Source organism: Stenotrophomonas sp. 71799_Sma, from assembly GCF_056482505.1.
In genome coordinates this window covers 4,220,593-4,442,425 of sequence record NZ_CM151202.1, presented here as the reverse complement: position 1 = coordinate 4,442,425, position 221,833 = coordinate 4,220,593, and the positions used below count along the sequence as shown (strand labels likewise).

Here is a 221,833-nt window from a genome sequence, read left to right as displayed (position 1 = left end):
GCGATACCAGCGGCCCTGGCAGGGCCGTTCAAGTCCGGTGTGGCTGGGTGAAGGGTGCCGTCTCTTGACTTTATGAGACAGCTCATTCCGGTTTGCCGGCCCGAGTGCGTTAAACTGGGGCATTGTGCGGCGCGCGGACCGGGTGGTCCCAGCCTGCCAACCCGCCGCAGGGGCCGCAGTTTGCGACGGTGCCCCTAGACGATGAAGTGCCAGCCGCCCCACGGGCCGGCGGCCATACCAAGACGGACTCATGAGCGACAAACCGCTGACCGATTTGACCTTCTCCTCCTTCGAGCTGCATCCGGCCCTGCAGGCCGGCCTTGAAGGAGCCGGATTCACCCGCTGCACCCCGATCCAGGCGCTGACCCTGCCGGTCGCGCTGCCCGGTGGTGATGTTGCCGGCCAGGCCCAGACCGGCACCGGCAAGACCCTGGCCTTCCTGGTCGCTGTCGTGAACCGCCTGCTGACGCGTCCGGCCCTGGCCGACCGCAAGCCGGAGGATCCGCGCGCGCTGATCCTCGCCCCGACCCGCGAACTGGCCATCCAGATCCACAAGGATGCAGTGAAGTTCGGTTCCGACCTGGGCCTGCGTTTCGCCCTGGTCTACGGCGGCGTGGATTACGACAAGCAGCGCGAACTGCTGCAGCAGGGCGTGGACGTGATCATCGCCACCCCGGGCCGCCTGATCGACTACGTGAAGCAGCACAAGGTGGTCTCGCTGCACGCCTGCGAGATCTGCGTGCTGGACGAAGCCGACCGCATGTTCGACCTGGGCTTCATCAAGGACATCCGCTTCCTGCTGCGCCGCATGCCCGAGCGCACCACCCGCCAGACCCTGCTGTTCAGTGCCACCCTCAGCCACCGCGTGCTGGAGCTGGCCTACGAGCACATGAACGAACCGCAGAAGCTGGTGGTCGAGGCCGAGACCATCACCGCCGCGCGCGTGCGCCAGCGCATCTACTTCCCGGCGGACGACGAGAAGATCCCGCTGCTGCTGGGCCTGCTGTCGCGCAGCGAAGGCGCGCGCACCATGGTCTTCGTCAACACCAAGGTGTTCGTCGAACGCGTCGCCCGTTCGCTGGAAAAGGCCGGTTACCGCGTCGGCGTGCTGTCCGGCGACGTGCCGCAGAAGAAGCGTGAGAGCCTGCTCAACCGCTTCCAGAAGGGCCAGCTGGAAATCCTGGTGGCCACCGACGTGGCCGCGCGTGGCCTGCACATCGATGGCATCAAGTACGTCTACAACTACGACCTGCCGTTCGACGCCGAAGACTACGTGCACCGCATCGGCCGTACCGCGCGCCTGGGCGAAGAGGGCGATGCGATCAGCTTCGCCTGCGAACGCTATGCGATGGGCCTGCCGGACATCGAGGCCTACATCGAGCAGAAGATTCCGTCCGAGCCGGTCACCAAGGAACTGCTGACCCCGCTGCCGCGCCCGGAACGCCCGGCCCCGGCTGCGGGCGAGGAAGGCGAGGACAACGAAAGCGTCGGCCAGATCTTCCGCGAAGCGCGCGAAGCCCGCGCTGCCGAGGAAGAGCGCCGTGGCGGTGGCCGTAGTGGCGGCCGTTCCGGCAGTGGCGGTGGCCGCGGTGGCCGCGACGGTGAGCGCAGCGGCGAGCGCCGTTCGCGTGGCCCGCGCAAGCCGCGCGTGGAAGGCGAGCAGGGCGCTGCCGCCCCGGCCGCCGGTGCCGAAGGCGCTGCCGCACAGGCCCCGCGTCCGCCGCGCCCGCCGCGTGCTGAAGGCGCACCGGAAGGTGCGGTGGACGGTGAGCACAAGCCGCGCAAGCGCCGTCGTCGTCGCCACGGCCGTCCGGTCGAAGGTGCCGAGGGTGTGCAGAACGCCGCCGGCAATGGTGCCAGCCCGGTCACCCCGGTGCAGGTGGTGGCCAAGCCGGTGCGCACGGCTGCTGATACCGGCGATTCGTTCCTGACCCGCATCGGCCGCAAGATCCGCCGGATGCTGTCGGGCAGCTGATCGGCGCTGCCGATCAGCGGATAGCACCCGACCGTTGGTCGGGTGACCTTGACCGGTGTGCCGACCAACGGTCGGCACCCACCCTGGCCGGCAACCCACGAAGCTGCCGGCCAGCGGCCGGCACTACCGATGGCGCGACCGTCTCCACGACGTCGCGCCGGTCCTGCATAATCGGGGCATGAGTGTCCTGCGCTTCGACAATGTCAGCAAACAGTACGCCGGTGGCCACGAGGCGCTGACCGATGTCAGCTTCGAGGTCGCGCCGGGCGAGATGCTGTTCGTCACCGGCCATTCCGGTGCGGGCAAGAGCACCCTGCTCAAGTTGATCCACCTGGACGAGCGGCCCAGCCGCGGCGCGGTGGTGTTCGACGAGCGCAACCTGCTGAAGGTGCGCGGTGGCGACGTGCCCCGCCATCGACGCGCGGTCGGCGCGGTCTACCAGGACCACCGCCTGCTGATGGACCGCTCTATTGCCGAGAACGTGGCGCTGCCGCTGATCCTGCGCGGCACCCGCCGTAGCGACATCAACAAGCGCGTGCGCTCGGTGCTCGAGCGGATGGGCCTGGGCCATCGCGAGAAGGCGCTGCCCTCGCAGCTGTCGGCCGGTGAGCAGCAGCGCGTCGGCATCGCCCGCGCCATTGTCGGTGAGCCCAAGCTGCTGGTGGCCGATGAGCCGACCGGCAACCTCGACCCGACCCTGGCGGCGGAGATCATGGCCCTGTTCGCCGAGCTGCCCGCGCGCGGCACCAGCGTGCTGGTGGTCAGTCACGACCTGCCGCTGCTGCGCCGCATGCGCAAGCGCGTGCTGATCCTTGACCACGGCCGGCTGGTGGATGACATCTCGCCGCAGGACCTGGCGGAGTAATCGATGGCGAAGAACGAAAACAGCGAAGCCGCCGCCCCGTCGCGTGTGGGCGTCTGGTTCCAGCACCACGTGCACAGCGTGGTGTTCAGCCTCGGCCGCGCCTGCCGCAAGCCGTGGGCGACCCTGCTGACGGTGATGGTCATGGCGCTGGCGCTGGCCCTGCCGCTGGGCCTGTCGATCGCGCTGGACAACCTCAAGCAGTTCGCCGGCAGCGTGCAGCAGTCGCGCGACATCAACGTGTTCCTGAAGGGCAACGTCGATGGTCCCGGCGCGCTTCGCCTGGCCGGCCAGCTGCGCGATCGCGATGACGTGGCCGAAGTGAACGTGCGCACGCCTGAGCAGGGCCTGCAGGAACTGCGCGATGCCGGCCTCGGCGAGGCGATCGATGCACTCAACGACAACCCGCTGCCCTCGCTGCTGGTGATCACTCCGGGCCAGGGCAAGGACGACGCACGCCTGGCGCGTGCGCTGGAAAGCCTGCCCGAGGCCGACCTGGTGCAGCACGATGCGCTGTGGCGCCAGCGCCTGGATGCCTGGCTGGCGTTCGGTGCGCGGCTGGTGCAGGTGCTGTCGGTGCTGCTCGGCGTGGGCGCCGCGCTGGTGGTCGGCAACACCGTGCGCCTGGACATCCAGGCCCGCCGCGAAGAGATCGGCGTGCTGCAGCTGCTCGGCGCCAGTGATGGCTTCATCCGCCGCCCGTTCCTGTACCTGGGCGCGTGGTATGGCCTGGGTGCCGGCGCGGTGGCGCTGGCCCTGATTGCTGCGGCCGGCGCCGCCTTGCGCGTGCCGCTGGCCGAACTCTCGCGCAGCTACGGCAGCCCGTTCGTGCTGCACGGCCTGGACCTGCTGCATGGCAGCCTGGTCCTGCTCGGCACACTGCTGCTGGGCTGGCTGGGCGCGTGGCTGGTGACCGGCCATTTCCTTCGCCAGACCCGCCCGACCGACACCTGAGACCGGCATGCAACCGCAAGCGCTGAAGCACCTTGAAGGGCCCGCGACGCGGGTGATGGTGGTCGATGGGTCAAAGCTGGTCCGCAAACTGATCGCCGACGTCCTGCAGCGCGACCTGCCGGGCGTGGAAGTGATCGGCTGCGACAGCATCGAGGATGCGCAGCTGGCGCTGGCGCAGGGCCCGGTGGATCTGGTGACCACCTCGCTGACCCTGCGTGATGGCGACGGCCTGGCACTGGCGCGGATGGTCCGCGAAGCCGCAGGCCAGGCCTATGTGCCGGTGATCGTGGTCTCCGGCGATGCCCAGCAGCATCTGGAGCAGCGCCGCTTCACCGAGTACGTCACCGACTATTTCGACAAGGCGCTGGGCCACGAGGCACTGGCGACCTTCATCCGCGGCTACGTGCAGCCGCAGACCATTCCCGGCGCCACCATCCTCTATATCGAGGACAGCCGCGTGGTCGCCGAGGCTACCAAGCGCATGCTGGAACGCCAGCAGTTGAACGTGCTGCACGTGGTCAGCGCCGAAGAGGCGTTCACCCTGCTCACTGCCGAGTCGCTGGGCCGCAGTCGCCACCGCATCGACCTGGTGCTGACCGACGTCACCCTGAAGGGCGAACTGAGCGGTCGCGACGTGGTGCAGCGCGTGCGCGTGGACTTCGGCTACGGCAAGCGTCGCCTGCCGGTGCTGGTGATGACCGGCGATGGCAACCCGCACAACCAGACCGGGCTGCTGCAGTCCGGTGCCAACGATCTGGTGCTCAAGCCGATCGAAGAGCGCCTGCTGGTCACCAAGGTGCTGTTCCAGCTGCGCCTGGCCCGGTTGAACGATGGACCCCTGATTCGATGAAGTGGCGTGATGATTGATGAAGTAGCCGGCACCCCGACGATCCAGCTCGAGCCGAGCTGGAAGCAGCATGTCGGCGATTACCTGATGCAGCCGCAGATGCGCGAGCTGTCCAGCTTCCTGCGCCAGCGCAAGGCCAGCGGTGCGGCGGTGTTCCCGCCCGGCCCGCAGATCTTCGCTGCGTTCGATGCCACGCCGTTCGAGCAGGTGAAGGTGGTGATCCTCGGCCAGGACCCGTACCACGGCCGCGGTCAGGCGCATGGGCTGAGCTTCTCGGTGGCGCCCGGAGTGCCGGTGCCGCCGTCGCTGCTGAACATCTACAAGGAGATCGAGAGCGATCTCGGTATCCCGCGTCCGGACCATGGCTGCCTGATCCCGTGGGCGCAGCGCGGTGTGCTGCTGCTCAATGCCGTGCTGACGGTGGAAGAGGGCCAGGCCGGTGCCCACCAAGGGCGTGGCTGGGAAGGTTTCACCGACCACGTGGTGGATGTGCTCAACCGCGAACGCGACGGCCTGGTGTTCATGCTCTGGGGCGCGTACGCGCAGAAGAAGGGCAAGGTCATCGACACCCGCCGCCACCGTGTGCTGAAGTCGCCGCACCCGTCGCCGCTGTCGGCCCACCGCGGCTTCCTGGGCTGCCAGCATTTCTCGATGGCCAACGAGTACCTGCAGCGCCGCGGCCAGGCCCCGATCGACTGGTCGCTGCCGCCGCGTTCGGCGCTCTGACCGCCGGCGGGTGACCGGGGCTGAACGCCGGGCAACGTTTCCGGGCCTGAATGGGCTCTGCGGACGGCCCGTTCAGCTCCGCTTGACCGGAATCAGCCGGATTCCAGCAGGTAATTGATTGAATTCCAAGGGATTGTGAATCCCGAAAAGCGTGCTCGCCACTGTCATCAAATCGCGCTACGGTAGGGCTCTGTTTGGGACCAGTGTTGCATCAATAGGATGCTGGAACTTTTTCCTCCTTTAGCAGTCCAAATGCCGGACTGCTAAGATGGGTGCCTATGAGCCAGAACACCTCTACTGCCCTTGTGGCAAACAATCTCCCGATTCCCAGTGCGCTCGGTTCGCTGGACGCCTACATCGGTGCCGTGCACCAGATCCCGGTGCTGTCGGTCGATGACGAACAGGACCTGGCCCGTCGCTTCCGCGACGGCAACGATCTTGACGCCGCCCGCGAGCTGGTGCATTCGCACCTGCGCTTCGTCGTGCACGTGGCCCGCGGCTACAACGGCTACGGCCTTGCGCTGGGCGACCTGATCCAGGAAGGCAACATCGGCCTGATGAAGGCGGTCAAGCGCTTCGACCCGGACATGGGCGTGCGCCTGGTCTCCTTTGCCGTGCACTGGATCCGTGCCGAGATGCACGAGTTCATCCTGAAGAACTGGCGCATCGTGAAGGTCGCCACCACCAAGGCGCAGCGTAAGCTGTTCTTCAACCTGCGCAAGTCGAAGACGCGCCTGGGCTGGATGAACGCGGCTGAGGTCAGCGCGGTGGCGAAGGACCTGAACGTGTCCGAGCGCGAGGTCATGGAAATGGAGTCGCGCCTGTCCGGTCGCGATATCGGTTTCGATGCGCCGACCGACGAGGACAACGAACACGCGCCGCCGTCGCCGGCCGCGTACCTGGTTGCCAACGACGAAGACCCGTCGATGGCCTACGAACGTGCAGACAGCGAAGACAACCAGATGCAGCTGCTGCGCGAAGGCCTCGCCGAGCTGGACGCCCGCTCGCGCGACATCATCCGCCGCCGCTGGCTGGATGCCGACAGCAAGGTGACGCTGCAGGAACTGGCCGACGAGTACGGCGTGTCGGCCGAGCGCATCCGCCAGGTTGAGGCGAACGCGCTGAAGAAGATGAAGGCGCTGTTCACCGCGTAAGGCATAGATCTTTGGTTCGGTTCCTTTTTCCGGCCCCCGTTCTGATGAAAAGCCCCGGCGTTGGTCGGGGCTTTTCGTTTGACCGGCATGGCTGTTGGTAATGCGGGCCGCTGATCGGCTGCTTCAGTAGTACCAGCCCATGGCGGGCAATCATGCGCTTCCAGTAGCCGTTCAATCCCTCGCGAGGTTTATAGCCGAGGGCCTGGTCCAATTCAGAATGGTCCCTCTGGCCTCAGTCCTGGAGTTGGACTCCGATGACTGCCTTCCTGTGCTATGAATGCCAAGCCTTGCTTCAAGGCTCTTTCATGGATTGGAATGATGCGTAGGTTCGGGGGAACTGCAGGCGGTGTGTCGACCCGCTTCGGGGGATCTGAAGATCGAACTCGCAAGCTTGGTGCCATAGGCGCCTGGCTGTGCTGCGTGCTGCTGATGGGCCTTGGCCTGTCACCATCCGCAATCGCCCAGACAACGATCACATACATTCACACTGATGCCCTCGGCTCGGTTGTGGCCGAAAGCGATGCCAACGGCAACGTCATCAAGCGATATGACTACGAGCCCTACGGGGCCGTGGTAGGCGGTCAGGTCACGGATGGACCTGGGTACGCCGGACATGTGAGCGACTCGGCCACAGGGCTGAGCTACATGCAACAGCGCTACATGGATCCACAATTGGGTGTGTTTTTGTCGGTAGACCCAGTCACCGCTCACCAAATGCCAGTTGAGCAGTTCAATCGGTATCGATACGCGAACGGGAATCCGTACAGGTTCGTCGATGCGGATGGAAGGCAGGCCGCAGAGCGATTCGTTGAGCAGCATCGGAGGGATATTGCTTCCGGAAATGGCGCCGTATACGAGCCGATGAGACCGGCCGCAATCGCTGTTACAGCGGCAATGGCTGCCCCAGTGCTGATCGAAGCTGGCATGGTTGCAATGGCCAATCCAAGTGTCGTATCGGCAGCTACCAGTATCGCTGCTGATATCGCAGGAGTTACAGGTGCCGGTGGAGCAGGTGTGGCGGCATCCAAAGCTCTGAGTGCAGAAGGTCGGGCACTTTTGAATTCCCGGCCTGTGGGAAGTGCACTCAAAGCGGACGCTGGGCACAATTCAGCGACCTTTATGCGAGAGACCGCTGCAGAAGCAGGTGTTCATACTCCATTGACAGGAGGCGACGGCGTGGTTCGCACTCTGACTCAGCTCCCCGGTGAACTCAATGGAAAGGCCGGTCGTTTTGAATACATAGTAGACAAAGCTGGCGACTTGACCCATCAAAGATTTGTAGAAGGTGGCAGCATGAACGGAATACCAAACAAGAGATGAGTGTCTATATGAGAACGTATGATTGTATTCAACCCTACGGGCCCTGGAGTCAGACCGAGGTGGCGTGGGCAATGGGGCGCCATCTGATCGACTTTGAGGTGGTGAAACAATGCGAGTCCGGGCAGAAGGAGCTGAAGGGGGAATTCAATCTGAATTCCCTGATTCAAAGACTGGAAAGCGTTTCTCCTGAGGAACGCAACAGAGTAGCTACACAGCTGACGGTACTCGATGAAAATCTAAACGAAGATGAAGTCTCCAGAAGGTGGCTTGTTGCACTCCTCGCGGATCTTTATGCCAAGCGCGATGTGGTTGCTGATCCGCTCGGAGAGGTCGAGAAGATCTACGCTGATTTTGACTATCCGGAGTCTGTGGAAAGCTTTATAAGGTACATGCCAGCTTCTGGTGGCTATGATCCCGCAGCGCATTCACATGAGCAGAACGTGGCGCGGCTCTTTGAGAACTGGAAAGCGTTTCTTGATTCCGCGAGATAGCGGATGAATTCCAGACAATCTCCCTCGCTTGGCGTGCGCCGCCTTGTCAGCGAGAGTACCGTCCTGGCTTTCCATGCCGAGGACGGTGAAGACATCCAGAATCCCTTATCTGGTCCATCGCAAGGGTGAAGCGCTCGAATCAACGTATTGCGACAGCCCTGCGCCGATACCTTCCGCCTGAATCCATCGACGGAAGGGCTGCAGAGGCTGGACATGGCGCCTCCCTCACCCCTCGCGTGCGATCGCGCGCCAGCCGATGTCGGTGCGGTGGAATTCGTTGGCCCAGGTTACCTTGGCCACGCCGGCATAGGCCTTTGCCTGCGCATCGCGCACGCTGTCGCCCAGCGCCGCCACGCACAGCACGCGGCCGCCGGCGCTGACCACCTGGCCCTGTGCATCCAATGCCGTACCGGCGTGGAATACCTTGGCAGTGGCCGGCACGTCGTCCAGGCCGGAAATCACGTCACCGGTGATCGGCGCTTCCGGGTACGGCCTGGCCGCCAGCACCACGCCCAGCGACGGGCGCACGTCCCACTGCGCTTCGACCTGGTCCAGGCGGCCATCGATGGCGGCTTCCACCAGCTCGACCAGGTCCGACTGCAGGCGCAGCATCACTGGCTGCGTTTCCGGGTCGCCAAAGCGCACGTTGAATTCGATCACCTTCGGCGCGCCACTGGCATCGATCATCAGGCCGGCGTAGAGGAAGCCGGTGAACGGGATGCCGTCGGCGATCATGCCCTGCACGGTGGGGTTCACCACCTCGCGCATCACCCGTGCATGCACCTCCGGCGTCACCACCGGGGCCGGCGAATAGGCGCCCATGCCGCCGGTGTTCGGGCCGGTATCGCCGTCGCCGACGCGCTTGTGGTCCTGCGAGGTGGCCATCGGCAGCGCATGCACGCCGTCCACCATCGAAATGAAGCTGGCTTCCTCGCCGTCAAGGAATTCCTCGATCACCACGCGCGCACCGGCATCGCCGAACGCGTTGCCCGAGAGCATGTCACGCACCGCGTCCTCGGCTTCGGCCAGGGTCATCGCCACGATCACGCCCTTGCCGGCGGCCAGGCCATCGGCCTTGACCACGATCGGCGCGCCCTTCTCGCGGATGTAGGCCAGCGCGGCGTCCACGTCGGTGTGCACGGCGTAGAACGCGGTGGGGATGTTGTGGCGGGCCAGGAAGTCCTTGGCGTAGGCCTTGCTGCCTTCCAGCTGCGCGGCGGCGGCGGTCGGCCCGAAGATGCGCAGGCCGGCGGCGCGGAAGCGGTCGACCACGCCAGCCACCAGCGGTACTTCAGGGCCGACCACGGTCAGTGCCACGCCTTCAGCCTGGGCCAGCGCCAGCAGACCGTCGATATCGGTGACTTTCACCGCCACGTTGCGGCACTTGTCTTCGCTGGCGGTGCCGGCGTTGCCGGGTGCCACGATCACTTCGGTGACACGGGAGGACTGGGCCAGCTTCCATGCCAGGGCGTGTTCGCGGCCGCCAGAGCCGATGACGAGGATCTTCATGGGACAGGGTTCTCGGGTACGGAAGAGAAAAGCCGGGCAGGGCCCGGCTTCGTGATGCGGATCAGTGGCGGAAGTGGCGCACGCCGGTGAACACCATGGCCAGGCCATGTTCGTCGGCGGCGGCGATCACTTCGACATCGCGCATCGAGCCGCCCGGCTGGATGACCGCCTTGATGCCGGCGGCGGCAGCGGCATCGATGCCGTCGCGGAACGGGAAGAACGCGTCGGAGGCCATCACCGAGCCCTCGACCACCAGGTTCGCATCGGCGGCCTTGATGCCAGCGATGCGGGCCGAGTACACGCGGCTCATCTGGCCGGCGCCGACACCAATGGTGCGGTTGTCCTTGGCATAGACGATCGCGTTGGACTTCACGAACTTGGCCACCTTCCAGGCGAACAGCAGGTCGGTGAACTGCTTGTCGGTCGGCGCCAGCTTGCTGACAACCTTCAGTTCGTCGCGGGTCATGCCGCGGTTGTCCGAGGACTGCAGCAGCAGGCCGGAACCCACGCGCTTGTTGTCGAAGTTGTTCAGGCCGTCGCCGTGCGGGATACGCAGCACGCGCACGTTGGCCTTCTTCTGCGCGTATTCCAGCGCGGCCGGCTCGTAGTCCGGGGCAATCAGCACTTCCACGAACTGGCGGTCCAGGATCACCTTGGCAGTGGCGGCGTCCAGCGGTTTGTTGAAGGCAATGATGCCGCCGAAGGCGCTGGTCGGGTCGGTGGCGTAGGCCAGCTCGTAGGCATCGCCATTGCCGGCACCGACCGCCACGCCGCACGGGTTGGCGTGCTTGACGATGACGCAGGCCGGCGCATCGAACTGGCGCACGCATTCCCACGCCGCGTCGGCATCGGCCAGGTTGTTGTAGCTCAGTTCCTTGCCCTGCAGCTGCTGGAAGGTGGCCAGCGTGCCCGGCACCGGATACAGGTCGCGGTAGAACGCGCCGCTCTGGTGCGGGTTCTCGCCGTAGCGCAGGTCCATCACCTTCACGAAGGTGGAGTTCATCTGTGCCGGGTACTCGGTACGCGCCGGCACCACAGCGTCGGTGGCGGTGACCGCCGACAGGTAGTTGCTGATCGCGGCGTCGTACTGGGCGACGCGGTTGAACGCGGCCACCGAGAACGCGAAGCGGGTTGCAGCCGACAGCTGGCCGTTGTTGGCCTCCAGCGAGGCCAGCAGCTCGGCGTACTGCGACGGATCGGTAGCCACCGCCACGCGGGCGAAGTTCTTGGCCGCCGAGCGCAGCATGGCCGGGCCGCCGATGTCGATGTTCTCGACCGCGTCGGCCAGGGTGCAATCGGCCTTGGCGGTGACCGACTCGAACGGGTACAGGTTCAGCACCAGCAGGTCGATGGCACCGATGCCGTGCTCGGCCATCACCGCATCATCCAGGCCGGAACGGCCCAGCAGGCCGCCGTGCACCATCGGGTGCAGGGTCTTGACCCGGCCGTCCATCATTTCCGGGAAGCCGGTGACGTCGGCCACGTCCTTCACGGCCAGGCCGGCATCGCGGATCGCCTTGGCGGTGCCGCCGGTGGACAGCAGCTCCACGCCGCGTGCCGCCAGCGCAGTGGCCAGCTCGACCAGACCGGTCTTGTCGGAAACGGAGAGGAGGGCCCGGCGGACGGGCAACAGATCAGCAGTCATGGGACAGAATCGGCAGCGGAGCGGGGCCGATATTGTAGGCGGTGGGGGCCGGTGGCGGGCGCTGGAAGGGGCAATTTGCCATGGCAATCGGCGTAAGGCCGGGCCGGGCACATCGATCCGGACCGGTCCGGGGGCTGGGCTGTGGACCGGAGCCGGGTTGTCGGAATCTGCCGACGATGGGGTAGGCTGTGCCCGCACTGCCAAGGATCAGCGGGTACGGATCATGTCGATCTATGCATTGAAAGGACGTTTCCAGGACCTGTTGCGTCCAGCCGTTCGCGGTCTGTACCGCATGGGGATCACCGCCAATACGGTGACCGTGGCCGCCGCCGTGGTCTCGCTGCTGGTGGCTGCCGCCGTGTGGTGCTGCGCGCCGGCCCAGCCCCTGCTGTACCTGCTGCTGCCGCTGTGGATGCTGCTGCGCATGGCACTCAACGCGGTGGACGGCATGCTGGCCCGCGAGTTCGGCCAGCAGTCGAGGCTGGGCGCCTATCTGAACGAGCTGTGCGATGTGATCGCCGACGCGGCGCTGTACCTGAGCCTGCTCAGCGTGCCGGGCGTGCGCCCGGAAGCGCTGTGGCTGCTGGCCTGGACGGCGGCCCTGAGCGAGTACACCGGGGTGCTGGGGCTGATGGTCGGTGCCAGCCGCCGCTATGACGGCCCGATGGGCAAGAGCGACCGCGCGTTCGTCATCGGCGTGCTGGGCCTGCTGCTAGCGTTCGGCTGGGGGGCTGCGATGACTGTCACTGGCGTGGCCGCGGCCATGGCGGTGCTGTGCGTGCTGACGATGATCAATCGCGTCCGTCGCGGACTGCGGGAAGCGGCGGTTTCGCCGAATTAATCAAGCAGATACAAAAAGACAATCAGGAGATTGCATGCGTCAGGCGCAGGAACGGGAATTCCACAGCTTCGACCAGGTACCGCTGTTCTACCGGTACTGGGCGAGCACCACCGCGACCCCAGCCACCAAGGCTGTCGTGCTGCTGCATCGCGGCCATGAACATTCTGGCCGGGTCACCCACCTGGTCGATGAGCTGGACCTGCCCGACACCGCCTTCTTCGCCTGGGATGCACGCGGTAATGGCCGTTCGCCCGGCGCACGAGGCGATGCCCCGGGCTTCCCGGCGCTGGTGCGCGATCTGGACAGCTTCATCGCCCACATCGGTGCCGAGCACGGCATCGCGGTGCAGGACATCGTGGTGATCGCGCAGAGCGTGGGGGCGGTGGTCGCCGCCACCTGGGTGCACGATTACGCGCCACGCCTGCGTGCGCTGGTGATGGCTTCGCCGGCGTTCAAGGTGAAGCTGTACGTGCCGTTCGCACGCCCGGGCCTGGCCTTGATGCAGAAGCTGCGCGGCAACTTCTTCGTCAACAGCTACGTCAAGCCGCAGTGGCTGACCCACGATCCGGCGCGGGTGGAAAGCTACCGCACCGATCCGCTGATCACCCGGCCGATCTCGGTGCGCGTGTTGCTGGGCCTGTACGAAGCGGCCGACCGCATCGTCGCCGATGCGCAGGCGATCAGCGTGCCGGTGCAGCTGCTGGTGTCCGGCTCGGATTTCGTGGTGCACCGTGGCCCGCAGGACCGCTTCTACGAGCGCCTGTCCAGCCCGATCAAGGAGCGCGTGCATCTGCCGGGCTTCTTCCACGACACGCTGGGCGAGCGCGATCGGGCGCCGGCGCTGGCGCGTATCCGCAGTTTCATCCAGGCACGTTTCGCCGAGCCGCTGCGCGAACTGTCGCGGCGCGATGCGCACCGCCATGGGCCGACTTTCGAAGAATCGGAGATCCTGGCCTGGCCACCGGAACGCAACAGCCTGGCCGACCTGCGCTGGCGCGTGGTACGTGGCGGCCTGCGCTTCGGCGGAACGTTGTCCGAAGGCATCGCGCTGGGCCTGCAGACCGGATTCGATTCGGGCAGCACGCTCGACTACATCTATCGCGATGAGGCGCGCGGCAAGGGCCCGTTGGGGCGCATGATCGACCGCAACTATCTGGATGCGATCGGCTGGCGCGGCATCCGCGTGCGTGGCAAGCACCTGCAGGAGCTGCTGCGCGATGCCGCCCAGCGCCTGCGCGGGCAGGGCGCGCCGGTACGCGTGCTGGACGTGGCCGCTGGTCATGGCCGCTACGTGCTGGAAGCGTTGGGAACGGGCGAGCAGCGTGCGGACCGCATCGTGCTGCGCGATTTCAGCGATCTGAACGTGACCCAGGGCAAGGCGCTGATCGAGCGCCTCGGCGCGACCGACATTGCCCGCTTCGAACAGGGCGATGCGTTCGATCCCGCGCAGCTGGCGACCGTGGACCCCGCACCCACGCTGGCGGTGGTTTCGGGGCTGTATGAATTGTTCCCGGACAACGATGCGGTGCTGCGATCGCTGCAGTGGATTGCTGCAACGGTGCCGGTCGGTGGCTACCTGGCCTACACCGGCCAGCCGTGGCACCCGCAGCTGGAGTTCATCGCACGCGCACTGACCAGCCACCGTGGCGGCGCCGCGTGGGTGATGCGCCGCCGTACCCAGCAGGAAATGGACGAGCTGGTGCGCCTGGCCGGGTTCGAGAAGGTGGCGCAGCGTATCGACGACTTCGGCATCTTCACGGTGTCGCTGGCGCGCCGGACAGAGTGATGGCGACGCTCGCCGCATCCCCGCTGGCCGCAGAGGGGCGCCCCTGGCGGCGCGCCCTGTTGTGGCTGGCCCTGCTGGGCCCATTCTTCTTCGCCAGCTATGGCTTCGCCAACTGGATGGCTGGCCGCCATGCCGAACTGCCGGTGATGGCGTTCGGATGGGAAACGCAGATTCCGTTCGTACCGTGGACGATCGTGCCGTACTGGTCGATCGATCTGTTCTATGCGGTTTCCTTCTTCCTGTGCCGGCAACGGTTGGAGCTGGACCGGCATGCGTTGCGGTTGTTCAGTGCACAGTTGATCGCGGTGACCTGCTTCCTGCTGTGGCCACTGCGCTTCAGTTTCGAGCGGCCGGAGATCGGCGGTGTGTTCGGCTGGTTGTTTGATGTACTGCTGGGCTTCGACAAGCCGTTCAACCAGGCGCCATCACTGCACATCGTGTTGCTGATCGTGCTGTGGGTGAAATTCGCGCAGTACCTGCATGGGGTGTGGCGTTGGGTACTGCATGTGTGGGCGCTGCTGATCGGCGTCTCGGTGCTGACCACATTCCAGCATCATTTCATCGATATCCCGACCGGCCTGCTGGCCGGTTGGCTGTGCGTCTGGCTGTGGCCGGAGCAGGGCACGCCACCCTTGCGTGCCTGGCGCACCGCGCGTGACGCCAAACGTTGGCGCCTGGCAGCGCTGTACCTGCTGGGGGCCGCTGCATTGCTGGTGCCGGTGGTGCTTCTGCGTGGCGCGGCGTTGTGGCTGCTGTGGCCGGTGGTATCGCTGCTGCTGGTGGCGCTGGCCTATGCCGGGCTGGGTACGGCGGTGTTCCAGAAGCGCGCCGATGGACGTCTGGCAATGGCGGCACGCTGGCTGCTGGCGCCGTACCTGGGCGCAGCCTGGATCAATTCGCGGCTGTGGACGCGGCGTGCGCCGCAGCCGGTGCCGGTGATGGACGGTGTATGGCTGGGGCGTGTTCCCTGCGCTGCATTGCCGGTACCCTTGGTCGGCGTGGTCGATGCCTGTGCCGAACTGTCCTGCCGCGCGCCGGGCGCCGGGTATGCCAGCGTGCCGATGCTGGACCTGGTGGTGCCCACGCCAGAACAGCTGCGCGATGCGGCCGAGGCGATCGAGCGGCTGCGCGCGCACGGACCGCTGCTGGTGTGTTGCGCGCTGGGCTATTCGCGCAGTGCTGCCAGTGTGGCGGCCTGGCTGCTGCGCAGTGGTCGTGCGGCCGATGCGGACGCGGCGGTGGCGATCGTGCGTGCTGCGCGCCCTGGCATCGTGCTGGGTACGGCCCATCTGCGTGCCATCACCGACGCGGCAGGAGTGCGCGCATGAGCACGGTTCCCGATCTGGCGACCATGCAGCTGCTGCTGCGGCAGGGGCGTTGGCCGGCATGCCTGTCGCTGGGGCTGCTGCTGGTGGCATTGCTGCTGCTCGGCACCGAGCCGGGCCTGGCGATGATCGCTGCAGGGTTGCTGCTGGCCAGCATGTCTGCAGGGGTGGCCCAGACGTACCACGCGTGGCGGGTTGCGCTGGACGCCAGCCTGCTGCAGCTGCTGCGCGATGAGCGTCTGGACGGCGATGCCGCCGCGCGCCGCACTGATCAGCTGCTGCAGGACAGCGGCCTGCGCCGCGCGTCGCCCGAGGCGCCCCTGCGGGGCTGGGACGCGCGCTGGGCCGGCATGCGCCGCCTGCTGCTGCGCCAGTACCTGCTGACAGCGGTGCAGTTCGCACTGCTGGTGCTGGCCGTGTTGTGGCCGCAGACGTGAACGGGAGGGACCGATGTTCGCTGAATTGATTGCGCGCGCCTGCAGTGGCGCGATCCATGTAGTGACCGGCGCCCGCGCGCTGTGGATCGGCTGTGCGCCGTCCAGCGAACGGCGCGTGTATTACGGCAACCACGCCAGCCATGGTGACTTCGTGCTGATCTGGTCGTCGATGCCACCGGCACTGCGGCGCCAGGTGCGCCCGGTGGCCGCGGCCGAATACTGGCAGCGCGATGGCCTGCGTCGCTACCTGATCGATGCGGTGTTCAACGGCGTGCTGGTCGAGCGCGAGGCCGGCCATCGCCAGCAGGATCCACTGCAGGCCCTGCGTGACGCGGTGGACGAAGACTGCTCGCTGATTCTGTTTCCGGAAGGTACCCGCAACGTGGGCGAAGAGCCGCTGCTGCCGTTCAAGAGCGGCATCTATCACCTGGCACGGCAACGCCCGGAGCTGGAATTCGTACCGGTGTGGATCGACAACCTGAAGCGGGTGATGCCCAAGGGCCGGTTCCTGCCGCTGCCGCTGCTGTGCACGGCCACCTTCGGTACGCCGCTGCGGCTGCAGGCCGACGAGGACAAGGCCGCCTTCCTGGCCCGCAGCCGGCAGGCGCTGCTGGACCTGGCGCCGAACGGGGGCAGGGCATGAGCTTCCTGATCGATGTGTCCGGCGACCTGGCCACGCAGAGTGTCGGCCAGCAGACCGGCCTGCTGTTTGCTGGCGTGGGTGCGGTGCTGGTGCTGGCCACGCTGGTGGCCGAGACATTGCGCTGGCGCCAGCGTGGGCAGCCCAGCGCGGTGATCGCCAACCTGGTCTCGCGCATCCGCGCGTGGTGGGTGATGGCGATCGTGGTCGGGCTGGCGCTGTTCTTCGGTCGTGCCGGGGTGATCGTGCTGTTCGCGATCATCTCGCTGTTCGCACTGCGCGAGTTCATCACCCTGGCGCCGACCCGCTCGGGCGACTACTACGCGCTGCTGGCCGCGTTCTACATCGTGCTGCCGTGGCAGTACTACCTGGTCTGGATCGACTGGTACGGCATGTACACGCTGTTGATTCCGGTCTATGCGTTCCTGTTACTGCCGATCCTGTCGACCATTGGCGGTGATACCACGCACTACCTGGAGCGGACCGCGAAGGTGCAGTGGGGATTGATGATCTGCGTGTTCTGCATCTCGCATGTGCCGCTGCTGCTGAACCTGCACGTGCCCGGCCATGACCCGTCGCGCAACGTGCTGCTGTTCGCCTTCCTGGTGATCGTGGTGCAGTCTTCGGACGTGCTGCAGTACATCTGGGGCAAGTTGCTGGGCAGGCATCTGATTGCGCCGAAGCTGTCGCCGTCGAAGACGGTGGAGGGCTTCGTGGGCGGTGTGCTGAGTGCCAGTGCGCTGGGTGCGGCGCTGTGGTGGATCACCCCGTTCACGCCGCTGCAGGCGTTCGGCCTGTCGCTGCTGATCAACCTGATGGGGTTCTGGGGCGGCCTGGTGATGTCGGCGATCAAGCGCGACCGTGGCATCAAGGACTGGGGCCACATGATCGAGGGTCATGGCGGCATGCTCGACCGGCTTGACTCGGTATGCTTCGCCGCGCCGGTGTTCTTCCATGTGGTGCGGTACTACTGGAAGGCGGGCGGCGGCGGTTGATTCTGCCGGCTTCCATCCACGCATGGCGTGGATCTACTGGCGGGCGGGGGCGGTTTACTCTGCCGGGCTTTCATCCACGCATGGCGTGGATCTACCGGTAGTGCCGGCCGCTGGCCGGGCACTGCAACATCCTGCCGTCGTTCATGGGGTTGCCGGCCAGCGGCCGGCACTACCCTCGTGCGCGCTTACGCGCTGATGCCGTATTCCTTCAGCTTCTTGCGCAGGGTGGCACGGTGGATGCCCAGCATCGCGGCGGCGCGGCTCTGGTTGCCTTCGCAGTGATTGAGCACTTCCACGAACAGCGGAATCTCCATCTCGCGCAGCACGATCTCGTAGACATCGTCCGCATCGCAGCCATCAAGGTCACGCAGGTAGCGGCGCACGGACTGGGCGACGTGTTCACGCAGCGGTGGCCGGGGAGCGCCACGACTGTTGTCAGGACGAGAAAGGACAGCGTTCAAGGGGGGTTCCCGATTCGGTTGGCCCGTGCGCGCGGAGCGCGCGGCCGGACGAGGTGGTGGCGGCCAGTCTAGCGCGAGCGTGCCCGGCCTGCCACGGCTGGTCGCCTCTCCCCGGTCAGAGGAAGTCGAAGGTGAATGCGACGGTGGACGCAGCGGGCTCCTGCAACCGGAAGGCGACGCGCGCGCTCTGGCCCGGTTCCAGCAGGGCTGCACCGGGGTTCTCGCCCAGGTACTGCGCGGGCGTGAACACGCCGCTGCCGATCACCCGGCCATCGGCATCGGACAATGACAACCGCAGGTCCGGCCACGCCTGTGCCCAGCGCGCATCGTTGCGGATGCTGGCCTGTACCTGCAGCACACCGGCCTGGCCCGGCAGGGGGCGGATCTCGCGGCTGGTCATGGTGAACGCAGCGGGTTCGTGCCAGGCAGGCAGGCTGCAGCGCAGCACGCCGCACAGCGTGCCCAGCCATGCGCGGTTGCCGGCGTCGGCGGCCAGCCGCGCGCGGTCGGCCAGCACGCTCTGCAGTACCAGCAGCAATGCCAGCCCGGCGACCAGCAGCCAGTGCCAGCGGGGTGTTGGCAGCGTGCGCGTGCGCGCGCTGCCGAGGAAGCTGGGGGCATCACTGGCGACCGCCGTTGCCTGCACCGCGACCGGCGCCGGTTCGATGGCCGCTGCTTCATCAACGATGACAACGTCATCGTCGTGTCGCATCTCTGTCGCCGGTGGGCGTACCAGGTCGATGGGCTCGGCCTGCATCTGCTCCACAGGCGTTGCGTGCCGGGCTTCGTCCTGCATGCGCGCATCGGTCGCACGCGCATCGGTCGCAGGCGCAGGCTCACCCTCCGGCGTCGTGCGCAGGAAGGTGGCCAGGGGACGGCGCGGTGGGTTCGGCTCGGACATGCTCAGGGCGCGGGCTCGGATCCAGCGGTCATTCAACCACGATCAGGCGCGGCGCACGCCGGTGATGCGCATCCAGTCGCCATCCTGGGTGGCCTGCAGATCGTCGAACCATGCTGCATAGCGCTGCAGCAGTTCGCCTTCCTGGCCATGCAGGATGCCGGACAGGGCGATGCGGCCACCGGCAGCAACGCGCGCAGCCAGCAGTTCGGCCAGCGCATCCAGCGCCGAGGCGAGGATGTTGGCGACCACGATCGGATAGGTCGCGACCGGTTCGTCCTGCGGCAGGTACACATGCATGCGGGCCTGCTCGCCGTTGCGCTCGGCATTGTCGGCGGTGGCGACCAGGGCCTGCGGATCGTTGTCCACGCCGATGGCTTCGGCGGCGCCCAGCTTCAGCGCGGCCAGTGCGAGGATGCCCGAGCCGCAACCGAAGTCGAGCACGCGCTGGCCCTGCAGCAGGCCATCGACCGCCAACTGGTCCAGCCAGCGCAGGCACAGTGCGGTGGTCGGGTGGGTGCCCGAACCGAACGCCAGGCCCGGGTCCAGCCGCACCACGGCGGCATCGGCGGCCAGTGCGGCCTCCGGCAGTTCATGGTTCCACGGCACGATCCAGGTACGGTTGCCGAAGTCCATCGGCTGGAACTGGTCGAGCCAGGCACGTTCCCAGTCTTCATCCTCGACAGCGCGGAAGCTGCCGCTGCTCCAGTCCAGCTCCGGATCGAAGGATTCCAGTGCGGCCAGCAGCAACAGCGCGTTGCTGTCGGCGGGGAACAGCGCGCTCAGCACCAGCGTGTCCCACAGCGGGGTCTCGCCCACGCCCGGTTCGAGAATGGCCTGTTCGTTGCTGGTATCGGCCTCGGCATCGAGCAGGGTCACGGCCAGTGCACCAACGTCCTCCAGCGCATTTTCATAGCGGGGCTGGGTGGCTTCGGTGCAGCGCAGGGTCAGTTCCAGGAACGGCATGGTGGTGGGGGCAATCGCGGGAAAGGGGGCCATGCTAGACCATCGGGGCGTCTCCGTATTGCCTGAGATGCCGCTACGAGATGAACGAAGCCCGTTCAGACAGGCCCGTCGGGCCTTGCTAAACTTCGTGCTTTCCTATCCGCCGCATCGCCTACCGCCGCCGATGGCCTTCGCTCCGACCCTGAAAACCTGGTTGCTCGTACTGCCGGCTGTGGCCGTGCTGGGCGTGGCCGGTTATCGGGCCAGCGGCCATGCTGCGACGTCTTCGGTAGCGTCGGCGGATCTGGCAGGTGCGGTCGCGGCCGCTGACAGTGCGGCGCCGCTGCCGGTGATGCCGGAGGCGCTCGCGCGCCGCCTGGCACCCTTCGAGCGTGGCAACGCATTGCCGTCCGGGCTGCCCCTGGATCTCCGCGCCGATATCGAAGACGCCACCGACCTGTATGCCTATGCTCAGCGGTTGCGTGCCCAGGCGGACGAAGGCAACCACGAGGCGCGCTGGATGCTCAGCCGTGTCTATGACTATTGCGCGCAGTACGCGGTCGATCCGGGTGGCTACCGCTTGGACAACAACGTGCTGGCCGGGCTGGGCCTGACCGCCGCACTGGCGATGGTGCAGGCGCGCGAACGCGTCGCGCAGCGTTGTGGTGGTTTCGTGCCGGGCGACAAGCTGGGCACGGCCTTGGTGCTGTCCGAACGTCGCAAGGCGGCCGCACAAGGCAATCTGGCTGCTGAGGCTGCGTTGTTCGCCGAGGGCGAACCGCTGCAGGACAGCCCCGAGTACCGCCGTGACCTGGTTGAACGGGTGCGCACCTCGCGCGACCCGGAGGCCTTCATGGCGATCGCACCGGGCATGGGCGTGCGCGCCTCGGGTGACCGCGCGCTCAACGGCCTGGTGGCGGGCGAGCAGCTCAGTGAACTCGCATGGCGGCTTGCGGCCTGCGAACTCGGTCTACCGTGTGGGGCAGACAGTGTGCTGGTCAACAGTTTTTGTGCGAACGGAGGGATCTGTTCGCAGGATGGTACGCAGGATTTCCGGGATTTCGTGTATGACGCTGCGGTATCGCGGCAGGGCGCTGGGAAGATGAAGGAATGGATCAAGCGATTGGTTGGAAAGAGGAACGAGCAATGAACTACCGCCGATTCCTGCACGGGGCCAAGTTCTGGTTCTGGGTGGCCCTGTTCGTGGCCTACTCGGCCGGCGCGGTTGGCCTGTTGATGATCGATACCTATGAAGATCGCTACCGGCATCTGTCGAAGGTGGAACTGACCACGGTGAAGGCGCAGGAAGACGTGCGCCGTGCCGGTGCCAGCCAGGTGGCCGCGGTCTATCGCGCGCAGAGTGGCATGCCGTTCGCGTCGCTGCCGGCGGGCAGCACCTTCCAGGTGGTGTGGCCGGATGGTTCGACCGAGACCATGGTGATCGTCGACCCGACGTCGCCCAATGGCGTGCGTCCGCTGGCGAACTCGCAGATTCCGGCCGAAGCTGCCGACAAGCGCTGATGCGCCTGCTGTAGCGCCGAGCCCACGCTCGGCTGAGCTTTCCGGCAAGCCGAGCATGGGCTCGGCGCTGCAGCAACAGAAAAGGGCGGGGATATCCCCGCCCTTTTCATGTCCAGCACGTGGCGCCGATCAGGTCAGCGCGATCGGCTTGTTCTTGCGTTCGGCCAGGCGCTTTTCCAGGTAGTGGATGTTCTGGCCACCGGCCTGGAAGCCCTTGTCGCGCATGATCCGCTGCTGCAGGGCGACGTTGGTCTTGATGCCATCGACCACCATTTCGCTCAGTGCCACCCGCATGCGGGCAATGGCGGTTTCGCGGTCCGGGCCGTGCACGATCAGCTTGCCGATCATCGAGTCGTAGTTCGACGGCACGCGGTAGCCACTGTAGATGTGGGTGTCCACGCGCACGCCGGGGCCGCCCGGCGGATGGAAGCCGGTGATGGTGCCCGGGCTCGGCACGAAGGTTTCAGCATCTTCGGCGTTGATGCGGCACTCGATGGCATGGCCGGTCAGCACCACGTCGCTCTGCTTGATCGACAGCTTCTGGCCGGCGGCGATCTTCAGCTGCTCGGCCACCAGGTCGATGCCGGTGACCATTTCGGTGACCGGATGTTCCACCTGGATGCGGGTGTTCATTTCGATGAAGTAGAAGCGGCCGTCCTCGTACAGGAACTCGAACGTGCCGGCACCACGGTAGCCGATGCGTACGCAGGCTTCGGTGCAGACCTTGCCGATCTGCTCGCGCTGCTCGGCAGTGATGCCCGGTGCCGGCGCTTCTTCCACCACCTTCTGGTGGCGGCGCTGCATCGAGCAGTCACGCTCGCCCAGGTGGATGGCGTTGCCCTGGCCGTCGGCCAGTACCTGGATTTCCACGTGGCGCGGGTTCTCCAGGAACTTCTCCATGTAGACCTCGCCATTGCCGAACGCGGCCTTGGCCTCGCTCTTGGTGGTTTCGATCGAGGTCTTCAGCGAGGCTTCGGCGTGCACCACGCGCATGCCGCGGCCACCGCCACCACCGGCCGCCTTGATGATGACCGGGTAGCCGATCTCACGGGCGATCTTGGTGTTGGCGACGATGTCTTCGCCCAGCGGGCCGCCCGAGCCGGGCACGCACGGCACGCCGGCGGACTTCATCGCGCGGATGGCTTCGACCTTGTCACCCATCATGCGGATGGTGTCGGCCTTGGGGCCGATGAAGATGAAACCGGACTCTTCCACGCGCTCGGCGAAGTCGGCGTTCTCCGACAGGAAGCCGTAGCCCGGGTGGATGGCCTGGGCGTCGGTGACTTCCGCCGCGGCGATCAGTGCCGGGATGTTGAGGTAGCTCTGCGGCGACGGCGCCGGACCGATGCAGACCGACTCGTCGGCCATGGCCACGTGCTTGAGGTTGCGGTCGACCGTGGAATGCACGGCCACCGTGCGGATGCCGAGGGTGTGGCACGCGCGCAGGATGCGCAGCGCGATTTCCCCTCGGTTGGCGATGACGACTTTGTCGAGCATGGCGTGCCCCTCAGCCGATCACGAACAGCGGCTGGTCGAATTCGACCGGCTGGCCGTTCTCGCCGAGGATGGCGACGATGGTGCCGGACTTGTCGGCTTCGATCGGGTTGAACATCTTCATCGCTTCGATGATGGCCAGGGTCTCGCCTTCCTTGACCTGCTGGCCAACGCTGACGAACGCAGGCTTGTCCGGGGCGGACGACGCGTAGAAGGTGCCGACCATCGGCGAGCGCAGCACGTGGCCTTCCGGCAGCGCCGGGCCCGGCTTGGCGGTGCCACCGGTGGAGGCTTCGGTCGGCGACTGCATCGGCATCGCCTGCGGCGCCGGAGCGGCCGGAGCGGCGTACACCGGGGCGGCGACCGGGGCGGCATAGCCGGCCACCGGGGCGCGCGACAGGCGCACCGACTCTTCGCCTTCCTTGATTTCGATTTCAGCCAGGTTCGACTCTTCCAGCAGGTCGATCAGCTTCTTGATTTTGCGGAGATCCATGGTGGCCTCTTTGCTCTTGATGTCAGTGTGGTGGGAAGCGCATCGCGCTCGGGTCAAAGCAGTTCGTAGAACTCGCGCAGCTGCCGCGTACGGTCGCGCGTCTGGGTGATCAGGCACTGCATCTTCGCAGGGTTGCGCGAGGTGCCGTCTGCATTGAAGGCGTAGACTGCCTCGCAGTCTGCATCGCGCAGGGTTATCCAGATGCGCTGGGCCTTCACCAGCTGCTGTTCGGCCGCTGCGCAGCGACTGCAGCTGCCATCGGCGGCCTGCGCCTTCAGTTCGCCGCGCGCCTGGACGTAAACGGCGTTCAATGCGCTGTCGGCGTCATCCAGGCGATCGGAATCGCACATGTCGCGCTCGTAGCCGCCGGTCGCCTGCGCGCAATCAATGCCGGCGGCCGCGCGCTCGGCGGCGACGCTGGCGCCGCACACGCCGGCCCACAGCACGATGCAGGCAAGCACTCTTGGGAGCATCTTCACGCGCGGGCCGCCTGCACGCGCAGCAGCGCCGCGTCCATCGCGTAGCGGTAGCTGTCGGCGCCGAAACCGCAGACCACGCCCACGGCTTTGTCACTGAAGTAGCTGTGCTGGCGGAACGGTTCGCGGGTATGCGGGTTGGACAGGTGGATCTCGATGAACGGCACCGCCACCGCCGCCAGCGCATCGCGCAGGGCGACCGAGGTGTGGGTGAAGGCGGCGGGGTTGATCAGGATGAAAGCGGTTCCGTCGTCGCGTGCGGCCTGCACGCGGTCCACCAGCACGTGCTCGGCATTGGACTGCAGGCTCTCCACCGCGTGCCCGGCAGCCGAGGCCTGGGCGGCCAGCGCCTGGTCGATGTCGGCCAGCGTGGTGTGGCCGTAGACCTCCGGCTCGCGGGTGCCGAGCAGGTTGAGGTTGGGGCCGTGCAGGACCAGCAGCTTCGCCATGGGATCCGGAAGACGGGAAAGGGCGGCAGTCTGGCGGAACCGGCGGATGCTGTCCAGTTCGGCGAAGTTTGCAGCGTTTCAATCGATTGTTTGAAATTCCCCGGAGGGCTTGCGGCCGTATGGCGGGCGCTGGATCAAGGCGCGCTGAACGCCGTGCAGCTGGGGGATGCGTGCACGTAGGCCGACGATGGCGGCAGGCCGGGCGATGACCGATGCCGCAACGGGCGGTGATGCGGTAGATCCGCGCCATGCGTGGATGAAGGAAGTTCGGTGCGCAGCAGGCTACGCACCCACCGAGGGGCAGCCCAAGGTCCGCTGCACGCCACCCACCGCCCCCGCCACGCACCCGCTCACGTCTCCAGCGGCACCGTCGGCACCACGTTCGGGAACACCTCCTCCAAGGGCTCCCGTTCCCCCGGCTTCGGTGCCGGCCAGTTGTAGGCGTTCACCGGCTGCGCGCGGTTCACCCACAACGCGTAATACAGATGGTCGGCGCGGCCATCACCGGTATTGGGGTGGATCAGGATGGTCAGGCCCAGGCTGTTGAGCTGCAACCAGGGCACCAGCACCGGCAGCAGGTCGTTGGTGAAGCCGAAATAGAACGACGGGGTGACGTGCGGTCCGCGTGGTTCCAGGTTCCAGTTGCCCAGCTCCACCGGGAAGCGCTCGGCCGCCCAGCGCCGCAGCAGCGCAGCTTTCTCGAAGCTGTCCTCGTCGAAGTAGATATGCGCGTGATAGCTCTTGATGTCGGTGTAGGCACGTGGGGTCGCGGGCAGGGTGGCCTCCCCGGGACGCACGCTGGCTGGGCGCGGGGTCGGTTCGCTGGCGGTGACCTGGCCCCAGGGGCTGCTGCCCTTCACCGGCGGCGGGACGATGGCACGGAAGCCGGGGCGCCCGGGTTCGGTGGTGTTCACCGTGCTTTCGCCGCGCGGGGCTGCGGCGGCGGTCGACGCACTGGCCAGGCCGCCGGCGGCCAGACCGGCCGATGCGATCAGGCGGCGGCGTGTGGGCGAAAGCAGGTCGGCCCAGTGGGCGTCATCGTCGCCGGCGTCGATCAAGGTCAGCGGGTCCGGGTGCATGAAGGGCTCCGTGGCGGCATCGTGTGGGCAGGCAAGCACGCTCGGGCACCTGCATCCACAGCGTCCAATAAGCAGGTGGCATCACCTCATGCAGGTTTGCGCCGTCGTCGTTGAGCCCGGCTGCAGGGCGGGCTAGGGTGCAGGTCTGCCGCCCCGGAGCCCGCCATGACCTCGCCCGATGCCGATACCCAACGCAAGCGCGCGGCCTTCCGCCAGCTGCATGCAGCAGGGTGCTTCGTACTGCCCAATCCATGGGACGTGGGCAGTGCGCGCTACCTGTAGCGGCAGGGCTTCCAGGCACTGGCCACGACCAGTGCCGGCTGTGCCTGGAGCGAAGGGCGGCCGGACGGAGCGGTTTCGCTGCAGGCCACGCTGGACCATCTGCGCCTGATGGCGGCAGCGACGCCGCTGCCGTTGAACGCCGATTTCGGCGATGGTTTCGGTGATACGCCGCAGAAGGTGCAGGAGGCGGTGGCCGCAGCGATCGACACCGGCATCGCGGCGTTGTCGATCGAGGATGCCAGCGGCGTCGCCGATGCACCGCTGCGTCCGATCGATCAGGCGGTGGAGCGCCTGCGCGCTGCCCGTGCAGCCATCGACCGCGCGGGCGGCGACGTGCTGCTGGTTGGCCGTGCCGAGAACTTCTTCGTCGGCGTGCCGGATCTGCCGGACACCCTGCAACGCCTGCGCGCCTATGCCGAGGCCGGTGCAGATGTGCTGTATGCACCTGGCATCAGCACGCGCGAGCAGATCAGCGCGGTGGTCGCCGCTGCGGGGCTGAAGCCGGTGAACCTGCTGGTTGGTGGGCCAACACCGCTGAGCCTGCAGGACATCGCCGCACTCGGCGTGCGCCGGGTCAGCCTGGGCGGTGCGCTGGCGCGTGCGGCGTGGGGTGGGCTGATGCAGGCGACCCAGCCGATCGTGCAGGACGGCCGCTTCGATGGCCTGCAGCAGGCGGCTTCCGGGGCCGCGTTGAACGCGCTGTTCCGTTGAGGGAAACGCCGGCACTGGCCCAGGCCAGCAGACGGAAGTAGATCCACGCCATGCGTGGATGGATGCGCCTGCGATTACAGCGCTTCCATTCCACCCTTGGGCAGCGTCACCCCAGGCTCCAACGCCGGCAGCAGTTGCCGCAGCAGCGCGGGATTGTCCAGCAACGCAGCACCGTCAATGAAACTCCATTGGGCTGTGCCGACGCGGCGCACGGCGAGCATGAACGAGGTGCTGCGCATCGGCGCCTCGCGCACGCGCAGCAGCGACTGGCGTGGCACGAAGCAGACTTCCTCATCACCGGCTGCATAGGTGCGGCCCGGCACGCCGGCCTCGTCGCTGATGATGGTGACCCCGGCCTTGCGCAGCTCTTTCAGGGTGTCGCGAGTCATACGCGCATAGGCCTCATCGCCCCCGGCCAGGCGCTTCAGGCTGGGATGGGTTCGGGCGATGATCAACTCGGCATCGCCGCGGGCGAATGCGCCCATCATCGCCTGCACGTCCTGGCGCAATGCGGCTGAGTCTTCCGGACTGAGCTCACCGGCCAGCGCTGGCGCAACGGCCATTGCCATCGGCAGGGCCAGCAGAAGGGCGAGCAGGTATCGGTGCATCGTCGGGTATCTCAGCGGGAACCGCCGCACTATACGGCGGATGCGGAAACAGCGTCCCACGCATGGCGCTGGTGTCCCGGGCGTCATTAACTACTATTGGTAGGTAGTGAATTCCGGACATCCCCCATGCACACCCTCATCGTTACCGCCCATCCTGAATCCGCCGCGTTGACCCATGCCATCGCCAGGCGCATCGGCGAAGCCATCACCGCAACGGATGCCGCCAATACCGTGACCCATGCCGATCTGATGGCCGAAGGCTTCGATCCGCGCTTCAACACGCACGACCAGGCGCTGTTCCGTGGCACCGGCGCACCTCCAGCCGACGTCGCCGCCGAGCAGGCGCGGCTGGATGCTGCCGACACGCTGGTACTGGTCTACCCGCTGTACTGGTGGTCGTTCCCCGCGCTGCTGAAGGGCTGGATCGATCGCGTGTTCACCCAGGGCTGGGCCTACCAGGACGGTGCAGACGGCAAGGTGCAGAAGAAGCTGCAGCGGTTGCGCGTGCACCTGGTCGGCATCGGTGGAGCCGGCGCGGACATGGTCGAACGTCGTGGCTACGGCGCGGCGATGAAGACGCAGATCGACATGGGCATCTTCGACTACTGCGGCGCGCGCGTGCTGACGTCAGACCTGCTGCTGGATGCCGATACCGGTGCGGCCGAAACGCATCTGCAGACCGCGCTGGCGATCGGCCGTAAAATCGGAACTCCGATGCACTGATCGCCGTGTTCCGCCGATGCCTGCCAACGCCGCTCCCACGCGCCGCCGATTGACCCGCGAGCAACGCGCCCGCCAGTTGCTGGACGTGGCCTGGGCGCTGGTTGGCGAAGAAGGCACCGACGCGTTGACCCTGGGTCGGCTGGCCGAGGCCGCGGGCGTGACCAAGCCGGTGGCCTACGATCACTTCGTGACCCGCAACGGCCTGCTGGCCGCGCTCTACGATGACTACGACGGTCGCCAGACGGTGGTCTTCAACGAGCGCATCGGCCGCGCACGGGCGCAGTTGGCCGATCGTGCGGCGGCCATCGCCTCCGGCTACATCGACTGCATCCTCAGCCAGGGCAGTGAAGTGCAGGGCATCCTCGCCGCGCTGGTGGGCGCTCCGGAACTGCACGAGGTACGGCGGCGTTACCAGCAGGATTTCATCGACAACTGCGACGCCTGGCTGGGCCCGTTTGCTGCCGACGGCACGGTATCGCTGGCGGGACGCTGGGCGATTCTCGGTGCGGCCGAAGCCCTGTCCGAAGCCGTGGCAGCAGGCGCGCTGGACAAGGCCGCAGCCGAAGCCGAGCTGCAGCGGCTGATCGTGGCAACGGTCAAGCGACGCTGAGCCGCTCAGGCGTCGGCGGTGCTGTCGGCCAGCGCCGCGAACCCGGCGGCCAGCCGCTCGCGCACAAGGCCATCGCGTGCGTCGCGGCTTTCAGAACCCAGCACCACGGTGATCAGGCGTACCGGCTGATCCCGCCCGGGCACTGCCCGGCAGGCGGTGGCGGCCAGGCAGAAGCCTGCGGCCTGGGTGTAGCCGGTCTTCAAGCCATCCACGCCGTCATCGCCAAGCAGGGCGTTCTGGTTGCTGCGGCTGAAGCTGCCGTGCGCGAACACGCGCTGCGCGGTGATCGCCAGGATCTGCGGATGATCGTTCAACAGGCAGGCGGCCAGCACCGCCATGTCGCGCGCGCTGGACGCATGGTGCGGGGTGGTGATGCCGGACACGCTGGCGAACCAGCTGCTGCGCAGGCCGAGCTGGCGCGCGTGCCGGTTCATGCGCTCCAGGAACGCAGGCTGTGATCCGTCCAGATGGCGCGCGATGGCCAGCGCCGCGTCATTGCCGGAGACGATCATCAGTCCTTCCAGCAGGCGCGCGAGGGTGACTGTTTCACCGGGCACCAGGCCCATGCGTGTTTCATCATCGGCCACCGCGTGCACATCCCCGGTGGCGATGGTGACCGCTTCGTCCCACGCGCCTCCGTTCTCTTCGACGCATTCGTACGCCGCATAGGCGGTCATCAGCTTGGTCAGCGAGGCCGGTTGCCTGGCGATGTCCGCGTTGTGCTGGTGCATCACCGCGAACGTTGCCGCATCGAGGGTGATGGAGGACAGCGGTGCACGCGCAGGAGCAGGAGACGGCATGGAAGGGCCGATGGAGGAGGGCCTGCAGGATAGCCCGCGGCGGCTGCATGAAGCTGCAATATTGCAACGATATAACGTATCGACATTGTGGGCCGCCGATGGCCCGACGGGACACCCGATGACTGCACGCATTCCACGCCGCTGGCTTCATTCTTCGTTGCTGCTCGCGCTGGCCGCACTTGGCGGCTGCCAGCCCAATCTGCGCGCCGAGGCTGTTGCTTCCGGCCCAGCGCGCCCGCACAACGTGATCGTGATGATCAACGACGGTGCCGGTTGGGGCACCTGGGACGCCGCCGCCTACTGGCAATACGGCAGCCGCGAACGGGCGCCGTATGCGGATTTTCCGCAGCGCCTGGCGGTAACCACCTTCCCGTTGAATGCCAGCAGCCAGCCGACCCGCGACAACGCGCAGACCTTGGGCTACGACGCGGGCAAGGCCTGGGATGACACGCCGGTTCCTGCGCAGGACCTGCCGTTTGCGGGCTACCAGTACCTGGCTGCGGTGGCTACCGACAGTGCGGCGGCGGGCACCGCGTTGTCCTCGGGCATCAAGACCTACAACAACGCCATCAACTTCAACAACGATGGCAATCCGGTCGAGTTCAATACGCTGCGCGCCAAGCGGCTGGGCATGGCCACCGGCGTGGTGACTTCGGTACCGTTCGCGCATGCCACGCCGGCCGCGTTCGCGGCGCAGAACGAATCGCGCAACAACTATCACGCCATCGCCCATCAGATGCTGGCGCAGGGGCATATGGATCTGGTGATGGGCACCGGAGGCCCGGGCTACAGCGTTGATGGTCGCGCCTGTGACGAGAGTGCCGGCGCGGCCAAGGCCGAGGGCTGCGCGAACCCGTGGGAATGGGTGTCGCAGCAGGATTGGCAGCAGCTGGAAGCGGGCAGCACCATCGGCGGCAATCCGTCGGGGCCGTGGCGCCTGATCCGCAGCAAGGAAGCGTTCGCCGCGCTGGCGCAGGGACGGTTGCCGGCAGACCGGCCGCTGATCGGCGTGCCGCGCGTGGCCAACACGCTGCAGCAGGCGCGCCAGCTGCAGGTGCTGGGCAAGGATGCGGCCACACCTTCCGGTGTGAGGAAGATCGACAGCGTGCCGGATCTTGCGACCATGACCCGTGGTGCGCTGCAATTCCTGCAGCAGCGTTCGTCCAAGGGGCTGTTCCTGATGGTGGAAGGTGGCGCCACCGACTGGGCCGCCCATACCAGTGCCTGCGGCACTGAATGGCACTACGGCCAGTGCAGCGACCAGCCGCAGTACGGCCGGCTGATCGAGGAAACCGTGGAGTTCAACGACGCGGTGACAGCAGTGATCGAGTGGATCGAACGCAACGGTGGCTGGGAGCGCAACCTGCTGATCGTCACCACCGACCACGACAACAGCATGCCGATGGGCCCAGATGCACAGAACGTCGCCTTCGAGCCGGTGCGCAACAACGGCCGTGGGCGCATGCCGGGGATGAGCTTCCGTCCCACCGGCAACCATTCCAATGCGCTGGTGCCGTTGTGGGCCAAGGGCGCGGGCGCGGAGCTGCTGGGCCAGCGCGTGCGGGGCGTTGATGCCGGCTACCGTCAGCACGTGCGCTGGAACGACGGCAGTTACATCGACAACACCGACGTGGCTGCCGCGGTGCAGGAAGCGCTGCAGCGTTAGGGGTGTGCCGGCCGCTGGCTGGCAGCGGCAGGTTTCCCGGTCGACGAGGTTGCCGGCCAGCGGCCGGCACTACCGGGGGCGGTGCTGGGCGGCGGCGTCGGCGACGGGCTGGCCAGCTGGCGTGCCAGCTCGGCGCTGGCCACGTGGCCGTGCAGGAACAACAAGCCGCTGAAGATGTTCATGAGCGTGCCTCCACTTGAGTGGATTGCACGATACGGGCAGCATGGACAGGCAAAAAGCGACATTTCCGCAAGCATGCCTTGAGAGGAATTCAAGCCTGATGTCCCGCCCTCCGCTCCATGCCCTGCAGGGCTTCGTGGCTGCTGCCCGGCTCGGCAACCTGTCGCGTGCCGCCGCGTCGATGAATGTGACCGTCAGTGCGCTCAGCCATCAGATGCGGCAGCTGGAAGAACGGCTCGGGCAGCCGCTGCTGATCCGCCAGCCGCGTGGTGTCACCCTCACCCTTGAGGGGCAGCGCCTGCTCGACCAGGTCGGACCGCATCTGGATGCGATCAACGAAGCCTTCCAGCCCTATGCCGCACGTGCCGAGCACGTGCTGACGATCAGCGCGGTGCCGTCGATGGCGTCGGCCTGGCTGGTGCCGCGCCTGGGTCACTTCGTGGCCGAGCATCCACAGATCGAGATCAACCTGCAGTCGAGTGAACGCCTGATCGATTTCGAGCGGCAGCGCCAGTTCGACGCCGCGCTGCGTCTGGGCAGCGGGCAATGGCCGGGCCTGGTGGTGGAACCGCTGTTCGACGAGTGGCTGGTGCCGATGGCGAGCCCGGCGCTGATCGAACGCATAGGCGGCATTGACCGTGTGCCGTTGACCCGGTGGCCGCTGCTCGGTGATCCGGACGGCGCGTGGGGCGCCTGGTTCGCGTTGAGCGGGCAGAGCCCGCCGTCGCGTTTCGTGGCGGTGCTGGATGATTCGGAGGCGCACCATCGCGCCGCTCTGGATGGCGTGGGCGTAGCGCTCGGGCGGGTGACGCGGGCGCGGCTGCTGCTGGATTCGGGCCAGCTGGTTGCACTGTCCAGCCAGCGCCTGAAAACCGACTGGCCGCATTGGCTGGTGTACCCGCAGCGCTCGGCCAGCCATCGCGGCTTCCTCGCGTTCCGCGACTGGCTGCATGCGCAGGCCGCCGAGCATGTGCGGCACATGGCAGACGCACATCTATAGCGCCGAGCCATGCTCGACCATTGCATCTGGATCTGTAGCGTCGAGCCATGCTCGACTGCTGGTGCTCTGCAGTCACCGAACCAGCGTGACCGCCTGCCCGGCACGCGCGAACGCTGCCTCAAGCAACGGGCCGGCCTTGATCGCCTCCACTTCCTCGAACAACGCCCGCAATGCATCGGCCGGGCGTGAGGCCGGCGCCGCCACTGCCTGCTGGATCGCGGTGAAGCGGTCGGCCAGCACACGGTGGCCGGGATGCGCCTGCGCCCATGCTTCCAGCGGCTGGCGTACACCGGCGGCGGCATCCAGGCGCTGCTGATCGAACAGGGTGATGGCCGCCGCGGAGGTCTCCGCCCGCTCGATCGTGGCATGGCGCAGTTCGCGACTGAGGAACAGGTCATAGGCCGCGCCACGCCCCACCGCGATGCACAGCCCCTCGCGATCCAGGTCGGCCACCTGCTGCGCCGGGCTGTCCTCGCGCACCAGATAGGTGCCTTCGATCTCCACATACGGAGCACTGAAGGCAATGCGGTCGGCACGTGCCGGATCGATGGCCAGGAAGGCCAGATCCCAGCCGTCTTCGCCTGCTGCCTCGACCACCGAGGCTGCGGCATCGTGGCAGGTGAAGCGTGCCTGCACCCCCATCCGTTGCGCCAACGCGGTAGCCAGTTCCAGCGAGGGGCCGCGCGGTGAGCGCGCATCGCCCTGTGCCAGCACCGGGTTGCCCAGGTTGATCGCCACGCGCAGGAAGCCCAGCGGTGCCAGTGTGCTTCGATGATCGGCCAGGGACATGCAGGGCTCCGCAGAACAGGGGGGCGTCCAGCTTGCCAGTGCTGCTGCGCAGGCGATGTCAGCGTCCGGTTATCCTGCGCGGATGAATCCGATCCTGCATGTCGAAATCCCAGCCAGTGACCTGGCCCGTGCCATCACCTTCTACCAGCAGTGGTTGCAGGTGCAGGTGGACGAACCGATCGTGCTGCACGATTGCCGGATGGCCTACCTGCCATTCGCCGATGAAGCCGCAGGGGCCAGCATGGCGCTGGTGCAAGGGGCGGACTACCGGCCGTCGGAACTGGGCGCGCGCATCTACATCGGGGTCGATGACCTTGATGCCAGCCTCGAGCGAGCTTTGCAGGCTGGAGCCGAACTGCGTTTCGGCCCCGCTGATGCCGGTGACTGGCGCGTGGCCGAGATCCGCGACAGTGAAGGCAACCGTATCGCGGTGCAGGCGCGCGCGTCCATATAGCGTCGAGCCATGCTCGACTGCTTCCAGGGTGCTGGGAGCGCGTCAGTCGGGCATCGCTCGACTCTACCAAAGCGCCAGTCGAGCACGGCTCGACTCTACGAAAAGCGCCCGTCGGGCATGGCTCGACGCTACACGTGGGTCGCGGCGCGCGAGCGCTGCAGCCAGTCATTGATGGCCGGGTCCAGCCGCGGGTCGTCCGGCAGCTGGATGCCGAAGCGCTGCTCCAGCACGTCGCGCACATCACCCACATCATGCAGCGGGCGCTTGTCCGGTGCCTGTCCGGGGCGGTACTCGGTGTAGTTGCCGCTGCCGATGGTGCGGCGCCAGTCCGGCCCGGTCAGCGACGCGCGCAACTGGCCGGGGAAACTGGAATCGGGATGGGTACAGACGTACCAGTTGCCCACCACGTTGTCGATCGGCGCCGGCGCCTGCAGATCGAAGCGGTACATCGCCCGCCAGCCCTCGCTGGATTCGGCCGACAGCATGAAATCTCCGCCGTCTTCCAACCGCTGCAACAGGTAGCGTTCGTGCGGGGTGGCCTGCGGCTGCGGGTCATGCAGGCGCAGCGGTACGGTCGGGGTCAGGCTGCCAAAACCGGCATCCACCAGCCAGTCACCGCCGTCCACCTGCACGCGCAGCAGCAGATGGGTACGCGCGGTCAGTTCGCCGTCCAGGGCGGCCAGCAGTACGCGCGCGCTCAATGGCTGGGCATCGAAGCCCAAGGCCTGCAGCAGCGCCAGCAACCCGCCATTGAGTTCGAAGCAGTAACCACCGCGGCGCTCGTCAAGCAGCTTGCGCTGCACGCTGTCCAGGTCGATCGGCACCGCATCGCGCAGCAGGCAGCTGAGGGTCTCGAACGGCAGCAGCGCGTTGTGACGCTGCTGCAGCAGCGTCAGGCCCGCCAGCGTCAGCGGTGGCGGCGCATCCAGCTGCAGGCGCTGCAGGTAGCGGGGGACATCGAGCGTCGTCATGGAGGCACCGGGCGGGGGAGGGAGTCCACTGTGCTCCCCCAACCGGGGTTGAGGTCAAGCACCGTGCGGGTGTCATCCCCCCGTCGCCTGTGCCGGGTACAAAGGCCGCGTCCGCCAGCCATCGGTGGGGCTGGCTCAAAAAAGTCCCTAAAGTTGCTCAAGATCCAGCCGATACAGGTGCGTCCTTCCGCCTGGAGTCTGTCATGTCGGCCGTTGTCCCCCACCTCCGGTCCCTGCGCACGCGTCTTGCCACGTTGCGCTCGGCGTCCCCCGGCCTGCTGCTGTGGCTGCAACCACACCGGCTCAGCGTGGCCAACAAGCTCAAGGCGACCCTGTGGATCTGTGGCCTGGGGCTGGTGGCGATCGCCGCTGTCTACGCCTGGACTGGCCATGCCAACGCCCTGGCCGCGCGCAGCCAGGCCAGCTACCAGCGCGGCAGCGATCTGGCTGCCAGCCTGTCCACGCGGGTGGCCGAAGCGCGCCGCCTGCAGACCCAGTATGCACGCAGTTTCGATGATGCTGACCGCAGCCAGTTGCTGGCAGCACAGAAGGCCCTGCAGGCTGACCTGCAGGCGCTTCGCGCGATGCCGATGGACGCCGGCCGGCGCAAGGCGCTGCAGGTGCTGACCGAATCGGCCGACGCGTTCTCGCAGGGTGTCGCCGCCCTGTTTGAACGGGTCGACGAGATGGGCCGCGGTGAGGCCGGCCTCGCTGCACAGCTGCAGCAGGCCGCCGAAACCCTGCAGGCACAGGTGGATGCGCTGCAGCGGCCGTCGCTGGCGCTGTCCCTGCAGAAGATGCGAAGGCAGGAGGCCCTGCTGCTGCTCGACGGTGATTCCACCCACGCCGACCGCGCCAGCGAGGAAAAGCTGCCGTTCGACCTCGCGCTGGCGGGCCTGCCCGCGGATGCGCAGGACGCCCTGCGCACCGGGATGGAGGGCTATCAGGGCGCACTGCTGGGGTATACCGCTGCCCGCGTCGGCCTGGATGTGGAAGCGCAGTCGCTGCTGGATACCGCCGCGGGCGTAGCGCCGGCGCTTGCCGCTTTCCAGCAGGCACAGGTGGCAGCGCTGGCCAGGGCTCAGGCGCGCCAGCAGGCCGGTGCGCGGACGATGAGCGTGCTGTTCGCACTCACCCTGCTGCTGGTGGCCGGCGTGCTGATCACCAGCCTGGTGCTGGTGCTGCGTGCGGTGCGCCAGCCGATCCAGGACACCCTGCGTTTCGCCAGCGATATCGCCGACGACCGCCTCGACACCACCCTGCGCGTCTACAACGCCAACGATGAGATCGGCCAGCTTGCCCAGCGCCTGGTCGACATGCAGCAGCGCCTGCGCGCGCGCATCGAGACCGAACGTGCCGTGGCGCGCGGCAACACCCGCGTGCGCCAGGCGCTGGACAGTGCGCAGACCGGGCTGATGGTGGTCGATGCCGAAGGCCTGGTGGCGTACGCCAATCCGGCGCTGCTGGAGCAGCTTGAACTCCAGGTTGAAGATCTGGTGGGGAGCGATGCGGTGCGCCTGCATCCGGCACTGGCCAGCCTGACCGGCGTGCGCCAGCGTGAAGAACGCGAGATCGGCCATTGCGGTGTGCGCTATCAGCTGGTCGCCAATCCCATTGTCGACGAGGGGCATTTCCTCGGCGTGGCGGTGGAATGGCGCAGTCGCGCGCTGGAAACCCTGCTGGAAACCGAAGTGGCAGCCCTGGTCGACGCGGCCGCGCACGGTGACCTGCACGGTCGCATCGCGCTGGAGGGGAAGCAGGGCTTTGTGCGTACGTTGTCGACCAGCATCAATCGTCTGTTGACCACCTTCGAGACCAATCTTGGCGATCTGCAGGCGCTGCTGGCCGCGCTGGCCCGCGGTGACCTCAGCGTGCGCATGGAAGGTGAACTGCAGGGCGTGTTCGCGCGCATGCGCGACGATGCCAACGCCACCGTCGCGCAACTGGGCCGCATCGTCACCCGCATCCAGCAGGCCACGTCCGGCCTCGACACCGGTGTTGGTGAGATCGTTGCCGGTCACCATGATCTGTCGCAGCGCACCGAGCAGCAGGCGGTCAATCTGGAAGAGACGGCAGCGTCGATGCACGAGCTGACCGATACCGTGGGCCGCAATGCTGACGCCGCTGGCCGTGCGGATGCGCTGGTCAAGGGCGCGGCGGCAGTGGCCCAGCGCGGCGGTGAGGCGGTCGGCCAGGTGGTGGCAACCATGCATGGCATCAGCGAAGCCTCACGGCGGATCGGTGACATCACCCAGCTGATTGATGGCATCGCCTTCCAGACCAACATCCTCGCGCTCAACGCGGCGGTGGAAGCGGCACGTGCCGGAGAGCAGGGCCGCAGCTTCGCTGTCGTGGCTGCCGAAGTGCGCCTGCTGGCACAGCGCAGTGCCGAGGCGGCCAAGCAGATCAAGGGATTGATCGAGGATTCGGTAACGCGTGTCGGGCAGGGCAACCAGCAGGCCGAGCAGGCTGGCACCACGATGGGCGAAATTGTCGGCAGCGTGCAGCAGCTGGCGGATCTGCTGGCCGGGATCCGCAGCGCGTCGCAGGACCAGCATGCCGGCATCGCACAGGTGAACCAGACCATCGTGCAGATGGAGGCCAGTACCCAGCGCAACGCCAGTCTGGTGGAAGAGGCGGAGGCCTCGACCGCGCAGATGCAGGCGCAGGTGCATGCCCTGGCAGAAGCCGTGGGCGCGTTCCGTCTGCAGTCGATGCCACAGGCGCGCGCTGCGGCCTGATCCCGCTCCGGTAGTGCCGGCCGCTGGCCGGCACCGTCGATGATCCTGCCGGCCAGCGGCCGGCACTACCCTTGTGGCTCAGTACACGTCGCGCCGGTAGCGCCCGGTCTCCAGCAGCGTTTCCACCGCGTCATCACCCAGCGCGGCGCGTAGCACCTGGTCCACGCCTTCGGCCATGCCCTGCAGCGAGCCGCAGACATGGATCACCGCACCGCGCTGCATCCACTCGCGCAGCGCATCGGTGGCGGCATGCAGGCAATCCTGCACGTAACCACCTTCCCCATCGCGCGAGAACGCCAGGTCCACCCGCGCGAGATGGCCATCGGCCTGCCACGCTTCGATCTCGTCGGCGAACAGGAAGTCGTGCGCGCGCTGGCGCTCACCGAACAGCAGCCAGTGCCCGTGCTCGCCTGCATGGGCAGCTTCGCGCAACAGGCTGCGCAGACCCGCGATGCCGGTGCCATTGCCGATCAGCACCATCGGCACACCGCCAATGCGATGGAAACCGGGGTTGCGATGCACACGGGCCACGATGCTGGCACCGACCGGGGCGTGCAGCGCCAGCCAGCCCGAGCCCAGCCCGGCTCGACCCGACAGGTCATGCACCAGGCGCACCACCAGTTCCACCAGTTCATCACTCGTGGAGGAGGCGATGGAGTATTCGCGTCCGGGCAGCGTTGGCAATCCGGACAGCCACAGGCAGGCATCCTGCACCGCCAGCGCGGCGTCGGCCTCGGGCAGCTCGCGTTCACTGGCCAGCGCCAGCAGGGTGCGTGGGTGGCCGTCCACCAGCAGCGGCTGCAGCGGATCCAACCCCTGTGCCTTCAACACGGCGCTGGCGTGCCGTGCGTTGTGCCGGGGCGCGATATGCAGGATGTCGCCCGCCTGCCACTGCACGTCGGCCGGTGGCGCAAGACGGATGCGCCAGATGGCACCACCGATGCTGCCCGGATTGAGCCGGTCGCGGCCGAGCAGCCGCCACTCATGCATCTGCGTGGCCGCCGGCAGCACGCTGTCATCGGTGACGATGCCGGTCAGCGCGCCCAGCTGCAGCTGCCATTGGCGCAAGGCCGCTACCGAGGCGGCATCGACTTCGATGCGGTCGAACAACGGGCGCGCGCCGTTGCCGAGCAGCCAGCCATCAACCTGGCGACCGAAGCCGCAGTAGTGCGGGTACTGTCGGTCACCCAGCGCCAGCAGTCCAAACTGCAGGCCTGACAGGTCGAGTGTCTGTGCCATCAGCCGTCGTGCAGCGCCTCGCGCCGCATCCGGTGGCTCGCCGTCGCCGAAGGTGCTCAGTACCCACAGCACCTGCGCGGTGCGTGCCAGCTGCGCGGCATCGACGCGGGCCAGTGGCAGCACCTGCACCGCATGACCGGACGCCTGCAGCTGCGCGGCGGCGCGCCATGCCAGTTGTTCTCCCAGTCCACTCTGGCTGGCATGCACCACCAGCCACGGCGTACCACCGCCATCGGCAGGCGTTGCTGGCAGCGACTGGCGCAGGTCACGCGCGGCGCGCTGGCTGCGGCGGCGGTCCAGGTAGAGCATCCAGCCGGTGATGAAGAACAGGCTCATGCCCAGGCTGCTGAGCATCACCACGACACGCCCGGGCACGCCGAAGTAGCTGCCCGAGTGCAGTGCGAACACGCTGGTGGCCAGCTGCGCGCCGGCGCCCTGGCGCGCATAGGGGCGGGCATCGAGCGTGGCCCCCGTGCCTGGGTCCAGCTGCAGCAGATCATGCGCGCGGTCATGCTGGCCGCCGCGCTGCGACGGATCACCGGCCATCACCCGCACGTTCAGTGCCTGCCCCGGCTTCTCCGGCAGGCGCAGGTCGATGTAGCCGGTGCGCACGCCGGGCAGTCCGTACAGCGTGGCTTCGATGCGCTCCAGGTTCAGGGCGGCACCGGTGGCGACCTTGTGCTTGGCGGCCGGTGCGACGCCCAGCAGGGTGTTGGCGGCACTGCGATACCAGTCGAACGACCACCACAGGCCGGTCAGCGCACTCATCAGGTAGATCAACAGCACCCAGGTGCCGACCACCGAGTGCAGGCTCCACAGGAAGCCACGGCCGCTGCGTTTCCATTCAACCGCCAGCCAGCTGCGCCAGTGCCACCAGCGCCGCGGCCAGCGCAGGTAGAGCCCGGACAGGGTGAAGAACAGCAGCGCGATGGCACAACTGCCGGTGATCCATTTGCCGCGCTCGCCGGCGGCGAGGTGGCGATGCAGGTCCTCGACGAAATCGAAGAACGCCTGCCCGCGCAGGGCGCTGAAGCGCTCGCCGGTGTACGGATCGAAGTAGACCCAGTGTTCCTTGCCGCCGGCGAAGCGCGCCACCGAGGGCCGTTGCCCGGTGGCATCCACGCGCAGGCGTTGCAGGGGGCGATCACTGCCGGCCTGCAGCAGCGGCACCAGTTCGCTGAGTTCAAGCGGAAGCTGGCCGTCGGCATGGTGCTCGGCGATCTCGGCGAAGCCGGGATTGGCCGCCCGCAGCAGTTCATCCTCGAAGGACAGCACGGCGCCGCTGAGGCCCATCACGGCCAGCACGGCACCGGCGGTGATGCCCAGCAGCCAGTGCAGTTGGAACAGGACGTTCTTGAACATCGAAGGAGGAGGGCCTGGAAGGCTGCCGCCCGCATCCTGCGCAACAGCAAATGAGAATTAGTCGCGGAATTCTCCGTGGCGGACGGGCTACGGTCAAGGAGGGTTCTGTTGCAGGGCTTTGCAGCCCTGCACCCGCTACAAGCCGGAGCAACGTCAACGTCAAAAGCTGGCTTTCCGTGGGTTGGCGGGGTGGGTCCGGTTGAGGGGGACGCTGCAAGTACGTCCATGTAAGCTCGGTCGCCGCATCCATGCGGCTCACGCCCCCTCAACCGGACCCACCCCGCCTTCGACAGTTTCCTGCGATCTGTCGGAACGGCGTTCTGCTTTGGTAGGTGCCGACCGTTGGTCGGCACGGGGTCTGATTCCGTTCTGAATATCGATATCTGACAGATGTGTCGACCAAGGTCGACACCTACCAACAGCCGCGAAGATCTGTCAGAGGCGGGGCGGTGTCGGAGTGCGGGGTGTCAGCCGCATGGATGCGGCTGCCAAGCTTACAGGGACGTACTTGCAGCGTCCCCGCACTCCGACACCGCCCCGCCATCCCACGGAATGCCCGCTTTGGCTTTGGCTGTTGCCGTTGCATTGAGCAGGGTGCAGGGCTGCAAGCCCTGCAAAAAACACCCTCACTTCACCCAGCTGTCGATCTCGCCGTGGGCGAACGGTCCCAGCTTGGCCTTCACCAGCCGCCCCTGTGCATCGAACAGCACGCTGTAGGGCAGCAGGCCCTGCGTATTGCCCAGCTGCACGCTGGCATCGCGTGGCCCGGGTGTCTCGATCACGATCGGGTAATCCACCGGTACCCGCTGCAGGAAACCGCGCACGTCTTCCGGCGTATCCAGCGCCAGGCCAAGAACCTGCACACCGTTGTCGCCCTGGGTGTGGGCAAAGCGCGCCAGTTCAGGCATTTCTTCAACGCAGGGCGCGCACCAGCTGGCCCAGACATTGATCAACAGCGGGCGGCCGGTAGCGTGCTGGCGCAGGTCCAGCGGTCGGCCTTCAAGATCGGGCAGCGACAGCGCGGGCAGGCTGTCGCCGACCTGCAGGGCGGGTGCCACCGCCGCCACCGCAGGCGCCGCTGGCATGGCCTCAGGCGCAGCCGGCGCGGGAGCCAATCGATGCCCGGCCCACAGGCCGAGGCCGGCGGCCAGCACCGCTGTCCACAGCAGCGCTGGCCGTTGCCATTTCATCGTGCGGTGCGCAGCAGCGCTTCCTCGACCACCGCCTGGGTCAGCAGGGTCGGCAGCACGGTCGGCGGTGCGCCGGGGCCGTACACCACGTACAGCGGCACGCCCACGGCCTTGTGCTCTTCCAGGAACGTGGTGATCTGCGGATCGACGTTGGTGTAGTCACCGCGCATGTACACCGCGTTGGTGCGCTTGAGCAGTTCCTTGAACTCTGGGCGCGACAGCACGGCGCGCTCGTTGGCCTTGCAGCTCACGCACCAGTCGGCGGTCATGTTCACGAACACCACGCGGTTGTCGGCGCGCAGGCGATCCAGCAGCTGCGGCGAGTATTCGATCACGTTGTCAGTGGCCGCCTGTGCGGCACGCGCCGGCGCTGCCAGCTGGGTCACGCCCCAGGCCGGAACCAGTGCACCGATCGCCAGCAGCACGCCGAGCAGGGTGACGGCGCGCGAGCCGGTCCAGCGGTTGCGTTCAAACAGCCACAGGCCGAAGGCCAGCAGCAGCAGGCCACCCAGCACCAGCGCCATGCCGTCCACGCCGCGCTGCTTGCCCAGCACCCACAGCAGCCACAGCACGGTGGCATACATCGGGAAGGCCAGCACGTGCTTGAGCGTTTCCATCCACGGGCCCGGCTTGGGCAGGCGGCGCGCCAGCGCCGGCACGAAGCCGATCAGCAGGAACGGCAGCGCCAGGCCCAGGCCGAGGAACAGGAACACGGTCATCGCCTTCAGCGGCGGGGCAATGAACGCGTAGGCAATCGCGCCGCCCATGAACGGGCCGACGCAGGCACTGCCGACCACGCAGGCCAGCGCACCGGTGAAGAAATCACCGGCCGGGCCACTGCGGCTGGCCAGCGACTGGCCGAGGTTGCCGATGCCGCCGCCCAGTGTGAACACGCCGGACAGGCTCAGGCCCACCGCGAACATGATGTAGGCCAGCGCCGCCACCACGCCCGGGTGCTGCAGCTGGAAGCCGATGCCGACGGCGTTGCCGATCGCGCGCAGGCCAACCATCAACGCACCGATCACCGCGAATGCGACCAGCACGCCCAGCGTGTACCAGAGGGCGTGGCTGCGCGCGCGCTGCGGGCTTTCGCCGCTCTGCGCCAGGCTCAGGACCTTCAGCGACAGGATCGGCAGCACGCAGGGCATCAGGTTCAGTACCAGGCCACCGGCCAGCGCCAGCAGCAGGACCCATACGAACGAACGGTCCGGATTCGGCGTGGTCACCGGCGGTCGCGTGCGCAGCGCGTTGTCACCCTGTGCATCGGCGGCGAACTCACGGCTGGCGGTGCCGTCACCTGCAGCAGGGGCCGTTGCATCCGTATTGGGCACGGTTGGCAGCAGGCGCAGCGGTGCGCCGTTGGCGGCTTCGCGTGGTGCGCCGTTGGCAGCGGGCAGCGGGCTGATCACCTCATTGCGCGGTGGCGCCTGGTCGGCACTGCTGCTGACCTTGCCGGCCGGAATGGACAGCTTCACCCGGCGGGTCATCGGCGGGTAGCAGATGCCATCGGTCTGGCAACCCTGGAAGGTCACCACCAGAGTGCTGTCGACCGCATCGGCGATGGAGCGGCGCAGCGGCAGCGGCACTTCCACCTGGTTGAAGTACACCGAGACATCGCCGAAGTGTTCGTCGCGATGCGACTGTGCGGCAGGCCAGCGCAGCTTGTCGGCCAGCACCCCGGTGCTGCCGTCCAGCTTCACCGAAGTGCGGTCGCGATACAGGTAGTAGCCCGGTGCCGGGCTGAAGCGCAGCAGCAGGGTATTGCCGTCGCTGGCGATGGCGTCGAAGCCGAACGCCTGCTCCGACGGCAGCGGCAGCGCCTGGCTGTTGTTGGCCGCGCCCGGCAGGCGCAGGCCACCGCTGTTGCCGGCACCGGCCAGCGGGTTGTTGAACGGGCTTGCCGCACCGGCACGCGCGGCAGGCACCGCGGCCGCCGCACCGGCGCCCGGCAGCGTGACCTGCACCACGCGCTTCTGCGGCGGGTAGCAGACACCGGCATCGGCGCAGCCCTGGTAACGCACTTCCAGGCTGATGGTGCCGGCGGCGTCGGTCGGCGTGCCGGGCAGGGTGGCCTGCAGCCGCTCGCGATAGGTTTCAACCTCGCCGAAGAAATCGTCGTGGTGCTTGTCGCCCTTGGGCATCTGCAGCGCGCCGGCGTTGAAGGCCGGGTCGGCCTTGACGCTGGTGCGGTGGCGATACAGGTAGTAGCCCGGCGCGATCTTGAACTGCAGCTGCACCTGGCCGCGTTCGGGGGCGGTCGCTGTCAGCGCGAACGCCTGGTCCACCGGCAGCAGGTCCTTCTCATCCAGCGCGAAGGCCGGCAGCGAGAGCCACAACAGGGCGCACAGGGCGGCGCCACGCGCAAACAAAGTCTTCAATCAGTGTCCTCCCGGGTCTGTGCCCGGATCCAGTCCAGATACGCCGGCAGGCCGGCCCGGGTTTCGACCGCGATGCACTCCGGGAGTTCATACGGATGCAGTTCGACGATCCGGGCGATTGCGTCATCGACGCGGCTCGCGGTGGTCTTCACCAGCAGCTGCAGTTCGGTGTCGGTAGTGACCTCGCCCTGCCAGCGGTAGGTCGACTGCGCGCCCTCCAGCCGTGTGACGCACGCGGCCAGGCGCTCGCCAACAAGCGCGTGCGCGATGCGCTCGGCACTGGCCCGGTCCGGGCAGGTGGTCAACAGCAGCAGGACGGGATCGACGGTCGACATGACCGTCGAGTATAGGGCCGCCGCCGGGTCAGGGCCCGGCGGCGGCAATGGACCGCTGCGTTGCGCGGTCAGTTGGCCAGCTGGCAGGTGGCCGGCTTGGCCGAGGTGAACAGGGCCGGGGTGGCCCACTCGGGGTGGTCGATGAACGGGTTGCGGTTGCCCTGGAAGCTGTAGATCACGTCGTTGCGGGCACGCTCGGCATCATCCGGCGGATCGGACAGGTGCCAGTCGATCAGCGTCGAGAGCAGGCCCATGTAGGCCGGCGAACTGCTGGTCTTGACGATCCTGCTGCGGTCGTCGGTCAGCTCCAGGTCCGGCTCGGACTGGCCGGTGGCCGCATCCTTGCCGCCCTCGTAGCGGATCGCCATGTACATCACCGCACGCGCCATGTCGCCCTTGCGCTTGCCCCACACCTCGAAGGTGCCGGTGTTACCGTCCGGCGTGCGCACCCAGTTGGAGTTGCCCGGGTAGCCGCCGCTGCCGCCGCCCTGGCCGTTGTTGGCCTCGGTGGCGCGCTCGCCGCAGTTGGCGTCGCACTTGCCGAACGGCTTGTTGCCACGGTCGGCGTTCCACTGCGCATCGGTCAGGTACAGCATGTGGGTGTCGGTATACGGCGCGTAAGGCAGGCCCTTGTCACCGGTGGTGCTGGCAAAGCCCAGCGAGTTCGGCCAGGTGTGCTCGCGGTTGTACTTCAGGCCACTGCCGCTGCCGGCGCGGTCGGTCACCTTGGCGTAGCTGCGGTTGCGGTACGCATCCAGGATCCTGCCGCTGTTGTTCGGATCCTCGTCGGCGATTTCCAGGATGGTCCACGTACTGGTGCCCGAGCCGCTGTACGGGTAGGCGGTGTGGCCCTTGATGGTGGCGTGCAGCGAGCAGCGAAGCTGGCTGGGGCTGCTGGTGTTGACCCTGGAGTAGTAACCGGCCGGCACGCCGGGGTTGCCCGGGTCCGGATTGCCGCCGGTGCTGGCCACGGTGAAGGCGATGCGGCTGTCGGCAGCCGGGTGTGCGCCCTGCAGGTCGGTGATGCGCGCGGCGCGGATGTCGAAGCGGCAGGCTTCACCGGCCACCAGCGCGGTGTTGGTGGACAGCTTCACGCTGCGGCCGCTGGCCGGGTAGGTCAGCGGCACGCTGCCGGAGGTGCCGCAGCTCAGGGCGAAGGCGCCGCTGGCCAGGTTCACCGTCTCGCTGAACACCACTTCCAGGTCGGCGGCAGCCGGGAAGGTGCTGCTGCCCTGCGCCGGGGTGGTGGTGGACACCGACGGCGGCGTGTTCGGGCCCGGGGTGCCACCCCCGCTGAAGGTCTGGCCGTTGTTGCAGCTGCCAAACGTCTGCTTGGCCGATTCGGCCCAGGTGAAGTGGGCGTACTGGCTGCCGCTGCCGGTAAGCTGAAGCGAGGTGCCCGGGGCCGTGCTGTTGGTCTCGGCCACCGGAATGTTCTGGCTGGTCATGCCGGCGGCAGGGCCACCGGAGGCGGTGATGGCGCCCTCGTAGCTGAGGAACTGGACCACCTTGCCGCTGGCATCGACCAGGGCGATGCCGTCGTTCGGACCGTTCTGCAGGCCGTTGGTCGGGTAGCTGACCACGGCCAGGGTGGCGCTGCCGCAACCCGCGGCGGTGCCGGCCGGGACCGGGTTGTTGGCGTAGACCGTGGCCGCCGAAGGATTGCTGCCGTTGTAGAGGTGGAGGCGGTAGCCGGACAGGTCCTCGCCCGCGGTAGCGACCACTTCGATGGCTTCGCCGACGTCACCGGCGGCGGTGCTGTCGTCGTAATGCAGTTCGTTGATGAAGACCTCGGCCTGGGCCGGCGCGGCGGCCAGCGCCAGCAGGCAGGCGGCGGCAAGCGGGGACAGCAATCGCATCGACTACTCCTTGTGATTGGGAATGCGCGGCCGAGCCTAAGGCCGATCCAGTGACACTTTGTCGTAAATGAACGTCAGATATCTGACAGTGGGACATCTATCACTAAATAGCACCCCTTGCCCCCTTGGCTTGCCGCACTGCATCCCTATACAGGCGTCCACGCAGGGAGGCAGGTTTCCCGGTCCCGAGAAAAATTTCGGGATCAGCCCTTGAAAGGCCTGTGGAGGTCTCCATCTCTGTCGTGCTCCCGACTTGTCGGGCTTTTTCACGCGCGTTGCTGGCACTCGTCTGGTACGACTGCTAACATCGCCGGACTTTTTTAGACCAATCAATAACTTAAGAGGTCTCTCATGAGCATCAAGCCGCTGCACGACCGCGTTGTGGTCAAGCCGATCGAAGCCGACGAAATCTCCGCCGGTGGCATCGTCATTCCGGATTCGGCCAAGGAAAAGTCCACCAAGGGTGAAGTCGTGGCCGTCGGCCCGGGCAAGCCGCTGGACAACGGCAGCGTGCGCGCTCCGTCGCTGAAGGTCGGCGACAAGGTCATCTACGGCCAGTACGCCGGCAGCTCGTACAAGAGCGAAGGCGTCGAGTACAAGGTCCTGCGCGAAGACGACGTGCTCGCCGTCATCGGCTGAGCCTCAGCGCGACCTGCTTTTCTGTAAGACATCCCCTTTCGTCGCCGGGCCCGGCCCGGTGCAAACATCGAGGTAATCGCAATGGCTGCCAAGGATATTCGTTTCGGTGAAGACGCCCGTTCGCGCATGGTGCGCGGCGTCAACGTTCTCGCCAATGCCGTCAAGGCCACCCTGGGCCCGAAGGGCCGCAACGTCGTTCTGGAAAAGAGCTTCGGCGCGCCGACCATCACCAAGGACGGCGTGTCCGTCGCCAAGGAAATCGAACTGGCTGACAAGTTCGAGAACATGGGCGCGCAGATGGTGAAGGAAGTTGCTTCGCGCACCAACGACGACGCGGGCGACGGCACCACCACCGCCACCGTGCTGGCCCAGGCCCTGATCCGCGAAGGCGCCAAGGCCGTTGCCGCCGGCATGAACCCGATGGACCTGAAGCGCGGTATCGACAAGGCCGTCGTGGCCGCCGTCTCCGAGCTGAAGAACATCTCCAAGCCGACCGCCGACGACAAGGCGATTGCCCAGGTCGGTACCATCTCGGCCAACTCGGACGAGTCGATCGGCCAGATCATCGCTGACGCGATGAAGGAAGTCGGCAAGGAAGGCGTCATCACCGTTGAAGAAGGCTCGGGCCTGGACAACGAGCTGGACGTGGTCAAGGGCATGCAGTTCGACCGCGGCTACCTGTCCCCGTACTTCATCAACAACCAGCAGTCGCAGACCGCTGACCTGGATGACCCGTACATCCTGCTGCACGACAAGAAGATCTCCAACGTCCGTGACCTGCTGCCGGTGCTGGAAGGCGTCGCCAAGGCCGGCAAGCCGCTGCTGATCGTTGCCGAAGAAGTCGAAGGCGAAGCGCTGGCCACCCTGGTGGTCAACACCATCCGTGGCATCGTCAAGGTCGTGGCCGTCAAGGCTCCGGGCTTCGGCGACCGTCGCAAGGCGATGCTGGAAGACATGGCCGTGCTGACCGGCGGCACCGTGATCTCCGAAGAAGTGGGCCTGTCGCTGGAAAAGGCCACCATCAAGGACCTGGGCCGCGCCAAGAAGGTGCAGGTCTCCAAGGAAAACACCACCATCATCGATGGCGTGGGTGACAAGGCCGCCGTCGACGCACGCGTCGGCCAGATCAAGACCCAGATCCAGGACACCTCCTCGGACTACGATCGCGAGAAGCTGCAGGAACGCGTGGCCAAGCTGGCCGGCGGCGTTGCCGTGATCAAGGTCGGTGCTTCGACCGAAATCGAAATGAAGGAAAAGAAGGATCGCGTCGACGACGCCCTGCACGCGACCCGTGCAGCCGTTGAAGAAGGCGTGGTCCCGGGCGGCGGCGTTGCCCTGGTCCGTGCGGTCACCGCGCTGGCCGGCCTGAAGGGTGCCAACGAAGACCAGAACCACGGCATCCAGATCGCCCTGCGCGCGATGGAAGCCCCGCTGCGCGAAATCGTGGCCAACGCCGGTGAAGAACCGTCGGTCATCATCAACAAGGTCAAGGAAGGCACCGGCAGCTTCGGCTACAACGCCGCCACCGGCGAGTTCGGCGACATGCTGCAGTTCGGCATCCTGGACCCGACCAAGGTGACCCGTTCGGCGCTGCAGAACGCAGCTTCGATCGCTGGCCTGATGATCACCACCGAAGCCATGGTTGCCGAAGCTCCGAAGAAGGACGAGCCGGCCATGGGTGGCGCCGGTGGCATGGGCGGCATGGGTGGCATGGGCGGCATGGACTTCTAAGTCCCCACGTTCGCCCCGCAATGAAAAACCCCGCCGCAAGGCGGGGTTTTTTTGTGGCCGGCCGCAACGGCATCGCTTTCCGAGCGGCTCATCCTGCGTCCTGCAGGGTGTGTGTGCCTGCTTCCTGCGGCGTCATCAATGCTGCATGCAACCAGGTCATGAAAGCAGGTATCGCCGCGTTGGCCTCGCCGTCCGCACGCGTCACCGCGTAGTAGGCGAAGGCCTGTGGCCAGGGCTGGTCGATCACCACCTGCAGCCGGCCATTGGCGAGTTCTTCGGCCGCGTGGATGTCGCGCACCAGGGCGATGCCTTGCCCGGCCACCGCCGCGCGGATCAGCAACAGGTCGTCATCGAACGCAGGGCCGCGCTCCAGTCGTTCATCGACGGGCAGATCCAGTGCCTGGAACCACAGCCGCCAGTCGCTGCGGTCGGCGTCCTGCAGCAGCGGCAGCTGCAGGCAATCCTGTACCGAGCTGACCGTCGGTGCGCCGGCCAACAATGCTGGACTGGCCACCGGCAGCAGCACCGGCGCCAGAAGATGCTCGGCATGCAGCCCCGGGTAGCGGCCCAGTCCATGACGGATCGCGATGTCCACGCCGTCGCGGCGAAGGTTGGACAACGCCGCGCTCGCATCCAGCTGAACGTCCACCTGCGGATGCAACGCACTGAACCCGCCCAGTCGCGGCGCCAACCACTGTGCGGCGAAGCTCGGTGCCGCGCTGATGCGTAGCGTGCACCGCGTTTCCCAACGTTCGAGTGTCTGCAGGCTCTGTGCGATCTGATCGAAGGCCTGCAGCAGCTCCGGATACACGCGCGCGCCGGCTGCACTGAGCACCACGCCATGCCGGGTGCGGTCGAACAGGCTCACGCCCAGCCGCTCCTGCAGCTGTCGAAGCTGCTGGCTGATTGCACCAGGTGTCACCCCCATCGCATCGGCGGCGGCGGTCAGGCTGCCATGTCGGCCAGTTTCAACGAAGGCCCGCAGGCCCAGCAGCGGCAGCACCGCACCCATCTCAACTCTCCTGTAACCGCGTCGGCACGCGCCGCGCTGCGACAGCATATCGACCGCACTGCAGGCTGTCGCGCGCGCGTCGCGCACGTTGAGCCCCGCTCAACTCCCCGTGCAGGAGACATCGTTTCCCCGCGACGCAGGCCTTTCCTAGACTGCCTGCACGGCTGCTGCAGCGCCCGTTCCCGCATCGCCCGGCCACCTTCAACGGCCGGTGCATGCCGTCGCTCCCTGCCGTCCAGGATTCCCATGAACGAACCTTCGCTGCACCTGTACTCCGACAGTTCTCCCAATGGCTTCAAGGCCACCATCGCACTGGAAGAGCTGGGTCTTCCCTATCGCCTTCACCACGTCCACATCGCCGATGGCGAACATCGCCATCCCGACTTCCTGCGGCTCAACCCGCATGGCCGCATTCCCGTGCTGGAAGATCGCGCGCGCGGCATCGTTGTCTTCGAATCGGCGGCGATCCTGATGTACCTGGCCGAACAGGGCAATGCGTTGCTGCCTTCCGAACCGGCTGCACGCTGGGAGACGCTGACCTGGCTGATGTTCCATGCCGCCAGCGTCGGCCCGATCCTCGGCCAGCGCGTGCATTTCGAGCACTTCGCGCAACAGCCCGATTCCGCGGCAATCGAACGCTACCGCCGCCTGAGCGACGAGCTGTTCGGCGTACTCGACCAGCGCCTGCAGGGACGCGAGTGGTTGGCTGGCGATCACTACTCGATTGCCGACATCGCCCACTTCGGCTGGCTGCACATCGCCCGCATCATCGACATCGATTTATCGCGGCATCGCCATCTGGATGCGTGGTACGCACGGGTTGCCGCACGCCCTGCGGTACAGCGCGGCGTGCAGCTGCCCGAACCGGCCACCGGACCGTAAGGAGGCGATGCTGATGAATGATTCCATTGCGATGCCGGGCGCATCGGCGCCCGCCTTTGCCACGCACCCGGGCTACCAGCGCATGTTCCGCGCCGACGCGCTGACCCTGGGCATCTACCTGCCGCTGCGCTTCTACCAGGGCGACATGGCCGTGCTGCAGGGCCAGGCGCGGCTGGTGGAGGAGATCGACCGCCATGGCTTCGCTGCGGTATGGGTGCGTGACGTACCGCTGTTCGATCCGTTGTTCGGCGATGCGGGGCAGCTGTTCGATCCATTCACCTACCTTGCGTGGCTGGCAGCGCGCACACAGCGCGTGGCCCTGGCCACCGGCAGCGTGGTGCTGCCACTGCGCCATCCGATCGATCTGGCCAAGGCCGCGGCGTCGATCGATCAGCTGTCCGGTGGGCGGCTGGTGATGGGTGTGGCGTCCGGTGATCGACCGCTGGAGTTCCCGGCCTATGGACTGGAGCACGCGGCGCGCGGAGAGCGTTTCGCCACCGCAATGAACGAGATGCGCCGTTGGCTGCAACCGGGCACGGATGGGCGGATGACACATGCCGGTGCCGGGCAGGGCGTGCAGTTGCTGCCGCCCACGGTCAGTGGCCGCGTTCCGCTGATCGTCACCGGTGGCGCACGCCAGCCACTGGAATGGATCGGCCAGCATGCCGATGGCTGGCTGACCTACCCAGAGGCCACCCATGACAACGCTGGTCCGCAGCGGCTGGCCGCGAAGATCGGCGCCTGGCGCGCGCTGATTCCGGACGGCGGCTTCCGTCCGCACATGACCAACGAATGGATCGACCTGGTGGACGATCCGGATCATCCACGCATGCCGTTGCGGGGTGGCTTCACCCTGCGCACCGGCCGCAAGGGTCTGATCGATCTGCTGCAGGCCTGGCAGCGGGCCGGCGTCAACCATGCCGCGTTGGGCATCCAGTTCGCCGAGCGGCCTGCCGGCGAGGTGCTGCAGGAGCTGGCCGAGGAGGTACTGCCGTTGTTCCCGTCGCATCCCGGGCCGGCGGCGAAGGTGATGGACTGGTAGCCACGCCGAAGCGGATGGCATATGATTAGGCGCCTAATCATATGCTCATCACGAGATGATCGAAGCCAAGCACCATGCCCTGATGGATGAGGCGCAGCGACGCGGCCACGCCAACGTCGCGCAGCTGCGCCTGTGCTGCCAGCTGCTGTCGTTGTCGTCGTCCATCGACCACGATTGCGCCACCCGGCTGGCGCCACACGGGCTCAGTGAGGGTCGCTTCATCGTGCTGTTCCTGCTGCATGGGGCCGGTGGCACGTTGTCGCCCCACGAGCTGGCCGAACGCGCAGGCGTGACCCGCGCCACCATCAGCGGCCTGCTCGATGGCCTGCAGCGCGAAGAACTGCTGCAGCGTCGCAGCGATGCTGAGGATGGCCGTCGCCTGCAGATCGTATTGACCGCACGGGGAAAACGCTTGGCCGAGACACTGTTTGACCAGCACACACAGTGGATCGGTGGCCTGTTCAATGGTCTGGATACCGATGAACAGCAGCAGCTGTCGCGGTTGCTGCACAAGGTCTGGCAGCACACCGATGCTGGACGAGAGTCTGCAGCATGAGCCCGGCGATTGCGGCGCAACGCCTGCATGAACTCAACACCGGTCGCGTTGCCACCACCCATCTGGCCGAATGCCTGGCAGTGGATTTCGCCGTGTTGCTGCAGGTGGTGGCGCCTGCGCTTGCACCGGAAGCGCTGCAACGCATGCGGGATGCCTCAGGCAAGGGCATCACGCTGCGCATGGCCCTGGCCGCGCAACTGCTGCGTGAGGCGGGGCAGGGTGCGCCTGAGTTCTGGCAGGATCACAGCTCCGATACCGTGCGTGGCTGGGCCTGCTATCTGGTCGGCAGCGATGCCCGCGCAACGTTGGCAGAGAAGCTGCAGCAGATGCGCACGCTGGCCGATGACCCACACTTCGGTGTGCGCGAATGGGCGTGGCTGGCGCTACGCACGGACATCGTTGCCGCGCCGATGCAGGCGCTTGAGTACCTGCAACCCTGGACACAGGAAACATCGCCGTACCTGCGCCGCTTTGCCTGTGAAGCGCTGCGCCCACGCGGTGTCTGGGCCACGCATATCGCACTGTTCAAGCAGCATCCGGAACTTGCGTTACCCATGTTGGAAGCACTGGCTGACGACCCGGAGCGCTATGTGCAGGATTCGGTCGGCAACTGGCTCAATGACGCCGGCAAGACTCAGCCGCAGTGGCTGCGCGGGCTGTGCACGCGTTGGCAGCACGAGCGCCAAAGCGACGCCAACGCCTACATCCACAAACGCGCACTGCGCTCGTTCCGGTAGTGCCGGCCGCTGGCCGGCAACCGCGCAACCTCGTAAACCTCAAGGACGAACCACTATGTCGCACACCTTCATCGAGCTCTACACCGCCACACCAGCCTGGACCGCACTCCCGCCCGAGCAGCGGAATGCCTTCTTCGCTCGTATTGGCGCCGGCATGCAGCAGTTCGATCCAGCCCGCATCACGCCGCTGGCGATGGGCCGCATTGCCACGGACGTACCGCACGGCAGCGATGAGCAGTTCTATGCGGTCTGGCGCTGTGCAAGCCGCGAGGAGGTCGATGCGCTGGTGGCCGGCATCGCCGCGACCGGCTGGCATGCGTACTTCACCACCACCCATGCGGTAGGCGCGATGGACAGCATGGCCCAGCACCTGGCCGACCTGGCCGCCCTGTAGCGGGGCGGCAGACGCCGGCAGATCCCGGGCCTCGGCATGGGAGGCACATGCGCCTGTCACCCAGACACGGTAAACAGTGCATTGCCCATGTCCATCCGCAGGGAAGTCGATCATGCAGAGCACGCTCCAGGTCACGCTGTTCGGCCCTCTTGGCGACAGCCCGGCGTTGCAGTTGCCGGGCCTGGAGGGGCCGTCGGTGGCCATCCCGGAATCGGCCCTGCGGCGGTTGGTTTCCGACCTCTACACCGCGCGTTCCCTGCTCAACCCCGAGCAGCTGGACGAAGCCAGGCAGGAGCTGGACCGCGTGCTGGAGCGCTGGGCCGACATCCATGAGGGCCTGCTGCTGGATGTGGAAGTGCATGGCAAATGAGCAACTTCGCGTGGCTGCCGCCGTGTAGGCAGGGCTGGTGCGCACCTCGCTGAACCGCGTCCCCAGTTGCGGATGAAACATTTTGCACTGCGCAAAAGCTGTGCTATCAATAGATCCCATGAACGCAGCCCCCACCAGCTTTTACTGGTATTACTTTCCGAAGCCACTGGCGGAGGAAGGACTGCGCTCACCCTGAAGAAAGCTTCAGACGCACTCCCGAAAGCCGCCAGCGAACCTGGCGGCTTTTTTCATGCCGCCACGCTGGGGACCCCCAACGTTCCGGAGATCTCCCGCAATGCCCCCGCACACCGACGACCTGCGTATCCGCACCATCGAACCGCTGACACCGCCTGCCCAGCTGCTGGCGATGCTGCCTTGTGACGATGAAGCTTCCGACACCGTCAGCGCCTCGCGCGCGGCCCTGCACCAGATCCTGCACGGCCGTGACGACCGCCTGGCGGTGGTGGTGGGCCCGTGCTCGATCCACGACCCGAACGCTGCCATTGAATACGCCCAGCGCCTGAAGCCGCTGCGCGACGCGCTGGCCGGTGAGCTGGAGATCGTCATGCGCGTGTACTTCGAGAAGCCGCGCACCACGGTGGGCTGGAAGGGCCTGATCAACGATCCGGACCTGGACGGCAGCTTCAAGATCGACAAGGGCCTGCGCATCGCCCGCGGCCTGCTGCGCGACATCAACAAGCTGGGCCTGCCGGCCGGTGTCGAGTTCCTCGACGTGATCTCGCCGCAGTACATCGCCGACCTGGTGGCATGGGGTGCGATCGGCGCACGCACCACCGAAAGCCAGGTGCATCGCGAGCTGGCCTCGGGGCTGTCGTGCCCGGTCGGCTTCAAGAACGGCACCGATGGCAACGTGAAGATCGCCGCCGACGCGGTAGGTGCCGCGTCCAATCCGCATCACTTCCTGTCGGTCACCAAGCAGGGCGGTACCGCCATCGTGTCGACCACCGGCAACCCGGATTGCCATGTGATCCTGCGCGGCGGCAAGCAGCCGAACTACGACGCCGGCAGTGTCGCCGAGGCCTGCCAGGTGCTGGCCAAGGCCAAGCTGCCGACGCGTCTGATGATCGACGCCAGCCATGCCAACAGCCTGAAGAACCCGGAGAACCAGCCGAAGGTGATCGAGGACATCGCCGTTCAGCTGGAAGACGGCGAACAGCGCATCGTTGGCGTGATGATCGAGAGCCATCTGGTCGGTGGCCGCCAGGAACTGGTGGAAGGCCAGCCGCTGGTCTATGGGCAGAGCATCACCGATGGCTGCATCGACTGGGGCACCACCGTGACGGTGCTGGAGCGACTGGCTGCGGCCGTGCGCGCCCGTCGCGACGTGAAGGTGTCCGAAGCAGCTTGATGGAAGCCGCCTGAGTGCGGCACGTGTGTGGATGGCGGCCAGCGCCTGCGGGGGTGCGGCCGCGATCAGGGCCGGTCGGAGTTGGAGACCGGCCCATCTGCACCGGCGATGCGCCTGGCGCTGCGCATGAGCGACAGCGCCAGGTACATCGCCGGGGTGGCAGTAGATCCACGCCATGCGTGGACGATTCGCCGTCCCCGGCAATGACGGCTACGACCCGCTGGAGGCCACATCAGCGCCGCCAGCGCGCTTCAGGCTACTGATGAGCCTGCTTCTGGCAGATATCCATCAGAACCATACTTCACTGATTTCGCTGAAAAATTTCCGCGCAGCAGGCGGGCCTTGCGTTTGTCACGCCTGGCCTGCCGCAAACGCCCATTCCGACCGTTCCGCCTATGGCTCACGGTTGTCCTTCCGGGAGTCGCCAACCCACGGCGGCAGGAGCGGAAGGCAAGTCATGGACTTGACGAAATTTATCACGGTGATAAATTGAGGCCCGAGCTGTGGAGGGTCGATCCGGCGCAGTTGCCGCAGCCAACGGAATGCGGCAGGTCGCGCCGAACGATCAATGTTCGCGGATCTCCCTTGATTGATCTGTTGGCTTTGCAGGAGTGCGTGCGCACAGGCGGGTTGCAGCCTGACGATGTCTGGGTGGCTACCCGCAAAGCACAGAGAGATCTGGAAAACCTTCGCTGGACGCTGGGCGACCTCCTGGACTGTCTGCTGTGCCTGCAAGCGGAGGACCATAGGGGATCAAAGTGGTGCAGGGACCAGTTGGGCACCTGGCATCCATGTGACGCCTACGCAGTTCGCTATGACGATGTGCAGAAGTGCCGGATGAACCGATCCGACATCAACTATTACCTGAAATTTTCTGTTGGCCGGTGTGGAACGTTGCGGCTCGTATTTCTCAGCTGCCATCTGTAGAGCATCATGCGTTTCATTGGAGCGCGCCATGAACAAAGCCACGTCCCGACTCTGTCCCGCCTGCGAGCAGGCACCGCTGGTGGCATCCACACGCGAACGGCACTTCACTCCGCGCGGCAATCCTGTGGTCGTCGAACTGCTGGCGATGGAGTGCCCCGCATGCGGCGCTACGGCAACCAGCGCCGCACAGCAGATCGAGAACCTGAGACGACTTGCCGCACGGCGCGCCCACTACGGCGGGCTGCTGCTGGGCGAGGATGTGTTGGCGTTCCGGCGCCGCTACGGCTTGACCCAGCGCGCAGCGGCCATGCTGTTTGGAAAAGGCGCGATCGCGTTTTCCCGCTACGAGAACGAGACGACCTATCCCGACGATGCCACAACCATGCTGCTGTCGTTGGCTATGGAGAAGCCCGAGGTCGTGCGCTGGCTTGCCGAGCGCACCGGCACGGCGGTCCCGCTGCTGGACAGGCTGCAGGACGTTGCAACCAAGCCTCCCCGGCGTGTGTCGCGGGCCCATCGGGTTGCACCCGGCACGCCAACTGGTCCAGTCCGCGCAGTGCGTTGATTCGACTTGGATACGTAGAGTCGAGCTTGCTCGACTGCGGAAAAACGTGCACCAACGGCAGTCGAGCAAGCTCGACTGCGGAAAAGCGTGCACCAACGGCAGTCGAGCAAGCTCGACTCTACTCAATGTCCGCCCTAGATCCACGCCACGCGTGGATACCGCTCTTCTGTAGCGTCGAGCCATGATCGACTTGCGCGAGAAGCGCGTTGGTTCCCTGCAAAGAGCAGTCGAGCATGGCTCCACGCTACATGGCCTTCTTCGCGCGCAACCTCGCCAAGGCCAGATACATCGCCGGGGTCGTGTACAGCGTCAACCACTGGCTGACCAGCAAGCCGCCGACAATCGCAATGCCCAGCGGTTGCCGCAGCTCCCAGCCTTCGCCGTTGGCCAGCATCAGCGGCAGCGTGCCCAGCAGCGCTGCCAGCGAGGTCATCAGGATCGGCCGCAGGCGCAACCGTGCGGCTTCCATCACTGAATCCTGCGCGCTCAGCCCGCGTCGCTCGCCGGCCAGCGCGAAATCCACCAGCAGGATGGTGTTCTTCATCACCACGCCCACCAGCAGGAACAGGCCGAGCAGGGCGATCAGGTTCAGTTCGTTGCCGAACAGCCACAGCGCCAGCAGCGCACCGACACCGGCCGAGGGCAGGGTGGACAGGATCACCAGCGGCTGCAGGAAGCTCTCGTAGAGGATGCCCAGCACCAGGTAGACCGCCAGCGTGGCGCCCAGCACCAGCCATAGCTGGCGCGCGCGCAGCTGATCCAGCCCGCCGGCTTCACCGGACAGTTTTCCCTGGACCGAACGCGGCAGCATCAGTTTCGACATCGCACCATCGATCGCCTGCGTGGCCTGTTCCAGGCCCATCCCCGGTGCCAGCGCGAACTCGATCCAGATCGAGGCGAACTGCTCGCTGTGGTACACCCGGTCCGGTGCCATGCCATAGCGCCAGCTGGCGATGCTCGACAGCGGAATGCGCTGGCCGTTGCCATCGATCACCTGCAGGCGTGACAGCGTGCCCGGGTCCTGGGTGTGCTTCGGGTCCAGCTCCATCACCACGCGGTACTGGTTGAGGCTGTCGTACAGCGTGGCGACCTGGCGCTGGCTGAAGGAGTTGTTGAGCATGTTGGCCACCGTGCGCAGGTCGACGCCGTGGCGCGCGGCTGCTTCGCGGTCGATATCCAGCACCACCTGGCGCATGCCCGCTTCACCCTGTGCTTCCACGTCAACCAGTTCGGGCAGGCCACGCAGGGCGGCAGCCACCTTCGGTGCCCATTCGCGCAGGGGCGCTGTATCGGCTGAAAGCAGCTGGAACTCGTACTTGCCGCTGCTGCCGGCGCCCTCCAGGCGGATGTCCTGGTCCACCCACAGATAGAGATTGCCGCCGGGCAGCTTGGGCAGCCGCGCGCGCAGGCGGTCGATCACCTGCTGGCTGGACACCTTGCGCTCGGCCAGCGGCTTCATCTTGATCATGATGAAGGCGTTGTTGACCCCGTTGCTGCCACCGATGTAGCCGATGATGTCCTCGATGGCCGGATCGGACAGCAACAGCTTCCTGTACGCGTCGATCTTCGGTTGCATGGCCTGGAAGGACAGGCCGTCATCGCCGCGCGCGAAGCCGCGCAGCTGCGCGGTGTCCTGCTTGGGCACGATGCCCTTGGGCACCTGCTGGAACAGCCACGTGTTAAGCGCGATGACTGCAACGAAGGCCAGCAACGGCCAGCGCAGCCGGCGCAGGCTGGCCTGAAGCGTGCGCAGGTAGGCGCTGCGCACACGTTCGAACAGCGCATTGCTGCCGCGCTGCCAGCGCGAGGGTTGCTGCGCGGCATCCACGAACAATCGTGCACACAGCATCGGCACCAGGCTCAGCGCGACCAGCACAGAGACCGTCATGGCCGCCACCAGGGTCAACGAGAATTCGCGAAACAGGCGTTCGACGAAGGCGTCCAGGAACAGGATGGAGACGAACACCACGGCCAGTGCAACGTTCATCGACAGCAGCGTGGCACCGACTTCCGATGCACCCCGTACTGCCGCCTGCCAGCGGTCGGCGCCCAGTTCGCGATGGCGGGCGATGTTCTCCAGCACCACGATGGCATCGTCCACCACCAGCACGGCGGCGACGATCAGCGCCATCAATGAAAGCGTATTGAGCGAGAAGCCCATCAGCGCGATCAGCGCCAGCGTGCCGAACAGCACCACCGGAATCGCCACGCTGGGCACCAGCGCTGCACGCCAGTGGCCGAGGAAGCCGAGCACCACCAGCACCACCAGCACGATCGCCAGCACCAGCGTGAGCTCTGCTTCGTGCAGGGTGGCGCGGATCACCGGCGAGCGGTCCATCACCAGCCGCATGTCCACGCCGGAGGGCAACAGCGCATGCAGTTGCGGTAGCTGCGCCTGGATGGCATCAACGGTGGCGATGATGTTGGCGCCGGGTTGGCGGCTGACGATCAGCAGCACGGCGGGGCGTTCGTTGTGGAAGCCGCTGGCGTAACGGTCTTCCACGCCATCGGCAACGGCGGCGACATCGCCCAGCCGCAGCGTGCGGTCGTCGCTCACCTTCAGAGCCAGTTCGCGGTACTGCGCGGCCTGGCGCAGCTGCAGCGGCGCTTCCAGCTGCCACTGCTGGCGGTCATCGCCCACGGCACCCAGCGGGCGCATGGCGTTGGCGCGGCCGATGGCCTGGGCCACGTCCTCCAGCGCCAGGCCTGCATGGTTCAGTGCATTCGGGTCCAGCGATACACGCACGGCGGGCAAGGCGCTGCCGCCCACCTGCACTTCGCCCACGCCCGGTACCTGCGACAGCTTCTGCGCCAGCACGGTGGAGGCCAGGTCATACAGCTGGCCTGGCGAACGCGTGTCCGAGGTCAGTGCCAGCGCCAGGATCGGTGCCTGTGAGGGATTGACCTTGCGGTACTGCGGCATGCCGGGCATGCCACTGGGCAACTGCCCGCGTGCAAGATTGATGGCGGCCTGCACTTCACGCGCTGCCTCATCGATGTCGCGGCCGAGTACGAACTTCAGTTCGATCTGGGTCTGGCCCTGGGTGCTGGCCGAGTCGATGCGTGAGATGCCGGGCAGGCTGCCCAGTGCGCGCTCCAGCGGCGTGGCGACGGTGGCTGCCATCGACTCGGGCGAGGCGCCGGGCAGGCTGGCACTGACTTCAATGGCCGGGTAATCGACCTGTGGCAGCGGCGCCACCGGCAACAGGCGCAATGCCAGCAGGCCGGCCAGCACCAGCGCCACCGCCAGCAGGATCGTCGCTACCGGGCGCTGCACGCAGGCCTGCGCCAGGCGCGCGATGGGGGTCACGCGCTCGCCTCGTCAACGGCCACCGGGGACGTCGCACGGCCACGCTGCAGGCGATCAAAGGCCAGGTAGATCACCGGCGTGGTGAACAGGGTCAGTACCTGGCTGACCAGCAGCCCCCCCACCATCACCCAGCCCAGTGGCTGCCGCAGCTCGGCGCCGGAACCGCTGGCCAGCATCAGCGGCACTGCGCCGAACAGCGCGGCCAGCGTGGTCATCAGGATCGGCCGGAAGCGCAGCAGCGCGGCCTGATGGATCGCCTCGCGCGGTGACATGCCGCGTGTGCGCTGCGCGTCCAGCGCGAAGTCGATCATCATGATCGCATTCTTCTTCACCAGGCCGATCAGCAGCACGATGCCGATCACCGCGATCAGGTCCAGGCTGCGTCCGCTTACCCACAGTGCCGCCAACGCACCGACGGTGGCCGAGGGCAGGGTGGAGAGGATGGTGATGGGGTGGATGAAGCTCTCGTAGAGCACGCCCAGCACGATGTACATCACCACCACCGCGGCCAGGATCAGCCACAGTGTGGACGACAGCGAGCTGCTGAAGGCCGCTGCGGCACCCTGCAGGCGAAGTTCGATGCTCTGCGGCAGGTTCACCTGTGCGCGCGCGGCGTGCACAGCCTCCACCGCTTCGCCCAGTGATGCGCCCGGGGCAAGGTTGAACGACAGCGTGGCCGCCGGGAACTGGCCGACATGGTTGCGCAGCAGGGCGGTCGGGCCCAGATCCACGCGTGCCACCGCACCCAGCGGCACGGTCTGCCCACTGCTGCTGCGCACACGCAGGCCCGTGATCGCCTCCGGCCCGGGCTGCCGTGAAGGATCGGCCTCCAGCACCACCCGGTACTGGCTGGCCTGGGTGAAGATGGTCGAAATCTGGCGCTGCCCATAGGCGTCGTACAGCGCATCGGCTACCGCTTCCACGCTTACGCCCAGGCGCGCCGCCGCATCGCGGTCGATCGCTACGCGTGCCTGCCGGCCCTGCATCTGCAGATCGCTGGCGACATCGCGCAGTGCTGGTTGCTGGCGTAGCGCCTGCAGCAGCTTCGGGGTCCAGCGTTCCAGTGTTTCAAGATCCGGCGTGGTCAGGGTGAACTGGTACTGGGTGCGGCTGATGCGGTCCTCGATGCCCAGCTCCTGTACCGGCTGCAGGTACAGGGTGATGCCGGGGATCTTCGACACGCGCTGTTGCAGGCGCGCCATCACCACGGCGGCGCCATCGCGGTCGCCGTGCGGTTTCAGCTCGATCAGCAGGCGGCCGGTATTGAGCGTGGCATTGTTGCCGTCCACGCCGATGTAGGACGACACGCTGGCCACCGCCTCGTCGGCTTCGATGGCCGCCGCCAGCGCCTGCTGGCGCTCGCGCATGGCCTGGAACGAGATCGCCTGCGGCGCTTCGCTGATGCCCTGCACCAGGCCGGCATCCTGCACCGGGAAGAAACCCTTGGGCACGGCGAAGTACAGCGCCACGGTCAGTGCGAGGGTGGCAACGGTGGCCAGCAGCATCAGCGGCTGGCGCTGCAGCACCCAGCGCAGCTGGCGGTCGTAGAGGCCGATGACGCGGTCGAAGACATCGGGCGCATGTGCAGTCTTCGCGTGCGGCTTCAGGAACCGCGCGCATAGCATCGGCGTCAGCGTCAGCGAGACCACCAGCGAAATGCCGATGGCTACAGCCAGTGTCACTGCGAACTCATGGAACAGTGCACCCACCAGGTCGGCCATGAACAGCAGCGGGATCAGCACCGCGATCAGCGAAACAGTCAGCGACACCAGGGTGAAGCCGATCTCGGCTGCGCCTTTCAGCGCTGCATCGCGGGGGCTTTCGCCTTCCTCCAGATGGCGGGCGATGTTCTCCAGCATCACGATGGCATCGTCCACCACGAAGCCGGTGGCGATGGTCAGCGCCATCAGCGTGAGGTTGTTGAGCGAATAGCCGGCCAGCAGCATCACCGCGAAGGTGCCTATGAGCGACAGCGGCACCGCGACGCTGGGAATGAGCGTGGCCGGCAGATTGCGCAGGAACACCCAGGTGACCAGCACCACCAGGCCGATGGCCAGTACCAGTTCTTTCTGCACGCCGCGCACCGACGCGCGGATCGATTCGGTGCGGTCGCTCAGTACATTCATCTGCACGCCGGCGGGCAGCGTGGCCTGCAGCTGCGGCAGCAGCGTACGCACCTGCTCGACCACGGCGATCACGTTGGCGCCGGGCTGGCGCTGGATGTTCACCAGCACTGCCGGCGTGGTACCGCTCCACGCAGCCAACTGGCGGTTCTCGGCGCCATCGGTAATGGTGGCTACATCGCCCAGCCGCAGCGGCGCGCCGTCGCGCCAGGCCAGTATCAGGGCACGGTACTCATCCACGCTGCGCATCTGATCGTTGGCATCGAGCATCACCGCGCGGATCGGGCCGTCGAAACTACCCTTGGGCAGGTTGACGTTGGCGGCGGCGATGGCGGTGCGGATGTGGTCCATGCCCAGGCCGTTGGCGGCCAGCGCGGCGGGATTGACCTGGATGCGCACCGCCGGGCGCTGGCCACCGGCCAGGCTGACCAGGCCGACGCCGGGCAACTGCGCCAGGCGCTGGGCGATGCGCGTATCCACCAGATCGTGCACCTGCGGCAGCGACAGGCCTTGCGAGGTCACCGCCAAGGTCAGGATGGGGGTGTCGGCGGGGTTGACCTTGCGGTACACCGGCGGCACCGGCAGGTCGTCGGGCAGGAAGCTGCCCGCCGCGTTGATGGCGGCCTGCACGTCCTGCTCGGCCACACCCAGCGACACCTCCAGCCCGAACTGCAGGGTGATGACCGAGGCACCACCGGAACTGGTCGACGACAGTTGTTTCAGGCCGGGAATCTGCCCGAGCTGGCGTTCCAGCGGTGCAGTGATGGTGCGCGTGGTCAGTTCCGGGCTGGCGCCGGGGTACAACGTGGTGATCTGGATGATCGGGTAGTCGACCTGGGGCAGTGCGGCCACCGGCAGCAGGCGGTACGCGAGCACGCCGGACAGCAGCAGCGCCACCATCAGGAGTGTCGTTGCAACCGGGCGCAGGATGAACGGGCGCGAGAGGTTCATGCGCCGGCCCTGGTTGCGGCCTCCTCGGTGATGATCTCCACCGCCGTGCCGTCTTCCAGCCCGTCGATGCCTTCGATCACCACCTTGTCCCCTGCGGCCAGCCCGGAGCGCACGGCCACGCGTCCATCATCGGCCGGACCGAGCACCACGGTGCGGCGTTGCGCCTTGTTGTCCTTGTCGACGATATGCACGTAGTTGCCCTGGCTGCCGAACTGCACGGCGGCATCGGGAATCAGCAGCGCGGGCTGCTCGCCCAGCTGCAGGCGGACGTTGACGAACTGGTTGGGGAACAGCGCCAGATCGTGGTTGTCGAAGTGCGCACGCAGTTTCAACGTGCCGGTGGTGGTATCGATGCGGTTGTCGACGCTGGACAGCGAGCCGCGGGCCAGCTGCCGGCGTTCTTCGCGGTCCCAGGTTTCCACCGCCAGTGCCGGTTGCGCCTGCACGGCATCGAGCAGCGCAGGCAGCTCGGGTTCGGGCACGGTGAACAGCACGCTGATCGGCGCGGTCTGCGCCAGCGTCACCAGGCCTTCGGCATCGCTGGCGCGCACCAGGTTGCCCACGTCCAACCGGCGCAGCCCGACGCGGCCACTGACCGGCGCGGTGATGCGGGTGTACTGCAGCTGCAGGCGCGCTTCATCAACAGACGCCTGATCGCTGAGGCGGCGGCCCTGCAGCTGGCGCACCTTGCTCTGCTGGTCGCTCAGTTCCTGCCCGGACACGTAGTTCTGCTTCTGCAGTTCGCGGTAGCGCTGCAGCTGGCGCTCGGCGTTTTCCAGCTCGGCCAGATTCTGCTGCTGGGTACCCTGCGCCTGTGCCAGCTTCACTTCATACGGGCGCGGGTCGATCTGCGCCAGCAGATCGCCGGCCTTCACCTGCTGGCCTTCCTGGAAATGCAGCCGTAGCAGTTCGCCATCCACGCGGCTGCGTACCACCACGCTATGCAGCGGGGTGACCGTACCGACCGCCTTCAGGCGCAGCACCAGCGGCTCGGCGCTGGCGCGGGCGATGCGCACGGGCACCGTCTTGCCGGGTGCATCGTCGCTGCTGCCGGCACCATTCCGGGACCACAGCCACCACGCCAGAAGGGCGGCGAGGGCGATGGCCAGCACCGCCCACAACAGGCGGGCACGACGGAAGCGGGAATTTTCGGCGACAGACATGGGGCATCCTGCGCCCTGCGCGCGCAGGGACATGCGGGCCCGTCGGCGCGTTCCGGCACCACGGGCAGCGGGGAGGGAGTTGTCTGGCGGGGCCGCGGGCGCGGCGTGGCTGGATGCCGTCGCGGCAGCGACGGGGTGACAATGGTAGCCAATCACCCCGGCCAATGCCGTATGACCATGGTCATGCAACGCATTCGGTAGTGCCGGCCGCTGGCCGGCAACCTGCCGGAATCTGCGGGCGTGTGCCGTGTTGCCGGCCAGCGGCCGACACTACCGACAAACAATCAATGCACTTCGTCGTGATAGACGAACTTCGGCATTTCCCAGCGGTAGTGGATCGCCAGCAGGCGCAGCGCGAAGCCGCCGCCGAGGCAGCACAGGATCGCGGTGGCGTCGGCCACGCCCCAGTGCAGCAGCAACAGGTAGGCCGCGCCGGTCAGCAGCGCGATGATCGCGTACAGCTCCTTCTGGAAGATCAGCGGCACCTCGTTGCAGAGAATGTCGCGCAGCACGCCGCCGAACGCGCCGGTCAGCATGCCGGCGATCAGCACGATCGGCATGGCATGGCCGGCCTCGCGCGCGATCGAACAGCCGATCAGGGTGAAGGCGATCAGGCCCAGGCCATCGAGCACCAGGAAGGTGCGGCGGAAGTGGTGCATCCAGCGCGCCACCCAAGTGGCGATCAGCGCCGCGCACACGGTGAAGCCCAGGTACTCGGGATGCTTCACCCAGCCCAACGGGTAGTGGCCGAGCAGGATGTCGCGCAGCGAACCGCCCCCGAGGGCGGTGACACAGGCGATCATGACCACCCCGAACAGGTCCATGCGGCGGCGGCCGGCGGACAGCGCGCCGGTCATGGCTTCGGCGGAAATGGCGATCAGGTAGATGATGGACAGCAGCATGGGACAGGCTCCGGGCGCGGTGGGGCCGGCCATGCGCGACTACCGCCACTGCCTGCGCAATGACGGGATGACGATGACCGGTGCCGCTCCCGCTGTCCTTTTGCCTGAGAGTTCAGCGGCGTAGGCCGCGTGCCCCTTCGGCGGATCGTCCCGGGCGTGCCCGGTGACCTCTCTCCAGCTCGGCGAGTCGAATGCATGGTTGGTGGGATTCCAGCCCACCGGCCTGAGCGATCATGGGAGCCTGCGCCTTCGGCGGGCGCCAGCGCGGCGCCTCTCTCCTGCATTCGGGCGCCAGTATATCCGCTGCAGTGCAGCACGGCATAATCCGGGCATGGCCCCGTCCCTCCGCCCGTGGTTCCTGTACCTGCTCGAATGCCGCGATGGCAGCTACTACGCCGGCATCAGCACCGACGTGGACGCGCGCTTCGCCGCCCACCAGGCCGGCAAGGGCGCGCGTTACACCCGGGCGCGGCCGCCGCTGCGCGTGCTGGCCGTGCGCGAGTACCCGGACCGGGCTGCCGCCTCGCGGGCCGAGTGGCAGCTCAAGCAGCAGCCGCGCGAACGCAAGCTGGCCTGGCTGCAGGAACCGGCCGAGACGCTTCTGTAGATCCACGCCATGCGTGGATGGGCCACTTGGCCCATGCCATGATCACCCCGCGCCCAGAGCTGGAGCCCCGGATGTCCACGATTGCCCTGCTGTTCGCTCTTTCCGCAGCAACGAGCCCCACTGCCGATCCGGCCACCCTCGAGGCCATTGAAGCCACCTGCCACGATTACGTCGACGGCCAGCTGGAAGCCGACCCGCAGCGCGTCGCGCTCCCTGCACCCGGACCTGGCCAAGCGCGCGGTCCTCGGCGATACGCCCGACGAACGCCTGGGCCTGCGCCGCATGTCGAAGGAAGAACTGGTGGCGCTGACGAAGCAGGGCGCGTTGAAGACCCCGAAGGATCAATGGGACCGCCGCTGCACGGTGCTGGACGTGACCGGCAACGCCGCCTCGGTGCGACTGGAAACCCCGTGGTTCGTCGACTACTTCCACATGGGGCGCTTCGACCAGCGCTGGGTCATCGTCAACGCACTGTGGTACGCGAAACCAAAGGCGCAGTAGAGCGATGCGTGCCGCCGGCAAAGCATGGATCTGCGTCGTCATGCTGGTCGCCGGCATCGCGCTGCTGCCTGGCCTGCTGTACCTGCTCGGGTTGGCGCTGGTGGAAGGCCGGCCGAACTTGGCCGACCGCACGCCCAGTGGTGTGGCCGCGTGCAGCAGCGAACCGCGGGCGGGATACCAGCCGATGACTCCATGGAGCTTCACGACGCGGTTCTTCGATCCTGAAGCGTTGAAGAAGGCGACTGATGTCGAGCGCGAAGCGTTCTGGGTTGCACGCCGCCACCTGATGCGGCAGCCAAGGCACGACATGCTGCGCTGGCATCTCAGCAGTACCGCACTGACAATCTGGATCACCCGGCATTGGAGTACCGCGCAGATTGCTGATGCCGCGAGGAAGGAGGATTTCTGCCGCACCTGGTCGAAACGGCGGGTGGCCCGATGAACCGGTAGATCCACGCCATGCGTGGATGGTGTTGACGGGGTCAGAGCCCTTTCCTGCGGAAAGGGATCCGACCGCGCAGCAGCCGGCCAGCGGCCGGCACTACCGTCGGGGTCGCCGGTCTTCCTGATCATCACCGAAGATGATGCGCGCGCTCCGCTGGTAGCTCCAGTACGCCACCGCCCAGTTCAGCAGCACCACGATGCGGTTGCGGAAGCCGATCAGGAAGAACACGTGCGCGGCCAGCCAGAACCACCAGGCCAGGATGCCCGACAACTGCAGCCGGCCCAGGTGCACGATCGCGGCCATGCGGCCGATGGTGGCCAGGTTGCCGAAGTCGGCGTACTTGAACGGTCCGGGGACTGCCTTGCCGTGCAGGCGCGCGCGGATCACCTCGGCCACGTACTTGCCCATCTGCTTGGCGGCAGGGGCCACGCCGGGTACCGGCTTGCCGTTGGCCTGGTTCAGTGCGGCCAGATCGCCGGCCACGAACAGTTCCGGGTGGCCGGGCAGGGTGAGATCGGGTTGCACCTGCACGCGGCCGGCGCGGTCCAGCGGCACGTCCAGCGTGCGCGCCAGGGGTGAAGCGGCCACACCGGCGGCCCAGACCACCGTGCGTGCCGGCACGAAATGCTCACCGAGCTTGAAGCCCTGGCTGTCGATGTCGCTCACCGGGGTACCGGTCAGCACTTCCACTCCCAGTTTTTCCAGCTGCCGGCGCGCCTTCAGCGAAAGCACTTCCGGGAACGAGGACAACACGCGTGGGCCAGCTTCGACCAGCCGCACCTTGGCGCTGGCCGGGTCGATGTGGCGGAACTCGTTGCGCAGCGTATGCCGCGCGATCTCGGCCAGAGTGCCGGCCAGTTCGACGCCGGTAGGTCCACCACCAACCACGGCAAAGCTCAGCCATGCGGCCTTCTTCGCCGGGTCCGGTTCCGCCTCTGCGCGCTCGAACGCCAGCAGCAGCTTGCGGCGCAACGCAATGGCATCGTCCAGCGTCTTCAGACCGGGCGCATCATCGGCCCACTGGTCGTTGCCGAAGTAGGCGTGGGTGGCGCCGGTAGCCAGCAGCAGGCTGTCGTAGTCCAGCGTGCTGCCATCGGCCATGCGGATCTGCCGGGCCTGCTTGTCGATGGTCACCACTTCGCCGAGGCGGACTTCCACATTGCGCTGGTGGCCGAGGATGTGGCGCAGCGGCGCGGCGATGTCCGGCGCGGACAGGCCGGCGGTGGCCACCTGGTACAGCAGTGGCTGGAACAGATGGTGGTTGCGGCGGTCGACCAGGGTGATGCGTATGCGCTCGCGGGCCAGGGCACGGGTGGCCCAGAGGCCGGCAAAACCGCCGCCGACAACAACCAGGTGGGGAACGCGCTCGCGACTCATCGACTCACTCCAGTGGGGGCATTGGGGGAAGCGCCTGGCATCTTCGCACGATGGCGCCCTGTCACGTCAGCGCCCGCATGGATCGGCGATACTCGGGTTCAGGCAACCGCCCGTGAGGAGCCCATGAGCGAACCGGAAAAGCGCATCGCCCTGTTGATCGACGCCGACAATGCGCCGGCCTCGAAGATCGACGAGGTCCTGGCCGAAGTCGCCCGCTACGGTGTGGCCAACGTGCGCCGCGCCTATGGCAACTGGAAGAGCCCGCGGTTGAAGGGTTGGGAGGCCGTGCTGCACGAATATGCGATCCGCCCGATCCAGCAGTTCGCCTACAGCAAGGGCAAGAATGCCTCGGACATGGCGATGGTGATCGATGCCATGGACCTGCTGTACGCGCGCAATCTCGATGGCTTCGCCATCGTGTCCAGCGATGCCGATTTCACCCCGATGGTGATGCGCCTGCTGACCGACGGTGTGAAGGTCTATGGCTTCGGCGAGAAGAAAACCCCGGAGCCGTTCGTCAACGCGTGCTCGAAGTTCACCTATCTGGAAGCGCTGGGCCAGACCCATGCCAGCGTGCCGGATACCGAACAGGCGTCCAGCGAACAGGCATCGAACGAGCCTGTTGCCAACGACGATGCCCGGCCACGCAAGAGCGGTGCGGAAATGCGCAGCGATACGCGGCTGGTGAAGATGCTGCGCCGTGCGGTGTCCTCGGCCGAGGGCGAGGATGGCTGGTCGCACCTTGGCCCGGTCGGCAGCCAGATCGGCAACCAGGCCTCGTTCGATCCGCGCAACTACGGTTACGGCAAGCTCAGTGACCTGCTGGCAGCGATCGGGCTGTTCGAGCTGAAGAAGGACGGCAAGTCCTCCTACGTGCGCGCGCTGCCGAAGAAAAACCGGTAGTGCCGGCCGCTGGCCGGAAAAGAACCGGTAGTGCCGGCCGCTGGCCGGCAAGCCCCAGATGCCAGATCCCGCATCCGGCACGCACATCTCCACTCCGATCAGGCGTATCGTTGCCGCTCGCATTGCCAGCAAGGAAAAACCCGCATGTTGAAGATCTGGGGCCGCCGCAATTCCAGCAACGTCCGCAAGGTGCTGTGGTGCGCCGAGGAAATCGGCCTGCCGTACGAATCCATCGAGGTTGGTGGCAGCCATGGCGGCACGCAGACGCCGGAGTACCTGGCGATGAATCCCAACAGCCTGGTGCCGGTGATCGAAGACCATGGCCTGCCGCTGTGGGAATCGAATGCCATCGTGCGCTATCTGAGTGCGCGCTACGCGCTGGGCACGCTGTACGCCGAAGACCCGATGGAACGCGCCCAAGCCGAGAAGTGGATGGACTGGAGCACCTCGCGCATGGCGCCGCTGTACACCGACCTGATCTGGGGCATCATGCGCACCGCCCCGGCCGACCGCGACGAAGCGCGCATCAATGCCGCCATCGTGCGTGCCGGTGACTACCTGGCGATGGCCGATGCCACGTTGGCCAGACAGCCGTGGCTGTCGGGCGAGACGTTCGCGATGGGTGACATCCCGCTGGGCTCGCTGATCTATGCCTGGTTCGAATTGCCCATCCAGCGCCCGGAACTGCCGCACCTGGCCGACTGGTACGCCCGCCTGCGCGAACGCCCGGCCTACCAGCGCGGCGTGATGTCGCCGCTGACCTGAGGGGTAGCGCCGGGCCATGCCCGGCGAGCGTGGTATGCGGAGGACCGCCGGGCATGGCCCGGCGCTAGCGTTCGTCTGCCTCAATACAGATCCGTCGGATCCACATCCAGCGACCAGCGCACCTTGCGTGCCTCCGGCAGCGCATACAGCTGCGGCACCAGCTGGGCCAGCACGCCATGCAGCGGTGGCCGCTGAAGCGCGGACAGCAACAGCTGCGTGCGCTGGTAACCGGCACGCCGCGGCATCGGCGCCGGCATCGGCCCATAGGCCTCGACCACGTTCTGTTCGCCCAGCAACTGCCGCGCCGCCAGCAGGAACGCATTGGCATGCTCGACCTGCTGTGCCTCGGCGCGCATCAGTGCCAGATGCGCGAACGGCGGGAATCCGGCGGCCTGGCGCTGGTTCAACTCGGCCTGCGCGAACGGGTGGTAGCCACCGCTCACCAGGGTTTCCAGCAGCGGATGCCCGGGGTGATGAGTCTGCAGCCAGACCTCACCAGGATCACGTGCACGGCCGGCGCGGCCAGCGACCTGGATCAGCTGCTGTGCCAGTTTTTCACTGGCGCGGAAGTCCGCGGAGAACAAACCTTCGTCGATGCCCACCACCACCACCAGTGTCAGCTTCGGCAGGTCGTGGCCCTTGGCCAGGATCTGCGTGCCGACCAGGATGCCGGGCTGGTCACCCAGTTTCGCCAGCTGCTGTTCCAGTGCGTCGCGTCGTGAGGTGGTGCCGCGGTCGATGCGCACCACCGGAAAATCGGCGAAGGCGGCGGTGAGGTGCTCTTCCAGGCGTTCGGTACCGATGCCCTGTGGCTGCAGCGCCAGGCTGCCGCAGGCCGGGCATGCCAGCGGCGCCGGTTGCCGCGCACCGCAGTGGTGGCACTGCAGCCGGCGGCCGCCACCATGCACGGTCATCGGTGCATCGCAGCGGTTGCACGGTGCGGTCCAGCCGCAGTCGTGGCAGAGCAGCACCGGCGCATAGCCACGGCGGTTCTTGAACACCAGCACCTGCTGGCCCCGCTGCAGATGCTCGCCGATGCCGGCCAGTACGTCGGCCGACAGACCGTCATGCAGCGGCCGTTTGCGCACATCGAGGATGCGCACGCGCGGTGGCCGTGCATCGCCGGCACGCTGCTTCAGGCGCAGGTGGGTGTAGCGCCCAGCGTAGGCGTTTTGCAGGGTTTCCAGCGAGGGCGTGGCACTGCCCAGCAGCACCGGGATGCCCAAGGCCTTGGCCCGCACCAGGGCGAAATCGCGCGCGTGGTAGCGGATGCCGTCCTGCTGCTTGTAGCTGCCGTCATGTTCCTCGTCGATGATCAGCAGACCGGCCTGCGGCAGCGGCGTGAACACTGCCGAGCGGGTGCCGACAATGACGCGTGCTTCACCACGTGAGGCGGCTGCCCAGACGCGAGCGCGCTCGTTATCGTTCAAGCCCGAATGCAGCGCATGCACGGCGATGCCGAGGCGGCCGCGGAAGCGTGCCAGGGTCTGCGGAGTCAGGCCGATTTCCGGCACCAGCACCAGCGCCTGCCTGCCCTGTGCCAGGCAATGGATGATCGCCTGCAGGTAGACCTCGGTCTTGCCGCTGCCGGTCACGCCATCCAGCAGGAAAGGCTGGAAGCCGTCGGCGGCGTTGATCGCAGTCACGGCCTCGGTCTGGTCCGGGTTGAGCGTGGGCCCGGGCAACGGCTGCGCATGCTGCGGTGCCACCGTCATCGCCACGCGCTCGGCCAGTGCACGCTTGGACAGACTGCGTGCGGCGGTGCGCCAGTCCTCCATGCGTTCGCCCAGTACGTCTTCATCCACCACGGCCTCGGCCAGCAGTTCGGCCAGCTGCCGCGGGCGGCTGCCGGCGCGCAGCTTCCCGCGCTGGGCATGGCCTTCGGGTGTCAGTTGCCAGCCCCAGTGATGGGTGTCGGGCAGGGCCTCGCCGTGGCGCAGCGGGCCGGGCAGGGCGGTGCTGAGTACTTCGCCCAACGGCGCGTGGGTGTAGCGCGCCAGCCACTGCAGGCTCTGCCACAGCTCACCCTGCAGCAGCGGCTGCGGGTCGCACCAGGCCAACGCCTGGCGGAGTCCCTGGCCGTCGTCGGTCTGGCCGTGTCCCACCACCACACCGACCAGCTCACGGTTGCCGAACGGCACCTTCAGGCGGCAGCCGACCGCAACCGTGGGGGCCACGCCCTCCGGCGACAGGTAGTCGAACAGGCGGGGCAGGGGGACGGGCAGGGCGACCTGCAGGGTCGGAATCGGTGAAAGCATCGGGCCAGTGTACCGGGCCATGCGCGCGCGAATGGCGGGGTGGGCGGCGGCGGGACGGCGCCCGTTGAATCATAAATGTCACCTAAATATCGGTGTCCATTGGAGATTCAGTCTTATCCACATGTTCTGTGGATAACGCTGTGCGTTACCGGTCGGCGGGCGCGCAGGAGGCCGATGGCGACGGCCTCACGCTCCGGTTGGTCAAAAAATCGCCATACTTTAAAATCCATCAAAATCAATTACTTAAGTGTGAAACAATGCTGAAACAGAGTGAATTCAGCTGGATGCCACAGTTTCCTGCGCAGGCAGCGTGGTGCTGTGCACAACCTGCAGCACGAAGTGCCTGTGGGCGCAAGTCCTACGGGCGCCGATGGCCTGCCGCTATCATGCGGGCAGACCTTTGGAGTGATCGATGACGGCTGTGCCCGCCCCTGTTTCCTCGACCGCGGCCGGTGCGCTGTCGGCGTTCCTGCGAGGTGTTGAACGCCGCGCCCTGGTGGTGGCTGAACTGCAGTGCGGCGATGCTGCCCGGGCCGAACAGACACTGGTGGCGGTGATGCGCGCGTTTGCGGCGGTCGCCAGTGACCTGCCGATGGCGCAGTGGCCAACCCGCTTCTGGACCCTGCTGGGCCAGCGCCAGGCGCTGCGTGAGCCGGTGGGCGGCCAGTGGGAGCCGCCGCTTGCCGCCTTGGGCCAGATGGGACCGTTGCCGCGCCTGGCGCTGTTGCTGCGGGTGGGCGGCAGCCTGGATGAAGGTATCGCCACGCGCGTGCTCGACCAGGACGAAGCCGGCTACCAGCAGCTGCTGGCCGATGCCTGCCCGCGTGACGCGCACGGCCAGCCCGACGCCTCGGCCTGGCGCCAGCTGGCCGAACAGGTGCAGCTGCGCATCCGCGATCTGCCCGTCAAACGCCTGCAGCAGCTGCAACAGCCGGCCGCACCGACGAACAGCAGTGAAGCGCCGACCTCCAGCTGGCGCACCCCGCAGCGCGACGAGCGGGCTGCAGCCACTGGCAAGCGCCGCCGCGCCAATGCCAAGCCGCGCTGGCGCGGTCCGTTGATCCTGCTGATAACCGTGGTGGTACTGCTGGCCGCCGCGCTGGGCTGGCGCCATTGGCAGGGACATTCGTTCGGCAGCGACGCACCGCTGCCGGAAGGCGTGGTTGGTGAGGCGGGTCCCGTCACGGTGGAAGCACTGCCGCCGAGCAAGGTCAATGCCACGCCGGACGCGACCCCTGCGCAGGCGACGGACGACGCCACGATGCTGGCCGACCGCGACTATCCGCTGGTGGCCGATGCCGATCTGTATGCATGGACCGCCGCGGGCGGCCCGCTGCCGGTGGACGAGTCGCAATCCAAGCCGAGCCGGCCGGAGCCGGCCAGCGCCACGCTGGAAACCGCTGCTGCCGATGAATAAGACCGTATTCGCCAGCCTGCTGCTGGCCCTGCCGTTGTCGCTGTCCGCCGCGCCGCAGACCTTGAACGTGCCGCTGCCGCCGCCAGTGCCGGGCAGTTCACCGGCGGCCCCGGCCACCACAGGTACGACGCCCGCTGCGTTCGCCCAGCTCGATGCCCAGCAGCAGCGCCAGCGCCGCGCCGACTACGCCGCATGGCGGGCATTGCCGGAGGGCGAGCGTGAGCGGATCCGTCAGGCCGCTGCGCGATTCAATGCGTTGCCGGCCGACCAGCAGCAGCGCCTGCGGCAGCAGTTCCAGGCGCAGGACCAGGCCTTCCGCGAAGGCTGGCGGCTGGGCCCGCAGCTGGGCCTGGAGTTCCCCAAGCTGCACGGCCTGTTCGGCTTCGTGCCGCCGGAACAGCGCGAGGCCGCGCTGGCCGTGCTGCGCCAGCTCAGCCCGGCGCAGCTGGCCCAACTGACCCTGGTGGCACAGCGCACGCCACCGCAGGAGCGCGACAAGGTCCGCGGCGCGTTCCTCGCGGTGCCGCCGGCCGAGCGCGATACCTGGCTCAAGCGCCAGGCCGGGCAGTAGAAAGAAAAGGGGACGGAGGGGATTAAGTCGTATTCGGCACAGTCGGGCTTGAAACGACTTAATCCCCTCCGTCCCCTTTTTCTGTTCGTAACTTGATCGCAACGCGTGATGCCGGGGCCTGCCGGAACCCAGCATTCACGCCATGTCATGGGAATGCGCGCGCTGCACGCGTAAGATGGCGGCCCGCAACCCGGTGCCTGTGCCCTTCGCGCGCAACCGTAGTTCGCGTCAAGCACCTTATGTCTACTGCAACCTCCACGCCGCGCTTCAGCAAGGAAGTCGGCGCTACCGGTCTGCTCGCCCTGCCGCTTGTGCTCGGGCATGTGTCCACCGGTCTGATCTCCTTCGTCGACAATGTCATTGCCGGCCACCACGCCACGGCGACCCTGGCCGCGGTGACCATCGGCACCGCCCTGCTGTGGCTGCCGATGCTGATCCCGATCGGCACCCTGATCTCACTCACCGCCTCGGTGTCGCAGCTGCATGGCGCTGGCCGCGAGCGCGAGATCGGCCCGCTGTTCCGCCAGGCACTGTGGCTGGCGCTGGGCCTGGGCCTGATCATGTTCACCTTCCTCACCGTGGTGCCGCCGCTGCTGCCTGCGTTCGGCATCGCACCGGACATCGTGCCGGGGGCCACCGCGTTCCTGCACGCGGTGCGCTGGGGCGGACCTGCGCTGACCCTGTACTTCTGCATGCGCTATCTCAGCGAGGGCATGCACTGGACGCTGCCGACCATGCTGCTCGGCTTCGGTGGCCTGCTGGTGCTGGCACCGATGGGCTACGTGCTGGCCAACGGCAAGCTCGGCTTCCCGGAAATGGGCGCCGAGGGCCTGGGCATCGCCTCGGCGGTGATGATGTGGCTGCAGGCGATCGCCTTCGCCACCTACCTGTGGTTCACCAAGCGCTTTGCCCACCTGCAGCTGTTCTCGCACTTCGAAGGACCGCGCTGGAAGGCGATCTGGGACCTGCTGCGCACCGGCCTGCCGATCGGCATCACCGTGCTGATGGAGGGCGGCCTGTTCATCGTCACCGCGCTGCTGATCGGCCGCCTTGGTGCCAATGAAGCGGCCGCGCACCAGATCGCGATCAACGTCGCCCAGCTGTGCTTCATGATCCCGATGGGCGTGGCCGAGGCCACCACCGTGCGCGTCGGCCATGCGGTCGGCCGTGGCGATGGCTTCGGCGTGCAGCGCGCGGCCTGGGCCGGCTACGCGATCATCATGGGCACGCAGACCCTGTCGGCGGCGGTGCTGCTGTTCGGCCACGATGCCATCGTCGGTGTCTACACCAACGACCTGGCGGTGGCCGGCCTGGCCTCCACCCTGCTGCTGTACGCGGCCACCTTCCAGTTCCCGGATGGCATCCAGGTGCTGTCGGCCGGCGCGCTGCGCGGGCTGAAGGACACCCGCGTGCCGATGTTCATCGCCATGTTCGCGTACTGGGGCCTGGGCATGCCGCTCGGCGCCGGGCTCGGCCTGGGGCTGGGCATGGGCCCGCAGGGCATGTGGATCGGCCTGATCGTCGGCCTGACCGCCGCCGCCATCCTGATGGGCTGGCGCCTGCGTCGCAGCAGCCTGCGCATCGGCCAGTCGGCACTGTCCTGATCCGCCCCGCCCGCCGCGATGACCCGTGGCGGGCGATCCCCTGACTTGTGTCCGATGCCGCATCACACGGCACCGGCTATGCTGGCACCACGGCAAGAAGCCATCCGGAGCGTTCCATGAATCAACCCGTGCCCCCGCTGCCCCCGGCGCGTCGCAACCCCGTCGCCAGTTTCTTCATCGGGCTGTGGGACGTCATGAACTTCACCCGCCGGTTGATCCTCAACCTGGTGTTCTTCGGCCTGCTGTTCCTGCTGCTGGTGATGTTCGTCATCGCCGCCGGCATGGGCGCCGGTGCCAGCAAATCGCTGCAGGACCGCACTACCCTGGTGATCGCGCCGGAAGGCCGCCTGGTCGAGCAGTTCAGCGCTGACCCGGTCAGCCGCGCACTGGCCAAAGCGGTGGGCGACAACGGTGCCGAAGAGATCCAGCTGCGCGACCTGCTGCGGGTGATCGAGTCGGCCAAGGAAGACAAGAAGATCGAGCGCGTGGTGCTGGAGCTGGACAAGCTGCAGCCGTCGGGCTTCGCTTCGCTGCGTGAAGTGGCCGCGGCACTGCAGGACCTGCGTGCGTCCGGCAAGCAGCTGGTGGCCTACAGCGAGAGCATGGGCCAGTCGCAGTACCTGCTGGCCGCACAGGCCGACGAGGTCTACCTGGACCCGATGGGGTCGGTGGTGCTCGAGGGCCTGGGCCGCTACCGCCAGTACTTCCGCACTGGCCTGCAGGACAAGCTGGGCGTGGACGTGCACCTGTTCAAGGTGGGCGAGTACAAGTCCGCCGCCGAACCCTACGTGCTCGACGCCGCTTCGCCGGCCTCCAAGGAAGCCGACCTGTTCTGGATGAACGACGTGTGGCAGCGCTACCTGGGCGACATCGCCAAGGCCCGCCGCCTGGATCCAGCACAGCTGGCCGCCGGCATCGACACGCTGCCGGAAGGCATCGCCGCCGCCGGTGGTGACCTGGCCAAGTTCGCCCTGCAGCAGAAGCTGGTGACGTCGCTGAAGACCCGCGAGGAATTCGAGGATCTGATGATCGAGCGCGGCGTGGCTGACGACGATGCCGACGGTGGTTTCCGCAACATCGACTTCGGCTCCTACCTGGGCCAGCTCGATGCGCGCCGCAACCCGGTCGACAGCCGTCCGCAGGTGGCGGTGGTGGTGGCCGCCGGCGAGATCAGCGGTGGCGACCTGCCGGCCGGCCGCATCGGTGGCGAATCGACCTCGGCGCTGCTGCGTGCCGCGCGTGACGACGAGAACGTGAAGGCCGTGGTGCTGCGCGTGGATTCGCCGGGTGGTGAAGTGTTCGCCTCCGAGCAGATCCGCCGCGAAGTGGTGGCCCTGCAGGCCGCTGGCAAGCCGGTGGTGGTGTCGATGGGCGACCTGGCCGCCTCCGGTGGCTACTGGATCAGCATGAATGCCGATCGCATCTATGCCGATCCGTCGACCATCACCGGTTCGATCGGCATCTTCGGCATGGTGCCGAACTTCAGCCGCGCGCTGGACAAGATCGGCGTGCACACCGACGGTGTCGGCACCACCCGTTTCGCCGGTGCGTTCGATGTCACCCGCCCGATGGATCCGGCCGTGGGCCAGGTCATCCAGTCGGTGATCAACAAGGGTTACGCCGACTTCACCGGCCGCGTCGCCGACGCCCGCAAGAAGCCGGTCGAGGCCGTCGACGAAGTGGCCCGTGGACGCGTGTGGAGCGGTGCGCAGGCCAAGGAACGTGGCCTGGTCGATGCCTTCGGTGGCCTGAAGGATGCGGTGGCCGATGCCGCCAGCCGCGCCAAGCTGGGCAAGGCTGATGCCTACCGCGTGCGTTACATCGAGAAGGCGGCAACGCCGTTTGCGCAGTTCGTCAGCGGTTTCGCCGGCAGCCGTGCAGGTGCCTGGATGCTGTCCGACTCGGGCATGGCGCGGATGGTGCTGGCGCGCACGATGCCCGAAGTGGATACGCAGCTGCGCTTTGTCGAGAACGCGGCCCGCGAGAAGGGCAACGGCACGCCGGTGAAGGCGCTGGCGTACTGCTTCTGCGGGTTCTGATCGGAAGCCATCCACGCACGGCGTGGATCTACTGGAAACGCCCGGCCTTGGCCGGGCGTTTTCGTCTGCGGGGTTACTGCGTCGCGTCGGCTTCCGCCTTGCGCTCACGCGCGGCGGCATCGTCCACGGTCTTCTGCACGCCCTTGGCGCGGTCCAGCGGTTCGTTGATTGCGCGCGACATCGCCCGGGGCACCGGTGGCTTTTCCGGGTTCGGCGCCGGTGGGCGCTGGCAGCCCGCCAGCAGCGCGGTGGCGAGCAGGGACGTGGACAGGATCAGGATGCGCATGGCGGCACTCCGTGATGGGCGTGCGGGCAGTGTCGCATCCTCGGCAGGGGGCGGCCGTGAGCGCGTATCCTTGCTGCATCGAAACACAGCGGGCGCGGCCCGGGAGAACACATGACCCAGCAACGGTGGCGCCTGGACGGCCAGACCGCCCTGATCACCGGCGCCAGCGCCGGCATCGGCCTGGCCATCGCGCATGAACTGGCTGGCTTCGGCGCCGATCTGATGATCGTCGGCCGTGATATCGACATGCTGGAGACCGCGCGCGACGAACTGCTGGACGTGTATCCGCAGATGCAGGTGCATGCGCTGGCCGCCGATGTCTCCGACGACGAGGACCGCCGCCAGATCCTGGACTGGGTGGAGGATCATAGTGATGGCCTGCACATCCTGGTCAACAACGCCGGCGGCAATGTCACCAAGGCGGCCACGGAGTATTCCGAGGACGAATGGCGGAAGATCTTCGAGACCAACCTGTTCTCGGCCTTCGAGCTGTCGCGCTATGCACATCCGTTGCTGGCACGCCACGCGTCGTCATCCATCGTCAACGTTGGCAGCGTGTCCGGCCTGACCCATGTGCGCAGCGGCGTGGTCTACGGCATGACCAAGGCGGCGATGCATCAGATGACCCGCAACCTGGCCGTCGAGTGGGCCGAGGATGGCATCCGGGTCAACGCGGTGGCGCCGTGGTACATCCGCACGCGGCGCACGTCCGGTCCGTTGGCGGACCCGGACTACTACGAGGAAGTGATCAACCGCACGCCAATGCGCCGCATTGGTGAACCGGAGGAAGTGGCCGCAGCCGTGGGCTTCCTGTGCCTGCCTGCGGCCAGCTATGTGACCGGCGAGTGCATCGCGGTGGACGGCGGTTTCCTGCGCTACGGGTTCTGATCTTTCAGCAGGTAGTGCCGGCCGCTGGCCGGCAACTGCAACCATCTGAAGATCCTGTGGTTGCCGGCCAGCGGCCGGCACTACCGGGTGGCCGTTACCCCGGTACCGGGCAGTTGCTGGCCTCCAGCACACCCTGCAGCCGCTCGCGTTCACCGCGCGCGGTATCGCGGTTCTCCGGCGCGGCGAAGCGCTCACGGCCGCGGGCATCGCGGAAGCGCTGCTGCCAACCACCGCAGCGCTGCGCTTCGGGAAGCGCTTCGCAGTGGTCGCGCACCACTTCACAGCTGGCGGCATTCACCGGCGTCACTCCGCCAAGGCCCTGTACCGTCATCAGCTCGCAGCGGCCGGGCGCGGCTTCGTACTCGTACAGGTAGCCGCCGCCCTGGCTGTCGGTGCACTGGAAGATCGGAGGAAGCGGCGGCTTCGGTGGACCGTCACCTGCGGCGGCGCGGGCCTCGGCATCGCGGCGCAGCGTCGCGCTGTCGAGGATCTGGTCGTCTCCTGCGTGTTCGACCATGCCTGCTTCCATGATCGTGCGTCCTTCGTCCGCGCGTCGTGGTTTTGCTGGGGCCGCAGGGGCAACGGCCGGTCCGGACGGCACCGGCGCGGGTGTTTCAACGGGCGCGGATGCAGGTTCGGCGGCTACAGGCGCAGCGGCGGCCGGCTGCGAGTTGGCCGGGTCGGGGATGCGCAGCACCTGCTGCTTGCTGCCGGTGGCGCACGGCGTGCGCTGCAGGGTAGGGACGTCACTGCTGCTGGAGGTACAGCGGTAGATCACGCCCTCTTCGGCCAACGCGCTTCCGGGCAGCAGGACCAGGAGCAGCCAGATCACTCGGTTCATGCGCACAGCGTACAGGCTGCGACGGCGTGCTGCGCTCAGCGTTCGCAATCGCGCGACAGGCGCGCATCGATACCGCGCTGTTCGTTGCTGATGGCGGTGCGTTCACTCTGCAGCGCGCTGTTGTAACGGCGATCCAGCTCCCAGCGGCGGTCACTCAGCCGTGCGCAGACTTCCTGTGGTGGCAACGCATGGCAGCTGTCGCGGACCAGCACGCTGCCGGCCGGCACCTGCACGTCCATGCCGATCGAGGGGCGGCGATAACCCGTGCCTTCGCCGATCGGCGTGCCGATGGCCGGGCGTGGTCCGGGATAGGCTGGACCACGATGGCCGTGCGGCAGCCAGACACTGGTCCACATCGGCACCCAGCGCGGATTGCCTTCGTTGTTGTCGCTGGTATAGCGCCGTCCGTCCTCGCTCACGCACTCGTACATCGGCTGCGGCGGCTGGATGTAGACGTGGCGGACTTCGCGCTCGCGGATGACCGGGGTTTCGCTGGGCGGCGGAGGCGTGGCATCACTGCGCACCACCCGTGGAGCGGGATCGCGCGGGCGCTGCAGGTCGCGCACCTGCTGGCGGCCGCTGTTGCACGGCCTGTCCTGCAGGGCGACGGCACCGTTGCTGGCAACGCAGCGGTAGACACGCACGTCCTCGGCCGCGGGTGCCGTCCACGGCAGCAGCAGGCACAGGCTCAAGGTGGCGCGTAGCAGGGTCATGGCGGCAGGGTGCGTGATTGTCCGCAGCAGCGCAATCGCCGGCTCAGGAGCGCAGCACGTTGCCGCTGAGCGCGTCGCGGATCGGGGTGGGCTGGGCCAGGCCGCCGGTCTGCCCATCGAGGATGCCGTCGAGCAGGCGCAGCAGGCGCGGGTCCAGTTCTTCGCGGCTGCGTGCCGGTGGTTCGCCGGCCAGGTTGGCGCTGGTGGAGACCAGCGGGCCGCCCCAGGCGCGGCAGAGTTCGGCCACCAGCGGGTGCGCGCTGATGCGCACCGCGATACCGCTGTGTTCGCCGGTGACCCAGGGCTGCGCGCGCGGGCCGGCAGGCAGGATCCAGGTGTTGGCACCGGGCCAGCTGGCCAGCACCGCGCGCTGGCGGGCGTCGGGCAGCGCCTGCAGCCGCACCCAGCCTTCCAGCTGCGCCAGTTCGGCCGCGACCAGGATCATGCCTTTCTCGATCGGGCGCTGCTTCAGCCGCAGCACCATGTGCACCGCAGCTTCGTGCGAGGGATCACAGCCCAGACCCCAGACCGCTTCGGTCGGGTAGGCGATCACGCCGCCCGCGCGGAGCGTGGCGACAGCAGAGTCCAGGGTGAGTTCTTTCATGGCGGCGACCGGCCCGGCGTGGGCCTTCATTATCCCCCTGCCGCGTGCAGAAGGGGTGGACCCTGGCACCCGGTAGTGCCGGCCGCTGGCCGGCATCAGCGGTAGGTACTGACTGCTGATGGTGGGTGCGGACCGTTGGTCCGCACACCTTGACCCTCATCCACGCATGGCGTGGATCTACTTCTTTGCAGCGGCCTTCTTCGCCGGGGCCTTCTTCGCGGCGGCCTTCTTTACTGCTTTCTTGGCCGCGGCCTTCTTGGCAGGCGCTTTCTTTGCAGCGGCCTTCTTCGGCGCCGCTTCCTTCTTCACTGCCGCCTTCTTGGCCGGGGCTTTCTTCGCGGCGGCCTTCTTGGCACCGAAGCCCTTGCGCACCGGCTTGCCGGTTTCTTCCATCAACTGCTGCACTTCAGCCAGGGTCAGCGACGCCGGTTCGCGATCCTTGGGGATCTTGCCGTTCATCCTGCCGTCGCTGATGTACGGGCCGAAGCGGCCGTTCAACACCTGGATGTCGCTGCCCTCGAACTCCTTGATGATCCGGTTGCGCGCGATCTCTTCCTTCTCTTCGATCAGGAACACGGCGCGGGCCAGGTCGATGGTGTACGGGTCGTCCTCCTTCTTCAGCGAGGCATAGGTGCTGCCGCGCTTGGCGAACGGGCCGAAGCGGCCGATGCCGACGCTGACCGGCTCGCCGTTGTCCTCGCCCAGTGCGCGCGGCATCAGGAACAGCTCCAGCGCGTCTTCCAGGGAAATGGTGTGCATCGACTGGCCGGGGCGCAGCGAAGCGAACTTCGGCTTCTCCTCGGCATCCTCGGCGGTGCTGCCGATGGCGGCATAGGGCCCGAAGCGGCCCAGCCGCACGCTGACCGGCTTGCCGGTCTTGGGGTCGGTGCCGAGCTCGCGCGCGCCACTGGCCTCCGCGCGGTCGACCGATTCCTTCTTGTCTTCCACCAGCTCCTTGAACGGCTCCCAGAAGCGGGCCATCAGCGGGATCCACTCTTCCTCGCCGCGCGAGACGGCGTCGAGCTCGTCCTCGAGCTTGGCGGTGAAGTCGTAGTCCACGTACCGGGTGAAGTGGCTGGACAGGAACTTGGACACCGCGCGGCCCACATCGGATGGGCGGAAGCTGCGGCCTTCCATTTCCACGTACTTGCGGAACAGCAGGGTCTGGATGATCGAGGCGTAGGTCGAGGGACGGCCGATGCCGTACTCTTCCAGCGCCTTCACCAGCGCCGCTTCGGTGTAGCGCGGCGGCGGCTGGGTGAAATGCTGTTCGGCCTGGATGCGTTCCAGCGGCACGCGGTCGCCGGGCTTCATCGCCGGCAGCTTGCGGCCTTCGTCCTCGTCCTCGGCGCTCTTGTTGTCCTTGCCTTCTTCGTACACGGCCAGGAAGCCGGGCACCACCACGGTGGTGCCGCTGGCACGGAACACGTGTTCGCTGCCGGCGGACAGATCGACGCTGACGGTGTTGAGGGTGGCCGGAATCATCTGGCAGGCCACCGCACGCTTCCAGATCAGCTCGTACAGCTTGCGCTCGTCATCGGTCAGGTAGCGCGCCACCTGCGCAGGCGTGCGCAGCGCCGAGGTCGGGCGCACCGCTTCGTGCGCTTCCTGGGCGTTCTTCGACTTGGTCTGGTAGGTGTTCGGCTGGTCCGGCAGCGAGGCGATGCCGTAGTCGCGGGCGATCACGTCGCGGATCTCGGCCAGCGCGTCCTGCGACAGGTTCACCGAGTCGGTACGCATGTACGAGATCAGGCCGACGGTGCCTTCGTCACCGATCGCCACGCCTTCATACAGCTTCTGCGCCACCTGCATGGTCTTGCGGGTGGTGAAGCCGAGCTTGCGCGAGGCTTCCTGCTGCAGGGTGGAGGTGGTGAACGGCGGCGCCGGGCGGCGCTTGCGCTCCTTGCTGGCCACATCGGTGACATGCAGCGAGCCCTGCGCGGCCTGCTGGATGCGCAGGCGGGCGGCCTCGGCGGTGTCGCCGTCGGTGATGGTGAACTGTTCGAACTTCTGCCCGTCCAGCTTGATCAGCTTGGCGTTGAAGTGCTGCGACGGGTGCGCGCACTCGGCGGCGATCGACCAGTATTCGCGGGCGATGAAGGCTTCGATCTCTTCCTCGCGCTCGACGATCATGCGCAGCGCCGGGCTCTGCACGCGGCCGGCGGACAGGCCGCGCTGGACCTTGCGCCACAGCACCGGCGACAGGTTGAAACCGACCAGGTAATCCAGCGCGCGGCGCGCCTGCTGGGCGTCGACCAGGTCGCTGGCGATCGCGCGCGGCTGGCTGATCGCTTCCTTGATGGCGCGCGGGGTGATCTCGGTGAACACCACGCGCTGCATCGGCTTGTCCTTGACCAGCCCGCGTTCCTTCAGGATCTCGGCGATGTGCCAGCTGATCGCTTCACCCTCGCGATCCGGGTCGGTCGCCAGCAGGATGTCGTCGGCGCCCTTGGCGGCCTTGGCGATCGCATCGACATGCTTTTCGTTCTTGTCGATCACGTCGTAGTGCATGGCGAACCCGTTGTCCGGGTCGACTGCGCCTTCCTTCGGGATCAGGTCGCGCACGTGCCCATACGAGGCCAGGACCGTGTAGTCCTTGCCGAGGTATTTGTTGATCGTCTTGGCCTTGGCCGGCGATTCGACGATGAGCAGGTGCTTGGGCATGTCAGGAAAGGTCTGTGGGCGGACCGGGGGAGAGGGGCCGCTAGGGTGGAGCAAACGGCCGCATTAGTGAAGCGGCCACGGGCAAATCCATAAACTGAACGCCCGGTAATGTGCCGGGCGTTCAGGTTTCACCTTATTAGAGGAATCACGCCCGGCCAGCCCATGTCAAGCAGCCAGGCGTGAGGATGGCCGTTCATGAGGCCATCTTGGCGATGAAGCCAACCGCGAACACCATGAGCGCCAGGCCCACCAGCGACAGCAGGCCGGTCAGTACGAGCACCAGCACGGTCACCGTGCCCAGCTCCCGGCGCTGCAGCTGCGGCTGGTCGGTGTAGGCCCAGCGGTCGACCACCAGGGTGTCGCAGATCATGTCGTGCAGGCCCTGCTTGCGCTCGGTGAAGGCGGCCATCAGGAAACCGATGCCGAGGGTGAAGGTGCTGAGCACCGCGGCCCAGTAGCGACCAAATGCGCGGGCCTTGGTCAGGCGCTCGCCATTGCTGCGCACGACCTTGATGCCGACCGCCATCTTGCCCAGCGTGGCACCGCCCTGCGAGGCATGGAACCAGGTGTAGTACGCCATGCCGATGGCCAGGTTGATCAGGGCACTGGCCAGCTGGGCCACGATTTCGATGGCCGATTCGCCGCTGCCCACCGCACCCATGCTGGCACCAAGCGCCACACCGAGGATGGCGCCGATGATGCCGCCGGGGATGGCCAGCACGAAGTAGTCGATCATGTAGGCCGCCACGCGCTTCCAGAAGCCCGCGTAGACCACTTCGCCGCCCATCACCGGCTGGGCATGGCCGCCGCCGCCGAGCGCCGCAGGGGCGCTGTAGGGCGAACTGCTGAGCGCGCCGGTGCCAGGCAGTGGCGCCGTACCGTTGTCGATCGCGGCATAGTCGCCACGCAGGTCGAAGCCGCCACTGCCGGTGGCCGTGCTGGCGTCGGCCAGTGTCTGCAGTCCCAGTTCGTCGACCACCTGGCGCAGCGCAGCCCACTGCGCCATGCCTTCGCGCCAGACCAGGGTGTCCAGGTTCAGCTGGCCGCGCTGGAAGCGCTGGCGGATCTCCTGGACCGGCAGCGGGCCCTGGCGTTGCTGTCCTTCGGCGTAGTACCACTCAGTCATTGCATGTTCCCTGTTGAATCATCCTTGGAGGTGCTGGCGTGCGCGTGGCTCAGCCGCGGCACGTCGGCGGCAGGTACTTGTCGTTGCTTTCGCCACTGCATTCCCAGCGGCCGCTGTCGCGATCGTATTCCAGCCACAGCAGGTCGCCATCAAGGCTCTTGCCGGGCAGCGCCAGGGTGGCTTCGATGCCGCAGTGGCCATTGTTGAAGCGACCGATGTTCACCGCCGACAGCCCTGCATGGGCGAAGTCACCCGGGGCCGGGAAGCCGGCGTCGTTGGCACCGGGGCAACGGCCTTCGTCATCGGCGAAATGCTGCACCTGGTCCTTCAACGGCTGCAGCGCGGTCACTGCGCCGGCGACCTTGGCGCGCACGGTGTAGTCGTTGTAGGCGGGCAGCGCGATGGCGGCCAGGATGGCCACGATCGGGACCAGCACCAGCAGCAGGCCGCCGCCGATGATGGCGGTCAGGGCGCAGCCGGACAGCTTCTTCTTCGGCGCTGGCAGGGCGGTGGCCGATGCACTGGTGGTGTAGGGCGTGGACGGCGGCAGTACCGGCGGCTGCGGCGGAGGCGGTGCCACCGGTTCCGGATCGGGCTCGGGTTCCACGGGCGGTGCGGCAGCGTCCAGCGCCGGCACGATCAGGCCGAGTTCGTCGACCACGGTGCGCAACGGCTGCCATTGCGGCAGGCCGTCGCGCCAGACCAGGGTGTCCAGGGAGATCTGGTTGTTGCGGAACAACTCGACCAACTGTTCCGCCGGCAGCGGACCCTGCTGCCGGTTGCCTTCTGCATGGAACCACTCGCTCACGGGGACGCTCCTGAATGCGCTATGCCCCCAAGTGTACGGTCAGTGCAGGGGTTCTGGCTCGTCCATGAACATCTGCGTCTCCATCCAGGCGTACGCCGCCTCGGAGCCGGGCTGGTTGAACAGCACCATCAGCACGACCCACTTCAGGTCGTCCAGGTCCAGTTCGTCCTGGTCCAGGGCCATGGCCCGGTCCAGCACCAGCTCGCGCTGGTCGGCGTCGAGGATGCCGTGCTGTTCCAGGTACAGCAGGAAACCACGGCATTCCACGTCCAGCTTGTCCAGCTCGGGGCCGTGGTAGACGCGCACGGGGCCATCGACCCGTGCCTGGGCCACGCTCGGCCGCTGCGCGGCCAGGGCATCGAGCCAGTCGAATGCCTTGTTGATCTCGGTTGGGCTGAAACCGGCCTGGATCAGGCCGTTCTGGAGCGAATCGCGGTCACGGATCAGGTCCGCATCTTCGCTGAAATAGTGTTCAAACAGGTACAGCAGTACGTCCAGGATGCTCTCTTTCATTGCCCCTCGGCCTGCGTCGCGCGACGCTGTGGAGGTGAAGAAACTAGGGAGTTCGACAGTAGCGGCCGTGTACGCACACCACGATTCCCGCCAGTTCCATGGCCAGCAGCATGGAGGACACCTGGGGCGCCGTCAATCCACAGCGCGTGATCAGTGAATCCATACCGCTTGGGTTGTGGTCCAGGGCCCGCCACAAGCTCTGGTAGTCAGGGTCGTCGGCCCAGCGCGCCGGCAGGAGTGCCGGCGGTGCCTGTTCAGTGGGGGTGGCGAGCCGTGATTGCAAGCCCGGCAGCTGCTGGCGAAGGGCGGGCGCCAGCAGTTCAAGGACCTCCTCCGGGCGCTCGACCAGTGCGGCACCCTCGCGGATCAACCGGTGGCAGCCCGCGGCGCGTGGGTTGAGTACCGAACCGGGCAGGGCACAGACCTCGCGGCCGGCCTCGGCGGCCAGGCGTGCGGTGATCAATGCGCCGGAGCGCTGGGCGGCCTCGACCACCACCGTCGCCAGCGCCAGCCCGGCCACCAGGCGGTTGCGGGCTGGAAAGTGACCGGGGCGTGCCGGTGTGCCCGGGAGGTATTCGCTGAGCACTGCGCCTTCGGTGGCGATCCGGGCCTGCAGCCTGGCGTGGCTGTCCGGGTAAGCCCGGTCCGGGCCGGTGCCGATCACCGCCACGGTGCAGCCACCGGCGTCCAGCGTGGCCTGGTGGGCGGCCGCGTCGATGCCTGCCGCCAGGCCGCTGGTCACCGCCAGCCCGGCTTCGACGAAGCAGCCGGCAAACCGGGCGGCCAGGGCGCGTCCGCCCGGCGTCGGCGAGCGGCTGCCGACCAGCGCCACCGACGGGCGCCAGGCCAGGCTGGGGTCGCCGGCGATGAACAGCGCCAGGGGTGGGTTCGGGACATCCAGCAGGGGCGGGGGGAATGCCGGATCGGTGAAGGCCAGCAGGTGCTGGTTGTCGTCTTCCAGCCAGCGCCGTGCCACGGCCCAGGCCCGGGTGTCCGGGCATTCCAGCGCGGCGCACTGCTCGGGCGTGCAGCCGTGCGCGCGCCAGTTCGCGGCGCCCTGCGCGATCGCAATCTCCGCGCTGCCTGCGGCCTGCAGCAGTGCCCGCCGTGGCGCCAGCGCGCCGCCTGCCATCAACAGGCGCAGCAGCGCCTCGTCAGCTTGGTTGGTCATCTCCCCACTATCGAGCGCATACAACAAAGGCGCCCTAGGGCGCCTTCGCATGTGGCTGTCAGGTTTTGCCGGAGGTGCCTGCCGGCCAGCGGCCGGCACTACCTGCAGTGGCCGGGCAACCCGGGACTGGTTACTTCGCGTCCGGGTGCAGTGCGTTGAACCCCACGCGCACCGGCTTCACGCCCTGCATCACCAGCGCGTAGCTGACGTTGTCGAAGGTACGGAACACCATGGCGTGCGCGGCGTATTCGTCCGGCAGCGAAACCCGGCCGGCGCCGGTGCTGAGCGAATCGTCCATGCGCGACGAGGTGGGGTACTTCATGCGGTGCGCCACGTGGCGGCCCGGGCGCCACAGCGAGAACACGGTGCCGTTGTCCACGCCCTGGGCGCGACCTGCGGAAATCGCGATCACATCGCGCGGGCCAGCGGCGGTGAACATGTCGGTGACGGCCAGCACGCGCACATCGACGCCCTCGACACCGGCGGCCGGGACATGGGGGACGAACTGCAGGTCGTACGGCTTGGCCTCGACCGGGACCAGGCGGTCGCCGGCACGCACCTCGCGGCCGCCTTCGTTCTTGTCCAGCACCAGGGTGGACGCCTCGACCTTGCCGCCGGCGACATGGGTGATGGTGCCGGTGGCGACCTGGGCCAGCTCATAGCCGAGTATGCCGCGGCGGTGGTTGGGGGCGTTGTAGGCCCGCCACAGGTTGCCGCTGCCGGGGGTGACGTCGCCGTTGGCGGTCAGGTCCTCGGTCGGCTTGGGCTGGGCGTAGCGCACGGTCGGGCGGACCACGGCCCAGCGCTGGCCCAGCTGGGCGTCGGCCAGGCGCACGTAGACCGCACTGCCGCTGGTGACGCGCAGGCGTTCTTCTTCCAGGCCGGCCACGTAGGGTAGCTGCTCGATGCTGTCGACCACGCTCAGCTGCTTCAGGAACGGCTCGACCTGGGCCAGCGGAATGGCATCGATCGGGGCTTCCTGGCGCGGGCCGGGCTTGGCAGCGACGGTCACCCGGTCCAGATAGGCCAGGCTGAGCACGTCACCGGGATAGATCAGGTGCGGATTGGCGATCTGCGGATTGGCCTGCCAGATCTCCGGCCACAGCCACGGCTTCTGCAGGAAACGTGCGGCGATATCCCACAACGTATCCCCTTTTCGGACCACATAGGTGTCCGGGTGCCCGCCATTCACTTCCACGGCGGTAGCATAGGCAGCCACGGTCAGCATCGCCGCGGCGACGACCGTACGAAAACGAAGCAACATAGGTGTGAAGCCCTGATTCCCCAACAGGTCCGCGCACTATAGTCCAGAAACCGGGGCGCAAGGCAAGCGTTGGAGCTAGAATCTGCGACGTATGCCGGCGTGCCGGCCCCCTATCCGGAAACAGCCATGGCCCTTCTCCCCATTCTCGAGTTCCCCGATCCGCGCCTGCGTACCAAGGCTGCGTTGATCGAAGCCGCCGAAGTCACCACGCCGGCCTTCCAGGAACTGATCGACAACATGTTCCTGACCATGTACGACGCCCCGGGCATCGGCCTGGCCGCCACCCAGGTGGACGTGCACAAGCGCTTCATGGTCATCGACGTCAGCGAAGAAAAGAATGAACCGCATGTGTTCATCAACCCGGAAATCGTCGCCAAGGACGGAGGCCGGGTGTATCAGGAGGGCTGCCTGTCGGTTCCGGGCATCTTCGCCGACGTGACCCGCGCCGATACCATCACCGTGAAGTACCTGGACCGCAACGGCCAGGAACAGCAGCTGGAAGCCGGCGAAGTGCTGGCCACCTGCATCCAGCACGAGATGGATCACCTGGACGGCAAGCTGTTCATCGACTATCTGTCGCCGCTCAAGCGCGAGATGGTGCGCAAGAAGCTGGCCAAGCAGCGCAAGCACGTGGCGTGATCGCCAATCCGGGCCGCCCATCGGGTGGCCCGTGCCTGCGCGACGCGCGCGGGCTGTACGGCGCCGGCCGACGGCGCCGTTTTCTTTCCTGCACGAATCCATCCTGCAAGTGGGGTAGCCATGAGGATTGTCTTTGCCGGTACGCCGGAATTCGCGGTGTCGTCGCTGCGCGCGGCTGCGCGCCACCATGAGGTCGTGGCCGTCTACACCCAGCCTGATCGTCCGGCCGGCCGTGGCCGTGGCCTGGCGCCGTCGCCGGTCAAGCTTGAAGCCGTGGCCCGTGGCATTCCGGTCTACCAGCCCGAATCGCTGAAGGATGAAGCCGCCCAGCAGCAGCTGCGCGACCTGCAGCCGGACCTGATGGTGGTGGTGGCCTATGGCCTGATCCTGCCCAAGGCGGTGCTGGCCATTCCGACCCACGGCTGCTGGAACGTGCATGCCTCGCTGCTGCCGCGCTGGCGCGGTGCCGCGCCGATCCAGCGCGCGATCCAGGCCGGCGATGCGAAGACCGGCGTCTGCCTGATGCAGATGGAGGCCGGCCTGGATACCGGCCCGGTGCTGCTGCACCAGGAGCTGCCGATCGCGGCCACCGATACCGGTGGCCAGCTGCATGACAAGCTGGCGGAACTGGGCGCGCAGGTGCTGTCCGACGGCCTGGGCCTGCTGCGGGCCGGCATCAAGCCGATCGCGCGGCCGCAGCCGGAGCAGGGCGTGACCTATGCGCACAAGCTGGACAAGGCCGAGGCCCGTCTGGACTGGGCGCTGGATGCAGGGGCGCTGGCACGCACCGTGCGCGCCTTCAATCCGTGGCCGATCGCCGAGGCGACGCTGGCTGGCGAGCGGGTGCGCATCCATGGCGCGGTGGCGCTGGATGAGGCCCACGGCCAGGCGCCGGGCACGGTGCTGGCGGCCAGCCGCGATGGCATCGATATCGCCTGTGGCCAGGGCGCACTGCGCCTGCGTGTGCTGCAGCGGGAAGGTGGCAAGGCGATTACTGCGGCCGACTACCTCAACGCCCGCCGCGATCTGCGCGTGGGGGCATAAGCGGTGTCGAAGCAGAACGATTTCTCCGTCGCCAAGGCGGCGCCGGGCGCGGCCACGCGCATGCTGGCCGCACGTGTGCTGGCACAGGTGTTCACCCGTGGCCGTTCGCTGAAGGCCGAACTGGCCTGGGCGCTGCCGAAGCTGGCCGACAGCCGCGACCGTGCGCTGCTGGAAGCCCTGTGTTTCGCCGTCCTGCGCCGCCGCAGCACCTATGACGCGGCGCTGCAGTCGTGGATGCAGAAGCCGCTGTCGGCGCGTGATGCCGATCTGCGCACGCTGCTGATGGTCGGGTTCGCCCAGCTGGACGTGCTGGAGCTGCCGGCGCACGCGGCGCTGTCGGCCACCGTCGATGCCGCGCGTGCACTGGGCCGTGAGCGCCAGGCGGGCCTGGTCAATGCGATCCTGCGCCGCGCGCAGCGCGAAGGTTTCCCGGAGCAGCCAGCGCGCGATGCCTTCCCGGAATGGCTGGCCGATGCGGTGGAACGCGATTGGCCGGCACAGGCCGACGCGATCTTCAGCGCCAGCCTGCAACCGGCGCCACTGTGGCTGCGCGCCAACCGCCAGCAGGGCGGTCGTGACAAGGCACTGGCCGCGCTGGCCGAAGCCGGCATTGCCGCAGAAGCCAGTCCGCTCAGTGCCGACGCGTTGCGCCTGGCCTCTCCGGTTGCCGTGAATCAGCTGCCCGGCTTCGCCGAGGGCGCGATCTCGGTGCAGGACCTGTCGGCGCAGTGTGCCGCCGATGCGCTGGCCCCGGTGGCCGGTGCCCGCGTGCTGGACGCTTGTGCGGCCCCCGGCGGCAAGTCGGCGCACCTGCTCGAGCGCGACCCCAGCCTGCGCCTGCTGGCGCTGGATATCGACGCGCGCCGCCTGGCCCGTGCACGCGATACCTACACCCGTACCGGCGTGGGCGAGCATGCGCAGACCCTGGCGGCAGATGCCAGTGATCCGGGCGCCTGGTGGGATGGCGTGCCGTTCGACGCGATCCTGCTTGATGCGCCGTGCTCGGCGACCGGCGTGATCCGCCGCCAGCCTGATGTGATGTTCCACCGTCGCGCCGAAGACATCGATGCACTGGTCGGCGTGCAGGCGCGCCTGCTGGAAGCCTGCTGGTCGATGCTGCGCCCGGGCGGCGTTCTGTTGTATGCCACCTGTTCGATCCTGCGCGCCGAGAACATCGATCAGGTGCGCGCGTTCCTGAAGTGGCATCCGGATGCCGTGGCGCAGCCGCTGGGCGATGCATTCGGCGTGGATTGCGAAGGGGTGGCGCGCCAGCGGCTGCCGGGTGAAAACGATGCTGACGGTTTCTTCTACGCGCGTCTGTTAAAAGCAGCCTGACCCCCGCTGCCGTTTCGAGTCCCATGCTGAAAACCCACGCGTCGCGCCAGACGTGGTTGTTGGTGGTGATGGCCCTGCTGGTGCTGGGGGCCGGCCTGGGCCTCCGTGATCCGTGGCCCTCGGACGAGCCACGTTTCGCGCTGGTGGCCAAGCAGATGGTCGACAGTGGCTACTGGTTGTTCCCGCATCGCGGCCCCGAGCTGTATTCGGACAAGCCGCCGATGCTGATGTGGTTGCAGGCGGCGATGTACAGCCTGGTCGGCCACTGGCGGGTGGCGTTCCTGCTGCCCTCGCTGCTGGCCGCGCTGGGCACGCTGTGGTGCGTGGTCGATCTCGGCCGCCGCCTGTGGACGCGGCAGGTGGGGCTGTACGCGGGCTGGGCACTGCTGTTCGCGCTGCACTTCACCTTCCAGGCGAAGAAGGCGCAGATCGATCCGCTGGTGGTGCTGTTCATCACCCTGGCCAACTACGGCCTGCTGCGCCATCTGCTGTTGGGTCCGGCCTGGCGCTGGTGGCGGCTGGGCTGGTTCTTTGCCGGCATCGGTGTGATCACCAAGGGCGTAGGCGTGCTGGCGCTGATGATGATCGCGCCGGCGGCAGTCGCATCCGTGCTGCACTGGCCACGGGTACGCCTGCACGTGCGCGACCTGCGTTTCTGGCTGGCACCGTTGGCCTTCCTGCTGGCGGTGTCGTTGTGGCTGGCGCCGATGCTGCTGGCAGGCTTCGCCACCGGTTCGGAGCCGTACCGCGCCTACATGGACGACATCCTGTTCCGGCAGACCGCGCGGCGCTATACGCAGTCCTGGGACCATCACCAGCCGTGGTGGTACTTCCTGGCGATCATGCCGTCGATGTGGATTCCCGCGTTCCTGCTGCTGCCCTGGGCGCTTCCGGCCTGGTTCCGGCGGCTGCGCCGGCGCGATGCACGCTACCTGCTGCCGTTGGCCTGGTGGCTGCTGGTCGTGCTGTTCTTCTCCCTTCCGCACGGCAAGCGCGACGTCTACATCCTGCCGGCATTGCCGATGTTCTGCCTGGCGCTGGCGCCGTTGCTGCCCGGGTTGCTGAGGCGGCGCGATGTGCAGCGCGTGCTGGGCGCATTCACCGCGTTGCTGGCACTGGCGCTGGGGCTGGTCGGTGCGCTGGCGCTGCTGGGTGATCCGGATTTCGAAGTGCGCCTTACTCATGGCCGCGGGTTGCTTCCCGGTGCCACCGATGCGCTGGCCTGGGCGGCGCTGGCGATGGCGGTCTGGTCGGCCTTGAGCCTGTGGGTGTGCGGGCGCCAGCGTCGGCACGTTGCCCTGGCCTCTACCCTGGCAGGAGTCTGGGTGCTGTACAGCCTGGTCGGCTATCCGGTGTTGAACGACTCCAGCTCGGCCCGTGGCCTGATGCGTGAAGTGAGTGCACGCATCGGTCCGCAGGCCGAGCTGGGACTGGTGGCATGGAAAGAGCAGAACCTGCTGATGGCTGATCGCCCGGCGGCCACCTTTGGATTCGAAGCACGTTGGCATCAACAGCTGCAGGCGGCCGTGCGCTGGCAGCGGCTGGTTCCGCAGCGACGCTGGCTGCTGGTGAACGAGGATGCGATGCAGGCCTGCATCGATCGTGCGCGGGCCGAGATGGCGGGCATTTCCAATCGTCGCCGCTGGTGGCTGGTGCCTGCCGATGCGGTCGCCGGCGACTGCCGGCCGTCAGTGGCGGAACTCGAGCACGAGCGCCGCCTGCAGGGGCCCGGCATCACCGATTGAGCGTTCGGGGAACGTGGCTCAGGTGCTGGCCAGGGCGGCGTGATAGCTGGCCAGCGTGGCGTCGGCGAATGTCTGCAGGCCGAACTCTCGCTGTGCATGGCGGCGTGCTGCGCGGCCCTGTTCCGGCAGCGCATCGCGCTGTGCGTACAGCGCCTGTACCTGGGCGGCGATGGCGTCGATGTCGCGTGTGGCAACCACCCAGCCATCGACGCCTTGTTCGATGTTCTCCGGCAGGCCCGCGTAGTCGCTGACCAGCATCGGCTTGGCGCTGGCCATCATCTCGCGGCAGGCGAAGGAGATCGTCTCGACGTCATGGGACAGTACGAAGCCAGCATCGCCGGCCGCGATCAGGACACGGGTATCGGCCAGCAGGCCGGTGAAGTGCACCTGCGCGGCCACCTCGCCCAGCGCCTGCACCTGTTCGCGCTGCTGCGCGCTGGGCAGGTGGCCGGCCACGGCCATGTGCACATGCGGACGCACCGCATCGGGCAGCCGTGCGATGGCCCGGGCCAGGTCGATCCAGCCCTTGTAATCGTCGGTGCCGGCATTGCTGACCAGCACCAGCGCCTGTGGATCCTGCGTCCACTGCTGGCGCAGCGCGCTGCCGGTGCCGGCCGGCTGCGGTGAGTAGCGCTCCAGGTCAACGCCATTGCGGACCACGTCGATCGGGCAGCGACGGTACGGGCCCTGTTCCAGCAGGCGCTTGGTGTCGGCCGAGACCGCGATCAGCCGATCGGTGGCCCAGCGTGCGCGCAGCGCATTGCCAAAGGTATTGGTGGGTTTGCTGTTGTGCTTGGTCAGCACGATCGGCGGGCGGCGCATGCCCAGCAGCCCCTGCATCACGAAGCGGTGGTCGCGTGCACCGTTGACATGGATCAGGTCGATGCCTTCATCGTGGACCAGCCTGCGCAGCGCGCGCTGTTCGGCCAGCTGCCGGGGCAGCGTTGGCAGGCCGCTGCCGAACGCAATCGGCAGTGTGCGGGCAATGCCTTCATCGGCCATGGTCCGCAGCAGGCGGCTGTCGGCCGGCGCGGCGACGTGGAGCGTGTGCTGGCCGTGCAGCGCACGCGCCAGCGAGACGATGTACGTGGTGTGGCCGCCACCGTCGCCGTAGTGGAAGTTGGTGTACAGGATTTTCATGGGGGGTCTTCAGGCAACGCCCACGCAGTGTGACACAGCGTGGTCAAGGCCGGTCCGCGGAAGGCACCGGGTCGGCCACCGCCTGTCCATTGCCCAGCATCCACAGCATGATGGTCTTCTGCCGCACGTAGTTGGCGCGGACGTAGGCGTAGACTAGGCCGTGCCAGCCGTCGCGGAAGCCGCCACGGAACAGGAAGCCGCGCCAGAACCGCCAGGCCGGCGCCAGCACCAGTTTGCCCAGCGTGGCCCGCTTGCCGCGCGCGAACTCGTGCTCGGCCATCATCCGCGCGTACTTCTCGGTCTTGGCCAGCTGCTGCTGCAATGACCGGTACGGATAGTGGATCAGGTCGCCGCGCAGGGTGCCCACACTGCCGTCGACACTGGCCGCCTCGTGGATCTCGCGCTTGCCGCGCCAGCCGCCGCGGCGGCGGTCGAACAGGCGCATCACCCGGTCCGGGTAGGCATTGCCATGGCGCAGGAACTTCCCGAAGTACTCCGAGAGGCGGGCGAAGCGGTAGCCGGCCTGGCCGGCGAAGCCACCGTCGCGGGCCTGCTCGATGGCCGTGCGCAGCTCGGGGCTGATGCGCTCGTCGGCGTCCAGGCACAGCACCCAGTCGTGGCTGGCCTGCTCGACGCAGAACGCCTTCTGGCTGCGGAAGCCCTCGAACCGGCGCTGCAGCACGCGGGCACCGGCGGACTCGGCGATGGCCACGGTGGCATCGGTGGACTGCGAGTCCACCACCACGATCTCATCGCAGAAGGCCAGCGAGGCCAGGCAGTCGCCGATGCGCCCGGCCTCGTTGAACGCGATAATGCACGCCGAGATGCGAGGCCGTTCGATGGGAGCGGTCGTGGAGGACATGATGGCCGGGTACCTGTTGTTTGCGACGGAGCGCTATGCGCTGCCTATTCTCGCCCCGTTGGCGCAGGCCTTGCACGCGTCCGGGCAGGAGGTGGCGGCCTGGTTCGAGGACGGCGCGGCCGGCAGCTGCCTGCCGGGGGTGCCCAACGTGGGCCTGAAGCAGGCCCTGGCAATGCGTCCGCGGGCGGTGTTCAGCGCGGCCAACTGGGTGCCGACCTTCCTTTCGGGGGCCAAGGTGCAGCTGTTCCATGGCTTCAACGTGGAGAAGCGGGACAGTGCGCGCGGCCACTTCCGGGTGCGCGGCATGTTCGACCTGTACTGCACGCAGGGGCCGGCCACGACCGCACCGTTCCGCGAGATCGCCAGCCTGCAGGGCCACTTCGCCGTGGCCGAGACTGGCTGGCCGAAGCTGGACCCGCTGTTCCGCGATGACGGAGGCGAGAGTTCCGCGCTGCGCGCACCGGCCGGTGACCGCCCGGTGATCCTGTTCGGTTCCACCTTCACCGAGCGGCTCAGCGCGGCCCCGCACCTGCATGCGCAGATCGCCGCTGATATCGCCGCCGGTGACCACTACTGGCTGCTGACCCTGCACCCGAAGTGCCCACCGGAACTGTTCGAACGCTACCGCGCGCTGGCCGGTGCCAATGCCCGCTTCATCGAGCCGGAGCAGGTGATGGCCGCGCAGCGCGCCGCCGATGTGCTGGTGTCGGACACCTCATCGATCGTTTCGGAGTTCATCGTCCAGCACAAGCCGGTGGTGACCTTCCGCAACCGCGTGCCGAAGCCGCACATGATCGACTTCGATGATCCTGCGCAGCTGCAGGCGATGCTGCAGCGCGCGCTGCACCCGGACGCCGCGCTGCAGGCGGAAATCGTGCGCTACGCCGATGCCATCCACCCTTACCGCGATGGCCGCTCCAGTGAACGGGTGATCGCGGCCACCGAGGATTTCCTGTCCGGTGAAATGGGTGCGTTGCGGCGCAAGCCATTCGGCAGCTGGGTGCGCGATCTGCAGATCCGCAAGGACCTGGGGTATTGGGGCCCGTCGCAGCGCTGATGCCTCGCTGACCCCGCTCGCGGTAGTGCCGGCCGCTGGCCGGCAACCTCGGGAATGGCGGCAGTTGCCGGCCGGCGATCGGCACGACCTGTAGTGCTTACCAGCGCAGCTTGCGCCGCGCCAGCGCCACGGCCAGTTGATCCATCACCTGTTGGGCCTGTGCCTGCGGCAGATGATGCAGCGTCAGCGCCACATCACCATGCGCGCCGGCGGTATCCAGCTGCAGGCTGCTGGTGCCCAGCAGTTTGTCCAGCGGCGAGCGTTGCAGGCGCAGGCCCTGCACCTTGTCCAGCTCGGCCCAGCGCCACCAGCGCTTCCACCAGCCGCCGCGCACCGCCACATAGTGTTCGTCCAGGTACCAGCCCATGCGTGCCATCTGCCGGTGCGCGACCAGCAGCGCCACCGGTAGCCACGCCAGCACCAGCAGGCCCCATGGGCCCCAGCGCCAGTACGCGGCCGCAGCCAGCAGCGGCACCAGCACCAGTGCGCCCAGGCACAGCCGCCACCAGCCGCGCTGCGGAATGGACTGCCATTGCAGCGGAGGCCACTGCAGCTGCGGCAGCAGGTGCTGCACCAGCTGCTCACAACGTGTACTGGACGCCAGCGGCGCGAGTTCGCGCAGGGCGCGGTCCTCATCGCGCGCGGGGCCACCGGCGGCACTGTCGATGCGCAGCTGACGCAGCCCGAACCAGCGCTGCAAAGTACCTTCGCGCAGCGTCCAGGCCTGGATGCGCCGGCGCGCCACGCTGCTGCGGGTGCGGCTGAGCAGACCGGCCGATACGGTCAGGCGTCGGTCCTGCTCGCTGAGGGTGAAGCCGTGGTAGCGCAGCAGCGTCAGCACCACCGACAGCACGCGCAGCGCCAGCCAGCCCAGCAGCAGCGCGGCAGCCAGCAGCAGAAACGCGCCGGTCACGCCGGGGTGCAGATGGCTGGCGTAGCCAAAGGCTTCGCGTCCACCGCGCTGGAGGGCATCGTCCATCACCGGCCGTGGCACGGTCTGGAACAGCACGCCGAACGCGGCGATCGCCAGCGCCCAGCCGCGGTTGGAGAGCAGGCCCATGCGTACCACGTCCCAACTCGACAGGCGCAGCAGTACCTGCTCGTTCTCAGTCGCGGTGCTGGCAACCGGGTCGGGCTCGGTGATGCCGGCGGCCTGCGGCGCCTGCCCGCGCTGGCGGACCAGCCGTTCCAGCGCCAGCGCCTGGTCCAGCTTCAGCACCCGCATCTCCGCTTCCGGGCGCACGCCACCGGCCGATTCCAGGCGCAGCTCGGCCACACCAAACAGACGGTGCAGCGGGTTCTGTCGCACCTCCACGTTGTGGATGCGCGCGAACGGAATCTCGCGCCGGTTGCGCGCGAGCAGACCGCTGCGCACGGTGATCGCATCACTGCCGATACGGTAGCGGTAGCTGAGGTACTGCAGCACCGACACCAGTACCAGTGCGGCAATTGCCGTCAGCGGAATCAGCTGCGCCCACATCGGGTCGCGGTCGCCGCGCTGGCCGAACACCAGCAGTGCCACCAGCGGCAGGAAGTAATGGCGCAACTGCATCAACAGTACGAACAACCACGACCACGGATGCAGGCGGTGGTCCTCGCCGCCGGCGGGCAGTGCTGCAGGCAGAGGCGGTGGCAGGCTCACAGGGCGTCGGCGTCCTGGTCGAGCTGGTGGGACAGGGTATCGCGCAGGCGCTCGGCATCCGCCTCGTCCAGGCCGCTGACGGTCACCGCGCTCATGCGGGTGCCGGCGGTGTGCACGATCAGCGTGGCCAGGCCAGCACGGCGTTCCAGTGGTCCACGACGCAGGTCCAGGTGCTGCACGCGCGAAATGGGGATGCGCGTTTCCAGCTGCCACATCAGGTCGCGGCGCAGGCCCAGCCCTTGGGCATCCAGCCGCCAGCGGGTGCGGACCAGCCGCCGGCGGCCGAGCCAGGCGCCGAAGACGATGCCGATCAGCAGCCCAAGGGCGGCCGTCCACAGGCCGCCGGGCAGGTCGAAGAACCACGCGGCTGCGGCCAGCGGCAGGCCCGGCACAAACAGGCCGCCGAAGGCACCTTCCAGTGCGGCCAGCCGCGCGGCGCGGCGCGGCAGCGACTGCCAGGCATCGGTGGTCGGAGCAGTAAGGGGAACGTCGGTCACGCGGGCTCCGTCAGGTGGCAAGGCGGGCGGTGGCGGCCGTGGCCGCACCGCGCAGACGGTAGCAGGTCGGCTGCGTTACTGGGCAGCCTGGATCAGCGCGTCCACATCCAGCATGTGGCCGGCACGATCGGCCTTGGTGCGCAGGTAGTGCTCGTTCTCGGCGGTGATCTCGCCGGTGACCGGAATGCAGTCCAGCACCTCGATGCCAGCGTTGCGCAGGCGCTGCGCCTTGGTCGGGTTGTTGCTGAGCAGGGCCACACGCGAAATGCCCAGGCCGCGCAGCATCGCCACCGCGCTGCCGTAGCGCCGTTCGTCGGCGCCGAAGCCGAGCTGTGCATCGGCATCGATGGTGTCCAGGCCGTCATGCTGGTAGCCATAGGCACGCATCTTGGCCGCGATGCCGGTACCGCGGCCTTCCTGGTCCAGGTACAGCAGCACGCCGCCGCCCAGTTCCTTCAGCTTGCGCAGGCCGCGCCGCAGCTGGTCGCCGCAGTCGCACTTGAGCGAACCGAACAGGTCGCCGGTCAGGCACGAGGAGTGCACGCGTACCGGTACCACCGCCGACAGATCCGGTTCGCCGACGATGATCGCGACCTGGTCACGCTGGGCGACGCCACCACGGAACACCGCGAACGTGGTCATGCCGACATCGCGCAGCGGTACCGGCGAACGCGCCACCAGTTCGTAGTCATGCGCGGCATGTGCTGCGCCCTCGGCCAGGTCGCACAGCGCAACCTCGGCCGCGCCATCGAAGGTGCGGTCTTCGGCGTCCAGGCGCACCGCCACCATCGCCGGCAGCAACAGGCCGAGGCGGGCCAGTTCCACCGCGCCTGCATCGAAGGCGTCACCGGCGCTCCAGCCGTCCGGCATCGGGCCCGGTTCACGCAGGTAGCCCAGCGAGGGCAGGGCATCGAAGGCAACACCGGCCAGCGGCAGGCGCGCACCTTGCGGGGCCTCCACGCCAAGCACGCGGGCGCGGGTGGCGGTCAGGAACAGGTAATGCCGCTCGCGGGCGGCATTGGCGAAGGCAGCGAAGCTGCTGGCCGTGGCGCTGTCCAGCGCGATCACCGCCAGGCGCTGGCCCTGGCCATCGTGGAGCAGCACCGGGCGACCGGCACGCAGTTCGGCCACCGCGCGCTCGCAGCGGATCGCGGCCGGATCGCCGAACAGGGAAGAAGCAGCAGACATGGCAGGACCGGGGGAGTCGGACATCGCAGTCTCTATGGGGGCGCCGGCGTCGTATTCAACGTGGTGCGGCCGCCGGTCGCAGGGGCCGGATGGGCCTGGGTGCGGCGGCCGTCAGTGCGGATGCTCTTCTGTCGCGTACGGGTCTTCCTCGCCGCTGCCCGGTGGCCGCAGCGTATAGCGCTTGTAGGTCCACTGGTACTGCGCCGGATCGCGGCGGGCAATGCGCTCGATGCCGGCATTGAGCGCGGTGGCGGCCACCTGCGGGTCGGGGTCGGCCACGGCGGCGTCGGTCGGTTCGATGTGCAGGGCGAATTCCATGTCCGGGCCGATGCGCTCGCACCAGCCATACAGCACGGTGGCGCCGGTGCGCTCGGCCAGCCGGTTGACCAGGGTCATGGTCAGCGCCTGCACGCCGAAGAACGGCACGAACACGCCATCGCCGGCCTTGGGCTGCTGGTCGGGCAGGATGCCGGTGGCACCGCCGTCCTTGAGCACCTTGAACAGCTGGCGCACGGCCGGGCCTTCGGCGCGCACCTGCTGTACGTTCTGGCCGCCCCGCACCAGCTGCAGGAAGGCATCGCTGGCCTCGTCCTCCGGTGGCTTGTAGACGATGGCGATCTGCCCGCGCGAGGCCAGCCACTGGTTCAGCAGCTCCCAGTTGCCGAAGTGAGGTGCGGCCACGATCACGCCCTTGCCGCTGGCCAGGGCCGCGTCGTACAGGGCCTCGCCGTGGCGCTGCTTCAGGTGCAGGCGCAGGTTGTCGGCCGGCGCCTGGCTCCACAGGCGCAGGGTCTCGATGGCCTGCAGGGCGGTGGAGCGCAGCAGCTCCCGGTGCAGGCGGTCGCGCGTGGCGCGGTCCAGGTCCGGGTAGGCCAGCTCCAGGTTGCGTCGGGTGACGCGGCTCTCACGGGCGTTGAGACTGATCCAGGTCCAGGACAGGGCACGGGCGATTCCCCGCAGCAGCGGCCAGGGCAGGCGGGCGAACAGGGTGGTGGCGCGGTAGACCAGCCGGGCTTTGCGTTGCGGATTCATCTGCGCCAGTTTAGCCAAGGGCGCTGCTATCGTGGCCGGCCCCGTTCATTGGAGCCCAAGATGCTCGTCCTTATCCAGCGTGTCAGCCAGGCTGCCGTCCACGTCGATGACGAAGCGGTCGGCCAGATTGGTCCGGGCCTGCTGGCGCTGGTGGGCATGGAACCGGGCGATACCGAGGCCCAGCTGCGGCGCATGGCCGAGCGCCTGCTGGGCTACCGGGTGTTCGCCGACGAGGCCGGGAAGATGAACCGGTCGCTGCGCGACACCGGCGGCGGCCTGCTGCTGGTCAGCCAGTTCACCCTGGCGGCCGATACCCGTTCGGGCATGCGGCCCAGCTTCACCAGCGCCGCACCGCCGGACGAGGCTGAACGCGGGTTCAATCGATTTGTCGAGATCTGTCGTGAAAATCACGTGCCAGGGGTGGAAACGGGCCGATTTGGTGCCCATATGGTCGTCAGCCTGGTCAATGACGGTCCCGTGACCTTCCTTCTCAGGCCCTGAGCCTGCGGGACCACCGCCCGGCAGGCGGGGCCCCGGGCTGGTATAATGCTACGTTCCCTATTTCTCCCTAGCCGGTGGCGCGAGCACTACATGGCCAACGAACGTCCTGCCCAATCCGAAATCAAGCAACTGATCAGCAAGGGCCTGGAACAGGGCTACCTGACCTACGCCGAAGTCAATGACCATCTGCCGGACGACATGGTCGACCCGGAACAGATCGAAGACATCATCGGCATGATCAACGGCATGGGCATCGATGTCCATGAAGTTGCGCCGGATGTGGAAACCCTGCTTCTCAACGATGGCAACACCGGTAACCGCGAAGTCGATGACACCGCGGCCGAAGAAGCCGCTGCCGCGCTGAGCGCGCTCGACACCGAAGGTGGCCGTACCACCGACCCGGTGCGCATGTACATGCGCGAAATGGGCACCGTCGAGCTGCTGACCCGCGAAGGCGAAATCGCCATCGCCAAGCGCATCGAGGAAGGCCTTTCGCAGGTCCAGGCCGCCCTGGGCCAGTTCCCGGTCTCGGTCGAGTCGCTGCTGACCGACTACGAAGCCCACAAGGAAGGCAAGAAGCGCCTGGCCGAAGTGATCGTCGGCTTCAACGATCTGGCCGATGAAGTGCCTGCGCCGGCCGCTGCCGCGTCCGATGACAGCGATGATGCCGACGCCGAAGGCGACGAGGACGAGGACGATGATGTCGAGGGTGGCGAGGAAGAAGCCGCACCGACCGGTCCGGATCCGGAGGAAGTCGCTGCGCGCATGCAGGCGCTGAGCGATGCCTTCAATGCCTTCAAGAAGGCCGCCACCAAGGGCGACAAGAAGAACCTGCCGCGCCTGCGCGAAGAGATGTCGGCGGTGTTCGTCACCCTGAAGCTGCCGCTGCCGCTGACCGACGTGCTGACCAAGCAGCTGCGCGACACCATGGCGTCGATCAAGGCCCATGAGCGCCGCGTGCTGAATCTGGCGACCGTCACCGCCCGCATGCCGCGCAAGGACTTCATCCGTTCCTGGGAAGGCAACCAGACCAATCTGGAATGGGTGGAAGATGCGCTGAAGCGCAAGCAGAAGTGGTCTTCGGCCCTGCGCGAAGTGAAGGACCAGATCATCGCCGAACAGCAGGCGACGATCGACATCGAGAAGCTGACCCAGCTGGACCTGGAAGAGCTGAAGGAAATCAGCCGTGCCATGGCCTACGGTGAAGCCAAGGCGCGCAAGGCCAAGAAGGAAATGGTCGAGGCCAACCTGCGCCTGGTGATCTCGATCGCCAAGAAGTACACCAACCGCGGCCTGCAGTTCCTCGACCTGATCCAGGAAGGCAACATCGGCCTGATGAAGGCCGTGGACAAGTTCGAGTACCGCCGCGGTTACAAGTTCTCGACCTACGCCACCTGGTGGATCCGCCAGGCGATCACCCGCTCGATCGCCGACCAGGCGCGCACCATCCGTATTCCGGTGCACATGATCGAGACGATCAACAAGTTGAACCGCATTTCCCGCCAGATGCTCCAGCAGTACGGCCGCGAGGCTACGCCGGAGGAGCTGGCCAAGGAAATGGACATGCCGGAAGACAAGATCCGCAAGGTGATGAAGATCGCCAAGGAGCCGATCTCGATGGAAACCCCGATCGGCGACGACGAGGATTCCCATCTGGGCGACTTCATCGAGGACACCAACGTGGAGTCCCCGATCGAGAACACCACCAACATCAATCTGTCTGAAACCGTGCGCGACGTGCTGGCCGGCCTCACCCCGAGGGAAGCCAAGGTGCTGCGCATGCGCTTCGGCATCGACATGAACACCGACCACACCCTTGAGGAAGTCGGCAAGCAGTTCGACGTGACCCGCGAGCGCATCCGCCAGATCGAAGCGAAGGCCCTGCGCAAGCTGCGTCACCCGAGCCGCTCGGAGCAGCTGCGCAGCTTCCTGGATATCGATTGATTTCCAGCGGCTGTTGAAGCGTTGAGAGAAACCCCGCTTCGGCGGGGTTTTTCTTTGCCCACCATATCCCTGCAAAGGCCGGCCCATGCTCGGCTGAGGCTTATGATTACGTAACAAGTAATGTAACGGAAGGCCCGCGTCGAAGCTGGCTCTTCGTGAATATGCCCATTATTTTCAAGCTCATAGGTGCACTGCCGCGCTTGCAGTCCCGCTTTTTTGATGCTAATTACGTAACAAATTTCGTATTACGTAATGCACATGCCACGCGCTCAACGCCCACAGGTACTGGATCTGATCGCTCAGCTGGCCCCCGGCCAGCCGCTACCTGCCGCGGCGCTGGCCGAACGTCTGGGGGTGGACCGGATGGCGCTCAGCCGGCTGGTGGCCGCCAGTGGCCCGCAGGTGGTGCGCATGGGCAGCACCCGGGCAACCGCCTATGCGCTGCGGCGGCCCACCCGGGCCGGCAGCGAATGGCCGCTGTACCGGTTGCGCGAAGATGCGACGCTGGAGGAGCTGGGGCGGGTAATTGCGCTGGTAGGAGGCGGCTTCCACGTCGATGCCGGGCCTGACTGCCCGAACCTGCGACGCGCGCCCGAAGGTGACGTTGCCGCCTTCTTTCCTGACTTGCCGTGGTACCTGGATGACCTGCGACCGCAGGGATTTCTTGGTCGCAGCTTCGCCCATGGCCGAGCGCAGGCGCTCGGCCTGCCGAAGGACCTCAAGAGCTGGCAACCGGACGATGTGTTGATGGCCCTGGTAACCGCTGGCGGGACTGAAGCGGGCGATCTGCTGCTCGGTACCGCCGCCGTGGAGGCGGTGATGGAGACGTTGCAGGTGCCGATCGATCGGGTTGCGGCCGACGATCGTCTTGCACAGTATCGCGAGCGTGCGCGTGCTGCGCTGGACGGAGAGGACGTGGGCTCCTCGCCGGGTGGCGAGCAACCCAAGTTCACCGCCACCGTAGAGGCCTACGGCAGGCGCCGCTCGGTCCTGGTCAAGTTCGCGCAGCCCGATGAAGGCACCGCCGCCCAGCGCTGGAGCGATCTGCTGGTCTGCGAACATCTGGCGCTTGAGGCCCTGCGCGAGTCCGGACAAGCCGCGGCGTCCAGCGAACTGCTGCAGTCGCCCACGCACACCTTCCTGGAAATCGAGCGCTTCGACCGCACGCCCGATCTGCTGGGGCGGCGAGGCCTGGTCTCGCTGCTGTCGCTATCGTCTGCGTTCACCGGCGAGGTCACCCCAGCGTGGCCGGTTGCAGGCGCCGAACTGCGTGATCAAGGCTGGCTGACGGCCGACACCGTGCAGGCGATGGGCCGACGCCATGCGTTCGGGCGGCTGATCGGCAACAGCGACATGCACCACGGCAACATCGCCTTCCACTTCATTGATCGCGGCCCGCTGCCGCTAGCGCCGGTCTACGACATGCTGCCGATGTCGCTGGCGCCGTCAAAGCTGGGCGTGTTGCGCGCGGACGAGCCGCTGTCGCCGGTCGCGCCGCTGGGCAGTGGTGATCTGCAGCATCTGCGCTGGGCGGCACCGGTGGCTGAAGCATTCTGGCAGTGCGTGGCTGTTGACGGGCGGATCCAGTCGCCGGCAATGCGGTCGTTGGCGGGGGCGAACGCCGAGCGGGTGCGGGAGATGGGCGCGCGGTTTGGGTGAGCCAGCTGTTGCGCAAGCCTGGGCGCGTGGCGTTGCGCAGCGATGGCTGAGAGTTTTTCAGTGTGTCTTGGCGCCGGCGGGTAGCCGGTTGAGCGCAGGCTCCACTACACTGTGACGCTGCGCAGGGCCTATAGCTCAACGGTTAGAGCAGGGGACTCATAATCCCTTGGTTCCAGGTTCGAATCCTGGTAGGCCCACCAACCCAGCGTGCATGAACGGCTGCTGGTCTGCCTTCAAGGCAACATCTGATCCACACGCAAGGATCGAACATGCCCGACACCCGCGCCCCGGTGGAAGACTTCACCACTGAAATCGAAGACAGCCGGCATCTGTTCGCCTGGTGCCTGGTGCGCTACGGCCAGATTCCCGAAGCGCTGGCAATCGAACAGGCACGCGAACGCTATCCGGACCAGGCCGCCGGCCACGAATACGAGCACGAACTGCTCTTCCACGACGAGCCCTGGCATTGGGCGATGCTGCATGTGCTGGGCGAAGGGTACTGGCACCAGAACCCGGAACTGTTGCAGCCGTCGCTGGAGTACGACACCGAATCGGACGCGCTGTGCCTGGCGCGCGGCGAGCCGATTCCCTTGCTGGATGAGGATGAGTATCTCGGTGCGCTTGCGCACGCGCGCCATATGCATGCGTGGACGTTGATCCATCAGGCAGGGATTGACGAAGAGCAGGCACAGCGGCAGGCGCTTGAGCACTACGCGTACTTTCCGCCGCATCATCGCTGGCGCATGTGCGTTCACGATGCGCGCGCTGCATGGGTCGACGTGATGAGCGTGCTGCACATCAATGACTACTGGAGCCGGCCCGAACTGCAGAGGCCGCCTGAGGCGTACTGGCGCGCGTCACGTGCATTCGCCCTGGCGCAGGGGCTCCAGCTGCCGGAAACTCCGCCTCCCTCATGAGAGGGCGCTGCAAGGGTGGCATGATGCGGCTTCCGCCGATCCGTACGACAAGGAGCCCGCATGAAGCGCAGTGCCCGTATGTTCGTCGCCCTGACTGCCCTTGCGGCACTGCCTGCCGCTGCCGAGCCGTCCGACTCACCCAAGCGCCCGTCGGTTGACACCCTGCAACGCCTGATCGTCGACAAGGCACCGCAGACGCGCGTAGCAACACCGGACCACGAGCGCATCACCGCACGGCGCATCGATATCGTCGATGACACGGGGGTGATCCGCATGACGCTGTCCGGAAAGACACCGGCACCGATCATCGATGGCCTGCAGTACAAGCGCGCCTTCAATGTGGCCGGCATGGTGCTGTACGACGACCAAGGCAGCGAACGCGGTGGCTTCGGCACCGCCGATGTCGACGGCGGCATGGCGGTGTTTGCGCTGGACCATCCGGCGATGGATGCGATCGGCTGGCGGGTATCACCCGATGGTGCGGTGAGTTTTTCGATCAACCAGGCGCCGAAACTGATCCGTGAGCCTGCATTGGGCAACAAGCTGATTCCTGGGGTGCAAGCACCGACCCGCATAGGTCTGGTGGTCGGGCCTGACGGCACGCCGGCCATTGCCTTGAACGACAAGGCAGACCGCACGCGACTGCGCCTGACTGTCACTGCGGAAGGCTACGGCGCGATCGAGTTCCTCGATGCGCAGGGCAAGGTGATCCACACATTGGCGCCGGAGGCTGAACTTCGGCGCTAGCGCGTGCGGGTCGCCGATCGGCGCTTACCCGCGCCGCCCCCTGCCATCAATGCTGTACCGCCCGGCCCCGGTGCAGGCCAGCAGCAGGAAGCCACCGGCCAGCCCCAGGTTCTTCAGGAACATGATCTGTTGGGTCTGGTCGGCGAAGTTGTGATGGAAGATGAAAGCGGTGACCAGGCTGAAACCCACCAGCACGATCGACACCAGCCGGGTCTGGAAGCCAAGCAGGATGCACAGTCCGCTGCCGATCTCGAAGGCGATGGTCGGCCAGAGCAGGATGCCGGGCACGCCCATCGCTTCCATGTAGCCCTGGGTGCCGCTGAGATCACCGAGCTTGCCCAGGCCGGAGATGAGGAACAGCGCCATCAGCAGGATGCGTGCAAGCAGGTAAGCGAGCGAATGGGATGAGTGGCTCACGTCGGTGTCCTCGGAGATGGCCGGCGAAGGCGATCGGAGCCCACCGGCAGTGAAGCCCGTGTCTACGCCAAGGGCAAGGCGCCTTGACAGCTGGCCGTCCGCAGGAGACCTTTCTCCCATGACGATTGATATTGAATCGCTCAGCCTTCGGGAGCTGGGCGCCCTGGTGGTTGCCGCTGAACAGCGGAAACAGCTGATTTCCAGCCGCCGCCCGGCCAGCGCGGTGCGGCGGATGTTGAAGGCCGCCGCGGCCGAAGCCGGTTACACCCTCGAAGAACTCTTCGGTGGCGAAGCCTCGGAAACACCTGCGCCCGCCCGCAAATCCGCCCGCCGTAAATCCGGCAAAGTCGCGCCCAAGTATCGCGACCCGGAATACAAGCGCCTGACCTGGACCGGTCGCGGACGCATGCCGCGCTGGTTGGCGTCCAAGGTGTCGATGGGCCACAAGGCGACCGATTTCCTGATTCCTGGCTTGGCCAGGCCGACCGCTGGCAAGACCAGCACCATCGGCAAGCGGACCGTCATCAAGAAGGGATGAGGCTGCGGCACTGCTACCCTGCCCGGGTCTTTCAACCAAGGAGCACGGGATGGCACACGAGGGTGGCATGACGATCACGCCGAAAGTCCTGTACACAGCCGCAGGCGCGGCGGTGCTGGTCAGCCTGCTGGCCTGGGCGGTGGAATGGAGCGGGATGGCCTATGTCTGCCCGTACTGCCGCGTGCAGCGCACGGTCATCGGCGTGCTGGGTGTGCTGACGCTGTTCGCGCGACCGGGCGGCTTCATCGTGCCGTGGTTGTCGTACACCGCGGGCGGCTTCGCATTCGTGGTCGCGGCGATGCAGCACTTCAACGGCTGGAAGCGCATTTCCGCCGGAGATTTCAGCTTCAACGCGCAGTGGTATATCGACCCGTGGCTGCTGTCAGGTTGCGCGATGCTGATCCTGGTGGCGCAGCTGATGCTGGTGCAGACCGCATGTCGGCGCAGTCTGCACTGAAGCCTGCCCACGGGCGTAGCGTCAGGCGTTCTGGAACACCGCCAGCTGCGCAGCAAACGCACGCTGGTAGGCGGGGCGCTGCGTTGCACGGCCCACATAGGCCACCACCTGCGGGTACTCATCGAGGAGGCCGCTGCTCTTCAGGCGCAGCAGCACCGAAACCATCATCAGGTCGCCGGCGCTGAACTCGCCCTCCAGCCACAACGCCGATCCCAACCAGGCGGACAGCTGTGACAGCCGCATACGCACGCGCTCATCGAGCATCGGCAGACGCTGCGCATACCAGGGCTGCTCGCGCTCCAGCACCCAGGCCATCGAGCGCTCGACGATGGGCGGCTCCACCGTATTCAATGCAGCGAACACCCACATGATCGCGCGCATGCGTGCATCTGGATCAGCAGGAAGCAGGCCGACATGCTGCTCGGCCAGGTGCAGCACGATCGCGCCGGATTCGAACAGGACCTGGCCGCCGTCCTGCCAGGTGGGGATCTGCCCGAAGGGGTTGCGCGCCAGGTGCGCGGGCTGCTTCAGCTCGGCAAAGCCGAGCAGCTGCACGTCATAGGGCACGGCCAGCTCCTCCAGCGCCCAGCGTGCGCGCATGTCACGGGCCAGGCCCTGGCCGCGGTCCGGGGAAGTGGCGAAGGCTGTGAGGATCGGGCACATCGTGGCACTCCTGCAGGTCGAAGGGCCTGCCTTTCCTGTTCCGACGAACCACGGGGCGGGAAATCGACACCCTTCCCGGGACGGCGGGCGATACACTGCCCGCCACCCACCACTCCTGTGCCTCCTCATGTGGCAGCGCCGCACTTCCCTGGCCGAACTGCAGCAGCAACGCGATGTGCTGCAGGCTGAGATGGATGCTGACGCCCAGCGATGGGTCTCACAGCTTCCGCCGGATGATCTCGTGGCAGCGCTGACGCCGCAGGCGCGCCGGCTTCAGGAGCTCAATCAGCTGATCCTGCGGGCTACACCACCGCGTGAGCTGATGAAGCGCCTGAAGGCGCTTGAGCGCCAGCTGCTCGAGCCCGGTACACAGAGCGCAGGCGTGCGGAGGGGACTGGAAGATGAACTGCGCGATCTGCACCTCTACTTCAGCAATCCCCGCCGTCGCCCATTGACGGCAAAGGTCATTCTCATCCTGTTCGCCTGCGTTCTGGCCGCCTTGTTCCTGCCGAGGCTGCTTGTGGACCTGCTGATCGCTCTCTAGGCCGGCCTCACCCCGCCCGATGCAGTTTCCGGTACTGGTCCGGCGTGCACTGCGCGTGCCGCTTGAACATCTCGGCGAAGGCGCTGACGCCGGAATAGCCCAGCTCCTCGGCGATCCGGCTGATCGGCCTGCGGGTGCACAGCGCCTCGGTGGCGCGCACGAACTTCACCCGTCCACGCCAGTCGCCGAGCGACATGCCCAGCTCGCTACGTGCCAGGCGTTCGAGCTTGCGCACGCTCATATGGTGCCGCTGCGCGATTTCGGCAACCGATTCGGCCACCGACAGGTGTTTCTCCATGTACGCCATCACCTGCTTCAGTGCATCGCTGCTGGCGATCGGCAGGAAGCTGGGCAGAACGGCCGCATTGACGATCTGGTCGATGACCACGGCGGCCATACGCCGCTGGGCCGGGGTCTGCGGATCGGTCACGCCCTGCCGTGCCAGTTCGTGCAGCAGCTCGCGCAGCAGCGGGCTGACTTCCAGTGCACGGCAGCGATCAGGCAAGCGGCGTGACAAGGCCGGCGACAGATAGGCCGAGCGGTAGGCCAGCTGCGAGCGGTTGCGCGAATAGTGGGCCATTCCCGGTGGAATCCAGATCGCGTAGTGCGGCGGGGACACCATCCACTCGCCGTCGATCTTCATCTCCATCACACCCTGCGCGACGAAGTTGAACTGGCCCCACGGATGGCTGTGCGTGCCCCAGTCCGTGGGCTCCATCGCACCCTGCCGGAAGTAGATCGGACCGGGCAGCTGGCGGAAGGTGGGGATCGGCTCCATCGGTTGCCGCAAGCCGGGGGTGCAGTGGCGCATTTTCGGGATGTCCTCGATATGCGCCAAGCGTACGCTGGCCATTCCCCTACGTACACCCGCGTTCCGTGAACTATCTTTTCCCGATCCTCGCCTGCCTGCTGTGGGGCGCGAACACCATCGTTACCAAGCTTGCTTCGGGCTCGGTCGGTCCCATCGACATCGGCTTCTTCCGCTGGCTGGTCGCGGCGGTGGTCCTGCTGCCGTTGGCGCTGCCACGTCTGCGCGAAAACCTGCCGACCGTGCGCGCCAATCTCGGGCGCTTCCTGGTGCTGGGCTGCCTGGGTGGGGTGATGTACCAGTGCCTGGCCTACTATGCGGCGCACTTCACCTCGGCCACCAACATGGGGGTGATCCAGGCGCTGATTCCGTTGATCGCGCTGGCGCTGTCGCGCGTGTTCATGGGCCATCCGGTGCGAGGCACTTCCATTCTTGGCGCGGTGATCTCCACCGTCGGCGTGGTGGCGGTGGTCTCGCAGGGCGACCTGGCACGGCTGGCGGCGCAGGGCCTGAACCGAGGAGACGCGATCATGCTGATCGGCGCATTGGCCTTCGCCGCCTACAACGTGCTGATGCAGCGCTGGAAGATTCCGCTGTCGGTGCTGGAGTCGCTGTTCCTGCAGGCCACCGCTGCATCGCTGATCCTGTTGCCGGTACAGTTGCTGGTCGGCACCGGGGTGAACAACCTCACGGCGGTCGGCTGCATCGGCTTCGCCGCCGTGTGCGCTTCGATCCTGGCGCCGCTGACCTGGATGACCGGATTGTCACGCCTGGGCGCTGCGCGCGTCTCTGGCTTCTTCAACCTGGTGCCGATCGTGACCGCCGCGCTGGCTGTACTGCTGCTGGGAGAATCGCTCAGTGGCTGGGTACTGGGCGGTGGCCTGCTGGCGGTGTCCGGCGTGGTGTTCGCCGAGTACAGCGCCAGGCGCGCCGCCGCAGTGCCGAGCGAGCAGCCCGCATAGGGCTTCGGTCATGCGGGATACGTGTCTCCGCTCAGCGCCTGTTCCACCCGCTGTTGCAGCGCGTCTGCATCATGGCCGCGTTTGCCCTGCAGGCTGAGATACAGCGAAAGCGTGTCCACCACATCGCCAATACTGGTGAATGCCGGCGGATAGGCCCAGATCTGCAGCTGTGCGCTCTGAAGGCAGTCCGGGCCGGGCATGGGAAGTGCGCCCAGCAACCGCCACGCACCGATGTGCAGTGCGCGGGTGCCACCGATCGGGGGCGGTGACGTTTCAGCAAGCGCATCGAGGCCTGCCATCGGCGCCGGATGCCCCGCATCGCGGAGTGCCTCGGCGGTCGGGCCCCAGCAGACATCCACTTCCTTCAGGATGGGGGAACGCAGGAACGGCTGTGCCCTGGCCCAGACCTCGTCGCGGTTGCCGGCCAGCTTCAGGAAGCGCTCGCGGCCACCGGTGGAGCGCTCGACCAGGCCGCGACCGACCAGTTCGGCAGACAGGCGCGACGCCGTCATCGAGGTGTAGCCGGCGGCGGCGCTGATCTCGCGCGGTGACCACCAGCGCGTCTGGCCACTCAGCAGCACGTGGATCAGTACGGCCTGCGCCGAAGGCAGCAGCGAGATGGCTTTCTTCTCATGATCGGGGTCGTCGCGGAACTCAATGGCCAGGCTCGGCGCGAACAACTGGGTGTGCGGGACCACGAAGTCGATGTGGTTCTCGACCAGGAAGCGGCGCTGGGTCGGCGTGAGATAGGGCGAGACGTACAGCACCAGTGCATTCGCTGCAGAGCGCAGGCAGCGCACATCCTGGATCACGCGGGTGCTGGATTCGCCCGGCTCACGGGCCACGGCGAGCATGGCGGGAGTTTCCCCGTACAGCATCAGCCCGGCGAGGTGGTAGCGCGATGCCATCGCGTGGGGAATGGCATGCAATGAAGCAAGTGGATGCACTGCCGAGGCGAGCCCGGGGAGAATCCTGCGCAGGTACCGCTGCGCGTCAGCGACCAGGTCGGTCAGGCCGGTGCGAACTGCCGTCGTCATCTCGTACTTCCCTTGCGGCGGCATGTCCGGAAGATCGGAACCCGGCCACACCGTCACATTCAGTGGTGAACCTGGAGACGGGTGTGCAGTGTCGGGGCGCGTGGCGATCCATGCGGTCCTGCTCCTTAGCCGTCATGACATCAAGTGTTGCCGGGAACCTTGGAGATTCCGTCGAAAAACGATGGAGATTGGGTGGAGGCGGTGTGCATCGTGGCCGGCGGACTCCCCTTCCGCCGGCCACGAGCACGGACCTGCCCGTCAGAAGCGCTGCGAGTACTTCACGTACACGGTGCGGCCGATATCGAAGCCGCCGTAATAGGGGAAGGAGCTGGACGGCTTGGAGAACATGATCGGGCCCTGGTGGTTGAACACGTTGTTCGAACCCAGCGCCACGGTGCCGTCCCACGGCAGCTTGTAGCTGACCTGGATGTCGTGGAAGGCATTGGAGCCGACCTTGCGCAGGGCATCCGGTTCACCGTAGGCGTAGCGGTCGGGCAGGGTGCACGGACGGTTCGGTACGCAGTTTTCAACCATGCCGGAGTAGTAGCGCACGGTGTACTGCGTGCTGAAGTTGCCGAGCTGCCAGTTCACACCCAGGTTCGAGCGCAGGCGGGAAATACCCGGCTGGCCGATCCGGCCCATCATGATCGTATCGCCGGCCGAGTTCTGGTTCTCCTCGTCGTACTTGGAGACATAGCTGTTCTGCAGGTCGATGGTGAAGCGGCCGAACGAGAACTCGGGCAGGCGGTAGCGGATACCCAGGTCCCAGCCTTCGGTTTCCATCGAGCCCAGATTGGCCAGACCGTAGAACATGCTGGTGATGTGGCCATCGCCAGCGCGCTTGACGCTGCCACAACGCGAAGCGTTGCCGAGCACGTAGCAGTCACGCAGGATGCGGTCGACGCTGTCCTGGATGATCATGTTGGTGATCTTGTAGCTGTACCAGTCGAGGTTGATGTCCAGCCCGTCCACCCAGCGCGGGCTCCAGACCACGCCCACGGTCTTGCTCTTGGACTCTTCCGGGCGCAGCTTCGGATCGGAGCCGGTGGTGAACTCGTCAGGCGTGGCGCACGGATAGCTGGCGCAGGGCTTCAGGCTCTGGTTCAGCTGCTGGTAGCCCAGCGGGACGCCGGCGGCGTTGCAGGCGGCATTGCCGTTGACGCTGTTGGTGGCGCCGATGCCGCACGGGTCGACATAGGTTTCGAAGCTGGTGCCCAGGCCGCCATACAGATCGGAGATGCTCGGTGCGCGGAAGCCTTCGGCGAAGGTGCCACGGATCATGAGCTCTTCGATCGGACGCCAGGCGAAGCTCGCCTTGGAGTTGGTGGTGCTGCCGAAGTTGCTGTAGTCGGAGTAGCGCGTAGCCAGGTTCACGGTCAGTTCCTTGGCGAACGGCAGGTCGCGCAGGATCGGCACGTTCACTTCGGCGAAGAACTCGTTGAGGCTGTAGTCGCCGGCGGTGGTGGATGCGCCCAGTGCAGTGCTCTGGCGCGACTGGGCGAAGGCATCGGGCACGAAGCGGCCTTCTTCCTTGCGGTACTGATACCCCAGGGCGACGGACAGGTCACCGGCAGGCAGTTCGATCACCGGGCCGGAGATGTTGGCGAAGTAACTGCGGGTCTTGGTGATGCCGGTATCGTTGAACGTCGGGAACAAGAAGCGCTGCAGTTCGGGATCGGAGAGAGAGCCAGCCCCCGCGACCCCGAACGGCAGCAAAGGATTCCAGGCCAGGCAACCCGAGACCGGCGATGCCGCCGTGCCACACCGGGCCACACCGTTGGCATCGAGGTAGGAGGGCCCCAATGCCTGCCGGGAAGCGATCAGGCTCATGTCGCCACGGCCTGTTTTTGTAACTTCATTGCGGTTGAACAACGCGCCGACTTCCCAGTCGTACGTCTTGGTCCCCAGCTCGAAGTAGCCGGACAGACTGGGTGCAACCCGCAGCGACTTCAGCTTGCTTTCGGTCGTGCGCGGCACTTCCCACAGGCGGCGATTGAACGCGATGCCGTGGTCGAGCGGGTTGAATACGCTGGCCGCGTCCAGGGGCGTGCCGAACTTGGTCGACTGGTACGGGTAGCCCGCGATCTGCTGGTCGGTGGTGCGCTCGTTGTAGCCGATGTCGGCAGTGAACTTGATCTGGTCGGTCAGCGCATAGTCCGTGCTCAGGAACAGCGAGCGGCGCTCGATGCCGGTCTGCAAGTGCATCTGGTCGTTGCCGTTGGCGAACTCGGCCGGCGTGATCGGGTGGTAGTCGTTCGGGTTCTTCGGATCGCCGCCACGATTGAGGGTCTTGAATACGGCATCACCGGTATTGCACTTGTAGAGCGCCGGGTCGCACCACGAACCGTTCTGGCTGATGTTGCTCCAGTCCGCGCCCGGGTAGTTGGGGCCGGCGCCGCCGTACCGGGAGAACTCCCGGTCGCGGGCAAACACCGGGTCTGACTTCTGGTATTCCAGTGCGAGCGTGTACCCGCCACGCTCCCCACGGGCGCCGGTGACCAGCGAGAACGTGCTGTCCTTGCCATCGCCCTGGCTGAACTGCCCGTGCTGCATGGACACTTCCAGGCCTTCGTAGTTCTTGCGGGTGATGATGTTGACCACGCCAGCGATTGCATCCGAGCCGTACAGCGAGGAGGCGCCGTCCTTCAGCACGTCGATGCGTTCCACCGCGCTCATCGGAATCTGGCTGAGATCCTGCAGGCCGCTGGTGGTCGCGCCGAGCCGCTTGCCGTTGACCAGAACCAGGGTGCGCGTGGCACCCAGATTGCGGATGTTGACGTAGTAGCCGCCAACGTTCTCGCCGGACGCCAACGCGCGCGCACGCGAGATGGTCGGCGCGCCGGTGGAGGTCAGGTTCTGCAGCAGGTCGGCGATGGTGGTGAAGCCCTGCTGCTCGATCATCGCGCGGGTGATGGCGATGATCGGCTGCTGCGTTTCGATATCCACGCTGCGGATGGCCGAACCGGTAACCTGGATGCGATCGAGGTTCTTCGGTGTTCTATCGCTGTCATCCTGCGCATGCGCGGCCGGTGACCAGGCCGCGGCCAAGGCCGTGCCCACTGCCAGGGAAAGCAGGGTGTACTTGTAGTGCATTTGGCTCTCTCCAAATCCAGTTGAATGGGTTTCCGCATCGCTGCGTGGAAACCGATCTGAAATCCCGCTGTGCGGAATCGGAAGGAACCTAACACTCCGTTTACAACTCGATTACGTTATGGACGCGTTATCGTCGCGCGCCGGATACAGCGTTCATGCACAGGCCATGCACGAAACCGCGACGCGCACCAAGGGTGCTCTGCTTCAGTCTGGCTGCGGGCTGATGACAGACTCCAGGAGACATCCGATGAATACCCCCGGCAAACCAAGACCCACGTGGAAGCAGTGGCATGTGCTGTTGCTGGTGCTTGCCATCGCACTGTTGGTGACGCTGATCATCGTCATCGCGCCATGGTGAATCGTCGGCGTTCTGCTCAGGTACCGTGAACGCGGAAATGCGACGGGATGAAGGAGTCAGGGCGCGTTGAGGGTGGTGATGCATGCATCAATTCGTACTCACCCAATCGGCACATTCAAACCTCCACAGTGGTCCCGAAGGCAACGCACTCGCGCTGTCATTCTCCATAGACCATCGAGCACACAGGAGCGATTCCATGAGCACCCAGTCCACCATCGAACACCGCCTCAACGACCTGATCGAGATCGCCCGCGACGGAAAGTCGTTCTACGAGGAAGCTGCGACCAAGGTGAAGGATGCCGAACTGTCGGCCCTGTTCACTCGTATTGCCAGCGTCAAGGGCCGCATCGTCGCCGCACTGAGTGGCTCCGTTGCTGCCAGCGGTGGCAAGCCGGCCGAGCACGGCACCGTGGTCGGTTCGATGCAGCAGTTCTATGGCAAGGTCCGCGCTGCATTCGGCGACACCAACTATGGTTACGTGGCCGAGCTGGAAGAGTCCGAAGACCGGCTGCTTGGCGCGTTCAAGGACGTGCTGAAGGACAACGAACTGCCGCCGGCCGTGCGCCAGGAAGTCACCCAGCTTCTGCCTGAAGTGCAGGAGTGCCATAACGTGATGCGTGCGCGCAAGCACGCCATGAAGGCGGCCTGACGATCATCGGCGGCCTTCTCCCCGGGGCCGCCACGGTCGGGGCAGCGTGGCTGCCCCGGCCATCTTTGCAACCAGCGCTCCAACATCATCGCCGCGTGGTGCTACGGCCCAGCAGCAACACCGCAAGGCCGGCCAGCAGCGCGGCGATGGCCGACGTCCACAGTGCACTGGCAAATCCGTGGCTGTAGATCGCCTGTGCGAAGGCGGCGGTGCGCGCATCGGCGAAGGTGCCGGTAGCGATCGCATCGGCCATGGGCAGTACGTCGCGCGCGGGAACCGCCGCAGACAGTGCGCTGCGGATGCCCAGGCTCAAGGCACTGGACAGTACGGTGAATCCGAGCAGGATGCCGACAAAGCGCGTGGTCGCGCTGATGCCTGAGGCCATGCCGGCGCGCTCGCGCGGTGCCGCGCCGATGATGGCTTTGGATGTCTCGCCATTGAGGATGCCGCCGCCGGCACCGATCACCACCATTGCGACGAGTGCCAGCCAAGGCAGGTGCTGCCACGCGGCCAGTCCGGCCACGGCATTGCCCGCGGCGGTGACCGACAGCCCGACCGCCAGCACCGCCGGACTGGTCAGATGGCGACCGAGCCGCCGGCCCACGCTGGGAAACAGCAGCATCGCCGCAGCGAACGGAAGCATGCCAGCACCGGCAGCCAGTACGCTCAGGCCGATGCCGTTCTGCAGGTACTGCTGCAGCATCGATGCCATCACCTGTGCGCTGACCGAATAGCCGACCATGGCAATGAGTGCGCCGACGAAACGCGGACTGGACAGCAGCCCGAGATCGACCATGGGATGTGACCGTGCCCGTTCAACGATGACGAAGGCAACAGCCATGATGACGGCCAGGCCCAGCCCAATCAGCGCCGGGGCCGATGTCCATCCTTCTGCCAGTCCTTCCACCAGGAAGAACACGATGCCGAAGATGGCAGCGCTGAACGTGATGATGCCGGGTGGATCGAGCGGGCGGACCACGCTGTCTGACGACTCGGGTATCCAGCGCAGCGTGCCGTAGCCGAGCAGGCCCAGGAACGGCAGGATCGCGACGAACACCGCGCGCCAGCCCCAGAGTGCGGACAGCACGCCGCCGATCAGCGGTGAGAGCACCATCATCACGCCCATGGCTGTGCCCCAGAACGCCCATGCAGTGTCCTTGGCGGCCCCCTCGTGGTACGTGTGGCCGATGATCGACAGCGAGGGTGCCAGCAGAAAGGCCGCGCCAATGCCCTGCAGAGCCCGCGCCAGGTAGAGCAGGGCAGCACCGGGCGCCAGTGCACAGAGCAGAGAGGTGAGGGCGAACAGGCTGATGCCGATCAGCAGCACCCGGCGGCGGCCGTAGCGGTCGGCGACAGCGCCGGCGGGCAGCAGCAGTGAGGTGAAGGACAGGATGTAGGCACTGATCACCCACTCGATATCCGCGAATCCGGCGTGCAGGTCACGCGCGATGCTGGGCAATGCGACCGCGACGGCATTGGTCTCCAGCACGGTCATCGTGCAGCCCAGCGAGGCCACCAGCAGGACCGCGTCAGGCAGCGTGTGCCGTGCAGGCGAAGGGGGAGGAGAGGGCGGCACCGGTCACTCGCAGGAAGGGGAGGACGGCCATTCCATCAATGATCGGTGTTTGTTTCATTCTCGGTGCTTTCTGGTTACGTTAGCTTTAACCTAACGAAATGCCGCCCATGGAACGCCGTCACCTGGAGTACTTCGTGACCCTGGCCGAGGAACTGCACTTCGGTCGTGCGGCCCTGCGCTTGGGAATTGCCACTCCCACGCTGAGCGTGCAGATCCAGGACATCGAGCGTCGGCTCGGCACGCGCCTGTTCGACCGCGGCCGGCGCGAGGTGCTGCTGACCTCGGCAGGCGAGGTGTTCCTGGCGGAAGCCCGTGATGTGCTGCGCCGGTTCGAACAGGCCGAAACCCTGGGCCGGCGCGCGGGGCGGGGTGAGATCGGCAAGATCGAGATCGGCTACGTCGGCTCGGCGCTGTATGCCGGAGCATTGCAGGATCAGCTCAGCCGGTTCCGCAGCCGCTACCCGGGCGTGGAACTGCAGGTGAGCGAATGGCCGATGGGCGAGCTCCCGCAGCTCCTGCAGGAAGGACGGGTGGATGTGGTGTTCTGCCGGCCTCCGATGGATGTGCCCGACAGTTTCGGCGAACACACCCTGGTCGAAGACCAGTTCTGCGTGGCGCTGCCGGAAACCCATCCGCTGGCGCAGGCCCGGTCGCCGGTGCAGCCGGCGTCATTGGCCCGGGAGGGTTTCGTCATGCCGGAGCAGCCGGTGGGCGCAATGGAAGTCGGGCGCCGCGGCGGGTTCATTCCACGTATCCGTTCCCAGCCCGGGCATCTGGCGGCGGTGTTGGCCGAGGTGTCGGTCGGCGTTGGTTCGGTGGCGATCGTGCCATCGGTACTGCAACGCACGCTGGTGCTGCCCGGAATGATCTATCTGCCACTGGCGGGCCCCACCATCGTCTCGACCATCGCTGTGCAGTACCGGCGGGCAGAGACTTCGCCAGTGGTGCGGCGGCTGATCGAGCAGGTGAAGGAGACACCGTGCAGGCGCATCGACATGTTGCCCCTGGCCTGAGCGCCGCGCGGCAGGTGGACGATTGCTACACTGGTGCCACCTGCATTCGCATTCGATGGACACCATGAACAACGGGAACGGTCCGCAGACAGTTCGCTGAGCCGCAACAACGATGCAGACGTTGTTGCGGTGATCATCCCTGCGATGCACGCGAATTGGATGGATCACCGCCGGATTCACTCTGGGCGGAGACTCCCCATGTTCAATCGACAGGCCCCGCGTTGGGCCCACCCGCTGCCATCGGCCATTGTGCTGATGGCGCCGTTCGACCTCCTGGCCTCGCTGGCCATGGACATCTATCTTCCTGTGGTGCCGGTGATGCCGCAGGCATTGCAGACATCACCGACGCTGGTGCAGCTCACCTTGAGCATCTACCTGCTGGTACTTGGCCTCGGCCAGTTGCTGTTCGGCCCGTTGTCCGACCGCATCGGGCGGCGGCCGGTCCTGTTGCTGGGGGCGTTGCTGTTCGCGCTTTCGTCGTTCGCGCTCGCCATGTCCAGCAGCGGCGCAGCATTCCTGGCCTGGCGAGCCGTGCAGGCGGTGGGAGCGTCGGCGGCACTGGTGGCGACCTTTGCCACGGTGCGTGATGTGTATGCTGATACAGCCGAAGGCGCGTCGCTGTACGGGCTGTTTGCCTCGATGCTGGCCTTCGTGCCGGCGCTGGGACCGATCCTCGGCGCCCTGCTGGCAGGCGCCTTCGGCTGGCGCGCGATCTTCGTTCTGCTCGGCGTACTGGGCATGATCGCCGGCATGCGCGCGGTACGGCATTGGCAGGAAACCCGCCCGCAGTGCCGGGACGCGTCGCGACCCGCGCTACGACGCATCCTCGGCAGCGGCGCGTTCTGGGTCTACACGCTGGGCTTCAGTGCGGGCATGGGCACGTTCTTCGTGTTCTTCTCGGTCGCGCCCCGGCTGCTGGTCGGGCGCATGCAGCACTCGCCGCTGTCGTTCAGCCTGGCCTTCGCCACGGTGGCGCTGGTGATGATCGTCACGGCGCGGATGGCGAACGTGTGCATTGCCCGCTGGAACGTGCGCGGTACCTTCCTGCGTGGTCTGTGGGTGATGGTGGCCGGGGTACTGCTGATGGCGTTGGCCGCAGCGTGGCCTCCCTCGTTCGTCGGAGTGGTGCTGCCCATGTGGGGCATTGCGGTGGGGCTGGTGATGGTGGTTTCGGTGGCTGCAAGCGGCGCGCTGCGTGATTTCGCCGATGCGTCAGGTACGGCGGTGGCCCTGTACTACGCCGTGCAGAGCCTGATCGTGGCAGGCATCGGCACGCTGGTTACCCTCGTGCTGCCCGGCGATACCGTGTGGCCGCTGGTGGCCTATGGGTTGCTGTTGCCACTTGCCAGCCTGGCAGGTGCCGCCGCGCTGCGGCATCGCGCATAACGCTGGGTGGCGGGCAAAAAAGGGGGCGGCCGCAAGGCCGCCCCAACCCGTCAAGAGAGCACGTGTTTAGAAGCGCACAGACCAGCGTGCGGTGGCGCCATGGTCGCGGCTTTCACTGCCGAACTGGCCGCTGTAGCCCAGCTCCAGCTGCTGCCGCGGGGTCAGCCACGCCGCCAGGCCCAGCTCGGCCACGACGGCGTTGTCGGCAATCGGTGCGCCCTCGACTGCAAAGGTGGTGCTGCTGTTGGCGAAGGCCAGGTTGGCCACCTGGCTGCGGTCACCGAAGGCGCGGCGATAGCCCACGCCACCGCGCAGGTGCAGCCAGCTGTCCTGCTGGAACGATGCCTTCAGGCCCTTGTCGAAGCGCAGGCCAGCGGTGGCGATGGTGGTGCCGGTGTCGTCCACCTTGCCGTGCAGTGCGGCCGCGCCGCCACGCTCGTTGATCTGCTTCAGGTCCACCTCCACGCGCGCGACCTGCAGGTACGGCTCCAGCCCGGCTTCCGGGCCACCGAAACGGTAGCCGGCTTCGATGAAGGCCTGGCGGGTGCGGGCGTCGTAGCGTGCGCTCAGGCTGTCGCTGAAGCCCGCGAAGGCCACATCGCGTGTGCTCTTAACCTCGTGCTTGCTCCAGGCCACGCCGCCGCGCAGGCCGAAGCCGCCCCAGGTATGGCTGGCGTAGGCACCGAAGTGCGTGTTGTCGATCTTCGACTTGGCGCGGCGGTCCTGCTGCTTCACATCGGTGCGGCCGGTGCCGGCCAGCACACCGACCTGCCAGCCGGAGAACGCGCGGTCGATACCGACCAGCAGGCCGTTGCTGTTGGCGTCGGTGCGGGCGGTGTTGGCGTTGCCATCCAGCTTGCTGTTGCCGCCCAGTGCCTGCACCCATGCGCCCGTGGCATCGCCCGCATCAGCACCGGGTGCAGTGGCACCGGCACGACGTGACAGTGCGGCATCGCGCACATAGCGGCTGCCCTCGACCAGGGCCAGCGCCGTGGCCGGATGCAGCTCGCCGCTGAGGCCGTCGAGCACGCCACCGAGCTGTTGCGGGAACAGCTGCGTCAGCGGCTTGGGCAGGCCCTGGTTGATCGCCAGTCCATCGGCCACCGCCGCGGCCGCACGCTGGTTCGGCGTGGTGGCGGCGCTGGCGAGCGAGGCACCCCGGGCCACGTCGATGCGGGTGCCATTGGCGCCGTAGGCCAGGCTGAACTGCAGGAACGGCGAGAACGCACTGAAGTCGGTTTTCGCGAACTGGCCGCTGACACCGCCGTCGGCGCGGATGAAGTTGAACTGCTCGCCGAGGTAGTAGGTACCCGGCTCCGGCAGTGCGACCAGGGTGCCGCCGAGAGTGGCGGTGCCGGTTACGTGCAACTGGTCACTGCGGCCGCCCGGGGCAAGTTCGGCGGCATAGACGCCGGTTGCGCCCTGCACGTAGTTGCCGTTGATGGTCAGCGTGCCGATCGAATTGCCGGGCGCGATGATGCCGTCCACACGGGTGTTGCCCAGCGTGCCGATGCCCTTCAGCAGGCCGTTGGCACCGACCGTGGTGGTGCCGCCGGTCTGCGTGCCGTTGAAGGACACCACGCCACCGTTGACCGTCAGGTTGCTGTCCTTCAGCAGGCCGCTGCTGCTGACCGTGCTCACGCCTCCAGTGGTGTTCAGGGCGGTGGAGACCAGCGAGCCGTTGAGCAGGAACTGGCCACCCTGGACTTCGACCGCTGACGTGAGTGTGTTGGTGCCGTTCAATTCCAGCGTGCCGTCCTGCAGCACTGCGCCGTTGAAGGTGTTGCCACCACTCAGGCGCAGCCAGCCGATGCCGGACTTGGTCAGCTTGCCGGGGCCGCCGATGTCGTTGGTCCAGTCATCCCAGGCATCGCCTTCCCACACCTTCAGGCCACCGGCCTTCTGGTTCATCACCACGTTGGTATCCACGCGCAGCGAACCGTAGCCTTCGATGGCCTTGCGCAGGTCCATCAGGCCCCAGCCGTAGATCTCATCGACGCCCGGTGCGCCAAGATCGCGCGCAGTGGTCAGCAGCACGTCGCGGACCTGGGCGCTATCCAGATAGGGGAAGCGCTCGAACAGCAGGCCCAGCGCGCCGGTTACATGGGGCGCCGCCATGGATGTACCGCTCAGGTTCCCGTAGGCATACGTAGGGGCCTGACCGGAGACCTCGAGGATCACATTGCCATTGTCCTCGCGGGGACTGGCATCGATGACCGAATCTTCGCCATAGACCGTCGAATTGATGTTCGAACCCGGCGCGGCCAGGCACCAGTTGGCGGCCAGGCCGCAGCGCATGGAACGATTGCTCAACTCCAACGCCTGGTTGACGTTCACTACGGCCAGCCAGTAAGGCTCGATGTCAGTGAATGCGCGTGGCATCGATGCGTACATGCCTGCAATCGGCGCCTGCTCTGGCGAGGGATTTACCGCGTCGGTGTTGCCGGCAGCCCATACTTGGATCAGGCCGCGGGCACGAGAGCCTTCCGCTATCGCGCCAAGGCTGTCCGCAAGATCAGGGTGCGACAGATAGAAGTCGAGTTTCGCGGCGGTATCGGGCTCGTTGGTCAGGCCCCAACTGTGGTTGACCGCGCGCACGTGCTGCTCGTTGAGCTGAGCATAGAGCTGCGGGAAAACCGAATCTGAGGCGCCGAGCCCGGCGACCGATTTGCTGTCCAGGTACAGTCCGCCATTGCGCTCGACGACGGTCAAGTAGTTCACGCTGTTGGCAAACAGGCGGGCTACGGTGAGGTCAGCGCCGAACGCCACGCCGTGCATGCCGTTGCCATCGCGGTTGGCGGCGATGGTTCCGGATACGTGGGTGCCGTGCACGTTGTAGCCCGGACCCTCGAAGTAGCCGTTGCGATTGAGCAGGTTCTTGTAGGCCGGGTCAATGAGGGTGTAATCGATGGCGACCTGATTGCCATCGCTGGCGAAGCAGGCATCCGGGCCGGCAAGTATCTCGCTGCCGCATAGGCTGCCATCGGCCAACACATCGGCCAGACGGAGGCTGCGATGGTTCTTCCCGGCGAACTCCGGGTGGTCGAGGCCTGTGCCACTGTCGAACACACCCAGGCGTATACCGGTACCGGTCAGGCCACGCGCGTAGGCATGGTCCGCGTTGGTCGCACCCAAACCCCAGTCGGCATTGAATTCATCCGTGCGCCAACTGGACGGGTCACCCGCATTGCCGGGAATCGTCGTGGTGCTGGCAACCGCCGTGGCTGCTGCAACCGGCAACTGAGGCGGGGCAGAAGGGATCGCCGACATGGCCGGTTGCGCCCAGGCCGCCTGCAACTGGCGCTGTTGCTGCCAGGTGTCGAGTGATTCGCTGGCGATGGCGGGCGTGGCAGCAGCCAGCAACAGGGAACTGGCCACAGCCAGCGCGAGGCGGCTGTGCAGGGGAGAACGGGAGTGGGACGAACGGCCGTGCAGCGGGTGATTCATCGGACAACTTCCTTGATTGACGGACAACAAGGCCGTTAACCCCGCAGCGCGCCGATCACCCCCAGTGGTGTTAAGGAAATTTAATGAACAGGTTAATGTTCCGTGACACGGGCGTTCACTCCATCTCCCGAGGGCCTCGCTACCGTGGCCCGGCCTGGGCTCACCAGGCTTATCAAGGAGTGATGTCGATGCGTACTTTCAGGAAAATGATCGTGGGTGCGGTGTTCGCCTTGACCTGCAGCGGTTCGGTTGCTGTGGCTGGGCCGATTCCGCCATGCGATCTTCCCTGTTGGAAGGCTTACCAGGCCTGTCTGTCCGGTGGCGGTGACGCGATGGAATGCCAGTACGAATACGATCGTTGCGTCATGGATCGCTGCGGCGCCGTGTAAGCAGTGGCAACGCAGGACTGATGGCGAGCCCCGTCATTGACGGGGCTCTTCTGTTTCAGTGCAACGGACGCCTGCGATCAGTGCTGGCGCGCGGCCCGCAGTGCGTTGCAGTCCCAGATCGCCATCAGCGCATCCACGGCAGCATGCAGCTCGGTGGCACGGCGCCCATCCCGGGCCTGGATGGCGATGCCCTTGAGGAACACGTCGAAGGCGGTGGCCAGCGCGGTGCAGTCGACGTCCGGGCAAAGTTCGCCCACATCACGGCCAGCCTGCACGCAGGCGGTGATGGCCTGGCTGGTCTGCCGGCGCGCCTGCTCGACCTGTGCGGCGATGTCCTCATGGCCTTCGAAACAGTTCAGGCCGGACAGTACCGCCATGCAGCCGCGCGGGCGGGTGCGCGAGGTCTGTGCGGTCACAGCGGCATGCAGGGTGCGTCGCATCGCCTCGCGTGGGCCGTCGGTGGTGTCCGCCAGCAAAGTGGCCAACTGGCCGCAGGACTGCATGTAGAGCGACAGGCATTCGCCGAACAACGCCTCCTTGGAGCCGAACGCCGCATAGAAGCTTGCAGGCGAAAGCCCTCCCAGCGCGCTGCGCAGGTCGTTGAGCGTGGTTGCCTCGTAGCCGCGTTCCCAGAACAACAGCATCGCTTGTTCCACAGCGTCGTCGCGGTCGAATTCGCGGGGGCGGCCAGTGCGCGCCATGAGTAAGCCAGGGTCAGGGGAATGACTTAAAGACTAGTCATTCCAGAATTCATTGACAAGTCAGCCGGTGGCACTCAACTTATGGAGCGTACATTCCATAACTGATGCAGGGAGTTTGAACATGATCAGCCAGTTGACCAGCGGCAACTTCGACATGGCCGTACGCAACGCGCCGGGCGTGCACGTAATCCGTTTCTGGGCCGAGTGGTGTCACCCATGCCGGGTGATGCAGCCGATGTTCGAGCAGGCAGCGGATGAGTTGAACAGACTGGTTCATTTCGCTGAGGTGAACATCGACGAATCGCCGGCGCTGGCCAACGAGTTCGGCGTGATGAGCATTCCGACCATGGTGGTGGTGCGCGATGGCAAGCCGGTGGCCCGCACCGTTGGCGCGTTGCCGAAGAGCGCGATCACCCAGCTTGCGATGAGCCATCTGGGCTGAGCACGCTTGCAGGCTCTGCACGCAGCGGCGAGGATGGGGAATCGCATCGGAGCCGCCGCACATGGCCGTCAAACGTGTTGTCGCCAACATCGCCACGGCGGAGCCGCAACGGGCTGCTGCCTTCTACGGCGAGCTGCTGGGCATGCCGGTGGTGATGGACCATGGCTGGATCGTCACCCATGGCGGCGAGGGCAGCGCGCTGGCGCAGGTCAGCTTTGCCACTGAAGGGGGATCCGGCACGGCGGTGCCGGATCTGTCGATAGAAGTGGACAATCTGCAACAGGTACTGGAGCGCATGCGCGCGGCCGGCATCCCGCTGGAATATGGCCCCGCCGATGAGCCCTGGGGTGTGCGCCGCTTCTTCGTCCGTGACCCGTTCGGGCGGTTGTTGAACATCCTCGCCCACATCTGAGCAGCAGAAAGCCCGTCAGCGACGTTTGGCACCGGTTGGTGGCACGCCGACCATGCGCAGGCAATCGTCCACCACGGCGCCGATGAAGGCTTCGGCATCCTGTGCGGGTGCGGCGATCAGGTCGTCGGTGGCGCCGTGCACGCCGGCATAGATCAACGAGGCGGTGACTTTGGGCGCTGGAAGCTGCCACAGAGCTGCGGCATTGCCTGCTTCGAGGATGCCCAGCAGTTGCTGCTGGATCGCATTGCGTTCGGCGTTGCCACGCTGGTGGTGGTGATGGTTGGCGTACACCACATCGTGCAGCGCGTGGGTGCGCACGTAGAGCTCGATATTGGCGCGGATCCAGGCACGCAGGCGCGCCACGCCATCGCGGGTCGGGTACTGCTGCACGGCGCGGTCGACGTCTTCCATGAAACGCTGAGTGTAGCGCTGCGCCAGTGCCTGCAGAATCTCGGTGCGCGAGGCGAAATAGGTATAGAAGGTGCCCTTGGCAACGTCCGCTGCGGCGACGATGTCGCTGATGGTGGTGGCATCCACTCCCTTTGACAGGAACAGCGCCTGCGCGGCGTCCATCAGTTCTTCCTGGCGGGTTTCCGCAGGTTTGGTGCGTGGCCTGGCGACAGCTGGGGTCTGCATGTGGGAGGGATCCGGGTGCGACGGGAGCCATTCTAGCTGGCCTGTGGCACCGACTGACCGTCAGTCATTGACCGACGGTCAGTCAGTGGCTAGGATGCGCACACATCCTTCCCCCGGGAGCCGTACATGCGACGTTTCCAGCGGCCGGCCCTGGTGCTGGCGGCCTACCTCGGCACATTCCTCGCCTCGCTGGACATCAGCATCGTCAACGTCGCCCTGCCGACCCTGCAGCAGGCGTTGAATACCGACATGGCCGGCCTGCAGTGGGTGATCAATGCGTATGCGATCGCGTTGTCGGCGCTGATGCTGTCGGCGGGGCCGCTCGGGGACCGTTACGGTCATCGGCGGATGTGGCTGCTCAGCGTCGCCACCTTCACGCTGGGGTCGCTGCTGTGCGCCTGTGCCGGCAATCTTGCGACCCTGGTAGCCGGGCGTGCAGTGCAGGGCATCGCGGGCGCTTTGTTGATTCCCGCCGCAATGCCGATCCTCAGCCACGCGTTTCCCGACGCGCGCCAACGTGCACGTGCGATCGGTGGCTGGTCGGCGTTCAGTGCGCTGGCCCTGGTGCTTGGCCCGCTTCTGGGCGGCGTGCTGGTACAGCGCGTCGGATGGCCCAGCATCTTCCTGATCAACCTGCCGCTGGGCCTGCTCGCGCTGGCGCTGGGCGCCTGGGGAATTCCCGAGCGGCGGCATCCAGAGCATGCCGCGCTGGATCCTACCGGGCAGCTGCTCAGCATGGTCGCGCTGGGTGCGCTGAGCTATGGCCTGATCGCGATCGGCGCGCATGGCCTGCTTGCCCCGGTGACGCTGCTGGCGCTGGGCGTGGCAGCTGCCGGGTTGATCCTGTTCGGCATCGTCGAACGCCGGGTGGCACGCCCATTGCTGCCGCTGGACCTGTTTGCCGACCGCCGCTTCGGCATGTTCAACCTGGCCTCGTTCGTCCTGGGCTTCACTGCCTATGCCAGCCTGTTCTTCCTGTCGCTGTTCTTCCAGCAGGCGCAGGGGCACAACGCTGCGCTGGCAGGCTCCCAGTTGGCCCCGCAGTTCCTGTTGATGGGTGCCGTCTCGCTGTTGTTCGGGCGTCTGGTCGCCCACCTCGGGCTGCACGCCGCGCTGGTGCTGGGCTATGCCCTGGCCGGGGCGGCGCTGTGCGCGATGGCCACGTTCGAACCGGCTACTTCGCACGCCTATTCCAGTGCTGTGCTGGTGCTGCTTGGCATTGGAATGGGGCTGGCAGTGCCGGCGACCGGCATGGCGGTCATGGCCAGCGCGCCGGTCGAGCGCGCGGGTATTGCCTCAGCCACGATGAACGCGTTACGTCAGGCAGGCATGAGCCTGGGCATAGCGCTGCTGGGCAGCCTGATGGGCCAGCGCGCCGTGCAGCAGTTCGCCGCGTCCGCGCAGGCGGCCGGGCAGCGGGAGCTGGCGGCACAGGCGCGCGAACTGATCCTGCAACCGGGCTCGATGCACGCCACGCCGCAGATGCTGACGTGGTATCGCAGTGCGATGGCCAGTGGTTTCGGATGGGCGATGGCTGTGGCCGGTGCGCTGGCCCTGCTTGCGGCGCTCGGGCTGTATCGGCAGCGCGCACCGGCCTGACGCGCTGCATTCAGCCCTGCTGGCGTTGCGGACCCGCTGCCGTGCGTTCGATCTCCTGAGACTGTTGTTGCTGCTGGCGCGCATTGGCGTGGCGAGCGTGTCCACCTTCACGACCGATCTCGGCCATGTGCTGGCGGTTGCGGCTGATCGCCTCGCCGCCTTTGCGGCCTGCGACACGTGCCTCGGCCGGACTGAATTCATGCGCGTTCCCGGAGGCATGTGCGGCGCGCCCGCCCTTGGCAGCGATCGCGCGCTGCTTTTCCTGGTCCATTGATGCGAAACCCCGGTTGGAGCTGCGCGGGTTCTGCTCAGTCATGTGAAATCTCCTGCGGTGTGGGCGTCGCCTTCGTAGACGACGGCATCCATGCTTGGCCATCGCACGCTAAGTCCAGGTCGCCATCTTCGCCCCGGTTTTCACGCGCCCTGCGCACGGGGCTGATCAGGCAGCCATTCAGGCGGGCGCTGCCTTCGCTGCCGCCAGTGCCATGCCACTGACCACCGACGCGATCGTCTCTACGTCTGCCAAGGGAGCTCCCTGGTTCAGTCGCGCCTGCAGAGCCCCATGGGAGACGGCGAAGACGATCGCTTGGCCGAGCAGGGCGTGGGTACGCAGCACCGTCTCGGCGCTGGATGGTTCGCTGCCGCGCAGGCACGCTACGCACGCGGCCAACGTGGTGTGCAGGGGTTCGAACAGCGTACGGTGGGCACTGGCGAACGCCGCCGTCGGTTGGATCTGTTCGCGCGCCAACAGCAGCGTGCGTGGACCCGCATCCGGCGCCGACAGCAAGGCATGGACGAATGCCCGCATCAACTGCTGCAGCTGCTGCGCGGCCTGCCGCGCGCCGTTGGGTGGCGTTGCCGGCAGCGGCAATCGCTCGGCAATGGCTTGAGCGCAGCGCTGCAGTACGGCGGCATACAGTTCCTGCTTGCCACCGAAGTGATAGGGAATGGCTGACTGGCTGCAGCCGGCCATGTCCACCAGCTGGCGGGTACGCACCCCCTCCACGCCGAACGCGCTGAACAGCTGCAGCCCCGCGTGCAGCAGTCGGGCTCGGGTCTGCCCGCTGCGCGTCTCGGCCGCGCGCCGTCGTGCCGGCGTCTGCAGATGGGCGATGAACTCAGGCATCGGCCTGCATCAGCCGTGTCGAGTTTTCATTGAGCGCGGTACCCGCGTCAGCGCCGACGATGACCGTACCGCCGATGTTGGCCATGTGCCGGCCGAATGCACAGTTCGGTTCGAAGGCGAAGCACATGCCGGCCTGAAGGGGCAGTTCGCGCCCGACAGTCGGCAGCGGCGCGATGTGCGCATAGCGCGCGGCCTCCGGCAGCGCTTCGATGCCCGGTGCACGGCCGAAGCCAATCGGTCCATAGGGGTTGAGGCTGTGGACCAACGGGTGCACGTGCCAGCCACCCGCCTCCAGCAGGGGCGCTTCCATCGCGTCGACGACATCGCCGAAGGTATTGCCCACGCGCAGTGCGGACAGGCCTGCTTCGTAGCTGCTGCGTGCGACGGCAGCGGCGCGATGGATGTCGTCGTGCACCTCGCCAATGGCAACCGCGGCCTGATGCTGGGTTTCCATCAGCCCGTACAGTGCGAAGATCTCCGACAACACCAGATCACCATCGCGCAGAATGCGCGGCGGCTGCGCACGATACTGCCAGGCGGGTGGTCCCCAGCCCACATACTCGGGACCCGAGCCGAGCAACACCTCGGCGGTATAGCCCCCCAGCGAGAAACAGGTGGCGGTCACTGCGGCAACCAGTTCGGCTTCCGAAACACCGGGGCGAGCAGTGGCACGCAGCGCCTCGCTCATGGATTCACCGATCCAGGCGGCATGCGCAATCAGCGCCAGTTCCTCCTGGCTCTTTACCGAGGCGCGCTGGAAGAACGCACGATATACCGGTACGAATTCCGCGTTCGGCACCGCCGCCTGCATGCCCTGCAGGGTGCGCGCGGGCATCGCGCCGTCGAAGTAGAACGGTGGATAGGGCTCCAGCCCCAGCACGCCGATACGTGCCGTGTGCAGGCCACATTGCTGCAGCCAGCGGCCAACCTCCAGACCGGATTTTCCAACCCACAGCTGTTCGGGTGCGATCCACTGCAGGTCGCCGCGCAGGCAGGCCTGCAGGTGGTCGGCAATCATCAGCGAGGCAAAGGTGAACACCCGTGGCGGCTGGTCGCCGACGAACACCACGATCGAGCCGGGCCGGTCATTGGTGAAGTAGCAGTCCGGCGAGAACCCGGCCGGTGCGGCGGCTTCCCGGTCGCCATGCACAACCAGGGCATCGAGGCGTTCACTGGCCATGAGGTCGCGGGCCAGGGCCCAGCGGCGGTCGCGTTCCATCAGGCTGAGCGGTGCGGGCGGCGTGCGCATGAGGAGTATTCCAGGGGAAGGAGCGCGCAGGCTCGATCACGAAGTTGAATGAATCAACCGCTTGAATCGGCATTGCACGTGCGCTGCTGCGGGGGCAGCTGAAGTCGGCGATTGCGCAGCGTTGTCGATGATCATGATGGGGCCACCGTCGCTGTTGATAGGATGCGCAACAACGCCACTCGCCTGGCCACGACAGGGAAGTAGAACATGAACAGGATTGGATTGATCGCAGTGCTGGCCTGTACCGCTCCGGTCCATGCAGCCAGCCCCGTGTTGTCCGGCAGCTTCGTCCACGTTGGCTACTCGGGCAGCGACGAACAACTGCCGGCCGCGCAGTTGCCGCTGTTCCTGGATGAACTGCAGGACCTGGGCAACGACACGATCATCCTCGGTCAGGTGCGTGCCACCCGTGCCGGCGTGGGCTGCGCCAGCGGCGTGCAGGATTTCGAATGGATTGCCGGCTTTCCCGGCAAGCTCGGCACCGTGCTCGATGCGGCGGCCGCGCGCGGCATGAAGGTCGTGGTCGGCACCACCTACAGCTCGGGGCAGTGCGCCACCTTCTGGCAGGGGCAGAACGCAACGGCCGTGGCACAGGATGCCGCGCAGTCGCTGGCCCAGCTGAGCCAGCAGTACGGATCGCATCCGGCGTTCGCTGGCTGGTACATCACCGACGAGCCAGCACAGGTGCCGGCTGATCGCGCGCCGTTCTACCGTGCGATCGTGACGGCGCTCAAAGGCAGTACACCCTCGCGGCCGGTGATGGTGGCCCCCTACCTGGCGTCATCCAGCGTGGATCCGGCCAGCGTGGGCCGGGCTGCTGCACAGTTCCGTACGGCCACCGGCGTGGATGTGCAGATCTGGCAGGACGGCATCGGCGCCGCCTCGCATGCACGCCTGTTCCAGTGGGATCGCCCGGGTCATTCCACCGAGGCGTATTACGAAGCGCTGTCGGCGGCGCTGGGGGCCAGCGGCCTGTGGGCCGACATCGAACTGTTCAACCATGGCAGTCCTTTGTTCCTGGAAACCGGCAACGGATTGTCCGGTGCCTATCGCTCCGCGTCGGTGCAGCGCATCAACCAGCAGTTGTGGAGCGCGCGTTCGGCCGGCAAGCGCGTTGCCTGGCTCAACCAGTACCACATGTCCGAGGTGGTCGGCCCCGGCCAGGGCTATGCCGAATCGTCGCGGATGATGAATACCTATCGCGGGCTGTATGGGCTCGGCGCGTCCTACCTCGTCGATCCGGTGCAGACCACCTACAGCTACAGCGTGGCGCCGGATGCAAACTATCCCGACAGCACCGGGCATGAACTGTTCGATCGCCGGGTGGGGGATCCGCGCAACCCGATGGATGCCGGCTGGGTAGGCGTGCATGGCAACGCCAGCATCACCATCGACCTGGGCCAGCGCCGGCGGGTGGACTGGATCGGCCTGCATACGATGACCCGCCCGGCGTGGGGCATCGTCACGCCGACAGCTGTGGAGGTGATGTGTGCCGAGCCGGGCGCCGCTGCGGTGAAGATCGGTGTGCTGTCGGCGCCATTCACCCAGGCCGGACTGAGCGGTTCGACCGAAGAGGAATACGTGCTGGGCAACGCCGCGCCACTGGCCGCGCAGTGCCGCACGCTGGAGCTGCGGTTGGCCAATGGCAGCTGGACGTTCCTCAGTGAAATCGAGATGGCGGCCGAGCAGTAAGCGCCTCAGCGTTGGGGCGTGCCACGCAGTCGCTGCGCGAACGGCCGCTGTTCAAGCGCCTGCAGTGCCTCGCGCAGCACCTGCTCCAATGACTGTCCAAGATCGGCATCGAGGCTGCGCGCCGCGCGTGCCGTGGCCTGCCACTGCGCCTGCAGCGCCGGCAACGCCTGCAACGCGCGCGGGCTCAGCTGCAGGATGCGCTCGCGGCTGTCTTCACCGACCGCAGCGTGCAGCCAGCCGTCGCGCACCATTGCTGAAACCGTCTGGCTGAGCGCCGAATGGCTGAGCCCGCAGGCCAGTGCGAGATCCTTGATGCGGCAGGGTCCCTGCGCCATCAGCGTGCGCAGCACCGGGGTGTAGCGCGGCCGGTAGTCCAGCTTCAGGTCGCGGTAGGCCTGCTCGACCGCCGGGTCGAGCTGGTCGAGCAGGGCCCGCAGCAGTGTTCCCAGGGCGGCATGTTGGAGATCCATGGTGGTGATGATATATAAGCGCTTATATATCATCAACATGGGGTGCGGTCATGGCGGTTTCGTGGATGCTGGGTGCGCTGCTGGCGGCGTCCTGCCCGGCCCAGGAGGCGGTGCTGCAGGCGGCGGCCATGGCGATACAGGCGCAGTACCTGGACGTGGCCGAAGGCGCGCGCATTGCCGAGGCCGTGCGCGGCTGGTCCACCCAGCAGCGCTATGTGGACAGCTGCGCGGACCCCAAGGCGTTCAGCGCACGCTTGAACCAGGATCTGGACGTGTTCGATGGCCACTTCCATGTCGAGCGGGTGGATGCCCGCGCCGGCCAGGACGACTGGCTGATGGCCTGGCGCGCGGATGCGCGCAGCAATGGTGCGGGCGTGCGCGAGGTGCGGGTGCTGGAAGGCAACATCGGTTACCTGCGCCTGAGCACCTTCTATCCGCTCGATCTGGCCCGGCCGAAGCTGACCGCGGCCTTCACCCTGCTGGCCGACACCGATGGCCTGGTGCTGGACCTGCGCCAGAACGGTGGTGGCGATGACGGCAGTGCGGACCTGCTGGTGCGGACCCTGCTGGCGGCGGAAATCACCCAGGTGCAGTCACTGCAACGCCGTGGCCTGCGCAGTCCAGTACCGTTGCCACCGGCGAGCCTGGGGCTGTACCTGAAGCCGCTGGTGGTGCTGATCGACCGCCGCACCGGGTCGGCCGCCGAATTCGTCGCGTACTCGCTGCAGGCGCAGGGGCGGGCACGTGTCGTTGGTAGTCGAAGTGGCGGCGCGGCACATATGTTCGATGATCCTGTGCTGCTGCCGGATGGCTATCAGATCAGCATTCCCGACCGGCAGCCGATCAACCTCCGTACCGGAACCAACTGGGAACGCACCGGCGTCACACCTGACGCAGCAGGCGGTGACGATCCGCTGTTCGTCGCCCGCCAGCTGCTGGCCCGATCGGTATCGCCAGAATGAACGCACAATTGCAACCACGCCCTATCGCAGGCGACATGCAGCGTGCCTAGAATCGATGCATCCCGGTAGTTCCCGGGCGCTTCGAGTGAATGGACTCAATGAAGATTCTGTTGACCGGCAGTTCCGGGCGGATCGGGCGTGCGATCTTCGGCGCGCTGGCGGCGGCCCACGAAGTGGTGGGGCTGGATCGCAGCCCATTCGCCACCACCCGCATCATTGCCGATGTCACCGATCGTCAGGCCGTGATCCGGGCAGTGCAGGGCGTCGACGCGGTGATCCATACCGCCGCCCTGCACGCACCCCATGTCGGCCTGGTGCCGGATGCGGTATTCCAGCAGATCAATGTGGAGGCGACCGCACACCTGTTGCAGGCTGCCCGCGAGGCCGGTGCACGCCGCTTCGTGCTGACCAGCACCACGGCGCTGTATGGCCATGCGGTGGTGGCGGGCGGTTGCCGCTGGATCGATGAAGATACCGAGCCGCTGCCACGCACCATCTACCATCGCAGCAAGCTGCAGGCCGAGGCGTTGGCTGAAGCCGCTGCGGCGCCGGGCTTCAGCGTACGCGTGCTGCGCATGGCCCGCTGTTTCCCCGAGCCACCGGAGCGGATGGCGATGTTCCGCCTGCACCGCGGCATCGACGCGCGCGACGTGGCCAGCGCACATGCCGCGCTGCTGCACGATGAGGGTGCTGCCTTCGCACGCTACATTGCCTGCGCACCGACGCCGTTCCTGCGTGAGGATTGCCTGGAACTGGCGACCCAGCCGCGCAGGGTGCTGGCCCGCCGCGCCCCGCAGTTGCTGGCCGAGTTCGAGCGCCGTGGCTGGCCGCTGCCGCTGAGCATTGACCGCGTCTACGACAGTGCACTGATGCGCAGCACATTGGGCTGGCAGCCGCGCTTCGGCCCGGACGACGTGCTGCAGCAGTACGCGGTTGGCAGCATCGAGGTGCTGCCGCGGGCCGAATGGATCAAGGACCGCGTGGCCGAATAGGGCGGCAGCGGGGCGGGTTCCTGACCCGACCCTGAGCAGGTTCAGGAATGTGCAGATGGACCGCCTCAACCTCGTTCGCAGGCGGCCGCTAACCCGGTGCGCTTCCAGCGCCGGGCGTGTCCCGGCGGCCGGTGGCCTGCGCGACGGATCGCGCACCTGCGCGGTGCCCTCGCGGTGCCGGTCGTCCTGAACTGCCTTGCGGATCCTTCCATGCCTTCTCCCCGTTCCGCCGCTGCCCGCCGCCCGGGCAGCATCGCCCACAAGCTGATGCTGGGCACCGCTGCGATCGCGCTGCTGTGCTTCGGCCTGACTGCGTTCCTGATCTACCGCCAGGCCAGCGCCAGCCTGATCGACGCCTCGCGCCAGACCATGGCCAGCGAAGCCACCGCCGAAGCCCGCCAGGTCGCGGCCGATCTGGGCACCGCCTTTGCCAGCAACGACGCCATGGTCGAGGCCGTGCTCGCCCAGCGCGCGCGCGGCGATGTTCCGGACCGTGCCAGCCTGGCTGCTGTGCTGGGGGAGCAGCTGCGCACCCACCCCGAGTGGCTGGGCAAGAGCACCATGTGGGAGGCCGACGCCTTCGATGGCAAGGATGCCGAGTACGTCAACACTGAAGCGCACGATGCCACCGGTCGTTACATGAGCTACTGGGCCTGGCACGATGGCAGGCCGCAGCAGTCGACGATGACCGACTACACCGAGACGGCCAGTGGCTCCGGTGACTGGTACATGGTGCCCAGCCGCGACAAGCTGGCGAAGGTAAGCGAGCCCTATGCCTACGACATCGGTGGCCAGCAGGTGCTGATGAGCACGTTGAGCACGCCGATCATCGAAAACGGCCGGTTCCTCGGTGTATTCACTGTGGACTTCTCGCTGGCGGCGCTGCAGAAGCACCTGGCCACGCTGAAGCCGATGGGCGCCGGGCGCGTCGAACTGCTCTCGCCGAATGGCGTGGTGCTGGCCTCGGCCAATGCCGCCGAAATCGGCAAGCCACGTGGCGACGCATTGACCCGCAGCATGCTGGCAGACATCGCCGCCGACCGCCGGTTCGAAGCCTTCACTCCGGATGCCGCCGGCAACGTGCGCGTATACGTGCCGCTGCGTGTGGGCGATGCGCCGCAGCGCTTTGCACTGGGTGTGGTGATGCCGCACGCGGTGATCGTGGCCGAGGCGCGCCAGCTGCTGTGGCTGACCCTGCTGGTTGGTGTGGTGGCCGCGCTGACGCTGAGTGCCGGTGTCTATGTGCTGCTGCGCCGGTTGGCGATCCGCCCACTGGCCGAAGCCGTGCGCGTGGCCGGCGACGTCGCCGCGGGCAAGCTGGACAGCACCCTGCCGGCACGCAGCAACGACGAAGTGGGCCGCCTGCTGGACGCGATGCAGGGCATGCGGGGGCAGCTGCAGTCGGTGATGGCGGCGCAGGCGGAAATGGCGCGTCGCCATGACGCCGGTGAAATCAGCTACCGCATGGACGCCACGGCGTTCCCGGGTGAGTACGGTCGGATGGTGGCTGACAGCAACCAGCTGGTGGCCTCCAGCAACGCCGTCACCCAGCGCCTGGTCGACGTGATGCAACGCTATGCGGTGGGTGACCTGAGCGTGGACATGGAAGCGCTGCCGGGCGAGAAGGCAGTGTTCACCGCTGCAATGGCCACCACCAAGAGCAACCTGGCGGCGATCAACGATCAGATCCAGCAGCTGGCCGCTGCCGCCGCCGCCGGCGATTTTGCGGTGCGCGGCGACACGCTGCGTTTCGACCACGACTTCCGCCGCATGGTGGAAACCCTCAACACCATGATGCAGGTCAGCGACCACAACCTGGCCGAGCTGTCGACACTGCTGCGCGCGATTGCCGCAGGCGACCTCAGCGCGCGCATGCAGGGCGACTTCCACGGCGTGTTCGCGGTGATGCGCGACGATGCCAACAGCACCGTGCAGCAGCTGACCCAGATCGTTGGCCAGATCCAGCAGTCGGCGGCCAGCATCCGCCTGGCGGCGGGTGAGATTGCCGCGGGCAACAGTGACCTGTCGCGCCGCACCGAGCAGCAGGCGGCGAACCTGGAAGAGACCGCGGCCTCGATGGAAGAGCTGACCTCCACGGTGCGCCAGAATGCCGACCACGCGCTGCAGGCCAACACCCTGGCCGGCTCCGCAGCGGGCGTGGCCAGCGAAGGCGGGCAGGTGGTCAGCCAGGTGGTGCAGACCATGGAACAGATCGAGGCCTCCTCGCAGCGCATTGCCGAGATCATTTCGGTAATCGATGGCATCGCGTTCCAGACCAACATCCTGGCGTTGAACGCGGCGGTGGAAGCGGCGCGTGCCGGCGAACAGGGCCGCGGATTCGCCGTGGTCGCCAGCGAAGTGCGTGCGCTGGCCCAGCGCTCGGCAGCTGCGGCCAAGGAGATCAAGGAGCTGATCGACGCTTCGGTGGCGCAGGTCGGCGCCGGTGCACAGCTGGTGCACGGCGCGGGCCGCACCATGCAGGAAATCGTCGGCCAGGTCGGTCGAGTGAACGAGATCATGGCCGAGATCTCGGCAGCCTCGCGCGAGCAGTCGGCGGGCATCGAGCAGGTCAACCAGACCGTGGTGCAGATGGACGAGACCACCCAGCAGAACGCCGCGCTGGTGGAAGAAGCCAGTGCCGCTGCGCGCGCAATGGAAGAACAGGCCGAGCAGCTGGCGGTGGCGGTCTCGCGCTTCCGCCTGCAGGCCGAGCCGGTGGCTACGGTCCGCCGCGCGGCCTGATCCTGTTGCGCGCACATGAAGACGCCCGGCCAAGGCCGGGCGTCTTCATTTCTGCTTGATGCTATGCCAGGCCGGAGTGCGGCGGCAGCATCGCGTCAGAACATGCCTTCGAAGGGATTCCAGCTGGCTTTGCCCTTCACCTGCTCCAGGTAGTAGCTGTAGTTGGTGCTGGCGGCAACCAGGAAGTTCATGGCGATGAACAGCGGGCGCGCGATGATGTCCGGCAGGAACAGGGACACGATGCCCAGCACGAGGCCGATGCCGATCACCACCAGCGCCTTGCGCCACATGCCCAGAATGAACAGGTAGATGAAGCCGAAGAAGAAGGCGAAGAAGTTGATGTTGATCTTGAGGCGGTCGCCGAAGGACAGCGCCTTCCAGGCTTCCTTGAAGCGCGGCTCCTTCGGAGCGCCGTGCTGCTGGAAGAAATTGAAGCGGAACTGCCACTTCGGGCTGAAGCGGGAGAGGTCGACGGCGTTCATTGACGATTACGTCCTTGTAGGAAAACGGTTACATGATACGAGGCCGACGGTTCAGGAAACTACCCTCAACCGTCAAAAATGTGACGCGCCCGGCATGTGCAGGCCTGCGGCGGGGCGCCGCACCGTCACCCATCCGCCTTGTTTTTAGGATAGGGTGCGCAGTTCCGCTGCCGCCCCAGCTGAACCCGGGCGGCGGCGGGATGTCCATGGAGGTTGCATGACCACACCTGCTATACCGGAAAACGCACCGGGACCGGTGCTCCTGCCGACACCTGAAGTGGTGCAGGCACAACAACTGCTCGCACGCCAGCAACTGGCGGTAGCGATGGACCGTGCACGCACGGCCGCTACGCAGAACGCGGCCGCGGCCGCGCTGGAAAGCGAGTAATCCGCAACACCGCCGATCGCGCTGGCGTGCTGCCAGCGCGATCGCGGCGCGCGCAGCCGGTCAGAACCGCGCGGTCATGCTCATGAAGTAGCTGCGCCCGGCCACGAAGTAGTCGGTGGAGCCTTCCGCATACAGCTTCTTGTCGGCCAGGTTGCTGACGCCGCCGCGCAGGGTCAGTACCTCGTTGACGTTCCAGGCTGCGGTCAGGTCATACAGGGTGTAGGCCTTGAGGAAGGTCGTGGCGGTACCGGTCTGCTTGCCGGTGTACTGCGCCGACAGGCTGCTGGAAAACACCGTGTTGGGCGTCCAGTCCAGCGACGAATAGCCGGAAAACTCCGGCGTATCGATCAGGTTCCTGCCGGTGGTCAGGTTCTTGGCTTCCTTCATCCAGGTGGCCGAGGTGCGCCAGCGCCACTGCTCGCCGAAGCGGACATTGAAGTTGCCTTCCATGCCACTGGTGCGCGCGCGCTGCACGTTGCTCATGCGCGTCCACCAGATGCCGTTGAACTTGCCCAGGGGCGCGTACTCGATCTTGTTCTTGAAGTCGGTATGGAAGTAGGTCAGGCCGGCATCGAACAGGTCATTGTCGAAGCTGATGCCGATCTCTCGGTTGGTGCTGGTTTCAGGGTCCAGGTCCGGGTTGCCGGCCATGTAGCAGCCACCGCGGGTATAGCCCAGCGGGATCAGCGAGGTGCAGCCGCGGCCGCCGGACTGGGTGGCCGCGCTGGGCGAGTTCTCGGTCAGGCTGGGCGCGCGGAAGCCCTTGGAGACGCCACCGCGGATCGTCCACTGTTCGGCCGGGTGCCAGACCAGGTACGCACGCGGGCTGACGTGGCTGCCGAACTTCTCATGGTGGTCCAGGCGTGCGCCCAGGGTCAGCGCCAGCGTGCGGTGCAGCTTCAGTTCGTCCTCAACGAACAGTGCCCAGGTATCCACTTCCAGGTTGGAGCCGCTGACGGCATTGCCGGCATAGTCGATCGGCGCGCGGCCGATGGTATCGGTGTTGGTCAGTTCCTGGCGCTTCCACTGACCACCGACGGCGAACTGGTGTTCAACGCCCAGGGTGAAGGGCGTGGTCAGGCTGCCTTCGATGATCGTATCGGTCGCCTCGGAGCGGCCGGTGGCGCCGATGTCGTTCTTGTACTCGGTCCAGTACGCGCTGAGCTTCGAGTTGCCGAAGCTCCACTTGCCATCGTGGTTGAGCGCCAGCGAGCTGCGCTTGAGTTCGCTGGCACCCCAGGCGCCTTCGTCCTGCTTTTCCAGCGACGCGTCGATGAAGGCCTGCTGCACGCCGTGGCCGGCTTCCAGCGACAGTTCCTGCGCATCGCTGAGCTTCCACTGCAGCAGCGCGTCGACATTGCGGTCCTTCTCGCCGGCGTAGGCATTGCCATAGACACCACCGTTGGAGCGGTCCGAGTCGCGGCGCATGCTGTTGGCACCGATGCGCAGGCCGAAGCGCTCGCCGAGCGGGCCGGAGAACGTCGCACCGATCTGCTGGGTATCACCGCGCTTGCCATCACCCGGGCGGGTATAGCTGTGGGTGGCGCTGCCGTTCCAGTCATCACCGATGCGCTTGGTGATGATGTTGATCACGCCGCCCATGGCGTCGGAGCCGTACAGCGACGACATTGGTCCGCGCACCACCTCGATCCGTTCGATCTGGTCGGGCGAGATCCAGTTCAGATCCTGGCGGCCGAGGTCGGGACGGTAGTTGGTCGAGGCCGAGCTGCCCATGCGCTTGCCGTCCACCAGCACCAGCGTGTAATTGGACGGCATGCCACGCAGCTTGATCTTGGACTGCTCGCCGACCGCGCTGAGGCCACCGGTCACGCCCGGCACGCGGCTGAGCAGGGTGGCCAGGTCGTGCACCGGCTGGCGCTCGATGTCCTCACGGCTGATCACGCTGATGCTGGCCGGTGCATCCTTGATCCATTGCTGGTTGCCCGAGGCGGTGACCACCACGGTATCCAGATCCTTGGTGGAGGCATCGGCGCTGGCCTCTGCGGCGGCCAGGCCGGGCAGGGCCAGCAGGCAGGCGGTGGCCAGAGCGCAGGCCAAGCGGGTGCGCGGCAGGCGCGCGGAAGGGGTACGGAACGACAGGGACATGACGGCTTCCATCGGAGGAGGGGGACCCGGTGGAAGCAGCAGGCGCACGCAGACAGCAGGCAGCCCCCTTCCATGGGTCGTTGGGCGCTGGGTTGGAACCGGCGCAGCTGGGTGGGTCTCGGCCGTGCGGAAGACGGTGACCTGCCTGGTTAATGAAATGATAACCGTTCGCGTTTGTTACGATCCAGTACCTGGGGCGACCAAGTGACATCCGTTCCCCTGCCCCGGCACTCGCCTGCTGTTTGCTGAATGGGGATAAATCCCGGCGTAGACCTTCGCACTCGGCTTACATCCGGCGCCCTAGACTGAGCCGCATTTTCGATTCCGCCCCGTTGGAGATCGTGTGGGTTCCGGTAGTGACAGACAGCGACTGCGTGGCGTGACGCCGACGCAGCCAGGACAAGTGCGGGCGCCGGGAAAGCGCGCCGGGAACCTTGGTGCATGCAGCCCGGCCGGGATGGCCGGCCGTGCCGACTGCGCGGAGTAGGCGGCAATGGAGGTGCAGACCATCCATGCGGAAGCAGATACGTCCCGGCTTGATGCCGGCTGGACGCTGCTGCCGGCCGAATCGCCGTTGCAGATGCCCGAGCAGACCCTGCGCGAAGGCCAACTGAAGGTTCGCCGCCACCGCACCTCGCCGCGGCTGATCGGCCTGCGCCGGTTCTATATCTTCGGCGGCACGCTGGCGATGACCGCCATCGCTACCCGGATGATGTGGCGGGTGCTGTCGGCCAATGGCATCAGCGTGCTCGAGGCCTGCCTGCTGGTGCTGTTTGTCGGCCTGTTCGCCTGGATCGCGCTGTCTTTCGCCAGCGCCGTGGCCGGCTTCCTGACTGCCGTGTTCGACCGGGGGTATCGCCTCGGCATCGACCCGGACAAGCCACTGCCGACAGTGCACAGCCCCACCGCGCTGCTGATGCCGACCTACAACGAAGATCCGCGCCGGCTGCTGGCCGGCCTGCAGGCGATCTACGAGTCGGTGGCCGCCACCGGCCAGCTCGACCGGTTCGACTTTTTCGTGCTCAGTGATACCCGGCGCGAAGACATCGCACGGGCCGAGGAGCAGGTGTTCGCCGAACTGCGCGAGCGCGTGCCCGATGGCCAGGCGCGGCTGTTCTACCGCCGCCGTGGCGACAACAGCGGGCGCAAGGCCGGCAACATCGCCGACTGGGTCCGGCGCTTCGGCGGCGCCTACCCGCAGATGCTGATCCTCGACGCCGACAGCCTGATGACCGGCGACAGCATCGTGCGCCTGGTCGCGGGCATGGAGCACAACGCCGACGTCGGCCTGATCCAGACCCTGCCGTCGGTGATCGGTGGCCGCACTCTGTTCGCGCGCATGCAGCAGTTCGGTGGCCGCGTGTACGGGCCGGTGATCGCACGCGGCGTGGCCTGGTGGCACGGTGCCGAGAGCAATTACTGGGGCCACAATGCCATCATCCGCACCCGCGCCTTCGCCGATCAGGCCGGGCTGCCGGCGCTGCCGGGGCGCAAGCCGTTCGGTGGCCACGTGCTCAGCCATGACTTCGTCGAAGCGGCGCTGATGCGTCGTGGCGGCTGGGCCGCGCACATGGTGCCGTACCTGGGCGGCAGCTATGAAGAAGGTCCGCCGACCCTGACCGACCTGCTGGTGCGCGACCGCCGCTGGTGCCAGGGCAACCTGCAGCACGGCAAGGTGGTCGGCAGCCGTGGCCTGCACTGGATCAGCCGCATGCACATGCTGATCGGCATCGGTCATTACTTCACCGCGCCGATGTGGGCGATGCTGATGCTGATCGGCATCGCCATCCCGTTGTTCCAGGAAGGCATCGATTTCAACGCGCTGCTGCACCTGTCGCCCAGCGTGTACTGGCGGGCCCAGGACGAGGAACAGGTGGTGCGCCTGTTCGCGGCGACCATGGCGGTGCTGCTGCTGCCCAAGGTGCTGGGTTACCTGGCGATGCTGCTGGACCCGGTCGACCGCCGCGGGTGTGGCGGTGCCCTGCGCGCGTTCGTCTCGATGCTGGTGGAAACCGTATTGGCCGCGCTGATGGCGCCGGTGGTGATGTACGTGCAGTCGCGCGGCGTGGCCGAAGTGCTGTCCGGCCGCGATTCGGGGTGGGACGCGCAGCAGCGTGACGATGGTGGCATTTCGTGGCTGGCGCTGATCCGTGGCTACGGTGGGCTGGGGGTGTTCGGCGCCTTCATGGGCATGCTGGCCTGGGCGGTGTCGCCATCGCTGGCCGCGTGGATGGCGCCGGTGGTGATCGGCATGGTGCTGGCGGTACCGGTGGTGGCACTGACGTCTTCGCGTGGCCCCGGCGCCTTCCTGCACCGTCTTGGCCTGCTTGATATCCCCGAGGAGAACATCCCGCCGCCGGTGCTGGTACGCGCCGCGCAGCTGCGCCGGGAAGCGGCCGAACAACCGCCGCTGTACTGATCGTCCCGCGGCAGCGGCATAATGCGGCTCGAACTTGAAGGAGCCGCATCATGCTGCAAACGGTGGAACAGGAGACCGGCGCCTCGCCGCAGTGGTCGGTGATCTGGCTGCACGGCCTCGGTGCCGATGGCCACGACTTCGCGCCGATCGTGCCGGAGCTGGTGCGTCCGCATTGGCCGGCGCTGCGCTTCGTGTTCCCGCATGCACCGGTGCGGCCGATCACGATCAACAACGGCGTGCCGATGCGCGGCTGGTACGACATCGTCGGCATGGATTTCCGTTCGCGCGCCGACATGGTGGGCGTGCAGGAATCGGTGGTGCAGCTGGATGCGCTGATCGCGCGCGAGATCGAGCGTGGCATCGCGCCGGAGAAGATCTTCCTGGCCGGTTTCTCGCAGGGGGGCGCGATCATCCTGACCGCCGCGCTGTCACGCACTGCGCCGCTGGCCGGCCTGATCGCGCTGTCCACCTACCTGCCCGAAGCCGACGGCGCAAAGCGCGCTGAAGGCGCCGTGCAGGTGCCGGTGTTCATGGCCCACGGCAGCAGCGATCCGGTGATTCCGCAGGCGGTGGCCGCACACAGTGCGCAGGCACTGCAGGCGCTGGGCCTGGAGGTGGAATGGCACAGTTACCCGATGGCCCACCAGGTCTGCGCCGAAGAGATCCAGGCGCTGGGTGACTGGTTGCAGGAACGCCTGGGCGCTGCCTGACCCATGCCGCCGGCCAGCGCCCCGCCCTGGATGCCGGAACTGTGCCGCCTGCCGCGGCTGGCGGCGATGCTCGGCCTGGCCGAACTGGTGGTGGTGGTGCTGGCCCTGGCCCCGGATGGCAGCCGCCACTGGACTGTGGGCGAACTGCTGTCGGCCAGTGGTTTCGCGTTGTGGCTGGCGCTGGCCGTAACGGCCAGCCTGTGCCTGCTGCGGAACGCGTTGTCGAGGTTGCCACAGGTTCTGGGGGCGGTCTCGGCCATCGCACTGGCGACGCTGATCGCGGTGGTCTGCGCGGGCATCGTGCATGCCCTGTACGCGGTGCTTGGCGACAGCTTCGCCCGCGGCATCAGCTTCTGGCGCTTCACGCTGGGCAGCGCGGCGACGACGGCGCTGATCACTGCCTTGGCCCTGCGCTACTTCTATGTGAGTGATCGCTGGGCCGCGCAGGTACAGGCCAACGCACGCGCACAGGCCGATGCCCTGCAGGCGCGGATCCGCCCGCACTTCCTGTTCAACAGCATGAACCTGATCGCCAGCCTGCTGCATCGCGACCCGGTCGTGGCCGAGCGTGCGGTGCTGGACCTGTCCGATCTGTTCCGTGCCGCGCTGGGGGCGGGCGAGGGTGATTCCACCCTGCGTGACGAATGCGAGCTGGCCGAGCGCTACCTGTCGATCGAATCACTGCGCCTGGGCGAGCGCCTGCAGGTGCGCTGGCAGCGCGACGAACCGCTGCCCTGGGATCTTCCCCTGCCTCGCCTGGTACTGCAGCCGCTGGTGGAGAACGCCGTGCTGCATGGCATCTCGCGGCTGCCCGAGGGTGGCACCATCGAGTTGCAGCTGATGCGCGAGGGTAATGAACTGCAGATCTGCGTGCGCAATCCGGCGCCCGACCCGCAGGCCCCCGGGCTGGCCCTGGCGCGCGGTGCCGGCCATGCCCAGCACAGCATCGGCCATCGGCTGGCCTGGCGCTTCGGCAGCGCCGCGCGGATGACGGCTGGCTGGAGCGAGGGCTACTATGCCTGCCAGGTGACAGTGCCGATCCAGTGAGGGAGCGATCGTGAGGGTAGTCATCGCCGATGACGAACCGCTGGCGCGTGAGCGCCTGCGCAGCCTGCTGGCAGCGCAGGACGGCGTGGATGTAGTGGCCGAGGCCGGCAACGGCGAGCAGGCCCTGCACGCGTGCGCGGAACTGCAGCCGGACCTGGTCCTGCTGGATATCGCGATGCCCGGGCTGGATGGCCTGGAAGCCGCCCGCCACCTGGCCAGCTTCGAGCCACGGCCGGCGGTGGTGTTCTGCACCGCTTACGATGCGCATGCGCTGTCGGCGTTCGAGGCGGCCGCGATTGATTACCTGATGAAGCCGGTACGTGCCGAGCGTCTGGCCGCGGCCATCGCGCGCGCGCGCACGTTCCTGGCCGGCCGCGATGGCCAGCCACAGGACCACCGCGGGCAGCAGGCGCGCAGCATGCTGTGCGCGCGCCTGCGCGGCAGCCTGCGCTTGATTCCGCTGGACGACATCCATTACCTGCAGGCCGAAGAGAAGTACGTGGTGGTGCACCACGCGCGCGGCGAGGACCTGATCGAAGAGTCGCTGAAGTCGCTGGAAGAAGAGTTCGCCAGCCGCTTCATCCGCATCCATCGCAACTGCCTGGTGGCACGCCATGAGCTGGTGGAGCTGCGTCGTGGCACGGGTGGGCAGGTGCAGGCGATGTTGCGCCATGGCAAGCAACCGCTGGAAGTCAGCCGCCGCTGCGTGGCGACGCTGAAGCAGGAACTGCGGCATCTGTGAGTGTTCCGCGCGGCCTGCGGCCGCGACTGCTTACGAGCAACGTCTGAAGCAACAGCAACAGCAACAGCGGGTCATGGCTCGGTGTTTCTACGTGCTGGGTGAGGCGGGATGGGCGGGCGGGACACGCCGTAAACCCATCCATGGGGTCTCGATGGCGCCATCCATGGCGCCAACGGTCCCGCCCGCCCATCCCGCCTCACCCTCGCGAATTTCCCGGTGACGGACAGCAAAAGCGTTGGTGTTATCGGGTGGGGAGAGAAATGTAGAGTCGAGCCATGCTCGACTCAGAGCGAAGCGACCCGCTGTTGCTCTGCTCTTCTTTTGATCTTCCGTGGCTGGCGGGCACGGAAACTGTCAGAGGCCGGGCGGGGTGGGTTCGCGGGGGTGTCCGCGGCATGGATGCCGCGGCCAAGCCTCCATGGACGGATTCACGGCGTCCCCCGCGAACCCACCCCGTCCGGCCAAGCGCGATAGATCCAGCTGACGCACCAGCCACGAGGGGCTCCGCCGTTGGCCGTATCCCGCCGATAGGCGCGATAATGACCGGATGGAAACCGTCCGCATCGCCACCCGCAAGAGCCCGCTCGCCCTCTGGCAGAGCGAACACGTCGCCGATCGCCTGCGCCAGGCCCACCCCGGCCTGCATGTGGAACTGGTGCCGATGAGCACCCGCGGTGACGAGGTGCTGGACCGCTCGCTGGCCGCCATCGGTGGCAAGGGCCTGTTCCTGAAGGAACTGGAGCTGGCCATGCTGCGTGGCGAGGCCGACTGCGCCGTGCATTCGCTGAAGGATGTGCCGATGGAACTGGATGAACCCTTCGCGCTGCCGGCGATGCTGACCCGCCACGATCCGGCCGATGGTTTCGTCTCCAACCTGTACGCCTCGCTGGATGCGCTGCCGATCGGTGCGCGGGTTGGCACCTCGTCGCTGCGCCGCCAGGCCCAGCTGCGCGCGCTGCGCCCGGACCTGGAACTGCTGGACCTGCGCGGCAACGTCAACACCCGCCTGGCCAAGCTCGACAACGGTGGCTACGACGCCATCGTGCTGGCCGTGGCCGGCCTGGAGCGTCTGGGCCTGGGCGCGCGCATCGTCGCGCGCCTGCAACCGCCGCAGTGGCTGCCGGCCCCGGCGCAGGGCGCGGTGGCGGTGGAGTGCGACGGTGGCAATGCGCGCCTGATGGCGCTGTTTGCGGGCTTGGATGACACGGAAACGCGCGCCTGCGTGGAAGCCGAGCGGGCGATGAACCGTGCGTTGCATGGCAGCTGCCACGTGCCGGTGGCGGCGATCGCGCAGTGGCAGGGCACCGACCTGCACCTGCAGGGCCTGGTCGGTAGTGCCAGTGATGGTCGTGCGGTGCGTGCCGAGGCCGTAGGGCCGGCCAGCGACCCGGAAGCACTGGGCCAGCGCGTGGCGACGATGCTGCTGGATGCCGGTGCCGGCGAGCTGCTGAACGTCTGAGCATTGCAGGTAGTGCCGGCCGCTGGCCGGCAACCTCGCGCCCCCGGTTGAATGCAGTTGCCGGCCAGCGGCCGGCACTACCGAAAGAAGAACGGGCGCCTTCGGCGCCCGTTTCTTATTTGAATTTGTAGACCACGTTCATCGTGGTCAGCGTATCGGTCTTGCGCTTGTCCTCGGCCACATCACTGTTGTAACGCGCCTGCCAGCCGGCCTTCAGCGCCAGATGTTCGTTCATGCTCACCGAAACACCGAAGTCGTTCTGGCCGAAGGTGTTGTAGGAACCCGACTCGACAAGCAGGGTGTTGACCAGGTCGGTGTTGTCGGTCAGCGAGTACTTCATGTCGAACAGGCCGCGGCCGATCATGCCGGTGCGGGTGCGGTCGTCCTCGGTGCTGTGGGTGCGGCGCACACCGGGGCCGATCTGCGCGTCGAACGAGAAACGCTCGGTGTTCCACAGGCGGGTGCCGTAACCCAGACCGAACGAGCTCTGGCGGTCGTAGGTGGCGAAGTCATCGCGCTCGGTACGCACCGTGGCCGTCAGCTGGCGGTGCTCGCCCAGCTGCAGCGCGCTGCCGGCACTGCCGGTATAACGGTTGGCGGTGGTGTTGTTGCGGCGGCTGGTGGAGCCGTCGTCGCGGGTCTCGATCACCTTGGAGCTGGAGCGCAGGCCAGCCAGGTCCATGCTGTGCACCCAGTCGCCATCGGTGTAGCGCAGGCGCAGGCGGCCGTTGAAGCTCTCGGTGCTGCTGTTGCCGCGTGCCGAAGCGAAACCGAGCTCGCCGCCACTGCCGCTCCACGGCGAGGACATCGCCGCCAGTTCGGAGGCATCCTGCGCATACGCGAGCGGTGCGCACAGCAGCAGGGGGATCAGCAGGGACACGCGCAGGGACATCGGGGCTTCTCCGAAGCGGTTGACAGCCGGTGATGATACTGGAAGCGTGATGGCGGTCCGAATCGATCCAAACGGTTTCTTCAGCAGGCGTTGCCGCGATCGCCTATTCAGGGCAGATCGACGCGCAATGCCGGGTCGTTGAAGCGCGAATAGCGCAGGCGCAGCTGGAAGCTGCGGCCATTGCTGCTGCCGCTGCGTACGATCTGCCGCGGCAGGCCCTGCGCGTCCACCCAGTACTCCAGGCGTTCGCCGGGCTGCGCGCCACGCAGGCGGTAGTGACGCGTCTCGACCCCGTCCAGCGACTGGCTGCCCAGGTCTTCGGCCTGCAGATCGGCGGGCAGGGCATCGGCCGGCAGCGGGTTGCGCCATTGCTCGAGCAGGCCCGGCGGGGTCGGCACCTGCCGGATCGCGTCGTCGGCCTGCAGGAACATGGTGTCGCCGATGATCGTCTGCGGACCGGCCGGGGTCTGCACCCGGAAGCGGTCGGGGGCGACGAAGTCCATGGCGCTGCGCACCGGCTGTGGCGCGCCCAGCACCTCCAGTTCGGCGTGGAAGCTGCGCAGGGCCGAGAAGCGCTGGCTGGCGCCCAGCACCGCCAGCGCCGGATCCGCCGCAGGCACGGGCGCTTCGGTGCTGGCCGGGGCGGGCGCGCGATCACAGGCGGCCAGCAGCAGGCAGGCCAGCAGGGACAGGGCAGGCAACCGGCGCATCGGGTGTTCCAGAGGGGTGGGGGCGACCACGATAGCCCAAACGTCCCACACAAGACCCGCGACTCGGACATAATCGGGGGTATGGACCGATACGAACGCATCACCGCCCTGCATCGTCTGCTCAAGTCCGCACGCTATCCGGTGACGGTGGCGACCCTGCAGGACAAGCTCGGTTGCTCCCGTGCCACCGTCTACCGCGATCTGGCCTTCCTGCGCGATGCGCTGATGGCACCGATCGAGGGCGACGGCGAAGCCGGCTTCCGTTACCAGGCCGACGAGAGCGACCGCTTCGAGCTGCCCGGCCTGTGGCTGAGTTCGGAGGAACTGCACGCCCTGCTGGCCTCGCAGCACCTGCTGGCGCGGACCGGCGGCGGCGTGCTGTCCTCGGTGCTGGCACCGCTGCAGCAGCGCATCGAGAGCCTGCTGGCGGCCCAGGCTGGCGTTTCCAGCTGGCCGGTGGACCGGGTGCGGGTGATTCCGCACCGTGGCCGCAAGTTCGATGAAGGCAGCTTCCGCAGCGTGGCTTCGGCGGTGCTGGAGCGCCGCCAGCTGGCGTTCGAGTACCGCGCCCGTTCCACCGACGAGCCGACCAAGCGCACCGTTTCGCCGCAGCGCCTGACCCACTATCGCGACAACTGGTACCTGGATGCCTGGGACCATGACCGCGAGGCGCTGCGCAGCTTTGCCGTGGATCGCATCCACAAGGCGCGGGTGATCGACAGCACCGCCCGCGACGTGGCCGACAGCGAGCTGGACGAGCAGCTCGGGGCCAGCTACGGCATCTTCTCCGGTGCGCCGAAGGGCTGGGCGACCATCCTGTTCAGCGCCAAGGCCGCCCGCTGGGTGGCCGACGAGCACTGGCATTCCAAGCAGCAGGGCCGCTTCCTGGCCGATGGCCGCTATGAACTGAAGGTGCCGTACAGCGTCTCGCGCGAGCTGCTGATGGACGTGCTGCACTACGGCTCGGATGCCGAGATCGTCGAACCGGTGATGCTGCGCGAGCAGGCCAAGGCGCTGCTTGAGCTCGCCCTGAGCAACTACGACAACTCCTGACACTCCCCCCGAGAACCCTTCCGCCCATGAAGAAGACCCTGTTGCTGCCCCTGCTCGCCGCTGCGCTGGCCCTGACCGCCTGCGGCAAGTCCGGCGAGCCCTCGCAGAAGCTGGTGGTGGCCGCCACGGCCGTGCCGCATGCCGAGATCCTTGAAGTGGTCAAGCCCATCCTCAAGCAGGAAGGCGTGGACCTGGACGTGCGCGTGTTCAACGACTACGTGCAGCCCAACGACCAGCTGGTGCAGAAGCAGGTAGACGCCAACTACTTCCAGACCGAGCCGTATCTGGATGCCTACAACCGCGATCGCAAGACCGATCTGGTGAAGGTGATCGGCGTGCACATCGAGCCGTTCGGTGCGTACTCGCGCAAGATCAAGTCGCTGGCCGAGCTGCGCGAAGGTGCCGACGTGGTGATCCCGAACGACCCGAGCAACAACAGCCGTGCACTGATCCTGCTGCACAAGGCCGGTGTGATCGAGCTGAAGGATCCGACCAACGCGCTGTCGACCCAGCGCGACATCACTGCAAACCCGAAGAACCTGAAGTTCCGCGAGCTGGACTCGGCGATGCTGCCGCGCGTGCTGGACCAGGTCGACCTGGCCCTGATCAACACCAACTACGCACTGGATGCGGGCCTCAACCCGACCAAGGATGCACTGGCGATCGAGAGCAAGGACTCGCCGTACGTGAACTTCCTGGTCGCACGCCCGGACAACAAGGACGACGCCCGCGTGCAGAAGCTGGCCAAGGCCCTGACCAGCCCGCAGGTGAAGGCCTTCATCGAGACCAAGTACAAGGGCGCGGTGCTGCCGGCGTTCTGACGGCCGCTGGCCATGTGGTAGTGCCGGCCGCTGGCCGGCAATCTCCAGGCGCCCCCAAACATCATAGGGTTGCCGGCCAGCGGCCGGCACTACCGTCAGTCGACGTGGAAGGCGAGGGTGGCCGCCACGGCCTGCTGCCATCCCGCATACAGCTTCTCGCGCCGCGCCACCTCCATCTGTGGCTCGAAGCGCCGGTCCAGGCCCCATTGCGTGGCGATCTGTTCGCGGCTGGTCCAGAACCCCACCGCCAGGCCGGCCAGGTAGGCCGCACCCAGTGCGGTGGTCTCGGTCAGCCGCGGCCGCAGCAGTGGCACGCCAAGGATGTCGGCCTGGAATCCGGCCAGGAAGTCGTTGCCGATCGCACCGCCATCGGCGCGCAGCTCGGTCAGCGCGATACCGGCATCGGACTGCATCGCATCGAGCACGTCGCGGGTCTGGTAGGCCATCGCCTCCAGCGCGGCACGCACGAAGTGCGCTTTGCGGGTGCCACGGGTCAGGCCGAACATCGCGCCGCGCACATCACTGCGCCAATAGGGCGCACCGAGGCCGACAAATGCTGGTACCAGGTAAGCACCGCCACTGTCGGGCACCTGCGTGGCCAGCGCCTGGCTGTCGCTGGCGCGTTCGATCATGCGCAACCCATCGCGCAGCCACTGCACCACCGAGCCGGCGATGAAGATCGAACCTTCGAGTGCATATTCCACGCGCCCGTTCAGGCCCCAGGCGATGGTGGTCAGCAGGCCATTGCGCGAACGTACCGCCTGCGCGCCGGTGTGCATCAGCATGAAACAGCCGGTGCCATAGGTGTTCTTGACCATGCCCGGCTGGAAGCAGGCCTGGCCGAACAGCGCCGCCTGCTGGTCACCGGCGATGCCGGCGATCGGGATCGGGTGATCGAAGAAGAACTGCGGCCGGGTATGCGCGTACACCGCGCTGGAATCGCGCACCTGCGGCAGCATCGCGCGCGGGATGTCCAGCAGCGCCAGCAGGTCGTCATCCCAGTCCAACGTGTGGATGTTGAACAGCAGCGTGCGCGCCGCGTTGCTGTAGTCGGTCACATGCGCCTGGCCACCACTGAGGTTCCAGACCAGCCAGCTGTCGATGGTGCCGAACAGCAGCTCGCCGCGCTCGGCACGCTGCTGCGCGCCCTCGACGTGGTCGAGGATCCAGCGCACCTTGGTGGCGGAGAAATAGGCATCGATCAGCAGGCCGGTGCGCTCGCGGATCAGCGCCTCATGCCCTTCGGACTTCAGCCGCTCGCAGATGGCGTGGCTCTGCCGCGACTGCCAGACGATGGCGTTGTGGATCGGCTGTCCGGTGGCACGGTCCCAGACCACGGTGGTTTCGCGCTGGTTGGTGATGCCCAGTGCGGCGATGTGGCGCGGGTCGATCTGCCCGCGGCTGAGCAGTTCGGTCAGCGTGGCATAGACGCTGGTGAGAATCTCGCGCGGGTCATGCTCGACCCAACCTGGCTGCGGGAAGATCTGCGCGAATTCGCGCTGCGCGCTGCCGACGATGTCGCCGGCGCGGTCGAACAGGATCGCGCGCGAACTGGTGGTGCCCTGGTCGATGGCCAGCACGTAGCGGGGCGTCATGCAGCGTCTCCGGTAGCGATGGTGTTGGTAGAGTCGAGCCTGCTCGACTGCTTTTCATGTCAGTCGAGCAAGCTCGACTCTACCGTCTATCGATCCACGCCTGCAGCCGCGCCACCTGCGCAGCATCCAGCCGCAACCCCAGCTTGCTCCGCCGCCACAGCACGTCCTCGGCGTCCCAGGCCCATTCGTGGTCGCGCAGGAAAGCCACTTCCCGCGCATGCAGGCCGCCGCCGAAGTCCTCTCCAAGATCGTCCATGCCCCGTGCACCCTGCAGAAGGGCGGCGCTGCGGCTGCCGTAGGCTTCGGCCCAACGCCGTGCGATCTCCACGGGCAACCACGGTGCCAGCGCCTGCAAGCGGGAGCGCGCCTGTGTGGCGTCACCCCAGTCGCTGCCCGGCAGCGGGTCTCCGCCTGCCGTCCAGGCCGGTCCCATCTGTGGCAGGGCAGGGCGCAGCAGGTTCAGCGTTTCCTCGGCCAGCACCCGGTAGGTGGTCAGCTTGCCGCCCAGCACGTGCAGCGCCGGCGCCGGGCTGGATTGCAGCTGAAGGCGGTAGTCGCGGCTCAGCGTTGCCGCACGCGGGTCCGGGTCGGCCAGCAGTGGCCGCACACCGGCGAACTGCCAGACCACGTCTTCCGGAGTGATCGGCTCACGCAGATAGCGGTTGGCGGCCGCGCACAGGTAGCTCACCTCGGAAGGCAGCACGCTGCAGCGCGCCGGGTCACCGCGGTAGTCGGTGTCGGTGGTGCCAATCAGCAGATGATCGTGGGTGAACGGCAGCAGGAACACCACGCGGCCATCGGGCTGCTGCAGCAGGCAGGCACGGTCAGCGGGCCAGGGGCGGCGCAGCACGATGTGGCTGCCCTGTACCAGCCGCAGCGCGGGGCCGCCGCTGCGGGCCTCCATCTGCTCCAGCAGGCCACCGGCCCATGGGCCAGCCGCATTGGCGACGGCGCGCGCGGTCACATGCTGCTGGCCATCGGCGGATTCCAGCACGGCCTGCCAACGGCCCTGCACAGGGCGCAGTTCGGTGCAGCGGCTGCGCACATGTACCTGTGCGCCACGCGAGGCAGCATCCAGGGCATTGAGCAGTACCAGACGCGCGTCATCGACCTGCGCGTCGGCGTAGCTGAAGGCCTGCCGCAGATCCGGGGAGAGCCAGGGGCCGAGCGGATCACGCTGAAGGTCCAGGGCGCGCGAGGCGGGAAATGCCGGGCTGCGTGGGCCCAGGTGGTCGTACAGCCACAGTCCCACGCGCAGCATCCAGCGTGGGCGCAGGTGCGGTTCCCACGGCAGCACGAAACGCAGCGGGCGGACCAGGTACGGTGCCTGCCGGCGTACCACTTCGCGTTCGCCCAAGGCCTTGCGTACCAGACCGAACTCGCGCTGTTCCAGGTAGCGCAGGCCACCGTGGATCAGCTTGCTGCTGGCGCTGGAGGTATGCCCAGCGAGGTCGTGCTGCTCGCACAGCAGCACGCGCAGGCCGCGGCCGCTGGCATCACGGGCGATGCCGGCACCGTTGATACCGCCACCGATCACCAGCAGGTCGACGTCGTGCATCGCGCCTCCGCATCCTGTGTGTAGAGTCGACTGTCAGTCGACTGCTCTTGCAAAAGTCGAGCAAGCTCGACTCTACGAAAGGCAGTCGAGCAAGCTCGACTCTACAGAACGCGGGTGACGGAAACGACGACGGGCCCCGAAGGGCCCGTCGCGTTACATCAGTGAAGCAGGTGCAGCCTGGATCAGAAGCGGGCGCCGATGCCGAAGCCGACGGTCCACGGATCCATCTTGGCTTCGCCGATCTTCTCGCCGCCAACCTTCACGTCCGGGCGGGCGCGCATGTAGCGGGCGTCAGCACGGGCGAACCAGGTGGAGTTGATGTTCATGTCCACGCCGACGGTGCCGATCACGCCCTTGGCATCCTTGAAGCGGATGTCGGTGTCAGCGCCGTTGCCCAGCTTCTCGTTGCTGAAGCTCGACTGGTAGTAGCCCACGCCCACGAACGGACGGAACACGTTGTCAGCCTGGCCGAAGTGGTACTGGCCGCTCAGCGCGATCGGCTGCTGCTCGACCGAGCCCAGGCGGGCGTTGTTCGGGCCCTTGAACTTGTTGTCGAACTTGTCGGCAGCGCCCCACAGTTCAACGGCCCAGTTGTCGTTGATGTAGTAGCTGAAGCTGACGGTCGGCGCCGGGCCACCATCGGTCTTCTTGACGCCGGTGATCGGGTCGTTCTTCGGTTCCAGCAGCGAGATGCCGCCAACAACGGCAAAATGCTTGCCCGAAGCGGTGTCGGTGCTGCTGCTGTCCTGGGCGAAAGCGGCCGGCGCGAAGGCGGCGGAGGTCAGCAGGGCGAGACTCAGGATACGGATGGAGCGCATGGGGGTATCTCCTAATGTTTCTTGTTTTGGGCCCCCGGTTGCGGGGCGAGCACACCGTAGTCGCCCCAACATGAATCGAATCCGACGCACGTTAAAAAATAGTTTCCCTTGTTCAGCGACTGGAGCGAAAAGCCTGTTTTCATGGGCTTTTCGGCCTTCGGCGACATTCATGCAGTTGGAGAAGATGTGAGCGAAGCAACGGTGTGCATCGGCCTGCAAGCGCAGGTGAAGGCGGATTGCAGGGTGCTGCTGCTGGGTTCGATGCCCGGCGTTGCGTCATTGCAGGAGCAGCGCTACTACGCGCATCCGCGCAATCGCTTCTGGCCTGTGCTGGCCGATATCTGTGGCTTCGATGTGGCCCTGGCGTACCCGCAACGGCTGCGCGCACTGCAGGCAGCCGGTGTGGGTCTGTGGGATGTGATCGGTCAGTGCGAGCGGCGTGGCAGCCTGGATGCCGACATCGTGCGTGGCACGGAAGTACCCAATGCGCTGCCGGCATTGATCGCTTCGCTTCCTGAGCTGGAGCTGATCGGCTGCAACGGTGCGGCATCGCTGAAGGCATTCCAGCGTTGGGTGCTGCCCGGCCTGGAGGCGCCGCCAAGGCTGCTGGCGCTGCCGTCCACCAGCCCGGCCAACGCGGCCTGGTCACTGCCGCGGCTGCGCCAGGCCTGGCAGCCGGTAGCCGACGCACTGGCGACATGAAGCGGACATCGTCCGGACAATACGCTACCGACTGGTCGCGGCCGCAACCCATGAGCAACAGCGTGTCCCGGCTGCGTGAGTACTGAAAACACCTGTAACGGTTGGCGCTGGCCCCCGCTGGCCGCACAATAGACGTTTCCCTACACCAGATTGCCGGAGTTATCCCCATGGCCGAAATCAAGGAAGCACTTGTCCCCGATATCGGTGACTACAGCGATATCCCGGTAATCGAGGTGCTTGTCGCCGTCGGCGACACGGTCAAGAAGGACCAGGGCCTGGTGACGCTGGAAAGCGACAAGGCGACCATGGAAGTGCCGTCGGCCGTCGCCGGCGTGGTCAAGGAGATCAAGGTCAAGGTCGGTGACACCCTGTCCGAGGGCAAGGTCGTGGCGCTGATCGAAGTGGCTGAAGGCGAGGCTGCCAAGCCGGCCGCTGCCGCCCCGGCACCGGCCAAGGCCGCAGCGCCGGCCGCTGCCACCCAGAGCACGCCGGCCCCGGCCGCAGCTGCGCCGGCCGCTCCGGCTGCCAGCGGTGGTGCGGTTGAAGCGCTGGTGCCGGATATCGGCGACTATTCCGGCATTCCGGTCATCGAAGTGCTGGTCGCCGTCGGCGACACGGTCAAGAAGGACCAGGGCCTGGTCACGCTGGAAAGCGACAAGGCCACCATGGAAGTGCCGTCGTCGGTGGCTGGCGTGGTCAAGGAACTGAAGGTCAAGGTCGGCGACACTCTGTCGCAGGGCAATGTGGTCGCCATCATCGAGGCCGAGGGCGCTGCCGCGCCGGCGCCGACCAAGGCAGCCGCTGCTGCCGCTCCGGCTGCCGCCGAGACCGCCACCAAGGTCGAGCCGGTCGCTGTGCCGGCGCAGCCGGACAAGCTGGCGGCCCGCGAGGTCGCCTCGGCCGGTACCCCGTCCAGCCCGCCGGTGCAGTTCAACGCCGATGGCGTGCTGCCGGCCAAGGTGCCGTATGCCACCCCGGCGGTGCGTGTGTTCGCCCGCGAACTGGGCGTGGACCTGCTGCAGATCAACGGCACCGAGAAGGGTGGCCGCATCACCAAGGGTGACGTGCAGAAGTTCGTCAGGGCCGCACTCAGCGGTGGCGTGCCGGCTGCCGGCGGTGCTGCTGTTGCTGCCGGTGGTGGCCTGAACCTGCTGCCGTGGCCGAAGGTCGACTTCAGCAAGTTCGGCGAGACCGAAGTCCAGCCGCTGTCGCGCATCAAGAAGATCTCGGGTGCGAACCTGGCCCGCAACTGGGCCATGATCCCGCACGTCACCCAGTTCGAACAGGCCGACATTACCGACCTGGAAGGCCTGCGCGTGGCGCTGAACAAGGAAAACGAGAAGGCCGGCATCAAGCTGACCATGCTCGCCTTCCTGATCAAGGCCAGCGCCGCGGCGCTGAAGAAGTTCCCGGAGTTCAACGCCTCGCTCGATGCCAGCGGTGAAAACCTGACCCTGAAGAAGTACTTCCACATCGGCTTTGCCGCCGACACGCCGAACGGCCTGGTCGTGCCGGTCATCCGCGACGTGGACAAGAAGGGCGTGGTGCAGATCGCGCAGGAAACCGGCGAACTGGCCAAGAAGGCGCGCGACGGCAAGCTCGGCCCGGCCGACATGAGTGGCGGCTGCTTCTCGATCAGCTCGCTGGGCGGCATCGGCGGCACCGCGTTCACCCCGATCGTCAATGCACCGGAAGTGGCCATCCTCGGCGTCTCCAAGTCGTCCATCCAGCCGGTCTGGAACGGCAAGGAATTCGCACCGAAGCTGATGCTGCCGCTGTCGCTGAGCTACGACCACCGCGTCATCGATGGCGCCCTGGCCGCACGCTTCACCACGTACCTGTCGCAGGTACTGGCCGACATGCGCCGCGTGCTGCTGTAAGGCACCGCTTCGCCCCCACCGTGCGGCCGCCGCCCCTGGCGCGGCCGCGTGAACAGATGCAGTGACAGCCCGCCGGTACCGCCGCGCGGGCACGAGGAAAACCCACCATGGCCACGATTGAAGTCAAGGTTCCCGACATCGGCGATTACAGCGATGTGCCGGTGATCGAAGTGTTGGTCGCCGTCGGCGACACGGTGAAGAAGGATCAGGGTCTGGTGACCCTGGAATCGGACAAGGCCACCCTGGAAGTGCCGTCCTCGGCTGCCGGCGTGGTCAAGGAAATCAAGGTCAAGCTGGGCGACACCCTGTCCGAAGGCGCCGTGGTCGTGGTGCTGGACGCCGAAGGTGCCGCCGAAGTCCCGGCCAAGGCCGCCGCGCCGGCCCCGGCAGCGGCCGCTCCGGCCAGCAAGCCGCCGGTGACCCCGTCGCACCGCGCCCCGGCTGAACCGGCTGCGCCGAAGCCGGCGCTGTCCAGCGGCAAGCCTGCCGACATCGAATGCGAAATGGTCGTGCTGGGCTCTGGCCCGGGCGGCTACACCGCCGCTTTCCGCGCCGCCGACGTCGGCCTGGATACGGTGCTGGTCGAGCGCTACGCCAGCCTCGGCGGCGTCTGCCTCAACGTGGGCTGCATTCCGTCCAAGGCGCTGCTGCACGCTGCAGCGGTCATCGACGAAGTGGCCCACGCCGGTGATTTCGGCGTCGAGTTCGGCAAGCCGACCATTACCCTGGACAAGCTGCGCGAGTACAAGGAAAAGGTCGTCAACCAGCTGACCAAGGGCCTGGCCGGCATGGCCAAGCAGCGCAAGGTCCGCAGCGTGCAGGGCGTTGGCAAATTCGTTTCGGCCAACGAGCTGGAAATCACTGCCGCTGACGGCAGCACCCAGCTGCTGCGCTTCCAGAAGTGCATCATCGCTGCCGGTTCGCAGGCGGTGAAGCTGCCGAACTTCCCGTGGGACGACAAGCGCGTGATGGATTCCACCGACGCGCTGGAGCTGGCCGAAGTGCCGGGCTCGCTGCTGGTTGTCGGTGGCGGCATCATCGGCCTGGAAATGGCTACCGTGTACGGTGCGCTGGGCAGCAAGGTGACCGTGGTCGAGTTCATGGACCAGCTGATGCCGGGCGCCGACAAGGACCTGGTCAAGCCGCTGGCTGACCGCCTGAAGAAGCAGGGCATCGAAGTGCACCTGAAGACCAAGGCCTCGGGCGTCACCGCCGATGCCAAGGGCATCACCGTGACCTTCGACGCCGCCGAGGAAGGCCAGTCGCCGGCCCTGGCGCAGGGCACCTTCGACCGCGTGCTGGTGGCCGTGGGCCGCTCGCCGAACGGCAAGAAGATCGATGCCGAGAAGGCCGGCGTGCAGGTCACCGACCGCGGCTTCATTCCGGTCGACCGCCAGATGCGCACCAACGTGCCGCACATCTTTGCCATCGGCGACATCGTCGGCAACCCGATGCTGGCCCATAAGGCCACGCACGAGGGCAAGCTGGCTGCCGAAGTGGCTGCCGGCCACAAGAAGGAGTGGGTGGCCCGCGTGATTCCGTCGGTGGCCTACACCAACCCGGAAATCGCCTGGGTCGGCGTGACCGAGACCGAAGCCAAGGCCAAGGGCCTGAAGGTCGGCGTGGCCAAGTTCCCGTGGGCCGCCAGTGGCCGCGCGATCGGCATCGGCCGCACCGAGGGCTTCACCAAGCTGATCTTCGACGAAGAGACCCACCGCATCATCGGTGGTGCGATCGTCGGCGTGCACGCCGGTGACCTGCTGGCCGAGATCGGCCTGGCCATCGAGATGGGTGCGGAGGCGGAAGACATCGGCCACACCATCCATGCTCACCCGACGCTGAGCGAGTCGGTGGCGATGGCCTCGGAAATCTACGACGGCACGATCACCGATCTGTACATGCCGAAGAAGAAGTAAGGCGCCCGCGCCTTCGCGAACGAGAAGCCTCGGCATCTGCTGGGGTTTTTTGTTTCTCCGCTCCGGATTTTTGCGAGCGGTGGGGCCGCTGCGCGGGTGGCAGGCGTCTGGACAAATGTCCCCCGTCGTCCGCCTGCGGCGGTCGCCTCCTCCTTTACTTTGTCCAAGCGCCTGCCACCCGCGCAGCGGCTCGGCTTGCGGATAGTCGAGAGCCACAGCTTGGCCCGCCTGGATGCCTGACACGCGGGGGTAGAGGGGCTTGCGTGCGAAGTAAAGGAGGAGGTGACGGCCGCAGGCCGGTGCCGGGGGACATTCGCACACAAGCCCCTCTTCCCCCAGCGCTCGACCAACCTGCTTCTCTGCTCGACGATGCAAAGAAAAAGCGCGGCCCCGATGTTCCGGAGGCCGCGCCAGGAGAGAGTGTGCCGTGGAAGGGGCGGGGGATCAGAACACGAAGCTGACGCCGGCCACCGGGCCCTTGAATTCCTGCTTCAGGCCGATGGTGCCGTCGCTGCCCTTCTTGTCCGCGTCGAGCTTGAACCAGTCGTAGCCAGCGAACACACCGAAGTTCTTCGTGAAGCGGTAATCGACGATGGCGTTGGCGCGGCTCAGGTCGCCCTTGTAGTCATCGAAGCTGCCCCAGCGCGTGTTGAGGTACTGGCCCTGCAGCGTGATCATCCACTTTTCCGACGGGGTGAAGCTCAGGCGCGCACCGACCACCGGCGCCACGCCGTCCGTCTTCTCATTGAGGAACTGGCCTTCGTAGACGGTACCCAGATCGGCGTAGGCCTTGGTGCTGACCTTGGCGTACTCGGCACCCAGCTGCAGGCCGAGGTCGAAGGTATCGGTGTCCACCACCGAGTAGTCATAGACCAGGCTGGCGACCTGGTACTTCAGTTCGCCCTTGACGAAGCTGCCAGACGGCACGTTGACGTCACCGAAGGAGATGTCCTGGCCAAGGGTCTCGCGGCGGTCCTTGTCGTACTTGAAGTAGTTGAACAGCAGGCGCTGGCGGTTGCTGATGCGGAACATGCCGTCGATGCGCGGTTCCCACTCCTTGCCACCCAGCTTGAAGTCCTCGGAGAAGCCGATGTCCTGGCCGGCGACGTTGGTCTTGCCGCGAAGGGTGTTGTCCGAGTCGATGTTCATCGCACCCAGGCGCAGGGCGAAGCGGTCGTCGCCTTCAGCGGCGTGGGCGGCAGTGGCGAACGAAGCGCCGGCGGCGAGCAGGGAGAGGGCGAGAAGGGTGGGTACGGGGCGCATCGAAGAGTCCTTGCAGTGGTTCATCAGAATGAAGACCACTGTGCCGGACAGGCCCGTCCACCATCCGTGAACGTATGGTCCACGAAGTGTGCACGGTTCAGCGCTGTCGCGACGATGCAAAAAGATGGCCCCGGAGCCGGGCTTCGGGGCCATCGTGGGACCTGCGGGGCGGAGCGTCGACGAGGTTGCTGCAGGCAGGTCGAAAGATCGGACCGGCGCATTCGGTGAAAGTTCCGCGGCCTGCGACCAAAGTTCAATACTGCGCTGCAACATCATACGGACGTCATTGTCCCCTGGGTGGCACGCAAAAATGTAACCGTTACCGCAACTTGCGGCCTCCCGGGATGAACAGGGAGCGGTTGTCTCGCAAATTGTCCCATTGCTATAATTTGGCGGCTCGATGAGGCCCCCCCTGCTGTAGTCGCCTCAGCCCTCCACTTGCAACCACGCGGGACGTCCTGTGCTGAACTCCGTTGATGCGGGTCGGCGACTGATGCTGCGCGCCGCGGTCTACCCGCTGGCCGCAGTGGCTGTCCTGGCCCTGGCCTTCCTGCTGGTAGGTCCGAAATATGCCCTCGGCGCGCTGGCGTCCGGTGTGGCCATTTCGGCCGGTGGCTGGGTGGCGGCACGGATGGCACTGGGCGGTGGGGCACTGGCCGCAGGATCGGCGATGGCTCGCCTGATCATTGCGATCGTGGCCAAGTGGGTGGTGGTTTTCGGCGTCCTGCTGGTGGGGTTCCTGGTCTTCAAGCTGCCTGCATTGGCGCTATTGGCTGGTATCGCCGTCGGCTTGATGTTCCAGGTCCTGGCGATGGCCAGGCGTTGACAGAATTCAATTAACTGAAGGTTCCGGACACATGGCGGGCGAGGCTCTAACCCCTACCAGCTACATCCAGCATCACCTGCACAACCTGACCGCGCCGGTCGGCAAGGGTGAGGGTATGTTCTGGCATATCCACGTCGATACCTTCCTCACCGCGGTCCTGATGGGCCTGGTGATCGTTGTCGCGTTCTGGCTGGGCACCCGCAAGGCCACCGCCGGCGTGCCGGGCAAGTGGCAGGCCTTCGTCGAGATCTGCCTGGAGTTCGTCGACCGCCAGGCCAAGGACACCTACCACGGCAAGAGCAAGCTGGTCACGCCGATCGCCATCACGATCTTCTTCTGGATCCTGTTGATGAATCTGCTGAAGATGATCCCGGCCGATTTCATCGCCAAGCCGCTGGAATGGGTGGGCGTGCACTACTGGAAGCCGGTCCCGACCGCTGACGTCAATGCCACCCTGGGCATGGCCATCAGCGTGTTCTTCCTGATGCTGTTCTTCGCGCTCAAGTCCAAGGGCCTGGGCGGCTTCATCAAGGAATTCCTGACGGCGCCGTTCGGCAAGTGGATGATGCCGTTCAACCTGATCCTCAACATCGTCGAGTGGCTGAGCAAGCCGATCTCGCTGGCGATGCGACTGTTCGGCAACATGTTCGGCGGCGAAATCGTGTTCCTGCTGATCTGGGTGCTGGGTGGTGCCGGTTTCTTCGGTGCCATTGCCGGTGGTGTGTTCGGCCTCGGCTGGATGCTGTTCCACCTGCTGGTGATCCCGCTGCAGGCCTTCATCTTCATGATGCTGTCGATCGTGTACCTGAGCCTGTCGGAAGACGCTCACTGAGTTTCAAGCTTCAACGCGTTTCAACCTTCATCCGTTTCATCACCCTTAGCAACTTAAGTTCCTGGAGATAACCATGTACTTCGCCGTCCTGACCAACTTCGCGCAGATTCAGAGCTCCACCGCCCTTGCCGTCGGCATCATGATCGGCCTGGCCGCGCTGGGCGCCGGTCTGGGTCTGGCCATCATGGCTGGTAAGTTCCTGGAGTCGGCCGCCCGCCAGCCGGAACTGATCCCGGTCCTGCAGGTCCGCATGTTCATCACCGCCGGCCTGATCGACGCCGCGTTCATCATCTCGGTCGCCGTCGGCCTGCTGCTGGCCTTCGCCAACCCGCTGTCGGCTGCCTTCGCTGGCGCCGTCACCAAGGCTCTGGCCGGCTGATACAGCGGTTTGAGACGACCGGGTGCTGATGCACCCGGTTTCGGATGAAGGCCGGATGCGCCGCTACGGCGGCGCGTCCACCCCGAAACCAGCGATCGAGCTAACCATGAATATCAATTTCACCCTTCTTGCGCAGGCGCTGGCCTTCGCTGGTCTGATCTGGATCATCGCGACCAAGATCTGGCCGCCGCTGATGAACGCGATCGAAGAGCGCCAGCAGAAGATTGCTGAAGGCCTCGCTGCTGCCGACCGCAGCCAGAAAGATCTGGCCCAGGCGCAGGAGAAGGTCAACGAAGCGCTGAAGGAAGCACGTACCAAGGCCAACGAGATCATCGATCAGGCCCACGCACGTGCCAACCAGATCGTTGATGCTGCCCGTAACGAAGCGATCACCGAAGCCACCCGTCAGAAGGAACTGGCCCAGGCTGAAATCGACGCCGCCGCCAACCGTGCCCGTGAAGATCTGCGCAAGCAGGTGTCTGCGCTGGCCGTGACCGGTGCCGAAAAGCTGCTCAAGCGCGAAATCGACGCCAACGCCCACAAGGCGCTGCTCGACGAGCTGGCCTCGGAGATCTAAGGATGAGCCAGGCCCTCACGCTTGCCCGCCCGTACGCCCGCGCCGCGTTCGCGACCGCGCGCGACGAAGGCGCGTTCGCGCCGTGGTCGGACGCCCTGGCGTTCTCCGCCCACGTCGCCGCCGATCCGCGCGTGGCGGCCCTGCTCGCCAACCCGGAGCTGGGTCGTGACGACGCCGTCGCCCTGCTGGCGCCGGTGTCCCACGGCGAGACCTACTCGCGCTTCCTGGCCATCCTGGCCGAATCGCATCGTCTGCCGCTGCTGCCGGAAATCTCCGGCATGTTCGACGCCCTGCGCGCCGAAGCCGAGCACGTGGTCAAGGCCACGGTGACCTCGGCTTCCGAGCTGTCGGCCGGAGAGCTGGACGCGATCAAGGTTGCGCTGCGCAAGCGCTTCAACCGCGAGGTCGACGTGACCACCGCGGTCGATGCTTCGCTGATCGGCGGCGCCGTGATCGACGCCGGCGACGTGGTCATCGATGGTTCGCTGAAGGGCAAGCTGGCCCGTCTGCAGACCGCGCTCGCTAACTGAATTCATTTAACGTCCGGCCCCGCTGCCGGCACTAGGACTTGACGATGGCAACCACGCTCAACCCCTCCGAAATCAGCGAACTGATCAAGAACCGCATCGAGAAGGTCAAGCTGGCCGCGGAATCGCGCAACGAAGGCACCGTGACCAGCGTGTCCGACGGCATCGTGCGCATCTTCGGTCTGGCCGACGTGATGCAGGGCGAAATGATCGAACTGCCGAACAACACCTTCGCCCTGGCCCTGAACCTGGAGCGCGACTCGGTCGGCGCCGTGGTCCTGGGTGACTACGAAAACCTGCGCGAAGGCGACGTCGCCAAGACCACCGGCCGCATCCTGGAAGTGCCGGTCGGTCCGGAACTGCTGGGCCGCGTCGTGAACGCGCTGGGCGAGCCGATCGACGGCAAGGGCCCGCTGGGCACCGACCTGACCGCTCCGGTGGAGCGCGTTGCTCCGGGCGTGATCTGGCGCAAGTCGGTCGACCAGCCGGTGCAGACCGGTTACAAGTCGGTCGACTCGATGATCCCGATCGGCCGTGGCCAGCGCGAGCTGATCATCGGTGACCGCCAGACCGGCAAGACCGCGATGGCGATCGATGCGGTGATCAACCAGAAGGGCACCGGCATCAAGTGCGTGTACGTTGCGATCGGCCAGAAGGCTTCGACCATCGCCAACATCGTGCGCAAGCTGGAAGAGAACGGCGCGCTGGCCCACACCATCGTGGTGGCCGCGACTGCTTCCGAATCGGCTGCCATGCAGTACATCAGCGCCTACTCGGGCTGCACCATGGGTGAGTACTTCATGGACCGCGGCGAAGACGCGCTGATCGTGTACGACGATCTGTCCAAGCAGGCCGTCGCCTACCGCCAGATCTCGCTGCTGCTGAAGCGCCCGCCGGGCCGTGAAGCCTACCCGGGTGACGTGTTCTACCTGCACTCCCGTCTGCTCGAGCGCGCTGCCCGCGTGTCCGAGGAATACGTCGAGAAGTTCACCGAAGGCAAGGTCACCGGCAAGACCGGTTCGCTGACCGCGCTGCCGATCATCGAAACCCAGGCCGGCGACGTGTCCGCCTTCGTTCCGACCAACGTGATCTCGATCACCGACGGCCAGATCTTCCTGGAAACCGACCTGTTCAACGCCGGCATCCGCCCGGCCGTGAACGCCGGTATCTCGGTGTCGCGCGTCGGTGGCTCGGCCCAGACCAAGATCATCAAGAAGCTGTCGGGCGGCATCCGTATCTCGCTGGCCCAGTACCGCGAGCTGGCTGCGTTCGCGCAGTTCGCCTCGGACCTGGACGAAGCCACCCGCAAGCAGCTGGAGCGTGGCCAGCGCGTCACCGAGCTGATGAAGCAGAAGCAGTACGCGCCGATGTCGATCGCCAACCAGGCGCTGTCGATCTACGCCGTCAACGAGGGTTACCTCGACGACGTGCCGGTCAACAAGCTGCTGGCGTTCGAAGAAGGCCTGCACGCCCACTTCGCCAACACCCAGGGCGAGCTGATCAGCAAGGTCAACGCCACCGGCGGTTGGGACAACGACATCGAAGGTGCCTTCAAGAAGGGCATCGCCGAGTTCAAGACCACCGGCAGCTGGTAATCGCGGTCCTGTAGAGCGGAGCCTCTGGCTCCGCTGGACCAGATGACAAACGGTTGAACAACGCGGGGCAGCAGCCCCGCGCCACGGGAAACAAGAGATGGCAAGCGGACGCGAAATCAAAACCAAGATCAAGAGCGTGCAGAACACCCGCAAGGTGACGCGCGCCCTGGAAATGGTCTCGGCCTCCAAGATCCGCAAGGCGCAGGATCGGATGAAGACCTCGCGTCCGTACGCGCAGGCGATGAAGCAGGTGATCGGTCACCTGGCCCAGGCCAGCACCGACTACCAGCATCCGTTCCTGGTCGAGCGCGAGCAGGTCAAGCGGGTCGGCTTCATCGTGATCTCCTCCGATCGCGGCCTGGCCGGCGGCCTGAACAACAACCTGTTCCGCAGGATGCTGGGCGAAGCCAAGGCATGGCAGGACAAGGGCGCGGAAGTGGACCTGGTGACCATCGGCCAGAAGGCATCGACCTTCTTCCGCCGCGTGAAGGTCAACATGGTCGGCAGCGTGACCCACATCGGCGACGTGCCGAAGCTGGAATCGCTGATCGGTGTGATCAAGGTCATGCTCGACGCCTTCACCGAAGGCAAGGTCGACCGCGTGTACCTGGTCTACAACCGCTTCGTGAACACCATGACGCAGAAGGCCAGCTTCGATCAGCTGCTGCCGCTGCCGCCGGCTGAGAAGCAGGTCGCTCACCACGACTGGGATTACCTGTACGAACCCGATGCCGCGACCGTGCTGGAGCACGTGATGACGCGTTACATCGAGTCGCTGGTGTACCAGGCGCTGCTGGAAAACGTTGCCTCCGAACATGCCGCACGCATGGTCGCGATGAAGGCGGCGAGCGACAACGCCAACAAGCTGATCGGTGAGCTGCAGCTGGTCTACAACAAGGCACGCCAGGCAGCGATCACCCAGGAAATCTCCGAAATCGTCGGCGGCGCGGCAGCAGTCTGACCGCGTTCGTTCAAAGCACACATTTAGAGGATGCAGCAATGAGTCAGGGCAAGATCGTTCAGATCATCGGCGCGGTCGTCGACGTCGAATTCCCGCGTGAGTCGGTGCCGAAGGTGTACGACGCACTGAAGGTCGACAACACCGAAATCACCCTCGAAGTCCAGCAGCAGCTGGGCGACGGCGTGGTGCGTACCATCGCCCTCGGTTCCACCGACGGCCTGAAGCGCAACCTGGTCGCCACCAACACCGACCGCGGCATCTCCGTGCCGGTCGGTGCTGGCACCCTGGGCCGCATCATGGACGTGCTCGGCCGTCCGATCGACGAAGCCGGCCCGGTGGCCGCCAGCGACAGCTGGGAAATCCACCGTGCGGCCCCGTCGTACGAAGACCAGTCCCCGGCTACCGAGCTGCTGGAAACCGGCATCAAGGTCATCGACCTGATGTGCCCGTTCGCCAAGGGCGGCAAGGTCGGCCTGTTCGGCGGCGCCGGCGTCGGCAAGACCGTCAACATGATGGAACTGATCAACAACATCGCCAAGGCGCACAGCGGTCTGTCCGTGTTCGCCGGCGTGGGTGAGCGTACCCGTGAGGGCAACGACTTCTACCACGAAATGAAGGACTCCAACGTCCTCGACAAGGTGGCGATGGTGTACGGCCAGATGAACGAGCCGCCGGGCAACCGTCTGCGCGTCGCCCTGACCGGCCTGACCATGGCCGAGTACTTCCGCGACGAGAAGGACGAAAACGGCAAGGGCAAGGACGTCCTGCTGTTCGTCGACAACATCTACCGCTACACCCTGGCCGGTACCGAAGTGTCGGCACTGCTGGGCCGTATGCCGTCCGCCGTGGGTTACCAGCCGACCCTGGCCGAGGAAATGGGCGTCCTGCAGGAGCGCATCACCTCGACCAAGAACGGTTCGATCACCTCGATCCAGGCCGTCTACGTTCCCGCGGACGACCTGACCGACCCGTCGCCGGCGACCACCTTCGCCCACCTGGACTCGACCGTCACCCTGTCGCGTTCGATCGCCTCGCTGGGTATCTACCCGGCCGTCGATCCGCTGGATTCCACCAGCCGCCAGATGGATCCGCTGGTCATCGGCCACGAGCACTACGACACCGCCCAGCGCGTCCAGCAGACCCTGCAGAAGTACAAGGAACTGAAGGACATCATCGCGATCCTGGGCATGGACGAGCTGTCCGAAGAGGACAAGCAGGCCGTGTCGCGCGCCCGTAAGATCGAGCGCTTCTTCAGCCAGCCGTTCCACGTGGCCGAAGTGTTCACCGGTTCGCCGGGCAAGTACGTGCCGCTGAAGGACACCATCCGTGGCTTCAAGGCCATCGTCGATGGCGAGTACGACCACCTGCCGGAGCAGGCGTTCTACATGGTCGGCGGCATCGAAGAAGCGGTCGAGAAGGCCAAGAAGATGGCCGAGAAGGCCTGATCCGGGACGGGCGGGAGCGATCCTGCCCGACCTGACGCCGGCGCCGGGCAACCGCCCGCGCCGGTGGACTCCCACGGTGGCATTGCGCCGCCGCGAACAGCGAAGAGATTTGCATGAGCACGATCCGTTGCGACATCGTCAGCGCCGAGCAGGAAATCTTCCGTGGCGAAGCGACCCTGGTCGTGGCCACCGGTGAGCTGGGCGAACTGGGCATCGCGCCCAAGCACGCGCCGCTGATCACCCGCCTGAAGCCGGGCAAGGTGGTGGTGACCACGCCGAACGGCGAGCAGCTGGATTTCGCCATTTCCGGCGGCATCCTGGAAGTGCAGCCGCAGGTGGTGACCGTGCTGGCCGACACCGCGATCCGCGCGCAGGACATCGACGAAGCCTCGGTCCGCAAGGCCAAGGAAGAAGCCGAGCGCATCCTGGCCAACCGCGGCGAAGCGATGGAAGTGGCTGAAGCCCAGCAGAAGCTGGCCGAAGCCGTCGTCCAGCTGCAGGCGCTGGAGCGCCTGCGCAAGAACCTCAAGCACTGAGGTTTCTCGCGCTGCATCCACGAGAACGCCGGCCCTGTGCCGGCGTTTTTGTTTGTGCGGGGTAGAGTGTCGGCTGGGCTGAGTCGACTGTCAGTCGACTATCGCGCGCAGCGCGGGATTTCCGCAGTCTGATGGAAGAGCCGTCGACCAACAGTCGACTCTACCGATCCCGATCCCGATCCCGATCCCGATCCCGATCCCGATCCCAGCGCCGTATCAGCGGTAGACCACGTAGCGCATCAGCAGGAAGGAAACGCACGCCAGCCCGCCTTCCACCAGCGGCTTGGCCAGCCAGGTGTACTGCAGGCCCAGCGCGTGGTCGACCAGGCTCACCAGCAACGTGCTTGTCGCGGTGAGCAGCAGCCACAGCCCGAAGAAGCGTGAAAATCGACGCCAGCCAAGGCGCGCATCACCTGCGTTGGCAAAGGTGTAACGGCCGTTGAGCCAGAAGCCCAGCAGCATCCCGGCCAGGCGACCGGCAATGTTGGCAGGCACCACCGGCAGGCCCAGCGCGGTCGCGGTGACGAACACCAGCCAGTCGAGCAGCAGCTGCACGAGCCCGATGATGAGATAGGTGCTTCCCTGGCGGACGAGGCCCATCAGTGCGGTGAAGGAGGTGGGATGCACATGTTAACGGCCCACGCTCTAGAATCATCGGCAACGAACCACGGACTGCCGTTTCCATGACCCAACCCCTGCACGTCATCATCCTCGCCGCTGGCGCGGGCAAGCGCATGAAGTCGGTGCTGCCGAAGGTGCTGCAGCCGATCGCCGGCCAGCCGATGCTGGCGCATGTGATCGATGCGGCCCGTGAACTGCAGCCCTCGGCGATCCACGTGGTCTACGGCCATGGTGGTGAAGCGGTGCGCCAGTACTTCGCCGACCAGCCCGACCTGCAATGGGCTGAACAGGCGCAGCAGCTGGGCACCGGCCATGCGGTGGCCCAGGCGATGCCGCAGGTGCCCGACGCCGCGCAGGTGCTGGTGCTGTACGGCGACGTGCCGCTGATCCGCGCGCAGACCCTGCGCGACCTGCTGGCGCAGCCGGGTCGCCTGGCGGTGCTGGTCGCCGATGTCGATGACCCGACCGGTTACGGCCGCGTGCTGCGCGATGCCGAAGGCAAGGTGGGCTCCATTGTCGAGCAGAAGGACGCTACCGACGACCAGCTGCGTGTGCGCACGATCAATACCGGCATCATTGCCGCCGAGTCGACCGCGCTGCGGCGCTGGCTGTCGCAGCTGTCCAACAGCAACGCGCAGGGCGAGTACTACCTGACCGACGTGTTCGCCTTTGCCGCGCACGAGTACACCCCGGCCGAAATGGCACTGGTGGCCGACGCGCAGGAAGCCGAAGGGGCAAACGATCCCTGGCAGCTTTCGCAGCTGGAGCGTGCCTGGCAGCGCCGCGCGGTACGGGCCCTGTGCGCGCAGGGCGCGCGCGTGCGTGACCCGGCACGACTGGATATCCGTGGCACCGTCACCGTGGGCAGCGATGTGCTGATCGATGTCGACGTCGTTCTGGAAGGCCACATCGTGCTCGGCGACGGCGTCACCGTGGGCCCGTTCAACCGGCTGAAGGACGTCAATCTTGGCCCGGGCACCGAAGTGCGCGCGCATTGTGATCTTGAAGGCGTGGTCACCGAAGGCGCAGCACTGGTGGGACCGTTCGCGCGGCTGCGCCCGGGGACCGTGCTCGCCGACGGCGTGCACGTGGGCAACTTCGTCGAGACCAAGAAGGTCACCCTCGGTGTTGGCAGCAAGGCCAACCATCTGACCTACCTGGGCGATGCGGTGATCGGCAGCAAGGTAAACATCGGTGCCGGCACCATCACCTGCAACTACGACGGCGTGAACAAGTCGACCACCACCATCGGCGACAACGCCTTCATTGGTTCCAACAGTTCGCTGGTAGCGCCGGTGACCATTGGCGACAGCGCGACGATTGCCGCCGGTTCGGTCATCACCCGCGACGCCCCGGATGGCAAGCTGACACTGGCACGTGCACGACAGGAAACCATCGATGGCTGGAAGCGCCCGCTCAAGAAGTCCTGAGCCACGCATCCCGCATGCCGACGAACTCGGCATGCTGCCGGCAATTGAACAACGTGCCGGTGAACTGCTGAAGGGTCACCAGGCCTACCCGGTGTTTGCCGGGCATGGTCTGGACCTGCCGACGCTGCAGGATGGCCTTCAACGTGGTCAGTTGTGGGTGGTGGATGCGGCTGACGGTGGTATCGCGGGTTACCTGCTGGCCGGCGAACTCTGCGGTGAATTCCATGTGCTGCAGATGGACGTGGATCCCGCACACGCGCGGCGTGGCCACGGCCGCGCTTTGCTGCGCCATGCCTTGGCGCAGGCGAGGGTGGGGGGCTACGCGGCCGCGGTGCTGACCACGCTGTCCGATGTGCCGTGGAATGCGGCCTTCTATGCCAGCGAAGGATTCGACGTAGTGCCCGAGGTGCAGTGGAACGATGGCCTGCGCGCGGTGATGGCCGAAGAGGCTGCGCTCGGGTTTCCGATGCACCTGCGGGTGGCGATGCGGCAGGTTTGGTAGGTGCCGACCTTGGTCGGCACATCCGCGCATGGCGTGGACCTACCCGCTCAACCCACCGGCAACAGGATCGACACGCACAACCCGCCATCGCCGCGATTCTGCAGTGATACCCGGCCGCCATGCGCTTCCACGATCTCGCGGGTCAAGGCCAAGCCCAGCCCGGTACCATTGCGCTTGGTCGAATAGAACGGCATCAGCGCATTCTGCAGCACCTGCTCGTTCATGCCCTTGCCGCGATCCAGTACGTCCAGGCGCAGCCACTGCGGCAGCCGCGTGAGTTGCACCTGTACGTCATCGTTGGGCGGCTCTGCTTCGGCGCAGGCTTCGTGCGCGTTCTTCAACAGGTTCAGCAGTGCCTGCCCGAACTGGGCGATGTCGATGCGGCTGCTCAGTTCCTCGTCCGGCTCACGTTCCATGCCGAACGGGATCTGCTGGCGCAGGCTGGACAGGAAGGGGGCCCAGTGCACGGTCTGCAACTGCGGCTGCGGCAGCTTGGCAAAGCGCGCATAGCCGCGGATGAAGCCCTCCAGGTGGCGTGCGCGATCCTCAATGGTGGTGAAGATCTCCGGCAGCCGGTCAAAGCGCTCACGCTGCACCAGTACACCGCCGGAGTGGGCCAGCGAGGCAATCGGTGCCAGCGAGTTGTTGAGCTCGTGGCTGATCACCCGGATCACCTTCTTCCAGGTCTGTACTTCCTGGCGGCGCAGCTCGGCGGTCAGCAGGCGCACCAGCAGCAGGTCGTGCGGACGACCATTGAGCTGGAAGGCGCGGCGCGAGAGGTGGTACACCTGCTCGTCGTCCTCATCGCCGTCCTCGCCCTCGGCATGCACCGCGAACAGGCTGTCGCCACCGCGGGCGATGGCATCGCGCAGCTCCACCGGCACCTGTTCCAGCACGTCCTCCAGGCGCTGGCCTTCCAGCTTCCAGCCGCCATGCAGCAGCTTGCGCGCAGCCAGATTGGAGAACACCACGCGGGCGATGCCATCACCGCCCGAGGCGATCAGCAGCATCGCCACCGGCGTGTTCTGCACCATCGTGTCCAGCAGAAGTTCGCGTTGCACCAGGCCCTGCCGCTGTGCACGCAGCACATCGCCCAGTTCGCGGTGTGCCTGCACCAGGTCGCCGAGCTCGTCATTGCCGGGCCAGTGCACGCCGAAGTTGTATTCGCCGTCGCGATAGCTGCTGGTGGTGCCCGCCAGGGCCCGCATCAGTGACCGCACCGGGGCGGTAGCGCGACGCAGGGTCCACCACATCAGCGACAGCAGGATCAACGCCGACACCGTGGTCACCACCCAGCCATGGTCCATCCAGTAGGCCAGCAGCCACGGCAACGCGGCGGCCAGCGCCAGCACCGGCAGCAGGCGCAGGAACAGGCGGAAAGTGAACGAGCGCCGTTTCATTCGCGCGGGATACCGTGGCGGTCCATGCGCCGGTACAGCGCCTGGCGGCTCAGGCCGAGTTCGGCGGCGGCCTGGGCGATGACGCCATGGTTGCGCGCCAGTACCTCCTCGATGCGCGCGCGGTCGGGGTCATTGCCCGCACTGGGGGCCGGGCGCGGTGCGGCGGCTGCGCGCGGCAGGTTGAGATCGGCCACTTCAATACGGTTGCCGGTAGCCAGCAGTTCGGCGCGCTGGATCACGTTGCGCAGTTCGCGCACGTTGCCTGGCCACGGGTGCCGCTGCAGGGCGGCGGTGGCGGCGCTGGACAGGGGCTTGCCAGCGGTCAGGAAGCGCTCGGCCAGCGGCACGATGTCGCCCGGACGTTCGGCCAGCGGCGGCAGCACCAGTTCCACCGTGTTGAGGCGGTAATAGAGGTCTTCGCGGAAGGTGCCGTCGCGGATCATCGCCGGCAGGTCGGCATTGGTCGCGCTGACCACGCGGACCTTGACCTGGCGTTCGCGGTTGGAGCCCAGGCGCTCGAAGCGGCCGGTTTCCAGCACACGCAACAGCTTCATCTGCCCGCCCAGCGACAGGTTGCCGATCTCATCCAGGAACAGGGTGCCACCATCGGCGGCCTCGAACTTGCCTTCGCGCGCCTTGTTGGCGCCGGTATACGCACCGGCCTCGGCACCGAACAGTTCGGCCTCGATCAGTTCCGAAGGCAGCGCGCCACAGTTGACCGCCACGAATGGACCCTTGGCCACCAGAGAATTGGCCTGGATGATCTGCGCGATCTTCTCCTTGCCGGCACCGTTCGCGCCGGTGATCAGTACCGGCAGTTCCGAGCGTGCGACTTGGCAGGCGAGTGCGATGACGCGCTCGCTGGCAGGGTCGGCGAAGACCGCGCCGCACAGGTCATACTTCTCTTCCAGCGCATTGCGCTGGCGCAGTTCACGGCTGCGGCGCCGGTCCAGTTCGCGGCGCGCCTCGGACAGTTCCAGCAGGTTGTTGACCGTGGTCATCAGCTTGCGGTCGTCCCAGGGCTTGGCCAGGTAGTCGGCCGCACCGGCCTTGACCAGATCCACCGCGCTGCTGAGGTGGGTCCAGGCGGTCAGCAGGATCACCGGCAGATCGGGATGGCGCGCGCGGATCTGCGCGAACAGGGCCTCGCCTTCTTCGCCGGAGGTGGTGTCCTCGCTGAAGTTCATGTCCTGGATCACCAGGTCGACCGGCTGCGACTCCAGCAGGGCCAGCCCTTCGGACGGGCTCTGCGCCTGCAGGGTGTCGATGTCGTGCAGGGAGAACAGCACGTCCAGCGCGGTACCCACGCTGGCGTTGTCGTCGATGATCAGGATCGCAGGCATCAAGCGGTTCTGCAGAAAGGGATGGGCGGCGCCGTTGGAGCCGTTCGTGTCCACGCACCGGGAGAGCCCGGCGCCACCCATCAAGCATAGCCAAACCCGTGGCTGTGCAGGAGCGGCCCTCGCTCAGCGCCGGGGAGGCGCCGGGGGCCGTGGCGGCGCGGGTGGCGGCGGCACCTCCAGCGCCTGGCGCCAGGCTGCGGCGTCGACCGCCACCGTCAGTTCGCGCTTGTCGCGGCGCAGCAACAGATAGGCGGTGGCTGCGTTGGCATGACGCAGGGCCTCGGCAAGGTGTTCGACCCGGCGCACCGCCGTGTCGTCCACGCGCAGGATGCGATCGCCACTGCGCACGCCGAAGCGCATTTCCGGGCTGGCGGCCTCCACGCGCACCTGGCCCTCCGTTGAGCGCAAGGACAACCGCGCGGCATCCTGGCGCCACTCCAGTGTCTGCGCACTGCCACCGCCGGCCAGCGCCGGCAATGGCAGGAGCAGCATCAGGCACATCGCGCGGGCACGCATCTCACGCGCCCCGCGTGGCGACCGCAGGCGGCACCGCCGCCGCACGCCGCGCCGGCCCGAACACCGCGATCTGGCCCAGCACCCACAGCAGCAGTGCACCCAGCGGCAGGTAGTACAGCGGCATGCGCGGCAGCTCGTACAGGTTCATCAGCGCCAGGTTGATGGCGTAGGCCGTCAGCATGCCCAGCACGATGCCCAGCGTGGCCAGCAGGAAGTTCTCGGTCTGGAAGTAGCGCAGGATCTGCCCGCGGGTCGCGCCCAGCGCACGGCGGATGCCGATCTGCTTGCTGCGCTGCTGCACCCAGAAGCTGGCCAGGCCGATAATGCCCAGCGCGGTGACCACCAGCAGCGAGATGCTGACGGTGATCAGCAGGCCGACCATCGCGCGGTCGTTCTTGAAGAAGTCCTTGCGCTGGTCTTCATAGGTCAGCTTGTCGCGCATCAGCCGGTTGGGGTCGTTGCGTTCCAGCGCGGCGGCACCGGCATCGAGTACTTCCTTGCGGCGTTCCGGCGAAGTGCGCAGCACATACGTGCCACCTTCGTCGAAGGTGCGCCGCATGGGCAGCAGCATCGAGTTGGTCCAGTTGTCATTCCAGCCGTTGGGCGTGCTGAGCGTGTCGACGATGCCGACCACATGCAGCGGCTGCTTGCCCATGTAGTAGGTCTTGCCCAGCGCACTGCCATTGGGTTCCATCTTGGCGGCGGTGGCCTGGGTGAGGATGACCGGGATCGCGTTCTCCTTTGCGCCGCCCTTGCTGGCGTCTTCGAAGTTCTGGTATTCGTCGGGCAGGAAATCGCGGCCTGCGATCAGGTTGATGCCCATCGTGGCCAGCCCGTTCTCGGACAGGGTGTACATCGAGGCGTTGGTGGTCGGCCGTTCCTGGTCGATCACACGCGAAATGCTGCTGCTGGAGGAGCCGTTGCGGAAGGGGACCTGGTTGATGATGGTGACGTTGCTGACGCCGGGAATCGCGCGCAGCGATGCCAGGTCCTCGCGGGTGCGGGCCATGGCGTCGGTCTGCTTGCCGATGCCGCTGACGCGCAACATGACCAGTTCGCTCTCGGCGATGCCGCTGGGCATGCTGATCTTCTCCACGCGCTGGCTGACCAGGAACAGCGCGTTGCAGACGATGGCGCAGGTCAGTGCGACTTCCAGCACGATCAGGGCAGCGGCGGTCTTGTGCCGGCGCAGCGTGCTGAGGATGGGGCGGATGTCCATGGGAGTCCTCGTTCGGGTGCTTACTGCGACTTGAGCTGGATGGCCGGGGTGACCTGCATGGCGCGCCAGGCGGGCAGGAACCCGGCGGCAAGACTGGCGAGCAGGGTCAGGCCCAGCGCGAGCAGCAGCATGTTGCCGTCCAGGTGGGCCAGCTTTGCGTATTCCACCGGTTGCTGGCGCACCGCGAACAGGCCAAGCAGGGCCAGACCGATACCCAGCACGCCACCGACCACACCGACCGCACCGGCTTCCACCAGGCACTGCAGGAAGATCTGGCCACGGCTGGCACCGAGGGCGCGGCGCACGCCGATCTCACCACTGCGGCGCAGGAACTTGGCCAGCAGCAGGCCCACCGTGTTGACCAGGCAGACACCCAGGAAGCCCAGCGCCAGCCACAGCTGCAGGCGCACATCGCTGGGGACCGCGCCATTGAAGTCCAGCCATTCCATCACGGTGCGCAGGCGCACGTTCGGCGGATGCTTGAAGCGGCCGGCCTCGCGCTGCTGGGTCGAATAGTTCTCCAGGTAGCGGCGGTAGTCGGCGGCCTTGGCCGGGTCCATCTCCACCCAGTACTGCAGCCATGCGCACGGTGCATTGAGCGAGTAGCTGTTGCCGTCGGGATTCTCGCCGAAGCAGTTCATGTTGCCGTTGTTGCCCAGCTTCAGGTCGAAGGAGGTGGAGATCGGCAGCAGCAGGTCCTCGTTCTTGCCGTAGCTGCCCGTGGTCAGGTCGTAGAAGTGCGGCTCCGGGCTCCATTCCTTCATCACGCCGACAATGCGGTAGCTCTGCCCTTCCATGCGCAGGTCGCGGCCGACGCTGTTGGCGCCCTGGTACAGCTTGTCATTGAGCGCCTTGGAGATGACCACCACGCGTGCACGGCCTTCATCGTCCTCGCGCGTCCAGGGGCGGCCGTACTGCATGGGCACCTCGAACATCGGGAAGAAGTCGGCCGAGGTCCAGCGGGTGTCGATGCTGAAGGGCTTGAGAGTGCTGTTGTCCGGTTCGATGGTACCGCCGCCGCCGCTCATCAGTGCCTGGCGCTCGCCCTTGGCTTCGCGCAGCAGGGCTTCACCGTCGAAGCGGGTCAGCTGGGTTTCCGGTTCCTCGCCAGCGACATAGGCGCCGGTCGCGGCATCAAGCTGCACATAGAACAGGCGGTCACTCTTGCCGGGAATCGGGTCACCGGACAGCACGTGGAACACGGTCAACGTGGTCATCGAGGCGCCGATGCCTAGCGCGATAGCGATCACCATCAACGCGGTCAGTACCTTGTTGCGGCGGAAGCTGCGCACCGCCAATCGGGCGTAGTAGGCGAACATGGTCGGGCCCTCACTCGTTGACGGCGACGATGTGGCGCGGCGGGGTGGCCAGCACCGGCTCGCGCACCAGGTCGGTCACCTGGCCATCGACGATGTGCACGTTGCGCTGCGCGCGCGCAGCCAGTTCCGGGTCGTGGGTGACCATCACGATGGTGGTGCCGGCAGCGTTGATCTCCTCCAGCAGTTCCATCACGCCGCGGGCCATCTGTGTGTCCAGGTTGCCGGTCGGTTCGTCGGCCAGCAGCAGGCGCGGGCTGCCGGCAAGCGCACGCGCAATGGCCGCGCGCTGCTGCTGGCCACCCGACAGTTCATTCGGATAATGCTTCATGCGCGAGCCGAGGCCGACCTGGCTCAGCGCCTTCTCGATACGTTCGCGGCGCTCGTTGGCGCTCATCTTCCGATAGCGCAGCGGCACGTCGACGTTGTCGAACAGGTTCAGGTCGGGGATCAGGTTGAAGCCCTGGAAGATGAAGCCGATCTTCTGGTTGCGCAGGCGGCTGCGGGCGTCGTCGCCCAGCGTGCTCACGTCCTGGCCGTCAAGCATGTAGGTGCCGCTGGTGAAGGTTTCCAGCAGGCCGGCGATGTTGAGGAAGGTGGTCTTGCCGGAGCCTGACGGGCCGGTGACGGCGACGAACTCACCTTCCTTGACCTGCAGTTCCAGCGAGCGCAGTGCGTGGGTTTCCACCTGTTCGGTGCGGAAGACCTTGGCGACCGAACGCATTTCGAGCATGTACATGGGGTGTCCTCTCTCCAGGATTCAGGTATCAGGTATCAGTTGACGGAGACGCGTTCGGCGTCCTTGAACAGGTCGCTGCCAGAGACCACGATGCGGTCGCCCGGCTGCACACCCGACTTGATTTCCACTTCGCCCAGGCTGCTGACGCCCAGTTCCACCGGACGCCGCACTGCGGTGCGGCCATCCATCACGTAGGCGATGCCGTTGCCCTGTTCGACGAACGGGCCGCGCTCGACCTTCAGCACGTCCTTGCGGGTGTCGAGCAGCACGCGCACCGACATCCGCTGGCTCTGGCGCAGGCCTTCCGGCTGCGCGCTGGCGAAGCGCACGCGGGCGTTGACCTCGCCGTTGACCACTTCCGGCGACACCGCACTGATCTCGCCCGGGAACGGCTTGCCGTTGCCGCCGGTCAGCTGCGCCGGCATGCCGATCGCCAGGTCGCGGGCGAAGCTCTCCGGCACCTTGATCTCGACCTCGAACTTGGACAGGTCGACCACGCCCAGCACGGGCGCATTGGCGGCCAGGTTGGTGGACTGGACGGCCTGCACCTGGCCGACCTGGCCGTCGAACGGCGCGCGCAGGGTCAGCGCGTCCACCTGGCGCTGCACTTCAGCCACGACGGCCTTCTGGCGGTCGGCCAGCAGGCGCTTGTTGCGGGCGTCCAGGTCAGCGCCCTGGCTCTGCAGGCGTGCATCGGTGGTGGCGTTGGCCAGCGTGATGTCGGCCTTCTTCAGCGAGTCCTTGGCCTTGGCCAGATCGATCTGCGGTACTGCACCGCCGTCGTAACCGCGCTGGTAGCGCTGCAGGTCGCGGTCGGCGGCCTGGCGCTCGATGGTGGCCTGGTCGGTTTCCTTGCGCGACTTGGCGCGGGCCAGGGTGGCGTCCAGCGCGGCGCGGCTGGCCTCGGCTTCCAGGCCGGCCAGGGTGGCCTGCTCCTGGGCCAGCTTGCTGCGCAGTTCCGGGCTGTCGATGACCGCCAGCTCCTGGTCCTTCTTGACCACGTCACCGGCAACGACTTTCAGGTCCACGGTACCGGCCGAGATGGCGTACAGGATCGGGCTGTTGGCGGCAATCACCCGACCGTCGGCGGCGATGTCGCGGACCAGGTCTCCGCGCTTCACTTCGGCGATGCGCACGCGGCTGCTGTCGTAGGAGCGGCTGGCGTTGGACCAGGCGTACACGGCCCAGCCGATGCCGGCCAGCAGCGCGATGGCGCCCAGTGCCGGCCAGCGGTAACGCTGCCAGTTGGCGCGGGTGGTGCCGGCCGGGGCGGAGGAAACGATCTGGTCCTGTGCGGAGGTGTCGCGGATCATCGGGTGCGTGCCTGACGGTGGTAGTGGGTACCAAGCACGTAGCGTGCCAACTTTATTTCCTTGTGGGTCAATGGGTTGGGAGGCGCCCTGAAGTGTCCGGGTGTCCGCGGACACCTTTCCGGACACTTTCATTAAGCGGACAGGAGGGGGAGCGCGGGCCCGCAGGCTAGAATGCGGCGATCGTCTTCAAGGAAACGCGTGACATGTGTGGAATCGTGGGTGCGATCGCTGATCGCGACGTAGTGCCGGTGCTGATCGAAGGCCTGAAGCGCCTTGAGTACCGTGGTTACGATTCCTCGGGCATCGCGGTGATCGACCATGCCGAACGGCCGGATGTGCGCCGCGTGCGTCGTACCGGCCGTGTGTCGGAAATGGCCACTGCGGCCGAGGCCGAGGGCTTCAATGCAGTGCTGGGCATCGGCCACACCCGCTGGGCCACCCACGGTGGTGTCACCGAGGCCAACGCGCATCCGCACATCAGCCACGGCGTGGCGCTGGTGCACAACGGCATCATTGAAAATCACGAGGAGCAGCGCGAGAAGCTGCGTGCCCTGGGTTACACCTTCGAGTCGCAGACCGACACCGAAGTCATCGCGCACCTGATCCATCACCACCTGAAGGACGGCGACGACCTGCTGGTGGCGCTGCAGCATACGGTGAAGGAGCTGACCGGTGCCTACGCACTGGCCGTGGTCAGCCGCGCCGAGCCGGAACGCTTCGTCTGCGCGCGCATGGGCTGCCCGCTGCTGATCGGTCTGGGCGAGGGCGAGAACTTCGTGGCGTCCGACGTTTCGGCGGTGATCTCGGCCACCCGCAAGGTGATCTTCCTGGAAGAGGGCGACACCGCCGAAATCCGCCGCGACGGCGTGCGCATCTTCGATGAGCATGACCAGCCGATCGAGCGCGAGGTGCACCTGTCCGACGTATCGCTGGCATCGCTGGAGCTGGGCCCGTACCGCCACTTCATGCAGAAGGAAATCCACGAGCAGCCGCGCGCGCTGGGCGACACCATCGAGGCAGCGATCGACGCCGGTGGTTTCCCGGCCGAACTGTTCGGCAAGAATGCCGAGGCCGTGCTGTCAGGCATCGAAGGCGTGCAGATCATCGCCTGTGGCACCAGCTATTACGCCGGCCTGACCGCGCGCTACTGGATCGAAGCCATCGCCGGCCTGCCGTGCAGCGTGGAGATTGCCAGCGAGTACCGCTACCGCGCCGCCTATGCGAACCCGAAGCACCTGATCGTCACCATCTCTCAGTCCGGCGAAACGCTGGATACGATGGAGGCGTTGAAGTACGCCAAGTCGCTGGGCCACAGGCACACGCTGTCGATCTGCAACGTGCCGGAAAGCGCGATTCCGCGCGCCAGCGAGCTGGTCTGCTACACCCGCGCCGGCGCCGAGATCGGCGTGGCGTCGACCAAGGCCTTCACCACCCAGCTGGCCGCACTGTTCCAGCTGACCGTGGTGCTGGGCAAGCTGCATGGCCGCATCGACGCGGCGCAGGAAGCGGACTACCTGGAGCAGCTGCGCTTCCTGCCGGGCAGCGTGCAGCACGCGCTGAACATGGAGCCGCAGATCGCCGCCTGGGCCGAGCGTTTCGCCCGCAAGAGCAGTGCGCTGTTCTTGGGTCGTGGCCTGCATTACCCGATCGCGCTGGAAGGCGCGCTCAAGCTCAAGGAAATCTCCTACATCCACGCCGAGGCCTACCCGGCGGGCGAGCTGAAGCATGGCCCGCTGGCGCTGGTGGACGAGGACATGCCGGTAGTGGTGATCGCGCCCAACGACAGCCTGCTGGAGAAGGTGAAGTCGAACATGCAGGAAGTGCGCGCGCGCGGCGGCGAGCTGTTCGTGTTCGCCGACCAGGACAGCAACTTCAACGAGTCCGAAGGCGTGCATGTGATCCGCACGCCGCGCCATGCCGGCGTGCTCAGCCCCATCGTGCACACCATCCCGGTGCAGCTGCTGGCGTACCACACCGCACTGGCACGTGGCACCGACGTGGACAAGCCACGCAACCTGGCCAAGAGCGTGACGGTGGAGTAACTCCGCCGGAACCGCTGGAAGCTGCATGCGAAAGGGGCCCCACGTGGGCCCCTTTCGTTTGCGCCGGTGGTCGTGCCAAGTGGGACAGCCGCCGGGTGTTCTGTCCGCTGTCGGCAGCAGGCAATCAATCTTTAATGCGCGACATCGCCTGTATTCAGCGGCGGTTTCAGCCGCGGTGCCATTCTCTGGATCGTCAGTTGGTTCCCACGACGAACTGTCCTATCGATGCCGGTAGTGACCGATGGTCGCAGTCGTAGAATCGATTTGACCGAGGGCCGGGTTGAGCGGTTGAACCCACCTCGTTCGCGTTGCAGCACGTCGTCTGCCGATCCATTTCCACCGGCAGCCGGGTGCGCCAGACGTGCGCTGAAAGGTCTGTTCCCGGGGAGGGGGCGTATCGGAAGAGCACACTTTTTGACTTAGTGACCTGCACCAGGAAACAAGAATGAACGTCCGCGAACTCCTGCAATCCAAGAAAGAAGCTGTCATCACCATCGACGCCGAAGACACCATCGGTGCCGCCGCCCACAAGATGAGCGCGAACAAGATCGCTGCGCTGGTGGTGATGAAGGACGATGCCCCGGTCGGCATCATTTCCGAGAAGGACATCGTGCGCACCCTGGCCGACGACGGCCCGCAGGCCGGCCGCCGGGTGATCTCCAGCCTGCCGTCCACCGGCCTGGAAGGCATTGCGCCGGAAGCGACCCTGAAGCAGGCCATGTCGCTGATGACATACTCGCGGCGCCGTCATCTGATGGTCACCGAAGGCACCCTGCTGGTGGGCATCCTCAGCCTGGGCGACATCGTGAAGAACCTGCTGGGCGAGCTGGAGCTGGAAAAGGCCGTGCTGCAGGACATCTACATGGCCGCCCACTGAGGGCTGGACCCTTGGATGCAGAGAAGCCGGGCATTGCCCGGCTTCTTCGTTCACGGCTTCGGTGATATCAGAAAGTGACCTTCACCGAATCGGCACTGTAGTTCGCCGGACCGTGATAGACCACTTCGATGTTGTTGCCATCCGGATCGAGCACGAAGGCGCCGTAGTAGCCGGGATGGTAGGGGCGCTCGCCGGGCGCGCCGTTGTCGGTGCCGCCGGCGGCGATCGCGGCGGTATGGAAGGCATCGACGGTGGCGCTGTCGCGTGCCTGGAAGGCCAGATGGTGGCGCCCGGTCAGCTGGCCGGCGGCGGCCTCGCTGCTGGCGCTGGAAATGAACAGCTCATCGGCCCAGAAGTAATCCTCGCCTTCGCCGGCGATCGGGATGCCGATCGTATCGAACACCGCCTGGTAGAAGCGCCGGCTGGCGGCCAGGTCGCGCACCACCAGCTGGATGTGGTCGATCAGGCGGCCACGGTGCAGTTCCATCGTTTCCATACGAACCTCGCAAAAAAGGGGACGGAGGGGATTAAGTCGCTTCCAGCCAATAGTGCCAGAAACGACTTAATCCCCTCCGTCCCCTTTTTGGGTCAGACGTTGGAGATGATCTCGACCCAGTAGCCGTCCGGATCCTTGATGAAGGCCAGGTTCTTCATGCGGCCATCGGTCAGGCGCTTCTGGAAGGTCACGCCCAGGTCCTCGAAGCGCTGGCAGGCGGCTTCGATGTCCGGCACGGACACGCAGATGTGGCCGAAGCCGCGCGGGTCGCTGTTGCCGTCGTGGTAGACCGCGCCGTCCTGGGTCTCGGTGCCGTGGTTATGGGTCAGTTCCAGCACACCCGGCAGGCCGGCCATCCACACGCGGCGCTGGGCATCGTCTTCCGGCACCACCGCGCCGGCCTGCACGTAGGCCAGGAAGTACAGGCTGAACTGGGCCTCCGGGAAGTCGCGCTTGTCGATCAGCTGGTAGCCGAGCACGCGGGTGTAGAAGTCCAGCGAGGCGGTGATGTCCTTCACCCGCAGCATGGTGTGGTTGAACACGAAGCCGGTGGTCTCGGCCGGGGCCTGGGCGGCGACGCCGGGGACATCGCGCAGGGCGGGAATGGTCATGGGGGAGGTCCTTCAGACAGGGCCGTTGCTGGCCGGATGGGGCCATTCTACCGGCCGTCACCTGACGGCACCGCGACGTACAATGGGCGGATCGCACCGTTCCGTTCTGAGCATTGCCCGCCATGTCGCAGCGTGAATGGGTGGCTGCCGCCATCCGCAAGATCGAAGCCAATTTCAACCGTTCCGCCGATACCCACCTTATCCCGCTGGCGCTGCCCGGGTTCGCGGGCATCGATGTGTACTTGAAGGATGAATCGAGCCATCCCACCGGCAGCCTCAAGCACCGGCTGGCGCGCTCGCTGTTCCTGTATGCGTTGACCAACGGCTGGCTGCGCGAAGGACGGCCGGTGATCGAGGCCTCCAGCGGCTCGACGGCCGTGTCCGAGGCCTATTTCGCGCGCCTGCTGGGGGTGCCGTTCATCGCGGTGATTCCGGCCACGACCTCGCCGGAGAAGATCGCCGCCATCGAGTTCCACGGGGGCCGCTGCCACCTGGTCGAGCGCGCCTGCGAACTCAACGGTGAATCGGAGAAGCTGGCCCGCGAAACCGGTGGCCACTTCATGGACCAGTTCACCTATGCCGAGCGGGCGACCGACTGGCGCGCCAACAACAACATCGCCGAATCCATCTTCAAGCAGATGGCCGAGGAGCCCAGCCCGGTTCCGGAATGGATCGTGTGCAGCCCCGGTACCGGCGGTACCGCAGCGACGCTGGGCCGCTATGTCAGCTACCGCCGGCATGACACCCGCATCCTGTGCGCGGACCCGGAAGTGTCGGTGTTCTTCGATGGCTATCAGGCTGCCGTGGCCGGCCAGCAGGACTGGCGCGGCCTGACCTGCAGCGGCGGTTCGCGCGTGGAAGGCATCGGCAGGCCGCGGGTGGAGCCGAGCTTCATCCCGACCAGCGTCGATGCGATGGTGAAGGTGCCCGACGCGCTGAGCCTGGCCGCGATGCGCCATGTCAGCCGCCAGCTCGGCCGCCGTGTCGGTGGCTCCACCGGCACCAACTTCATCGGTGTGCTGCAGGCGGCGCAGTGGATGCGTGAGGCGGGCCACCAGGGCAGCATTGTCAGCATCCTGTGCGACAGTGGCGAGCGCTACGCGCAGAGCTATTACGACCCGGCGTGGTACGCGCGCCAGGGCATCGATGTCGACGGCGCCGATGCGCAGCTGGCGGCGGCAGTGGCCGGGCAGGGGCTGCCGGAACTGCCGTGGTGCAGCCTGGAAGCATTGTAGAGCCCTTGTAGAGTCGAGCCATGCTCGACTCCGGGAAAGAGCCGTCGAGCATGGCTCGACGCTACAGATTCAGTAGCCCGCCGCGGTGAACGCGTCCAGCACTGCATCTCGCAGCGCATCGGGCAAGGCCTCGATGTCCATCGCGCGATCATCCAGATGCAGGCTTGGGTCCAGGATGCTGGCACGGCCCTGGGCCAGCGCCTGCAGCCACAGCAGCACGCAGATCACGAACTCGCGCTCATGGCCCAGCCGCAGCTGGCTGGCGCCGCGTTCGATCACCTCGAACGGGTACCACTCCTGGGCATCGTTGAACATGCCGCCCTGCTGCAGCACTGCCTGCAGTTGATGCAGGTGACGCGGGGCGTCGTCGCCGGCATCGCACAATGCGGCGATCCAGGTCAGTTCGGCCGGGCTGGCGGACAATGCCAGTGACCGGGCCGGTGAGGCGGATGCAACTGCAGCCAGACCTTCCATGTAGGGCCTCGTTCGGTGCGTATCGCTGCGGACTCCCCCGCAGCCAGAGCTTCAGCGCGGGACCGTAAGGCCGACGTGAATGCCGGGCCGTGCCCCCTTGTCAGCCCCGCCTGCCAGCGCCATATCCTGCATGCTGCCCGCCCGCCGGGCCCGTACCCTGGAGATCTGACGTGACCGTTGCCAACCCCCTGCTCGATTTTTCCGGCCTGCCGCGCTTCGAGGCCATCCGCCCCGAGCACGTGGCGCCGGCGCTGGACGTGCTGCTGGCCGAGGCCGAAGCCGCCGTCAGCACGGCCGAGCAGGTGCAGCCGGTGCGCTGGGAGACCTTCGTTGCCCCGCTGGACGATGCCACCGAGCGGCTGTGGCGCGCCTGGGGCCTGGTCGGCCACCTGCAGGGCGTGGTCAACACCCCGGAACTGCGTGAGGCCTACAACAGCAACCTGCCGCGGGTGACCCGCTTCGCCAGCGCGCTCAGCCAGAACCTGGCGTTGTACCGGCAGTACCAGACGCTGGCCGCCAGCACCGAGGCGGCGCGCTTCGACGAGGCTCAGCGCAAGGTGCTGGACAACACGCTGCGTGACTTCCGCCTCGGCGGCGCCGAGCTGGCGCCGGAGGCGCAGCAGCGCTTCGCGGCGATCAAGGAAGAACTGTCGGCGCTGTCGGCGAAGTTCTCGCAGAACGTTCTTGACGCTACCGATGCCTGGTCGCTGATCGTCGAGGACGAAGCGCGATTGAAGGGCCTGCCGGAAGACGTGAAGGCCGCCGCGCATGCCGCAGCACAGAAGGACGGCAAGTCTGGCTGGAAACTGACCCTGCAGATGCCGTGCTACCTGCCGGTGCAGACCTGGGGTGAGGACCGCGACCTGCGCGAGATCCTGTACCGTGCCAGCGCACAGCGTGCGTCCGAATTCGGCGATGACACGCTGGACAACAGCGGCAACATCGACCGCATCCTCGCCCTGCGCGCGGAACTCGCCGCACTGCTCGGCTTCGGTTCGTATGGTGATTATTCGGTGGCGACCAAGATGGCGCAGGACCCGGCCGAGGTGCTCGGTTTCCTGCGTGACCTGGCCTCGCGCGCCAAGCCGTTCGCGGCCAAGGACCGTGCTGAACTGGAACAGTTCGCACGCGAGCAACTCGGTATCGACAGCCTGCAGGCCTGGGACTTGGCATTCGCTGCCGATCGCCTGAAGCAGGCGCGTTACAGCTATTCCGAACAGGAAGTGAAGCAGTACTTCACCGAACCGAAGGTGCTGGGCGGCCTGTTCTCGGTAATCGAGCAGCTGTACGGCCTGCGCGTGCAGGAGGACAGCGCGCCGGTGTGGCACGAGGATGTGCGCTTCTTCCGCCTGGTCGATGCGCAGGGTGCGCTGGTGGGCCAGTTCTACCTGGACCTGTACGCGCGCGAAGGCAAGCGCGGTGGCGCGTGGATGGATGATTGCCGTAACCGCCGCGAGCGTGCCGACGGCAGCGTGCAGACGCCGCTGGTCTACCTGGTGTGCAACTTCGGCCGAGGTGCCAATGGCAAGCCGGCTACCTTCAGCCACAATGAAGTGACCACCCTGTTCCATGAAATGGGCCACGGCCTGCATCAGCTGCTGACCCGCATCGGCGAACTGGGTGTGGCCGGCATCAACGGCGTGGAATGGGACGCGGTGGAGCTGCCCAGCCAGTTCATGGAGAACTTCTGCTGGGAATGGGAGCACCTGCAGGCGATGACCGCACATGTGGACAGTGGCGAGCCGCTGCCGCGCGCGCTGTACGAGCGCATGCTGGCTGCACGCAACTTCCACAGCGGCATGGCCACCGTTCGCCAGCTGGAGTTCGGCCTGTTCGACATGCTGCTGCACAGCCAGTTCGAGCCGGCGCAGGACAGCGTTCTGGCACTGCTCGATCGTGTGCGCGCGGAAGTGGCGGTGAACCACCCGCCGGTCTGGAACCGCTTCCCGCATCAGTTCAGCCACATCTTCGCCGGCGGCTACGCAGCCGGTTACTACAGCTACAAGTGGGCCGAGGTGCTGAGCGCCGATGCCTATGCGGCGTTCGAGGAGGCGCCGCAGGCGCTGGCTGAAACCGGCGCGCGCTTCCGCGAAGAGATCCTGTCGCGTGGTGGCAGCCGCCCGGCGGCGGAGAACTTCAAGGCCTTCCGCGGCCGCGCGCCTCAGATCGACGCGCTGCTGCGCCACTCGGGCATGGCGTAAGGTGTTTGGTAGGTGCCAACCTTGGTTGGCACGTTACCGTTATCCACGCATGGCGTGGATCTACCGGAATGTTCGGACATGGCGTAACGCCTTGGTAGGCGCCAACCTTGGTTGGCGAAAAGCCCAGGCCAACCAAGGTTGGCCTCTACCGGGCGTCGCGCCTTGGGGTCATTCGGCGTAGATCATCTTCCGGGTCATGCCGCCGTCCACGATGAAGTCCTGGCCGGTGGTGAAACCGGACAGCGACGACAGCAGGTACACCGCCAGTGCACCGATGTCTTCGGGGCGGCCGACCCGGCCGACCGGGTGTTGCGCATGATCGATGGCTGAGTATTCCGGCGCGTGGCGCCGTGAGGGGGCCTGCCACGCAGTGGTGCCGATCCAGCCGGGGCTGATGCTGTTCACACGCACCGCCGGACCGGCGCTGATCGCAAGTGCATGGGTGAAGGCCACCAGCCCACCCTTGGCTGCCGCATAGGCTTCGCTGTGTGCTTCGGATTGCCAGGCCCGGGTGGAGGCGATGTTGATGATCGCACCGGCGGCGCTGGCGGTCAGTGCTGGCAACGTGTGCTTGCTGCACAGGAATGCACCGTGCAGTGACGACAGCCGGCGCTGCCACTCGTCCCAGTCCATATCCTGCAACCCTGTGCCGTGTGGACCGGCGATGCCCGCGTTGTTCACCAGTCCGTCGATACGGCCGAAACGCTGCAGGGCCACGGCGATGAAGTCGCGCACGCTGGCTTCGTCGGTGATGTCCAGGCGCTGGAACGCGGCATCCTCGCCGCGCTGCCATTCCGCCAGACACGCTTCTCCGGCCTCCACGTCCAGGTCGCCGATCAGCACGCGTCCACCGGCACCAAGTACGGCCTGGGCAATACCACGGCCGATGCCGTTGGCACCGCCGGTGACCAGCACAACCTTGCCCGACAGTGGCGCGGCCGGCCATGCGGCAATCGGCGGCACCGTGCTCACGTCAGGTCTTCGCCGCGCAGGCGGCGATGCCAGCCGTCCACACCGATGCGGTCCAGGGTCTGGATGTTGCGCTCGACGATCACGTCCGGGTCCGGATAGACATCCACCGCGCGTGCCACGCTGTCTTCGCGCAGCAGGTGCAGGGTGGGGAAGGGCGCGCGGTTGGTGTAGTTGCTGGCGTCGTCCGCGGCCACGCCATCGAACTGGTAGTCCGGGTGGAAGCTGGCCACCTGCAGGATGCCCTGCAGGTCCAGTGCCTCGATCGCCGCATCGGCGTTGTCGAGGAAATCGTTGTAGTCGAGGAAATCGGTCAGCACCTGCGGATGCACGATCAGCGTCGTGTCGATCTGCTCGGCCGGCGTATCGCGCAGCAGCACCAGCTCCTCGGCCAGCTGTTCAACCAGCGCTTCCGGCGTGGTCGCATCGCTGAGCACGATGCGGACCTGGTCCTTCACGTACACCGCCTTGGCGAACGGGCACAGGTTCAGGCCGATGACGATGCGCTCCAGCCACAGGCGGGTGGCTGCGATCGGGTCATCGGTGGGCAGGGAGGTATCGGTCATGGCGGGCACGTGGGCTGGCGGGGCCGCCATTGTAGGCAGTGTGCCGGTGCTGCGCTGTCCACTGTGCAGGAACTGGACAGTGGCGAAGCTGGAAATTCCTGAAGATTCAAACCGTTGCGCGCTACCGATGGATGGCCGATTGCCAGTCCGGGGCGACGGGCGTGGAATGGATGCACGACACAGGAGGACACCCATGACTGCATCTTCCCCGTGGCTGCCGGACGCCCTCTGGGCCGGCGCCTTCTTTGATGGCCACTGGCAGGCTGCCCCGCAACGGCACCCGGTGATTGAACCGGCCACTGGCCGGGAGCTGGGCGAGATCGGCCTGGCCGACCCGGCGCAGATCGCGCGTTCGGCGGCTGCCGCGGCACAGGCGCAGCAGGCTTGGGCGGCGGCGCCCTACGAACAGCGTGCCGACGTGCTGCGCAAGGCCGCGCGTCTGGCCGAAGAGAACATCGACACCCTGGTCGAGTGGCTGGTGCGCGAAAGCGGCTCGACCCGCCTGAAGGCCGGCTTCGAGACCAAGGTGACGATCAAGGCGCTGCACGAGGCCGCCGCACTGCCGTCGCGCAGCACGGGTGAGATCCTGCCGTCCGAGCCGGGCAAGCTGAATCTGGCGCGGCGCCGCCCGCTGGGTGTGGTCGGGGTCATTTCGCCGTTCAACTTCCCGCTCTATCTGGCGATGCGTGCGGTGGCCCCGGCGATCGCGCTGGGCAACGCTGTGGTTCTCAAGCCGGACCCGCGTACGGCAGTGTGTGGTGGCGCGGTGATCGCACGCCTGTTCGAGCAGGCGGGCCTGCCGGCAGGCGTGCTGCACATGCTGCCCGGCGATGGCGCGGCCGGGGCCGCGCTGACCAGTGACCCGCACGTGGCGATGATCCAGTTCACCGGTTCCACCGCCGCCGGGCGCAAGGTCGGCGAAGCGGCGGGCAAGCACCTGAAAAAGGTTTCGCTGGAGTTGGGTGGCAAGAATTCGTTGATCATCCTGGACGATGCGGACCTGGACCTGGCGGTGGCCAACACCGCGTGGGGCGTCTACCTGCACCAGGGCCAGATCTGCATGGCGACCGGCCGCGTGCTGGTGCACCGGAAGATCCACGACACGTTCCTGCAGAAACTGGTGGCCAAGGCCAACGCGCTGAAGGTAGGCGACCCGGCACGTGAGGACGTGGCGATCGGCCCGCTGATCAATGCTGGCCAGCGCGACCATGCTGCACGCGTGGTCGAGCAGGCGGTGCAGGCCGGTGCCACGCTGGAAGCGGGCGGCACACACCGGGAGCTGTTCTTCGCACCCACCGTGCTCGGCAACGTTGCGGCCGACAATCCGGCCTTCAGCGAGGAAATCTTCGCGCCGGTAGCGGTGGTGGTGCCGTTCGACAATGACGACGAAGCGGTGCGCCTGGCCAACGACAGCGAGTACGGGCTGTCGATGGCGATCGTGTCCAGCAACGTCGGCCGCGCACTGAAGATCGGCGAGCGCCTGCGTACCGGTCTGCTGCACATCAACGACCAGACCGTGAATGACGAGGTGATCAATCCCTTCGGCGGCGTCGGCGCGTCCGGCAACGGCACCAGCATCGGTGGCCCGGCCAACGGCGAGGAGTTCACCCAGTGGCAGTGGTTGACCGTCAAGGGCGAAGCGCCCGCTTACCCGATCTGATCGAAGGAGCCATCACGATGAACGACAACAACGCAACGCGTGAGATCACCGCCGCCGTGGTACGCGGCAAGGAGCAGCCCTTCGTCATCGAGCAGGCGACGCTGCGCGGTCCCCAGGACGACGAGGTGCTGGTGAAGGTGGTGGCCACCGGCCTGTGCCATACCGACCTGATCGTGCGCGATCAGTACTATCCGGTGCCGCTGCCGGCGGTGCTGGGCCATGAGGGGGCGGGCATCGTCGAAGCGGTTGGCCCGAACGTGCGCGACCTCAAGGCGGGGGATCACGTGGTGCTGACCTACGGCGCCTGTGGTCACTGCAATCCCTGCCGGGGTGGACACGGTGCTTACTGCAGGGATTTCTTCGCCCTGAACTTCGGTGGCGATGATGGCCACGGCCATACCGCCATCACCGATGCGCAGGGCCAGCCGCTGCACGATCATTTCTTCGCCCAGTCCTCGTTTGCCACCTACGCGCTGGCCCGCGAGATCAATGCGATCAAGGTGCCTGATGACGCACCACTGGAACTGCTGGGCCCGCTGGGGTGCGGCATCCAGACCGGTGCCGGTGCGGTGCTCAACTCGCTGCAGGTGCGGTCGGGCAGCAGCTTTGCAAGCTATGGTGCCGGTGCGGTGGGCCTGAGCGCGGTGATGGCGGCCAAGGTGGCCGGGGCCACCACCATCATTGCCATCGACGTGGTGCCTTCGCGCCTGGAGCTTGCTCTGGAGCTGGGGGCCACCCACGTGGTCAACAGCCGGGAGACCGATGTGGTCGAGGCGGTGCGTGCGATCACGGGTGGGGGTGCTGACTTCGCGCTGGAATCGACCGGTCGTCCGGACGTGCTGTCCGCTGGCGTCGAGGCGCTGGGTGGGCTGGGCATGATGGGCGTGGTCGGTGCGCCGAAGCTGGGCACCACCGCCAGTTTCGATGTGAACAACCTGCTGCTCGGCGGTCGCAGCATCCGCGGCATCGTCGAGGGCGACAGTGTGCCGCAGGTGTTCATTCCGCAGCTGGTGACCCTGTTCCAGCAGGGACGCTTCCCGTTCGACAAACTGGTGAAGTTCTATCCGCTGGAACAGATCAACCAGGCGGCCGAAGACAGCACCCGTGGCATCACCCTGAAGCCGGTGCTGCGCATCGCGGCGTAGTTTCCCCTGTTGGTTGTGCCGGCCGCTGGCCGGCATGGGGCAGATCCGTTTTCCATAACGGCTCTGCCCCTTTGTTTGAACGCGTCTTGAAACGGAAACGCTCCGTTGCCGAGACGTAACATGACGTTGCCGCTGGCGGGTGTACGCTGCGTCCATGATGGCCACGACAGTCGGGCAGCAACAACTGGTGGCGGCACGTACCGCTTTCGCCGACGGCGATGCGCGCTCATTGGGCGTGTTGCCGCTGCCGCTGCAGCAGTCATGGCTGCGTTCGCGCGCAGCGGGCCTGCAGCCGGGGCAGGAGCCGGACTATCGGCCGCTGCTGGGCGATGGCCGCCATCTGTCCCATCCCGATGACCGGCGCCTGGCGCGTTGCGTGCAGCCGGAGCTGGAACAGCTCTGGGCGGCCTTCGGTGGGCGTGGCTGGACGATGTTCTGCGCCAACCGCGACGGCATGGTGATCGCGCAGCAGGCCCACGGGCTGGAAGATGCTCCCTTGCTGCGGCCGATCCAGGTCGGGCGACAGCTGGGCGAGACCGAGATCGGCACCACTGCGCCAGCGGTCAGCCTGGCCGACGATGTGCCGGCACTGGTGCGCGGCAACGAACACTACCTGCAGCGGTTCGCGCCGGTGTTCTGCCTGAGCGAGCCACTGCACGATCTCGACGGTCGGGTCTGCGGAGTGATCGATATCACCGGTCTTGGCGAGCGCGATCCCGCGCTGCTGCAGGGCTATTTCCGGCAGGCTGCGCTGGCTAGCGAAAATCGCTTGTTCCACAGCCTCACCGACGTGCATCTGCTCGCCGTGCAACATGATCCGCGCTGGCTGGCGTCACCGCTGCAGGGACTGCTGGCGGTGCAGGAGGATGGCCAGCTGCGTGCAGCCAACCGCGTTGCACGGCGCCTGCTGGGCCTGCCACGGCGCGGGCCGTTGCCGCTGCTGGGTCTGGAAGCGCTGTTTGCCGGTGCCAGTGCGGCGCAACGGCGTCGGCTGCTGCAACCGGGCGCAGCGCATCGGGTCCGGTTGGGCGAGGGCAGTGCGGTCTACCTGCAGCGTCTGCAGGGGCCGCGGGGCGCGACGCACCGGTCTACTGTGCGAAGCACCCCGGCAGACCCAGGCGCGCCGCTGCTGCGTGACCAGCAGCGTGAGGCCGCGCGTCGCGCGGCCCTGGCCGCTGACGGCAACCTCAGCCTGGCCGCACGCCAGTTGGGAATCTCGCGCACCACGCTGTACAAGCTGCTGCGCGATTGACCGCGTAGTCCACCGGGCAGGTCCCGGCGGGGGCATCAGTCGCGGAAGTTGTTGAACTGCAGCGGCAGTTCGAACTTGCCGGCCTTGAGCACGGCGATGGCGTCCTGCAGATCGTCGCGCTTCTTGCCCTGCACGCGCAGCTTGTCGCCGTTGATCTGGCTTTCCACCTTCAGCTTGGCGTCCTTCAGTGCCGCCGCGATCTTCTTGGCGATCTTCTGCTCGATGCCCTGCTTGACGGTGATCTTCTGCCGGGCCTGGGCCAGGTTGGTTTCGATGTCGCCGAACTCCAGGCTGAGCACGTCGATGCCGCGCGCGGCCAGGCGTGCGCGCAGGATGTCGTTCATCTGCTTGAGCTGGAACTCGGTCGGCGCCGTCTGATTGATGACATCGCCATCGCGTTCGAACTTGGCGTCCACGCCCTTGAAGTCGAAGCGGGTGGCCAGTTCGCGGTTGGCCTGGTCGATGGCGTTGGTCAGCTCGTGGGTGTCGACTTCGGACACGACGTCGAAGGAAGGCATGGGCGGTGCTCCGCAGAATTCAGTGGCGGTCATTCTATCGTGCTGGCTGCATACCCGTTTTGTGGAGTCGAGCCATGCTCGACTCGCTCCCTCCCTTGTAGCGCCGAGCCATGCTCGGCTGCTTTGTGAAGAGCAGTCGAGCATGGCTCGACTCTACAAGGCGGCCCGCCGAGCATGGCTCGGCGCTACATAAGAGCAACAGGCGGGCGATAATGGGCCATGAACCTGCAACGCTCTCCCTCGCGCGCGGTGACCTGGATGGTTGCGGCGGTCGCCTGTTTCTCGCTGATGGACGCCGGCATGAAGCAGCTGTCGGCCAGCTATCCGACCCTGGAAGTGACCTTCCTGCGTGGTGCGGCTTCGTTGCCGTTCGTGCTGGTCTGGGTGCTGGTCAGCGCCGGCCCGCGCTCGCTGATCCCGCGCCGCTGGGGCCTGCACCTGCTGCGTGGTGGGCTCGGCATGGCGATGATCGGCTGCTTCGTGTTCGCCCTGCGTGACCTGCCGCTGTCCACCGCCTACACCATCTATTTCGTTGCCCCACTGCTGATCGCCGCGCTGTCGGTGCCGTTGCTGGGTGAGCGGGTTGGCCCGCGGCGCTGGGTGGCCATCGGCATCGGCCTGGTCGGCGTGCTGGTGGTGCTGCGGCCGGGCGTGGACGGCTTCATTTCGGTGCCGGGGCTGATGGTGCTGGCCGCGGCCACCGCGTATGCGGTGGCGGCGATCACGGTCAGCCTGCTCACCCGCACCGATACCTCGCAGTCGATGGTGGTCTGGTTCCTGGTGATCATGGCCATCGGTGCCGGCCTGCTGGCCCTTCCCGGCTGGGTGCCGCTGCAGCTGGAGCATGCGCCGCTGATCGCCGGCATGGGTCTGGCCGGAGCGCTCGGTCAGATCGCACTGACCAAGGCCTTCCAGCTGGGCGAGGCGTCGATGATCGCGCCGTTGGAGTACAGCGGCCTGGTGTGGGTGATCGGCTGGGACCTGGCCTTCTGGGGCCAGCTGCCGGACAGCTATACCTGGGTGGGCGCGGCGATCATCGTCGCCTCGGGGCTGTACCTGCTGCACCGTGAGCGGGTGAACCGGCAGGAACCGCCGAAGCCGCTGGATCATCCCTGAGCCGGGGTAGTGCCGGCCGCTGGCCGGCAACTCCTTGCCCCGGAGGGATCGCTGCAGGTGCCGGCCAGCGGCCGACACTACCGGGTGCGGGCGACTTAGAACCAAAAGGAATAACATTCTGGCCCATGGCGCGGGCGCGCGACCGCCTGCGCTGGTAGGCTGCACGCCCCCTTCCGTCACCCAGCCGGTGAGCCACGCCCGTGATCGAGTTCCAGCGCCTGCACAAATCCTATGCCGTTGCCGGCCGCGCAGTCAGCGCGCTGCAGCCGCTGGACCTGACCATCGAGGCCGGTGAGGTATTCGGCATCATCGGCCATTCCGGCGCCGGCAAGTCGACCCTGATCCGCATGATCAACCGCCTGGAAGAGCCCAGCGGTGGTCGCCTGCTGATCGGTGGCGAGGATGTCACCGCACTGGACGCGGATGGCCTGCGCGCGCTGCGCAGGCGCATCGGCATGATCTTCCAGCACTTCAACCTGCTGTCGTCGCGCACGGTGGCCGGCAATGTCGCCTTCCCGCTGGAGCTGGCCGGCACGCCGAAGGCGGAGATCGACGCGCGCGTGGCCGAGTTGCTGCAGACCGTGGGCCTGGAGGCGCATGCGCAGAAGTACCCCGCACAGCTGTCCGGTGGCCAGAAGCAGCGCGTCGGCATCGCCCGTGCGCTGGCGACACGCCCGCAGATCCTGCTGTGCGACGAGGCCACCAGTGCGCTGGACCCGCAGACCACCGCCTCGGTGTTGTCGCTGCTGTCGAAGATCAATCGCGAGCTGGGCCTGACGATCGTGCTGATCACCCACGAGATGGACGTGATCCGCCGTGTCTGCGACCGTGTCGCCGTGCTCGACGCCGGCCAGATGGTCGAGACCGGGCCGGTCACCCGGGTGTTCCTGCACCCGCAGCACCCGACCACGCGCCGTTTCGTCAGCGAATCGGAGCACGTGGATGAAGGCGCGCTGCACCGTGATTTCGATGCTGTCGGTGGCCGCATCGTGCGCCTGACCTTCCTCGGCGGAGACACCTACGAACCCCTGCTCGGCAGTGTCGCGCGGGAGACCGGGGTCGACTACAACATCCTGTCCGGCCGTATCGACCGGATCAAGGACACCCCGTATGGCCAGCTGGTGGTCGCCCTGGTGGGCGGTGACCAGTCCGCCGCGCAGGCCGCGTTCGTGGCTGCCGGCGTGCACGTTGAGGAGCTGCGTCGATGATCATCGCCACTGCCGGCGGATTCTTCCGCCACCTGGATGCGGGCAAGTGGGCCGACATCGGCCAGGCCACCATCGACACCCTGCTGATGCTGCTCGGTTCGCTGCCGCTGACCCTGGCCATCGGCCTGCCGCTGGGCGTGCTGCTGTACCTGTTCGGCGCGCCGCAGATGAAGCGCCGTCCGTTCGCCTACGGCGTGCTGGCGCTGGTGGTGAACCTGTTGCGCTCGGTGCCTTTCATCATCCTGATGATCGTGCTGATCCCGGTCACCCTGTTCCTGATGGGGACGTCGCTGGGGGTACGCGGTGCGATCGTGCCGCTGGTGATCGGTGCCGCGCCGTTCTACGCGCGCCTGGTCGAAACCGCACTGCGCGAAGTGGACCGTGGCGTGATCGAAGCGACCCAGTCGATGGGTGCCACCAGCTGGCAGCTGGTCACCCGCGTGCTGCTGCCCGAGGCGCGCCCCGGCCTGATCGCCGGTGCGACGGTCACCACCGTGGCGCTGATCGGCTTCACCGCGATGGGCGGTGCGATTGGTTCCGGCGGCCTTGGTGACCTGGCGTTCCGCGATGGCTACCAGCGTTCGCACACCGACGTGGCCCTGGTTACCGTGGTCCTGCTGTTGGTTCTGGTGCAGCTGCTGCAGATGCTCGGCGACCGCCTGGTCGCGCATTACAGCCGCAAATGACGAGGCGCCGGGGCGCTGCCCCCGGCGTCGCCCGGTGCATCGCGGCAGCCGGCCAGCGGCCGGCTCTACCCCATTGCCTGGAAACGGTAGTGCCGGCCGCTGGCCGGCAGAGCCTGCAGAACCTGCAGAACTTCGACAGTGTGCCTGTCATAGCGCCAGGCTCTGGAAGCCGCCACACCCATCAGGAATCGATATCGCCAGACTGGGACTGGCAGCACACCCCGTTCCTTGGTATGTTCCGTTCAACGTAATACGTTTTACGGAATGATCCGTTCATTCCGCTGCAAGCAGACCCGTGCCCTGTTTGAAGGAACCTGTCCACGTGCCTGGCTTTCGATCCGGCGGGCTGCCGAGCGCAAGCTGCAGCTGCTCGACTCGGCACAGACGTTGGCATTCCTGCGCAGCCCGCCCGGGAACCGACTCGAGGCGCTGTCAGGTGATCGGAGAGGGCAGTACAGCTTGCGTATCAATGACCAGTGGCGGCTGTGCTTTACCTGGACTGACAACGGTGCCGATGCCGTGGAAATTGTTGACTATCACTGAGGTGCCCGCCATGAAGCGTCCCCACAACGGCATGCGCGCCATCCATCCTGGCGAGATCCTGCGCGAAGAGTTCCTGATGCCTCTGGCGTTGAGCGTGAACGCGCTGGCAAGGGCCTTGGATGTTCCCGCAACACGGCTGCACGCCATCGTGCACGGGGAGCGCAGTATTTCGGCCGATACCGCGGCACGGCTGGCGCGACATTTTGGTGGGGATGCCGCGTCCTGGCTTGCGATGCAGGCGGCCTACGACCTCAAGACATTGCCAACGCGCAGCGAGATCGAGCGACGGGTACAGCCGCGGGCAGCGTGAATTCGGGGCGCACGGACCGAGGTCCGCGGCCACAATCCAGTCAACGCACGTTCGGTACTTCGTAGCCCAGCTTGCCGACCTGCTCCGGGTGCTGCGGCACGCGCTTGAGCTTGTCGGTGTTCACGCCGTACTCGTCACGCAGGCGCTCGGCCAGCTCCTTGTACAGGGCTTTGTCCATGTCCGGCGTACGCGAGAAGATCCAGGCCATTTCACGGCCGGGATAGCCGATCAGCGCCCACGAGTAATCCGGCGCTACTTCCAGCACCCTCGAATGCGTAGGCACGACACGGTAGAACCAGGTGCGCCAGCCGTGGTTGCCGCTGTCCGGGTCGACGCTGGCGCGGGCACGCACTTCCTGCAGCGGTTCGCCGAAGCCATCACGGTAGCGGTAGGTGATGCCGACCTTGTGCGCGTCGCGCAACTCGTACTCGTTGACGCTGGCGACATGGCCACGTTCGATGAAGTTCGGCACGCGGCCGATCACGTACCAGGTACCCATGAAGCGCTTCAGGTCGATCGGTGCGTCCAGGGCAGCCGCACCAGAGGCGCTGGTACGGGGCGACGGCGGCTCACTGGCGGCCACGGCGGGGCCGGCCAGGGAAAGGGCCAGCAGCGCGGCGCAGAGCGGGCGGATCGAAGTCATGCGGGAGCGGGCTCCAGTGGGCTTGCACGCGCATGGTCGACTGTGTGCACGCGATCCGTCAATGGTGTCGCAACCTGTGAGAAGGGGGTTGCCCATGCTGTGTTGCATTGTCCACCGGAGAAGCCCCATGAACGCACGTTCCGTCCGCCGCTCTGCAACTGAACGCGTCATTCTCGAGCGTGCCGACCCGCGCCTGCTGCGCAGCGTGCAGCAGCTGGCCCTGGCCGGTATGGCGCTGGTACTGGTCTGGCCGGCCGCGCGCGGCAGCAGTGCCTGGCTGGGCTGGCTACCCATGTGGCTGGTGGGCATGCCGCTGGTGGCCTGGTGGGCGTTGCTGCGCTTTCCGTTGCCGCGCCTGTCGTGGCTGCGGCTGGCGCGTCGTACCGGTGGACAGGCACGTCGCCGTAGCGGCGGGACGGCGCGAGGCCGTCGCGGCTCCACCGCCGCGGCCTGACCTTCGACACGGGGGCGGCCGCGGCGATCCATGCTAGCGTTCCACGGCTTATGACTGCCTGGAGCTGCAATGTCTCGACTCGCTTCCGCCTGCCTGCTGGCCGGCATGATGACCGCTGCCTCGGTGGGGACCGCCGTGGCCGCTGAAGACACCGATCGCTACGCCTGGCTCGAAGATGTCACCGGCGACAAGCCGCTGACCTGGGTCAAGGAACAGAACGCCAAGTCCGAGGCGCGCCTGGCGCAGACCCCGGCCTTCAAGCAGATGGAGACCAGCATCCGCGAGGTGCTCGACTCCGATGCCAAGATCCCCGGCGTGCAGAAGATCGGCGACTACTACTACAACTTCTGGAAGGACCAGCAGCACGAGCGCGGCCTGTGGCGGCGCACCACCCTGGCCGAGTACCGCAAGGCCTCGCCGCAGTGGGAAACCGTGCTCGACCTGGATGCGCTGAACAAGGCCGAGGGTGAGAACTGGGTCTGGCATGGCGCCGATTGCCTGCGCCCGGACTACAGCCGCTGCCTGATCGCGCTGTCGCGCGGCGGCGCCGACGCCGACGTCACCCGTGAGTTCGACCTGGCCAACAAGACCTGGATCAAGGACGGCTTCTTCCGTCCCGAGTCCAAGGGCGGCCTCAACTGGGTCGACCGCGACACCGTGTTCGTCTACACCGACTTCGGTGCGGGCTCGATGACCACCTCCGGCTACCCGCGCGTGGCCAAGCTGTGGAAGCGCGGCACGCCGATGACCTCGGCCACCGTGGTGTACGAAGGCAAGCCGGAAGACATGTACATCGCGGCGATGCACGATGACACCCCGGGCTTCGAGCGCAACCTGGTCAGCCGCACGCTGGCGTTCTACAACAACGAGCTCTACCTGCGTGGCGACGATGGCACGCTGACCAAGATCGACGCGCCGAACTCGGCCGAGAAGGGCCTGCACAAACAGTGGCTGACCCTGGAACTGCGCGATCCGTGGACCGTGGGCGGCAAGACCTACGCGTCCGGTTCGCTGCTGGCGACGAAGCTGGACGACTTCCTGGCCGGCAAGCGCGACTTCGAGGTGCTGTTCACCCCGACCGCGACCACCTCGCTGGCCGGCGCCACCTGGACCAAGAGCCACCTGGTGCTGAACGTGCTGGATGACGTCAAGAACCGCCTGTCGGTGCTGACCCCGGGCGCCGATGGCTGGCAGACCAGCCGCTTCGTCGGCGCGCCGGCCTTTGGCACGCTGGCGGTGGGCGCAGTGGACAGCAACGACAGCGATGCGGTGTGGCTGACCGCCACCGACTACCTGACCCCGACCACGCTGGCTCTGGCCGAGATCGGCCAGGCGCCGGAAACGTTGAAGACCATGCCGGCCTTCTTCGATGCCAAGGGCAAGGTGATCGAGCAGCACTTCGCCACCAGCAAGGACGGCACCCGCGTGCCGTACTTCGTGGTGCACGACAAGGCGATGAAGCTGGACGGCTCCAACCCGACCCTGCTGTACGGCTATGGTGGCTTCGAGATCTCGCTGACCCCGAATTACTCCGGTGGCATGGGCCGCGCCTGGCTGGAGAAGGGCGGTGTGTACGTGGTCGCCAACATCCGTGGTGGTGGCGAGTACGGCCCGCGCTGGCACCAGGCAGCGCTGAAGCAGAACCGTCACAAGGCCTATGAAGACATGGCTGCGGTGGCGCGCGATCTGGTCAAGCGCAAGATCACCAGCGCCAAGCACCTGGGCGTGCAGGGTGGCAGCAACGGTGGCCTGTTGACCGGCAACATGCTGACCCAGTACCCGGAGCTGTTCGGTGCAGTGGTGGTGCAGGTGCCGCTGCTGGACATGAAGCGCTACAGCCACCTGTTGGCCGGTGCCTCGTGGATGGCCGAATACGGCAACCCGGACACCAGCGACTGGGAGTTCATCAAGACCTTCTCGCCGTACCACCTGTTCGACGCGAAGAAGAACTACCCGCCGGTGCTGTTCACTACCTCCACCCGCGATGACCGCGTGCACCCGGGCCATGCCCGCAAGATGGCGGCGAAGATGATCGACGCCGGCAAGGACGTGACCTACTACGAGAACATCGAAGGTGGCCACGGCGGCGCAGCCAACAACGCGCAGGCCGCACACATGTCCGCACTGGCCTACAGCTTCCTGTGGGAGCGGTTGGGCGGCAAGTAAGCAGAACGGAAAACGCCGCCCCAGGGCGGCGTTTTTCGTTGGGTTCACGTATCCACGCATGGCGTGGATCTACCTACGTATCGTGCGCTGGGTCAGTAGATCCACGCCATGCGTGGATGCCGTTCGCGCAGATCGATCAGGCGCCCCAGCTCTTCAACCCGCGTGCAATCCGCGCCACCGCCTCCTGCAGCCGCGGCACTTCCTGGGTATAGGCCAGGCGCACATGCTGGTTGGCGCGATGGAAACCGAAATCCAGGCCCGGGGTGAACGCCACGTGTTCGGTTTCCAGGAAGTGCGCACAGAACGCCTGCGCGTCATCGGTGAACGCGCTGACGTCGGCGTACAGGTAGAACGCACCCTGCGGTTCCACTTCGATGCGGAAACCAAGCTCGCGCAGCGCCGGCAGCAGATAGTCGCGACGCTGGCGGAACGCCTCGCGGCGCTGTTCGAAGATCGACATCGATTCCTCGCTGAAGCAGGCCAGTGCGGCATGCTGGGCGATGCTCGACGCGCTGATGTACAGGTTCTGTGCCAGCTTCTCCAGGTCCGGCACCGCCGCCGGCGGCGCCACCAGCCAACCCAGCCGCCAGCCGGTCATGCCGAAATATTTGGAGAAGCTGTTCAGCACGAACGCGCTGTCATCCACCTGCAGCACGCTGGGTGCATCCAGGCCGTAGGTCAGGCCGTGGTAGATCTCGTCCACCACCAGATGGCCGCCACGCGCGTGCAGGGCCTGCGACAGTGCCGCCAGTTCGTCGGCGGACAGCACGGTGCCGGTCGGATTGGCGGGGGAGGCCACCAGTGCGCCGACGCTGTCGGCATTCCAGTGCTGTTCCACCAGCGACGGCGTGAGCTGGTAGGCGGTGTCCGGGCCGACCGGAACCAGCTGTGCACCGCCTTCCACCAGGCGCAGGAAATGACGGTTGCAGGGATATCCGGGGTCGGCCAGCAGCCAGTGGCGGCCCGGATCGACCAGCAGGCTGCTGGCCAGCAGCAGCGCACCGGAGCCGCCGGGAGTGACCAGGATGCGTTCGGGATCGATATCCAGCCCGTAATGGCTGCGATAGAAACCACTGATCGCCTGGCGCAGGGCCGGCAGGCCACGTGCGGCGGTGTAGCGGGTATGGCCGGCGGCCAATGCGGCCTGGCCGGCACGCACGACCGGTTCGGCCGTGGTGAAGTCCGGTTCGCCGATTTCCAGGTGGATCACATCGTGGCCCGCCTGTTCCAGCGCCTGCGCGCGGGCCAGCAGGGACATCACGTGGAACGGAGCGATTTCATGGCTGCGCCGGCTGTAGCCCGGCGTGTGGGGCAGGGTACTCATGTGCCCATGGTACGCCGCGCGTCCTGGAAGTGCCGGCCGCTGGCCGGCAACCACCCGCCTCTGTTTATCCCAAGGTTGCCGGCCAGCGGCAAGCACGACCCATGACGATCCGCAGGGTTGCCCGCAACCCTCCTGCAACCCAGACTCGAGCACAAGGACGCCATTGCATTGCGGCTCAAGGAGCCTTATCTCATGAAATCCACCCTCTGCCTGTTGCTTGCCAGCCTGATGACCACCACTGCCACCGCCGCCACGCCGCCCGTTCCGCCGGATGCCGCCAAGCATCCGCATGTGGTCAAGGCGCCGTTCGGCGCGACCCGCAACGACGACTATTACTGGCTGCGCGACGACAAGCGCGAGAACAAGGACATGCTGGCCTACCTGCAGGCCGAGAATGCCTACGCCGACCAGTTGCTGGCGCCGCTGAAGCCGCTGGAAGACACCCTGTACAAGGAGATCGTCGGCCGCATCAAGCAGGACGATTCCAGTGTGCCGGCGCGCGAGCGCGGCTACTGGTACTACAGCCGCTTCGAGACCGGCCAGGACTACCCGATCCACGCACGCCGTAAGGGCGGCATGGATGCCGCCGAGGAAATCCTGCTGGACGTCAACACGATGGCCGCCGGCAAGGGCTACTTCAGCGTCGGCTCGATGGAAGTCAGCCAGGACAACCAGCTGCTGGCCTGGGCCGATGACGATGTCGGTCGCCGCCAGTACACCATCCGCTTCAAGGACCTGGCCACCGGCAAGGTGCTGCCCGATGTGATCACCGGCAGCTCCGGCGACCTGGTCTGGGCCGACGACAACCGCACCGTGCTGTATGTCGAGAACGATCCGGAAACGCTGCTGACCGTACGCGTGAAGAAGCACGTGCTGGGCACCCCGGCCAGTGCCGACACCGTCGTCTACGAAGAGAAGGACGACAGCTTCTACATGGGCATCGGCCGCACCCGCGACGATCGCTTCATCACCATCGGTGTGCACAGCACCGTGTCCTCGGAAGAGCGCTACGCGCCGGCCAGCGACCCGACCACGTTCACCGTACTGGCGCCGCGCCAGCGCGATGTGGAGTACGACGCTGACCACTACGACGGCCGCTGGGTGATCCGCACCAACGACGGTGCGAAGAACTTCAAGCTGGTCACCGCACCGACCGATGCGACCTCGCGCGCACAGTGGAAGGACTGGATCGCGCATGACGATGCGGTGTTCATCGAAGGCTTCGAGCTGTTCGATGCGTACACCGCCATCGCCGAACGTTCCGAGGGCCTGGAACGCATCCGCCTGCTGTTCAAGGATGGCCGCAGCGACTACGTGAAGGCCGATGAGCCGGCGTACTCGATGGGCCTGGGCGACAACACCGAGGCCGATACGCCGTGGCTGCGCTACGTCTACACCTCGATGACCACCCCGACCACCGTGTTCGAGCTGAACACCGCCACCGGCGAGCGCCGCCAGCTGAAGGTGCAACCGGTGATCGGCTATGACGCGTCGAAGTACGAAACCGATCGTGTCTGGATCACCGCGCGCGATGGCGTGAAGGTGCCGGTGTCGCTGGTCTACCGCAAGGGCTACCAGAAGGATGGCAAGGGCGCGCTGTTCCAGTACGCCTATGGCAGCTACGGCATGTCGATGGATCCGTACTTCAACCAGACCGCGGTGAGCCTGCTCGATCGTGGCGTGGTGTATGCCATCGCCCATATCCGTGGCGGCCAGGAGATGGGCCGCGACTGGTACGAGAACGGCAAACTGCTGCACAAGCAGAACACCTTCAACGACTTCATCGACGTCACCCGCGGCCTGGTGGCGCAGGGCTGGGCGGCGAAGGATCGCGTCGCCGCGTCCGGCGGCAGCGCCGGTGGCCTGCTGATGGGCGCCGTGGCCAACCAGGCGCCGCAGGACTACCGGGTGATGGTGGCGCAGGTACCGTTCGTCGACGTGGTCACCACCATGCTCGACCCGACCATTCCGCTGACCACCAACGAATACGACGAGTGGGGCAACCCCGAGCAGAAGCAGTATTACGACTACATGCTGTCCTACTCGCCCTACGACAACGTGAAGCAGCAGGCGTACCCGGCGCTGTTCGTGGGCACCGGCCTGTGGGATTCGCAGGTGCAGTACTGGGAGCCGGCCAAGTGGGTGGCCAAGCTGCGTGACGACAACACCGGCCATTACCCGATCCTGTTCCGCACCAACATGGAAGCCGGCCACGGCGGCAAGTCGGGGCGCTTCCAGCGCTACCGTGAACTGTCCGAGTCGTACGCGTTCGTGCTGCAGCAGCTGGGCATCGCCCAGCCGTAATGGTGCAGGGGTGCCGGGCGTTGCCTGGCATCCCGAACCGGTATCCTTGCGGCCATGAGCCAGCCCGACCCCTCCGCATCCCGCGATGCTGCCACGCCACCGCGCGTGGTGCGTTTCCGCTGGGCGTGGTGGCTGCTGGCCTACGTCAGCCTGGGCACCGGTATCGTCGGCATCTTCGTGCCGGGTCTTCCCACCACCGTATTCATCCTGATCTCGGCCTGCGCTGCCTCGCGTGGTTCCGAGCGCCTGCACACCTGGCTGCTGCAGCACCCGCGCTTCGGCCCGGCCATCGCCAACTGGCAGGCACACGGGGCGGTCAGCCGCTACGGCAAGTGGATGGCCACGATCACCATGGCAGTGTGCGCCGGCATCATGCTGTGGTGCGTGCCGATCGCCTGGGTGAAGTGGTTCTCGATCGGCAGCATGACCGTGGTGGCGATCTGGCTGTGGACCCGGCCGCTGCCGCCGCCTGCAGATTGAACGCCTGCGGTGGTGCCGGCCGCTGGCCGGCAACCCGATCCCCTGCACCAACCGCTCAGCCGCCAATGGCTATACTCGGGGCATGAAGATCCCCCATCGAAACGCCATCCTGATTCCGCTGGCAGCGGCCTCGCTGCTGCTCCTCGCCGCCTGCGGCAACAAGGGCCCGCTGGTACTGCCGCAGAAGCCGGTGCCGGTGGAAGAAACCGTCGAACCGGTTGCCGAGCCCGCTACCGAAGCGACCCCGGCGCAGACCGAAGGCAGCGGCACCCCGGCCACGACCGTGGAGCCGGCTGCACCGACCACGCAACCGGCGCCTGCGCCTGCGAAGAAGGTGGGCGGCGGGAATGAGTAAGGCCGGTTCCAAGGCGCTGCGCTTCAGCAAGATGCATGGCGCGGGCAATGATTTCGTAGTGATCGACCTGCGTGACGGCACTGCGCCGCCCACGCCTGAACTGGCCGCGCGCCTGGCCGACCGCCACACCGGCGTCGGCTGCGACCAGATCCTGACCATCGAAGCGCCGCGCGCGGAAGGCTCGGTGGCGTCGTACCGCATCTGGAATGCCGACGGTTCCAACTCCGAGCAGTGCGGCAACGGCGCGCGCTGCATCGCGGCCTGGCTGGTGCGTGAGGGCAGTGCGCAGGGGGATCAGTTCGTCATCGACAGCCCGCTGGCCAGTCATGGGGTGAAGGCCCTGGGCGATGGCCAGTTCGCGGTGACCATGGGCGTGCCTGCGTTCGAGCCGGTCAACGTGCCGCTGGTGGGCTTCGCCCATGCACGCGAGGAGTACCTGCTGCCGTTGCAGGGCGAGAGCATACGCTTCGCCGCGGTGTCGATGGGCAATCCACATGCGGTGATCGAAGTGGGCCTGATCGATGCAGCACCGGTCGAGCGCGTCGGTTCGCTGCTGCAGCAGCATGCCTCGTTCCCGCGCTCGGTGAACGTGGGTTTTGCCCAGGTGATGGGCCCGGCGCATGCACGTCTGCGTGTGAATGAACGTGGCGTCGGCGAAACCCTGGCCTGCGGCAGCGGCGCCTGCGCCGCTGCGGTGACCCTGATGCAGCGTGGCCGCCTGCAGCGCGATGCGCGCATCAGCCTGCCCGGGGGTGACCTGCGCATCCAGTGGCCGGGCGATGGCCAGCCGGTGGTGATGGCCGGCCCGACCGCATTCGTCTTCGAAGGGGAGTGGATCGCATGACCGAAACCGTCGACAAGCTCGGGGCCCATGAAGTCGCTGCGTGGTTGCGGCGACATCCCGGCTTCCTCAAGCAGTTCCCGGACCTGGCCCTGACCCTGGTGGTGCCACGCGACGATGGCCCGACCGCGTCGCTGGCCAGCTACCAGCTGGAAGTGCTGCGCGAGAAGAACCGCGAGCTGGCACGACGGTTGGCCGATCTGGGTGCCACCGCCCAGGTCAATGAACGCCTGGCAGTGCGCACGCATCAGCTGACCCTGGCGCTGATGAAGCAGGACAACGCCGCCGACACCCTGCGTGCGATGGCTGCCTCGCTGCAGGAAGATTTCGCCGGCGACCTGGTGCGATTGGTGGTGCACACACCGGTGGCCGGGCTGGAACAGGCCGACTGGCTGCAGGTGATCGCCGCCGATGATGCGCAGCTGGGCCCGTTCCGCGACTGCCTGAACGACGGCGAGCCGATCTGCGGGCGCCTGCAGCCGGAAAAGAATGCCGTGCTGTACGGCGTGCGCAGCGAAGAAGTGCAGACCACCGCGCTGCTGCCGTTGCCGGGCGTGGGCCTGATTGCTGTGGGCAGCCACGACCCGAACCGCTTCTACCCGGGCATGGGCACGCTGTTCCTGCGCATGATGGGCGATGCGTTGGCCACCGGCCTGAAGCGCTTCCCGGGCTGAGCAGGATACGACGATGAGCGCGGTACAGGCCTTCCTGCAGCATCTGCAGGTAGAGCGGCGGATGTCGGCACATACGCTCGACGCCTACCGCCGCGACCTGGACGCGCTGTCGGCCTGGGCCGAGCCGCGCGGTGTTGCGTTGGAAACACTCGATGCCGAGTCGCTGCGTCAGTTCGTCGCCGATGAGCACCGGCGTGGCTTGTCGGCCAAGAGCCTGCAGCGCCGCTTGTCGGCGTGCCGCAGCTTCTACGCCTGGCTGCTCAAGCACGGGCGCATCGAGGTCAGCCCGGCGGCGACGCTGAAGGCGCCACGCGCACCGCGCCGGTTGCCGCAGGTGCTCGATGCCGACGAAGCCGTGCAGCTGGTCGAGCTGGAACCGGAAGGTGAACTCGGCCGCCGTGACCGCGCGCTGCTGGAATTGTTCTATTCCTCTGGCCTGCGCCTGAGCGAAGTCTGCGCGCTGACCTGGCGCGACCTGGATTTCGACAGCGGCCTGGTCAACGTGCTGGGCAAGGGCAATCGCCAGCGTCGCGTGCCGTTCGGCCGGCCGGCGCGCGAAGCGCTGCAGGCGTGGCGTGCGGAAAGTGGCGGCGGCCCGGCCTCGCCGGTGTTTCCCGGTCGCAACGGGCCGATCAGCCAGCGTGCGGTGCAGATCCGCATCCGCCAGCTGGCGCAGCGCCAGGGCCTGTTCAAGCACGTGCACCCGCACATGCTGCGGCACAGTTTCGCCAGCCACATCCTGGAATCGTCCGGTGACCTGCGTGGCGTGCAGGAACTGCTTGGCCATGCCGACATCGCCACCACGCAGATCTACACCCACCTCGATTTCCAGCACCTGGCCAAGGTCTACGACGCCGCGCATCCACGTGCGAAGCGCCGCAGCAAGGACGACAAGGCTGAATAGACCGCCCTTGATCTGGATCAGGGCAGGGCGGCCGCTACCGGCGCATTGTGGCCGCAGGCCACGAGGACACCGCCACCATGGCGAAGCCCATTCCGCTGCATCCCAGGCACCCCGAACGCATCTGCTGGGGCTGCGATCGCTACTGCGCGGCTGACGCGCTGGCCTGCGGCAATGGCTCCGGCCGCACCCAGCACCCGATCGAGACGCAGGGTGAGGACTGGTACATCGCCTGGGGCATCGAGCCGAATCCGGATCGGCCGTCGCAGGCCAAGCGCTGAACGGCAGGCGTTCCACGTTCGGGCGGCGGGGTCCGCGCGCATTGCGATGCGCTCGTTAAAAGGGCGCCCTCTTCCCATGGGGCGCCGCCAAGCGCTGAACGGCAGCCATCCGCACAGGCTTGATCGCACCCGGCGCTGTCCCCATGTCCCGGGAACAGCTATCGGAGGCCGCATGGACCCCAGTCAGAATCCCAACGTTTTCCACGCCACCACCATCGTCTGCGTCCGTCGCGGCGAGCACGTGGCCATTGCCGGCGACGGCCAGGTCACGCTGGGCCACACCGTGATGAAGGGCAATGCGCGCAAGGTGCGCCGCCTCGGCCGAGACGGCCAGGTGCTGGCCGGCTTCGCCGGTGCCGCCGCCGATGCCTTCACCCTGTTCGAGCTGTTCGAGGCCAAGCTGGAAAAGCACGGCCAGCTGCAGCGCGCTGCGGTCGAACTGGCCAAGGATTGGCGCACCGAGCGCCGCCTCGGCAAGCTCGAGGCCCTGCTGGCAGTGGCCGACAAGGAAACCTCGCTGATCATCAGCGGCACCGGTGATGTGATCGAGCCGGAGGACGGCATCATCGCCATCGGTTCCGGTGGTTCCTATGCACTGTCGGCCGCGCGCGCGCTGATGGCGCACACCGAACTGGATGCGCGCACCATTGCCAGCGAAGCGATCGGCATTGCCGGCGACATCTGCATCTACACCAACCGCAACGTGGTGGTCGAGGAGCTGTGAGGGTCGTGCCGGCCGTTGGCCGGCAACCTCATGATCCCCGCACGCGTGCCTGGTTGCCGGCCAGCGGCCGGCACTACCGACAATGAATCCGTGAGCACATCCATGTCGAAGATCGAAGTTTCCTCCGCCACCATGACCCCGCGCGAGATCGTGCAGGAACTGGATCGGCATATCGTGGGCCAGCACGACGCCAAGCGCGCCGTGGCCATTGCCCTGCGCAACCGCTGGCGCCGCATGCAGCTGGTGCCCGAGCTGCGCAATGAAGTGATGCCGAAGAACATCCTGATGATCGGCCCGACCGGCGTCGGCAAGACCGAGATCGCGCGTCGACTGGCCACCCTGGCCAACGCGCCGTTCGTCAAAGTTGAAGCCACCCGCTTCACCGAAGTCGGCTACGTCGGCAAGGACGTCGAGCAGATCATCCGCGACCTGGCCGATACCGCGGTCAAGCTGTACCGCGAACAGGCCAAGGTGCGCGTGCGTACCCAGGCCGAAGAACGCGCCGAAGACCGCATCCTCGATGCGCTGCTGCCGCGCCGCAGCGGTGGCATCGGTTTCGATCCGGAAGTCGCCCGCAACGAGCCGTCGGCGCAGGACAACGAGACCCGCATCAAGTTCCGCAAGATGCTGCGCAACGGTGAGCTGGACGAGCGCGAGATCGAGCTCGACCTGGCTGCCAACGTCAGCATGGACATCATGACCCCGCCGGGCATGGAGGAAATGGGCCAGCAGCTGAAGTCGATGTTCGCCAACCTCGGCGGCGGCGCCAAGGCGCACAAGCGCACGCTGACCATCAAGGCCGCGCGTCCGCTGCTGATCGAGGAAGAAGCCGGCAAGCTGGTCAACGAGGACGACATCCGCACTGCCGCGATCGAGGCCTGCGAGCAGCACGGCATCGTCTTCATCGACGAGATCGACAAGGTCGCCAAGCGTGGTGACAACGTGGGTGGTGGCGACGTGTCGCGCGAAGGCGTGCAGCGCGACCTGCTGCCGCTGGTGGAAGGCTCCAACGTGTCGACCAAGTACGGCACGATCAAGACCGACCACATCCTGTTCATTGCTTCGGGCGCGTTCCACCTGGCCAAGCCCAGCGATCTGATTCCGGAGCTGCAGGGCCGCTTCCCGATCCGCGTGGAGCTGGGTGCGCTGAGCAAGGGTGATTTCGTGCGTATCCTGACCGAGCCGAAGGCCGCGCTGACCAAGCAGTACGAAGCGCTGCTGGCCACCGAAGGCGTCAAGGTCAACTTCACTGCCGACGCCATCGATCGTCTGGCCGAGATCGCCTTCCAGGTGAACGAGCGCCAGGAGAACATCGGTGCCCGTCGCCTGCACACCGTACTGGAGCGCCTGTTGGATTCGCTCAGCTACGAGGCACCGGACCGCGACGGCGAAACCCTGGCCATCGACAGCGCTTACGTCGATGCACATCTGGGTGAGCTGGTGCAGGACCCGGACCTGAGCCGCTACATCCTGTAACGCCCGACGCTGCAAAGCATGAGGCCGCCGAAAGGCGGCCTTCTGCTTTGGCAGTCAGCGCGAGTGCCGTGTGCGGTAGGCCTGCAGCACCTGGTCGATCACCGCGCTGGTGCGGGCGGCGCTGATGCCGTTCGATGGCGAGTGGCCGTTGCCGCGCAGTTCGTCCACAAGGGAGGCAATCAACGGTTGCTGGATCGATGGCGGGTTCGGGATGTCGAACGCCTGCACGCCCGCTTCCGTCTCCAGAACCACCGGAACGTCCTCGAAGGTGGCAAAGCGCAGTTGTCCGCGATCGCCGGTGATCTCGATCTCATCCTGGCGGCGGAACGCGCAGAAACTCCATTGCGCGATGCCGTGCGCCCCCGTCCCGGTGCGGAAGCACATCGAGACGCTGTCCTCGGCGGCATACGCGCCTGCCTGCGAACTGGCCAGGCCACGCACATCGCTCAGCGGCCCCAGCAGATGATCCAGCAGGTCCAGGGTGTGCGAGCCCAGATCGACGAACAGCCCGCCGCCGGCGATCGCCGGGTTGGTCCGCCAGAAGTCCGGCGATGCAGCGTTCGCCGAATGCGGCCGGTGCAGGGTGGCGCGCACGCTGCGCGGCGTGCCGATCGTGCCGCTGTCCAGCAGCTGCTTCACCTGCGCGAAGCGGGGCAGGGCGCGGCGGTAGTAGGCCACGAACACCGGCACGCCGCTGCGCGCGCTGGCCTCCAGCACGCGTTCGCATTCCGCGTGATCCATGGCCATCGGCTTTTCTATGTAGACCGGCTTGCCCGCGGCAATCGCCTGCAACGCGTAGTGCATGTGCGTGGAGGGCGGCGTCGCAACGTAGATCGCGTTCACTTCCGGGTCGGCGATGAGTGCATCGGCGTCCGCGTACCAGCGGGGAATCGCATGGCGCCGCGCATAATCCTCGGCCAACGCCGCATTGCGGCGCATGACCGCTGCCACCCGTGAGCCCGGCGTGTTGGCCAGGGCCGGCCCGCTCTTCTTCTCGGTGACGCTGCCACAGCCGATGAAGCCCCACACCACGTTGTCCAGGATCATCACGATGCGTCCAGAAAAGGGAAGGTCCGCCGGGTTCAACCCAACAGTGAGCGTAATCGATCACCGGCGGAGGCGGAGACATCGGCGCCGGTGGGCAGGAAGCAACGAAGCTGCCACTGCCGGGTCCGGATCGCGTCCTTTGCGGTCGGCGTGCTCCACGGCGGATAGACACGGAGGGCGCGCTTTCCGCCCTCGCCATCGCGCGACATCACGCCGCGCTCGATCAGCAGGTCACGACTGAAGATGAACTGCCCGCGCTGTGTTCCGTCGAAGACCGCGATCACCACGAAGTGCACAGCATCGGCTGCATCCAATGGAGCGATATCAGAACCGGGGGCGGGGCGCTTCCACAGGGTTACGAACTGGCCGGTCTTGGTGGGGGTGATCTTCGCGACGCGGAACACGATGCTGTGACCCTCAAGGGTAAAGCGGCAGGCACCGTACTCTGCGCTTTCCGCTTCCGCCACGATCGGTCCGGTCAACTGCAGCCCTGCGGGCAGGTAGAGATCGTGCAGTGCCGCAGTGGCGGCAGCAATGCCGCTCATGCTTCGGGCAGCGGCTCGGGCACCGTTCCGGGCACGAACACGCCTTCTTTCACGTAGGCGGCCAGGGTCATGTCCAGCGCAAGCATGCCGTCGCGCTTGAGGTCCATCAGTTCCGGTTCGACCATCGCGCCATGCAGTACGCCCAGCACAGTGGCGTGCAGCATGCGCGCGGCGATCTTCGGGTCCGCGCCTTCGCGCAGCTGGCCCAGGTCCTGGGCCCGGCGCAGGGCGCGCTCCATCCGGTCCAGCGCGTCGCGGAAGCCGGCCTGCTGCATTTCGGTCAGCACCTTGGTATCGGCCGAGGCGTCGCTGCGCAGCATGATCTCCATGGTCTTGCGCAGGCGTTCGTCCTCGGACAGCTCGATGAACGAGTGGATCATCACTGCGCGCAGGTCGTGCACCGGTGTGTCGCGCTGGTCGGTGGAGGTGCGCTCCAGTTCCTGCATGAAGGGCAGGTGCACCCGTTCGACGATCGCGGCCAGCACCTCGCTCTTGTTCTTGAAGTGCCAGTACACCGCGCCACGGGTATAGCCGGCGCGGGCACCGATCATCTCCAGCGTGGTACGGGCCACGCCGTGTTCATGGAAGCAGGCTTCGGCGGCGTCAAGGATGCCTTCCCGGGTTGCCTGGGTGTCCTCTTTGGTCTTGCGGGCCATGGGTGTGGGTACGAGTGCGGGTGAAACGTGGCTGAATTGTACCGGTTTACAAACAAACAAGCATGTATGTATATTTCGCACCCATCATTCCCGTCGTGTGCGTGGCAGGCCCGTCCGGCTCCCACTCCACCCGGGTGGGCGCTGTTCGCACGGTCTTCACCTTCGCTGGTGGAGGGTCCGCCGTATCAGCGCTGGCTGAGACCCTTTCCTTCAAGAGCCTTTCCGTCATGTTGCTGAGCCGAATCCGACCCTTTGCACTGTCGCTGGCAATCGCCGCGACCGTGGCTGCCTGCGGCGGCCAACCCCAGGCCCCCGAACAGGGCCCGGGTGACGTCACCGTGGTCACGCTGAAGTCCGAGACCGTGGGCCTGACCCGCGAGCTGCCGGGCCGTACCAACGCCTTCCTGGTCGCCGAAGTGCGTCCGCAGGTCAACGGCATCGTCGCCAAGCGCCTGTTCACCGAGGGCGGCATGGTCAAGGCCGGCGAGCCGCTGTACCAGATCGAGGACGCCAGCTACCGCGCACAGGCCAACAGTGCCCGTGCCCAGCTGGCGCGTGCCGAGGCCACCGCCAACGCCGCGCGCCTGAGCGCCAAGCGCATCACCGAGCTGGCCAAGGTTGATGCGGTCAGCCAGCAGGACCTGGAAAACGCGGTGGCCGCGCAGAAGCAGGCCGAGGCCGACGTCGGCGCCGCCAAGGCCTCGCTGGATGCGGCCAACGTCACTCTGGGCTACGCCCGCATCACCGCGCCGATCAGCGGCCGCATCGGCAAGTCCAGCGTCACCCAGGGTGCGCTGGTCAGCGCCGGCCAGGCCAATGCACTGGCCACCGTGCAGCAGCTGGACCCGATCTATGTGGACCTGACCCAGTCCTCGGCCGAGCTGCTGCAGCTTCGCCGCGAGCTGGCCGCGGGCCGCCTGCAGGACAACCAGACGCTGCCGGTCAGCATCCTGATGGAAGACGGCAGCACCTTCGAGCACAAGGGCACGCTGGAGTTCTCCGAAGTCAGCGTCGACCCGGCCACTGGCAGCTTCGGCCTGCGCGTGAAGGTGGACAATCCGGACGGCCTGCTGATGCCGGGCACGTACGTGCGAGCGGTGATCGGTGGCGGCGTGCGCAGCGATGCAGTGCTGGTGCCGATGGCCGGCATCGCCCGCGATCCGAAGGGTGACACCTCCGCGATGGTGGTCGACAAGGACAACAAGGTCGAAGTGCGCCCGGTCAAGGTCAGCCGCACGGTCGGCGACAAGTGGCTGGTCGAGGACGGTCTGAAGGCCGGCGACAAGGTGATTGTCGAAGGCCTGCAGAAGATCGGCCCCGGCATGCCGGTCAAGGCCACCGAGAAGGGCGCTGCTCCGGCCAAGCCGGCAGCGGCCGCCCAGCCTGCCGCTCCGGCCGGCGACGCGAAGTAAGCGGAGAACCCCATGGCACGCTTTTTCATCGATCGACCCATCTTTGCATGGGTGATCGCCATCATCATCATGCTCGCCGGCGGCCTGGCCCTGTTCAAGCTGCCGGTCTCGATGTACCCCAACGTCGCACCGCCGGCGGTGGAAATCAGCGCCACCTACCCGGGTGCATCGGCCAAGGTGGTCGAGGACTCGGTGACGCAGATCATCGAGCAGAACATGAAGGGCCTTGATGGCCTGATCTATTTCTCCTCCAACAGCTCGTCCAACGGCCAGGCCACCATCACCCTGACCTTCGAGAGCGGCACCAACCCGGACATCGCCCAGGTGCAGGTGCAGAACAAGCTGCAGCTGGCCATGCCGCTGCTGCCGCAGGAAGTGCAGCGGCAGGGCATCAACGTGGCCAAGTCCAGCTCGGGCTTCCTGAACGTCATCGCGTTCGTGTCCGAGAACGGCAGCATGGACGCCAACGACATCGCCGACTACGTCGGTTCCAATGTCGTCGACCGTCTGAGCCGCGTGCCGGGCGTGGGCAACATCCAGGTGTTCGGTGGCAAGTACGCCATGCGCATCTGGCTGGACCCGAACAAGCTGCATACCTATGGCCTGTCGGTTGCGGAAGTGACCGCAGCGATCAAGGCACAGAACGCCCAGGTGGCCATCGGCCAGCTCGGCGGCGCGCCGTCGATCAAGGGCCAGCAGCTCAACGCCACCATCAATGCGCAGTCGCGCCTGCAGACCCCGGAACAGTTCCGCAACATCATCGTGCGCGGCGCGCAGGACGGTGCCGAACTGCGCCTGGGCGATGTCGCCCGCGTCGAACTGGGTGCAGAGTCCTACGACTTCGTCACCCGCTACAACGGCCAGCCGGCCAGCGGCCTGGCGGTCACCCTGGCCACCGGCGCCAACGCGCTGGATACCGCGGCCGGCGTGGATGCCGCGCTGCAGGACATGAAGAGCTTCTTCCCGGCCGGCCTGAAGGCCGAGATCCCGTACGACACCACCCCGTTCGTGCGCGTGTCGATCAAGGGCGTGGTGCAGACCCTGATCGAAGCGATCGTGCTGGTGTTCGTGGTGATGTACCTGTTCCTGCAGAACTTCCGCGCCACCCTGATCCCGACCATCGCCGTTCCGGTGGTGCTGCTGGGTACCTTCGGCGTGCTGGCGATGCTGGGCTTCTCGGTGAACATGCTGACCATGTTCGCGATGGTGCTGGCGATCGGCCTGCTGGTGGACGATGCCATCGTGGTGGTGGAGAACGTCGAGCGCATCATGTCCGAGGAAGGACTGTCGCCGCTTGAGGCCACCCGCAAGTCGATGGGCCAGATCACCGGCGCGCTGGTGGGTATCGGCCTGGTGCTGTCGGCGGTGTTCGTGCCGATGGCCTTCATGAGCGGCTCCACCGGCGTGATCTACCGCCAGTTCTCGGCCACGATCGTTTCGGCGATGGCGCTGTCGGTGCTGGTCGCGATCGTGCTGACCCCGGCGCTGTGCGCGACCATGCTCAAGCCGCTGAAGAAGGGTGAGCACCACGTCGCACACAAGGGCTGGTCCGGTCGCTTCTTCAACGGTTTCAACCGCGGCTTCGACCGCACCAGCGAAAGCTACCAGCGCGGCGTGCGCGGCATCATCCACCGTCCGTGGCGCTTCATGGGCATCGTGGCGGCACTGTTCGTGCTGATGGGCGTGCTGTTCGTGCGCCTGCCCAGCTCGTTCCTGCCCAACGAAGACCAGGGCGTGCTGATGGCGCTGGTGCAGGCGCCGGTCGGTGCCACCCAGGAACGTACGCTGGAATCGATCGCGGCACTGGAAAACCACTTCCTGCAGAACGAGAAGGATGCGGTGGACTCGGTGTTCTCGGTGCAGGGCTTCAGCTTCGCCGGCATGGGCCAGAACGCGGGCATGGCATTCGTCAAGCTGAAGGACTGGAGCGAGCGTGACGCCGACAATGGCGTGATGCCGATCACCGGTCGCGCGATGGCGGCACTGGGCCAGATCAAGGATGCCTTCATCTTCGCCTTCCCGCCGCCGGCCATTCCGGAACTGGGTACCGCGTCGGGCTACACCTTCTTCCTGAAGGACAACAGCGGCCAGGGGCACGAGGCACTGGTGGCCGCGCGCAACCAGCTGCTGGGCCTCGCCGCCGGCAGCAAGAAGCTGGCCAACGTGCGCCCGAACGGCCAGGAAGACACGCCGCAGTTCCGCATCGACATCGATGCAGCCAAGGCGACCTCGCTGGGGCTGTCGATCGACCAGATCAACGGTACCTTGGCCGCCGCATGGGGCAGCTCGTACATCGACGACTTCGTCGATCGTGGCCGCGTCAAGCGTGTGTTCGTGCAGGCCGACCAGCCGTTCCGCATGGTGCCGGAGGACTTCGATCTGTGGTCCGTGAAGAACGACAAGGGCGAGATGGTGCCGTTCAGCGCGTTCGCCACCAAGCACTGGGACTACGGTTCGCCGCGTCTTGAGCGCTACAACGGTGTGTCGGCGATGGAAATCCAGGGCGAACCGGCCCCGGGTGTCGCGTCCGGTGATGCCATGGCCGAGATCGAACAGCTGGCCAAGCAGCTGCCGGCGGGCTTCGGCATCGAGTGGACGGCGATGTCCTACCAGGAACGCCAGGCCGGCTCGCAGACGCCGCTGTTGTACACGCTGTCGCTGATGATCGTGTTCCTGTGCCTGGCCGCGATGTATGAAAGCTGGAGCGTGCCGACCGCGGTGCTGCTGGCGGCCCCGCTGGGTATCCTCGGCGCGGTGCTGGCCAACACCTTCAAGGGCCTGGAGCGCGACATCTACTTCCAGGTGGCGATGCTGACCACGGTGGGCCTGACCAGCAAGAACGCGATCCTGATCGTCGAGTTCGCCAAGGAAAACCTGGAGAAGGGGGCCAGCCTGATCGAGTCGATCATGCACGCCGTGCGCGACCGCTTGCGCCCGATCGTGATGACCTCGCTGGCCTTCGGCATGGGCGTGGTGCCGCTGGCAATCTCCACCGGTGCCGGCTCCGGTGCCAAGCAGGCGATCGGCACCGGCGTGCTTGGCGGCATGATCGTCGGCACCGTGCTCGGCGTGTTCTTCGTGCCGCTGTTCTTCGTGGTGGTGCAGCGCGTGTTCAAGCGCAAGTCCACGACGTGACCTGAAACGGTAGTGCCGGCCGCTGGCCGGCACCTACTGCCCGCGTGATGTGAATCCAACGAGGTTGCCGGCCAGCGGCCGGCACTACCTCCTGCCATCCGGCAGTACCGATGGAAGTCATTCCCATGAAAAGTGCATCCCTGTTCCTTTCCATTGCCGCCGCGCTCGCGCTGGCCGGCTGTTCCACCCTGGTGCCGAAGAACACCGCCGTTGCTCCGGCCATTCCGGCGCAGTGGCCGGCCGAGGCCGCGCAGGGCGAGGTGGCCGATGTCGCCGCCGTCGGCTGGCGCGACTTCTTCACCGATGCGCGCCTGCAGCAGGTGATCGACCAGTCGCTGCAGAACAACCGCGACCTGCGCGTGGCCGTACTCAACGTTGAACGCGCGCGCGGCCAGTACCGCGTACAGCGCGCCGACCGTGTGCCCGGCGTGGCCGTCACCGGTCAGATGGACCGCCGTGGTACCGACGCCGGTGTCACCGAGCAGTTCACCGCCGGTGTCGGCGTAGCCGAGTTCGAGCTGGATCTGTTCGGCCGCGTGCGCAATCTCAGTGAAGCGGCGCTGCAGCAGTACTTCGCCGTGGCCGCCAACCGCCGCAACGCGCAGCTGAGCCTGGTGGCCGAGACCGCCACGGCGTGGCTGACCTACGGGGCTGATGCGCAGCGGCTGAAGATCGCCGATGCCACGCTGAAGACCTACGAGGATTCGCTGCGCCTGGCCGAGGCCCGCCACGAGCGTGGTGGCAGTTCGGCGCTGGAGCTGACCCAGACCCGTACCCTGGTCGAGACCGCACGTACGGATGCTGCACGCCTGCGTGGCCAGCTGGCCCAGGACCGCAATGCGCTGGCGCTGCTGGCCGGTGGCCAGTTGGATCCAGCACTGCTGCCGGACAGCATCGAACCGCAGCTGCTGGCACTGGCACCGCCGCCGGCCGGCCTGCCCAGCGACGTGTTGCTGCAGCGCCCGGACATCATGGCCGCCGAACACCAGCTGCTGGCGGCCAACGCCAACATCGGTGCGGCACGCGCGGCGTTCTTCCCGAGCATCTCGCTGACCGGCAGCATCGGTAGTGGTTCGAGCGAACTGTCCAACCTGTTCGACAGCGGGACCCGCGTGTGGAGCTTCCTGCCGAAGATCACGCTGCCGATCTTCCAGGGCGGCAAGCTGCGCGCCAATCTGGCCATCGCCAATGCGGACCGTGACATTGCGCTGGCGCAGTACGAGAAGTCGATCCAGGTGGGCTTCCGCGAAACCGCCGATGCGCTGGCGTTGAACGTCAGTCTGGATGAGCAGGTGAGTTCACAGCAGCGCCTGGTGGAAGCGGCCGAACAGGCCAACCGCCTGTCGCAGGCACGCTACGACGCTGGCCTGGACAGCTTCGTGACCCTGCTTGATGCGCGCCGTACCGCCTACAACGCGCAGCAGACCCAGCTGCAGGCGCAGCTGGCCCAGCAGGCCAACCGCATCACCCTGTACAAGGTGCTGGGCGGCGGCTGGCACGAGCGCGGGTAAGCAGTGCTTCTGGTAGGTGCCAACCTTGGTTGGCACGGATGCGTCAGCGCAGGCGGCTGGCCCTGTGCCAACCAAGGTTGGCACCTACCTGGAGATCGAGGGTAATGCCGGCCGCGGGCCGGCATTGTCATTTCAGGGCCTGCTACACCGCTTCATCGTCGCGCCGCGCTGCATGGCAGGCGCGCACACGCGCCAGCGCGTCGCCAGCCTCGCGCGCCATCTGCTCGTACTCGCGCCGGATCTCTTCCAGCCGCTCCTCGTCCAGTTCTTCCAGATCCAACAGTTCGTTGTTGGCTTCGGCCGTCGCGCGGATCAGCTCGTCCAGCTTGATCTGCATCGCGGCGGTATCTGCGTTCTGTGTGTGCTGGATCAGGAACACCATCAGGAAGGTGATGATGGTAGTACCGGTGTTGATCACCAGCTGCCAGGTGTCGTTGAAACCGAATACCGGGCCACTGATGCCCCAGATCACCACGATCGCTACCGCGGCCAGGAAGGTCCACGGCGAGCCGGTGGCGGCCGCGGCCTTCTTGGCGATCGTATTGAACAGGTTGCGTGCTTTCATCGTCGTCGTCCCACTCAGGTGACGAGGATGATCGGCGGTGGCTCGTGCAGGGGCCGTGCAGCTCAGGCGCGCAGGCGCGGGGCGTCCTGCAGGCGCACCGGGCTGGTCTGGTAGACGTGCTGCCAGCAACGGTCGACGAATTCGCGGGCCTGGGCTTCGCTCAGGCGCGGCATGATCTGCAGGGCGTACTGGGTCTGGAACATCTCGTCGCGCTGCGCATTGCTGGCGCGCGGCTGGGTGATCAGCGAATCACAGGCGAACTTGATCCACGGCACGTAGGAGCCGAACGAGTTGTGCGGTAGTGCGCCGTCGGCATGCTGGCGGCGCCAGTGGTCAAGCTCGGCGTCAACGTTGATGACCGGGGGAATGGTGGGGACTTCAGCGTGCATGACAATCCAGTTCGGTTGAGTGGAAAGGGAGTGGGGGTTCATCCGAGTGTGGCCGATGCGGCAGTGGAAGCCGCGTCAGCGCGATGTGCAGCCGGCGTTGCGATTGCCTATCAGTTGCGCATGCTCGACCGCGCCGAGGTCTTCGGCCATGTCGGCCATTGCATTGCACAGGCGCTCATGGTCGAGCGGGTGGCCGCGCACCAGTTCCAGCTGCAGGCCCTGGTAGGCAGTCCAGAACAGTGCTCCACGCTGGTGCAGCGCGTACTGCTGCTGCAGGCGCTTGCGGATGGCGTCGAGGATCGAGTCGGGCGTGGGGCGTACGGCGTGCGCGCACATGGCTGGCTCCGCCGGGGAAGGAAGTCCCGGTAACCCCACCCTAGGCGCGGCAGCGGGGTGGGGTGTTACCGCAGCGTGTGCACGCAGCGCAGCTGACTGTGCACAGGTTCACGGCATTGGCCGCAAACGCTGCCGGCACTAGGGCGTGCCGGCACTGAAGCGTTCATTAAGCGGGTTCAACAGCACACTGCGTGGTGATCATTCACCGATGTCTTCGTTCCAGATCTCCGGGTACTGCGCAACGAAGCCGCCCAGCAGGTCCACGCATTCCTGGCTGTCCAGGTCGATCACGTTGACGCCGTTTTCCCGCAGCCAGTCGATGCCGCCCTGGAAGGTGCGCGATTCGCCCACCACTACGGTGCCGATGTTGAACTGGCGCACCAGGCCCGAGCAGTACCAGCACGGCGCCAGGGTGGTGACCATGATGGTGTCCTGGTAGCGGCGCTGGCGGCCGGCCTTGCGGAACGCATCGGTCTCGCCGTGTACCGACGGGTCGCCTTCCTGCACCCGGCGGTTGTGGCCGCAGCCGAGCAGGCGGCCGTCGTTGTGGTACAGCGCCGCGCCGATCGGCACGCCGCCCTCGGCCAGGCCCTGGCGGGCTTCGGCGATGGCGGTCTGCAGCAGGGCCTGGTAGTCGGGCGTGGTGATCATGCGGGGCTCCGGTAAGTCGTGGCCCGCCATGATACGGGCAGGGGGTGCCGCTGGCCCCCGGCGGTGCGATAATCGGGGCCATGAGCGAATCCCCCTACAAAGCCGGTACCACCCATTTCGGGTTCCGCGACGTCGCCGCCAAGGACAAGCAGAAGCTGGTCGGCCAGGTGTTCACCTCGGTCGCGCGCAACTACGACCTGATGAACGACCTGATGAGCCTGGGCGTGCACCGGGCGTGGAAGCGCTACTACGTGGCGACCGCGCAGGTGAAGCCGGGCGACCGTGTGCTCGACCTGGCAGGCGGCACCGGCGATATCGCCGCGCTGCTGAAGGAGCGCGTCGGCGCCGAGGGCTCGGTGGTGCTGGGCGACATCAACGCCGGCATGCTGTCGGTCGGCCGCGACCGCCTGACCAACCGCGGCCTCGTGCTCGGCCTGGACTATGTGCAGTGCAACGCCGAAGCCCTGCCGTTCCCGGACAACAGCTTCGACCTGGTGACCATCGCCTTCGGCCTGCGCAACGTGACCGACAAGGACGCTGGCCTGCGCGAGATGTACCGCGTGCTGAAGGTGGGTGGCCAGGCCCGCGTGCTGGAATTCTCCGAAGTCACCGCCGACTGGTTCAAGCCGATCTACGACTTCCACTCGTTCAAGATCCTGCCCAAGCTGGGCAAGCTGTTCGCCAATGATTCGGACAGCTACCAGTACCTGGCCGAGAGCATCCGCAAGCACCCGCCGCAGGATGAGCTGAAGGCGATGATGGGGCAGGCCGGCTTCGAGCGCTGCCACTACAAGAACCTGACCGGCGGCATCGTCTCGATCCACTCCGGCTACAAGCTGTAGTTCCTGCTCTGGTAGGTACCAACCTTGGTTGGCACACGCCGGCCGCGAGCGATGAAAGATCCGTGCCAACCAAGGTTGGCACCTACCTGTAGAAGCCAACCTTGGTTGGCATGCGCCGGAGGCGCAGGATCGGCCCCGCCCGCCATTACCCCGCACCGCGCAACGCCTGCGGGGCCGGAGGGAGTTACCATTGGGGGTCTGATCCCCGTAACGGTCCCGATTCATGCGTAATCCGCTGATGCTCCTTCCGCTGGCCGTGGCCCTGGCCGCCGGCTGCTCCCAGGAGGCGGCTGCACCCGCCGCCGCCCCGACTGCCGCCAAGGCCCCCGCCGCCCCCGTGAACGCCGAGAACCGCAGCCACGACGAAAGCTCGTACGCCGAGCCGGACAAGGTCGTCATCAAGGACATCGCGCTGGATCTGAAGCTGGACTTCGACCAGAAGCAGATCGGCGGCACCGCCACCTACACCCTGGAATGGAAGCAGAAGGACGCCAAGCAGCTGGTGCTCGACACCCGCGAGCTGACCGTGTCCAAGGTCGAGGCCGTCGCTGCCGATGGCGCGCGCAGCCCGTTGAAGTTCGAGCTGGCCGCCGCTGACAAGGTGTTCGGCAGCAAGCTGACCATCGAAGCCCCGGAACAGCCGGCCAAGGTGGAAGTGACCTACCACACCGCGCCGACCGCCTCGGGCCTGCAGTGGCTGGCACCGTCGATGACCGAGGGTAAGAAGCTGCCCTTCATGTTCAGCCAGTCGCAGGCCATCCACGCCCGTTCCTGGGTGCCGCTGCAGGACACCCCGAGCGTGCGCTTCACCTACAGCGCGCACGTGGTCTCGCGCCCGGACGTGATGGTGCTGATGAGCGCCGACAACGATCCGAAGGCCGCGCGTGACGGTGACTACACCTTCAAGATGCCGCAGCCGATTCCGTCGTACCTGCTGGCCATCGCCGCCGGCGACCTGGTGTTCGAGCCGATCTCCGGCCGCTCCGGCGTCTGGGCCGAGCCGACCATGGTCAACAAGGCCGCCAAGGAGTTCGAAGACACCGAGAAGATGATCGGTGCCGCCGAGAAGCTGTACGGCGAATACCGCTGGGGCCGCTACGACATGCTGGTGCTGCCGCCGTCATTCCCGTTCGGCGGCATGGAGAACCCGCGCCTGACCTTCGCCACCCCGACCGTGATCGTCGGTGACAAGTCGCTGGTCTCGCTGGTCGCCCACGAACTGGCGCACAGCTGGTCGGGCAACCTGGTGACCAACGCCAGCTGGAAGGACATCTGGCTCAATGAAGGCTTCACCACCTACGTCCAGGGCCGCATCACCGAAGCTCTGTACGGCAAGGAGATGGCCGAGATGGAGAAGCAGATCGACCAGACCGACCTGCTGGCCGAAGTGAAGGACATGAGCCCGGCCGACCAGGCGCTGGCGCTGCCGCCGCTGAACGAGCGTGACCCCGACGAAGCCCTCAGCCAGGTCGCCTACGTCAAGGGTTCGTGGTTCCTGGAATTCCTGGAGCAGCGCTTCGGCCGCGAAACCTTCGATCCGTTCCTGCGTGGCTGGTTCGATGACCACGCCTTCCAGAGCGCGAACACCGACCAGTTCGTCGAGTACCTGAAGAAGAACCTGCTGCCGAAGAATCCGTCGGCAGTGACCGAGGCCGAACTGAAGGCATGGCTGGACGAGCCGGGCATCCCGGCGTTCGCGGCCAAGGCGCAGTCGCGCAACTTCAGCAGCGTCGATACCGCGCGCATCGCGTTTGCCAGCGCCGGCACCGTGCCGAGCAGCCAGGTCATCGCCGACTGGAGCACGCAGGAATGGGTGCGCTTCATCGACGGCCTGGGCGCGACCCAGCCGCTGGACAAGCTGGCCACGCTGGACAAGGCGTTCCACTTCACCGGCACCCCGAATGGCGAGATCGCCATGCGCTGGTACCCGCTGGCAATCCGCAGCGGTTACGAGCAGGCCAACGAAGGGGCCGCTGCGTTCATCGAGCGCGTCGGCCGTCGCAAGCTGATCATGCCGATCTACGCTGAACTGGTGAAGACGCCGAAGGGGCTGGAGCTGGCCAAGCAGGCCTTCGAAAAGGCCAAGCCGGGATACCACCCGATCACCACCGGCTCGGTGCAGGACATGCTGTCCAAGGCTGAAGCCAAGTAAGAAAAAGCGCCGGGCACCCCCCGGCGCTTTTTTGTAGAGTCGAGCCATGCTCGACTGCTGTTGAAGCGCCAGTCGAGCATGGCTCGACTCTACAGAAATGCGAAAACACGAAGGACCTCCGCCATGAAACGACTGATCCTGCTCACCGCCTGCACCCTGGCCCTGGCTGCCTGCAGCAACCCCGAGGAAGAGCGCAAGGCGCAGGAAGCCGCCGCAGCCGCCGTGCAGGCACAGAAGGAAGCCAAGGCCGAAGACGTGGCCAAGCAGTACGACATGGCCGTGGCAGCACAGGACTGGGAGCGTGCGCGCCTGCATGGCGCCTCGCTGCTGGACCAGTACAAGGACACCGCCGCCGCCGAGCGCATCGCCGCCGGCTTCGACGAGGTCAAGGCCAAGGGCGATGCTGCGCGCGACCTGCGCCGCATGCAGGCGCTGTGGCAGTACAACCAGATCCCGGTGGGCAACAAGGGCAACCAGGTCTCGGCGCAGATCTACAGCAAGGAACGGGTGGACGTGGATGGCAGCGGTGCCAAGCCGGTGCAGCTGGTGTTCCGCGATCATCCGGAGTGGAAGCGGCATGCCTACCTGGTGCTGCAGGCCGGCGATTTCCGTTGCCCGCAGTGCACGGTGAAAGTAACCGTGGACGACGGCAAGCCGATTTCCATGGCGGCCTGGCGCCCGAAGACCGATGAAGCCATCGCGCTGTTCATCACCGACCAGAAGGCACTGTGGAAGCTGGCGCGCAAGGGCAAGTCGATCAGCATCGAGTTCCCGGTCAAGGCCGGCGGCACGCGTACTGCCGTGTTCGAAACCGGTGGTGTCGACGCCAGCCGCATGCCGCAGTGGTGGCAGTGATGGTTGCGGCGGGCAGCGCAGTGCACGCGTTGTCCGCGATCCGGCACTGGGTGTTCGACATGGACGGCACACTGACGGTGGCCGTGCATGACTTCGCCGCGATCCGCCGCGCGCTGCAGATCGCCGCGGAGGAAGATATCCTCGACCATATCGCAGCGCTGCCGGATGCGCCGGCGCAGGCCAAGCGCGAGTGGCTGCTGGATCACGAACGTGCGCTGGCCGAGGAGGCACTGCCGGCGCCGGGTGCGGTGAAGCTGCTGCGCGCGCTGTCGGCGGCGGGCTGCCGGCTGGGCATCCTGACCCGCAACGATCATGCGCTGGCGAAGCTGACCCTGGACGCGATCGGGGTCGGGGCGTTGTTCGACGATGCCGACATCATCGGCCGCGATGAAGCGGTGCCCAAGCCGTCGCCGGATGGCCTGCAGCTGCACCTGCAGCGTTGGGGCATCGCGGCGGCAGAGGCGGTGATGGTGGGAGACCACGCCTACGACCTGGAGTGCGGCCGCGCCGCGGGCACCCATACCGTGCTTGTCAACCTGCCGGAGAACCCGTGGCCGGGCAGTGCCGACTGGCATTTCGCTGATTGCCGTGCACTGTTGGCCGCCTGGCAGCAGAAGGGGTAGTGCCGGCCGCTGGCCGGCAGTGTCGACCAAGGTCGACACCTACCAGGGCACAGGGTGTCGACCAAGGTCGACACCTACCAGGGCACAGGGTGTCGACCAAGGTCGACACCCACCGAGCGGGTGCGCGGGCAGTTCGTTTACGCGCCCAGCGCGTAACCGAACTGCTGCTTGAACTGCTCGTTGAACTCGTCAAAGGTGAAGCGCTGGTTCTGCGTGCCCGGGTGCTCGACCTTCAGCGCGCCCATCAGGTTGCCCATGCGGCCGATGGTCAGCCAGTCGTAGCCCTTCTGGATGCCGTAGATCAGGCCGGCGCGGAATGCGTCGCCACAGCCGGTCGGGTCGACCACGCGGCGCTCGTGCGCCGGGGGGATGTCGT

206 protein-coding genes, 1 tRNA gene, 2 pseudogenes and 2 riboswitches (1 of these 211 cut by a window edge) are annotated in these 221,833 nt (G+C 66.7%); of the genes and pseudogenes, 121 read left to right on the top strand and 88 right to left on the bottom strand.

Annotated elements, in window-relative coordinates:
- The first annotated feature begins 250 nt into the window (after positions 1–250).
- The 8 genes from rhlB to ACZK4Z_RS20505 all read left to right on the top strand — a co-directional run bounded on the left by rhlB (position 251) and on the right by ACZK4Z_RS20505 (position 8,329).
- Complete coding sequence (rhlB, locus tag ACZK4Z_RS20540; RefSeq protein WP_032129537.1) at positions 251–1,975, top strand: ATP-dependent RNA helicase RhlB; 1,725 nt, start codon at positions 251–253, stop codon at positions 1,973–1,975.
- A gap of 178 nt (positions 1,976–2,153) precedes the next feature.
- Complete coding sequence (gene ftsE, locus ACZK4Z_RS20535; protein WP_032129538.1) at positions 2,154–2,840, top strand: cell division ATP-binding protein FtsE; 687 nt, start codon at positions 2,154–2,156, stop codon at positions 2,838–2,840.
- Positions 2,841–2,843: 3 nt separating this feature from the next.
- Entirely contained in the window at positions 2,844–3,791 is a 948-nt protein-coding gene (gene ftsX / locus ACZK4Z_RS20530) for a permease-like cell division protein FtsX (protein ID WP_010481047.1), read from the top strand.
- A gap of 7 nt (positions 3,792–3,798) precedes the next feature.
- Positions 3,799–4,641 carry a response regulator gene (locus ACZK4Z_RS20525; RefSeq protein ID WP_032129540.1) on the top strand — a complete coding sequence of 281 codons (843 nt, stop codon included), beginning with the start codon at positions 3,799–3,801 and terminating at the stop codon, positions 4,639–4,641.
- Positions 4,642–4,650: 9 nt separating this feature from the next.
- Positions 4,651–5,364: a uracil-DNA glycosylase gene (gene ung / locus ACZK4Z_RS20520; RefSeq protein WP_049400766.1), complete on the top strand. Its 714-nt coding sequence runs from the start codon at positions 4,651–4,653 to the stop codon at positions 5,362–5,364.
- A gap of 278 nt (positions 5,365–5,642) precedes the next feature.
- The gene (rpoH, locus tag ACZK4Z_RS20515) at positions 5,643–6,518 is read left to right on the top strand and encodes an RNA polymerase sigma factor RpoH (RefSeq protein WP_032129545.1); all 876 of its coding nucleotides are present in this window, start codon (positions 5,643–5,645) and stop codon (positions 6,516–6,518) included.
- A 273-nt stretch (positions 6,519–6,791) separates the two neighbouring features.
- Positions 6,792–7,838 (top strand): RHS repeat domain-containing protein, encoded by a 1,047-nt coding sequence (locus ACZK4Z_RS20510; protein ID WP_478451047.1) that lies wholly within the window; start codon positions 6,792–6,794, stop codon positions 7,836–7,838.
- A gap of 71 nt (positions 7,839–7,909) precedes the next feature.
- Positions 7,910–8,329 carry a DUF2247 family protein gene (locus ACZK4Z_RS20505; RefSeq protein WP_478451046.1) on the top strand — a complete coding sequence of 140 codons (420 nt, stop codon included), beginning with the start codon at positions 7,910–7,912 and terminating at the stop codon, positions 8,327–8,329.
- Between the two features lie 225 nt (positions 8,330–8,554).
- Here ACZK4Z_RS20505 and purD read toward each other — a convergent pair whose 3' ends face one another.
- On the bottom strand, positions 8,555–9,838 hold the full coding sequence (gene purD / locus ACZK4Z_RS20500; RefSeq protein WP_279912957.1) for a phosphoribosylamine--glycine ligase: 1,284 nt from the start codon (positions 9,836–9,838) through the stop codon (positions 8,555–8,557).
- A 61-nt stretch (positions 9,839–9,899) separates the two neighbouring features.
- Entirely contained in the window at positions 9,900–11,483 is a 1,584-nt protein-coding gene (purH, locus tag ACZK4Z_RS20495; protein WP_478451045.1) for a bifunctional phosphoribosylaminoimidazolecarboxamide formyltransferase/IMP cyclohydrolase, read from the bottom strand.
- Positions 11,484–11,706: 223 nt separating this feature from the next.
- Between purH and ACZK4Z_RS20490 the strand changes: the two genes are divergently transcribed.
- Genes ACZK4Z_RS20490 through ACZK4Z_RS20465 form a run of 6 tightly spaced genes read left to right on the top strand, consistent with a single transcriptional unit; the run spans position 11,707 to position 17,507 of the window.
- Positions 11,707–12,324 carry a CDP-alcohol phosphatidyltransferase family protein gene (locus ACZK4Z_RS20490; RefSeq protein ID WP_071229372.1) on the top strand — a complete coding sequence of 206 codons (618 nt, stop codon included), beginning with the start codon at positions 11,707–11,709 and terminating at the stop codon, positions 12,322–12,324.
- Positions 12,325–12,358: 34 nt separating this feature from the next.
- Complete coding sequence (locus ACZK4Z_RS20485; RefSeq protein WP_478451044.1) at positions 12,359–14,110, top strand: bifunctional alpha/beta hydrolase/class I SAM-dependent methyltransferase; 1,752 nt, start codon at positions 12,359–12,361, stop codon at positions 14,108–14,110.
- Positions 14,110–15,438 carry a phosphatase PAP2/dual specificity phosphatase family protein gene (locus tag ACZK4Z_RS20480; protein ID WP_478451043.1) on the top strand — a complete coding sequence of 443 codons (1,329 nt, stop codon included), beginning with the start codon at positions 14,110–14,112 and terminating at the stop codon, positions 15,436–15,438. Before ACZK4Z_RS20485 ends, ACZK4Z_RS20480 begins: the two co-directional genes overlap by 1 nt.
- A complete protein-coding gene (locus ACZK4Z_RS20475; RefSeq protein WP_293799146.1) occupies positions 15,435–15,872 on the top strand; it encodes a hypothetical protein in 438 nt (145 codons plus the stop codon). Before ACZK4Z_RS20480 ends, ACZK4Z_RS20475 begins: the two co-directional genes overlap by 4 nt.
- Positions 15,873–15,885: 13 nt before the next feature.
- Positions 15,886–16,515: a lysophospholipid acyltransferase family protein gene (locus ACZK4Z_RS20470; protein ID WP_032129554.1), complete on the top strand. Its 630-nt coding sequence runs from the start codon at positions 15,886–15,888 to the stop codon at positions 16,513–16,515.
- The gene (locus tag ACZK4Z_RS20465) at positions 16,512–17,507 is read left to right on the top strand and encodes a phosphatidate cytidylyltransferase (RefSeq protein WP_478451042.1); all 996 of its coding nucleotides are present in this window, start codon (positions 16,512–16,514) and stop codon (positions 17,505–17,507) included. Before ACZK4Z_RS20470 ends, ACZK4Z_RS20465 begins: the two co-directional genes overlap by 4 nt.
- Before the next feature lie 185 nt (positions 17,508–17,692).
- Here the strand turns inward: ACZK4Z_RS20465 and fis are convergent, their stop codons facing one another.
- The 3 genes from fis to prmA all read right to left on the bottom strand — a co-directional run bounded on the left by fis (position 17,693) and on the right by prmA (position 19,832).
- A complete protein-coding gene (gene fis / locus ACZK4Z_RS20460) occupies positions 17,693–17,968 on the bottom strand; it encodes a DNA-binding transcriptional regulator Fis (protein ID WP_005419706.1) in 276 nt (91 codons plus the stop codon).
- A gap of 115 nt (positions 17,969–18,083) precedes the next feature.
- Positions 18,084–18,869: a DUF3426 domain-containing protein gene (locus ACZK4Z_RS20455; protein ID WP_478451040.1), complete on the bottom strand. Its 786-nt coding sequence runs from the start codon at positions 18,867–18,869 to the stop codon at positions 18,084–18,086.
- Positions 18,870–18,911: 42 nt separating this feature from the next.
- A complete protein-coding gene (prmA, locus tag ACZK4Z_RS20450) occupies positions 18,912–19,832 on the bottom strand; it encodes a 50S ribosomal protein L11 methyltransferase (RefSeq protein ID WP_346486886.1) in 921 nt (306 codons plus the stop codon).
- A gap of 163 nt (positions 19,833–19,995) precedes the next feature.
- Between prmA and ACZK4Z_RS20445 the strand changes: the two genes are divergently transcribed.
- Positions 19,996–20,961: a hypothetical protein gene (locus tag ACZK4Z_RS20445; RefSeq protein WP_478451564.1), complete on the top strand. Its 966-nt coding sequence runs from the start codon at positions 19,996–19,998 to the stop codon at positions 20,959–20,961.
- Positions 20,958–21,332 carry a hypothetical protein gene (locus tag ACZK4Z_RS20440; RefSeq protein ID WP_010481078.1) on the top strand — a complete coding sequence of 125 codons (375 nt, stop codon included), beginning with the start codon at positions 20,958–20,960 and terminating at the stop codon, positions 21,330–21,332. Before ACZK4Z_RS20445 ends, ACZK4Z_RS20440 begins: the two co-directional genes overlap by 4 nt.
- 129 nt (positions 21,333–21,461) lie before the next feature.
- Here the strand turns inward: ACZK4Z_RS20440 and accC are convergent, their stop codons facing one another.
- The 5 genes from accC to ACZK4Z_RS20415 all read right to left on the bottom strand — a co-directional run bounded on the left by accC (position 21,462) and on the right by ACZK4Z_RS20415 (position 25,323).
- Positions 21,462–22,829, bottom strand: coding sequence for an acetyl-CoA carboxylase biotin carboxylase subunit (gene accC / locus ACZK4Z_RS20435; protein WP_032129559.1), 1,368 nt, complete (start codon positions 22,827–22,829; stop codon positions 21,462–21,464).
- A gap of 10 nt (positions 22,830–22,839) precedes the next feature.
- Positions 22,840–23,319, bottom strand: a complete 480-nt coding sequence (gene accB, locus ACZK4Z_RS20430; RefSeq protein ID WP_032129560.1) for an acetyl-CoA carboxylase biotin carboxyl carrier protein — start codon at positions 23,317–23,319, stop codon at positions 22,840–22,842.
- Positions 23,320–23,372: 53 nt separating this feature from the next.
- Positions 23,373–23,798 carry a lysozyme inhibitor LprI family protein gene (locus ACZK4Z_RS20425; protein WP_097048608.1) on the bottom strand — a complete coding sequence of 142 codons (426 nt, stop codon included), beginning with the start codon at positions 23,796–23,798 and terminating at the stop codon, positions 23,373–23,375.
- Complete coding sequence (gene aroQ, locus ACZK4Z_RS20420) at positions 23,795–24,244, bottom strand: type II 3-dehydroquinate dehydratase (protein ID WP_049423471.1); 450 nt, start codon at positions 24,242–24,244, stop codon at positions 23,795–23,797. Before aroQ ends, ACZK4Z_RS20425 begins: the two co-directional genes overlap by 4 nt.
- A gap of 350 nt (positions 24,245–24,594) precedes the next feature.
- Positions 24,595–25,323 carry a DOPA 4,5-dioxygenase family protein gene (locus ACZK4Z_RS20415; RefSeq protein ID WP_049401742.1) on the bottom strand — a complete coding sequence of 243 codons (729 nt, stop codon included), beginning with the start codon at positions 25,321–25,323 and terminating at the stop codon, positions 24,595–24,597.
- Positions 25,324–25,488: 165 nt separating this feature from the next.
- Here ACZK4Z_RS20415 and ACZK4Z_RS20410 point away from each other — a divergent pair.
- Positions 25,489–26,316, top strand: a pseudogene (locus ACZK4Z_RS20410) (isocitrate lyase/PEP mutase family protein).
- A gap of 74 nt (positions 26,317–26,390) precedes the next feature.
- Here the strand turns inward: ACZK4Z_RS20410 and ACZK4Z_RS20405 are convergent.
- Positions 26,391–26,924, bottom strand: a complete 534-nt coding sequence (locus ACZK4Z_RS20405) for a hypothetical protein (RefSeq protein WP_180838671.1) — start codon at positions 26,922–26,924, stop codon at positions 26,391–26,393.
- Positions 26,925–27,050: 126 nt separating this feature from the next.
- Here ACZK4Z_RS20405 and ACZK4Z_RS20400 point away from each other — a divergent pair, with 126 nt between their 5' ends.
- On the top strand, positions 27,051–27,647 hold the full coding sequence (locus ACZK4Z_RS20400) for an NAD(P)H-dependent oxidoreductase (protein WP_032129565.1): 597 nt from the start codon (positions 27,051–27,053) through the stop codon (positions 27,645–27,647).
- A gap of 16 nt (positions 27,648–27,663) precedes the next feature.
- Positions 27,664–28,257 (top strand): TetR/AcrR family transcriptional regulator, encoded by a 594-nt coding sequence (locus ACZK4Z_RS20395; protein ID WP_180838672.1) that lies wholly within the window; start codon positions 27,664–27,666, stop codon positions 28,255–28,257.
- 5 nt (positions 28,258–28,262) lie between these two features.
- Here the strand turns inward: ACZK4Z_RS20395 and ACZK4Z_RS20390 are convergent, their stop codons facing one another.
- Positions 28,263–29,057, bottom strand: a complete 795-nt coding sequence (locus ACZK4Z_RS20390; RefSeq protein ID WP_478451038.1) for a D-alanyl-D-alanine carboxypeptidase family protein — start codon at positions 29,055–29,057, stop codon at positions 28,263–28,265.
- A 118-nt stretch (positions 29,058–29,175) separates the two neighbouring features.
- Here ACZK4Z_RS20390 and ACZK4Z_RS20385 point away from each other — a divergent pair, with 118 nt between their 5' ends.
- Entirely contained in the window at positions 29,176–30,723 is a 1,548-nt protein-coding gene (locus ACZK4Z_RS20385; protein ID WP_253145243.1) for an alkaline phosphatase, read from the top strand.
- Here the strand turns inward: ACZK4Z_RS20385 and ACZK4Z_RS20380 are convergent.
- Complete coding sequence (locus ACZK4Z_RS20380; protein ID WP_125895603.1) at positions 30,720–30,905, bottom strand: hypothetical protein; 186 nt, start codon at positions 30,903–30,905, stop codon at positions 30,720–30,722. The two genes, ACZK4Z_RS20385 and ACZK4Z_RS20380, sit on opposite strands and share 4 nt — an antisense overlap.
- Before the next feature lie 98 nt (positions 30,906–31,003).
- On the opposite strand from ACZK4Z_RS20380, the gene ACZK4Z_RS20375 reads away from it, so the two are divergent.
- Positions 31,004–31,903, top strand: a complete 900-nt coding sequence (locus tag ACZK4Z_RS20375) for a LysR substrate-binding domain-containing protein (protein ID WP_478451037.1) — start codon at positions 31,004–31,006, stop codon at positions 31,901–31,903.
- Positions 31,904–31,975: 72 nt separating this feature from the next.
- Here the strand turns inward: ACZK4Z_RS20375 and ACZK4Z_RS20370 are convergent, their stop codons facing one another.
- A complete protein-coding gene (locus ACZK4Z_RS20370) occupies positions 31,976–32,692 on the bottom strand; it encodes an ABC transporter substrate-binding protein (protein WP_478451036.1) in 717 nt (238 codons plus the stop codon).
- Between the two features lie 82 nt (positions 32,693–32,774).
- Here ACZK4Z_RS20370 and ACZK4Z_RS20365 point away from each other — a divergent pair, with 82 nt between their 5' ends.
- A complete protein-coding gene (locus ACZK4Z_RS20365) occupies positions 32,775–33,146 on the top strand; it encodes a VOC family protein (RefSeq protein ID WP_346486899.1) in 372 nt (123 codons plus the stop codon).
- Between the two features lie 128 nt (positions 33,147–33,274).
- On the opposite strand, the gene ACZK4Z_RS20360 is transcribed toward ACZK4Z_RS20365, so the two are convergent.
- Positions 33,275–34,117 carry an arylamine N-acetyltransferase family protein gene (locus tag ACZK4Z_RS20360; protein ID WP_478451035.1) on the bottom strand — a complete coding sequence of 281 codons (843 nt, stop codon included), beginning with the start codon at positions 34,115–34,117 and terminating at the stop codon, positions 33,275–33,277.
- A 203-nt stretch (positions 34,118–34,320) separates the two neighbouring features.
- Here ACZK4Z_RS20360 and ACZK4Z_RS20355 point away from each other — a divergent pair, with 203 nt between their 5' ends.
- On the top strand, positions 34,321–36,858 hold the full coding sequence (locus ACZK4Z_RS20355) for a methyl-accepting chemotaxis protein (RefSeq protein ID WP_478451034.1): 2,538 nt from the start codon (positions 34,321–34,323) through the stop codon (positions 36,856–36,858).
- Positions 36,859–36,936: 78 nt separating this feature from the next.
- Here ACZK4Z_RS20355 and ACZK4Z_RS20350 read toward each other — a convergent pair whose 3' ends face one another.
- From ACZK4Z_RS20350 to ACZK4Z_RS20330, 5 genes are all read right to left on the bottom strand, one after another.
- Positions 36,937–39,459 (bottom strand): PepSY domain-containing protein, encoded by a 2,523-nt coding sequence (locus ACZK4Z_RS20350; protein WP_478451033.1) that lies wholly within the window; start codon positions 39,457–39,459, stop codon positions 36,937–36,939.
- A 626-nt stretch (positions 39,460–40,085) separates the two neighbouring features.
- Positions 40,086–40,649 (bottom strand): TlpA family protein disulfide reductase, encoded by a 564-nt coding sequence (locus ACZK4Z_RS20345; RefSeq protein WP_107433205.1) that lies wholly within the window; start codon positions 40,647–40,649, stop codon positions 40,086–40,088.
- Positions 40,646–43,027 carry a protein-disulfide reductase DsbD family protein gene (locus ACZK4Z_RS20340; protein ID WP_478451031.1) on the bottom strand — a complete coding sequence of 794 codons (2,382 nt, stop codon included), beginning with the start codon at positions 43,025–43,027 and terminating at the stop codon, positions 40,646–40,648. Before ACZK4Z_RS20340 ends, ACZK4Z_RS20345 begins: the two co-directional genes overlap by 4 nt.
- Complete coding sequence (gene cutA / locus ACZK4Z_RS20335) at positions 43,024–43,362, bottom strand: divalent-cation tolerance protein CutA (RefSeq protein ID WP_006396762.1); 339 nt, start codon at positions 43,360–43,362, stop codon at positions 43,024–43,026. Before cutA ends, ACZK4Z_RS20340 begins: the two co-directional genes overlap by 4 nt.
- A gap of 68 nt (positions 43,363–43,430) precedes the next feature.
- A complete protein-coding gene (locus ACZK4Z_RS20330) occupies positions 43,431–45,221 on the bottom strand; it encodes an endonuclease (RefSeq protein ID WP_478451029.1) in 1,791 nt (596 codons plus the stop codon).
- A 351-nt stretch (positions 45,222–45,572) separates the two neighbouring features.
- Between ACZK4Z_RS20330 and ACZK4Z_RS20325 the strand changes: the two genes are divergently transcribed.
- Both ACZK4Z_RS20325 and groL read left to right on the top strand, forming a co-directional pair.
- On the top strand, positions 45,573–45,860 hold the full coding sequence (locus ACZK4Z_RS20325) for a co-chaperone GroES (RefSeq protein ID WP_006396661.1): 288 nt from the start codon (positions 45,573–45,575) through the stop codon (positions 45,858–45,860).
- Between the two features lie 81 nt (positions 45,861–45,941).
- A complete protein-coding gene (gene groL / locus ACZK4Z_RS20320) occupies positions 45,942–47,591 on the top strand; it encodes a chaperonin GroEL (RefSeq protein WP_057500842.1) in 1,650 nt (549 codons plus the stop codon).
- An 88-nt stretch (positions 47,592–47,679) separates the two neighbouring features.
- Here the strand turns inward: groL and ACZK4Z_RS20315 are convergent, their stop codons facing one another.
- A complete protein-coding gene (locus ACZK4Z_RS20315; protein ID WP_478451028.1) occupies positions 47,680–48,603 on the bottom strand; it encodes a LysR substrate-binding domain-containing protein in 924 nt (307 codons plus the stop codon).
- Between the two features lie 246 nt (positions 48,604–48,849).
- On the opposite strand from ACZK4Z_RS20315, the gene ACZK4Z_RS20310 reads away from it, so the two are divergent.
- The 8 genes from ACZK4Z_RS20310 to ACZK4Z_RS20275 all read left to right on the top strand — a co-directional run bounded on the left by ACZK4Z_RS20310 (position 48,850) and on the right by ACZK4Z_RS20275 (position 55,445).
- On the top strand, positions 48,850–49,485 hold the full coding sequence (locus ACZK4Z_RS20310) for a glutathione S-transferase family protein (protein ID WP_049462802.1): 636 nt from the start codon (positions 48,850–48,852) through the stop codon (positions 49,483–49,485).
- Positions 49,486–49,498: 13 nt separating this feature from the next.
- On the top strand, positions 49,499–50,527 hold the full coding sequence (locus tag ACZK4Z_RS20305; protein WP_478451027.1) for an LLM class oxidoreductase: 1,029 nt from the start codon (positions 49,499–49,501) through the stop codon (positions 50,525–50,527).
- 55 nt (positions 50,528–50,582) lie between these two features.
- The gene (locus ACZK4Z_RS20300; RefSeq protein WP_478451026.1) at positions 50,583–51,083 is read left to right on the top strand and encodes a MarR family winged helix-turn-helix transcriptional regulator; all 501 of its coding nucleotides are present in this window, start codon (positions 50,583–50,585) and stop codon (positions 51,081–51,083) included.
- Positions 51,080–51,820 carry a DNA alkylation repair protein gene (locus tag ACZK4Z_RS20295; protein ID WP_478451025.1) on the top strand — a complete coding sequence of 247 codons (741 nt, stop codon included), beginning with the start codon at positions 51,080–51,082 and terminating at the stop codon, positions 51,818–51,820. Before ACZK4Z_RS20300 ends, ACZK4Z_RS20295 begins: the two co-directional genes overlap by 4 nt.
- Positions 51,821–51,875: 55 nt before the next feature.
- Positions 51,876–52,214: a DUF6616 family protein gene (locus ACZK4Z_RS20290; protein ID WP_049400985.1), complete on the top strand. Its 339-nt coding sequence runs from the start codon at positions 51,876–51,878 to the stop codon at positions 52,212–52,214.
- A gap of 112 nt (positions 52,215–52,326) precedes the next feature.
- Entirely contained in the window at positions 52,327–52,584 is a 258-nt protein-coding gene (locus tag ACZK4Z_RS20285; RefSeq protein ID WP_005414620.1) for a hypothetical protein, read from the top strand.
- Between the two features lie 295 nt (positions 52,585–52,879).
- The gene (locus tag ACZK4Z_RS20280; protein WP_478451024.1) at positions 52,880–53,953 is read left to right on the top strand and encodes a 3-deoxy-7-phosphoheptulonate synthase; all 1,074 of its coding nucleotides are present in this window, start codon (positions 52,880–52,882) and stop codon (positions 53,951–53,953) included.
- A 955-nt stretch (positions 53,954–54,908) separates the two neighbouring features.
- A complete protein-coding gene (locus ACZK4Z_RS20275; protein WP_478445112.1) occupies positions 54,909–55,445 on the top strand; it encodes a type II TA system antitoxin MqsA family protein in 537 nt (178 codons plus the stop codon).
- A 244-nt stretch (positions 55,446–55,689) separates the two neighbouring features.
- Here ACZK4Z_RS20275 and ACZK4Z_RS20270 read toward each other — a convergent pair whose 3' ends face one another.
- The 4 genes from ACZK4Z_RS20270 to ACZK4Z_RS20255 form a co-directional block, all read right to left on the bottom strand.
- On the bottom strand, positions 55,690–58,755 hold the full coding sequence (locus ACZK4Z_RS20270) for an efflux RND transporter permease subunit (protein ID WP_478451023.1): 3,066 nt from the start codon (positions 58,753–58,755) through the stop codon (positions 55,690–55,692).
- Complete coding sequence (locus ACZK4Z_RS20265) at positions 58,752–61,829, bottom strand: multidrug efflux RND transporter permease subunit (RefSeq protein ID WP_478451022.1); 3,078 nt, start codon at positions 61,827–61,829, stop codon at positions 58,752–58,754. The genes ACZK4Z_RS20270 and ACZK4Z_RS20265 overlap by 4 nt, the downstream gene beginning before the upstream one ends.
- Positions 61,826–62,992 carry an MdtA/MuxA family multidrug efflux RND transporter periplasmic adaptor subunit gene (locus ACZK4Z_RS20260; protein WP_478451021.1) on the bottom strand — a complete coding sequence of 389 codons (1,167 nt, stop codon included), beginning with the start codon at positions 62,990–62,992 and terminating at the stop codon, positions 61,826–61,828. The genes ACZK4Z_RS20265 and ACZK4Z_RS20260 overlap by 4 nt, the downstream gene beginning before the upstream one ends.
- A gap of 284 nt (positions 62,993–63,276) precedes the next feature.
- Entirely contained in the window at positions 63,277–63,894 is a 618-nt protein-coding gene (locus ACZK4Z_RS20255) for a trimeric intracellular cation channel family protein (protein WP_005411215.1), read from the bottom strand.
- 84 nt (positions 63,895–63,978) lie between these two features.
- A riboswitch (glycine riboswitch) is annotated at positions 63,979–64,082 on the bottom strand.
- Between the two features lie 13 nt (positions 64,083–64,095).
- Positions 64,096–64,185, bottom strand: a riboswitch (glycine riboswitch).
- A gap of 40 nt (positions 64,186–64,225) precedes the next feature.
- Between ACZK4Z_RS20255 and ACZK4Z_RS20250 the strand changes: the two genes are divergently transcribed.
- The 3 genes and pseudogenes from ACZK4Z_RS20250 to ACZK4Z_RS20240 all read left to right on the top strand — a co-directional run bounded on the left by ACZK4Z_RS20250 (position 64,226) and on the right by ACZK4Z_RS20240 (position 65,444).
- Positions 64,226–64,501 carry a GIY-YIG nuclease family protein gene (locus ACZK4Z_RS20250; protein WP_032129686.1) on the top strand — a complete coding sequence of 92 codons (276 nt, stop codon included), beginning with the start codon at positions 64,226–64,228 and terminating at the stop codon, positions 64,499–64,501.
- Positions 64,502–64,572: 71 nt separating this feature from the next.
- A pseudogene (locus tag ACZK4Z_RS20245) lies at positions 64,573–65,002 on the top strand (nuclear transport factor 2 family protein).
- 4 nt (positions 65,003–65,006) lie between these two features.
- Entirely contained in the window at positions 65,007–65,444 is a 438-nt protein-coding gene (locus ACZK4Z_RS20240) for a hypothetical protein (RefSeq protein ID WP_125892174.1), read from the top strand.
- A gap of 99 nt (positions 65,445–65,543) precedes the next feature.
- Here ACZK4Z_RS20240 and ACZK4Z_RS20235 read toward each other — a convergent pair whose 3' ends face one another.
- Entirely contained in the window at positions 65,544–66,824 is a 1,281-nt protein-coding gene (locus tag ACZK4Z_RS20235) for an NAD(P)/FAD-dependent oxidoreductase (RefSeq protein WP_180837432.1), read from the bottom strand.
- Between the two features lie 123 nt (positions 66,825–66,947).
- Between ACZK4Z_RS20235 and ACZK4Z_RS20230 the strand changes: the two genes are divergently transcribed.
- Together ACZK4Z_RS20230 and ACZK4Z_RS20225 are read left to right on the top strand one after the other, a co-directional pair.
- Positions 66,948–67,727 carry an NYN domain-containing protein gene (locus tag ACZK4Z_RS20230; RefSeq protein ID WP_010481148.1) on the top strand — a complete coding sequence of 260 codons (780 nt, stop codon included), beginning with the start codon at positions 66,948–66,950 and terminating at the stop codon, positions 67,725–67,727.
- Positions 67,728–67,871: 144 nt separating this feature from the next.
- On the top strand, positions 67,872–68,492 hold the full coding sequence (locus tag ACZK4Z_RS20225) for a glutathione S-transferase family protein (RefSeq protein ID WP_032129683.1): 621 nt from the start codon (positions 67,872–67,874) through the stop codon (positions 68,490–68,492).
- Between the two features lie 80 nt (positions 68,493–68,572).
- On the opposite strand, the gene ACZK4Z_RS20220 is transcribed toward ACZK4Z_RS20225, so the two are convergent.
- Entirely contained in the window at positions 68,573–70,750 is a 2,178-nt protein-coding gene (locus ACZK4Z_RS20220) for a primosomal protein N' (RefSeq protein WP_346487252.1), read from the bottom strand.
- Between the two features lie 412 nt (positions 70,751–71,162).
- Here ACZK4Z_RS20220 and ACZK4Z_RS20215 point away from each other — a divergent pair, with 412 nt between their 5' ends.
- From ACZK4Z_RS20215 to sppA, 4 genes are all read left to right on the top strand, one after another.
- Positions 71,163–72,167 (top strand): hypothetical protein, encoded by a 1,005-nt coding sequence (locus ACZK4Z_RS20215; RefSeq protein ID WP_032129681.1) that lies wholly within the window; start codon positions 71,163–71,165, stop codon positions 72,165–72,167.
- Positions 72,160–72,738, top strand: a complete 579-nt coding sequence (locus ACZK4Z_RS20210; protein WP_049423404.1) for a DUF3106 domain-containing protein — start codon at positions 72,160–72,162, stop codon at positions 72,736–72,738. Before ACZK4Z_RS20215 ends, ACZK4Z_RS20210 begins: the two co-directional genes overlap by 8 nt.
- Before the next feature lie 239 nt (positions 72,739–72,977).
- Complete coding sequence (locus ACZK4Z_RS20205) at positions 72,978–74,342, top strand: MATE family efflux transporter (RefSeq protein ID WP_346487248.1); 1,365 nt, start codon at positions 72,978–72,980, stop codon at positions 74,340–74,342.
- A gap of 116 nt (positions 74,343–74,458) precedes the next feature.
- Positions 74,459–76,381, top strand: coding sequence for a signal peptide peptidase SppA (gene sppA, locus ACZK4Z_RS20200; protein WP_049400998.1), 1,923 nt, complete (start codon positions 74,459–74,461; stop codon positions 76,379–76,381).
- A 73-nt stretch (positions 76,382–76,454) separates the two neighbouring features.
- On the opposite strand, the gene ACZK4Z_RS20195 is transcribed toward sppA, so the two are convergent.
- The gene (locus ACZK4Z_RS20195) at positions 76,455–76,667 is read right to left on the bottom strand and encodes a hypothetical protein (RefSeq protein ID WP_049400999.1); all 213 of its coding nucleotides are present in this window, start codon (positions 76,665–76,667) and stop codon (positions 76,455–76,457) included.
- Between the two features lie 111 nt (positions 76,668–76,778).
- Here ACZK4Z_RS20195 and ACZK4Z_RS20190 point away from each other — a divergent pair, with 111 nt between their 5' ends.
- Entirely contained in the window at positions 76,779–77,555 is a 777-nt protein-coding gene (locus tag ACZK4Z_RS20190) for an SDR family oxidoreductase (RefSeq protein WP_010481164.1), read from the top strand.
- A 94-nt stretch (positions 77,556–77,649) separates the two neighbouring features.
- Here the strand turns inward: ACZK4Z_RS20190 and ACZK4Z_RS20185 are convergent, their stop codons facing one another.
- The 9 genes from ACZK4Z_RS20185 to ACZK4Z_RS20145 form a co-directional block, all read right to left on the bottom strand.
- Complete coding sequence (locus ACZK4Z_RS20185; protein WP_125892186.1) at positions 77,650–78,396, bottom strand: hypothetical protein; 747 nt, start codon at positions 78,394–78,396, stop codon at positions 77,650–77,652.
- Between the two features lie 35 nt (positions 78,397–78,431).
- Positions 78,432–79,109 (bottom strand): DUF4124 domain-containing protein, encoded by a 678-nt coding sequence (locus ACZK4Z_RS20180; protein ID WP_478451020.1) that lies wholly within the window; start codon positions 79,107–79,109, stop codon positions 78,432–78,434.
- Positions 79,110–79,152: 43 nt separating this feature from the next.
- Positions 79,153–79,743 carry an L-threonylcarbamoyladenylate synthase type 1 TsaC gene (gene tsaC / locus ACZK4Z_RS20175; RefSeq protein WP_019338925.1) on the bottom strand — a complete coding sequence of 197 codons (591 nt, stop codon included), beginning with the start codon at positions 79,741–79,743 and terminating at the stop codon, positions 79,153–79,155.
- 147 nt (positions 79,744–79,890) lie between these two features.
- Positions 79,891–82,377 carry a DNA topoisomerase I gene (locus ACZK4Z_RS20170; RefSeq protein WP_478451019.1) on the bottom strand — a complete coding sequence of 829 codons (2,487 nt, stop codon included), beginning with the start codon at positions 82,375–82,377 and terminating at the stop codon, positions 79,891–79,893.
- Positions 82,378–82,570: 193 nt separating this feature from the next.
- Positions 82,571–83,503: an RDD family protein gene (locus ACZK4Z_RS20165; RefSeq protein ID WP_049461963.1), complete on the bottom strand. Its 933-nt coding sequence runs from the start codon at positions 83,501–83,503 to the stop codon at positions 82,571–82,573.
- A 49-nt stretch (positions 83,504–83,552) separates the two neighbouring features.
- Positions 83,553–84,311 carry a pilin gene (locus ACZK4Z_RS20160; RefSeq protein ID WP_049423390.1) on the bottom strand — a complete coding sequence of 253 codons (759 nt, stop codon included), beginning with the start codon at positions 84,309–84,311 and terminating at the stop codon, positions 83,553–83,555.
- 39 nt (positions 84,312–84,350) lie between these two features.
- Positions 84,351–84,824 carry a DUF494 family protein gene (locus ACZK4Z_RS20155; protein WP_005411195.1) on the bottom strand — a complete coding sequence of 158 codons (474 nt, stop codon included), beginning with the start codon at positions 84,822–84,824 and terminating at the stop codon, positions 84,351–84,353.
- A gap of 43 nt (positions 84,825–84,867) precedes the next feature.
- Positions 84,868–85,995, bottom strand: coding sequence for a DNA-processing protein DprA (gene dprA / locus ACZK4Z_RS20150; protein WP_125892190.1), 1,128 nt, complete (start codon positions 85,993–85,995; stop codon positions 84,868–84,870).
- A gap of 130 nt (positions 85,996–86,125) precedes the next feature.
- The gene (locus tag ACZK4Z_RS20145; RefSeq protein WP_032128553.1) at positions 86,126–87,259 is read right to left on the bottom strand and encodes a LysM peptidoglycan-binding domain-containing protein; all 1,134 of its coding nucleotides are present in this window, start codon (positions 87,257–87,259) and stop codon (positions 86,126–86,128) included.
- A gap of 126 nt (positions 87,260–87,385) precedes the next feature.
- Here ACZK4Z_RS20145 and def point away from each other — a divergent pair, with 126 nt between their 5' ends.
- The 4 genes from def to ACZK4Z_RS20125 all read left to right on the top strand — a co-directional run bounded on the left by def (position 87,386) and on the right by ACZK4Z_RS20125 (position 92,022).
- Positions 87,386–87,898: a peptide deformylase gene (gene def, locus ACZK4Z_RS20140; RefSeq protein ID WP_008267110.1), complete on the top strand. Its 513-nt coding sequence runs from the start codon at positions 87,386–87,388 to the stop codon at positions 87,896–87,898.
- A 120-nt stretch (positions 87,899–88,018) separates the two neighbouring features.
- Positions 88,019–88,942: a methionyl-tRNA formyltransferase gene (gene fmt / locus ACZK4Z_RS20135; RefSeq protein ID WP_032128555.1), complete on the top strand. Its 924-nt coding sequence runs from the start codon at positions 88,019–88,021 to the stop codon at positions 88,940–88,942.
- A gap of 3 nt (positions 88,943–88,945) precedes the next feature.
- Entirely contained in the window at positions 88,946–90,277 is a 1,332-nt protein-coding gene (rsmB, locus tag ACZK4Z_RS20130; protein WP_010481181.1) for a 16S rRNA (cytosine(967)-C(5))-methyltransferase RsmB, read from the top strand.
- A gap of 23 nt (positions 90,278–90,300) precedes the next feature.
- On the top strand, positions 90,301–92,022 hold the full coding sequence (locus ACZK4Z_RS20125; protein ID WP_478451018.1) for a glycosyltransferase family 39 protein: 1,722 nt from the start codon (positions 90,301–90,303) through the stop codon (positions 92,020–92,022).
- Between the two features lie 18 nt (positions 92,023–92,040).
- Here ACZK4Z_RS20125 and ACZK4Z_RS20120 read toward each other — a convergent pair whose 3' ends face one another.
- Both ACZK4Z_RS20120 and ACZK4Z_RS20115 read right to left on the bottom strand, forming a co-directional pair.
- The gene (locus tag ACZK4Z_RS20120; RefSeq protein ID WP_125892196.1) at positions 92,041–93,162 is read right to left on the bottom strand and encodes a glycosyltransferase family 4 protein; all 1,122 of its coding nucleotides are present in this window, start codon (positions 93,160–93,162) and stop codon (positions 92,041–92,043) included.
- Positions 93,163–93,205: 43 nt separating this feature from the next.
- A complete protein-coding gene (locus ACZK4Z_RS20115; protein ID WP_478451017.1) occupies positions 93,206–94,024 on the bottom strand; it encodes a glycosyltransferase family 2 protein in 819 nt (272 codons plus the stop codon).
- On the opposite strand from ACZK4Z_RS20115, the gene ACZK4Z_RS20110 reads away from it, so the two are divergent.
- Positions 94,023–95,081 (top strand): CDP-glycerol glycerophosphotransferase family protein, encoded by a 1,059-nt coding sequence (locus tag ACZK4Z_RS20110; protein WP_253143467.1) that lies wholly within the window; start codon positions 94,023–94,025, stop codon positions 95,079–95,081. The genes ACZK4Z_RS20115 and ACZK4Z_RS20110 overlap by 2 nt on opposite strands.
- A gap of 97 nt (positions 95,082–95,178) precedes the next feature.
- Here the strand turns inward: ACZK4Z_RS20110 and ACZK4Z_RS20105 are convergent, their stop codons facing one another.
- From ACZK4Z_RS20105 to ACZK4Z_RS20090, 4 genes are all read right to left on the bottom strand, one after another.
- Positions 95,179–96,723, bottom strand: coding sequence for a PH domain-containing protein (locus ACZK4Z_RS20105; RefSeq protein ID WP_293794017.1), 1,545 nt, complete (start codon positions 96,721–96,723; stop codon positions 95,179–95,181).
- The gene (locus ACZK4Z_RS20100) at positions 96,720–97,220 is read right to left on the bottom strand and encodes a PH domain-containing protein (protein WP_049401009.1); all 501 of its coding nucleotides are present in this window, start codon (positions 97,218–97,220) and stop codon (positions 96,720–96,722) included. The genes ACZK4Z_RS20105 and ACZK4Z_RS20100 overlap by 4 nt, the downstream gene beginning before the upstream one ends.
- 75 nt (positions 97,221–97,295) lie before the next feature.
- Positions 97,296–98,432: a GTP cyclohydrolase II RibA gene (ribA, locus tag ACZK4Z_RS20095; protein ID WP_049401010.1), complete on the bottom strand. Its 1,137-nt coding sequence runs from the start codon at positions 98,430–98,432 to the stop codon at positions 97,296–97,298.
- 87 nt (positions 98,433–98,519) lie between these two features.
- Positions 98,520–99,440 carry a lauroyl acyltransferase gene (locus ACZK4Z_RS20090; protein ID WP_049461974.1) on the bottom strand — a complete coding sequence of 307 codons (921 nt, stop codon included), beginning with the start codon at positions 99,438–99,440 and terminating at the stop codon, positions 98,520–98,522.
- A gap of 60 nt (positions 99,441–99,500) precedes the next feature.
- On the opposite strand from ACZK4Z_RS20090, the gene dtd reads away from it, so the two are divergent.
- The 6 genes from dtd (at position 99,501) to ACZK4Z_RS20060 (ending at position 105,208) form a co-directional block, all read left to right on the top strand.
- Positions 99,501–99,941 carry a D-aminoacyl-tRNA deacylase gene (gene dtd / locus ACZK4Z_RS20085; RefSeq protein ID WP_478445099.1) on the top strand — a complete coding sequence of 147 codons (441 nt, stop codon included), beginning with the start codon at positions 99,501–99,503 and terminating at the stop codon, positions 99,939–99,941.
- Positions 99,942–100,031: 90 nt separating this feature from the next.
- Positions 100,032–101,885, top strand: a complete 1,854-nt coding sequence (rpoD, locus tag ACZK4Z_RS20080) for an RNA polymerase sigma factor RpoD (RefSeq protein WP_032128565.1) — start codon at positions 100,032–100,034, stop codon at positions 101,883–101,885.
- A 258-nt stretch (positions 101,886–102,143) separates the two neighbouring features.
- Complete coding sequence (gene yjjJ, locus ACZK4Z_RS20075) at positions 102,144–103,544, top strand: type II toxin-antitoxin system HipA family toxin YjjJ (protein WP_478451016.1); 1,401 nt, start codon at positions 102,144–102,146, stop codon at positions 103,542–103,544.
- Positions 103,545–103,668: 124 nt separating this feature from the next.
- Positions 103,669–103,744 (top strand) — tRNA-Ile (locus tag ACZK4Z_RS20070).
- A 69-nt stretch (positions 103,745–103,813) separates the two neighbouring features.
- The gene (locus ACZK4Z_RS20065; protein WP_478451015.1) at positions 103,814–104,461 is read left to right on the top strand and encodes a hypothetical protein; all 648 of its coding nucleotides are present in this window, start codon (positions 103,814–103,816) and stop codon (positions 104,459–104,461) included.
- A 60-nt stretch (positions 104,462–104,521) separates the two neighbouring features.
- Complete coding sequence (locus ACZK4Z_RS20060; protein ID WP_478451014.1) at positions 104,522–105,208, top strand: hypothetical protein; 687 nt, start codon at positions 104,522–104,524, stop codon at positions 105,206–105,208.
- Between the two features lie 24 nt (positions 105,209–105,232).
- Here ACZK4Z_RS20060 and ACZK4Z_RS20055 read toward each other — a convergent pair whose 3' ends face one another.
- Positions 105,233–105,625 (bottom strand): DoxX family protein, encoded by a 393-nt coding sequence (locus ACZK4Z_RS20055; protein WP_121504312.1) that lies wholly within the window; start codon positions 105,623–105,625, stop codon positions 105,233–105,235.
- Between the two features lie 118 nt (positions 105,626–105,743).
- Between ACZK4Z_RS20055 and ACZK4Z_RS20050 the strand changes: the two genes are divergently transcribed.
- Complete coding sequence (locus ACZK4Z_RS20050) at positions 105,744–106,163, top strand: H-NS histone family protein (RefSeq protein ID WP_006395620.1); 420 nt, start codon at positions 105,744–105,746, stop codon at positions 106,161–106,163.
- A 49-nt stretch (positions 106,164–106,212) separates the two neighbouring features.
- Entirely contained in the window at positions 106,213–106,620 is a 408-nt protein-coding gene (locus ACZK4Z_RS20045; protein WP_125892319.1) for a hypothetical protein, read from the top strand.
- 21 nt (positions 106,621–106,641) lie between these two features.
- On the opposite strand, the gene ACZK4Z_RS20040 is transcribed toward ACZK4Z_RS20045, so the two are convergent.
- Complete coding sequence (locus ACZK4Z_RS20040) at positions 106,642–107,283, bottom strand: glutathione S-transferase family protein (protein ID WP_125892321.1); 642 nt, start codon at positions 107,281–107,283, stop codon at positions 106,642–106,644.
- Positions 107,284–107,410: 127 nt separating this feature from the next.
- Here ACZK4Z_RS20040 and ACZK4Z_RS20035 point away from each other — a divergent pair, with 127 nt between their 5' ends.
- Complete coding sequence (locus ACZK4Z_RS20035; RefSeq protein ID WP_125892323.1) at positions 107,411–107,827, top strand: hypothetical protein; 417 nt, start codon at positions 107,411–107,413, stop codon at positions 107,825–107,827.
- 7 nt (positions 107,828–107,834) lie between these two features.
- Here ACZK4Z_RS20035 and ACZK4Z_RS20030 read toward each other — a convergent pair whose 3' ends face one another.
- Positions 107,835–108,638 (bottom strand): AraC family transcriptional regulator, encoded by an 804-nt coding sequence (locus tag ACZK4Z_RS20030; RefSeq protein ID WP_478451563.1) that lies wholly within the window; start codon positions 108,636–108,638, stop codon positions 107,835–107,837.
- Between the two features lie 65 nt (positions 108,639–108,703).
- On the opposite strand from ACZK4Z_RS20030, the gene ACZK4Z_RS20025 reads away from it, so the two are divergent.
- The gene (locus ACZK4Z_RS20025; protein WP_121504315.1) at positions 108,704–109,597 is read left to right on the top strand and encodes a DMT family transporter; all 894 of its coding nucleotides are present in this window, start codon (positions 108,704–108,706) and stop codon (positions 109,595–109,597) included.
- A gap of 8 nt (positions 109,598–109,605) precedes the next feature.
- Here ACZK4Z_RS20025 and ACZK4Z_RS20020 read toward each other — a convergent pair whose 3' ends face one another.
- Positions 109,606–110,634 carry a hypothetical protein gene (locus ACZK4Z_RS20020; protein ID WP_478451013.1) on the bottom strand — a complete coding sequence of 343 codons (1,029 nt, stop codon included), beginning with the start codon at positions 110,632–110,634 and terminating at the stop codon, positions 109,606–109,608.
- A gap of 258 nt (positions 110,635–110,892) precedes the next feature.
- A complete protein-coding gene (locus ACZK4Z_RS20015; protein WP_125892328.1) occupies positions 110,893–113,727 on the bottom strand; it encodes a TonB-dependent receptor in 2,835 nt (944 codons plus the stop codon).
- 554 nt (positions 113,728–114,281) lie between these two features.
- On the opposite strand from ACZK4Z_RS20015, the gene ACZK4Z_RS20010 reads away from it, so the two are divergent.
- Entirely contained in the window at positions 114,282–114,734 is a 453-nt protein-coding gene (locus ACZK4Z_RS20010; RefSeq protein ID WP_478451012.1) for a PA2169 family four-helix-bundle protein, read from the top strand.
- Between the two features lie 85 nt (positions 114,735–114,819).
- Here ACZK4Z_RS20010 and ACZK4Z_RS20005 read toward each other — a convergent pair whose 3' ends face one another.
- Positions 114,820–116,310: an MFS transporter gene (locus tag ACZK4Z_RS20005; protein WP_478451011.1), complete on the bottom strand. Its 1,491-nt coding sequence runs from the start codon at positions 116,308–116,310 to the stop codon at positions 114,820–114,822.
- A 107-nt stretch (positions 116,311–116,417) separates the two neighbouring features.
- Here ACZK4Z_RS20005 and ACZK4Z_RS20000 point away from each other — a divergent pair, with 107 nt between their 5' ends.
- Complete coding sequence (locus ACZK4Z_RS20000; protein WP_032128595.1) at positions 116,418–117,323, top strand: LysR family transcriptional regulator; 906 nt, start codon at positions 116,418–116,420, stop codon at positions 117,321–117,323.
- Between the two features lie 198 nt (positions 117,324–117,521).
- Positions 117,522–118,709 (top strand): CmlA/FloR family chloramphenicol efflux MFS transporter, encoded by a 1,188-nt coding sequence (cml, locus tag ACZK4Z_RS19995; RefSeq protein WP_478451010.1) that lies wholly within the window; start codon positions 117,522–117,524, stop codon positions 118,707–118,709.
- 66 nt (positions 118,710–118,775) lie between these two features.
- Here the strand turns inward: cml and ACZK4Z_RS19990 are convergent, their stop codons facing one another.
- Entirely contained in the window at positions 118,776–122,156 is a 3,381-nt protein-coding gene (locus ACZK4Z_RS19990) for an autotransporter domain-containing protein (RefSeq protein ID WP_478451009.1), read from the bottom strand.
- Positions 122,157–122,344: 188 nt separating this feature from the next.
- On the opposite strand from ACZK4Z_RS19990, the gene ACZK4Z_RS19985 reads away from it, so the two are divergent.
- A complete protein-coding gene (locus ACZK4Z_RS19985) occupies positions 122,345–122,545 on the top strand; it encodes a hypothetical protein (protein ID WP_125892384.1) in 201 nt (66 codons plus the stop codon).
- Between the two features lie 77 nt (positions 122,546–122,622).
- On the opposite strand, the gene ACZK4Z_RS19980 is transcribed toward ACZK4Z_RS19985, so the two are convergent.
- On the bottom strand, positions 122,623–123,246 hold the full coding sequence (locus ACZK4Z_RS19980) for a TetR/AcrR family transcriptional regulator (protein WP_125892336.1): 624 nt from the start codon (positions 123,244–123,246) through the stop codon (positions 122,623–122,625).
- 121 nt (positions 123,247–123,367) lie between these two features.
- Between ACZK4Z_RS19980 and trxA the strand changes: the two genes are divergently transcribed.
- The gene (trxA, locus tag ACZK4Z_RS19975; RefSeq protein ID WP_125892338.1) at positions 123,368–123,688 is read left to right on the top strand and encodes a thioredoxin; all 321 of its coding nucleotides are present in this window, start codon (positions 123,368–123,370) and stop codon (positions 123,686–123,688) included.
- Between the two features lie 61 nt (positions 123,689–123,749).
- Entirely contained in the window at positions 123,750–124,100 is a 351-nt protein-coding gene (locus ACZK4Z_RS19970; protein WP_478451008.1) for a VOC family protein, read from the top strand.
- A 15-nt stretch (positions 124,101–124,115) separates the two neighbouring features.
- Here the strand turns inward: ACZK4Z_RS19970 and ACZK4Z_RS19965 are convergent, their stop codons facing one another.
- Positions 124,116–124,736, bottom strand: a complete 621-nt coding sequence (locus ACZK4Z_RS19965) for a TetR/AcrR family transcriptional regulator (protein ID WP_317217973.1) — start codon at positions 124,734–124,736, stop codon at positions 124,116–124,118.
- A 126-nt stretch (positions 124,737–124,862) separates the two neighbouring features.
- Between ACZK4Z_RS19965 and ACZK4Z_RS19960 the strand changes: the two genes are divergently transcribed.
- The gene (locus ACZK4Z_RS19960) at positions 124,863–126,335 is read left to right on the top strand and encodes an MFS transporter (protein ID WP_478451007.1); all 1,473 of its coding nucleotides are present in this window, start codon (positions 124,863–124,865) and stop codon (positions 126,333–126,335) included.
- 10 nt (positions 126,336–126,345) lie between these two features.
- On the opposite strand, the gene ACZK4Z_RS19955 is transcribed toward ACZK4Z_RS19960, so the two are convergent.
- The 3 genes from ACZK4Z_RS19955 to ACZK4Z_RS19945 all read right to left on the bottom strand — a co-directional run bounded on the left by ACZK4Z_RS19955 (position 126,346) and on the right by ACZK4Z_RS19945 (position 128,710).
- A complete protein-coding gene (locus ACZK4Z_RS19955; protein ID WP_478451006.1) occupies positions 126,346–126,651 on the bottom strand; it encodes a KGG domain-containing protein in 306 nt (101 codons plus the stop codon).
- A 135-nt stretch (positions 126,652–126,786) separates the two neighbouring features.
- Complete coding sequence (locus ACZK4Z_RS19950; RefSeq protein WP_478451005.1) at positions 126,787–127,461, bottom strand: CerR family C-terminal domain-containing protein; 675 nt, start codon at positions 127,459–127,461, stop codon at positions 126,787–126,789.
- The gene (locus ACZK4Z_RS19945) at positions 127,454–128,710 is read right to left on the bottom strand and encodes a M24 family metallopeptidase (RefSeq protein WP_478451004.1); all 1,257 of its coding nucleotides are present in this window, start codon (positions 128,708–128,710) and stop codon (positions 127,454–127,456) included. Before ACZK4Z_RS19945 ends, ACZK4Z_RS19950 begins: the two co-directional genes overlap by 8 nt.
- A gap of 207 nt (positions 128,711–128,917) precedes the next feature.
- Here ACZK4Z_RS19945 and ACZK4Z_RS19940 point away from each other — a divergent pair, with 207 nt between their 5' ends.
- The gene (locus ACZK4Z_RS19940) at positions 128,918–130,402 is read left to right on the top strand and encodes a DUF4434 domain-containing protein (protein WP_478451003.1); all 1,485 of its coding nucleotides are present in this window, start codon (positions 128,918–128,920) and stop codon (positions 130,400–130,402) included.
- Positions 130,403–130,407: 5 nt separating this feature from the next.
- Here ACZK4Z_RS19940 and ACZK4Z_RS19935 read toward each other — a convergent pair whose 3' ends face one another.
- Positions 130,408–130,872: a MarR family winged helix-turn-helix transcriptional regulator gene (locus ACZK4Z_RS19935; protein ID WP_478451002.1), complete on the bottom strand. Its 465-nt coding sequence runs from the start codon at positions 130,870–130,872 to the stop codon at positions 130,408–130,410.
- 50 nt (positions 130,873–130,922) lie between these two features.
- Here ACZK4Z_RS19935 and ACZK4Z_RS19930 point away from each other — a divergent pair, with 50 nt between their 5' ends.
- The 3 genes from ACZK4Z_RS19930 (at position 130,923) to ACZK4Z_RS19920 (ending at position 135,568) form a co-directional block, all read left to right on the top strand.
- Positions 130,923–131,834 (top strand): S41 family peptidase, encoded by a 912-nt coding sequence (locus ACZK4Z_RS19930; protein ID WP_478451001.1) that lies wholly within the window; start codon positions 130,923–130,925, stop codon positions 131,832–131,834.
- A gap of 98 nt (positions 131,835–131,932) precedes the next feature.
- Positions 131,933–132,826: an NAD-dependent epimerase/dehydratase family protein gene (locus ACZK4Z_RS19925; protein WP_164080613.1), complete on the top strand. Its 894-nt coding sequence runs from the start codon at positions 131,933–131,935 to the stop codon at positions 132,824–132,826.
- A gap of 210 nt (positions 132,827–133,036) precedes the next feature.
- Positions 133,037–135,568: a methyl-accepting chemotaxis protein gene (locus ACZK4Z_RS19920; protein ID WP_478451000.1), complete on the top strand. Its 2,532-nt coding sequence runs from the start codon at positions 133,037–133,039 to the stop codon at positions 135,566–135,568.
- Between the two features lie 95 nt (positions 135,569–135,663).
- On the opposite strand, the gene ACZK4Z_RS19915 is transcribed toward ACZK4Z_RS19920, so the two are convergent.
- Positions 135,664–136,050, bottom strand: a complete 387-nt coding sequence (locus tag ACZK4Z_RS19915; protein WP_071227807.1) for a DUF2628 domain-containing protein — start codon at positions 136,048–136,050, stop codon at positions 135,664–135,666.
- Positions 136,051–136,267: 217 nt separating this feature from the next.
- Between ACZK4Z_RS19915 and ACZK4Z_RS19910 the strand changes: the two genes are divergently transcribed.
- The gene (locus tag ACZK4Z_RS19910; protein ID WP_165929944.1) at positions 136,268–136,438 is read left to right on the top strand and encodes a hypothetical protein; all 171 of its coding nucleotides are present in this window, start codon (positions 136,268–136,270) and stop codon (positions 136,436–136,438) included.
- Between the two features lie 60 nt (positions 136,439–136,498).
- Here the strand turns inward: ACZK4Z_RS19910 and ACZK4Z_RS19905 are convergent, their stop codons facing one another.
- Positions 136,499–138,544, bottom strand: coding sequence for a TonB-dependent receptor domain-containing protein (locus ACZK4Z_RS19905; RefSeq protein WP_164080612.1), 2,046 nt, complete (start codon positions 138,542–138,544; stop codon positions 136,499–136,501).
- Positions 138,545–139,037: 493 nt separating this feature from the next.
- Here ACZK4Z_RS19905 and mdoH point away from each other — a divergent pair, with 493 nt between their 5' ends.
- The 5 genes from mdoH to hemC all read left to right on the top strand — a co-directional run bounded on the left by mdoH (position 139,038) and on the right by hemC (position 144,921).
- Positions 139,038–140,963, top strand: a complete 1,926-nt coding sequence (gene mdoH, locus ACZK4Z_RS19900; protein WP_478450999.1) for a glucans biosynthesis glucosyltransferase MdoH — start codon at positions 139,038–139,040, stop codon at positions 140,961–140,963.
- Between the two features lie 50 nt (positions 140,964–141,013).
- Positions 141,014–141,673, top strand: coding sequence for an alpha/beta hydrolase (locus tag ACZK4Z_RS19895; protein ID WP_080291776.1), 660 nt, complete (start codon positions 141,014–141,016; stop codon positions 141,671–141,673).
- A gap of 3 nt (positions 141,674–141,676) precedes the next feature.
- Positions 141,677–142,720 carry a sensor histidine kinase gene (locus tag ACZK4Z_RS19890; RefSeq protein ID WP_177179491.1) on the top strand — a complete coding sequence of 348 codons (1,044 nt, stop codon included), beginning with the start codon at positions 141,677–141,679 and terminating at the stop codon, positions 142,718–142,720.
- 10 nt (positions 142,721–142,730) lie between these two features.
- Entirely contained in the window at positions 142,731–143,462 is a 732-nt protein-coding gene (locus ACZK4Z_RS19885) for a LytR/AlgR family response regulator transcription factor (protein ID WP_010481294.1), read from the top strand.
- Between the two features lie 547 nt (positions 143,463–144,009).
- Positions 144,010–144,921 carry a hydroxymethylbilane synthase gene (gene hemC, locus ACZK4Z_RS19880; RefSeq protein ID WP_346487361.1) on the top strand — a complete coding sequence of 304 codons (912 nt, stop codon included), beginning with the start codon at positions 144,010–144,012 and terminating at the stop codon, positions 144,919–144,921.
- Between the two features lie 115 nt (positions 144,922–145,036).
- Here hemC and ACZK4Z_RS19875 read toward each other — a convergent pair whose 3' ends face one another.
- Positions 145,037–145,813 (bottom strand): DUF481 domain-containing protein, encoded by a 777-nt coding sequence (locus ACZK4Z_RS19875; protein ID WP_010481298.1) that lies wholly within the window; start codon positions 145,811–145,813, stop codon positions 145,037–145,039.
- Between the two features lie 107 nt (positions 145,814–145,920).
- Positions 145,921–146,523 (bottom strand): LolA-like protein, encoded by a 603-nt coding sequence (locus ACZK4Z_RS19870; protein ID WP_478450998.1) that lies wholly within the window; start codon positions 146,521–146,523, stop codon positions 145,921–145,923.
- A gap of 81 nt (positions 146,524–146,604) precedes the next feature.
- Between ACZK4Z_RS19870 and ACZK4Z_RS19865 the strand changes: the two genes are divergently transcribed.
- Complete coding sequence (locus ACZK4Z_RS19865; RefSeq protein WP_010481302.1) at positions 146,605–147,576, top strand: helix-turn-helix transcriptional regulator; 972 nt, start codon at positions 146,605–146,607, stop codon at positions 147,574–147,576.
- A gap of 26 nt (positions 147,577–147,602) precedes the next feature.
- Positions 147,603–148,397, top strand: a complete 795-nt coding sequence (locus ACZK4Z_RS19860; protein ID WP_032129055.1) for a MetQ/NlpA family ABC transporter substrate-binding protein — start codon at positions 147,603–147,605, stop codon at positions 148,395–148,397.
- A gap of 95 nt (positions 148,398–148,492) precedes the next feature.
- Here ACZK4Z_RS19860 and glpK read toward each other — a convergent pair whose 3' ends face one another.
- The 3 genes from glpK to ACZK4Z_RS19845 all read right to left on the bottom strand — a co-directional run bounded on the left by glpK (position 148,493) and on the right by ACZK4Z_RS19845 (position 152,368).
- Entirely contained in the window at positions 148,493–149,992 is a 1,500-nt protein-coding gene (glpK, locus tag ACZK4Z_RS19855) for a glycerol kinase GlpK (protein ID WP_478450997.1), read from the bottom strand.
- A gap of 79 nt (positions 149,993–150,071) precedes the next feature.
- Positions 150,072–151,550 (bottom strand): glycerol-3-phosphate dehydrogenase, encoded by a 1,479-nt coding sequence (gene glpD / locus ACZK4Z_RS19850; RefSeq protein ID WP_478450996.1) that lies wholly within the window; start codon positions 151,548–151,550, stop codon positions 150,072–150,074.
- 182 nt (positions 151,551–151,732) lie between these two features.
- Positions 151,733–152,368, bottom strand: coding sequence for an OmpW/AlkL family protein (locus ACZK4Z_RS19845; protein ID WP_032129052.1), 636 nt, complete (start codon positions 152,366–152,368; stop codon positions 151,733–151,735).
- 186 nt (positions 152,369–152,554) lie between these two features.
- On the opposite strand from ACZK4Z_RS19845, the gene ACZK4Z_RS19840 reads away from it, so the two are divergent.
- From ACZK4Z_RS19840 to lpdA, 3 genes are all read left to right on the top strand, one after another.
- The gene (locus ACZK4Z_RS19840; protein WP_049460894.1) at positions 152,555–153,070 is read left to right on the top strand and encodes a DNA-deoxyinosine glycosylase; all 516 of its coding nucleotides are present in this window, start codon (positions 152,555–152,557) and stop codon (positions 153,068–153,070) included.
- A gap of 167 nt (positions 153,071–153,237) precedes the next feature.
- The gene (gene aceF, locus ACZK4Z_RS19835) at positions 153,238–154,950 is read left to right on the top strand and encodes a dihydrolipoyllysine-residue acetyltransferase (protein WP_478450995.1); all 1,713 of its coding nucleotides are present in this window, start codon (positions 153,238–153,240) and stop codon (positions 154,948–154,950) included.
- 107 nt (positions 154,951–155,057) lie between these two features.
- Entirely contained in the window at positions 155,058–156,866 is a 1,809-nt protein-coding gene (lpdA, locus tag ACZK4Z_RS19830; RefSeq protein WP_125893388.1) for a dihydrolipoyl dehydrogenase, read from the top strand.
- Between the two features lie 444 nt (positions 156,867–157,310).
- Here the strand turns inward: lpdA and ACZK4Z_RS19825 are convergent, their stop codons facing one another.
- Entirely contained in the window at positions 157,311–158,129 is an 819-nt protein-coding gene (locus tag ACZK4Z_RS19825) for a hypothetical protein (RefSeq protein WP_010481314.1), read from the bottom strand.
- A 460-nt stretch (positions 158,130–158,589) separates the two neighbouring features.
- Between ACZK4Z_RS19825 and ACZK4Z_RS19820 the strand changes: the two genes are divergently transcribed.
- From ACZK4Z_RS19820 to ACZK4Z_RS19780, 9 genes are all read left to right on the top strand, one after another.
- On the top strand, positions 158,590–158,955 hold the full coding sequence (locus ACZK4Z_RS19820; protein WP_006394654.1) for a hypothetical protein: 366 nt from the start codon (positions 158,590–158,592) through the stop codon (positions 158,953–158,955).
- 31 nt (positions 158,956–158,986) lie between these two features.
- Positions 158,987–159,787, top strand: a complete 801-nt coding sequence (gene atpB, locus ACZK4Z_RS19815; protein WP_010481316.1) for a F0F1 ATP synthase subunit A — start codon at positions 158,987–158,989, stop codon at positions 159,785–159,787.
- 73 nt (positions 159,788–159,860) lie between these two features.
- A complete protein-coding gene (gene atpE / locus ACZK4Z_RS19810) occupies positions 159,861–160,166 on the top strand; it encodes a F0F1 ATP synthase subunit C (protein ID WP_005411133.1) in 306 nt (101 codons plus the stop codon).
- Positions 160,167–160,272: 106 nt separating this feature from the next.
- Positions 160,273–160,743 (top strand): F0F1 ATP synthase subunit B, encoded by a 471-nt coding sequence (locus ACZK4Z_RS19805; RefSeq protein ID WP_005419512.1) that lies wholly within the window; start codon positions 160,273–160,275, stop codon positions 160,741–160,743.
- 2 nt (positions 160,744–160,745) lie between these two features.
- Positions 160,746–161,273: a F0F1 ATP synthase subunit delta gene (locus tag ACZK4Z_RS19800; RefSeq protein ID WP_032129048.1), complete on the top strand. Its 528-nt coding sequence runs from the start codon at positions 160,746–160,748 to the stop codon at positions 161,271–161,273.
- A gap of 44 nt (positions 161,274–161,317) precedes the next feature.
- Positions 161,318–162,865 (top strand): F0F1 ATP synthase subunit alpha, encoded by a 1,548-nt coding sequence (gene atpA, locus ACZK4Z_RS19795; RefSeq protein WP_014038567.1) that lies wholly within the window; start codon positions 161,318–161,320, stop codon positions 162,863–162,865.
- 97 nt (positions 162,866–162,962) lie between these two features.
- The gene (gene atpG, locus ACZK4Z_RS19790; protein ID WP_032129046.1) at positions 162,963–163,826 is read left to right on the top strand and encodes a F0F1 ATP synthase subunit gamma; all 864 of its coding nucleotides are present in this window, start codon (positions 162,963–162,965) and stop codon (positions 163,824–163,826) included.
- Positions 163,827–163,864: 38 nt separating this feature from the next.
- The gene (atpD, locus tag ACZK4Z_RS19785; protein ID WP_032129045.1) at positions 163,865–165,271 is read left to right on the top strand and encodes a F0F1 ATP synthase subunit beta; all 1,407 of its coding nucleotides are present in this window, start codon (positions 163,865–163,867) and stop codon (positions 165,269–165,271) included.
- Positions 165,272–165,384: 113 nt separating this feature from the next.
- Positions 165,385–165,807: a F0F1 ATP synthase subunit epsilon gene (locus ACZK4Z_RS19780; protein ID WP_005419509.1), complete on the top strand. Its 423-nt coding sequence runs from the start codon at positions 165,385–165,387 to the stop codon at positions 165,805–165,807.
- Positions 165,808–166,023: 216 nt separating this feature from the next.
- Here ACZK4Z_RS19780 and ACZK4Z_RS19775 read toward each other — a convergent pair whose 3' ends face one another.
- Positions 166,024–166,407, bottom strand: coding sequence for a GtrA family protein (locus ACZK4Z_RS19775; protein ID WP_121504337.1), 384 nt, complete (start codon positions 166,405–166,407; stop codon positions 166,024–166,026).
- Between the two features lie 83 nt (positions 166,408–166,490).
- Here ACZK4Z_RS19775 and glmU point away from each other — a divergent pair, with 83 nt between their 5' ends.
- Together glmU and ACZK4Z_RS19765 are read left to right on the top strand one after the other, a co-directional pair.
- Positions 166,491–167,858 carry a bifunctional UDP-N-acetylglucosamine diphosphorylase/glucosamine-1-phosphate N-acetyltransferase GlmU gene (gene glmU / locus ACZK4Z_RS19770; protein WP_125893390.1) on the top strand — a complete coding sequence of 456 codons (1,368 nt, stop codon included), beginning with the start codon at positions 166,491–166,493 and terminating at the stop codon, positions 167,856–167,858.
- Positions 167,827–168,360, top strand: coding sequence for a GNAT family N-acetyltransferase (locus ACZK4Z_RS19765; RefSeq protein ID WP_125893392.1), 534 nt, complete (start codon positions 167,827–167,829; stop codon positions 168,358–168,360). Before glmU ends, ACZK4Z_RS19765 begins: the two co-directional genes overlap by 32 nt.
- Before the next feature lie 47 nt (positions 168,361–168,407).
- On the opposite strand, the gene ACZK4Z_RS19760 is transcribed toward ACZK4Z_RS19765, so the two are convergent.
- The 7 genes from ACZK4Z_RS19760 to ACZK4Z_RS19730 all read right to left on the bottom strand — a co-directional run bounded on the left by ACZK4Z_RS19760 (position 168,408) and on the right by ACZK4Z_RS19730 (position 176,206).
- A complete protein-coding gene (locus ACZK4Z_RS19760) occupies positions 168,408–169,760 on the bottom strand; it encodes a sensor histidine kinase (RefSeq protein ID WP_049399192.1) in 1,353 nt (450 codons plus the stop codon).
- A complete protein-coding gene (locus ACZK4Z_RS19755; protein WP_346485708.1) occupies positions 169,757–171,103 on the bottom strand; it encodes a sigma-54-dependent transcriptional regulator in 1,347 nt (448 codons plus the stop codon). The genes ACZK4Z_RS19760 and ACZK4Z_RS19755 overlap by 4 nt, the downstream gene beginning before the upstream one ends.
- Positions 171,104–171,226: 123 nt before the next feature.
- Positions 171,227–171,604, bottom strand: coding sequence for a PDZ domain-containing protein (locus tag ACZK4Z_RS19750; protein WP_183080218.1), 378 nt, complete (start codon positions 171,602–171,604; stop codon positions 171,227–171,229).
- A gap of 16 nt (positions 171,605–171,620) precedes the next feature.
- Entirely contained in the window at positions 171,621–172,838 is a 1,218-nt protein-coding gene (locus ACZK4Z_RS19745; protein ID WP_125893399.1) for an ABC transporter permease, read from the bottom strand.
- A gap of 20 nt (positions 172,839–172,858) precedes the next feature.
- Positions 172,859–174,157 (bottom strand): ABC transporter permease, encoded by a 1,299-nt coding sequence (locus ACZK4Z_RS19740; RefSeq protein WP_121504340.1) that lies wholly within the window; start codon positions 174,155–174,157, stop codon positions 172,859–172,861.
- Positions 174,158–174,167: 10 nt separating this feature from the next.
- The gene (locus ACZK4Z_RS19735) at positions 174,168–174,893 is read right to left on the bottom strand and encodes an ABC transporter ATP-binding protein (protein WP_032129038.1); all 726 of its coding nucleotides are present in this window, start codon (positions 174,891–174,893) and stop codon (positions 174,168–174,170) included.
- Between the two features lie 35 nt (positions 174,894–174,928).
- Positions 174,929–176,206 carry an efflux RND transporter periplasmic adaptor subunit gene (locus ACZK4Z_RS19730; protein ID WP_049399200.1) on the bottom strand — a complete coding sequence of 426 codons (1,278 nt, stop codon included), beginning with the start codon at positions 176,204–176,206 and terminating at the stop codon, positions 174,929–174,931.
- 203 nt (positions 176,207–176,409) lie between these two features.
- On the opposite strand from ACZK4Z_RS19730, the gene glmS reads away from it, so the two are divergent.
- Together glmS and ACZK4Z_RS19720 are read left to right on the top strand one after the other, a co-directional pair.
- Positions 176,410–178,248: a glutamine--fructose-6-phosphate transaminase (isomerizing) gene (gene glmS, locus ACZK4Z_RS19725; protein WP_071228878.1), complete on the top strand. Its 1,839-nt coding sequence runs from the start codon at positions 176,410–176,412 to the stop codon at positions 178,246–178,248.
- 445 nt (positions 178,249–178,693) lie between these two features.
- On the top strand, positions 178,694–179,125 hold the full coding sequence (locus ACZK4Z_RS19720; protein WP_006394252.1) for a CBS domain-containing protein: 432 nt from the start codon (positions 178,694–178,696) through the stop codon (positions 179,123–179,125).
- Positions 179,126–179,192: 67 nt separating this feature from the next.
- Here ACZK4Z_RS19720 and ACZK4Z_RS19715 read toward each other — a convergent pair whose 3' ends face one another.
- Together ACZK4Z_RS19715 and gloA are read right to left on the bottom strand one after the other, a co-directional pair.
- The gene (locus ACZK4Z_RS19715; RefSeq protein WP_049421411.1) at positions 179,193–179,621 is read right to left on the bottom strand and encodes a VOC family protein; all 429 of its coding nucleotides are present in this window, start codon (positions 179,619–179,621) and stop codon (positions 179,193–179,195) included.
- A gap of 92 nt (positions 179,622–179,713) precedes the next feature.
- Positions 179,714–180,232, bottom strand: a complete 519-nt coding sequence (gene gloA, locus ACZK4Z_RS19710) for a lactoylglutathione lyase (protein WP_125893403.1) — start codon at positions 180,230–180,232, stop codon at positions 179,714–179,716.
- A 122-nt stretch (positions 180,233–180,354) separates the two neighbouring features.
- On the opposite strand from gloA, the gene ACZK4Z_RS19705 reads away from it, so the two are divergent.
- Entirely contained in the window at positions 180,355–181,467 is a 1,113-nt protein-coding gene (locus ACZK4Z_RS19705; RefSeq protein WP_478450994.1) for a PLP-dependent cysteine synthase family protein, read from the top strand.
- 69 nt (positions 181,468–181,536) lie between these two features.
- Here ACZK4Z_RS19705 and ACZK4Z_RS19700 read toward each other — a convergent pair whose 3' ends face one another.
- The gene (locus tag ACZK4Z_RS19700) at positions 181,537–181,941 is read right to left on the bottom strand and encodes a hypothetical protein (RefSeq protein ID WP_125893405.1); all 405 of its coding nucleotides are present in this window, start codon (positions 181,939–181,941) and stop codon (positions 181,537–181,539) included.
- A 170-nt stretch (positions 181,942–182,111) separates the two neighbouring features.
- On the opposite strand from ACZK4Z_RS19700, the gene ACZK4Z_RS19695 reads away from it, so the two are divergent.
- Positions 182,112–184,142, top strand: coding sequence for a M3 family metallopeptidase (locus ACZK4Z_RS19695; protein ID WP_125893407.1), 2,031 nt, complete (start codon positions 182,112–182,114; stop codon positions 184,140–184,142).
- A gap of 168 nt (positions 184,143–184,310) precedes the next feature.
- Here ACZK4Z_RS19695 and ACZK4Z_RS19690 read toward each other — a convergent pair whose 3' ends face one another.
- Complete coding sequence (locus tag ACZK4Z_RS19690) at positions 184,311–185,114, bottom strand: SDR family oxidoreductase (RefSeq protein ID WP_049460889.1); 804 nt, start codon at positions 185,112–185,114, stop codon at positions 184,311–184,313.
- A complete protein-coding gene (locus ACZK4Z_RS19685) occupies positions 185,111–185,677 on the bottom strand; it encodes a DUF1415 domain-containing protein (RefSeq protein WP_125893409.1) in 567 nt (188 codons plus the stop codon). Before ACZK4Z_RS19685 ends, ACZK4Z_RS19690 begins: the two co-directional genes overlap by 4 nt.
- A gap of 193 nt (positions 185,678–185,870) precedes the next feature.
- On the opposite strand from ACZK4Z_RS19685, the gene ACZK4Z_RS19680 reads away from it, so the two are divergent.
- The 3 genes from ACZK4Z_RS19680 to ACZK4Z_RS19670 all read left to right on the top strand — a co-directional run bounded on the left by ACZK4Z_RS19680 (position 185,871) and on the right by ACZK4Z_RS19670 (position 189,734).
- Positions 185,871–187,337 (top strand): benzaldehyde dehydrogenase, encoded by a 1,467-nt coding sequence (locus ACZK4Z_RS19680; protein ID WP_125893411.1) that lies wholly within the window; start codon positions 185,871–185,873, stop codon positions 187,335–187,337.
- 17 nt (positions 187,338–187,354) lie between these two features.
- On the top strand, positions 187,355–188,482 hold the full coding sequence (locus ACZK4Z_RS19675) for an NAD(P)-dependent alcohol dehydrogenase (RefSeq protein ID WP_049399218.1): 1,128 nt from the start codon (positions 187,355–187,357) through the stop codon (positions 188,480–188,482).
- Between the two features lie 154 nt (positions 188,483–188,636).
- Positions 188,637–189,734, top strand: a complete 1,098-nt coding sequence (locus ACZK4Z_RS19670; protein ID WP_125893413.1) for a helix-turn-helix domain-containing protein — start codon at positions 188,637–188,639, stop codon at positions 189,732–189,734.
- Positions 189,735–189,769: 35 nt separating this feature from the next.
- Here ACZK4Z_RS19670 and ACZK4Z_RS19665 read toward each other — a convergent pair whose 3' ends face one another.
- Complete coding sequence (locus ACZK4Z_RS19665; RefSeq protein WP_006471121.1) at positions 189,770–190,252, bottom strand: YajQ family cyclic di-GMP-binding protein; 483 nt, start codon at positions 190,250–190,252, stop codon at positions 189,770–189,772.
- Between the two features lie 219 nt (positions 190,253–190,471).
- Here ACZK4Z_RS19665 and ACZK4Z_RS19660 point away from each other — a divergent pair, with 219 nt between their 5' ends.
- From ACZK4Z_RS19660 to ACZK4Z_RS19640, 5 genes are all read left to right on the top strand, one after another.
- Positions 190,472–191,368, top strand: coding sequence for a DMT family transporter (locus ACZK4Z_RS19660; protein WP_180838456.1), 897 nt, complete (start codon positions 190,472–190,474; stop codon positions 191,366–191,368).
- A 200-nt stretch (positions 191,369–191,568) separates the two neighbouring features.
- The gene (locus tag ACZK4Z_RS19655; RefSeq protein ID WP_032129022.1) at positions 191,569–192,576 is read left to right on the top strand and encodes a methionine ABC transporter ATP-binding protein; all 1,008 of its coding nucleotides are present in this window, start codon (positions 191,569–191,571) and stop codon (positions 192,574–192,576) included.
- On the top strand, positions 192,573–193,262 hold the full coding sequence (locus ACZK4Z_RS19650; protein WP_478450993.1) for a methionine ABC transporter permease: 690 nt from the start codon (positions 192,573–192,575) through the stop codon (positions 193,260–193,262). The genes ACZK4Z_RS19655 and ACZK4Z_RS19650 overlap by 4 nt, the downstream gene beginning before the upstream one ends.
- Before the next feature lie 264 nt (positions 193,263–193,526).
- A complete protein-coding gene (locus ACZK4Z_RS19645) occupies positions 193,527–193,805 on the top strand; it encodes a type II toxin-antitoxin system RelE/ParE family toxin (protein WP_080356578.1) in 279 nt (92 codons plus the stop codon).
- Positions 193,806–193,815: 10 nt separating this feature from the next.
- Positions 193,816–194,115, top strand: a complete 300-nt coding sequence (locus tag ACZK4Z_RS19640; protein WP_049463234.1) for a HigA family addiction module antitoxin — start codon at positions 193,816–193,818, stop codon at positions 194,113–194,115.
- A gap of 40 nt (positions 194,116–194,155) precedes the next feature.
- On the opposite strand, the gene ACZK4Z_RS19635 is transcribed toward ACZK4Z_RS19640, so the two are convergent.
- Entirely contained in the window at positions 194,156–194,758 is a 603-nt protein-coding gene (locus tag ACZK4Z_RS19635; RefSeq protein ID WP_010481371.1) for a lipocalin family protein, read from the bottom strand.
- Positions 194,759–194,885: 127 nt separating this feature from the next.
- Between ACZK4Z_RS19635 and ACZK4Z_RS19630 the strand changes: the two genes are divergently transcribed.
- On the top strand, positions 194,886–195,212 hold the full coding sequence (locus tag ACZK4Z_RS19630; protein ID WP_125893417.1) for a hypothetical protein: 327 nt from the start codon (positions 194,886–194,888) through the stop codon (positions 195,210–195,212).
- A gap of 69 nt (positions 195,213–195,281) precedes the next feature.
- The gene (locus ACZK4Z_RS19625; RefSeq protein ID WP_125893419.1) at positions 195,282–197,378 is read left to right on the top strand and encodes a prolyl oligopeptidase family serine peptidase; all 2,097 of its coding nucleotides are present in this window, start codon (positions 195,282–195,284) and stop codon (positions 197,376–197,378) included.
- Between the two features lie 136 nt (positions 197,379–197,514).
- Here ACZK4Z_RS19625 and ACZK4Z_RS19620 read toward each other — a convergent pair whose 3' ends face one another.
- Entirely contained in the window at positions 197,515–198,702 is a 1,188-nt protein-coding gene (locus ACZK4Z_RS19620; protein ID WP_125893421.1) for a pyridoxal phosphate-dependent aminotransferase, read from the bottom strand.
- A gap of 192 nt (positions 198,703–198,894) precedes the next feature.
- Here ACZK4Z_RS19620 and ACZK4Z_RS19615 point away from each other — a divergent pair, with 192 nt between their 5' ends.
- From ACZK4Z_RS19615 to hslU, 9 genes are all read left to right on the top strand, one after another.
- The gene (locus ACZK4Z_RS19615) at positions 198,895–201,006 is read left to right on the top strand and encodes a S9 family peptidase (protein WP_049399231.1); all 2,112 of its coding nucleotides are present in this window, start codon (positions 198,895–198,897) and stop codon (positions 201,004–201,006) included.
- A 54-nt stretch (positions 201,007–201,060) separates the two neighbouring features.
- Entirely contained in the window at positions 201,061–201,486 is a 426-nt protein-coding gene (locus tag ACZK4Z_RS19610) for a YbaN family protein (protein WP_478450992.1), read from the top strand.
- 82 nt (positions 201,487–201,568) lie between these two features.
- Complete coding sequence (lptM, locus tag ACZK4Z_RS19605; protein WP_049399234.1) at positions 201,569–201,841, top strand: LPS translocon maturation chaperone LptM; 273 nt, start codon at positions 201,569–201,571, stop codon at positions 201,839–201,841.
- The gene (gene dapF, locus ACZK4Z_RS19600) at positions 201,834–202,685 is read left to right on the top strand and encodes a diaminopimelate epimerase (protein ID WP_125893425.1); all 852 of its coding nucleotides are present in this window, start codon (positions 201,834–201,836) and stop codon (positions 202,683–202,685) included. Before lptM ends, dapF begins: the two co-directional genes overlap by 8 nt.
- A complete protein-coding gene (locus tag ACZK4Z_RS19595) occupies positions 202,682–203,356 on the top strand; it encodes a DUF484 family protein (RefSeq protein WP_125893427.1) in 675 nt (224 codons plus the stop codon). Before dapF ends, ACZK4Z_RS19595 begins: the two co-directional genes overlap by 4 nt.
- A gap of 13 nt (positions 203,357–203,369) precedes the next feature.
- Positions 203,370–204,260, top strand: coding sequence for a tyrosine recombinase XerC (gene xerC / locus ACZK4Z_RS19590; RefSeq protein WP_125893429.1), 891 nt, complete (start codon positions 203,370–203,372; stop codon positions 204,258–204,260).
- A 77-nt stretch (positions 204,261–204,337) separates the two neighbouring features.
- On the top strand, positions 204,338–204,538 hold the full coding sequence (locus ACZK4Z_RS19585) for a DUF3079 domain-containing protein (protein WP_010481389.1): 201 nt from the start codon (positions 204,338–204,340) through the stop codon (positions 204,536–204,538).
- Positions 204,539–204,710: 172 nt separating this feature from the next.
- The gene (hslV, locus tag ACZK4Z_RS19580; protein WP_005411093.1) at positions 204,711–205,262 is read left to right on the top strand and encodes an ATP-dependent protease subunit HslV; all 552 of its coding nucleotides are present in this window, start codon (positions 204,711–204,713) and stop codon (positions 205,260–205,262) included.
- 102 nt (positions 205,263–205,364) lie between these two features.
- Positions 205,365–206,738, top strand: coding sequence for an ATP-dependent protease ATPase subunit HslU (gene hslU, locus ACZK4Z_RS19575; RefSeq protein ID WP_125893431.1), 1,374 nt, complete (start codon positions 205,365–205,367; stop codon positions 206,736–206,738).
- A gap of 54 nt (positions 206,739–206,792) precedes the next feature.
- Here the strand turns inward: hslU and ACZK4Z_RS19570 are convergent, their stop codons facing one another.
- Genes ACZK4Z_RS19570 through smeT form a run of 3 tightly spaced genes read right to left on the bottom strand, consistent with a single transcriptional unit; the run spans position 206,793 to position 208,986 of the window.
- Positions 206,793–207,785: a Gfo/Idh/MocA family protein gene (locus tag ACZK4Z_RS19570; protein WP_125893433.1), complete on the bottom strand. Its 993-nt coding sequence runs from the start codon at positions 207,783–207,785 to the stop codon at positions 206,793–206,795.
- A 35-nt stretch (positions 207,786–207,820) separates the two neighbouring features.
- On the bottom strand, positions 207,821–208,330 hold the full coding sequence (locus ACZK4Z_RS19565) for a MepB family protein (RefSeq protein ID WP_125893435.1): 510 nt from the start codon (positions 208,328–208,330) through the stop codon (positions 207,821–207,823).
- On the bottom strand, positions 208,327–208,986 hold the full coding sequence (gene smeT, locus ACZK4Z_RS19560; protein ID WP_032129009.1) for an efflux transporter SmeDEF transcriptional repressor SmeT: 660 nt from the start codon (positions 208,984–208,986) through the stop codon (positions 208,327–208,329). The genes ACZK4Z_RS19565 and smeT overlap by 4 nt, the downstream gene beginning before the upstream one ends.
- Before the next feature lie 227 nt (positions 208,987–209,213).
- On the opposite strand from smeT, the gene smeD reads away from it, so the two are divergent.
- The 3 genes from smeD (at position 209,214) to smeF (ending at position 215,044) form a co-directional block, all read left to right on the top strand.
- Entirely contained in the window at positions 209,214–210,398 is a 1,185-nt protein-coding gene (gene smeD / locus ACZK4Z_RS19555; protein ID WP_032129008.1) for a multidrug efflux RND transporter periplasmic adaptor subunit SmeD, read from the top strand.
- A gap of 12 nt (positions 210,399–210,410) precedes the next feature.
- A complete protein-coding gene (smeE, locus tag ACZK4Z_RS19550; protein WP_125893437.1) occupies positions 210,411–213,533 on the top strand; it encodes a multidrug efflux RND transporter permease subunit SmeE in 3,123 nt (1,040 codons plus the stop codon).
- Positions 213,534–213,643: 110 nt separating this feature from the next.
- Positions 213,644–215,044, top strand: a complete 1,401-nt coding sequence (smeF, locus tag ACZK4Z_RS19545) for a multidrug efflux RND transporter outer membrane subunit SmeF (RefSeq protein ID WP_125893439.1) — start codon at positions 213,644–213,646, stop codon at positions 215,042–215,044.
- 142 nt (positions 215,045–215,186) lie between these two features.
- Here smeF and ACZK4Z_RS19540 read toward each other — a convergent pair whose 3' ends face one another.
- The 4 genes from ACZK4Z_RS19540 to ACZK4Z_RS19525 all read right to left on the bottom strand — a co-directional run bounded on the left by ACZK4Z_RS19540 (position 215,187) and on the right by ACZK4Z_RS19525 (position 216,985).
- Entirely contained in the window at positions 215,187–215,609 is a 423-nt protein-coding gene (locus tag ACZK4Z_RS19540) for a low affinity iron permease family protein (RefSeq protein WP_032129005.1), read from the bottom strand.
- 62 nt (positions 215,610–215,671) lie between these two features.
- A complete protein-coding gene (locus ACZK4Z_RS19535) occupies positions 215,672–215,998 on the bottom strand; it encodes a hypothetical protein (protein WP_014038526.1) in 327 nt (108 codons plus the stop codon).
- 75 nt (positions 215,999–216,073) lie between these two features.
- A complete protein-coding gene (locus ACZK4Z_RS19530) occupies positions 216,074–216,334 on the bottom strand; it encodes a hypothetical protein (protein ID WP_125893441.1) in 261 nt (86 codons plus the stop codon).
- A gap of 198 nt (positions 216,335–216,532) precedes the next feature.
- Positions 216,533–216,985: a nucleoside deaminase gene (locus tag ACZK4Z_RS19525; protein WP_125893443.1), complete on the bottom strand. Its 453-nt coding sequence runs from the start codon at positions 216,983–216,985 to the stop codon at positions 216,533–216,535.
- Positions 216,986–217,065: 80 nt separating this feature from the next.
- On the opposite strand from ACZK4Z_RS19525, the gene ubiE reads away from it, so the two are divergent.
- The 4 genes from ubiE (at position 217,066) to ACZK4Z_RS19505 (ending at position 221,457) form a co-directional block, all read left to right on the top strand.
- A complete protein-coding gene (gene ubiE / locus ACZK4Z_RS19520) occupies positions 217,066–217,827 on the top strand; it encodes a bifunctional demethylmenaquinone methyltransferase/2-methoxy-6-polyprenyl-1,4-benzoquinol methylase UbiE (protein ID WP_005411082.1) in 762 nt (253 codons plus the stop codon).
- Positions 217,828–218,050: 223 nt separating this feature from the next.
- Complete coding sequence (locus ACZK4Z_RS19515) at positions 218,051–219,979, top strand: M1 family metallopeptidase (RefSeq protein ID WP_125893445.1); 1,929 nt, start codon at positions 218,051–218,053, stop codon at positions 219,977–219,979.
- 123 nt (positions 219,980–220,102) lie between these two features.
- Entirely contained in the window at positions 220,103–220,834 is a 732-nt protein-coding gene (locus tag ACZK4Z_RS19510) for a hypothetical protein (RefSeq protein ID WP_019337678.1), read from the top strand.
- Positions 220,834–221,457, top strand: coding sequence for an HAD family hydrolase (locus ACZK4Z_RS19505; protein WP_478451562.1), 624 nt, complete (start codon positions 220,834–220,836; stop codon positions 221,455–221,457). The genes ACZK4Z_RS19510 and ACZK4Z_RS19505 overlap by 1 nt, the downstream gene beginning before the upstream one ends.
- A gap of 137 nt (positions 221,458–221,594) precedes the next feature.
- Here ACZK4Z_RS19505 and ACZK4Z_RS19500 read toward each other — a convergent pair whose 3' ends face one another.
- Positions 221,595–221,833, bottom strand: partial view of a carbohydrate kinase family protein gene (locus ACZK4Z_RS19500; protein ID WP_049463230.1) — the end only. It continues 700 nt past the right edge of the window; only the last 239 of its 939 coding nucleotides appear in the window; the start codon falls outside the window, past its right edge; its stop codon occupies positions 221,595–221,597.

Excerpts from the sequence above, each read along its gene's own strand:
- ribA (WP_049401010.1), bottom strand. The coding sequence starts at position 98,432 with ATGTCCGACTCCCCCGGTCCTGCCATGTCTGCTGCTTCTTCCCTGTTC.
- ACZK4Z_RS19875 (WP_010481298.1), bottom strand. The coding sequence starts at position 145,813 with ATGTCCCTGCGCGTGTCCCTGCTGATCCCCCTGCTGCTGTGCGCACCG.
- lpdA (WP_125893388.1), top strand. The coding sequence starts at position 155,058 with ATGGCCACGATTGAAGTCAAGGTTCCCGACATCGGCGATTACAGCGAT.
- ACZK4Z_RS19595 (WP_125893427.1), top strand. The coding sequence starts at position 202,682 with ATGACCGAAACCGTCGACAAGCTCGGGGCCCATGAAGTCGCTGCGTGG.
- glmU (WP_125893390.1), top strand. The coding sequence starts at position 166,491 with ATGACCCAACCCCTGCACGTCATCATCCTCGCCGCTGGCGCGGGCAAG.
- ACZK4Z_RS19860 (WP_032129055.1), top strand. The coding sequence starts at position 147,603 with ATGAAGAAGACCCTGTTGCTGCCCCTGCTCGCCGCTGCGCTGGCCCTG.
- ACZK4Z_RS20205 (WP_346487248.1), top strand. The coding sequence starts at position 72,978 with ATGTCTACTGCAACCTCCACGCCGCGCTTCAGCAAGGAAGTCGGCGCT.
- ACZK4Z_RS19990 (WP_478451009.1), bottom strand. The coding sequence starts at position 122,156 with ATGAATCACCCGCTGCACGGCCGTTCGTCCCACTCCCGTTCTCCCCTG.
- ACZK4Z_RS20170 (WP_478451019.1), bottom strand. The coding sequence starts at position 82,377 with ATGCCCAAGCACCTGCTCATCGTCGAATCGCCGGCCAAGGCCAAGACG.
- sppA (WP_049400998.1), top strand. The coding sequence starts at position 74,459 with ATGAATCAACCCGTGCCCCCGCTGCCCCCGGCGCGTCGCAACCCCGTC.
- ACZK4Z_RS19965 (WP_317217973.1), bottom strand. The coding sequence starts at position 124,736 with ATGCAGACCCCAGCTGTCGCCAGGCCACGCACCAAACCTGCGGAAACC.
- ACZK4Z_RS19610 (WP_478450992.1), top strand. The coding sequence starts at position 201,061 with ATGAGCCAGCCCGACCCCTCCGCATCCCGCGATGCTGCCACGCCACCG.
- ACZK4Z_RS20265 (WP_478451022.1), bottom strand. The coding sequence starts at position 61,829 with ATGAACCTCTCGCGCCCGTTCATCCTGCGCCCGGTTGCAACGACACTC.
- ACZK4Z_RS20390 (WP_478451038.1), bottom strand. The coding sequence starts at position 29,057 with ATGCCGTCTCCTGCTCCTGCGCGTGCACCGCTGTCCTCCATCACCCTC.
- trxA (WP_125892338.1), top strand. The coding sequence starts at position 123,368 with ATGATCAGCCAGTTGACCAGCGGCAACTTCGACATGGCCGTACGCAAC.
- ACZK4Z_RS19530 (WP_125893441.1), bottom strand. The coding sequence starts at position 216,334 with ATGTGCGCGCACGCCGTACGCCCCACGCCCGACTCGATCCTCGACGCC.
- hslU (WP_125893431.1), top strand. The coding sequence starts at position 205,365 with ATGTCGAAGATCGAAGTTTCCTCCGCCACCATGACCCCGCGCGAGATC.
- rpoD (WP_032128565.1), top strand. The coding sequence starts at position 100,032 with ATGGCCAACGAACGTCCTGCCCAATCCGAAATCAAGCAACTGATCAGC.
- ACZK4Z_RS19760 (WP_049399192.1), bottom strand. The coding sequence starts at position 169,760 with ATGAAACGGCGCTCGTTCACTTTCCGCCTGTTCCTGCGCCTGCTGCCG.
- aceF (WP_478450995.1), top strand. The coding sequence starts at position 153,238 with ATGGCCGAAATCAAGGAAGCACTTGTCCCCGATATCGGTGACTACAGC.
- ACZK4Z_RS19895 (WP_080291776.1), top strand. The coding sequence starts at position 141,014 with ATGCTGCAAACGGTGGAACAGGAGACCGGCGCCTCGCCGCAGTGGTCG.
- ACZK4Z_RS19635 (WP_010481371.1), bottom strand. The coding sequence starts at position 194,758 with ATGACTTCGATCCGCCCGCTCTGCGCCGCGCTGCTGGCCCTTTCCCTG.
- ung (WP_049400766.1), top strand. The coding sequence starts at position 4,651 with ATGATTGATGAAGTAGCCGGCACCCCGACGATCCAGCTCGAGCCGAGC.
- ACZK4Z_RS20020 (WP_478451013.1), bottom strand. The coding sequence starts at position 110,634 with ATGACGACGGCAGTTCGCACCGGCCTGACCGACCTGGTCGCTGACGCG.
- ACZK4Z_RS20145 (WP_032128553.1), bottom strand. The coding sequence starts at position 87,259 with ATGTTGCTTCGTTTTCGTACGGTCGTCGCCGCGGCGATGCTGACCGTG.
- ACZK4Z_RS20440 (WP_010481078.1), top strand. The coding sequence starts at position 20,958 with ATGAACTACCGCCGATTCCTGCACGGGGCCAAGTTCTGGTTCTGGGTG.
- ACZK4Z_RS20385 (WP_253145243.1), top strand. The coding sequence starts at position 29,176 with ATGACTGCACGCATTCCACGCCGCTGGCTTCATTCTTCGTTGCTGCTC.
- ACZK4Z_RS20065 (WP_478451015.1), top strand. The coding sequence starts at position 103,814 with ATGCCCGACACCCGCGCCCCGGTGGAAGACTTCACCACTGAAATCGAA.
- groL (WP_057500842.1), top strand. The coding sequence starts at position 45,942 with ATGGCTGCCAAGGATATTCGTTTCGGTGAAGACGCCCGTTCGCGCATG.
- atpB (WP_010481316.1), top strand. The coding sequence starts at position 158,987 with ATGGCGGGCGAGGCTCTAACCCCTACCAGCTACATCCAGCATCACCTG.
- atpE (WP_005411133.1), top strand. The coding sequence starts at position 159,861 with ATGTACTTCGCCGTCCTGACCAACTTCGCGCAGATTCAGAGCTCCACC.
- ACZK4Z_RS20220 (WP_346487252.1), bottom strand. The coding sequence starts at position 70,750 with ATGCTTTCACCGATTCCGACCCTGCAGGTCGCCCTGCCCGTCCCCCTG.
- ACZK4Z_RS20185 (WP_125892186.1), bottom strand. The coding sequence starts at position 78,396 with ATGAACCGAGTGATCTGGCTGCTCCTGGTCCTGCTGCCCGGAAGCGCG.
- ACZK4Z_RS20525 (WP_032129540.1), top strand. The coding sequence starts at position 3,799 with ATGCAACCGCAAGCGCTGAAGCACCTTGAAGGGCCCGCGACGCGGGTG.
- gloA (WP_125893403.1), bottom strand. The coding sequence starts at position 180,232 with ATGACCATTCCCGCCCTGCGCGATGTCCCCGGCGTCGCCGCCCAGGCC.
- ACZK4Z_RS19970 (WP_478451008.1), top strand. The coding sequence starts at position 123,750 with ATGGCCGTCAAACGTGTTGTCGCCAACATCGCCACGGCGGAGCCGCAA.
- hslV (WP_005411093.1), top strand. The coding sequence starts at position 204,711 with ATGGACCCCAGTCAGAATCCCAACGTTTTCCACGCCACCACCATCGTC.
- glmS (WP_071228878.1), top strand. The coding sequence starts at position 176,410 with ATGTGTGGAATCGTGGGTGCGATCGCTGATCGCGACGTAGTGCCGGTG.
- ACZK4Z_RS19665 (WP_006471121.1), bottom strand. The coding sequence starts at position 190,252 with ATGCCTTCCTTCGACGTCGTGTCCGAAGTCGACACCCACGAGCTGACC.
- ACZK4Z_RS20090 (WP_049461974.1), bottom strand. The coding sequence starts at position 99,440 with ATGAATCCGCAACGCAAAGCCCGGCTGGTCTACCGCGCCACCACCCTG.
- atpG (WP_032129046.1), top strand. The coding sequence starts at position 162,963 with ATGGCAAGCGGACGCGAAATCAAAACCAAGATCAAGAGCGTGCAGAAC.
- ACZK4Z_RS20465 (WP_478451042.1), top strand. The coding sequence starts at position 16,512 with ATGAGCTTCCTGATCGATGTGTCCGGCGACCTGGCCACGCAGAGTGTC.
- ACZK4Z_RS20345 (WP_107433205.1), bottom strand. The coding sequence starts at position 40,649 with ATGAAATGGCAACGGCCAGCGCTGCTGTGGACAGCGGTGCTGGCCGCC.
- purH (WP_478451045.1), bottom strand. The coding sequence starts at position 11,483 with ATGACTGCTGATCTGTTGCCCGTCCGCCGGGCCCTCCTCTCCGTTTCC.
- atpD (WP_032129045.1), top strand. The coding sequence starts at position 163,865 with ATGAGTCAGGGCAAGATCGTTCAGATCATCGGCGCGGTCGTCGACGTC.
- fmt (WP_032128555.1), top strand. The coding sequence starts at position 88,019 with ATGAGGATTGTCTTTGCCGGTACGCCGGAATTCGCGGTGTCGTCGCTG.
- ftsE (WP_032129538.1), top strand. The coding sequence starts at position 2,154 with ATGAGTGTCCTGCGCTTCGACAATGTCAGCAAACAGTACGCCGGTGGC.
- ACZK4Z_RS20235 (WP_180837432.1), bottom strand. The coding sequence starts at position 66,824 with ATGAGTCGCGAGCGCGTTCCCCACCTGGTTGTTGTCGGCGGCGGTTTT.
- ACZK4Z_RS20485 (WP_478451044.1), top strand. The coding sequence starts at position 12,359 with ATGCGTCAGGCGCAGGAACGGGAATTCCACAGCTTCGACCAGGTACCG.
- ACZK4Z_RS19800 (WP_032129048.1), top strand. The coding sequence starts at position 160,746 with ATGAGCCAGGCCCTCACGCTTGCCCGCCCGTACGCCCGCGCCGCGTTC.
- smeF (WP_125893439.1), top strand. The coding sequence starts at position 213,644 with ATGGAAGTCATTCCCATGAAAAGTGCATCCCTGTTCCTTTCCATTGCC.
- accB (WP_032129560.1), bottom strand. The coding sequence starts at position 23,319 with ATGGATCTCCGCAAAATCAAGAAGCTGATCGACCTGCTGGAAGAGTCG.
- ACZK4Z_RS20180 (WP_478451020.1), bottom strand. The coding sequence starts at position 79,109 with ATGACCCTGCTACGCGCCACCTTGAGCCTGTGCCTGCTGCTGCCGTGG.
- hemC (WP_346487361.1), top strand. The coding sequence starts at position 144,010 with ATGGAAACCGTCCGCATCGCCACCCGCAAGAGCCCGCTCGCCCTCTGG.
- ACZK4Z_RS20165 (WP_049461963.1), bottom strand. The coding sequence starts at position 83,503 with ATGACTGAGTGGTACTACGCCGAAGGACAGCAACGCCAGGGCCCGCTG.
- ACZK4Z_RS19910 (WP_165929944.1), top strand. The coding sequence starts at position 136,268 with ATGACCACACCTGCTATACCGGAAAACGCACCGGGACCGGTGCTCCTG.
- ACZK4Z_RS19615 (WP_049399231.1), top strand. The coding sequence starts at position 198,895 with ATGAAATCCACCCTCTGCCTGTTGCTTGCCAGCCTGATGACCACCACT.
- atpA (WP_014038567.1), top strand. The coding sequence starts at position 161,318 with ATGGCAACCACGCTCAACCCCTCCGAAATCAGCGAACTGATCAAGAAC.
- ACZK4Z_RS19625 (WP_125893419.1), top strand. The coding sequence starts at position 195,282 with ATGTCTCGACTCGCTTCCGCCTGCCTGCTGGCCGGCATGATGACCGCT.
- prmA (WP_346486886.1), bottom strand. The coding sequence starts at position 19,832 with ATGCCGTTCCTGGAACTGACCCTGCGCTGCACCGAAGCCACCCAGCCC.
- dtd (WP_478445099.1), top strand. The coding sequence starts at position 99,501 with ATGCTCGTCCTTATCCAGCGTGTCAGCCAGGCTGCCGTCCACGTCGAT.
- ACZK4Z_RS20510 (WP_478451047.1), top strand. The coding sequence starts at position 6,792 with ATGAATGCCAAGCCTTGCTTCAAGGCTCTTTCATGGATTGGAATGATG.
- ACZK4Z_RS20480 (WP_478451043.1), top strand. The coding sequence starts at position 14,110 with ATGGCGACGCTCGCCGCATCCCCGCTGGCCGCAGAGGGGCGCCCCTGG.
- ACZK4Z_RS20060 (WP_478451014.1), top strand. The coding sequence starts at position 104,522 with ATGAAGCGCAGTGCCCGTATGTTCGTCGCCCTGACTGCCCTTGCGGCA.
- ACZK4Z_RS20240 (WP_125892174.1), top strand. The coding sequence starts at position 65,007 with ATGCGTGCCGCCGGCAAAGCATGGATCTGCGTCGTCATGCTGGTCGCC.
- ACZK4Z_RS20225 (WP_032129683.1), top strand. The coding sequence starts at position 67,872 with ATGTTGAAGATCTGGGGCCGCCGCAATTCCAGCAACGTCCGCAAGGTG.
- ACZK4Z_RS20300 (WP_478451026.1), top strand. The coding sequence starts at position 50,583 with ATGATCGAAGCCAAGCACCATGCCCTGATGGATGAGGCGCAGCGACGC.
- ACZK4Z_RS20120 (WP_125892196.1), bottom strand. The coding sequence starts at position 93,162 with ATGAAAATCCTGTACACCAACTTCCACTACGGCGACGGTGGCGGCCAC.
- ACZK4Z_RS20190 (WP_010481164.1), top strand. The coding sequence starts at position 76,779 with ATGACCCAGCAACGGTGGCGCCTGGACGGCCAGACCGCCCTGATCACC.
- ACZK4Z_RS20010 (WP_478451012.1), top strand. The coding sequence starts at position 114,282 with ATGAGCACCCAGTCCACCATCGAACACCGCCTCAACGACCTGATCGAG.
- ACZK4Z_RS19715 (WP_049421411.1), bottom strand. The coding sequence starts at position 179,621 with ATGGAAACGATGGAACTGCACCGTGGCCGCCTGATCGACCACATCCAG.
- ACZK4Z_RS20455 (WP_478451040.1), bottom strand. The coding sequence starts at position 18,869 with ATGTCCGAGCCGAACCCACCGCGCCGTCCCCTGGCCACCTTCCTGCGC.
- ACZK4Z_RS20310 (WP_049462802.1), top strand. The coding sequence starts at position 48,850 with ATGAACGAACCTTCGCTGCACCTGTACTCCGACAGTTCTCCCAATGGC.
- tsaC (WP_019338925.1), bottom strand. The coding sequence starts at position 79,743 with ATGAAGGCCCACGCCGGGCCGGTCGCCGCCATGAAAGAACTCACCCTG.
- ACZK4Z_RS20400 (WP_032129565.1), top strand. The coding sequence starts at position 27,051 with ATGCACACCCTCATCGTTACCGCCCATCCTGAATCCGCCGCGTTGACC.
- smeD (WP_032129008.1), top strand. The coding sequence starts at position 209,214 with ATGTTGCTGAGCCGAATCCGACCCTTTGCACTGTCGCTGGCAATCGCC.
- ACZK4Z_RS20490 (WP_071229372.1), top strand. The coding sequence starts at position 11,707 with ATGTCGATCTATGCATTGAAAGGACGTTTCCAGGACCTGTTGCGTCCA.
- ACZK4Z_RS19640 (WP_049463234.1), top strand. The coding sequence starts at position 193,816 with ATGAAGCGTCCCCACAACGGCATGCGCGCCATCCATCCTGGCGAGATC.
- ACZK4Z_RS20285 (WP_005414620.1), top strand. The coding sequence starts at position 52,327 with ATGCAGAGCACGCTCCAGGTCACGCTGTTCGGCCCTCTTGGCGACAGC.
- ACZK4Z_RS20230 (WP_010481148.1), top strand. The coding sequence starts at position 66,948 with ATGAGCGAACCGGAAAAGCGCATCGCCCTGTTGATCGACGCCGACAAT.
- ftsX (WP_010481047.1), top strand. The coding sequence starts at position 2,844 with ATGGCGAAGAACGAAAACAGCGAAGCCGCCGCCCCGTCGCGTGTGGGC.
- ACZK4Z_RS19510 (WP_019337678.1), top strand. The coding sequence starts at position 220,103 with ATGAAACGACTGATCCTGCTCACCGCCTGCACCCTGGCCCTGGCTGCC.
- ACZK4Z_RS19750 (WP_183080218.1), bottom strand. The coding sequence starts at position 171,604 with ATGTGCCTGATGCTGCTCCTGCCATTGCCGGCGCTGGCCGGCGGTGGC.
- ACZK4Z_RS19660 (WP_180838456.1), top strand. The coding sequence starts at position 190,472 with ATGAACCTGCAACGCTCTCCCTCGCGCGCGGTGACCTGGATGGTTGCG.
- cutA (WP_006396762.1), bottom strand. The coding sequence starts at position 43,362 with ATGTCGACCGTCGATCCCGTCCTGCTGCTGTTGACCACCTGCCCGGAC.
- ACZK4Z_RS20155 (WP_005411195.1), bottom strand. The coding sequence starts at position 84,824 with ATGAAAGAGAGCATCCTGGACGTACTGCTGTACCTGTTTGAACACTAT.
- ACZK4Z_RS20325 (WP_006396661.1), top strand. The coding sequence starts at position 45,573 with ATGAGCATCAAGCCGCTGCACGACCGCGTTGTGGTCAAGCCGATCGAA.
- aroQ (WP_049423471.1), bottom strand. The coding sequence starts at position 24,244 with ATGGCGAAGCTGCTGGTCCTGCACGGCCCCAACCTCAACCTGCTCGGC.
- dprA (WP_125892190.1), bottom strand. The coding sequence starts at position 85,995 with ATGACCAACCAAGCTGACGAGGCGCTGCTGCGCCTGTTGATGGCAGGC.
- ACZK4Z_RS19845 (WP_032129052.1), bottom strand. The coding sequence starts at position 152,368 with ATGCGCTCCATCCGTATCCTGAGTCTCGCCCTGCTGACCTCCGCCGCC.
- ACZK4Z_RS19685 (WP_125893409.1), bottom strand. The coding sequence starts at position 185,677 with ATGACCGATACCTCCCTGCCCACCGATGACCCGATCGCAGCCACCCGC.
- ACZK4Z_RS19775 (WP_121504337.1), bottom strand. The coding sequence starts at position 166,407 with ATGGGCCTCGTCCGCCAGGGAAGCACCTATCTCATCATCGGGCTCGTG.
- ACZK4Z_RS20035 (WP_125892323.1), top strand. The coding sequence starts at position 107,411 with ATGTGGCAGCGCCGCACTTCCCTGGCCGAACTGCAGCAGCAACGCGAT.
- ACZK4Z_RS19735 (WP_032129038.1), bottom strand. The coding sequence starts at position 174,893 with ATGTACATGCTCGAAATGCGTTCGGTCGCCAAGGTCTTCCGCACCGAA.
- cml (WP_478451010.1), top strand. The coding sequence starts at position 117,522 with ATGTTCAATCGACAGGCCCCGCGTTGGGCCCACCCGCTGCCATCGGCC.
- ACZK4Z_RS20475 (WP_293799146.1), top strand. The coding sequence starts at position 15,435 with ATGAGCACGGTTCCCGATCTGGCGACCATGCAGCTGCTGCTGCGGCAG.
- ACZK4Z_RS19805 (WP_005419512.1), top strand. The coding sequence starts at position 160,273 with ATGAATATCAATTTCACCCTTCTTGCGCAGGCGCTGGCCTTCGCTGGT.
- ACZK4Z_RS20375 (WP_478451037.1), top strand. The coding sequence starts at position 31,004 with ATGTCCCGCCCTCCGCTCCATGCCCTGCAGGGCTTCGTGGCTGCTGCC.
- ACZK4Z_RS20370 (WP_478451036.1), bottom strand. The coding sequence starts at position 32,692 with ATGTCCCTGGCCGATCATCGAAGCACACTGGCACCGCTGGGCTTCCTG.
- ubiE (WP_005411082.1), top strand. The coding sequence starts at position 217,066 with ATGAGCGAATCCCCCTACAAAGCCGGTACCACCCATTTCGGGTTCCGC.
- ACZK4Z_RS19570 (WP_125893433.1), bottom strand. The coding sequence starts at position 207,785 with ATGATCCTGGACAACGTGGTGTGGGGCTTCATCGGCTGTGGCAGCGTC.
- ACZK4Z_RS20305 (WP_478451027.1), top strand. The coding sequence starts at position 49,499 with ATGAATGATTCCATTGCGATGCCGGGCGCATCGGCGCCCGCCTTTGCC.
- ACZK4Z_RS19525 (WP_125893443.1), bottom strand. The coding sequence starts at position 216,985 with ATGATCACCACGCCCGACTACCAGGCCCTGCTGCAGACCGCCATCGCC.
- ACZK4Z_RS19955 (WP_478451006.1), bottom strand. The coding sequence starts at position 126,651 with ATGACTGAGCAGAACCCGCGCAGCTCCAACCGGGGTTTCGCATCAATG.
- ACZK4Z_RS20050 (WP_006395620.1), top strand. The coding sequence starts at position 105,744 with ATGACGATTGATATTGAATCGCTCAGCCTTCGGGAGCTGGGCGCCCTG.
- rhlB (WP_032129537.1), top strand. The coding sequence starts at position 251 with ATGAGCGACAAACCGCTGACCGATTTGACCTTCTCCTCCTTCGAGCTG.
- ACZK4Z_RS20290 (WP_049400985.1), top strand. The coding sequence starts at position 51,876 with ATGTCGCACACCTTCATCGAGCTCTACACCGCCACACCAGCCTGGACC.
- ACZK4Z_RS20295 (WP_478451025.1), top strand. The coding sequence starts at position 51,080 with ATGAGCCCGGCGATTGCGGCGCAACGCCTGCATGAACTCAACACCGGT.
- ACZK4Z_RS20045 (WP_125892319.1), top strand. The coding sequence starts at position 106,213 with ATGGCACACGAGGGTGGCATGACGATCACGCCGAAAGTCCTGTACACA.
- ACZK4Z_RS20110 (WP_253143467.1), top strand. The coding sequence starts at position 94,023 with ATGATGGCCGGGTACCTGTTGTTTGCGACGGAGCGCTATGCGCTGCCT.
- ACZK4Z_RS20505 (WP_478451046.1), top strand. The coding sequence starts at position 7,910 with ATGGGGCGCCATCTGATCGACTTTGAGGTGGTGAAACAATGCGAGTCC.
- ACZK4Z_RS20275 (WP_478445112.1), top strand. The coding sequence starts at position 54,909 with ATGAACAAAGCCACGTCCCGACTCTGTCCCGCCTGCGAGCAGGCACCG.
- glpD (WP_478450996.1), bottom strand. The coding sequence starts at position 151,550 with ATGCACGACGTCGACCTGCTGGTGATCGGTGGCGGTATCAACGGTGCC.
- ACZK4Z_RS19700 (WP_125893405.1), bottom strand. The coding sequence starts at position 181,941 with ATGGAAGGTCTGGCTGCAGTTGCATCCGCCTCACCGGCCCGGTCACTG.
- ACZK4Z_RS19650 (WP_478450993.1), top strand. The coding sequence starts at position 192,573 with ATGATCATCGCCACTGCCGGCGGATTCTTCCGCCACCTGGATGCGGGC.
- ACZK4Z_RS19920 (WP_478451000.1), top strand. The coding sequence starts at position 133,037 with ATGCCTTCTCCCCGTTCCGCCGCTGCCCGCCGCCCGGGCAGCATCGCC.
- ACZK4Z_RS19720 (WP_006394252.1), top strand. The coding sequence starts at position 178,694 with ATGAACGTCCGCGAACTCCTGCAATCCAAGAAAGAAGCTGTCATCACC.
- ACZK4Z_RS19535 (WP_014038526.1), bottom strand. The coding sequence starts at position 215,998 with ATGCACGCTGAAGTCCCCACCATTCCCCCGGTCATCAACGTTGACGCC.
- rpoH (WP_032129545.1), top strand. The coding sequence starts at position 5,643 with ATGAGCCAGAACACCTCTACTGCCCTTGTGGCAAACAATCTCCCGATT.
- ACZK4Z_RS20355 (WP_478451034.1), top strand. The coding sequence starts at position 34,321 with ATGTCGGCCGTTGTCCCCCACCTCCGGTCCCTGCGCACGCGTCTTGCC.
- ACZK4Z_RS20415 (WP_049401742.1), bottom strand. The coding sequence starts at position 25,323 with ATGCACCCGGACCCGCTGACCTTGATCGACGCCGGCGACGATGACGCC.
- ACZK4Z_RS20470 (WP_032129554.1), top strand. The coding sequence starts at position 15,886 with ATGTTCGCTGAATTGATTGCGCGCGCCTGCAGTGGCGCGATCCATGTA.
- purD (WP_279912957.1), bottom strand. The coding sequence starts at position 9,838 with ATGAAGATCCTCGTCATCGGCTCTGGCGGCCGCGAACACGCCCTGGCA.
- ACZK4Z_RS19960 (WP_478451007.1), top strand. The coding sequence starts at position 124,863 with ATGCGACGTTTCCAGCGGCCGGCCCTGGTGCTGGCGGCCTACCTCGGC.
- ACZK4Z_RS20280 (WP_478451024.1), top strand. The coding sequence starts at position 52,880 with ATGCCCCCGCACACCGACGACCTGCGTATCCGCACCATCGAACCGCTG.
- ACZK4Z_RS20315 (WP_478451028.1), bottom strand. The coding sequence starts at position 48,603 with ATGGGTGCGGTGCTGCCGCTGCTGGGCCTGCGGGCCTTCGTTGAAACT.
- lptM (WP_049399234.1), top strand. The coding sequence starts at position 201,569 with ATGAAGATCCCCCATCGAAACGCCATCCTGATTCCGCTGGCAGCGGCC.
- ACZK4Z_RS19980 (WP_125892336.1), bottom strand. The coding sequence starts at position 123,246 with ATGGCGCGCACTGGCCGCCCCCGCGAATTCGACCGCGACGACGCTGTG.
- ACZK4Z_RS20445 (WP_478451564.1), top strand. The coding sequence starts at position 19,996 with ATGGCCTTCGCTCCGACCCTGAAAACCTGGTTGCTCGTACTGCCGGCT.
- ACZK4Z_RS19915 (WP_071227807.1), bottom strand. The coding sequence starts at position 136,050 with ATGAACGCCGTCGACCTCTCCCGCTTCAGCCCGAAGTGGCAGTTCCGC.
- ACZK4Z_RS19515 (WP_125893445.1), top strand. The coding sequence starts at position 218,051 with ATGCGTAATCCGCTGATGCTCCTTCCGCTGGCCGTGGCCCTGGCCGCC.
- ACZK4Z_RS19680 (WP_125893411.1), top strand. The coding sequence starts at position 185,871 with ATGACTGCATCTTCCCCGTGGCTGCCGGACGCCCTCTGGGCCGGCGCC.
- ACZK4Z_RS19905 (WP_164080612.1), bottom strand. The coding sequence starts at position 138,544 with ATGTCCCTGTCGTTCCGTACCCCTTCCGCGCGCCTGCCGCGCACCCGC.
- ACZK4Z_RS19730 (WP_049399200.1), bottom strand. The coding sequence starts at position 176,206 with ATGATCCGCGACACCTCCGCACAGGACCAGATCGTTTCCTCCGCCCCG.
- ACZK4Z_RS19540 (WP_032129005.1), bottom strand. The coding sequence starts at position 215,609 with ATGAAAGCACGCAACCTGTTCAATACGATCGCCAAGAAGGCCGCGGCC.
- ACZK4Z_RS19945 (WP_478451004.1), bottom strand. The coding sequence starts at position 128,710 with ATGCGCACGCCGCCCGCACCGCTCAGCCTGATGGAACGCGACCGCCGC.
- ACZK4Z_RS20350 (WP_478451033.1), bottom strand. The coding sequence starts at position 39,459 with ATGTTCAAGAACGTCCTGTTCCAACTGCACTGGCTGCTGGGCATCACC.
- ACZK4Z_RS20360 (WP_478451035.1), bottom strand. The coding sequence starts at position 34,117 with ATGACGACGCTCGATGTCCCCCGCTACCTGCAGCGCCTGCAGCTGGAT.
- ACZK4Z_RS19755 (WP_346485708.1), bottom strand. The coding sequence starts at position 171,103 with ATGCCTGCGATCCTGATCATCGACGACAACGCCAGCGTGGGTACCGCG.
- ACZK4Z_RS20115 (WP_478451017.1), bottom strand. The coding sequence starts at position 94,024 with ATGTCCTCCACGACCGCTCCCATCGAACGGCCTCGCATCTCGGCGTGC.
- accC (WP_032129559.1), bottom strand. The coding sequence starts at position 22,829 with ATGCTCGACAAAGTCGTCATCGCCAACCGAGGGGAAATCGCGCTGCGC.
- ACZK4Z_RS19930 (WP_478451001.1), top strand. The coding sequence starts at position 130,923 with ATGGCGGTTTCGTGGATGCTGGGTGCGCTGCTGGCGGCGTCCTGCCCG.
- ACZK4Z_RS19780 (WP_005419509.1), top strand. The coding sequence starts at position 165,385 with ATGAGCACGATCCGTTGCGACATCGTCAGCGCCGAGCAGGAAATCTTC.
- smeT (WP_032129009.1), bottom strand. The coding sequence starts at position 208,986 with ATGGCCCGCAAGACCAAAGAGGACACCCAGGCAACCCGGGAAGGCATC.
- ACZK4Z_RS19745 (WP_125893399.1), bottom strand. The coding sequence starts at position 172,838 with ATGGACATCCGCCCCATCCTCAGCACGCTGCGCCGGCACAAGACCGCC.
- ACZK4Z_RS19705 (WP_478450994.1), top strand. The coding sequence starts at position 180,355 with ATGTCGCAGCGTGAATGGGTGGCTGCCGCCATCCGCAAGATCGAAGCC.
- ACZK4Z_RS20210 (WP_049423404.1), top strand. The coding sequence starts at position 72,160 with ATGAATAAGACCGTATTCGCCAGCCTGCTGCTGGCCCTGCCGTTGTCG.
- ACZK4Z_RS19825 (WP_010481314.1), bottom strand. The coding sequence starts at position 158,129 with ATGCGCCCCGTACCCACCCTTCTCGCCCTCTCCCTGCTCGCCGCCGGC.
- ACZK4Z_RS20330 (WP_478451029.1), bottom strand. The coding sequence starts at position 45,221 with ATGCGATTGCTGTCCCCGCTTGCCGCCGCCTGCCTGCTGGCGCTGGCC.
- xerC (WP_125893429.1), top strand. The coding sequence starts at position 203,370 with ATGAGCGCGGTACAGGCCTTCCTGCAGCATCTGCAGGTAGAGCGGCGG.
- ACZK4Z_RS19870 (WP_478450998.1), bottom strand. The coding sequence starts at position 146,523 with ATGCGCCGGTTGCCTGCCCTGTCCCTGCTGGCCTGCCTGCTGCTGGCC.
- def (WP_008267110.1), top strand. The coding sequence starts at position 87,386 with ATGGCCCTTCTCCCCATTCTCGAGTTCCCCGATCCGCGCCTGCGTACC.
- glpK (WP_478450997.1), bottom strand. The coding sequence starts at position 149,992 with ATGACGCCCCGCTACGTGCTGGCCATCGACCAGGGCACCACCAGTTCG.
- ACZK4Z_RS20260 (WP_478451021.1), bottom strand. The coding sequence starts at position 62,992 with ATGTCTGTCGCCGAAAATTCCCGCTTCCGTCGTGCCCGCCTGTTGTGG.
- ACZK4Z_RS20215 (WP_032129681.1), top strand. The coding sequence starts at position 71,163 with ATGACGGCTGTGCCCGCCCCTGTTTCCTCGACCGCGGCCGGTGCGCTG.
- ACZK4Z_RS20255 (WP_005411215.1), bottom strand. The coding sequence starts at position 63,894 with ATGCTGCTGTCCATCATCTACCTGATCGCCATTTCCGCCGAAGCCATG.
- ACZK4Z_RS19585 (WP_010481389.1), top strand. The coding sequence starts at position 204,338 with ATGGCGAAGCCCATTCCGCTGCATCCCAGGCACCCCGAACGCATCTGC.
- ACZK4Z_RS19865 (WP_010481302.1), top strand. The coding sequence starts at position 146,605 with ATGGACCGATACGAACGCATCACCGCCCTGCATCGTCTGCTCAAGTCC.
- ACZK4Z_RS19675 (WP_049399218.1), top strand. The coding sequence starts at position 187,355 with ATGAACGACAACAACGCAACGCGTGAGATCACCGCCGCCGTGGTACGC.
- ACZK4Z_RS19925 (WP_164080613.1), top strand. The coding sequence starts at position 131,933 with ATGAAGATTCTGTTGACCGGCAGTTCCGGGCGGATCGGGCGTGCGATC.
- ACZK4Z_RS19565 (WP_125893435.1), bottom strand. The coding sequence starts at position 208,330 with ATGAGCGGCATTGCTGCCGCCACTGCGGCACTGCACGATCTCTACCTG.
- ACZK4Z_RS20030 (WP_478451563.1), bottom strand. The coding sequence starts at position 108,638 with ATGCGCCACTGCACCCCCGGCTTGCGGCAACCGATGGAGCCGATCCCC.
- dapF (WP_125893425.1), top strand. The coding sequence starts at position 201,834 with ATGAGTAAGGCCGGTTCCAAGGCGCTGCGCTTCAGCAAGATGCATGGC.
- ACZK4Z_RS20250 (WP_032129686.1), top strand. The coding sequence starts at position 64,226 with ATGGCCCCGTCCCTCCGCCCGTGGTTCCTGTACCTGCTCGAATGCCGC.
- ACZK4Z_RS19985 (WP_125892384.1), top strand. The coding sequence starts at position 122,345 with ATGCGTACTTTCAGGAAAATGATCGTGGGTGCGGTGTTCGCCTTGACC.
- ACZK4Z_RS19950 (WP_478451005.1), bottom strand. The coding sequence starts at position 127,461 with ATGCCTGAGTTCATCGCCCATCTGCAGACGCCGGCACGACGGCGCGCG.
- yjjJ (WP_478451016.1), top strand. The coding sequence starts at position 102,144 with ATGCCACGCGCTCAACGCCCACAGGTACTGGATCTGATCGCTCAGCTG.
- mdoH (WP_478450999.1), top strand. The coding sequence starts at position 139,038 with ATGGAGGTGCAGACCATCCATGCGGAAGCAGATACGTCCCGGCTTGAT.
- ACZK4Z_RS20125 (WP_478451018.1), top strand. The coding sequence starts at position 90,301 with ATGCTGAAAACCCACGCGTCGCGCCAGACGTGGTTGTTGGTGGTGATG.
- ACZK4Z_RS20365 (WP_346486899.1), top strand. The coding sequence starts at position 32,775 with ATGAATCCGATCCTGCATGTCGAAATCCCAGCCAGTGACCTGGCCCGT.
- smeE (WP_125893437.1), top strand. The coding sequence starts at position 210,411 with ATGGCACGCTTTTTCATCGATCGACCCATCTTTGCATGGGTGATCGCC.
- ACZK4Z_RS19670 (WP_125893413.1), top strand. The coding sequence starts at position 188,637 with ATGATGGCCACGACAGTCGGGCAGCAACAACTGGTGGCGGCACGTACC.
- ACZK4Z_RS20380 (WP_125895603.1), bottom strand. The coding sequence starts at position 30,905 with ATGAACATCTTCAGCGGCTTGTTGTTCCTGCACGGCCACGTGGCCAGC.
- ACZK4Z_RS19940 (WP_478451003.1), top strand. The coding sequence starts at position 128,918 with ATGAACAGGATTGGATTGATCGCAGTGCTGGCCTGTACCGCTCCGGTC.
- ACZK4Z_RS19935 (WP_478451002.1), bottom strand. The coding sequence starts at position 130,872 with ATGGATCTCCAACATGCCGCCCTGGGAACACTGCTGCGGGCCCTGCTC.
- ACZK4Z_RS19765 (WP_125893392.1), top strand. The coding sequence starts at position 167,827 with ATGGCTGGAAGCGCCCGCTCAAGAAGTCCTGAGCCACGCATCCCGCAT.
- ACZK4Z_RS20040 (WP_125892321.1), bottom strand. The coding sequence starts at position 107,283 with ATGTGCCCGATCCTCACAGCCTTCGCCACTTCCCCGGACCGCGGCCAG.
- ACZK4Z_RS20395 (WP_180838672.1), top strand. The coding sequence starts at position 27,664 with ATGCCTGCCAACGCCGCTCCCACGCGCCGCCGATTGACCCGCGAGCAA.
- ACZK4Z_RS20015 (WP_125892328.1), bottom strand. The coding sequence starts at position 113,727 with ATGCACTACAAGTACACCCTGCTTTCCCTGGCAGTGGGCACGGCCTTG.
- ACZK4Z_RS20405 (WP_180838671.1), bottom strand. The coding sequence starts at position 26,924 with ATGCACCGATACCTGCTCGCCCTTCTGCTGGCCCTGCCGATGGCAATG.
- ACZK4Z_RS19645 (WP_080356578.1), top strand. The coding sequence starts at position 193,527 with ATGATCCGTTCATTCCGCTGCAAGCAGACCCGTGCCCTGTTTGAAGGA.
- ACZK4Z_RS19630 (WP_125893417.1), top strand. The coding sequence starts at position 194,886 with ATGAACGCACGTTCCGTCCGCCGCTCTGCAACTGAACGCGTCATTCTC.
- ACZK4Z_RS19740 (WP_121504340.1), bottom strand. The coding sequence starts at position 174,157 with ATGTTCGCCTACTACGCCCGATTGGCGGTGCGCAGCTTCCGCCGCAAC.
- ACZK4Z_RS19505 (WP_478451562.1), top strand. The coding sequence starts at position 220,834 with ATGGTTGCGGCGGGCAGCGCAGTGCACGCGTTGTCCGCGATCCGGCAC.
- ACZK4Z_RS19620 (WP_125893421.1), bottom strand. The coding sequence starts at position 198,702 with ATGAGTACCCTGCCCCACACGCCGGGCTACAGCCGGCGCAGCCATGAA.
- ACZK4Z_RS20000 (WP_032128595.1), top strand. The coding sequence starts at position 116,418 with ATGGAACGCCGTCACCTGGAGTACTTCGTGACCCTGGCCGAGGAACTG.
- ACZK4Z_RS19890 (WP_177179491.1), top strand. The coding sequence starts at position 141,677 with ATGCCGCCGGCCAGCGCCCCGCCCTGGATGCCGGAACTGTGCCGCCTG.
- ACZK4Z_RS20195 (WP_049400999.1), bottom strand. The coding sequence starts at position 76,667 with ATGCGCATCCTGATCCTGTCCACGTCCCTGCTCGCCACCGCGCTGCTG.